Here is a 230,686-nt window from a genome sequence, read left to right on the forward strand (position 1 = left end):
TGATGGGAGCAATCTTAGTGAAAATGGATTGTTCTTTTTTCAAGCAATGTTTGCAGCAACTGCCGCCACGATTATCTCAGGGGCGGTTGCAGAACGCATCAAATTTAATGCCTATATCGTTGTGACTATTGTCGTAACTGCGTTTATCTATCCACTTTTTGGGCACTGGGCTTGGTCTGAAAATGGTTGGCTTAAAGAGCTTGGGTTTAGGGATTTTGCAGGCTCGACGGTTGTGCATTCTGTTGGGGCTTGGATTGGCCTAGCTGGCGCGATTGTGCTTGGCCCGCGCCTTGGAAAATTCAAACACGCACAAATCAAATACTTCGCCCCTAGCAATCATAACTTCATCGTTTTTGGGGTCTTTGTTCTCTTTTTTGCTTGGTTTGGGTTTAACGCGGGCAGTCTTTTGCGTTTTGACCCGCGTGTTACTTCCATCCTTTTAAACACCACGCTAGGCGCTGCCTTTGGTGGGTTTGGCGGATGGTTTATCTCTCTTATCTACAAAGAGAAGGTAAGCGTTGAGATTTTTGCTTTTGGCGTTATCGCAGGGCTTGTTGGCGTGACCGCAGGATGTGACCAATTTGATGCAAAAACTGCTGCTTTTGTTGGGTTCGTATCGGTGTTTGTGATGCATGTTTTTGACCTTCTCTTGCTGAAAAAATTCAAAATCGATGACCCCTTAAGCGTTGTTGGTGTGCATGGCTTTGCGGGAGCATGGGGCACGTTGGCTGTTGGGATTTTCGCGGCTTTGCCCCAAGAGACAAGCCGTTTGGAGTTTATAGCGATTCAATCCGCAGGAATACTCAGTGCTTTTGCCTTTGCTTTTACCTTGGGGCTTGTGCTTTTTCTCATCCTTGCAAAATATAATTTTTTGCGCGTTCAAAAACGTCACGAAGTCATTGGCTTGAATGTCAGTGAGCACAATGCGAGACTCCCATGGGTTGACACAATCGAAAGCATCATTAAGATTATGAAAACAGGTGACATTAAACACAAAATCCATGAAGAAAGAGGCACAGAAATAGGGCTAGTGGCGAAGTTTTTTAACTACCTTTTAGAAATCATGCGCCAAAAACAGATAGATTTACAAAACTCAAACATCCAACTGCGCTCCAAAGCAGAGATAGACCCACTCACCCAGACCTTCAACCGAAGGGCTTTGCTTGAAAGGCTCAAAAACAAGAACCTTTTTCATGCAAATTATTCTGTGGTTATGATTGATATTGACAATTTCAAATACGTCAACGACACCCATGGGCATGGGGTTGGCGACATGGTCTTAAAAGAATTGGCCCAAATAGTTAAAACACTCATACGCGATAAAGATATTTTTGCAAGGTGGGGTGGAGAAGAATTTGTGATTTTAATCAACACAAAAGAGATAAACGAAGTGGAAAAAATAGCCGAGAAAGTACGCCAAAAGGTAGAATCTACATCCTTTAGCACCGTAGGAAATATCACTGCTAGCTTTGGCATCAGCAGTCCAAAAAACAGCGCAGAGAGTTTTGAAACCGTCCTAGAACATGCTGACAAGGCCCTGTACCAAGCCAAAGAGCTAGGAAGAAATCGCGTTCACAGCTGGTAAACACGACACGGCCCATCCCAAAAAAGACCTACTTAACCCCCAAAATCCAAAGCTTTTCCTTTCTTTTAAAATCTCTTACATGTAAGGGTTTTCCTCTTGACAAAAGTATTCCAAAGAAGTATTATTCCGCAAATGAATGACCGTCAGTCATTAAAGGAGAATTATGGCACGCATCATCGATAAAGAAGAAAAACGCAACGACATTGCCCGTGCATCCATTGCGCTTTTTTGTGAAAAGGGTATCCAACAAACCAGTATGGACGCCATCGCCAAAAGTGCAGGGGTGGCCAAAGGGACGATTTATCTTTACTTTAAAAATAAAGAAGAGATTATCTTTGCCATTTGGGACATGATTATTGAACGCCACCACGAGGCCTATGCCAAACGCATCACAGATGCCATGTCTGCTAAAGAGAAGATCTTAGATTTTTTCAACTTTGGGGAATGCGCGGAGGAAGAAGACAAAGAGCAAATTCTTAGCCTTTATCAGCATTTCATCAGTGCGATGCTCATCGACAAAACAGGGCTTTACACGGCGTATTTTGAAAGTTTTTTTCAAAAAGATTTTGACTTCATCTCCGCAAGTCTCCACGAGGGTGTGGCAAAAGGCGAATTTACCATCGAAAACATTGACCTCCTTACCACGAGCATTATGCTCCTAATCAAGGGGTTTGTAGTGCGCGCAAAAGCCTCCAATATGGGCTTTTACGAAGCACAAGCTATTCTCATTAAACACATTACCTTTATCTTAAATCAATGCACAAGGCGTGTAGCATGAAAACACTTTCCCTGATTTTATTGGTGCCGCTTCTGGGTTTTGCTTCGGGCAATCTGGGCGAGCTTTTAACCCTGGCGGAGCAAAACCACTATGTCCAATCTTCGCGCTACCAACTCGAAGCCGCGCAAGAAAATGCGCGCGCAGTGAGAAGTAGCTATTTGCCTTCTCTTAGTTTAGGAGCAAACCAAACCTACAACAAAGAAGAGAACATGCTTACCCCCGAAAAAAGCCGCACAGGGTCCGCAACCCTCTCTTTTACGGTGTACGATGGGGGCAAAAGAGGAGCGCAATTTTCACAACAAGACGCTCTTATTAAATCGGCCACATTTTCACTCGCATCGGTGCAAAACAGCGTCTCCCTTGATGTTATCTATGCGTATTTTAACTACTTAAGTACGCATGCAAGCCTCGAAGCGACCGAGCAAAAAAAGGAACAACTCTTAGCAGAGCGTTACCGTTTGGAAAAATTTCTCAGCGTTGATGTGGTCACCGAAGATGAACTCCAAAAAATCATCTCTACCATCGAGCAAACCAATGTTGACCTCTTGACCCTCAAAAACACCCTCAACAACATCTTAAACACCCTAGAATACCTCACGGGAGAGCGCGTAAGCGTCGCCCAAGGTTCACGTGTTTTTTTGAAAGAAGCGCAAGAGGGCAAGCGTTTTGACATCTTGGCCCTTGAACACAGCGTTCAAAGCACCAAGGAAGAGACGAGCATCGCCAAATCAGCCCACTTGCCTACCATCACCCTTGAAGACACCTACTCGCGCTTCAAGCACGACTACGCCAACAGCGCGTGGAGGAGCGATCAAGACAACCAAAACACCATTCAGCTCTCCGTACAATGGAAGCTTTTTGACTTTGGGGCAACCACTGCACGCGTGCAAGCCGCGCAAAAAAATTATCTGGCCAAAAGCAGTGAATTGGCTTACGAAAAACACAAAGCCAAAGCAAGCTACCAAAGTGCGTACAACAGCTACCAAACTGCCCTAGCTAAAATCGAAGCAAACAAGGCCAAACTGCACGCTTCTTCCATGACCTACGCATTGGTCAAAAAGAAATTTCAACAAGGCATTGTCAACAATGTCACCTACCTTGATGCCCTAAGCGAGAGATTTAACGCACAAGCACAACTCCAAACCGCTTTAAACGAAGTGGAATACCAAAAAGCCGTCCTGCTGTATGAAATGGGCGAAGAAATCAAAGGAGCTATTCAATGAAAAAAGTTTTTCTAGCTACGTTATTAATGTTTCAAGCCCTTGTTGCAGGGGAAGTATACGCCACCTTTGATGTGGTAAGCGAGCGAAGTTCGGAACTGGGGCTTTCCCTTTCTGGGGTTGTAGAGCGTTTACATGTAGACGTGGGCGACAAGGCAAAAAAGGGCGATTTACTTCTTTCTTTGCACAACGCCGAGGAAAAAAATGCCTATGAAATCGCCAAGAAAAATGCCGAACACGCCCAAAAAGTATACGACCGCTACGCTCAAATCGCCGATGTTATCGACAAAGAGAAGATGGACAGTTATCTCTACGACAAAGATATCAAGGCCCTAACTGCCCAAAGCAAGGAGATTGTGTACAAAAAAACAGAACTTCGTGCCCCGTATGATTTGGTCGTCACAAAGAAAATGACCGAACTTGGCAGTATTGTCCTAGGCTCTCAAACCAAACTTTTAACCGTAGAAAGCACGCATGACATTAAACTGGTGCTTAGGTTCGATGAAAAATACTGGCAAAGCGTCAACGTGGGGCAAAAATTTGTCTATCGCGTTGATGGTAGCGAGGAAACCTATGAGGGTGTGATTAGCAAGATTTACCCAACCGCACTCCCAAGCACCCGCGAAATGCAAGCCGAAGTTAAAGCTAAAAACCTGCTCCCAGGACTTTTTGGCAACGGCACTATCATCGTGGAATAGCCCATGTATAAACTCGCCATCAACAGACCCATTACCACGTTAATGGGCGTTTTGACCTTTATTGTTTTTGGATTGATGTCTTACAACACCATGCCCATCAACCTTTTTCCCAATGTTGACTTTCCTGTTGTCACAGTGCAAACCACCTACAACGGCGCAGACCCTTCCACGGTAGAAACCAAAGTTACCGATAAAATCGAAGAAGCCGTTTCAGGGGTAGATGGCATCGACAAGCTCATGTCCACGAGTTATGAGGGCTTTAGTGTCGTTACCATTCAGTTTGAGCTCTCCAAAGACCTCAACGAAGCGACCAACGACGTGCGCGATAAAATCGGAGCACTCGACCTTCCCAGTGAAGTCGAAAAACCTGTGGTGAAAAAACTGGGAGCCTCAGGCGCAGTCATTAGTCTTTTTATCGCCGACATGGGCGATGATAGCAAGGCACTCATGCGCCTTGCCGATGAAAAACTCAAACCCCAACTCCAACGCATCAAAGGAGTCGGGGAGGTGACCGTTGTTGGCTACCAAGACCGCGAAATTCGCATTTTTTTAGACCCTTTTTTACTGGCAAAATACGCCTTAAGTGCCTCGGAAATTAGCGCCATCATCGCCAAGCAAAACATCAAGCAAGGCGCTGGAAAGATGATTAATCAAACCCAAGAAATCATCATCAAAGCAGAAGGGGATGCTAAAAGCATTGAAGCAGTGGGTGAAATCTTGGTAAAACCTGGCGTGAGGCTCAAAGATGTCGCAACCATCGAAGACGGTTTGAGCGATGCAAAAAGCTACTCTTCTTACAACGGCCAACGGGGCGTGACATTAGAAGTCAAGAAAATTGCCGGCGAAAACTCTTTGACGATTATTAATGGAGTCAAGCAAACCCTTCCTAAACTCCAACACTTAGCGGGCGAGCAGTTTGAGATTAAAGTACTGCAAGACCAGTCTGAAAAAATCATGGTCAATATTGACAATGTCCGCTTTGACCTTATTTTTGGGGCTTTTTTGGCCATTGCCATCGTGTTTGTGTTTCTTAGAAACGTTACCGCGACCCTTGTTTCGGCCCTTGCCATTCCCACTTCAGTCATTGGAACCTTTGCCATCATTGACGCCCTTGGCTACGACCTAAACCGCTTAACGCTCATTGGCTTAACCCTTGCTATTGGTATTTTTATTGACGATGCCATTGTGGTCATTGAAAACATTATGAAAAAAATGGAAGAGGGCATGGAGCCCTTTCGCGCCTCCTTTGAGGGCATTAAAGAGGTGGCTTTTTCCATTCTGGCCATCTCCGCCGTTCTTTTAGCTGTTTTTGTTCCTGTGGCGTTTATGGACGGCATCGTAGGGATGTTTTTTAACTCCTTTGCCATGACCGTAGCCGCGGGCATCGTCATCTCTTATCTTGTGGCGGTTATGCTCATCCCAAGCATGGGCGCGCGGGTTTTAAGTGCCAAAGAAAGCAAGTTTTACTACGCCACAGAACCTATTTTTAAAGCCATCGATAAAAGCTACGTGGCACTTTTGCGGGTTATTTTGCGTTTTAAAGTGCTGACGATTCTCGCAACTGTTGGTATTTTAATTGCCTCGACCACGTTAAGTGTGGGGATGAACTTTTTACCCATGCAAGACAACAGTGAGTTTCAAATCACCATCAAAGCACCCGTGGGCATCAACCTAGAGACCATGAAAGCCAAAATAGCGCCCATCGATGCGCTGCTAAAAGAAGATGAAGACATCATCTACTCGATTGCTTCCATTGGCTATAACGCCGCCCAAGAGATTCACAAGGGCAAAATTTACGCCAAACTCAAACCTGTGGCAGAAAGAAAAGGGCGCACCCAAGAGCAGATTATTCAGTTTTACCGTGAAAAACTCAAAGCCTACGAAGAGATGACACTACTGGTTGAAAAGGTGGATGATTTTGACACAGGTGGCGCCACGGCACCTGTACAAGTGGTCATCACGGGCGATAGCCTTGATACGCTTGATACAATCTCTTTTAAACTCATGGAAGTACTGCACAAAACCGAAGGGATTGTGGATGTTGATAGAGACTACGAGAGCGGAAAACCCGAAATCAAAGTCTCCATTTTGCGTGAAAACGCCCAAAGAGTAGGGGTAAGCGTGCAAGAAATCGCCTCAGTTTTGGCTTCTGCGTACTCCAGCGACGGTGCTGTTTCTTACTTTGAAGACAATGGCCGTCAATTTGACATCACCGTACGTTATGGTGATGATTACCGAGAATCACTGGAAGATTTAAAAAAGCTCCAAGTGCGCAACAGTGCGGGCGATTTTGTGATGTTAGAGGGCTTGCTTAACCTAGAAGAGAGTACAGGAACCGCTTCCATTAACCGCTTCGACAGGGAGCGTAAAGTACTCGTCACCGCCAACACCTTCAACACCTCTTTGGATAAAATCGTCTCCGTGGTTAACGAAGCGATGCCCCAGTTTTTACCAGAAGGGTATGCGTACCGTTACACAGGTGACGTAGAAAATCTCGAAGACACCAACAAAGCCTTTGGGGCAGCGGTGTTTTTAGCGGTTATTTTGATTTACCTGATTCTAGCCGCGTTGTATGAGTCAGTCATTCAGCCTTTTATTATCATGATTTCCATGCCGCTCTCCTTTACGGGCATTATTTTTGCCTTGTATTTGAGTGGAAACTCTTTTAGCTTGTTTGTCATGATTGGTATTATCTTGCTTTTGGGCATGGTGGGCAAAAACGCTATTTTGGTTGTGGATTTTGCCAATCGCGCCATCAAAGAAGGTAAGGGCATCGACGATGCGCTCTTTGAAGCAGGAGAAAAACGCTTGCGTCCTATCCTCATGACAACCTTTGCGATGATTGGAGCGATGATTCCCCTTGCCTTTGGAGGCGGGGCGGGGCACGAGAGCAATGCGCCTATGGCGTTGGCAATTATTGGAGGGCTTTTAAGCTCCACCATCCTAACACTTCTTGTGGTTCCTGCTATTTACAAATTTATGTACCCACTCGATGCGTGGCTACGCCGATGGTATGAAAAAGGAGTGATTAACTAACCTTCTTTCCTGCTCATCATCCCAAGATGGTGAGCAGGTTTTAAACAGAAAAATGCCTCAAAAGCGCCCAAACTACGAAAATACTGCCAGCTTTTTTTACAGAACCTCTCTTTGATATTAAAAACAATTATTAAAACACTTATCATCTTTTCTCTTAATCCTTTATGGACTACAGTCTCAAAAGAGATAATTTTTATCTTAATTACTCCACACAAAGAAAGGTATAAAAATGGCATACTCAAAACCAACTTACAAACCCCGTTATGAAAATTTTATTGGTGGCGAATGGGTTCCACCAATAAATGGCGAGTATTTTGACAATCTTTCCCCAGTAGATGGTGAACTTCTTACTAAAATCCCACGCTCTAGCACTGCCGATGTTGACCTAGCGGTTGCGGCGGCAAAGAAAGCTTTTGCCTCATACAAACATACCTCAGTTGTTGAGCGCAGCACCCTTTTAAATAAAATTGCTGATGCTATCGAGGCCAATTTGGAACCTCTAGCCATCGCCGAAACCCTTGACAATGGCAAGGCCGTGCGCGAAACCCTCGCGGCCGACCTTCCCTTAGTGGTGGACCATTTTAGGTACTTTGCCTCTGTTATCCGAAGCGAAGCGGGCAGTGTAGCAGACCTTGATGAAAATACCATTTCCCAAGAAATTCACGAACCCTTAGGTGTTGTGGCGCAAATCATTCCGTGGAATTTTCCTCTTTTGATGGCAGCATGGAAGATTGCCCCTGCGATTGCGGCGGGCAACTGCGTTGTTCTCAAACCCGCAAGCGCCACACCCATGTCTATCTTGCTTTTGATGGAAACCATTCAAGAGGTGCTTCCAAAGGGCCTCATCAACATCATTAACGGCGCGGGAGGAAAGATTGGCAAGCACCTTGCCACCCATCCTGATGTGAAAAAAGTTGGCTTCACGGGCGAAACAAGCACAGGCCAACTCATCATGCAATACGCAACCGAAAACATCATCCCCTCAACCCTAGAACTGGGTGGCAAATCGCCCAATATTTTCTTTGAATCCATCATGGAAAAAGACGATGCCTTTTTTGACAAGGCTATCGAGGGACTCGTACTTTTTGCCTTCAACAGTGGCGAAGTGTGCACATGCCCTTCCCGTGCACTCATCCAAGAATCCATCTACGAACCCTTCATGAAGCGCGTACTAGAGCGCGTTAGGGCCATCACCCAAGAAAACCCTCTCGACCCTACGACCAAAATGGGAGCCCAAGCCTCTTTAAACCAAAAAGAGAAAATCCTCGATTACCTGCGCATTGGAAAAGAAGAGGGTGCGGAGTGCCTCATCGGGGGCGAAGCGTACGAAAACAAGACTTACCCCAAAGGCCATTACGTCAAACCGACTATCTTTAAAGGCCACAACAAAATGCGCATCTTTCAAGAGGAGATTTTTGGCCCCGTGCTGTGCGTCACTACCTTTAAGGACGAGGACGAAGCCCTTGCCATCGCCAATGACACCATTTACGGTCTAGGCTCAGGTGTGTGGTCACGAGACGCCCACCAACTTCACAAAATCTCTCGGGGCATTGAAGCGGGACGGGTGTGGGTAAATTGTTACCACCTTTACCCCTCTCACGCTTCTTTTGGCGGGTATAAAAAATCAGGCATCGGCCGCGAAACGCACATGATGATGCTCAACGCCTACCGCCACACTAAAAATATTTTGACTTCCTACGATAAAAACAAATTAGGGTTTTTCTAGCCACTAAAGAGTGCGGGCCTTCGCCTGCACTCCCTCCAAAGGAGAGATCATGCAAGTCCAACGCCTCGATGCAACCGCCGAGGCTCTTGAGGTCGTCGAAAAACTCAAAAGCCAATACGGCGAACTCGTCTTTAACCAAAGTGGTGGCTGTTGCGATGGCACAGCACCCATGTGCTACGAAAAAAAAGATTTTCACGTCCCTTCTCTTAGTGTCAAAATAGGCGAAATTAGGGGGTGCGAATTTTACATCGACAAAGACCAGTTTGAATACTTTCGCTATTCGCAAATCCTGCTAGATGTCAAAAAGGAAACCGCCGCTTTTGGCAACTCCTTTTCGCTAGAAATTGACGAAGGCTACCAGTTTATCACGCGCTCTCGCATTTTTAGTGATGAAGAAAACAGCCAGCTTGCCAAACAAGAGGGGAAACAAGCCAACTAAAAAGCCTTACATGTAAGGCTTTTTAGCTAAGGTACTAGCGGGTAGGATTTAAAAAACCCTTTAAGCTCCTCGTAGGGCAGGGGCCTTGCAAACAAATACCCCTGAAAGCGGTCACAACCAAAGGATTTTAAGAGCTTTTCTTGGGCGTGTGTCTCCACCCCTTCGGCCAACACGTGCAATTCAAGGTTTTTACCGATGGTGATGATATTTTGAATCATCTTTTGCGCTGTCATGTCCTCTAGTAGGGTGTCGGTGAAACTTTTATCAATCTTCAACTCATCAATAGGCAAAGTACGAAGCATGTTTAAAGACGAATACCCTGTTCCAAAATCGTCCATCGAAATACCCAAGCCCATTTCGCGCACCTTATGTAAGAGCGGCAAAACATACTCCATGTCTTCGATAAACAAGCTCTCTGTAATCTCCAAGCACAGCGAAACGTGGCTAAGTTTGTGCCGGTGTATTTCATGGGCAAGTTTTTCTAAAAAGTCTTTTTCCATGAATTGCCTCACGGAAATGTTGATGGACACTTGAAAAGAAACGCCCAACTCTTCTTGCAGTCGCCTCATCTCTCCAAGGGTTGTTGCCAAGATAAACTCCCCAAGCCGTGGCATAACACCCGCCGCCTCAGCGATGGGAATAAACTCCGCAGGCGACACAAACCCAAGCTCAGGGTGTTTCCATCGCACTAAGGCTTCCACGCCATACAGATGCCCGCTTGCATCAAATTGAGGTTGATACACCATAAAAAAATCACGATTATCCAAGGATTTGCGCAAAGCTTGTTCAAGGCTAATGCGCCCAAGATAACGCTCTTGCATAGAAGGTGAAAAAAGCCGAACACTGTTTTTGTATTTTTTGGCCTCATGCATCGCAATATCAGCAGCCCGCAACAGCATGTCCAAGGTCGTGCCGTGCTCAGGGTACTTGGCAATGCCCACACTCGCTCCAATAATAAAACTCAGTTCATCAACATGGTAAGCCAAGGCGTTTTCCTTTAAAATACGCTCCGCATGCTCCAACACTTCCTCCGCTTGTGTGCGACGGGTTAAGATGATAAATTCATCGCCCCCTTGGCGGATAACCACGCTGTCTTTTCGCACCATAGACACAATACGCTTGGAAAATTCCACCAACAAGGCGTCTCCATAATGGTGCCCGAAACTGTCGTTGATGTCTTTAAAATGGTCCATGTCCAGATAATACAGGCTAAAAGGTGGTGCGCCCTCGTAAATCCAACGGTGTATCTCTTTTTTGAGATAACTACGGTTAGGTAAAGAAGTCAAATCATCATGAGTAGCTTGGTAAATAAGGTCATTGCGTCGTTGTTTTTCTGCGGTTGCGATGATTTTAAAAAAGACAAATAAAACACCTTGCAACACGAGAAACACGAGAAGATAGACAAGAAAACTCTCAGAAAACTCTTTCATAAGTTGCTTGTGGTTGGTTCGAGAGAGCACCCAAAGCTCATAGCGCGGGTCGTACTTAATCGCGATTTGCTCCAAATCACCCCCAATTCCAAGGGTTTCTAAAAGATAAATGTGGCGATCGGTTTTAATGGTCTCAAGAGAAACGCGGTAAGTTTGCATAATCTCTTTGACAATCCTATGCAAAAATGCCTCAGGAAGAGGGGAGTCGTACATCTCCTTTGGTGTTGCCTGAGTCGAGGAATGGTACTGTACAAACCCATCACGATCACGCACAAACGTGACTTCATTGTGTTCTCCCAAAGAAAGCTCTTCTGCAAAAAGTTTAAACGCCCCTTCGATGCCAAGTCCTGCGGTCATAACCCCCAATGGTTCGCCACCTCCATTGAAAATGGCTTTACGAATAGGAATACCCCAACGCCCGCCTCCAGGAATAAAATACGTCCGCCCAAGCACCATTTTGTCTTGGGTTAAGGTGTAGTCAAAGGAGTCTTGCGTTAAGGGGCTTTGGCGCAGATTGGGAAGTTTTGTTTTATCAAAATGGGAGTTTACATGTAAGTAGGTGCCCTCAGGATTTGTAAAACCATAAGCAACTACAGAAGGGTTAAGGGCCAACAACGCATCCAAGAGTTGTGCATTTTGCTCTTTAATGAGCTGGTGCCCCAAGATATTGAGAGAAGTTTCTTGTGAGAGGAGCAACGCGTGCATGGCGTTGGAGACAAGTTTGACTTGGTTGGTTTGATCAGCGGCATATTTTTCGTGGATATTTTCCCATTTAGCGTAAGAAACATAGCCCAAAAAGAAAAGAGCACCCCCAAGAAGAACATAAAATATCGTCCAAATATTTTTTTGAAGCACAGCCAAAAAAACCTCCTTGTTTTATTCTAGCACTATCGTAACACTATCATAGCACTTTTTTAGTCACCAAAGACAGCAAAGGTGGCACTTTTGTTCACTTATTGGAAATTTTGGAACCCTTTTATCTCTTTCTCATTGAGACTGAGTTAGTATTGATTTTTCATACAATATCACCGATTTTCAAAGAGTACCACCATGCTACATTTTAGAAAAATTCAAATGCTGCCTGCACGTGAGCAAGTCGCTTCCATCTTGCGCTCCGCCATTTTGACCGATGAAATCAAAAAAGGGCACTCGCTCACCCTTGATAGCGTAAGTGAAATGGTCGGTATGTCCCGCACGCCTGTACGTGAAGCCTTTCACATTTTGGCTACTGAGGGTTTACTAGAACTGCGCCAAAACCGCTGTGCCATCGTCAAGGGCATCTCTATCGACGCTATTAAAGACCATTACGAGATGCGTATTTTGCTTGAAACCGAAGCGGTACGCCGCGCATGTGTGCGCATGGACGAACAAGTGTTAAATGCTTTAAAGGAAGTCTGTGCCCAAGGGGAAGAAGCACGCAAAACGGGCGATACCCACGCCTTTAGCATGGCAAACCAAGCCTTTCATATGGTTTTTTGGGAAGCCGCCCAAAGCGAAAAACTCAAATCTTTCCTCTCGCTTTTGTGGAATGGACTCTCCATGAACCACCGCGCAAGAGCCCAAGATTATGCCGATGCCTCACAGCACGAACACGAAGAGATGGTCAATAAAATTCTCGCTAAAGACGACGAGGGTGCTTGCGAACTGATGCGCAAACACATCACCCGTAGCATGAACAGCACCCTCATGAACTACGACGCCCAAGAGAGCTAACACGTTTACAAATGATTGATAATGCTCGCATTGTAAGCCGCACCAAAGCCATTGTCGATATTAACAACACTCACGCCACTTGCACAACTGTTGAGCATGGAGAGTAGCGCGGCGATGCCGCCAAAACTTGCGCCATACCCCACACTGGTGGGCACGGCAATCACAGGCTTGTCTACCAGCCCGCCAATGACACTTGCCAATGCACCTTCCATGCCTGCTATCACGATGACCACCTTGGCTTTTTGGATGGTTTCAAGCCGTTCAAACAAACGGTGAATCCCCGCAACACCCACATCTACAATCTTCTCTACCTTGTTTCCTAAAATCGTTGCCGTCTCGTACGCCTCTTCGACCACATACAAATCCGAGGTTCCCGCCGCCACGATGACGATGGTGGAGGCGGGGATGGGCACGGCAAAACGCTTGATGGAAATCGTGCGTCCCATGGGGTTATAAAACGCGTCTTTGGCAATCTTTTGCACCGCGTCAAAGGCTTCCATCGAAGCCCTTGTGACCAAGATATTGCTCTGGCACGCTAACAAGCGTTGGGTAATTTCCCCAATCTGCTCGGGGGTTTTACGCTCTCCGTAAATGACTTCAGGATACCCCTGACGCACCGCACGATGGTGGTCGATTTTAGCAAATCCAATATCTTCAAAAGGAAGCTTTTTCATCTTTTCCATGGCTTCTTCGGTGCTCATCGCCCCACTTTGCACCGCACTAAGAAGTGCGCGCAATCCCTCATTTCCCATCATGCTTCCTTTTTTTTGGGTCTTTTAAACTTCACACACCTTAGGTACTGTGATGGAACCAAAGGGCAGGACAATAATGCTAGCATCTTCGCCTTTTTGGGCGATCGCTTCTTCGAGTGCAACGGCAAGGTCATGGTAAGGCTTCAAATGCACCGCGCGCATCTCATCATCACTCAGGTCACTCACCGCCCAACTCTGGGCCCACAGGTTAATCTCCGCCATTTTTGCGGCCTTGTGATAGCCAAGTTTGTACCCTTCTTTAATTTTTTCAAGCACCGACCTCGCGCACGGCGCAGAACTCATCAATTTAAAAAATCCTTCCTCACCAATGCCCGTGCGGCACTTGGCCACCATGATTAAAATGCCGTCTTTATTGAGGGCCAATTTGCCGTTATCTAGGGCTTTTTGGGACTGGTAAAGGTCGATGTCCATGGGGTAGGGGGCCACAGAAATGACGATGTCTGCTTTTTGAGGAATGTTCACGCAAAAGACTTCATCGGCTTTGTCGATGGCGGCATAAAACGAGTCGCTCAAATCTCCCGTCTTGAGTGCACAGATATCGTGGTCACTATCAAGCACGGTCATGATGGCAAATACATCTATTTCCTTCAACACACTCATGGCATCCATCATGTCTTCGTGCACAGGGTTGCCCTTAAGAGAGAGGGCTTGGGCATTAGCATGCAAGGCTAAAAGGTGGTTTTGCTGGATGGTTTCAAAGGCCGCGACTCCTGGCAAAAAGGCTTTGCGCCCTCCTGTATAGCCCGCAAAATAGTGGGGTTCCACGGAGCCGATGACACACACTTTTTTTGCCTGCGCAACCAGCTTGTTTAAGTACATTTGCGTGCCATTGGTGGAGGTGCCCAAAAACACCATCTCATCTTTGCGCGAATCATGGCTCCACAGGCGATTTTTCGCGAGCAAATCCTCGTAAATATCCTTGCCTAAAATAAAATGCCACTCTTCTTCCGTAGGTGCTCTGTGGCACCCCGTGGCGACGATGAAAAAGAGGTCTTTGTCTTTGATTTTAGGGTAAATGCGCGCTAGCACTTTGGCCGTGGGGGTAGGGCGCGTGCCATCATTAACAATGAAAACGATGCGCTCATCGGTTTGAACAAAGGTGTCAAAATCCACTTGGTTATAAGGAGAAGCTAGCGCCTCGTCAATGGCGCGGTTGTAATCAATCTTTTCTACCGCGTTGGGTCGGTACACACCAACAAGTTGTTCATCACGAACAGTGATGTCAAAAAAATCCGCTTTGCCGTAGGGAATGCGTAGCTCCATGTTGTATCCTTCATATTTAATATTTTATCACGGATTAAAGTTTACTCTTGAAAGACTTTGTTTTTAATAAAATAGTGTGCATTTATTTTTTAAGTTTTAGGGAAGATGTTAAGAAAAAGAGGGGGTTGTAACGCGCTAAAAACCTTTACATGTAAAGGTTCTACATGTAAAGGTTTTTGCAAAAATCAAAGCTAATCGCGCCCTAGCATCTCGGTTGCTTCGGTGATGATCATAAACGCGCTAGGGTCGTGTTTGCGCACAAGGGCGCGTAAGGTTTGCAGTTTGCCTACTTCCACCACAATGAGGATGATTTTTTTCTTCTCACCATAGAGCCCATCCCCTTGGATGACCGTGCCGTGTTGCCCTAGCTCTTCACGGATGATTTTGGTAAATTCTTCCACCTTGTCGCTCACCAAATGAACCACTTTTTTATCCAAACGTCCCGTGAGCAGGGTGTCAACAATGCGCGAGGTCACGTAAATGCTCACCACGCTCCACAGCACTTTCGTACGGTCTTCAAAGATAAACAGCGACGCGCACAACACCAGCGCGTCTAAAATAAGCAGCACTTGCCCTGCCTTAAGCTCGGTCTTACTCGCCACGATTTGCGCGATGATGGTTGTCCCGCCTGCGGAAGTATTGCTCTTAATAATCAGCCCAAGCCCCACGCCAATAAACACACCCCCAAACAAGGCCCCAAGGGGTGTATCCACCACAAAAGGGGGCATGTGCACGACCTTGGCCAACACATCGATGAGTACAGAAACCAGCCCAATCACCACGATACTGCGCACCACATACCCGCGCCCAAAATAGCGAAATCCCAGCAACAACAACGGCACGTTAATGAGCACCATCCACGTTCCCACGCTCATCCCGCTTGCATAATGCAACAGCAGGGCAACGCCCGCCGTACCGCCTGTGAGGAGTTGGTTGGGTACAAAAAGCCCCACCACCCCAAGGGCAAGCATCACACAGCCAAGGGCCAATCTGCCATAGAGTTTCATTTTACCTCTCCATCCACGTACATCCACGCGCCTTTGTAGCGTTTAAACCGCGAATGTTCTTCGTGAACGCCATCCTTACCTTCCTCTACGTACGTGGCGCGAAAACGCACCTTACCCACCTTCTCTTTTTCTCCCCCTTGCCAAACATCCAACACTGCTAGACTCGTCCACACCAAACGTTTACATGTAAGGCGCAGTTCTTCTTCAAGGGTTTTGGTACGCGTCGTGGGGTGTGTTGTTGCTAGGAGGTAGGGTACAAGTTTTAACGCAAAAGCACTGTAGCGCGAACGCATCAGTGCCTCGGCCGTGGGCACCTTGCCTTGCACATGAAAAGGCTCACAACACTGCGCGTAAGGGGTTTTGCTCCCGCAAGGGCAGGGGAAAGAAGCACTCATGCCTTAGCCTTTCCCAAAAACAGCGAGAGGTAAATCCCTGCCCCAATGAGCACCGCACCGCCGAGGTGGTACATGTAAAAGCGTTCGCCTAAAAAGAAAAAGGCCAAAACTGACCCAAAAACGGGCATGAGGTGAACAAATTGCCCGCTTTTTTCAGGTCCAATATGGGCAATCCCATAATGCCAAAAGTGGTACGAGAGCAAGGAAGGCAATACAATCGTGTAAGCGATGACGAGTTTGGCATTGAGGCTAAAACTAAGCACGTCTAACACTCCGTACCCCATCTGCCAAAACACTCCATAAAGCATCGCGCTTCCTAAGAGCACCGTCGTGGCAAAATACCCCTCGAATCCCGCAGGTCGAAACCGTACCAATACCGAGTACAACGCCCACATGCACGAAGCCACGATAACCCAAATGTCCCCTTTGCCAAAGGAAAGGGTGATAAGACGCTCCCACTCTCCATGCAACGCCAAATGCACCACACCCGCCATAGAAAGCAAAATCCCCGCTACTTGAAGGGCGCGCACCTTGCTTTTTAAAATCACCACCGAGAGCAACACAATGGTAATGGGCGTCGCGGAGTTGATGAGCAGTGCGTTGGTTGCCGTGGTGTCTTGAAGCCCCACGTACAGCACGGTATTAAAGGACGTCACGCCTAAAAAACTCAAAAGTAGCAGCATCCAAAAATGCCCTTTTAGCGCCCCTAATACCGCCTTGCGCTCCCGCATCAGGTAAGGCAAAAGGAGGATGAGCACCCCTAGCCAACGGTACATGGCCAACTGCACAGGCGCAATCTCTTCGTGGATAAACCGACCCAAGATAAAATTTCCCGACCAAAACAACACACACAACACCAGCAATACATAGGGTTTTGTTGATTCATTCCACATTAAAAGCCATCACTCCTTAAAAAATAGTGTGTCACTAGGCCTTTTGCGTCACCCGCAAGAGAGACTTTATCTGGGTGGGTCAAAGCTTCAGCTTTGGGGCACCCATTGTGGATAACTCGTCTCGAAACAGGGTGATGCAAAAAGGCCTAAGCACCAAAAGGTGCTAAAACAGTCCTAACCGTTCCACTTCGCTCAAACAGCGGTGTTTTTCAAAGCACTCTTTTTGCAAATGGGCAGGAGTAGGGTGCTCTAGCAACAGTAGCAATTTTGGCACGTACGCTTGCGTTCCAAGTTGGGCAAAAATACCCATCGCGTCCATCTCGCCAATCCACCCTCTAGCATAAGAGCGCAAAATCTCAACCTTTTCTTTCCCCTGAAACATCCCATCCAGCCCATGGCGAATGGCATTCCAGCGGTTTTGTTCTAGCATTTGTCCATGAAGCCATTGGGCGCTCTTGCACTGGGCGTACGCGCACAACGCCTGAAACAGCACGCTTAAAAGCTCAATGCGCACAAAATCATTGCTCGCATCGCACGCACGCATCTCAAGAACTCCAAGGGTTGGATTAATGCGCACTTCCCACATCACGTCACGCAAACTTTCGATGGTCCCAGATGCAACCAAGGCGCGGTAGAGTTCGCCCATCTCATAGTACTCTTCAAAATACCCTGGCAACCCCGCCAGTGGCAATTGCTCAAAAAGTTTACTCCGATACCCCAAAAGCCCCGTCTCTTCCCCGTCAAAAAACGCCGAATTTGCCCCAAGAGCGATAAACACAGGCAGGTATTCTAGGGCAACATTGTACGCGCGAAGCGCGTCGTCGGAACTGGGCAAGGAAACCTGAAGGTGTAATCCACAAATCGTAAATTTGCGAAGCAAAATCCCATATTCGTGGCTAAAAGCACGGTAGTGCAGCGAATCTACCAAGCGCACATCATCGCACGGAAGCGCATGCACACCTGAAGTTGCCACCACAACACCAAGCTTTGCAGCGCACTGGGCCGTTTGACGCACAAGGGCTTCTAGGGATTGGCGCACCTCTAAAGGCGAAGCGCACAGGGGCGTTGTAAGCTCAAGCAAAGACGCCAAATACTCAGGGTGCACATGGGGCAAAACCTCCAAGGGCAGGGCGTCTAACACCAATGGCGCAGCACTCACGAGGTGCATGTCACCCTCTTCGTGCAAACGCACCTCAAGTTCGGCACCAAGTGTATAAGCCGCTCCTTCTTTCCACGGTAAAAAGTCCATGCCACACCCCCTAAATGAGAAGAAAATTGTAACGACATTTAAAGGCAAAAGCAACACCTAAGGAAAGGGTGTGGTATCATACCCAAATGAAAACACTCTATTTTATTCGACATGCAAAATCTAGCTGGAAAGACGCACAGTTGAGCGATTTTGACAGACCGCTAAATAAGCGAGGTAAAACGGACGCACCTTTGATGGCTAAGCGTCTCAAGCGTCACAATGTCACCCCTGACATCATCCTTTCTTCTCCCGCACTTCGGGCTAAAAAAACAGCTCAAATCATCGCTAAAGAGCTAGAGATTGAAGCTATCACCTACGAACCCTTGTTGTACGAGAGCGCATTTGAAACCTATCTTGAGATTCTTCGCGCCTTGCCACCCACCGCTCAAAACGTTTTTATTATCGCCCACAATCCCGAAATCACCTACGCGTGCGAGCTCTTAGCGGATGCTATTTTTGGCAACATTCCCACGTGTGGTATTGTTGGACTAGAATTAACGGTCGAGACATTTCAAGAAGTAGGGGAGGGATGCGCGCGCGTTCTTTTCTTTGATTACCCCAAAAAACACCGCTAAACCCTTTTCCTTAGATATTTTTACAAAACTCCCAACACACCCCAGGGAGTTTCTTTACATGTAAGGCTTTTCTTTACATGTAAGGCTTTTCTTTACATGTAAGGCTTTTTCTGAATTCACCCGTTGCATTTTGACCTCCACCTGTTTCTCTCCCTATACACACAATCTTGCCTCCATTCCTCTGTAAAATTTTATGGATAAATTCCAGCTTTCCAAAAGGTAAAACCCACACCAATGCCCATGGCGCAATCCTTTGCGCTGTAAAAACCAAGACCCAAAAGAGGGAATTAAAAATAGTTTGAAAATTACAGTTTTCAATACAAAATACGATTATAATGCGTATTTTACCTTTTGCAAACCCCTAAATCTAGGCATCTTCTCTTTTTAGTTAATTTTCGAGTTTTCAAGCTATGCTATACTTCCTTTTTTACAAAATACGTTTTGAAAGAATTCTAAGCATCAAGGCCTGCGCTGAGCAGAACCTAGTGTTAACGTAGTCTTTGGAGCTTTGCCCAAAGGCGTATTTAAAAGGAGGTTATGTGAAGTTTCCCCTAGATTGTGAAGAGAACGTTGAAAAATCTCTACTCTTTTGGCTTAGCCGTTTCGTCAAGCACAAACTCAATTCTCTCTCCAACAAAGAGCTTAAAGACCCCAAAGCCCTCTCCCGCGTCACCTTCGCCCTCACTAAAGGCGCGTCAAGCCTAGACGAGCTGGACACGTTGGTCAAAAAAGCACGCAACGCAGGACTCACAGGCATCAACACTTACTTTAACCCTTTAAAAAAAATGGTAGAGCTTTTGGGCTACCACCGCCTCTATTCCCTGAAGCAAATCGACGAAGAGCTCATCGCAGACTTTTTGGCTAGTGCTACAGGAGGCCTGAGTGATGCTACCAAGAAAAATTACCGCATCGCCATGCTGGGCTTTTTTGGCTACCTTGACCGCCAAAATGAGGATGAGGGCACCTCTCACGTCTTTGACATTCAGCTTAAAAACTGGGGGGGCGTGAGCGGAAATCGCGGGGAAAAACTGCCCGAATTCATGAACGAAGAGGAGGTAGAACGCTTTTTAAACGCCATCGACACCGCCGCGTTTAAAACCAACGGCGAACGCAACCGCCTCATTTTAAAGCTCATCGCCTACACAGGCATCCGCGTCTCAGAAGCCTTACATGTAAAGGTTCGGGAGATTACCCAAGAGGGTGATTGCTTTGTCTTGCGCATCCGTGGCAAAGGCAACAAATACCGCGTTGTGATGATCAAACAGCACCTCATTCGCCACCATTTGGCCGAAGTCATCAAGTCAACGCCCTGCAAAGAAGGTTTACTTTTTTGTAATCGAAAAGGTGCTATGATGACGCAAGCGTACGTGAGTCGCATCGTCGAACAAGTGCTGTTTCAAGCGGGTATCCGTAAGGCCAAAAACGGGGCGCACATGCTCCGCCACACCTTTGCCACCCTGCTCTACCGCAAACGCAAAGACATCGTTTTGGTGCAAGAAGCCCTTGGGCACGCGAGCCTCAACACGTCACGCATTTACACCCATTTTGACAACGAACGGCTTAAAGAAGCCGCCAGTGTGGCCAGTGAACTTGGGTCCCACCATTAAAACCCTTTACATGTAAGGAATGAAACCATGCCAACGTTGCTATTTGACGAGCTCAAAGATTTAAAAACAAAACTTGTCCAAGAAGAAAAAGCCCTCAAAAAAGTCGAAGATAAAAAGGAGCGTGAAATACGCTTAAAAGATGAGTTTTTAGAGTACATGAAAAACACAGGCGTTCAAAAACGCTAGGGGCTTGATGTTGCTAAGCAAAACTCCCAATACGGTTGATTTTTCAACCCTTGAAACCACCTGTGCCTATTTGCCCCAACAGCATGCAAGGATGCAGTACAAGTTCATCAAAGGGGCGGATGTCGCCCTTTCCACTGCCCTCACCCAGCGCGGTTGGCGCCGTTTTGGTGAGTACTATTCCAGGCCTCAATGCGCAGGATGCCAGGCGTGTTTGAGCCTGCGCATCGACGCAGAAAACTTTGAATTTACCAAAAATGCAAGGCGTGTCTTTCGTAAAAATGCCTCCACGCGCATCTACATCCGCCCTCCTTCTGTAACGCCTCAGCACCTCGACCTTTACAACCGCTACCATGCCCTCATGAAAGAAAAACGCGGTTGGAAACACTACCACCTTTCCATGCAAAGCTACTACGAACTCTACGTGGCAGGACACGGAACCTTTGGGCGGGAGATTTTGTATTTTGTCGACCAACAACTCGTGGGAGTGGATTTGGTAGACATGCTAGAGGATGGCCTTTCTTCTATCTACTTTTTTTACGACCCCGACTTTGCGCACCTTTCTTTGGGGAGGTATTCGCTGTATCAGCAGATTTTCCTGTGCCAAAAGCACCATTTGCGTTGGGTTTATTTGGGTTATTACGTGAAAGAGTGCCCAAGTTTACGCTACAAAGGTGAGTACACGCCCCATGAAATTCTCCAAGGATTGCCCTCGTTAAACCAAGAACCGCTTTGGCTTTAAAGTGGAACTCTTTTTGCTTTCTTTGTCACAACCAAAGGAGGCTATCCCATGCAACTGTCCTTTACCCCAGAAATGGTCGCCATCAGTGTTGAAGAAAGTGAAGTCTACTACCGTTTGCAACACAGCATTGACCAACATTTTCCCCACCGCGTTGGCCGCAAAGATAAGGTCATCGTTTTTGCCAAGGAAGAAGAGACCCATCAACGACGTTATTTTTTAAAACTCGTTGCCAAACTCTACAAAAACACCCATCCTGATGCTTCGCCCAAGGACATTGACGCCCTTAAAAATGCCCATTCAAAAACCATCAAACTCTCTTTGACACAAAAAAATCAACTGTTGCCAAACCTGCGTATTTCTGTAGTGTTTGATACCCCGCAAGCCATTATCTTTAACCTTGGTGAAAACAACCGCTTGTTGGTTAGCTACTTAAAAAACTATTTTAAAGACCACCTCATTCAATACCGCATGCGCACCCATACCCTCACCCTCTTCCCCAACAACGACACCACTTGCGCACGCTTGGAAAAACTCATGGGAGAGCGCAAACACATGGCGTGGTTTATCAGCTTTATCTACGACACACAAGCTTACGAAGCCTTTCGCCAAAACCTGCACACCCGTTTTGAGCGCAAACGTCGGTTTCACACGTTAGGAGGACTCTTGGAGGAGTATTTTGCCGCCCTAGGGTGCACCATGCAAGACTCTTTTTCAAAGGTGCGCCAACAGTACCTCACCCTTGTAAAGCTCTACCATCCCGACCGCCACCAAAACACCTCCAAAGAACTCGTGCTGCATTACCGTGAAAAGTTTGAAAAAATTCAAACCGCCTATGAAATGGTAAAAAATTATTATCAAGACAGCGAAGTGGCGTGCGCAACTGCGTAGGGGTTATTTGAAGGAGTAGAGTTTTTTACGCTCGCTTGAACCTGCGATGTTGAGTTGTTTGCGGTATTTGGTGATGGTGCGCCGCACCATCTTGACGCTAAATTTTTCCTCTATCATGCTCAGTAACTTTGAATCGCTCAAGGGTTTTTGGGCATCTTCTTTGGCGACCACTTCTTGCAAATAGGTTTTGATGGCCGAGTTGGACACATCCTCGTCAATCGCCGCGCTAAAAAACTGTTTTAGCGGAATCACCCCTTGGTTGCACGCGAGGTATTTATTGGCAATGGCACGGGAAATAGTCGAAGGGTTGCGCGCAAGCTCATCGGCCAAATCTTTGAGCTTCATAGGGCGAATCGGCCCGCCCGTAAAAAACTCATATTGGTACTCCACAATCATCAACCCCATCTTGTAGAGTGTCGCTTTTCGCATTTCAAGCGCGTCGATTAAATCCTTAGCATCTTTGATTTTTTGTGCCACAAAGTAATGGGATTCATCCATTCCTTGCGTATCAATAATGACATCCGGATAATAAGCGTCGTTAAGCTTCACCTCAATGGCACCGTTATTTTCAAACACAAACAAGTCTGGGACCACTTGCGTCCCCTCTTCAAAATACTCAATAGCAGGGGGCACATGAAAGCGGCGTATCACCCCGATGGCTTCGGAAAAGCTAGGCTCTCCCGCGTACACTTCAAGGTTTTCAAAGTCCTCAATCAGTCGCTTTGTGGATTGATAGAGCCTTTCATCCATCTCCAAATCATCCAACTGAAACAAAAACGATTCTTTAAAATCCTTCGCCCCAACACCCAAGGGTAGCAAATGAGCAAACCGCGCGCGCACCCGTTCCACTTCTTCTTCGCTAAACCCATGGGCCACCCACCACTTAGGCTGCGGGTCATAATACCCCTCATCGTTTATCTGTTCCACAATCTTAAATGCGATGTTTTGGGATTTACATGTAGGAAAAAGAGGAGGATTAATCTGTTCATACAACACGTCATACAACGAAGATTTGGCCAAGGTTAAGGCTTCGATAGCCTCGCTTGCAGAATTTTTTGCCCCCACTTGGTCAAAAAAGCTACGTTTGGCAAAACGCTGGCTCTCATCGCGTTCGTTTCCTGGCCGCACTTCAATCAACGGATTCGCCTCGCAAAACGGCTCCAACACTTCTTTTAAAGACTCCAAGTTAGATTGCAAAATAGGCAACCAACTGCGCAGGGTGTTGGAAAGTTTTTGCTTGGGTGCTTGCGAAACAGAGGTTCGAAGGGCCAGCATGTGTTAGTCTAAAAGCCTAAAAGATTCGCCAAGGTAATAAGTACGCACCAATTTATCGTGGGCCACTTCATTGCTCGTGCCACTGGCTAAAAGTGCGCCATCTTTAATCACATACGCACGGTCGCAAATGGCCAGAGTTTCACGGACATTATGGTCAGTAATCAGTACCCCAATGCCCAACTTCTTTAAGTCTTTGACAATCTCTTGAATATCACTCACCGCAATGGGGTCAACCCCCGCAAAAGGCTCATCCAACAGCAAAAACTTGGGCGTAATGGCAAGGGAACGGGCAATCTCGCACCGCCGCCGCTCGCCGCCGCTCAAACTCACGCCCTTGCGCCCACGAATAGGCTCGATGTTTAACAAATTTAGCAGCTCTTCCACCTTGGCTTCGCGGGCTTTTTCATCCTTATGGACAATCTCTACGGCCAACAAAATATTCTCTTCCACACTCAACTCTTTAAAAATGCTTGATTCTTGGGGCAAATAGCCAATGCCAAGTTTGGCTCGCTCATGCAGGGGCATGGAAGAAATGTTTTGATTGTCCAGATAAATCTGCCCGCCAGTTGCCGCAATGAGCCCGCAAATCATGTAAAATGTTGTGGTTTTTCCTGCGCCATTTGGCCCTAAAAGTCCCACTACTTCACCACTTTTGACTTCCAAAGAGATCTCATGGATGATAGGGGTTTTTTTGATGATTTTTGAAAGCTTGTCTACTTTTAATTTATGCATAAGTTACCTCATAATGGCGTTTATTCTCTTCAATCGTAATGTGCACACTCATAAAATCCAACCCAACCCCGCGCAACATGCGCACAAATTTTTCATCCGCCCATTCGATGACATGCACGCCAGGAAAGGTCAACTGCTCTAGCAATCCTTGGTGCAAAAACCCGTCCAAGCCCGATTGGTAGATATCATAATGAAAAAGCCTGTCTTCGTAATTTTGCAAAATAGAAAAGGTAGGAGAGGAAACGGGAGTCTTTACATGTAAGGCTTTGGCCAACGCTTTAACGAGCGTCGTTTTTCCCGAAGCAAGGGTGCCCTCCAAGAGCAAAATACCGCCCTTTTCTAGCTCTTTGGCTAAGACAGAAGCGACGGTATCGACTCCTTCAAGCTTACATGTAAAGGTCTGTTTCATAGGGAATTTGACACGTGCACAATCTGCGCAAGCTTCTCTTTAGCTCGTCCACTCTCGATGGCCATCTTCGCCATGGCAACGCCTTCTTTAAGGTCTCTCGCACTGCCTTCCACCCAAAGGGCAGCCGCGGTGTTGAGCAAGATGATTTCTTTCTTACCCCCCTGCTCTTCCCCTTCAAAAATCGCGCGCGTAATGGCCGCGTTTTGGAGGGCATCGCCCCCTTTGATGGCTTCAAAAGGGTAACGTTTTAACCCCAAAGTTTCAGGGTCAATTTCCAAAGACTCAATGCTCTCTCCAAGAACACGCACCCCATCACTCACGCCGCTAATACTAAGCTCATCCATCCCATCGCGTGAACTCACGACAAGCGAAGAAGGACTTTTGAGAAGGGAAAGGGCTTTGGCAATAGGCGTTAAAAAGCTCTGAGGATAAACGCCCAAAAGGTACTTGGTCGCGCCCGCTGGGTTGGTCAAGGGCCCTAGGATATTAAAAATCGTCCCATGGGGAATGCTTCGCCGAATAGGCATGATGTGGCGCATGGCGGGGTGGTGGTTGATGGCAAACATAAAGGTAAACCCGCACTCTTCAAGCATGGTTGCTTGGTGAATGTTATCAAGGTTTAGATTAACGCCAAGAGCTTCTAGCATGTCTGCACTGCCCGAATTACTCGTAATCGCGCGGTTTCCATGCTTGGCCACCACACAATCCAACGAAGCCAAGACAAGAGCTACGGTGCTAGAAATGTTAAAACTTCCGCTCTTGTCCCCTCCTGTACCCACCACGTCAATGACGCGATCGCGCAAGACTTTTTCCAGTGGAACTTTAATGGAATGTTCCCGCATCACACTTGCCGCTGCGGCAAGTTCTTCTTCGCTTTCACCGCGTTTGTGCATTTCAATGAGCACTAAGCGTGCTTCGTCTTCGTTAATGCGGTTTTGAAACAACAAATCAAACCAATGCCGCGCCTCTTGGTAATTCACCCTAGCTCCTTTACGTACGCATCTTGTTTGGATTTAGAGATGGTTTTCGTCTCAGGGATGGCTAACACCTCGTACGATACTGCTTTTTGCAAGTACGCAATGGTGATTTTATCCCCTACTTTGACGGCTTTGGCTGGCTTTGCCACCGCACCATTGATGCTAACCACGCCATTTTTGCACATGTCCTCAGACACCGCACGGCGTTTTGTGATGTTCACACAATTTAAAAATTTATCGATTCTCATGGGCGTATTGTAATGTAAAAACCTGAAAGTAGCAATAAAGGGAATGAAAAATGCTTGCACCCTCCTCCCTCTTTAGCACGCTCAGGGCTATTAATCAAATTTTCACCTAAAATGCGTTAGTATCGTGGGTTTATAATTTATTTTCAAGGACTGTCTATGAAACGTGAGGTAAAAAAAGTCGTTCTAGCCTACTCAGGGGGCTTAGACACAAGCATTATTTTAAAATGGCTTCAAGATGAATACCATTGCGAAGTGGTCACTTTTACCGCAGATATCGGCCAAGGTGAAGAGTTAGAGCCCGCACGCAAAAAAGCCATTGAACTTGGCATTAAACCCGAAAACATTTACATCGAAGACCTCAAAGAAGAGTTTGTACGCGACTATGTCTTTCCGATGTTTCGCGCCAACACCATTTACGAGGGCGAATATTTACTAGGCACTTCCATTGCCCGTCCCCTTATTGCTAAACGTCAAGCGGAAATTGCGGCCCTTACGGGTGCAGACGCGGTAAGCCACGGTGCTACAGGCAAAGGCAACGACCAAGTGCGTTTTGAAATGGGTTACCTTGGCATCAACTCCGACCTCATTATCATCGCCCCGTGGCGCGAATGGGACTTAAACTCCCGCGAAAAACTCTTGGGGTACGCCGCAAAACACGGCATCACTATCGAGAAAAAACCCAACAAATCGCCCTACTCCATGGACGCAAACTTGTTGCACATCTCCTACGAAGGTCTTGTGCTTGAAGACCCCAATGCCGAACCAGAAGAGGACATGTGGCGTTGGACCGCAAGCCCCGAAAACGCCCCAGACCAAGCCCAAACCATTGAAATTGGCTACGAAAAAGGCGACCCCGTCCTACTCAACGGCCAACGCCTCAGCCCTGCGTCCATGCTGCACGCCCTTAACGAACTAGGATGCAAACACGGCATCGGCCGCCTTGACATCGTTGAAAACCGCTTTGTGGGCATGAAAAGTCGTGGATGTTATGAAACGCCAGGGGGCACCATCATGCTTAAAGCCCACCGTGCTATCGAGAGCATCACCCTTGACCGCGAAGCAGCGCACCTTAAAGACGAACTTATGCCCCGCTACGCCAAGCTCATTTATAATGGTTTTTGGTTCTCTCCTGAGCGTTACATGCTCCAAGCGGCCATCGACAAGTCCCAAGAAGGGGTCAACGGCACCGTACGCCTTAAGCTTTACAAAGGCAATGTCATGGTTATCGGCAGAGATTCCACTACCGACAACCTCTTTAACGCCGATTTTTGCACCTTTGAGGAGGATGAAGTGTACAACCAAAAAGACGCCGAAGGGTTCATTAAGCTCAATGCTTTGCGCCTCATCATCGCAGGCAAAAACAAAAAACGCCAAGGAAAGTAATGGCCCAAACCACGCCTTGTGCAGAGGCTCTAGCCCAACACACCATCACCCCAGAAACCCTTGAAAAACTCTTACATGTAAGGGCTTTAGGAGAGTGTGATTTTTTGCTAGTGGACGTACGGGAAGCATTGGAGTTTTCGCAAGAGTGCATCGAAGGCACCGACCTTCTTTTGCCTTTTACCCGTGTCCATCTCTACCAAGAAGAGCTCGAATATCTCAAAACCACCCCCTTTGTGCTTTACTGCCATACAGGGGGACGAACCGACTACCTCATGCATGTCTTTGGACGCATGGGGTTTACCCAAAGGTGCCATTTACCTGAGGGTATCGACAGCTACAGAGGCAAGGTGGTCAAAAATGCCCCCCTTCCTAACCCACTTAAATAGACCAAAGGAGATATGATGAAAGTACTACTCATCAAAGACGTTAAAGCCCTAGGCAAGGCAGGTGAAATCAAAGAAGTCAAAGACGGCTATGGCCACAATTTTCTCATCGGAAAAGGGTTTGCCAAACTTGCCACGCCTGATGTTCTTCGCCAATACGAAGCCAAAAAACGCCGTGAGGCTGAAGAAGAAGCCGCGGAGCTTGAAAAACTCAAAGACTTAGAAGTCAAACTCAAAGACGTCACCCTTTCCATCAAGCGCCCCTTGGGTGCCAACGGAAGCTTGTTTGGCGCTATCACTAAAGACGAAATCGCTACCGAACTTGAAGCCCAACACGGTTTTGTGGTAGATAAAAAACACGTAGAGCTAGACAAACCCATTAAAGCAACGGGCAACTATGACATCTCTTTGAAACTGGGCCATGGCATTCACGCGCACTTTGCGCTCAATGTCATCGGAGAATAGCCGTGTTTGAAGCCACCACTATTTTGGCCTACAAAGGAAAGCAGTGTTCTGTCATTGGCGGTGATGGCCAAGTTACCTTTGGCAACACCGTCCTTAAAAGCAATGCCGTCAAAATCCGCCGCCTCCACGGAGGCAAGGTTTTGGCAGGTTTTGCAGGAAGCACCGCCGATGCGTTTAACCTTTTTGATATGTTTGAAAACTTTCTTGAACAACGCAAAGGCGACTTACTTAAAGCGGCTATTGATTTTTCAAAAGAGTGGCGCAAGGACAAGTATTTGCGCCGTCTTGAAGCCATGATGTTGGTACTTAACCGCGAACATTTGTTTATCCTAAGTGGCACAGGTGACGTGGTCGAACCAGAAGATGGCACCCTTGCCGCTATTGGCAGTGGAGGAAATTTTGCCCTCTCCGCTGCGCGCGCCTTACACGCCCACACTAGCCTTGATGAAGTCACTCTTGTTAAAGAGAGTCTCAAAATCGCCGGAGAGATGTGCATCTACACCAACACCAATATCCAAACTTTTATGCTTGAGGACACACCCGCATGACACCTAAAGAAACCGTCGCCTACCTTGACCAGTACATCATCGGCCAACATGAGGCCAAAAAAACCATTGCCATTGCCTTAAGAAATCGCCACCGACGCATGCAACTTGACAAAGAGATGCAAGAAGAAATCATGCCTAAAAATATCCTCATGATAGGCTCTACTGGCGTGGGAAAAACCGAGATTGCCAGACGCCTTGCCAAGATGATGGCCCTTCCGTTTGTGAAAGTGGAAGCGAGCAAATACACCGAAGTGGGATTTGTAGGGCGTGATGTGGAGTCCATGGTGCGGGATTTGGTATTGGCTTCGGTGAACCTTGTTAAAACCGAACACAAAGAGCGTAATGAAACGCGTATCCAAGAATACGTCGAGAACACCATTATTGAAAAACTCCTTCCCCCGCTCCCCAAAGGGGCTAGCAGTGAAAAACAGGCCGATTATGAGCGCAGTTTTGCCCGCATGAAAGAGCGTTTATTGCAAGGGGATTTGGACGAGCTCACCATTGAAGTAGAAGTCGCCCCCGCCCAAGGCGAAAGCCTTGACAATCTTCCCCCTGAAATGGTGAAAGTTCAGGAAAGTTTTGTGAAGATTTTAGGCATGGGAAGCAAACCTGTTAAAAAAGAGTTGAAAGTTAAAGAAGCCAAAGAAGCCCTAAAACACGACGCTGCCGAAAAACTTCTTGACCTTGATAGCATTAAAGCAGAAGCGCTTGAGCGGGCACAAAACAGTGGGATTATCTTCATTGATGAAATTGACAAAGTGGCTGTTCCTTCGGGCTCTAGTAGCCGACAAGACCCCAGTAAAGAAGGAGTACAGCGAGATTTATTGCCCATCGTGGAAGGCTCAACCGTGAGCACCAAGCACGGCTCCATCAAAACCGACCACATCTTATTCATCGCCGCGGGCGCCTTTCATGTCAGCAAGCCTTCTGACCTCATTCCTGAACTCCAAGGCCGCTTTCCTTTGCGGGTAGAGCTTGACAGTTTGGACGAGGAAGTGTTGTACCAGATTCTTACCAAACCCAAACACTCCCTTTTGCGCCAGTATGAGGCGCTGTTAAAAACCGAAGGGGTGACCTTGATGTTTGAAGAAGAGGCTATCCGCGCTCTTGCTAAAATCTCCCAAAAAGCAAACGAAAGAATGGAAGACATCGGCGCAAGACGCTTGCACACCATCATTGAAAAAGTCATTGAAGAAATTAGTTTTGAAGCCGATCTACACCAAGGCGAAACCTTACATGTAAGTGCCGAACTTGTGCATAAACGGCTTGATAGCATCATTGAAGACCAAGACACAGCAAGGTATATTTTATGAGCACAAAAACAGGATTTGTAGCCGTTGTAGGCAAACCCAACGCTGGAAAAAGCTCTCTTTTAAACTGGTTGATGGGTGAAAAACTGGCCATGGTTTCCCAAAAAGCCAACGCCACCAGAAAGCGCTCACTGCTTATTTCCATGCACCAAGAGCACCAGATTATTTTCATTGACACACCCGGCCTTCACGAAAAAGAGAAACTCCTCAACCAATTCATGCTTGAAGAGGCCCTAAAGGCCATTGGAGACTGTGATGTGATTTTATTCTTGGTTCCAGCAACCGATAGCATCAAATCCTATGAAGCCTTTTTAAAGCTCAACCCCAAAGCTCCCCACTTGCTTCTTTTGACAAAAACCGATCTCATGAGCCAAGATGATATTCTTCAAGCCATTGAAAAATATCAAGATTTTCAAGACCGTTTTATTTCATTGGTTCCTATTTCTATTAAAAAAGGAAGCGATAGGTCTTATCTTTTAGATGAAATTGTGAAGCATCTTCCTACGCATCCTTATCTTTATGATCCAGAAATACTCACCACTGACCCCATGCGCGAACTCTACCGCGAGTTCATCCGAGAGGCCATTTTTGAGAACATTAGCGATGAAATTCCTTACTGTAGTGACGTTTTAGTTGAAAAAGTGGAGGAATTGTATGATTTGGAAAAAATTTATGCTACAATCATCGTCGAAAAACAGAGCCAAAAGGGTATTATTATCGGAAAAGGCGGGGCTGCTTTGCAACGCATTGGAAAGCACGCTAGGATAATGATGGAAAAATTATGCCAAAAAAGAGTATTTTTAAAGCTTTTCGTAGTCGTCAAACCCGGATGGAGTCAAGACAAGCGAGCACTCAAGGAACTTGGGTATGAAATACGCGGTTGATCACAGTATCTTATCATGAATTTTTAGCAACTAAAGAGTAGGTTTGGACATGGCAACAACTTCTACAGATAAAAAAGGGTTTAGTACTATTGTATCCATTGATTTGGAATCCAAAAATGCATACCGGTTTGAACGCAACGAAATCAAACCGCACAACCTCGATAAATCTTCCAAAACCAACGAATTTTTTATCTCCTACATCTACGCCAAAGACATCATCTCATCCACCCTTGAGATGAGTCGCTCCATTCCTGATTCTGACTTACAAGATGCCGTGGAAATCAAAGCCTATGAAGAGCTAGGACTTGACACTGCCACTGAATACAAAATCACCTACTTTGAAACAGAGGTTAATGACACTAAAAATCGCCTTTTAAATGTATTTGCCATCAATGCCGAACTGGTGCGAGAACAATTTGGTGCCATTAAAGCCAAAACAAAATACATAGATTATGTTTCTACTGCCCCCTTTCTCGTGGGCGCCCTCTACCGCAAAAATATTCTTGAAAAAGAAGGGGTGCAGTGCTTTGTTTATCTCCAAAAAAACGATGCTTTTTTAACAATCTACCGAGGAGGTAGCTACCTTTACTCCAAATCCTTGCGCTACTCCCTAAAAGAAATCAGTGAAAAATTTTGCGAACTTTTGGGCGAACGCATTGATGAAGAAGATTTCTACCACATGCTTGCTGCAGAGGGAATGCGGCCTTCTAATATGGGTCATCAAAAATTCCTTATGCAACTTTTTGGCGAAATCTTTCTCTACATCAATGATGTGTTAATTTTTGCCAAACGCAGTTACGGTATCGAAGCCATTGATCATTTTTATTTTGGCACCGAAGTGGGCACAGTGGGCGGTATCGAAGAATACTCAAAAAGCTACATAGGCCTCGAATCTTACGACTTTAATTTCAATATTGCCATCAACTCCAAAGAGTGGTATGTTGACCAAATGCACATTTTGATGATTTTAACCTCGCAAGCTTATTTTGAATCTCAAGATGAATCAGAAAACTTTACCATCTTTAAAAGACCCCCTGCTTTTTCCAAGCGCCCAAGCGGAAAACTTGCGGGCATCCTAGCTGCCTCTTTGCTTCTCTCCTTTGCTTATCCGGCTTTTCAATACGCCTATGGGACGAAATTAGCGTACGATACCATGAATAAAAAAGAGGAATTCGCAACACTCAACCAAGAAGCTAATGCGCTTCGGGCGGTACTTGCAAAGCTTGCTGAGGAAAAAAAGGTGTTAGATGCAAAGTTCTCCCAACAAGACGAGCGATTGCAGTTTCGTAAAAAACTTCTCAACGAGATTCACGAAAAAAAGGTCAACTACCCCATGAAGGGAGTGATTCTTAGTGACCTTATTGAACTTATCAATAGTCGCGGCATTAGAGTTTCTAAAATCATAGAAGCCGAGGGGAAAATGACCTTTTCACTGCGTAGCCAAAGTGATAAAAAACTAACAGAACTCTTGAAAGATATCAGTGAGAAGGAAAAATATTCCGTTTCTACTGAAGAAATTATCAAAAAAGAAGATACTTTCTTTTATACTAGCGATGTCACTATAAAGGCACAATAATGGACGCACTTTTTGAGAGAATTGACACTTTTTTTGAATCTAAAAAAAGCAGTGAAGCAACTATTTTAATGCTTTTACTGGGTGTGCTTGTGGCTTTTTTGGTCTACACTTACGCCTTTCCACCCGCAGAAGCCTTTTTGAATAAAAACACGCGCGCTTTCAATCAAATCGCCACCAAAGTGAGCGAAGAGAAAAACTACCTTGCCTCCGTTACTGTTAATGGCAATAGGAATTATCATGTCGAGCGACTCAACCAAGAGATTGAACAAACAAAAATCAACCTAGAAAGAATCACTTACACCAACGGCTATGTCGATAGCAAACTCAAAGAACTCTCCTACCTTCTTTTTAATGACAAAAATTGGGCTAGTTTTTTAGATCAGATCTCTTTTTTGGCAAAACAATACAATGTAAAACTCCTAAAAATCAACAACGAATTTAAAGAACCTTCTTTGCAAAAGATTGAACAAGTGCTCACCATCTCCATTGACCTTAATGGAGATTTTGGCAACATTTTAAGATTTATCAATGCTATTGAGGAGAGTCAACTGGTTGTTGACATTTATGCAATGTCACTTGAAAGCGCACAAACACTTGATGGCTCACTAAAAATTGCTGTTTGGGGGATGAAATATTGAAACCATTACACCTGCTGCTAACCTCACTCCTTTTTCTTGCTACAACATTAAGTGCTAGAACACCCTCTTTGGCCGATGACACCAATGCGTATGAAACCTTATTTGAGACAATCAACCAAAAGCGCTTTGGACTCACGGAAGCAGCCATTAAAGCCACCAAAGATCCTTTCATCAAAATCTATTCTGACACAACGTCTAGTGAAGGAACAACACCTAAAAAAGAGACCTATCGCTTATATGCAATTTTTAATAACCGTGTAAAAATAAACACCCTATGGCTCGAACGCGGGGATGTTATAGGTGCCTATCGTCTTAGTGCCATTGGGGCCAAAGACGCCACTCTTGTAAGCGCAAATCATACTCTAAAATTAACGTTATCTGACAAAGGAAATAACAATGTTGCTGTCTCATTTAAATAGCAAGCTTCTAGCGGTCGCTGCACTTTTTATATCCCTTTCTTTTCCAAGTACCTCTTTTGGCGCTACCGAACAGTCTTGTGAGTTCAGAGTCTTTAACGTCAGGATTAATGAATCCGTTTCCATACGCGAAGTCATTAACCAACTCTCAAGTGTGTGCAGTTTTAGCACCATCGTCAGAGATCCTCAAGCCACCATCATTTTAGAGACAAGCCTTCAAGGCATCAACATTAAAGATTTAACCTTACATGAGATACTTGACCTCTTGCTTGAAGAAAATAACCTTACCTACGAATTTAAGCGCAACGTACTAAGAGTTTCCGCTCTTCAAACCAAAACATTCACCCTTGATTACATCACGTCTATTCGTCAAGGTGTTGCAACGCTCAATGCTTCTATCTCCGCCACCCCCACCGAAGAAGGAAGCACTCGCGACACAGCAAATGCTGCAGAAAATGAGATTCGTGTCACTGAAGAGTTTGATTTTTGGAACACCATAGATGCTGAAATTACCTCCATTTTAAACAGTGGTTCTGAAACCTACGCTGCGCAATCCCCCATTATCAATCACAAGGCCGGACTTATCACCATCACAGGCACAGCCCGACAAATTGAGCGCATCCAAGCCTACCTTGATGACCTCAAGCGCAGACTCCACCGTCAGGTTATGATTGACGTTTCTGTCATCTCAGTAGGCCTTAGTGAAGAACAAACCACGGGAATCGATTGGAGCAAATTTCAACTCAGCCTAAGCCATAATAGCAATAATGATTTAGACTACGTGGGAAGCAGTGTTTCAAATGCCTTTAACTCCAATAATTATGTAAAAAATATTAATGTTTTAAATAACATTTCTTTTTCGATGGAAGGACTCATTAATTTCCTAAAAAGCAATGGGGACACACGTGTCGTTTCAAGCCCAAAAGTTATCACCATGAACAACCAACAAGCACTTATTACTGTGGGGGACAACATCAACTACCGTGTTCCTGAAGACACAAGCGCTTCTGATGGGGACAACATTACCACGACATACAACAACTACTCAATCTTTATCGGCGTTCTTTTAAACCTTTTGCCTGAAATCTCCGATGAAAACAAAATCATGTTGCGCATCAACCCTTCAATCAGTAGTTTTAAATATTCCGATGATGACACAAAACAGACGGTTCCTCGCGAAGTAGCCCCTGACACAACAGAGAAAAAACTCTCCACTGTTGTCATGGTCAACAATGGAGATACCATCATTCTTGGGGGCTTAATCGAAAACACAAAAGGATTTGACCACACCAAAATTCCCCTCTTGGGAGACATACCAATCCTTGGAAGCGCGTTTAGAAGCACTAAAAATACCGTCACCTCCACTGAACTTGTTTTTGTTATTACCCCAAGAATCATCGGTGAAGAAATCTCCTACACCCAGACACTCAAAGACCTTGGATTTTCAAAGTCACTCTATGAATAACCGCTTTACCGAGATTAAGCAAATTTTTGTTGAGGGAAACGTATTTGACTACGTCAACCTCGACAAATCTACGCTTACCTATGAAAAACTTGTTCAATCCATCCTAAAACCACTAAAACTCATCTTGTTTTATGGAAAACCAGGTACTGGAAAAACGTTTTTATTGCGAAAAATTTACAATGATTTGCACAAAAAGCATCCCATCATTTTTTTTCCTCAACCTTTTTTTAATGAAGTCCAATTTCTCATGTCTTTGTATGAAGAAATCTTTAACGACGAAGCTCCGCAAATCAGCGGGTATGAACATTTTTTAAAGCTCTATAAAGAGCGTAGTAATGCCTCTTATGAAAAAGTGGCCGTAACGGTACTTTTAGATGAAGCGCAACTGTATCCTGATGAATTAATAGAAAAAATTCGACTTATGGCTGACACACGTTTATTTAAATTTTTATTTACAATTCATAAGACAGAAAAAGAAGATGTCTTGGCAAAAGAATATTTCACCACGCGGATTTGGGAAAGTATAGAATTGCCAAACTCGTCGGTGGCTGAGCTTCAGATTTACCTAGAAAAAAAATTTCTCTTTCACAATCGCTTTGAATACCTTGCCCTTTTTAAACCAAGTCAAATACGCTATATGTTTGAGTTAACAAAAGGCAATCTGCGCACGATTAATAAGCTTCTTTATAAAATTTTTGAAATCTATGAATACTATGAAGCCAACAAACCCACCCTTGCTAGAGGTAAATACGCCAACACGAAGTATATTCAAATGGCAGCCATCGATTCAGGACTCATCCGTGCTTAACGCCAATGACATCCAAAACCTTGAGAGCCGCTGGAGAAAATGGCAGATAAAACGCGTAGGGAAAAAAACTGGGCTCTTTGGTTTAGTCTGTCTTGTTCTCTTTGCTAGCGTGGGTCTTTATAACCATTTCAACCCCTCACTCGCACCAAAACAGACGGTTTCTCTTTTGGTGGATGAGAAGAAAGAGCCCCAAAGTGCCTCTTTTGGCGAAGGAAACGGTTCCTCTTTGGAAAAATCGCTCCCTCAACAGCCTTCTTTGGTTATTCAACCTCTTCCCCCACAAGAACAACGCAGGGACATTATCGCACCCCTTCCTCTTCCAACGCCTGAATATGTGCATCCTGAGCCAAAAGAAATCGAGCAAGCAAAGGTTGCGGCACCTAAAGTTGAGACCCTAGAGATTTCACCCTCTCGCATTGATATTGACTCTAAGATAGTCCAAAGGGACACTACGGCATATTTGAAGGAAAAATTTGACGCGACAAAAAATATTGTTTTTGCCCTTATGCTTTCAGAAGAGTATTTCCAACTCGAAGAATACAAGGATGCGCGCAAGTGGGCTTTGATTGCCAATGAAATTAACCCAAAAAACGAACGTAGCTGGATTCTTTTCGCCATGTCGCAAGCCAGACTCAACAACACCAACGAGGCCATACAAGCGCTTGAAGAGTTCCTAAAAGGCAACAGTTCAAGAAACGCTGAATCGCTTCTTGAGAAACTAAAGAAAGGAATATTTTAATGGGAAAGTCTCTGTTTGCCCTCTGTTTTTTAGCCAGCTCGCTTTTTGCGCTCTCCTTGGAGACAATTCGCACGTGGTACGCCCAAGGCGAGTATGAAAAAGTGTGTAGTCATGAAACAACAGCACTGTACGAAACCTACACAGACAACGAAGAATTTGTCAACATGTACGGCCATGCCTGTGTAGAAATAGACATGATAAGCCGTACGGTTAACCCCATTAACAAGCTAATTCGTAGCCCAGAAACACGGGCAAATGCTGCTTATTTTGCCACTGTGCTGTACCAAAAAAAGCTCTTGTACCATGCCTTTGTGGACAATGTTGACATCTCTTACGTGCGACTCCCACGAACGCCCCATATCCTTTCAGTTATCTTTGATAAATACGTTACGAACGATTTCATCAAAGAGGGCAATGTTTTTATTTTTGAAGAAAGCAATCAACTCTCTCACCATTTACATGTAAGGCTCACTAGCGATAATATTTACAAACTTATCGTGCAAACCTACAGTGGTGGCAAACTCATCAGAACAAGGGCATACTGGTAATGAGCGCTTCAACCCAAATGATGGTAAATTACCTCATTCGCAATCGCATCATCAATGAGGTTACGGCGAAAAAAATCGAACTACAAGCCGCTCAACATGAAAAAAATATTGGTGAAATACTTCTTGATGAGGGCTATTTTACTTCTGATGATTTGATGATGGTTTTGTCCGAGCTTTACAGAAATGGCTCTTTAGGAATAGAGGATTTAAACAGCGAATTTTCCATTGATACGGAAATCTTTTTAAGAAATTTTGCCAAAAGCCTTAATTTTGAATACATGGACCTTGATGCGGTGGATATCGACTACCGTATGGCCACCCGCGTGCCTTTGTCTCAACTGAAAAAGTACAAAGCGCTCCCCATTAAAGAAGATGAGATTAATGTCTACATCGCCCTAAAAGACCCCACTGATATCAATGCCCACGAGGGTGTTCAGCGTATTTATAACCGTAAGCTTGTTAAGATTGTCATCGCAGATCCCGCACAAGTAGACAAGTATCTTGTCAAAATGGAGCTGGGGGAGAGCATCAAGGGGCTAATTTCGGACATCCGAAAAGAACTCTCTTCAAGCGCAGCAGATAATCCCCAAGAGTCTTCGGGGATTTTAAAGCTCATTGAAATCATCCTCAAAACTGCCATTTTGGCCCGCGCCAGCGATATTCACATCGAACCAACAGAAAACAACTGCATTGTGCGTAGCCGGATTGATGGGATGCTTTCTGAGGCATTTATGTTTGATAAAGACATCTACCCTCCCCTTGCCTCGCGCATGAAGTTACTTTCCAACATGGATATCGCCGAGAAACGCAAGCCGCAAGATGGGAGGTTTTCCGCCACTGTTCTTGGCAAAGAGTACGATTTTCGTATCTCCGCCCTTCCTATCATGCACGGCGAATCCATTGTTCTTAGGATTCTTGATAAGTCAAAAGTGGTGATTAAGCTTGAAAATCTAGGGATGCACCCTAGAAACTTTGAGCGTTTTGCCAAAGCCATGAAATCTCCTTATGGGATTATCCTAGTGACTGGGCCCACAGGAAGTGGTAAAACCACCACCCTTTATGCCGCGCTTAATGCCATTAAAAGCATTGAAACAAAAATCATCACTGTCGAAGACCCTGTGGAGTACCAACTCAACCTCACCCAGCAAACCCAAGTAAATGAAAAAGCAAACCTCACCTTTGCCTCTGCCTTGCGCTCCATCCTGCGCCAAGACCCCGACATCATCATGATTGGGGAAATCAGGGATCAAGAAACCTTACGCATTGCCATACAAGCAGCGCTCACGGGCCACTTGGTTTTCTCCACCTTGCACACCAACGACGCCATTAGTGCCGTAACGCGAATTGTCGATATGGGGATTGAGCCTTATCTCATCAGTGGGGCCTTGGTTGCTATTGAAGCACAACGCCTTGTGCGCAAGCTCTGTCCACACTGTAAAACCAAGCTCAATCTTCCCAAAACGCTCCATGATCAAATCGAAGCATACCTGCCAGAAACGTACACTTTTTATAAAAACACGGGGTGCGAAAAATGCGCGCAAACAGGCTATTTGGGTAGGGAGATGCTTTCTGAAATTTTACCCATTAGTGAAGAAATTGCCAGCATGATTGCACAAGGAACCACGAAAGAGAAGATTCGCCAACAAGCCTATGCTGAAGGGTTTATTGACATGTATCAAGATGGAATTTTAAGAGCCTCACAAGGCATTACAACTATGGATGAAGTCCTAAGGGTGGCAAAATCATGAAATATTTTGAAGTAGAATACCTCTTCAAAGGCCAAAGAAACCGAAAAATCTTTAAGGCGCAAAACCGCAACGATGCGCTCACGGTAGCAAAGATTAAAAATCCTGGCATCATCATCAAAGTAATTGAAACCTCCCCTCCCGTGGAAGAACAATTCCAAGTCTACAAAGAGCGCATCCTAAACGCGCTGACCAAGCAAAGTATCCACACTCCAAATCTTATTGCCGCCATTAGGCAACTTAGCGTCATGACCAATGCTGGCATCTCCATCCATGACAGCATCAAAGAAGTGGCAAAAGCCACAGAAGACAAGCGCTTAAAAGCTATTTTCACGCAAGCGGATGATGATCTCAACTCTGGACTTAGCCTCACGGAATCCTTTGTCAACTTTAAACACCAACTCGGCGATGTATCGCTCGCTATGGTGGAACTTGGCGAAAGTACGGGAAATATGTCTGAATCTCTTTTTAAATTAGCCGAAATTTTAGATGAAATCTGGGAAAATCAACAAAAATTTAAAAAAGCTATTCGTTATCCCATCACTGTTCTTGTGGCTATTTGTATCGCATTTACCATTCTCATGGTCTATGTTGTACCTAAATTTAAAGATATTTTTGAAAAACTCAATGCAGAACTCCCTCTTCCAACAAAGATTTTACTTGGCATGGAACATGCTATTAATCAGTACGGATTTTATATCCTCGGTGCTATTTTGGGGTCTATCTTTTTTGGAAAATACATGTATGAAAACAACGAAGAGTTTAAAGCGGGGTTTGATAAATACATTCTCAAAGTTTACCTGATTGGCAATATTGTTTTTTACTCCACCATGAGCCGATTCAACCTTGTTTTTACTGAACTTATCCGCGCAGGCATTCCTATCGCCGATGCGCTAGATACTGCCCTTTTAACCATTGGCAATACCTACCTTAAAAAACAACTTGGCGGAGTAAAGATTTCTGTTCAACGTGGCGTCTCCCTTACCAAATCATTTCAAGAAACCACTTTGTACGAGGGAATGTTAGTACAAATGATTGGCGCAGGAGAGCAAAGTGGCAGCCTAGACAGCATGCTTGGAAAAGTCACCGATTATTTTAAATCTAAATTCAACAATATCATTGATAACATTGCAAGCTACATTGAGCCTATTCTTATTGGATTTATCGCAGGCATTGTTCTTTTGCTAGCCTTGGGAATTTTCATGCCCATGTGGGACATGGCACAAGCGGTGAAACACTAGTCCTTTGGGGCTAGTGTTTAAAATGGCCACACAGACTGGATTAGCTTTGAGCCCCACGGTTGGGTCGAAGCACGCTCAATATCCCCTTGGGTGGTATACATAATCTTAGCATCGGCAATAAATTTCGAATCGATTTGGTTGTATTGGGAAATATCGTAGGGGCGAATCACGCCACTAATTTGAACGATTTGCTTCTCTCCATTAAGCAAGAGTTCCCTGCTTCCCTCGATGAAATAATTTCCATTGTTCATTACTTTAATAATACGTGCGGAGATGGTGGTAGTAAAGCTTTCGTTGCGCGAGTTAGAACCGCTTCCTGTGAACGTATTGGAAGAGCCGGACTCAAACCCAATGTTGGTATATTTGTTAATACTGTTTGCAACACTTGCAAGGGATGAACCTGCCGCGTTGGCCGTGACAATACCGCCCCCTAGGTTGTCAGAATTTTGTTTGGAGACGTTTTTGCTTGCCTTGGAACTTTGGGTCAAGGACTCACTAATGACGACAGTGACGATATCATTAGTATTCATGGCTTTTCGGTCGGAAAATAGAGGGTTGTCGCCGCGCCCATACAAGCTCCCTGGATTTGATAGATTACTAACGGGTGCCCGAGGCGGGAGTTCTTCCACATAAGCAGGCGGGGTCATGTCAATGTGCGGATCTGCCATATGGTTTGCGCACCCCGTAAAAAGCAACGGCAACACTGCCAATGAAATTACGCCATATCGTTTCATACATCCTCCAAAAAGTTACATGTAAAAGGTTATTTATTTATCATAATAATCTGCTACGATTACACTAAAGCAAATAGAGTTCCACTATCACTCCTCAGTTACAAAAAGGAAAATTATGCAAACCAAAAGTCTATACATCGCCTCCCTAGAACCTGCTGCGGGAAGTTTAATCGTAGCCATGGGCCTCATGGAAATGCTCAAAGGACGCATGGAAAAAGTTGCCTTTTTCCGTCCCGTCATCCCTTCCAAAGAGAGTCCTGATGGGGATATTGAGTTTATGTTGGAATATTTTTCCCTCCAACAATCCTACGAAAATGCGTATGGTTTTAGTGTTGATGAAGTAGAAACCATGGTGGCAAGTGGGGATCGCCATGACCTCATGGAAGCCCTGATTGGCAAATTCAAAGCCTTAGAAAGCCAATACGACTTTGTCTTGTGCGAGGGGCTTAGCAGTTCTTCGCTCACCTCTTCTTTTGATTTTGATATTAACCTAGAAATTGCCAAAAACCTTGGCGTACCTGTTGTGAGCGTCTTAAATGGAAACGATAAAAGCCTGAAAGAAGTCTATGAAGAGATGCGCATTGAATCTACCACTATTAAAACGGAAGGCTGTACGCATTTTGCTACCTTTGCCAACCGTTTGAGCCAAGAGGTGTTCCTTGCCCTCAAAGAAAGCAAAACACTCAACATCCACCACACAGCCCCTATATTTTTGCTTCCAGAAATTCCCGAACTTGACTCGCCCACCATTGCAGAAATCAAAAAATACCTAAAATGCGAGATGATTTTAGGGGGAGAACAAGACCTTAGGCGGGTGGTTAGGCAAAGTAAAGTAGCGGCCATGACTATGGAGCATTTTCTTGACCACCTTGAAGATGGGGACTTGGTCATTGTGCCAGGTGATCGCCCTGCAATCATGCTAGCCGCCATTGCCGCCAACTACTCCAAACTTTATCCCACCATCGCAGGGATTTTACTTACCGGAGGGTTTGTTCCCAAGCAGGCCATTTTGGAACTTATCCAAGGTATCGCACACTTTAGCAGTATTCCTGTACTAACAAGCACTAAGGACACCTTCAAAACTGCCATGGATGTCAACAATGTTCCCGCGCGCATCACCCCCCAAAGCAAGCGAAAAATAGCTCTTGCCATGGGTCTTTTTGATGCCAATGTTGACAAAGTCAAAATCGAAGAGAAAATCAAAACCTCTAACGCCTCCGCGGTGATTACTCCTATTATGTTTGAGTACAGCCTCTTTGAAAAAGCCAGAAGCAATAAAAAAACCATCGTCTTGCCCGAAAGCGAAGATGAACGGATTTTACGCGCCGCAGAAATTCTCATGCGACGCGATGTGGTCAATCTCATCCTTTTAGGCAATGAAAGCGAAGTCATGCACAAAGCCATGACCCTAGGGCTTGACCTTAAAGGCGTGCGTATCATTGACCCTGCCACTTCCCCACTAAATGAAGAATTTGTCACTGTTTTTTATGAACTTCGTAAACCCAAAGGGTTAAAACTTGCCGCCGCCAAAGATGCCATGGTGAGTCCAAACTATTTTGCCACCATGATGGTTTACCTTGGGTACGCCGATGGCATGGTTTCAGGCGCCGTACACACAACCGCCGACACCATCCGCCCTGCCCTCCAAACCATCAAAACAAAGCCCGGTATCTCCGTGGTTTCAAGCGTCTTTTTCATGTGCCTTGACACCCGCGTTTTGGTATACGGTGATTGCGCGGTCAATCAAGACCCCAGTGCCGAAGAATTAGCACAAATTGCCATCTCTTCAGCACAAACAGCTAAAGCCTTTGGGATAGAACCCCGCATTGCCATGCTTTCTTATTCCACAGGAGATTCTGGCAGTGGAGACGAAGTAGAAAAAGTGCGCACCGCCACAAAACGCGTCAAAGAGCTTCGCCCTGACCTTCTCATTGAAGGGCCCATTCAGTACGATGCTGCCATCGACCCACAGGTTGCTAAAACCAAACTTCCCAACAGCAGCGTCGCAGGACAAGCCACCGTGTTTATTTTCCCCGACCTTAACACGGGAAACAATACTTACAAAGCCGTACAACGCTCCTCTGGCGCCCTTGCCATTGGCCCCGTGCTTCAAGGACTCAACAAACCCATCAATGACTTAAGCCGAGGGTGCTTAGTAGAAGACATTGTCAATACCGTAGCCATCACTGCCATTCAGGCCCAAGGAGACCATGCGTGAAGATTTTAGTTCTTAATTCTGGAAGTTCGTCCATCAAGTTTCAACTTTTCGATATGACCACACACAGCGTTCTGGCCTCAGGAATGGTGGAACAAATTGGCGAGACGCACTCTCACGCAAAACTCTCCATGCACACGGGTGAAGAATTTAGTGCATCAAACCCTATTGCTACCCATGAAGACGCGCTTGGAACCATGAACGCTCTTTTTACACAATCTGGGCTTTTAAATTGCTTGAGCGAACTCGATGCCATCGGCCATCGTGTCGTACACGGCGGTGAGTTATTTTCCACACCAACCCGCATTGATGCGGTGGTACTTGAGGGCATTAAAGCACTTTCGCCTCTCGCACCCTTGCATAACCCTGCCCATGTTGTGGGCATTGAAACTGCCATAAGACAAAGCAAAGGTGTCCCCCAAGTGGCTGTGTTTGACACGGCATTTCACCGCACCCTTCCCCAGCACGCTTACATGTACGCCCTGCCTTATAGTTTGTATGAGTCTTTACATGTAAGGCGTTATGGGTTTCATGGCACCTCCCACCATTTTGTCTCCAAAAGTGCAGCGGCTCATTTAAACATCCCTTATGAAAACTTTAATGCCATCTCTTTACACCTTGGAAATGGCACAAGTGCTACGGCCATTCAAGGAGGCAAAAGCGTAGACACTTCCATGGGAATCTCTCCCCTTGAAGGACTCATCATGGGAACACGCAGTGGGGATCTAGACCCCGCGATTTTGTTTTACCTGTACCGGGAAAAAGGCTACACTATTGCCGAACTTGACACCTTGCTTAACAAGCAAAGCGGTCTTAAGGGGATTTGTGGAAACAACGACATGCGAGAGATTGGATTGATGATTGAAAACGGAGACGAAAGAGCCGCCCTCGCCTTTGAGATGTTTGCCTACCGCATTAAAAAATACATCGGTGCTTACAGCGCTGTTCTTGGACGCGTAGATGCACTTATTTTCACGGGCGGGATTGGTGAAAATGATGCTAAATTACGGGCAAAAGCATGCGAGGGGTTAGAAAACCTTGGTATTTGTATTGATACAACAATCAATAACCAACGCTGTAAGGTTGTCACACCCATCCACACCCCAAATGCTTCCGTGGCGACCCTTGTGGTGCCCACCAATGAAGAGCTTGAAATCGCCCAACAAACCCAGGCGGTCTTGACTAAATAAAACTGGGTGCATCGTTTGAAAACAAGATAAGATCCCCTGCCCTTGTATGCGTAGCAAGCAAGGACTCCATCTGGGATTTTTCTTTCAAAAGGTGCACTTGGGGCTTTTTTAACACGGCCATCAGCGTGGCTGCATTCACTTGGCCCGTAACCATTACCACATCAAACACCTCGTTCATCACCTGCGCCAAGGCGGTATTTTCTTCCTTGGTGCTCTCAATAATGCCAGGCGTAACAAGCACTTTGCGCCCTTGGTATTGGCGCACCAGTTCATAAGATGCGCGCATGCCTTCAAAGTTCCCATTAAAGCTATCATCTAAAATGATTTTTCCGCCCGCGTCCATGCGGCACAAACGGTGAGGCACGGGCTCCAAAGAGGCGATTTGTTTGGTGATCGTTTCAAAAGAGAGTCCAAAATGCCGCGCTACGTGGATGCAAGCAATCAGATTGGTCGCGTGAAATGCACCCAAAAGTTTGGTCTCAAACAGCCGTTTTTCCCCCTCAAATACCGCTTCAAAACGGGTTCCCTCAAGGGTTGCTTCTACATGTAAACATTCCGCGCCAAAAACACTCACCCTCTCACTAGGCACCGCCTTGGTGCTGTGGTGCACAAAGGCTTTTTCAAGGCGCGGCGAATAGACCAATTCCATCTTAGTATTGCGCACTGCCTCAAGGGTTTTAAAATACTCAATATGCTGAGCCCCCACTTCGCCCACAAGCGCCACATGGGGCTCCAAAAAGCGGGTGATTTCCAAAATATCGCCCGGTTCCCTAGCGCCCGCTTCGGCAATATACACCTGCGCCTTTTCAGGCAATGCAGTGTTAACATCTTGCACCAACCCGCCTAGGGTATTGACACTGCGCGGGGTGGCGTAACACACAAAGGTTTCGCCTAAAATGTGCGCGAGGAAGTTTTTCATACTCGTCTTTCCATAACTTGCCGTAATAGCAACAATTTTCAAAGAAGGACGCGCAGCAAGTTTGGTTTTTGCTTTTTTATAAAAGCCCTGAAAAAGGAGTTTTTCGTACGCACTGCTTAGTACAACCGTCGCAATAAGTGGCATCAAAACCCCAAATTGCTCGCACGCAGCCGTGGCCAAACACAACACATCTTGAAACAGTGTGGCAAAAAACAAAAAGGCAAAAAACCGCTTCACGCGCGCGGTGAGCACCAAGGGTTTGTCAAGTTTTCGCGCCCACAAGACAAGCATCGGGAAAAAAGCCACAATCACATAAAACCACACATACACGCCCGCCGCATAATAGGCAACCACGGGAATGATGAGGAAAAAGACGTGCCATTGGGGTTTGTGAAAGTGCAACGCCACGCGTTTGATGCGGTAATGGTACCACTGTAACGCAGTAACAAGGTAATACCCAAGCCCCATCACAAATACAAGGTGCAAGCCAAGCCATAGCATCTGTTTCATCACGCCTCCTTCAGGGCACGTTCAATGCGTGCACCGTGTAACATAAAGAAAAAATGGTCACCTTTTAAGGGATAAAACCTAGCGTTTTGCATCAACCGCGCAATCTCTTCCCCGCTTTGCAAGGGCGTTGCCTTGTCCTCTTCCCCCCAACAGACCACCGCGCGTCCGCTGTAGGCGCGAAAAACTTCACGCATGTCTTCGTTGACCACTTTTTTGAGTGTTTCGTACATCACCGGTGCCATGCCGTGCACATCTTTGGTGGCAAACAGACGGTAAAAACGCCCAAGCCCCAAACGTTTTAGAGCCTTAAATACGGCGATTTTACCCCGCACCCACAAAGATTTGGGCGGCACAATCCCCGCACTACTTAACAAAACCAAGGATGGCGGGTTGAGCAAAGTGGCGACTTTACCCCCAAAAGAGTGGCCCACAATCACCGCAGGCGTTACATGTAACGCTTCCAAAAACGCCTCTACGACCTGAGCGTATTCTTTGGAAGTTAGCGGTACATGTAAAGAAGACGCACCAAAGCCTGGTAAATCAAGATAAAGGTGTTGGTACGCTTTAAACACGCCACCAAAGGCTTTTTTCATAATCTCTTTATTGGCTCCCCAACCGTGCAAAAACACAATGGTTTGCTCTTGCTCGGGATGAAGGATTTCATACCCAATCTCATAGTCCACTCCGTTTACATGTAAGGCCCGTTTTGCCATCTCATGCTCGCTTGGTTTTGGCGTAGATTCTCTCTAAAATCTCCACGGCTTCTTGCATACGTTCGTACTCTTGCATGTTTAAAAGCACGGCTTCAAAACGGTTGTTTTTGACAATGATGGCGCGTTTGCGCTTGCCCTCACTGACTTCTGAGACAATCGCGCTAAAATTGCGCACCATTTGGGTTGCTGTGTACATTTCTTCTTGTGAATAGGCGCCCATGGCTCTTCTTTGTGTAAAATTTTATGTAAAATAATAGCGGGAGGCGCCTTATAGGGAGCTTGGAGAAGGGACTAACGCAGTGTGTTAGTCCCTTGGAGAGCCACTAAAGTTTCCCTTTAGCAGCGTGAATAGAGTGGATATAGTGGTACGACACTGCGGCTTCTTTTGGGGCAGGCAAGGCCTTGGCCAAGCGGTGCACAAGCCCGTCAAAGTCTTCAAAAAGGTAGTTTGCCATACTGCCAGGATTGGGATTGATTTCATTTAAAACCACCTCTCCTTCAACCATGAAAAAATCGCACCGAATCAATGCCCCTTGAAACAAAGGCATGTAAAGAGCCTCAAAGGCTTCTTTTAGGCGTTTTTCCTCTGTAGGCTCAAGGGTCGCCTTAGAGACGGTGGCGGTTCGGGAAAAGTCTAAATACTTTTTATCAAAGTCCAATAACTCCCCTTTTTGCGGAGCTTCAATGATAGAAAATTCCACACCTTGTGCGGTAAAACATCCTGCAAGGTTGTATTCCCTCACCCCTTCCACAAAAGGCTCAACAATGACCGTGTCGTCGTATTCAAAGGCTACATCCAGGGCGTATTCAAGGGTTTTTTCACTGCGCACCACGCTCACGCCAATGGAACTGCCAAGACGCAAGGGCTTGATAATGAGCGGGTACGCAAGGCTTGGGGTGCGTTGCTGGGGCGTAAGAAGCTCGTAAGGCAAGGTCTTTACCCCACACGCTTGCGCCAGATGCTTGGTCCAAAGCTTGCTATAACTGAGCACCGACGCTTCTAGGCGTGGCCCAATAAAAGGCACACCAAAAAACGAAAATAATCCCGCCAGTTTGCCATCTTCTCCATCAGCCCCATGAATGAGGTTCAGTACCACGTCGCAAGAGATTTTTTTTGCACCAAACAACCCCTTACATGTAAAGCCCCCTTGTTCCAAGGTGAGTTTGGGGTCTTTTTTGTAACTTCCATCCGAAAAACGCTTAGCATTGATAGCATTGGTCGGGATCAAATAAAACTCACGGTTTGCGTCACAAAAAATATAAATCAGTTTACATGTAAGCACTTTTTTAAGCGCAATAGCACTGACAATGCTAATCTCATGCTCATAGCTTTTTCCACCAAATACAATTCCTACTTCCACACAACTTCCTTAGCTTAGTTTTTTAAGTGCTTCTTTAATAAGCCCCGCCGTGTCCCCTGCGGTGCACGTACTGAGGACTTTTTGGATACGGTCTTTTTTGAACCCAAGGCTCTCAAGAGCCAAGGAAGCTTCATGGCCCACGCCCACACTCTCTTCCCCGTGGAGGGAAAAATCGCTCAATTCCACCAAAATACGCTTGGCGCTTTTTGGCCCAATGCCCGGCACCATCTTAAACGCGTCTATATTCCCATGAATCAGCGCTTCTGCAAACCCTTTAGGGGTGAGCGTTGAACACACTGCCATGGCGATAGAAGGGCCAATACCGCTGAGTTTGACCAAAGTTTCAAACATCCGCTGCTCATCTGGCGAAGCAAACCCAAAAAGCAGTTGTGCATCTTCACGAAAAACTTGGGTCGTGTGCAATGAAACCGTGCCAGAAGTTGCTAAAGTGGCACTGGTGTAAAGGGAAACGGCCACTTTATACGTGATGCCCGCAACGGTTTTAAGGTGCACATAGGTGGGTTCTTTGCGTACAACAACGCCCTCAAGTGCAACAATCATCGGTCTATCTGGCTTGAACGGTTGATTTTAAATTTATCATCCGAAGTTTGCACGAGTGTAATCATTTTGGAGATTTCATGATTTTTAGTGTTGTACTCCACCTCAATAGCGGGAGAAATAAGCCTAAACTTAATCTCATTGTACTCTTTCCACGGAGAGTGGTTGATAATTTTGGCAGAAAAAATCTTAGATTGCATTTGGTTGAGCTCTTCTTTGTAATCGTTGAGTTGAAATTTGTAATCTTTCATGGCTTTAAGCATCAAGTTGTACTCGTTCACTAACTGCTGATAGTCTTTGAGTTTTCCCATAAACGTCGCAGGTGGCTTTTGCCCTTCGGCTTTGAGTTCTTCGATTTTTGCCTTAATCATCTCAACAGATTGTTTGTTTTTATCGATGATATTTTTTTTGTTTTCTAACTGTTTTGGCAAACTGTCAAGGCTTTTTCGGGCTTTCTCAATCTTTTCTGTTAGTGAAGCGGTTTCTGTTTTAAAGGTCATAGCACTTGCGGGGTCCACAAGAAATTTATTATTGCTCCCCTTTAATTCTTGAATCTCTATCAACTCTGATGTTGTAATTTGTGCATTAGAAGAGAGGCTTTCGATGTAGATTTGCCGCGCAATAATCTCCCCACCAATCACCGATTTGACGCGCACCACATCGGCAATCACTTTGCCGCCTTCCAAGCGTTCAATGGTTACCTCTGTGGCCTCAAGCGTGCCCCGATGCACAGAAATATCTGCCGTATCTGCCCAGATTGTAGAGGTCATGTGGGTTTGGCCGCCAATGCGCACTTTTCTAGCGCGAATATTTGCCTGACTTCCCACATTGCCATCCACATTAAGCTCCGTGCTCTCCACGCTCATGCCCGTCCCAATGGCGTCTTTAAACGCATCGCTTTCTTTGATATTAATCGTAACGTTGCGGTCTAGTCCTGCTTCAATGGAGCCCGTGGTTTTAAAATTGATTTCATCAAGTTCCATTTGGTCTTGAATGTCGTACGTTCCGCCCGCTTCTTTGACATACCCGCTGCATTTAGCGATATACCGAATGGTCTTGTCGTCTTCTTTTTTGATGATATTCTCAGTGATATTAATAGTCGTTTGGTTGGTCACCTTTGGCTCATTCACAGGCAAATAGACCCCTCGGCATGTTTTACCTGGGCTTCCCTCTTGAGGCTTAACGTATTCCAAGATAACCTCGCCCTCGCCTACGGCTTCCAAATAACCCCTGCGCGAATAATCCACCCTGCCTTGCTTGTCTTCTGCATTTATTTTTTTCTTATAGTGAACAATTAAGGCGTCGTTGATGGGCAAAATGGGATCAATCCCTTCCATCACCACAAAGGTGCTGTCTTTTTCAACGATATTGTTAATGCGCACCGAAGCAGCAATCTTTTTCACCTCTTGACGCATGATGCCCTCACGAATACCTACAAGAATTTTTGCTTTGATTTTCTTTTTATTAATCGCTTCAATCAAACTATTTTCAAAATGGGAACTGTAGCGAATGTCAACACTCTTTTTAATGGTCACCACCGTCTTGGTAAGGTTTTTATTGGCCCCCAAGGAGATGGGCGGAAGGGTTGGCGTGGATTCGTCCTCGGTGCGCGTGTCGAAAATTTCAACCTTAAAGTGTTGGTCGATTTTGAGTTCTGGATTAAGAAAAAAATCATCTTCACCAAAAAGTGATCGCGCTTCCTCGCTCACCTCTTGCCACTCTTCTTCTTGCCCCTGGCGGTACAATGTGGTCACCTTGAGGATTTTAAAATCCACCACCTCCACACTAACGTGGTTGGCGGTTGCAACGCTTTTTAACTCTTTGGCAACGTCTTGAGTATCAATAATCATAGGAGAAAATGTCACGGGAGGAGTCTCTTTTTTGCTCTCTCCGCTACTTCCCTTGGTTAGCTTGTCAAACAATCCCACGGTGCTGCCTTTCTCACATTGTTTTAATCTGTTTTGTATTATGATACACAATTCATTAAAAGAAGGTAAACCTCTCTTGTTTTGGGCGTTTTGCCTTGTTTTTAAAAACCTTACTCAGGACACGGTTTGATGGTGATTCGCTCCTTTTTTACTAACAGTATTGGCATTTTTGTGTCAAGAATTTTAGGCTTTATCCGCGATATTTTAACCGCTTCTCTTTTGGGTGCCAATCTCTACAGTGACATCTTTTTTGTTGCCTTTAAACTTCCTAACCTCTTTCGCCGCATTTTTGCCGAGGGCGCTTTTACCCAAGCCTTTTTGCCCGCTTTTACCAAAGCTACTAAAAAAGGGCTCTTTGCCGCTAGTGTGTTTTTAAAATTCTTTCTTTTTCTCTTGGGCTTAACCTTACTGGTGATGGTTTTTGCCCCGTGGCTAACCAAGCTCATTGCCTTTGGTTTTGATAAAGAAACTATTGCCCTAGCAGCCCCTCTTGTGCGCATCAATTTTTGGTACCTCTTGCTGATTTATTGCGTCACCCTTTGCGCCTCAATGCTCCACTACCGTGGCCATTTTGCCACCACGGCTTTTTCAACAGCTCTTTTAAACCTTGCTATGATTGGTGCACTGCTCCTCTCAGACCCCCAAAACCCCCATCAAGTGGTCTGGAACCTTAGTTTTGGCGTCTTAGCAGGAGGAATCTTGCAAGCACTTACCCACCTCATTGCCTTGAAAAAATTTCGCCTTCTTAGGCCTTTTTTGGGAAGCATGACCCGACCCAAACGCACCGCCACTGAGCCCTCTTTTTACCGTAATTTTTTCCATGCGGTCCTAGGAGGCAGTACGGCGCAACTTTCTGCTTTTTTAGACACGTGGCTAGCAAGCTTTTTAGCCTTTGGGAGCATAAGCTATCTCTACTACGCAAACCGCGTGTTTCAACTGCCGCTCGCCTTATTTGCCATCGCCCTTTCTGTGGCTATTTTCCCAAGTATCACCAAAACCCTTAAACGCGATGGAGAAGCCAAGGCACGCCTTTTTCTTGAAAAAGGCTTTTGGATGTTGTGTTATTTGCTGTGCGTTGCAACCCTTGGGGGCATCATACTTGCTCCTGAAATCACGTGGCTTTTGTTTGAACGCGGCTCTTTTGTCGCTCAAGATACCTACAACACCGCATTAGTACTGCAAATGTACCTCATTGGACTATTGCCTTTTGGATTGGCGCGTCTTTTTTCTTTGTGGCTGTATGCCAACGACTTGCAAGCCAAAGCGGCTAAGATTTCAGCCATTAGCTTGGGGACAAATGTGGTTTTTTCTCTGCTGCTCATTGGGCCACTAGAAGCAGCAGGGTTGGCTCTGGCAAGCTCCCTTAGTGGCGTCGTTCTTTTAGTGCTCACCCTTTATGCTTATGGCACCCAAGCGTTTTTGGCTATAATGCGCCCACGAAATATCGCAGGATTAGTAGCCGTGTTGCTCGTCAGTGGCGCACTAATGTGGGCGATAAAGGAGAGTGTACGTGGTTATTTATGATTCAACGCAAAAAACAAAAGTCCCCTTTGAACCCATTGTTCCCAACAAAGCAAGCATTTACGTGTGCGGGCCAACGGTGTATGATGATGCCCATTTAGGGCATGCGCGCAGTGCCATCGCTTTTGACCTACTACGCCGCACCCTTGAGGCGAGGGGTTTTGAAGTCATCTTTGTCAAAAACTTTACGGACATTGATGATAAAATCATTACCAAAATGCACCAAAGCGGCCAAACCCTTGAAGCCCTCACCGAGTACTATATTCAACGCTACAAAGCCGATATGCGTGCCTTACATGTAAAAGATGCCACCTTAGAACCCAAGGCCACCCAAAGCCTACCAAGCATCGTACGGTTGATTCAAACCCTGCTAGATAAGGGGATGGCCTACACCCTTGAAGATGGGGTCTATTTTGACACCACAAAAGACACGGCCTATTTAAGCCTAAGCCACCAACACATCGAAGAAGCCAAGGCACGGGTCGAAGAAAACAGTGCCAAACACAATCCCAAAGATTTTGCGCTATGGAAGCGCGCCGACCAAGCGCCTTTGTTTGACTCTCCCTTTGGAAAGGGACGTCCAGGGTGGCACATTGAGTGTTCGGCGATGATTCAAGAGCATTTGGCGCATGAGGGCGCATACCAAATTGACATCCACGCAGGAGGTGCGGATTTGTTTTTTCCTCACCATGAAAACGAGGCGGCACAAACACGGTGCGCCTCGGGCCAACACCTTGCTAAATACTGGATGCATAATGGCTTTGTCACCATCAAGGGTGAGAAAATGAGCAAGTCTCTTGGCAACAGCTTTTTTGTCAAAGATGCGTTACATGTATACGATGGTGAAATTTTACGTTTTTACCTGCTCTCTACCCATTACCGCGCGGATTTTAACTTTAACGAAGAAGATTTGCGCGCGTCAAAGCGCCGCTTAGACAAGCTTTACCGCCTCAAAAAAAGGCTCTTAGGAACAGAAAATGCTCACGCAGACGCGGCTTTTAAAGAGAAGGTTTTAGAAGCACTTAGCGATGACCTAAATATTTCAAAAACCCTAGCGGTAATCGATGAGATGATTTTGCAAGGCAATGAAGCCTTGGACAAAACCCCTAAAGACAAAGGGCTCAAACAACGCCTTTTGTCAAACCTTGTGTGGATTGAAGAGGTGCTTGGCATTGGGTTGCACGACCCTGTGGCATATTTCCAATTGGGGGTAGATGGGGCACAAAAGGAGCACATTGAGGCACAAATTATACTGCGCCAAGAAGCCAAAAAAGCGAAGGATTTTGCCAAGGCAGACGCCATTCGTGATGGGCTTGCTAGCAAGGGGATTTACCTCATGGACACCCCCCAAGGCACCCAGTGGGAACAAGGCGAACCCCTTGCCCCCAAAAGCACCCAATCAGGATTTTAGCTTTTTTGAGCTACAATCCCGCCAAATAAGAGAAGGAAAGTGATGTACGATTTACTCAAAAAAATCATGTTTCAATTCCAGCCAGAAACGGCACATGACATCGTCGAATTCGGGTTAAGGCTTACGGGGAACTATTGCCCAGCACTCTTTTCACCCTTTGCTTCCACCTTTTTTGTAAGCGATGCAAGATTGGAGCAGCACCTCCTTGGCACCACCTTCCACAATCCCGTGGGTTTAGGGGCAGGGTTTGATAAAAATGCCACCATGCTAAAAGGCCTTACCGCCCTTGGTTTTGGGCATATCGAATTTGGTACCATCACCCCCAAAGCACAACCTGGCAACCCCAAACCACGGCTCTTCCGCTTTCCCAAAGAAGAGAGTGTTCAAAACGCCATGGGCTTTAACAACGAAGGCTTGGCCAAGGTCAAAAAACGCCTTACGGCCTTGTACCCCTTTGTCACACCTTTAGGGGCCAACATCGGCAAGAACAAAACCACGCCACCCGAAGAGGCGCTGGAAGATTACCGCCTTCTTATCGAAGGGCTTAAAGACCTGTGTGATTTTATGGTCATTAACGTCTCTTCGCCCAACACTCCCGGCCTTCGTGACCTGCAAAATGAAGGGTTTATTAGCGAACTTTTTACCCTAGCTAAAACACTCACCCAAAAACCCATTTTGCTAAAAATTTCTCCCGACATGGAGATGGACGCGGCACTGAAGCTATGTGAATGCGCCATCAACCACGGAGCCCATGGCATCGTGGCAACAAACACCACCACAGAATACACCCTGCTCCAAGGTGCGCAATCTTTTGGGGGCTTAAGCGGGCGCGTTTTAACCCAAAAAAGTGCCGCCTTTTTCAAACCCCTTGCGGAAGCCTTTTTTGGTAAAACTGTGCTTATTAGCGTGGGCGGCATTAGCGATGTGGACGATGCTTATGAGCGCATTTTAGAAGGAGCCAGTTTGGTGCAACTCTACAGTGCCTTCATTTTCCAAGGCCCCTCTTTGAACAAACGCATCAATGAGGGCATTTTAGCCCGCATGAACCAAGACGGTTTTCACCATATTCAAGAAGCCATAGGCGCTAGACGATGAGACGTTTACTGCTTGGCGCTTTACTATTCACAGGAGGACTTATGGCAAATTCATTGCCGCACTTTGAAACCAAAACCTTAAAAAACAACCTGCAAGTTGTTGTTATCCCCATGAACAATGGCACCAATGTCATCACGACTGACATCTTCTATAAAGTGGGAAGCGGAAGCGAAACCATGGGCAAAAGTGGCATCGCCCACATGCTTGAACACCTCAATTTCAAATCCACTAAAAACCTTCGCGCAGGGGAATTTGATGAAATCGTCAAGGGGTTTGGCGGGGTTAATAACGCTTCTACGGGTTTTGACTACACCCACTATTTCATCAAAAGCTCCACGGCCAACCTTGACACTTCTTTGGGACTTTTTGCCGAACTCATGCAAAACCTAAACCTCAAAGACGAAGAGTTTCAACCTGAGCGCGATGTGGTACTAGAAGAGCGCTTATGGCGCACCGACAACTCTCCGATGGGTTTTTTGTATTTTCGCCTGTTTAACCATGCTTTCATTTACCACCCTTACCACTGGACACCCATTGGCTTTAAGGATGACATTAAAAACTGGACCATTGAAGACATTCGCACCTTTCACCAAACCTATTACCAACCCGCCAATGCCATCATCCTTGTAGCGGGTGACATTGAGCCCTCAACGGTCTTTGAAGCGGCTCAAAAACACTTTGAAGCCATCCCAAATACGACGCCCATTCCTCAAAAACACGAGGTTGAACCACCTCAAGATGGGGCAAAACGTGTGGTGATTGAAAAAGAAAGTGAAGTGGAAATGGTCGCTATTGCCTATAAGATTCCCGATTTTAAACACCCCGACCAAGTGGCTCTTTCGGCCTTAAGTGAATTGCTCAGTAGCGGCAAAAGCAGTTACCTAAACGACCGACTCATCGACCAAAAAAAGCTTGTCAACCAAGTGTATGCTTTTAGCATGGACAACAAAGACCCCGGCGTGTTTTTGTTTTTAGCCGTGTGCAATCCTGGCGTCAAAGCGGAAGTGGTTGAAAAAGAGATTTTAGCTATTATTGCCGATGTTCAAACGGGAAAGATTAGCGATGCAGACATCGAAAAGGTTAAAACCAATACCAAGGCAGACTTTATCTACTCTCTAGAAAGTTCCAGTGGGCTTGCCAACCTCTTTGGGAGTTTTTTAGCCAAAGGCGACATCACCCCTTTGCTCGAATACGAAGAACGCATCAATACCCTCAACAAAGAAGAGCTTGCTAAGGCGGCAAATACCTACTTTATTCCCAAATATTCTACTACAGTAATACTACGAAAGGATTCCCATGAATAACCCTCTTATTGGCGCAATGACCGCATTGGTTACCCCTATTAAAAATGGCAAACTTGATGAAGTGGGGTACGCAAAACTCATCCAACGCCAGATTAACAATGGCATTGATGTGGTGGTTCCAGTAGGAACAACGGGCGAAAGCGCCACCCTTACCCATGATGAACACCGCCAGTGTATTGAGATTGCGGTGGATACATGTAAGGGTACCCACGTGCGTGTCTTGGCAGGTGCTGGCAGTAATGCTACCTTTGAAGCTGTGGGCTTGGCGCAATTTGCCGAACAACACGGAGCGGATGGCATCCTTTCAGTAACACCTTATTACAACAAGCCTATGCAAGAGGGGCTTTTCTTACACTACAAAGCCATCGCAGAGTCTGTAAACATTCCTGTGCTTTTATACAACGTTCCAGGGCGCACAGGGGTTGATTTGCTGCCTGAAACCATTTACCGTCTTTTTAAAGCGTGTCCCAATATTTACGGAGTCAAAGAAGCCACGGGTTCCATTGAGCGTTGCGTTGATTTGCTCGCCCATGAGCCAGCCCTTGCACTCATTAGCGGGGATGATGCCATCAACTACCCCCTTCTCTCCAATGGCGGCAAAGGGGTTATCTCCGTCACGTCTAACTTGCTTCCTGACCAAATTGCCACCCTTACCCATCTGGCACTCCAAGAGCACTACAGCCAAGCAAAAGCCCTTAACGACAAACTTTACAACATCAACAAAGCACTCTTTTGCGAAAGCAACCCTATTCCCATCAAAGCAGCATTGCACATCGCAGGGCTCATTGACACCCTTGAATACCGCTTGCCTCTAAGTGCTCCTAGCAAAGACAATATGAAAAAAATTGAGACCGTTATGGCTCAATACGAAATCAAAGGATTATAATGTTACAAGGAAAGACCCTCGTTATTAGTGGCGGAACACGCGGTATTGGACGCGCGATTGTTTTAGCCTTTGCCAAAGAAGGCATCAATGTTGCTTTCACCTATAACTCCAATGGCGAACTTGCCACGCAGCAAGCCTTAGAATTAGAAAAAGAGTTTGGCATCAAAGCCAAAGCATACCCGCTCAACATTCTTCAACCCGAAGAGTATAAAACCGTGTTTGAGGCCATCGATAAAGACTTTGACCGGGTGGATTTTTTCATCTCCAACGCCATCATTTCAGGGCGCGCAGTTGTAGGCGGATACACCAAATTTATGAAACTCAAGCCCAAGGGAATCAACAATATCTTTACCGCCACAGTGAATGCCTTTGTCGTGGGCGCCCAAGAAGCTGCCAAACGCATGGAAAAAGTGGGTGGCGGGAGCATTATCTCCCTCTCTTCCACAGGAAATCTTGTGTACATTGAAAACTACTCAGGCCACGGTACATGTAAGGCGGCTGTAGAGGCCATGGTGCGTTACGCTGCGACAGAACTAGGCGAAAAAGGCATCCGCGTTAACGCCGTCAGTGGCGGTCCTATCGAAACAGACGCCTTGCGTGCGTTTACCAATTACGAAGAAGTCAAAGACAAAACCGCCGAACTCTCCCCGCTAAACCGCATGGGAAAACCCGAAGACATGGCGGGGGCTTGTGTGTTTTTGTGTTCTGAAAAATCCAGTTGGATCACGGGACACACCCTAGTGATTGACGGGGGAACGACCTTTAAATGACACTCAATCTTCCCAATTTTCTCGCCCTACTCCGCGTCGTGATGGCACCCTTACTGTTTGTGTTTTTAGTGGAGCGAGATGCGGCGCTGTTTCAGGGCATCCACCCAAGTTGGTTGGATTTCTTTGCAGCGTTAATCTTTGTCCTTGCCAGTGCAACAGACTTTTTTGATGGCTACATTGCAAGGGGATGGAACCAAATGACAAAATTTGGTGCCATCCTTGACCCCTTAGCCGATAAAATGCTAGTTCTTGCCGCTTTTTTAGGGCTTATGATGATAGACCGCGCTAGTGGGTGGGCTATTTATCTCATCTTGACCCGTGAATTTTTCATCACAGGGCTTCGGGTGATGGCCGTGGGCGAGGGGCGCAATGTTGCTGCGTCCATGTCAGGAAAAGTAAAAACGGTGTTTCAGATGATTGCCATTGGATTTTTGATTATGAACTGGCCTCTTGCAACGCTGCTTTTGTGGGTTGCGGTCGGCTTAACCTTGTACTCGGGTGCTGAGTATGTCATCGGATACACAAAAAGTGAGGCTACATGCTAATTTCTCTACTCGTTCTCTCCTTTTTAATCTTCTTTCATGAACTTGGGCATTTTTTAGCCGCACGTTTTTTTGGCGTCAAGGTGGAAGTGTTTAGCATTGGATTTGGGAAAAAGATTTTAAAACGTCGCATTGGCGACACCGAATACTGTCTTAGTGCCATCCCTTTAGGAGGCTACGTGCAAATGAAAGGGCAAGACGATACAGACCCTTCCAACACAAGCGTAGACGCCGATAGCTTTGGGGGAAAGAGCCCTTTGCAACGCATCGCCATCCTTTTTGCAGGGCCTTTTGCTAACTTCGTGCTTGCCTTTTTGCTCTACCTTGCCATCGCCTCATTGGGTGTGCTTAAACTCGCCCCAGAGATTGGTGCCATTGGGGAAAACTCCGCCGCGGTAAGTGCAGGACTTTTGGAAAAAGACCGCATCCTTGCCATCAACGGCACGCCTATTCGCGCATGGGATGAGATTAAACCCATCATCACCCAAACCCAAGGGGCTGTTGAATTGCTCGTAGGACGAGGGAACGAATCTCTTTTGCTCACCTTAACTCCAAAACTTAGCCAAAGCCAAACCATCTTTGGCGAAGCCATCCAAGAGCGGCTTATTGGCATTTCCCCTTCGGGTGAAACAGTGACCCTGTATTTCAAAGGCGCAGAAGGCGTGGGATATGCGTGGCACGAAACCGTGCGGGCTGCGACACTGATTGTGCAAAGTTTGCAAAAAATGATTGAAGGGGTGATTTCTCCCAAAGAAATGGGCGGGGTGATTTCCATCGTACAAATCACCTCTAGCGCCGCAGATGCGGGGATTGTGGCATTGTTTATGCTCACCGCTTTGATTTCTGTGAACCTAGGCGTTATCAACCTCTTTCCTATTCCTGCCCTTGATGGCGGGCATATTATGTTCAATCTTTATGAAATGGTGATGCGCAAACCTCCTAACGAAGCCGTCTATGCCAAGATGACCTACGCGGGTTGGGGACTTCTTCTAAGCCTCATGGCCTTTACGATTATCAACGACATCTTACGCCTCTCAGGAGCGTACCAATGAGCCCGTATGAAACGTCCCTAGACGCTGTTTTTTCCCGCATTGAAGCGGTGCGCGCGCAGGTAAATGAACACCAAATCATCAAACTTGTGGCCGTGAGCAAGAGCGTTGAGCCCCAAGAAGTCGAAGCCATGGTCCACGCAGGGCAACGGGCTTTTGGGGAAAACAAGGTGCAAGAGCTTTCACGCAAAAACACTGCGCTGTCCACCTTGCCCATTGAGTGGCACTTTATTGGAAGATTGCAAAAAAACAAAATCAATCAGCTTATCGACTTAGACCCGTTTCTTCTGCATTCGTGCGACTCCTTGGCCTTGGCGGTGGAGCTAGACAAACGCTTACATGTAAAGGAAAAAACCCTCCCTGTTTTGCTTCAAATCAACAGTGCCAAAGAAGCATCCAAGGCAGGTGTTTTGCCAGAAATGGCAGTGGAGACGTACTTAGCCATTCAAGAAACCTGCCCCAATCTGCACCTTCGTGGGGTGATGAGCATCGGGGCACACACGGATGATGTCGCCATCATTCAAGAGAGTTTTGAAACCACTTATCGCCTTTACGAATCCTTGCACAAACACGGAGCGAAAGTCTGTTCCATGGGCATGAGCAATGATTTTGAACTTGCCGTGCGCTGCGGTTCTAATATGCTTCGCCTTGGAAGTGTTTTATTTACCTAGTTGCCACCCTTTTTACCGAGTGAGAAAACCCTTCTCACTCCCCTTCGTTCAAGATTACATGTAAACTATTTTTACACATCTTTTAATCAGCGTTAAGCGTACTATGTTATAGTAAAGGTTCCTATCCACCGTATGTTTGGACAAACCATTGAAACCACTACTCTTCACATTCTTTTTATTTTGCTCTTTCTGCTTACCCCTTAGCGCCTATGCTAAAGCAGATTTTCTCACCAAAGAAGAGCGTGAATATATTTCAAAATACCCTATTTTAAGGGTTTCAAACGATACACAACGGTACCCGTACAGCTTTTACGCAAGCTACCAACCCCAAGGATACATGGTCGATTTTTTACGCCTTCTTGCTTCTAGGCTTGAACTTGAGATTCAATTTATCAGCAACACCGCCCCTTCCCTCACCCATTTGTTTCACGAAGGGCATCTTGATATTCTCGCTCCCGTACTCTCCTCCTTTCCACAAGAAGAAAGCGCCCTTTTAAGTGATGCTGTTTTAAACATACATCATGCACTCATAACACGCGCAAACGCCCCCCTTACTCCCCAGTCTCTAGCCGGTAAAAAACTTGCCCTCTCCCAAGAAAACGGCAAAACTAAAGTGGCTCAAGAGCACTACCCTCAAAGCAGTCTTTTGATTTTTGACTCTTCCAAAGAAGCCCTCGAGGCTGTTGCTTTTGGCTTAGCCGATGCGGCCATTGAAGATTTTATGGTGGCGTGTTACATCATGAACCGTTACATGCTTGCCAATCTTAACGTCCTGCGCTTATACGAACCCCACTTAAACGACACGCTACACCTAGCACTCACCCCCGAAGCTGCGCCTTTGCGGCGTATCCTTAATAAAACAATGCGCGCCATCACAGAAGAAGAACTCTACGCCTTGCGCAGCAAATGGTTTCACGCCATTCAAAGCGACCACACTACCGCGCTAGACCTCACTCCCGAGGAAAAACAACACCTGGAGCGTCTGGGTGCTATCCGTTTGTGTATTGACCCAAGCGCGATGCCCCTTGAGGGCAATCAAGAGGGTAAACACGTGGGCATGTCAAGTGATTATATGCGTTTAATTGAAGAAAACCTTGGCATTCCTATCCAAATGGTCTCAACGCACACATGGGTGGAATCTCTCGAAAAGGTAAAAAGACGCCAGTGCGACATTGTTTCACTGGCGATGCCCACACCTGAGCGTCGACTTTATTTGCGTTTTACAAAGCCTTACCTGAGCATTCCTTTGGTGCTTGTCACGCGTCCTGAGGAAATCTTTTTTTCCAATGTTTCTGCCATCCATGATCGCCCCATTGGTATCGTTAAAGGGTACTCCCACGGGGAAATTTTACGCGTAAAGTACCCAAAAATGCACTTTGTAGAAGTGAAGGACATCCACGAAGGACTTTTTAAAGTACACAAAAGAGAGCTTTTTGGTTTTGTAGACTCCTTGCCTGTCGTGGGAAGCATCATTCAAAAAGAATTTGCCAATCAACTCAAAATTGCAGGTAAATTTGATGAATCTTGGGAGTTAGGCATTGGTGTGCGTAACGACGACCCTCACTTGTTTCCCATTTTTGAAAAAGCTGTTGCTTCCATTGATGCTGATGTGCATCAAAAAATCCTCAACAAATGGATTTCAGTGCGCTATGAGCGTGGTGTGGATTATGGATTTTTACTCAAAGCCTTAGGTGCCTTTGTTTTATTTGCCCTGTATCTACTGTTTCGGCAACGAGAGCTTAGCCGCCACAACCACCAACTTGCCCTACTTTCCGTAACGGACGTTCTTACAGGCATTTACAACCGCATGAAACTAGATGAGATACTCTCCCAAGAATACAACTATTTTCTTCGCTACAAACGCGACCTCTCTCTCATCATCATTGATATTGACAATTTTAAAAAAGTCAACGATACCTTTGGGCACAAGGTTGGCGATGCTGTATTGGTGCGATTTACACAGATTATCACCCAAGAAAAACGCACCACAGACATTTTTGGTAGGTGGGGCGGCGAAGAGTTTTTGCTCATTTGCAAAGAAACCGATGCCAACGGTGCGGAAATCTTGGCAGAAAAAATCAAAGCCACTCTCGAACGAACTGAATTTGAACACGTTGGCCACAAAACTGCCAGCTATGGCATCACACAGTTCAAGGAAGGCGATACTATCGAGTCTGCCTTCATTCGTGCGGACAAGGCGCTCTACTGCGCCAAAAGCAAGGGGAAAAATCGCATTTGTACCTTTTAGCCTTACATGTAAAGGTGTTGGTAGTACACGCTTAAGAGAATAATGCTCATTTTCCCCAACCCTTCTTCCACTAACAAACGTTCCTCTTTATAAAACAGCGTTTCACTTATCTGTTTGTGCAACTCAAGCACGTACCCGCTTGCTGCTTCAAAGGAGGCTTCCTTGCGCGTGTCAAACAACACAAACAATTCAATGGCTTCGCTCATCGAAGACAGATAAAGGCGAATCAAGCCGTACATTTTCTCTTCCACGGGCGAAAGAGCACTCTCAAACGCTTGAAGGGAGGTTTCTAGGAAGTGTTGCTTTTGAGGAAAATTTGCCCCCAATAAGGTGTGGATAAGGTGTTGACGCTTACGGCTTAACGCTTCAGGAAGCGCTTGATTGCGGTACCGCGCCAACAACGTGAAGGCTTGGTGCGTTTTTGCAAGGTCCACGGCTCCGTCTGCTTTTAAAAGGGCTTTGATTTGTTTACATGTAAAGCGTGTTTTAGCACACAACGCTTCTTTATCAAGGGCGTCAAGCACTGCTTGGTGCAGCGCCTGGGTTTCACTCTCTTCGCATTTGGCCAGTATTTCCAACAAGTAGTGCATCGTTTTTATCTCTGTTTTCATCCCCATCCTTACATGTAAATGCATTGAAGGGATTATAGCAAAGTGCCCTTTGAACAAAGGCTTTACAAAAAGACTAACGTGGGGTACAATGCCCTAATCTCACCCAAAAGGAGACCCCATGAGTCTACTGCTTTCCCCCGCCTCCATCGGCTCCCTCACTCTTAAAAACCGCATCGTTATGCCGCCCATGTGCCTTTACAGCGCCACCCATGATGGGCACGCCACCCCCTTTCACACCTTGCATTATGGAGCAAGGGCTCTTGGGGAAACGGGGCTTATTATCGTCGAAGCAACAGGAGTTGAACCCCGTGGACGCATCAGTGACAAGGATTTGGGCTTATGGGAGGATGCGCACATCCTTTCCCACAAAAGCCTCACAGACACGTGCCATTTCTTTGGTGCTGCCATTGGTGTCCAGCTAGCCCATGCGGGCAGGAAGTGCGAATGTGCCAACGAAACCCCCATCGCTCCAAGCGCCTTAGCCTTTAGTGACGCAGCACCCTATAAAACTCCCAAGGCTATGAGCCTTGAAGAGATTGAAACCGTGCGAAAAGCTTTTGTTCAAAGTGCCCTACGCGCACAAAAAGCAGGGTATGATGTGGTGGAAATCCATGGGGCACACGGGTATTTACTGTGTGAATTTCTCTCACCCTTAACCAACCAACGCCAAGACCACTACGGAGGGAGCTTGGAAAACCGTTGCCGCTTCTTGCTAGAGGTTGTCACTTCCATCAAAGAAGCCATCACCCTGCCTCTCATTGTCCGCCTCTCAGCCCACGAGTGGATGAAAGAAGGGTGGCAACTTGAAGACACTCTTATACTAGCCAAGGCACTTGAGAAAGCGGGGGTTGATGCCCTTCACATCTCCTCGGGTGGCAACCAAGCCGCACCCAACAACCGTCCGCACCTAGCCCCTTTGTATCAAGTGGGCGAAGCCAAGGCCGTCAAAACTAAAGTCAATATTCCTGTGATTGCAGTGGGGCAAATCTCCACACCTGCTGAAGCAGAAGCTCTTTTACTAGGGGAGGCGTGTGACTTTGTGGCCTTTGGGCGGGAGCTTTTGCGCAATCCCCATCTTGGCATTGAAGCAGCTAGAGTGTTTAAGGAAACGGGAAAAATTCCAGCACCCTACCTTAGGGCTTATCTGTAATCCATTACTGCGATGCAAAAAGTAATGGATTACATACATTGCTGCCCTAAAGTTCTTTTTTATGGCCTTTTGAAAAAGAGGCATTTCTAAGACAAGATGAGTATAATGCCGTTTTTTTAGACAAAGGAGTGTGTGTGGATTGGTCGTTTATTGTTTCGGTGTACATTAAGTTTTTCTTTTTAATGACGCCATTTTTTGTACTTTCGATGTTCTTAGTGATGACCAAAGAAGAAAGCAGTATTGCAAAAAAGAAGCTTGCTCTCCATGTCAGCGCCTCGGTGATTTTTGCATGCACTATTTTGCTTTTCTTTGGAAATTATATTTTTGACCTTTTTGGCATCACCTTGGATGCCTTTCGCATTGGGGCGGGGGCGCTACTTTTCTTGACTGCTGTTTCGCTCATTCAAGGGCCAAAAACCGACGCCCTCCCCAAAGAAGTCAACTCCATCGCGGTTGTACCTTTGGCGATTCCTATCACCATCGGACCAGGCACAATCGGCGCCTTGCTTGTGATGGGTGCGGGTATGGAAGGTGTGCACCAAACCCTTCAAGGCCTTTTTGCACTCATTTTAGCCGTAGGAAGCGTGGGGGTGATGCTCTATTTTTCAGGTGCCATCGAACGGGTTGTGGGGAAAAATGGCTTAACGGTGTTAAGTAAGATTACGGGGCTTGTCCTTGCTGCTTTGGCTGCTCAGATTATTTTTACGGGGATTAAAAATTTTTTAGAATTGTAAAGGGGTACAAACCCCTTTACATGTAAGGGTTAAGCAAGCGCTTCTTTGGCGTATTTAATGCCCAAATCAAAGGCTTTAATGTTTGATGCGTGCACTTTTTCAGGCACCTTAGAAAGCATGACGCTTTTTACTAAATCCTGATTAAGCACCTCGGTCATTTCAAGAGCAATTGCCAAGGCAACCACTGATTGGGTAATCACATTACCCACTTCTTCTTTCGCAATGGTAATGATAGGAATCTCATAAATTCGCCATTTCTTGCGGTCTTCCTCAGAAGGCTTCACAAGGTTTGGCTCTACAACGATAATCCCGCCCTCTTTTACGCCTTCTTTAAACTGATCGTAACTCACCTGTGCCGTAGCAAGCATAAATTCAATCTCGCCCTCGTTAGCGTAGGGAAATAAAATCTCGCCCTCGTCTAGTAAAATATCTACCTTGGTTGGCCCACCACGCACTTGGGATGTGTATGTCGAAGCTTTGACACCGTATCCACCGTCTTTAATTTTTGCAGCAGCCAAAATCTCTCCCGCTAAAATAACCCCTTGTCCCCCCACGCCAACAAATCGTAATTGACTTCGCATCCCGCCTCCTTAGAGCTTCACTTGGCTTTTTGTTTGAGCCGCTTCAATCACCTTTTGGTACCCTTTACAGTACTCAAGCTGGGTTGTATCGTGCTTTAAGATGCCTGTGGGAAACTTATTTTTTCGCTCTTCTTCGCTAAACTCATCGTATTTTTTCTTAGGCGTAATACGTCCTTCAATCCACTTAAGGTTTTGAATCGCATCGCCCATTTTGTTTTTTCGGCCCAAGTTAATGTGGCAGTTTGAAAAAATATCAAAAAAGGAATACCCTTCGTGCTTAAACCCTTCCACAAAGACTTTTTCAAGTTTTTTAGGGTCTAGTACCGACTCGCGCGCCACAAAGGTCGCTCCCGCGGCCTCAGCCAACACAGCCGCATCAAAACTCGGGTCAATGTTGCCATACTGCGCCGTCACTGTCCACATGCCCTGAGGGGTCGTAGGAGAGGTTTGGGAGTTGGTTAAGCCATAGATGAAGTTGTTGATAAGCACATGGTTCAAGTCGATATTTCTGCGGCACCCGTGGATGGTGTGGTTTCCCCCGATTGCTAAACCGTCGCCATCGCCTGTTACCACGATGACTTTTTTGGTTGGATTAGCAAGCTTAATGCCCGTAGCATAGGCAATGGCACGACCATGAGTAGTGTGAACCGTGTTGCAGTTAATGTACGAACTGGTTCGCCCACTACAGCCGATACCTGAAACCACGCACACGTCATCCATATCCCAACCCAATTTTTCAATCGCGCGGATAATGGATTTCAAGATAACCCCATCACCACAGCCCCAACACCACAGCGTAGGCATTTTATCACTGCGTAAATATTTGTCATAATTAAAGGCCATTACATCATCTCCTTAACTTTTGCTACCATTTCGCTAGGGGCAATGGGCCGTCCATTAGCCTTGTGCAAGGTTCCAAAATCATCCCGTTTCATCACACGCTGAATCTCCTCAAGGTACTGCCCCATGTTTAGCTCAGTCACAAAAATCTTTTTAAAGCGTGCCGAAATTTCACGCATACGCTTTTTAGGACTTGGCCACAAGGTAATAGGTCGGAACAATCCCGCTTTAATGCCCTCGGAGCGCAACTTCACCACCGCTTCTTTTGCAGCACGCGAAATACTGCCATAAGCGATGATACACACGTCTGCATCATCTAACATATACTCTTCATAGCGTACCAAATCTTCATGATTGGCACGAATTTTATTCATGAGTCGGCTGATGTTGTACTGGCATTGGTGTTCGTCTTCCGTGGGAAAGCCTGTCGATCCGTGGTGCAAGCCTGTAATGTGGTAACGGTACCCTTTAAAGAAAGGATTGAGGGTTGCAGGTTCTGTTGGACCCGCCTCATAAGGACGGTATTCTGCAGGGTCCCCCGTGAACTCATTGCGCTTAACAATACTCTTTTGAATCACTTCTAAATCTGGTAAAATCGCCTTGCCGTGCATGTGCCCTAAGGTTTCATCCAACAACACAAACACAGGAGTCATGTATTTTTCAGCAATATTAAATGCCCGTACTGTTTCCGTGTAAGCCTCTTCCAAACTACCAGGACACAAGGAGATAGACTCAAAGTCTCCATGGGTTGGGTATTTTGCTTGACCGATGTCTGCTTGCGAAACACGCGTAGGAAGACCCGTAGAGGGACCGCCGCGCATAACATTAACAATCACCAAAGGAATCTCTGCGATAAACCCAAGGCCAATTTGTTCTGCTTTAAGGGAGATGCCAGGTCCTGAAGAAGCCGTCATTGCCTTTGCACCGCTCATGGAGGCGCCAAGGGCAACAGAAATACCTGCAATCTCATCTTCCATCTGAATAAAGGTTCCGCCACTTCGTGGCAATAAAACACTCAAATCGTGCGCAATTTCACTTGAAGGAGTGATGGGATAGCCACCAAAAAAATTACATCCACACTCTACGGCAGCCTTAGCTGCGAGCGCATTGCCACTTGATACTACTTCTCTAGCCATTCCATTCTCCCTATGCGCTCAATTTTCGATAGGCATTTAGCTTAACAGCCTCAGCCCGTGCCTTTGCCTCATCGGTTAGTTTTGCAAACTTAAACTCTCCACGCTCAGCCACATAAATAGCAAAATCCGGACAGTGAAGTTCACAATCCCTACAGCCAATGCACGCAGTTGGTTCCACCACTTCGATCATTGATCCTAGCGTTGAACCAGGGGCCGCAACCATTGCTAAAACCCCCGCAGGACACAAACTTACACACACATCACACGCCTTACAGCGCGCAGTGTTGACCCAAACCGGAGTTTCCTCCGGTGCCGCCATGACGCTCATCCGTCTCTCCTTAATAATGTGATTACCCCTTGGGGGTTATCGTTTGTTTAAAACCTCAGCTATTTTTTTACCAATATCCGCAGGTGATTGAACCACACTCACGCCTGCAGCGCGGAGCGCTTCCATCTTTTCTGCCGCTGTTCCAGCACTCCCGCTCACAATTGCTCCCGCATGCCCCATGCGTTTGCCTTTTGGCGCGCTCTGTCCGGCGATGAATGCTACCACGGGTTTGGTAATATTCTCTTTAATAAAGGCGGCGGCTTGAATCTCTAAATCCCCGCCAATTTCACCAATCAAGACAATAGCTTCTGTTTGTGGGTCTGCTTCAAACATAGGCAAGAGCTCTTTATAGCTCAATCCAATAATAGGGTCTCCCCCAATGCCCACAGCCGTGCTAATACCAAAACCTTCTTTGCACACTTGATTCGCGCCCTCATAGGTCAAGGTGCCTGATTTTGAAATGAGGCCTACGGATCCTTTTTTGAAAATCATGCCTGGCATAATTCCAATCTTGCACTCTCCGGCTGTAATAATGCCAGGGCAGTTTGGTCCAATGGTTTTCATCCCTTTTTTGGTTGCATACGCCTTCGCCATTTGCATGTCACGCACAGGGGCACCTTCGGTGATAATCACCGCAAGAGCAATCCCTGCATCTGCCGCTTCCATCACAGCATCGGCCACAAACGCAGGAGGAACAAACACCATGCTCACAGTAGCACCCGTTGCGCTCACCGCTCCCGAAACTGTGTCAAATACAGGAAGATCAAGATGTGTTTGCCCTCCCTTGCCCGGCGTTACCCCGCCCACAATCTTGGTGCCATATTCCAAACACTGCTGTGCATGAAAACTGCCTTCTTTTCCCGTAAACCCTTGAACAATCACTTTGGTATCTTGGTGTACTAAAATGCTCATACGTTTTCTCCCTTAGCTGCAGCCACTGCTTTTTTCGCCCCATCTTCCAGGTCATACGCCGTAATAATATTGGCAATCTTGGCTTGTTTTAAAATTTCGGCGGCTTCTTTAGCGTTAGTGCCATCAAGCCTAACAACCACAGGAACGCGCACATTAACAAGTTTTGTTGCTTCTAAAATACCATTGGCAATGCGGTCGCATCGCACGATACCGCCAAAAATATTAACAAAAATGGATTTAACATTGGGGTCTTTAAGGATAATCTCAAAACCTTTGGCGACGGTTTGGGCATTGGCCCCGCCACCCACGTCTAAAAAGTTTGCTGGCGTACCGCCAACGTAGTTGATAGTATCCATGGTTCCCATGGCAAGCCCTGCGCCATTGACCATACATCCTACATTGCCATCAAGCTTTACATAACTCAAACCAAACTCGCCCGCCTCGCGTTCTGCGGGGTCTTCTTCGGTGATGTCTCGCATGGCGGCAATCTCAGGATGACGTCCTAGCGCACTGTCATCAAACCCCATTTTGGCATCTAGGGCAATAAAAGCACCCGAACCTGTTTTGACAAGAGGGTTAATCTCAATCATTTCCGCATCATTTTGCATGTATAAAGCATACAACGCTGAAGCAAATTTGATAAAGGCACCCACTTGCTCTTTAGGAAGCCCTAAGCCAAAAGCAAGTTCCCTGCCATGGTACCCTTGAAAGCCAATGCTTGGGTCAATGGCCACTTTGATGATTTTTTCAGGTGAGGTGGCAGCAACTTTTTCAATCTCCATGCCTCCCTCGGTCGAAGCCATAATAAGCGGCATCTCTTTTGCACGGTCTAATACGATGCCAAGGTACAACTCATCAGCGATATCTGCACCTTCTTCAATGTAGACCTTACCCACCACTTTGCCCTCAGGGCCTGTTTGATGCGTCACGAGTGTCATGCCCAAAATAGCTTGCGCGTGTTCTCTTACTTCTTCAAGGCTCCGTGCTAACTTAACACCACCCCCGAGGCCTCTTCCTCCTGCATGAATTTGAGCTTTTACCACCCAAACCGACCCGCCTAGCTTTTTAGCGTTTTCTACCGCCTCGTCCACACTGAAGGCAATGTAACCTTTTGGAACAGGTACGCCAAAACGACTGAAGACTTCCTTCGCTTGATACTCGTGAATATTCATCAAACCTCCTAGAGAGCCCTCACCGCAAGGCTTAGGCCTTAAATTGTCGATAACTGTAGTACGACTTATCTATCAAAAACGATACAAATCATAACTATAGTGAGAATTTACTGCAACTTTAAGGTTGGGAAAACACGGGGTTCCCACCCCTTTGTTCTGAAAAAAAGTATAACTTAATTTCAAAATTGTTTCAATTTTATTGGTTATTTATGACAACTTAACAAAGGGTGTGGGATTTTAGTAACACAATCTGGGCCGCAACTTCTTGGATGCTGCGTTCAAGGGCGCCAGCCTCTTGAGCATTTAGCGGTAACGCAAGGTGTGAGCTGACCCCTTGACGCCCTAGGGCAACTACAACACCTGTTACAATATCGGAGTATCCGTATTCGCCGTCTAATAAATATGCGCAAGGCATCATCTGGTTTAAATCTTTAAGAATCGACTCAATCATGGCACACACAGCAGCAGCAGGTGCATAATAAGCCGAAGTTCCCATCAAAGAAACAATCCTTGCCCCTCCTGCTCGGGTTGTTTCTATAACCTGAGTGAGTGCTTCTTCGCTCAAGATATCCCCAATAGGCACCCCTTTGAGCGTTGAAAAGCGAGGAAGAGGCACCATGGCATCACCATGGCCACCCAATACCAGCGCTTCAACTTGCCCCTCGCCAAACCCTGCCGCTTCGCTGATGGCATGTGCCATCCTTGCACTGTCTAGCACGCCTGCCATGCCAATAACCCGCTCTCTTGGAAATCCTGTGTGTTGCAAGGCCACATACACCATGGCATCCAAGGGGTTTGAAACCACGATAACGATGGATTCGGGTGCTACCCGCTTGATGTCAAGGCAAAGGCTTTTCATGATTCCAGCATTTTTAAACAATAAATCCTCGCGACTCATCCCGGGTTTTCGCGGACTTCCTGCGGTAATCACCACCACCGAGGCCCCTTGCAAAGCGTCCATGTCTTGCGCTACATGTACCACCGTACTCGAACGGGCAATCGAAGCCGCTTGGGTAATATCATAGGCCTTCCCCTGTGCCACTTCCTTAGCAATGTCGTACAAAACAACATCCTTGCACAGTTGGTTGAAGGCAAGCATGCTCGCGATACTTGCCCCCACATTCCCTGCGCCAATAATAGCTACCTTACTCATTGGTGACCTTAAAATGCCTCTAAAAGGGTGTTAAACGTCGCACTTGGACGCATGGCGCGGGAAGCTTTGTTTTCATCAAGACGGTAATACCCTCCCAACTCCACACTTGCACCTTGTGCAGCACTTAACTCTTCTATAATTTTAGCTTCATTTTCCGCAAGACCTTTCGCCAAGGATGACACTTTAGCTTGGATTTGTGCATCCTTGCTTTGCGCCGCCAATGCTTGTGCCCAATACAGCGCTAGGTAAAAGTGACTTCCTCGGTTATCAAGCTCTCCGCATCGGCGCGAAGGGGATTTATCTTGGTCTAAAAAGACCCCAACAGCCGCGTCCAAACACTCCGCCAAGACGCCCGCTTTGGTGTTTTGCTGCGTCGTGGCAAGATGTTCCAAAGAAGCGGCTAAGGCCATAAATTCACCCAAAGAGTCCCAGCGCAAATGGTTTTCTTTGACAAACTGTTGCACATGTTTAGGCGCAGAACCTCCCGCACCTGTTTCAAACAACCCGCCTCCGTTCATGAGTGGCACAATGGAAAGCATCTTTGCACTCGTACCAAGCTCCAAGATAGGAAATAAATCGGTATTATAATCCCGCAACACATTCCCTGTAACGGAGATGGTATCTTTCCCTGCTCGCATACGCGTCAAGCTCACTTTTGTCGCCTCTTCAGGGGAGAGAATCGTAATATCAAGCCCGTTTGTGTCGTGGTCTTTGAGGTATGTTTTCACTTTTTCAATCAGCACCGCATCGTGGGCACGGTTGGCATCTAGCCAAAAAATGGCAGGCATCCCACTAAGGCGCGCCCGCGAAACAGCAAGCTTCACCCAATCTTGAATCGGTGCGTCTTTGGTTTGGCACATGCGCCAAATATCGCCCTCTTCCGCCTCATGAGAAAAGAGCACTTCTCCCGCGCTATTTTTCACGGTTACGGTGCCTTGAGTCGGAATGTGAAAGGTTTTATCGTGAGAGCCATATTCTTCGGCTTTTTGCGCCATCAAACCTACGTTTGGCACGGTTCCTATGGTTGCTGGGTTTAAAGCGCCATGCTCTTTGCAGTCTTCAATGACCGCTTGGTATATGCGCGCGTATGAGCGATCAGGAATAAGGGCCTTGGTGTCTTCAAGTTTGCCCTCTTTGTTCCACATTTTTCCAGAACTGCGAATCATGGCCGGCATAGAGGCATCCACGATGACATCACTGGGTACATGTAAATTGGTAATGCCCTTATCTGAATCCACCATTGCCAAAGGAGCGTTTTCTTCTAAAATCGCTGCAATATCTGCTTTGATTTGCTCTTTTAACGCGGGGTCTAGGTGTTCGATTTTACTCATCACATCCCCAAAGCCGTTAGTAGGATTAATCCCTAGCGTGGCAAAGGTTTGCGCATGGGAGGCAAAAAGCTTTTGAAAATAGACCTTAACCGCAACCCCAAACATAATAGGGTCAGACACCTTCATCATGGTTGCCTTAAGGTGCAATGAAAGCAAGATACCCTCGTTTTTGGCATCTTCCATTTGGGTTTTAAAAAACTGCTCAAGGCTTTTAAGGCGCATGCATGTTGCATCAAGCACTTCGCCTTCTTGGACCTTCAACTCTTTTTTAAGCACCACGTGTTCGCCATTTTTTGCTTCCAAAACAATGCTTACCGTGTCCGCTTTTGGCATCACCAAAGAACGCTCGCTACCGTAAAAATCATCCGCTTCCATGTGTGCCACATGGGTTTTAGAATCCTTAGACCATGCCCCCATGGAGTGGGGATGTTTTTTGGCATACGCTTTGACAGACAGAGGTGCACGACGGTCGGAGTTGCCTTCGCGAAGCACAGGATTCACAGCACTGCCAAGCACTTTGGCGTAGCGTGCCTTAATGGCCTCTTCCTCGGGTGTTTGGGGAGATTGAGGGTAATTGGGAAGGGCGAATCCTTGGTCTTGGAGTTCTTTGATGGCGGCATTTAGTTGCGGGATGGAAGCGGAAACGTTGGGAAGTTTTATGATGTTTGCTTCGGGGTCTTTGGTAAGGTTCCCAAGTTCTGCTAAGTCGTCTGGATACGGTGTGTTTGCGCTTTGGGGGAAAGCAGACAAAATGCGTCCTGCTAATGAAATGTCCTTGGTGTGCACCTCAACCCCCGCAAGGGAAACAAACCGTTGTACAATGGGCAAAAAAGAGTACGTCGCCAACGCAGGGGCTTCATCGACTTTTGTGTAAATAATCCTAGACATGTGCAGAATCTCCTTGGTAAAATTTGGCACGATAGTAGCATCTTCCATGTAAAAACCACACTAAAGTGCCCAAGTAACTCAAAAGCTTAAACCTTTACATGTAAGGCTTACATGTAAAGGGTGGCTCACCTGCCTTGATTCATGGCGCGCTGGTGTTCGGCATAGGTTTTTGTAAAGGTATGCTTTCCGCTGGCCGTGCGCACAAAATAAAGGTACTCCGTCTCTTTGGGAAAAATAGCCGCACGCAAGGCTTCTTTACTTACCGTCGCCACAGGGTGCGGGGGAAGGCCTGCGTGCTTGTAGGTATTATAGGGCGAATCGTCCTCGCGGATGCGTTGTGGCGTGACTTTGGTGTTAGAATAGGGCCCATAATTTAACGTGCCATCCATTTGCAAACGCATGCCTCTTTTTAAGCGGTTGTAAATCACCGAAGAGACAAGGGGCATCTCCTTCACCGAACCTGCTTCTTTTTGGATGATGGAGGCAATAATCACATACCGATACCACCGCCGTTCGTTGTACTCTCCAAAAATCTTTTGCGCCAACGCTTCATGGGAAGCCTTAGAAAGAGAGACCAGATAAAAGACCAAGTGACGCTCACCAATCCCCATGGGAATGTGGTACGTCTCAGGAGACAATACCCCCTCAGGATAAGGCGTAAAGCTAGCATAGGCTTCTTGCAAGCGGGCTTTTGAGAGGCCAAAATCTCGCGCAACTTGCTCAAAAAACATTTCCGTGGTTTCCCCAGGGATGAGCGTCAAAGGCACCATGGCAGCTTTTGCCGTGGTAAGTTTGTAGTAAAAATCCGCCCGCGACAGGCGTGTTGTTCCGATGTCAATCCAGCCCGATTGGGGCCACCCAAGAAGCGCAACAACATACTTGTCAATCTTGGATGAGAGGTTAAATTGGCGTTGTTCAAGATATGTTATAATCTGGCCTATCGTCCCACTGGGCACATACACCACGCTCGTGGTCGTCACTGGACGTGTAAGATAAAACAAAAGCGACATTAGCATGATCAGTATCACGTCACACACAATGAAAAAAATTTGGACGCCTGTTTTGGTGGTTTTTATTCTCTGCATCGCATTCCTAACAACTCTCTTTTACGGGATTCGGATTGATTCTCTCTCACTCGGAGGGGTTTATGTTGATCAATTGTACATAAAGCTACATAAAAAACTGATTGTCAGCGCGCAAGAAGTGCGCCTTAGCAAAGACTCTTCACAGGAAAATTCACGGGAAGAAATTGTTGCCATTTTAAAGTATTTGCCATGGATGAACCGCCTTTTTTACTCCATCAACATCGAAAATCTTCACTACGAAGACGAACATATTGTCCTGCGCTACCACCATGATATGTTTTATTTAGATTCTAATTACGTTACGATTGATGCTACCCTTGACCCCCTAGAGCGCGGGGCGACCATCGGGATTAAAAAACTCCTTTTAAAGGATTTCAACCTCGAACTCCAAGGAGGCTTAGACCTTGATGTTTTAACCCAAGCGGGGTTTTTTCAAGGAACCTTCACAACACATGGCATCTCAGGCAATGTTGCCCTCAAACTCGAAGATATGCTCCTTTCTTATGTGGCGCAAACCACCTCTTTTGAAACCCTCGAACCGTTCATGGAAGCCTTGAGTACTACGGTGGAATTAGAAAAAGAGATAGGCGAGTGGATTTACCAAAAAATCATTGCTAGCGCGTACCAAATCGACTCTCTTGAAGGGAAAATCGACCTCTTAAGCGGAGATTTCTTCCCTTATGAGATGAAAGGATTGGCACGAGGCAAGGACGTGAACGTCACCTTTGAGCCTTCCCTTCCTCCTGCGCACATTAAAAACCTTGGAGTAGAACTCTCCAACAATCAGCTTATTTTCCACATTGACGCCGCTTCCTACGAAGGGATTGACATTAGCCAATCAGAAGTCTACATCTACAACCTTTTAACGGAAAAAAATGGCATCGTCGTTACCCTTAAAACCCAAACGCAATTGGATGCGCGTATTCATCGCATCTTAGAAGCTTACGACATCAAGGTTCCCCTTTCCCAAACCAGTGGGATTACGGAGGGCACCTTGGAACTTGATATTCGCTTCTTACCCTACAGCCTTAAGGCCAAGGGCAATTTCATCCTTCATGATGCCACCATGCTCATCGCAGGGGTGCCTTTTTATTCACGTGGAGCAAACATTGCCCTTGAAAATACAACGTTAACCCTTCGTGACGCCCATTTGGGTTATGAGGACATTCTTGACCTTGTGGCTTCGGGTGTTATTGAAACCACAAAAGGCACGTTTGAGGGCAAGGGGACGATTGAACGCTTACATGTAGCCCATCAAGGAGAAGAGATTGTCTCACTCTTGGGCGTTTCTTCGCCATTGCGTTTGGATTTTTCAATCCCTGATGTTCTTGTCTTTATCCCCAAACTAGCCACTTCTTTACGTTTTGGCGAACATGAAAACCGCATCGCCCTTGAGCGTCTTGACCTACTCACCCCCCACTCTCCTTTTTTGCAAGAAAATGGGTTTTTAAAAGGAAAAACAACCATCATCACACCCGATTTTAAAACCTATGCGGTGGATTTAGACATCACCAAGTTGCACTCCTTGCTTTACCGCAACGGGCATCCTCTTGAAGCTGCCCATTTTACGATACATGCAGACCCCGCCAAAACCCTTGCCAACGCCGAGGGCTTCTCTTTGCACCAAACCTCAGCCCACCGTGAGATTTTTTTAGAAGGCTTGGATATTGGGTTGGACGGCACCTCTTCTTCCAAGGGGCAAACGCCCACTACTATTCATGGAAAAAACAGCCACCTGCTCTTGCTTGACCAAAACCAAACCCTTCCCTTTGTCGCCTACACACTCAAAAACTCCCCCGAAGGCACACACCTTGCTGGCACTTTTGAGCAAGGGGAATTAACCCTCGCCCAAACCCCAACCTCCCTTGAACTCACCCTCCTTGGTGCCAACGCCACGCTCATGAACCATTTTGCCAAAAAAGAGATGTTTGATGGGGGTAATTTTGAACTGACCCTAAAGGGCGAGGATGCAACGTTTTTTTCAGGTTCCCTTAGTATTCGCCAAAGCCACCTCAAAGAGATGGTTGCTTACAACAATCTCATTGCCCTCATCAACACCATCCCCTCTTTGGCGCTGTTTAAAGGCCCAGGGTTTAATGAACGCGGGTATGAAATCAAAGAGGGAAACATTGTCTTTAGTCAAAAAGAAGAGGTGCTAACCTTGCACGCTATTTACCTTGAGGGCACGAGTGCAGACATTGTGGGAGAAGGGGTAGTAAACCTGCGCGATGAAACCTTACATGTAAACCTTAAACTCAAAACGTTCAAAGACATCAGCAATGCCATTAGCCATATTCCCGTGCTAAACCACTTGGTTTTAGGGGATGACCAAAGTATTGCAACGGCCATCACCCTCCACGGAAAACTCGAAAATCCTGAAGTGACTACCCAAGTGTTGCAAGATGCGCTCTTGACGCCTTATAATATTCTCAAGCGCACCTTGCAACTGCCTTTCAAACTTTTTGATTAAGGAGTTGCTGCAAAATGTCCGTGAGTGCTTGCGGGGAATCCACCACATGGGGTGTAGAAGTTTCATACTCCCCAAACCCCCACGTGACGTAAACAAAGGGCATATTAGCATTTTGCGCTGCGTAGGCGTCTTTAAGGCTATCTCCCACCAAAATCGCTTCACGCGGGCTTACATCTAAGGATTCAAGAAGGCTAAAGAGCATCAATGGGTCAGGCTTGGAAGCCCCGAAAGTATTGGCCCCCACAATGGTTTCAAAGTAGTGCCCAATCCCGCAATGTGCTAACATTTTTTGGGCAAAAAAATCCGAAGCATTGGTAGCAACGGCTAGTTTCACTTCTCCGTGAAGAGCACGCAATACCTCATGCACGCCCGCGTACAGTTTAAGCTCATGGGTGCAGTGTTCTAAATAGTGCTCCGTAAACAGGGCTTTGTGCCTTGGGTCATACTCCCTAGTGCCATAAAACCGTAAGGGTAAATGCTCATCAGGGTCGTTAATAAACCGCACCAACTGTTCTGTGCCAATGTAAGGCAGTCCAATGCTTTGGCGCACGTAATTGATACTGTGGGTGATGCCCACACTGCTGTCCACCAGCGTGCCGTCCATATCAAAAATGATACATTTCATACTTTCAACCCTAAAATGAGCAAATCTTTTTCCTGCCCTTCAATCACCGCAATTCCTGGCAAATTGCCCCACTCTTTAAAGCCAAATTTCTTAAAGAGCTTTAAACTTGCATCGTTGTCTTTAAAAATAAACGCCAATACGTTTTTGATGGCAAATTCGGGAGCTTTTTCAAGGGCTTGGGCTAAAAACTGCTGTCCTAGTTTCTTGCCCCTAAAATTGGGGTCGATGTAAATGCTAATCTCCGCCGTTTGGGCATAGGCTGGCCGCCCATAAAAGGGCTGAAAGCTCACCCAGGCGATGATTTTCCCGTGGTACTCTTTGACCAAAATGGGACGTTCATGGGTGTGGGCATAAAACCACGCATGACGACTCTCCACACTCACCTCTGTCGTATCTGCCGTTGAAATACCCGTAGCCACCGTCGTGTTGTAAATCTTCACAATCTGAGGCAAATCCTCAAACACCGCTTCACGGTAAAAATCAATCATTGCATTCCCTTGTTACCCTACTCCATCTCAAGGCGCATGAGGTACATCTCCTCGCCATCCAAAATAGAAACTTCGGTGCTGTTGCACTTGGGGCAGTAAAATTCGTTTTTATCAAGCACAGATTCGCTCTTACATGTAGAACAATACAACACCAATTCTTGCAAATCAATCAAAAGTTCCGCACCATCACAAATCGTATCTTCTTTAAAGGTATCAAAGGCGCTTTGGAGCAAATGCGGCTCAATTCCACTAAGCTTACCTACCTTGATTTCCACTTTCAACACCCGCGTGGCGTTGTTTTTTTTCGCGTTACTTTCGCACAAGTCCAAAAGCGCATTGACAATCGAAAATTCATGCATTAGCAAATCCTTGGAAGGAGCTCTCCCTTGGGAGGCTCTAAAAATCGGTGGCTTCCCCAAGGGGTTTCAAGCACCACTTTTCCCGCATGCTCACCCACCACCGTGCCGATGTAACACGCTTTTTGGGTCTCTTTAAAGCGGTGCAATACGCTCAAGGTTTTTTCCACATCCGCTGCCTCGACACACAATACCATGGTGCCTTCATTGGCAAACTCATAAGGCTCAAAACCCAAGAGTTCGCAAATGCCCTTCACTTCTTGTGCTACGGGAATAGCTTTCTCGCTCACGGCTAGGCCCACTTTGGATGCCTCAGCCCACTCATTTAACACCGCAGAAAGCCCGCCTCTGGTGGCATCGCGCAACGCCAAGGGTTTGATGCCCGCAGCAAACAACGCCTCTACAGGCGCCCACAAGGAGGCACAGTCGGTTTTGAGTTTCATCTCCAAATCCAACTCTTCCCGTTTGGCTAAAATGCACGCCCCATGGTTACCCACTTCATTGGAAACAATGAGCGCGTGATTGGGCCGTAGGTTGTGCGCCGAGATGCCCTCGCACACAATCTCACCAATGCCCGTGGTGTTGATAAACAGCCCATCCACACCCCCTTTTGGCACGACCTTTGTGTCACCCGCGACAATCTTTACCCCGCTTTTTGCCATCTCTTCTTTCATGCTCACAACGATGGCTTCAAGCTCTTCTACCAAAAACCCCTCTTCTATCATAAACGAACAGGTCAGGTAAAGGGGTTTGGCTCCGGCCATCACGAGGTCATTGACCGTACCAGCGATGGCTAGCTTGCCAATATTCCCCCCTTCAAAAAAGAGCGGGCTCACCGTAAAAGAGTCCGTAGTAAAGGCGATGGGACCCTTTACATGTAAGGTGGCCGCATCTTCCATTTTTTCTAAAATTTCATTGCTAAAGTGTTTGAAAAACAGCCCTTTAATCAGTCCTGTTGTCTCTTCACCACCCCCGCCTTGGGAGAGTTGAATCCGTTTCATGCCACCCCTTTGTGGGTAAATTTTCCGTATTTAAAGTACGCCGCGCACGCCCCTTCACTAGAGACCATACATGAGCCCATGGGACTGGAAGGCACACAGGCTTTGCCAAACACCTTGCACTCATAAGGCTTTGCAAGGCCTTTGAGGATTTTTCCGCAAATACAGGATTTGTGGTCATCAATAGGCGTTTTGGGCAACACCCCATCAAAGACCTTTTCCGCATCAAGGTGCGCGTACGCGTCTTTGAGCTTAAGGGCGCTGCGTGGGATGTCTCCAATGCCCCGCCACCGAAAACTCTCCCGCTGTTCAAAGTAAGTATTGATGAGCTTTTGCGCAACAACGTTACCCTCACGAGAAACAGCTCTAGTGTATTGGTTTTCCACTTCGCAACGCCCCTCGTTAAACTGGCGCACGATTTTTAAGATAGACTCCATCACATCCACAGGCTCAAATCCTGCCACTACGATGGGTGTGTTAAACGCACGCACAATGGGCTCATAAATCTTCGTCCCTGTAATAACGCTCACGTGCGAAGGCCCCAAAAAGGCATCAATCTTCGCATCACCCCCTGCCATGATGGCTTCTACGGGCTCAGGCACCAACACGTGGTTGATGTGAAACAGCACGTTGGGGACGTTTTGCGCTATCACCATTTTCACCAAACTCGCACTCATAGGCGTCGTGGTTTCAAATCCAATAGCAAAAAAAACCACTTTTTTATCAGGGTTTTCTTTAGCGATTTTTAGCACATCCAAAGGCGAATAAAGTGCACGAATATCTGCCCCCTCAGCGCGCAAAGTTTGCAAAGAGCCCTTGCTTCCAGGCACGCGAATCATATCTCCAAGGGTGGCCAAGATAACCCCTTCTTGGGAAGCCAGCGCCAAGGCATGGTCGATGCGCTCTTTGGGCATGATACACACAGGACAACCCGGACCATGCACAAATTGAATCTGCTTGGGCAGGAGTTGCGGGATGCCAAATTTCATGATGGTATGGGTATGTCCGCCGCACACTTCCATGATGTTAAGGGGGCGTGTGACCTCGGCGTGAATGCTTTTGGCTAAGGCTTTCACGTGGGCGGGGTTACGAAACTCTTCAATCAGATCCATGCGGCCTCCCCATGATGCCCTCTTCGTGGTCTATTTCCCCCGTATCCATCATTTGCACGATTTCTTCGTAAATCTTCAAGCTCTCCAGAGCCTCTTCTTTACTAATTTTCCCCATAGCGTAGCCCACATGGATGAGCACATATTCTCCCACCTCGACTTTTTCATCAATCAAATCCAAGGTCACCTGACGACGCACCCCCATGGTGTCAACGGTCGCCATATTGTTTTCATCTATTTCTACCACTTTTGAGGGAATGGATAAACACATATTTTTTCCTTTAACGGCGTAACGCCTTTTTCATTTTAAGATAATTTACCCACTGGTCAATTCCCTTGCCCGACTTACTATCAATCTCGATAATGTCAACTTTTGGATTGAGTTTGCGCGCTTCTTTAACAGCGTGCTCAACGCTAAAATCAAAATGGGGCAATAAATCGCACTTAGTGATAAGCAATACATCTGCCGTGCGAAACATCACGGGGTATTTTGCAGGCTTATCGTGCCCTTCTGGGACGGAGAGCAACACCACGTTTAAGTGGGTTCCCACGTCATAACTAGCAGGGCACACCAAGTTACCTACGTTCTCCACAAAGACCACATCAAGGTCTTCAAGAGGCATGGCATGCAACCCTTCATGCACCATAAAGGCATCCAAATGGCACGCTTGGCCCGTTGAAATCTGATACGCAGGGGCGCCTTTGGCTTTAATGCGGTCCGCATCTTGATTGGTCTCCAAGTCACCCTCGATGACACCAAGCTTCAACGCACCCGTGTCGATGGTCGCTTCCAAAAGCGTCGTTTTGCCAGAACCTGGGCTACTCATGAGGTTTACCGCCAATACATTGTGGGCTTCAAAATGCTCCCTGATGTGCGCCGCTTCTTTGTCATTGGCGTCTAAAATCTTGGTGATAACTGCGATGGTTTTAGCATCATTAAGCTGAGGATTTGGGTGATGGGCATGGTGGTCATGCGTGTGCGCGTGGTCGTGGTGGCTATGGTCGTGGTGGTCGTGGCTATGGTCGTGGTCGTGGTGGTCGTGGCTTCGCGTGATAGTACAACCGCAATCTTTACACATGGGAAGTTCCTTTTTAATAAGAGTATTGTGCATCGAGGGACGAAAGAAACATTATAAACCGACCAAGTAAAAGCCCCCTTAAAAAAGCAAAAGCTTACTAATTTTTCGGAGTGAGTTGTGGTATACTAGCAAGATGAAATCAACCCCTTGCCTTCTTTGCAAACACACCCATTTTTACCCTCTCAAGGACGGGCGCCTAGAGTGCACAGCATGCAAGCACCGCTATTCTCCCACCAAGCGTGCGCAAATACTAGCACTTCTTGATGCCTTTTTGGCGCAAAGCTCCCCCCAAAACACAGCACACACATGTGGGCTTTCTCTCCCTACGGTTCAAAAGAATTTTGCCCATTTTCGTCACCTTTGTGCCATCCTTTGTGAGCGTGTGTATGAAACCCATGCGGGCGCTTTTTGTGAATACGAAGAGTACCTGTTTTTACCCCGCTCAAAACAGAAAAATCTCTATCAGTTGGTTGAAGGAATTGGTGTTATGGGGCTTAGTACGGGCAAGATTGTCTACACCCTTTTAATGCCAGACCACTTCCACACCTACGACGCCCAAATCCGAGCCAACCCCGAATTTATCCACACCCTAAGCAGTTATTATCAGTGGCATAAAATTAGCAAACTCAACACATCCACCACGCCACTAAGCCGTTTTTGGGTTTTTTTAGAGGAGTTCTTAAAAGGATTTTATGGGGTAAAACGCGAACATTTTGGGAGCTATCTCAAAGAAGCGGAATTTCGGTTTAACCATGACAAAGCAGCACAAAAAAGCCTGCTCACGCAAGCATGGAGAGAGCACGAAGCCAGAAGACTTCGTGCGAAAATGATTACGACGCAGGAACCGCCGCTTTTACGAGTTTAGAGAATTTAACCCCTTTAAGGCCGCCAATTTTTTGAGCAAAATCTTGGATTTTGTTGGCTTGTCCTTGCACCATAACCGTTTCAAGACAGTTATCATGGTCCACGTGGACATGGGTGTTACACATGATTTTAATTTTTGCGTCATGTTGAATGTCAATAATGCGTTGCACTAAATCATTTTGATGATGGGTATAAATCATTGTCAATACACCAATCACGTCAGAATTATCGTCTTTCCAGCTGTCTTTGACAATCTTCTCGCGAATCAAGTCGCGGGTAAATTCACTTCGTGAAGCATACCCTTGTGTGGAGACTTTTTTGTCAAGCTCAACCAACAGTTGTTCGGGAAGTGAAACACTAAAACGAATAACATTATCCATTGTTTTTTCCTTTTTTAATTAAGTTCTAGTAATATTATTGCAAAAATACTTAAAATGCAATAAGATTAGTTACTATTGTGCTAAATAAGTTGCGCCAACTGGCCTATGGCGATTGCCCCATCATTTGGGGTTATTTTTTGAGGAAAATACAGAGGAATATTTTCCCTTTCTGTCGCTATAATTAGGCGTTCAAGAAGGGTTTTATTTTGAAAGACCCCTCCTCCCACCACCACAGGAAGTGCTTCTTTTTGTGCAATACTAATAATACATTCAACAAGCCCATTAATAAATTTTGTGCTAATTAAGGCTTTATCGTCCTCTAGCATTGCCAAAAAAGCTTCCGCATATCCAATCACGCCCTCCTTACATGTAAAGGGGTACGCGTCTTTGCATTCAGGCTTTATGGCGCGCTCAATCAATAAACCACTTTCACCATCATAACTCACCTTATTTAAACCAAAAGTTAATACCGCTACGGCATCAAATATTCTTCCGACGGAGGAACAATAGGGAGAATTTAATCCTTTTTGATGCATTTTTTTCAACATCTCTTGTTGATTTTTTGGCACGGTTTCAAACATTTTTTCTACATGTAAACCCCAACGCTCTTTGGGAATATCCAAAAAAATGGAATATAAAATTCGCCAAATCTCTTTAATGCTCGCCTCTCCACCAAGAAGCCTAAAGGGTTTAAAATGGGCTACGCGCGCATATGCTTTGCCCTCGCAGCGCAAAAATTCCCCACCCCACATCGTCCCATCATCCCCATAACCCGTCCCATCCCAAGCCACGCCAAGCACGGGGCCCTCAAGGCCATGTTCAAACATCACCGCACGAATGTGGGCGTGGTGGTGTTGCACCGTGTGTACTGGCACACCTTGCGCTTTCGCCCAACGCGAAGTTGCATAATGAGGATGCTTGTCGCACACGATTGCGTCGCATTTTACCCCATAAAAGCGCTCTAGGGTCTCTAGGGTTTTTTCAAAAAATCCAAAGGTTTCTAGGGTGTGCATGTCGCCAATGTAAGGACTTTGGATGATTTTTCCCTCATGAAAAAGCGCAATAGCGTTTTTTTGCTCTGCGCCTAGGGCTAAAATAGTCTGCTTGCATTGGCTTTTAGTGTGGAAGGTTTGGGGTGTCAGCCCCCTTGAGGCGCGCAGCAAGACAGGCTTATCGCCCACTAGCTGTACCACAGAATCATCACTGGCGTTGACAATTTCGCGGTTATAATCCAAATACACATCCACCACGCCTGCCAATTTTTCGCGCAATAGCCCTGCAGTTTCTACGATAGGCTCGCCCGAACGGTTGGCGCTCGTGGCCACAATACACCCGTTTAAAAAGGAAAAAAGCCTTACATGTAAAGGCGTATAGGGCAAAAAAAGCCCCAGTCTGTCCGTGTGCGGCGCAATAATCTCTGGCAATGTTGACGTGGCACGTTTTTTGACCAAAACAATGGGTTTTTGGATGGAGCACAGCATCGCTTCTTCGTGTTCGCTCAAAAGTGCATGGACACGGACCATCTCCCTGTCTTTGCACATCAGCGCAAAAGGCTTTGTAGGACGGTGTTTTCGCGCGCGCAGCAAAGCCACAGCCTGCGCATTTTCCCCATCACACATGAGGTGAAACCCACCCATGCCTTTCATGGCCACGATTTTACCTTCGCGCACGTGTTGTGCCAACGCTTCAATAGCCCCATCACCTCGCACCAACTCCGCCCCATCACTCATGCGGTGTAGGCTAAGTGTCGGGCCGCACTGGGGGCAGCTAATAGGCTGGGCATGGTACCGTCTGTCAAGTGGATTGTCATACTCCGCTTGACACAAAGCACACATGGTAAAAGGCTCCATAGACGTATTGGGGCGGTCATAAGGCACGGTACGGACGATGGAATAGCGCGGGCCACAGTTGGTGCAGTTTGTAAACGCGTACCCGTAGCGGCGATTAGAAGGGTCGCCCATTTCTTGCGCACAATCCTTGCACAAGGCCATGTCAGGCAGTACTGCTGAGTGTTTTGCTCCCACATGCAGGCTTTGACGAATCTCAAAAACAAGAGAGTGGGCCAGGGGTTTGAAGGTTTTTTGCAACACATCGATGCGCGCAAGAGGAGGCAAAGATGCCTTTAAATCATGCTCAAACCTCTCAATTCTCGCCCCATCCCCTTCTACTTCAATGCTCACCCCCTCAGGGGAGTTAAGCACAAAACCTGTAAGGTGATGCTCTTGTGCAAGGGTGTATACAAAGGGGCGAAACCCCACCCCTTGCACCAAGCCTTCCACCACAAAGCATGCCCGTTTCAAGGCAAACGCCTAGGTGTCCAAGGGGAGTTCGCGGTTAAAGCATACCGTGTGAGAAACCCGCGCTTGGCGCGCCACCACTTCTGCCATCCGTCGATTAGCAAAGAGTCCGCCGCAAAACCCTGCGTGGGTTGTTTTAAACTCCTCTTTCATGCGATCAAGGGTGTCGGAGATAAAATACCCCAAGCTGTCCACATACCCAAAACTCAGCGTCAAGGCATCTAACTCCGCAAGATGGTAGCTCATCCCACTGCGCACCACACGCATGGCGTTTAAAGTGCCCTTAAGGGTTTCTCCCTCTAAAAGATAATCGATCCTTGGGCCCTTAAGACCACTAAAAACCATCGCGTTATCAAGCATCACTGACGTGGCTTCTTGTACCGTGGAGGCATACCCAAACAATACGCCCGCTACCCCCATAAGGGTGGCAATGCTTTTAGGTTCATCCGCAAGTGAGATGCCGCGCGCAAAGGCCACACGCTCGGGGTGCGCTTTGGTAAAATTTTCCACCAAACGCTCGCCACTGCCACCACTTTCTTTGATGGCATCTAAAATCGCCCCAATCGTGTCGGGAAATTCCACCTTCACCAAATCCACCATTCCAAGGGCTTCTTGGTAGACCATAAAGGCATCATCATGGTGTCGGCTGAGGTAAAAACATGCTACTGAGGCATCAAAAAGATGGTGTTCTTTTAAAAGCGCAGCAAAGTGTCCATGGGCTTTTGCCTCAAAGGCTTGGGCGCTTTTTTGGACAATAGGGTTGGTGTAGGTTTGACCAAAAGTGGGAATGATTTCCCCATTTTCTAGCACAATAACACCAATGCTTTCACGAAACGCACCCCCTTCATAAGTAAGCGCGTTTTCTTCCGTGGCTTCACAAGGCGTGAGGGCTACAAACTCCACACCCTGTTCAAAAAGCGAAGCGCACAGCAGGTACAGTACCAAATCATCTGCCATTTTTAAAGAGACAAACCGTACAGGCAAGATCTCCTTGGCGGCAAAAATAGCATTGATAGGAAGGCGTATAATGGGTTTCTCCAAAGAAGCAAGGGCCTTAATCTCGTCTTCTTTAATGACCACCATTTTTTCCACCACACTCAAATCACAAGGCACTACCACAGAGGTCTCGTCAAAAGCAAGGGCTTTACATGTAAGCACATCAAGACGCATCCAGCCGGTGGTTGTCTTTACATGTAAAGGATTTTCTTGCGCCATGCGTGCAGCGGCAAGAAAAATTTCTTTAAAAGAGGTGGTTTGGCTTGTCAAAAAATTTTCTGTTTTACAAAGGCGTAAAGGCCCCTGCCCTTGAATATTTTCGCCAAAAGCAGGAGGCGTAAAAGGATCGTACGTCTCTTGTGCACGCGCAAGCATGTGTGGCGTAAAAGGCAAAGCAACCTCACACGCAGGCCGTTCCATGCGCCCTTTACCAAGGGTTTCTGCTACCCTTACATGTAAGGATTTAAAATACAACGACAAAGGCAAGGCACGGCTTAAATGGTCTGAAAAATCAATCAAAACATCCTCTTCGCCCTCAACACACAAGACCACATCGCTGCCCTCGCGCTCAAGGGAAAAAGGAAGGGATTTTTCCTCTAAAGCCTGAAACAAAAAATTTTCCAACACCCCGTTATGGGAAACATAGTGAAACTCAAACGCTAGAATCATCATACTCTCTTTGGCACGCAAGATTGGCGACTTGCTGGATGGTCAGTTCTGGTTTTTCTACCACAACATCAAACCCAAGGCTGCGCATGTGGTCAATAAATGTTTTTTCCATCACCGTTGCACCTTCGCGCACGGCATTGGTCATCTCAAGGGTAGTGATAGAAATCACTTCAGGGATAATCCCAAGCACTTTGGTGCGCGGGCGATCACCCAGTAAATCCATCATCGTCAATGTTTGAAGCATTTCCACTTCATGAACACTGCCTTGCCATGTAATCGAATTGGGCACATCTTCAAAATCAAAGAAATACACGTCCCCAATTTTACCATCATTTGCATTCACACAATCAAAAATAATCACGTAATCGTACAGGGCAATGACGGGAATCAAACGTTCAGCAAGGGTGCCACCGTCGACAAAATCGACGGTGTGCTCAGGAGAAGTAAACGCATACTTTTGTTCAACCAGATGGCAAAGATGCACTCCGACACCTTCGTCGGAGAACATCACATTGCCTATTCCAAGGACAAGAACCTTCATCAACAACCCATCTTAATGATGGTCGTTTTTGGTGTATTTATACCCGCTAAACACAGCATCCAAGGCGCCTTCTTTGCCCTTAATGGAGCTAAAGATTGCCAAATAGATGTGGATTGGAGTAAAGATCAAAATCCCCCACATAGTGATGTGGTGAATTTGACGCACATTGGCCAATCCCCCCATCATGGCTTCAAGCGGTCGCATGAAATCATACAAAAACCCGCCAAGCCCTTCGTGGTACACGTGCACATACAAAATCAGTCCTGTTAAACAAATCAGAACAATCATCGCGTACAACCCAAGGTAAGCCATAAACTGGAGTGGGTTGTAAGCACCTCGCGTATGGGGATGTGGCCCCATAAACAAGTAGTATTTGATTTGCGCAATCCACACTTTGGGACTAATAAAATCCCAAAAGGAAACCCGCTCAAACTTGCTAATACGATCAAAAAAGAACAGGTACGTTTTAAAAATCGTCGCTGCGATTAGCACAAACCCTGCGATTTGATGCCACATTCTTACTTCTGCGTGCAAAAATAAAATGGGCTCACCCGAAGGCTTAGGGGATGCGAACACGTAGGTCAAATAAAACCCTGTGCCCACCAAGATAAACATCATAATAAAGCGTATCCAGTGCGTCCACCTGTAGCCAACTGAAAATTCATAAACTCTTGTGCGTTTTGACATTGTTTGCTCCTTAGCTTAGCAGCTAGTACCGTTTGGATTGACCTTATAGCTACTGATTTCGTTGCCTTTGGTGTCCATAACGTGTACCGCACATGCAAGGCATGGGTCAAAGGAGTGGATGATACGGATAATCTCTAAAGGCTGAGACAAATCTGCAATCTTAAGACCCACCAACGCTTCTTCGTATGGCCCGCGCACACCGCTTGCATCTTTAGGAGACGCGTTCCAAGTGGTCGGAACAACCGCTTGGTAATTTTCAATCACACCACCTTTGATACGTACCCAGTGAGAAAGCACCCCACGAGGCACGTTGCCAATGTAGCGTCCTTTGTACTCTTTGTTTTTGTCAATCACATACGGAGCACACGTGGACTGGTCAACCTTTAGGTTATTTATAAGGGCTTGGAACGCTTCCATACCGCTGTCAATAATCACTTTGGTTTCAAGCATACGGCACGCTGTACGTCCGAGTGTTGAAAGGGCTGCTGCTAAAGGTAGGCCTGTGTCTTTCAAGAACTGGTCGACAACTTTAACAACCCGTGGGTTGCCCTTGGCATAGTTCACCACGATGTTTGCAAGTGGTCCAACTTGCATTGGCTTGCCATCATAACGAGGGGCTTTGACCCAGGTGTATTTACCCTTAGCGTCAATGGCTTTAGAGTGCGCCAATTCGCCTTTGTCGTTGATGGTATCCATGCTCACAAAGCCTGTGTAGTTAGGGTTTTGTTTGCCATCATATGGGTGCAGTGGCTCGTTGTCCACGTACCACGCGTGTGTTGCCTCTTCGGTAATTTTACTCTCATCCACTTCAAGCACTTGGCTTAAATCGCCATTCATCACGATACCACTTTCAAAAATGGTTTCTGTCGCGCTTAGAGCAAACTCTTTATAAGTAAACAAGTTAGCGGTTCCAAGGTCATTTAAAACGCTCTCTTCTACCGAATATGCCTTACCTGCCATTACAACATCGGGGTAATAAGCACGGTTAATAAAATCAGCAACCTCTTGGTATTTCACCATAAATTCACCCAAACGTGCTGGGCTCATAAGGTCCATAATACATGTAACGCCACCAACAGTTAGTGACTGAGGATGGGGTTGTTTTGCACCAAAAATCGCCATCATCTGTGCAGCTGTTCGTTGAATGCGCAAGGCTTCCAAGTAATGAGAAAGCGCGATGAGGTTTTGCTCAGGTGTTAGGTGGTATGTTTTGTGTCCCCAGTATGCGTTCGCGAACGGCCCAAGGTGTCCTTTTTTAACAAAGGCGGCCACGCGCTCTTGCACGGCTTTAAGGTGGTCATGACCTGTTGCAATAGGACTGTCAGTGTATTGGAACGCAACCTCGGAGGCTTTTTTAGGATCAGCACTCAAAGCAGAAACCACATCTACCCAATCAAGTCCATGAAGTTGGTAAAAATGCACAGGGTGATCGTGCATGAACAAGGAAATGAGCATCAACGAGCGTGTTAGCACTGCATTAAGTGGCGGTTGGATGCCAAGGGCATTTTCCACCGCTTCAATCCCTGCTTTGTAATGTGAATAGGTACAAACACCGCAAATGCGCTGTACAAAGAAGCCCGCATCTCTAGGATCGCGTCCTTTTAAGATGGTTTCAAGACCACGCCATAGGGTTGAAGAAGCATAGGCTTCTGTCACCACGTTGTTGTCATCAACTTCTACCTCAACCCGAAGATGGCCTTCGATTCGTGTAATAGGGTCTACAATAATTCGCTTACTCATGGGTTATTCCTCATCTTTCTTTGAACCTTTAACTGCAGCAATCGCAGCATGCGCCGCAATACCTACAGCCGTTGCTGTGAGCAATGCAATACCAACTCTGTCCGCTGTCTTATCCGCACCTACACCGTAGAGTGTTTGGTAGAGTCTGCTACCAAGCGGTTCTTCAAATGGTCCCATTGCATCCCAAAAGTCTGGCTCACTACATCCGATACAACCATGACCCGCTTGAATCGGCCAAGAGGTATGTTGGTTGAAGCGTTCAATTGAACAGTTATTAAACGTGTATGGCCCTTTACAGCCCACTTTATAAAGACAATAGCCTTTTTTAGCGCCCTCATCACCAAATTGCTGAACAAACTCACCCGCATCAAAACGGCCGCGTCGCTCACAAAGGTCATGAATACGAATGCCATAAGACCATTTTGGACGGTTGTAGACATCAAGAGCAGGAAGCGCACCAAACAAGACATAGTGAAGCACTTGGCCCACAATGTTTTTCTCACTTGGAGGACATCCAGGTACATTGATAACCGTTTTTTTAGTGATTTTACTCATAGGTTGTGCGTTGGTTGGGTTTGGATAAGCCGCTTGAACCCCACCAAAACTTGAACACGAACCAATGGCAAAAATAGCGGCGGCGGATTCTGCGGCGGCGCGTGCGTGCGCTGCTCCTGTTGTGCCGTGTGGTCCAACGGTCAAGTAAAACTCACTTTGACCTTCTGGAATACCGCCCTCAACCATCAAGATAAGTCGCCCTTTGTATTTTTTGATAGCATTTTCAAGATTATGCTCTGCTTGCCATCCCGCTGCTGCCATCAATGTTTCATGATACTCAAGAGAGATAAAGTCAAAAATCAAGCTGTCAATCGTTGGCTCTGCGGTGCGAACCAAACTCTCACTACAGCCCGTACACTCCGCCATGTGCAACCACACAACCGGCAAACGATCGGTAAGTTCTGCAGCTTGGGCCATCAACGGCGTGAATGAAGAAGGAAGAGACAAAAGTGCTGTCATACCCGCTGCCCACTTCATAAAATCACGGCGATTGACGCCGTTTTCGTCCATCATACTGCGAATGGACTTATCTTCCCGAAGCTTCGGAAATTTCGAAAGCTCTGCAAGTCGCGCAGAAACCTTCTCAAACATTTCGGCATGTTCCATCGGTTACTCCTATGTAAAGTTTCATCACCCACCAAACAAAGCAATTTCATTCAATGAATGATTATTCATTTATATTAAATCCAATCTTGACACAAAGCACAATGAGTCCCAACTCTTTCCCATGCCCCTTTCGACAAAGAGGGTAAAAATGAAACATAATTATAAGACAAATTGTGTATTTTTTTAAACTTACTTTAATCTCATAGTGGTGAAGTTGTGATAAAATAATTCTCGCGTCAGCTTCCCTTATTTACGGGAAAAGGAGGGTACATGGTCTTAGCAACTTGGGTTGCATTAGCGTTAAGCGGTAGCGATATTAACGATTATCCTTACCTAAAACAACGCGTGCCTCGCCCTGAAAAAAAAGAGCTCACCATCAAATCAACTATCACACCTCGGGAGTTTAATAAAAAGGCAGATGCATACCAGCGGTGTATGAATGAAGGAAAAAGCGACAAGGAATGCAGGCATTTACTCGGCCCCACGTACCATTTTAATTTTGAAGTGCTTCCTCACTGAGTCGTGCACACCGAACACACATCGAGTCCTTTAAAAATCAAGTCGGCTTCATGAGGGTTTTTAATGCCCAAAAGTGCTTTTTGAATCACGGAAGGCTCTTTTTTGGTGCCATTTCCAAGGTTCCACACGGTGGGTGTAATGATGTCGTAAGCACATATTTTGCCCTTTTTCATCTCTACTTTGTGTATCAACGAACCACGGGCCGCCTCTACGATGCCCTGCCCTTTGGTGTTTAGCGTTTCAATGGGAAAAGCAGCTTTTTTACACGATGGTTCTTCAATACAAAGATGCGTAAGCAAGGTGCGGGTTTGGACTATCAAATACGCAACCTCCAGCACCCGCGCTAGCACCCGCGTGGGTAGGGCATCTTTGTATTTGCGGTGCATGTCGCGCACGAGCGGTTCTTTGTCTATCATCATGCGAGCCAAAGGGCCTGTTTCAAAATATTTATTTTTGTACAACGCGCTTTTAGAATAAGTGTAACCGTTTTTCTCAAAAAACGTATTGGTCAAGCTCTCCCTCACGTATTTTGGATCCGCTCCTACCACACGTGTTTTAAGGCATTTTTGAGCGCCCCCTTCATGTCCAAGGGCCAAAAACCGATCGTAGCTTCTTCCTAGTGTTGCAAACTCTTCACGCGCCAATACCTCAAAGACCCTTCCTAGTAAACCCGACCCTTGCCGTGCCCCTAGGGCAATCTCGCCCCCAACAACAGCCTCGCTACAGACACCAAACACCTGTGTCTCGCAAAACCTATCCACTTCGTCTAGCAACAAGCGCGCTTGCGCAACGTCCATGCGCGTTGGGTCACACGTTACCCCGCCCACCATCACATAACTCCCATGGGGCCATTGTCCGCTAAAGATAGCACCCATTTTTAAAATCTTGGCAAAGGCTTCTTGAGTAGAGAGCCAAAGTTTTCCCTTAAAATCAGCATCAGCGCGAAGACTCTCTTCATGTTTTGCCAATTCAGGCACGATGGAAACCATGAGCCATTTTAGGTGGTTTTGGATTTTCTCAGCATTAAGGACGATGGTACGAATCCCTTTTGCCTTAGCAGAAATCTCCAAAGGATACCCAATGGCCTCGTAGCAGCTCTCAAGGGCCAATACTGCCGCACTAATGTGGGCATGGGAGCAAATACCACACACCCGTGGCGTAATCACAAGGGCATCAAGGGGGTGCCTTTCTTTTAAAATCTCTTCAATCCCACGGTAATTAACAAAAGCGATTTTTGAATCAACCACCTTTCCTTGCTCCCAGGCAAGTTCAAGTTTTGCCTCGCCTTCGATCCTCGCTACAATCTCTTGGCTAATCCTCATCCATGAGCCTTTTTTCCAACCGTTCAATCTTAAATCCCTTGGCAACCCCTGCAAGAGCATAATACGCGCGTCTTGGAACCCCTACGGGCGTGGCGGGCAAGGACATGTACTTGGGTGTTAAAAAAAGGGCATGCTTGGGAAAACTAGGCTCTGTACATCCTAAACAGGGACTCCCCACGCGTGTTTTACTGCTGGTTTCGTTCCATAAGATTTTATTGCAATTGGCGTGTGTCATAGGGCCTTGGCATCCTTGCTCGTAAAACAAACACCCTTCTTTTGTGCCAAAGGTGTCACAATCCACCTTCCACTCAAAATACTCATTGCGCAAACATCCATGGTGAGCAAGGTACGCATAAATCTCCTTAGGACGATGCAGGGCATCAAGCTTTAGAGGTTGGCGGTGTTTTAACAACATCAATACCTCTGCCACCCACGAAGGGTGCACAGGGCAACCTGGAAGATTGATAAGAGGATGGCCTGCGGGGGTTTTGAAGGTTTTTCCAAAAAATCCGCCCTCTTTTTCTCCCCGAAAAAGAGCCCCCATGATTTTCTCAGGGTTGCGTTCTTTAAAAACGCCTCCAAAAGAGGCACAACTACCCACACATATGACGTGTGAAGTGCGCGCCACAAGGGCATCTAAGATGGTATCTAACCCCATCCCATAACGCGCAATAATAGAAGCATCGTGGCTCAACGCCCCTTCAATCACTAGCACATCAATAGGCACGCGTGCGTGCATGAGGGTTTTTAAATCAAAAGGGGTGGGTAAAAGGGGGTGGTACAAAAAGGAAAATGCTTCACAAAAAGAAGCATAATGGGCGTAGTTTAACAGCGAATGGCTGTTGCCATTACATGTAAGCCCCTGCACCCACGCAACGCTAAAGGTTTCGCTCACATCAGGCATCTTCTGCTTTCAAAGCACGGTAGATATTGTCCGCAATCTCATCCACATAGGTTAGCAGGCCTCGCGAGAGGGTATTTTCGCCTTTTAAAAAAACAAATCCGCCCAAATAGCCCATCAACAAACCAAAGGCAGTAAAAAAATCTTGGTTGCGAAGTTCGCCTTTGCGCACCCCTTCTTCAAAGAAAATCATAAGTTCTGTCATGAATTCACTCACACACAACATGCCATCACACCCGTCTTTGAAGACTTCCTTATTTGAAAGAAAGACACGCAAAAAGTAGTTTAAATGTTCGGGTTTTTTTTCCGCAATCAAAAAATAAGCTTCGACGATTTTTCGAATCTTTTCTTGGGAAGAAAGAGAGGTTTCGTTGATTTTTTGAATTTTTGCGGCAATCATCTTGGACGAATAGCGAATAATCTCACGGGCTAAGAGCTCTTTAGAGGTGTAATAATTATAAATATTCCCAGCACTCATGCCGATGGATTTTGCAATTTGAGGAATAGTGGTGGCATAAAACCCTTGGGTAGAGAAGAGTTTTAATGCCGCTTCCAAGATAAGTTCTGATTTATTATTGACCTTTGCCACAATCCTTGTGTCCTTTACATGTAAGGTTTTAAGGAATGAATCCTTTGGCAAAATTGTAACACAAATACCCAGACAGTCACCTTTTTCACCATTGCAAACGCGTTTTGCAAAAACCCTACTAAAAACAAAGCCCCTGAAGGGTTAACTCTTTTTTTAATACTTCCAGTGAAAAGGTTTTATCGTACGTGTGAAGCTCTTGCCATGTAGAACCCAACAAGACAGGCTTTGACGTGGTGTTAAGCTTACGCCGAATCCCATCTAAAATACGCAGTAAAATCGACTGCACACAATAGTACTGCGCCGCTGTTAGTCGTTCGCTCACTTCCACCAAACTCACATAAGGGGCAACCCGTTGCATTCTTCCATCCACCTCCGTCTCAAGCCAAATGCGCTTGGCATACGGATGCTGATATTCCACCCCAAACTGCACGACGAAAGAAAACTTGCGAAGTTTTTGGGCAAAGGTGGATTTGGGCAAAGGGTATTTGGCGTGTTCAAAAAACAAAAAGGTAACCCACAAAAAATACTCTTCAAGCAAAATCCCTTTTTGGTTGATTTCGTTAATCGTTTCTTCTTCAATCTCCAACTGTTCGCGCAGGTACTGCAAGTGCTTGGTGCGCCAATTAGGGGTTTTATCTTCTGCTTTTTTTTGCCATTCTATAAGGGTTGGACGGGGGATATTGTAGCGGTCTACAAGGGGTTTGTACGCGATTCTCACGGCTGCCTCCAAAGGTCAGGATTCATCACTTTAAAAGCTTAAAGCATGGAGTTCATGCTTTAAGCTTGAATGATTGCCTTTCTTGAAAGCAAATATCGTGCCAATTTAAACGCCCCAAGAGACCAAAAACTTACTCTTGAGGCACTGCTTGTTTCAGGGACTTGCGTATCTCTTTTTTTTGCTGTTTCTTTTTGAGCTTCATCAAGGTTTTTGCAAAGGCTTGCATGTCTTCGGTCGTATCCGCTTCATCCATGATTTCAACCCCCAAGACAGTCTCAATACAATCCTCTAGCGTTACAATTCCCTCGGTTTGATTGTAACTGTCCACCACCACAAACATGTGCTCACGCCGTTTGATAAACATATCTAGGGCATACGAAACGGGGATGTTTTCGTGAATGGAAAAAATCGGCTGCATGATGGTTTCAATCATCACATCTTGATTAATGATTGCTTTTTGAAAAATCTTTTTGGCCATCACCATGCCAATAACGTTATCAATACTCTCATCATACACTGGAATCCGCGAAAACTTATGCACCTCTTCTTTTAAGAGCACATCGCGCACACTCATGGTTTTCTCCACCGCAAACACAACACTACGCGGTGTCAAGATGTCGTACACCTTACTTTTGCTAAGCTGCAAAGTATTTTCGATGATGTCAGACTCTTTTTCATCAATAATTCCCGCATCCTCCCCCAAAAGTGCACTTTGCAAAAACTCTTCGCGGGTCATGTGGTGCCCTTGATGTTTTCCTGAAATTTTCTTAGTGATAAAAAGCGCAACCACTACCAAAGGGTAAGTGATAAAAATCAAAATGCGAATCAAATACGCAGCAGTAGGCGCTAACTCTTTCCAAAAAATCGCCCCAATGGTTTTAGGAATGATTTCGGAGAGAAAAAGAATCAGTAGCGTCAAAATGGCGGAAACATAAAACATGTATTCGATGCCAAAAAGCCGTGCTGCTTCGGCGCCCACACCTGCTGCGCCCACCGTGTTGGCAACGGTGTTGACAATCAAAATGGCCGAAAGGGGGACACTGATCTCTTTTTTTAATTTGAAAAGCATTTCACCCACCACAGGTCTTTCTTTTTTAAGCACCTGAATGTAGGAAAAGTTAAGTGAGAGCAAAATCGACTCAAGCAATGAGCAAAGATAGGAAACCCCGATGGCTAGCGCCATGTAAAAAAGAAGCAGTGTCATACCACACGCTCCTCAAAGGGTTTCAAAGGCTGGTAGGGTAAAAAGGTCCAATACGCGGTGACTTCCAAAATGCGCATGCGCATCTCCACAAAGCACCGCTTAGGCGATGAAGGTTCAGACATGGTAGTGTTTTAAAAACTCCTTTGTTACGGTAATTATTTTTCTCTCCCCCAATGAAGCAATCACTGCAGGGTCACAATCTGTATCTTTGGGCCACTCGCGTTCGTACCCATCAAGGGCTGTTTTATTGGTACCATCAAGGGCCATGTAGTCTTCTTCTAGGTACACATCACGCAAAGCATCCATGTTGTTCACCACGCGCCACACAAGCATGTAGGGATTGGCAACATCGTTACTCGCATGGTCAACAAAAACAAGCAGTTTAACATGTTCTTTCAGGACTTTCAAGGCCTCAAACACGTCACGCATGGGGGAGGTTTTCTCCACCCCAATAACACACACGGGTGTTTTTGTATGGGTTTTGTACTGTTTTACTGCTTTAATCTGAGGAACGAGTGCCGACATTTTAGCATAAAGTTCCCCATCTTGCAGTATCTTTTTGTCTGAAAAAAGAACATTATCCTGAGTACAATCAAGCCCCAGTTTTCCCCCATAGCACGCATTGGGCGAGGCATGGTCAAGGGCATCACACACCCCTTCACTGATGATCACATTGCCTACTTTCACGCGGTCAAGAATGTATTCAGCCACTGCGTCATACCCATTCAATGCGGGGGCATCAGCACCTAAAAAGAGGGCGTGTTTCACAAAACTCATCTGCCCTACTCCCCAAAACGCGTGCATAAACTGCTTGGCGTGGCCGGGATAACGGGTTTCCATCTTGGCTAAAATAAGGTTATGAAACACCCCATTTTCTGGCATGTCATAATCAATCAAGTCAGGTGCGGTTGTTTTAAGCAAGGGCAAAAATACCCGCCCTGTGGCCCAGCCCATGTATTTATCTTCCAATGGCGGCTTGCCCACCACTGTAGCCAAATAGACAGGGTTTTTTTTGTGCGAAATGCAACTTACCTCCATCACAGGATAAGGCTCTCTTAGGGTGTAATACCCCGTATGGTCGCCAAAAGGCCCTTCGATACGCAGTGCCGCTGGATCCACCCACCCCTCGATAACATAATCCACGTCTTCAGGTACGTAGATAGGGTTGGTTAAGGATTTGACCAAGCGGGCATTTTTTCCTTTGATAAGCCCATAAAGCATCAGTTCAAACACGCCATTTGGCATAGGGGCTTGCCCGCACCAAATATACAGCGGGTCTCCGCCAATGGCAATAGAAACAGGCATGGGCTGCCCTGCTTGTTTGTATTCGTGAAAAAAGTGCGCACTGTCTTTGTGAATCTGCCAGTGCATGCCAAGGTGTGTCTCATCGTACACTTGCAAGCGGTACATGCCAAGGTTGTGTTTTGTGCCATCCAAACTAGTCGTGTACACTTGCCCCATGGTAATAAAAGGGCCGCCATCCTCACTCCACGTGGTCAACACAGGGATGTCGTACAAATTGGGCTTTTCTTGCACCACCTCTTGGCACACGCCTTTAGAACTTAGGCGTTTGGGAAAGACATTTTTGAGATTGAAGAGTTGACCAAGCATGCTCATGGTGTTAAAAAACCCTTGCGGAGGCTTTACATGTAACAAATCATCAATCTCTTTAGCGACCGCGTCAGGCTCTTTGCCAAAAAACAAACGGGTGGCCTCGTAAGAACCAAAGACGTTCATCAACACCGGCACATCAAAGGTTTTACCCAACCGTTTACTTACAGGTTTGGTAAAAAGCAGGGCTTTGGAGTCGGGTTTTTTAACTTCCACATAGGCTGCGTGAGGGATTTCCAAGTCAATATCCACAGGTTCGTCGATAACCCGCAACAATCCGTGTTGTTTGAGTAAATCAATGGTCTCTTGCATCTTTCCCTCCTAGTCGTTAAAAATGACGGTCATGGCCATCGTTTCGGCTTTTTGAAGCAACGCCCGCGCGCCGCGTTCTACCATGCGTTTGGCCAAAACTTCGCCCACTGTAGCGTAGTCTTCTTTCTTACATGTAAGGCTTTCCTCAAGAATCTGACTCGCATCTGGCAAGCCTACCATGGCCTTTACGTGGACGTGTTCTTTTTCCAAGGTGGCATTCACGCCGATGGGCACTTGGCAGCCTCCTTCCAAGATGCGCACAAAATCCCGTTCAATAGTCGTCTCAACAATGGCATCCTCGTCGTTCAAAAAAGCCAACATTTCCCGAAGCTCTGGCGTGTCAACACTTTCAATGCCCAAAGCCGCCTGACCACTGGCTGGAATCATCCACGTTTTTTCAATAGGCGCAAAATAGCGCACTTCCTCTTGAAGCCCCAAGCGCACAATGCCCGCCGTTGCCAAGATGATGGCGTCAAATTCCCCCTCTTTAAGCTTACGAATGCGGGTATTGACATTGCCTCGCAAGTTTTTAATCACCAAATCAGGACGCTTGGTCAACAGTTGCATCCGACGGCGCAAACTGGTGGTGCCTACCACCGCACCTTGGGGCAAAGCGTCCAAGGAGGCGTATTTTTCTGAGAGCATCGCGTCGCGCGGGTCTTCCCGCTTGGTGAGTGCCACAAGAGCCAAACCCTCAGGAAACTCTGCGGGCACGTCTTTGAGGCTATGCACCGCCAAGTGCGCATTGCCACGCAACATCTCCTCTTCCAGTTCTTTAGTAAAAAGCCCTTTGCCGCCAATCTTGGCCAATGGTGTGTCTAAAATCTTATCGCCCTTGGTTTTGATGACATTAAGCGTTACATGTAAAGAAGGATACCGCTCCATCAGTAAGGCTTTGATGTGTTCAGCTTGCCATAAGGCCAGTTGGCTTCCACGGGTGGCGATGATAATGTTTTCCATGTTAATCCTTCTTGGGTTCTTTGCTGCGAGGCGATTCTTCAATGACCTCCACGTCAATCACGCCATCATCACGGTACGTGCGTCCATCAGGACGAGTAGCGGGTGGCGCGAAACGTTTGGAGACCAAGGTTGCCACGGCGCTAAATTGCAAAGCAAGCCCCAAAATGTCACTAAACACTCCTGGTGCAATGAGTAAAAATGCCCCAATAACCGTAAAAAGGCTGATTTGACTCAGTCCTTCGGGTGTCAGATTGCGCTGGGCAAGGGCGTGCAAACTTTGGGCAAGAGTGGCGCGAAAATTGGCTAAAAACAGTGCGCCCAAAAACGCTGTGCCCATAATCTCTACAAAAGCACCAAGGCCACCAAGTTGGCTAAAAACATTGACACTGATAAGGGTTTCAAAAAAAATGTAAAGGATAAAATAAATCACGCCAAACGCCTTAAAATCTCCGCTTCAATCACCCCAATATCCATGGCTTCTTTTTCAAGGGTTTTGCGGCTCACAAGCTCCACCTTGCCCTCCTTAAAGTCCTTGCCCACAACCACCGCGTAAGGAAAACCGATGAGCTCAAAATCGCTCATTTTAAACCCAAAGCGTTCGTTGCGGTCATCCAAAAGCACTTCTACGCCCTTGGCTTTTAAGGATTCATACAAAGAGACGGCGTAGGCCAAACTTTCTTCGTCTTTGGTATTAGAAACGATGATTTCAACGGCGTATGGGGCGGTTTGAAGGTTCCAAATACACCCTTTTTCATCGTGGCTTGTTTCAATCATCACCGCAATCAAACGGCTCACTCCAACCCCATAACACCCCATCCAAAAAGGCTGTGCTTTGCCGTTTTGGTCTAAAAAGGTCGCATTCATGGCTTTAGAGTATTTTTGACCCAATTGGAAAATATGCCCTACTTCGATGCCTTTGGTTACGCCAAGTTTTCCTCCGCACAAGACGCAACAATCCCCCGCCTCCACGGCCACCAAATCTTTAAAACGTGCGGCTTTAAAGCTAGCAACTTTAACACCCACCCAATGGTAGTCTTGCTCGTTTGCACCGCAAATAAGGTTAGCTTCGTTTTCAAGCTCTTGGTCGATGTAAAATTCCACGCCCTCAGGTAAGCCAATCGGCCCGCAATACCCCGCCACAAGCCCTGCTTTTTCGATCTCCTCAGGAGAAGCGTCTGCTAGCTCAAGGGCGCCGCACGCGTTTTGCGCTTTGGTTTCTTGCAACGCATCACACCCGCGTACAAAAAAGACCACCACGGCTTCTTTGTCTTGAAAAACAGCTTTTTTAATCACCGCTTTGATGGTATAAAAAGGGTCTACATGTAAATACTTCCCAACCGCTTCAATAGTGTTTTGATTAGGCGTGTGAAACTTGGCAGGATTGGCTTGTGGGGCTTCGAGGGTTGTGGTTTTTTTAGCGCGCTTTGCCGCTTCGATGTTGGCGCCATAGTTGCACCCATCACACACCACGATGTCATCTTCCCCATTGGGCGCTAAAACCATAAACTCTTTACTTCCACTGCCTCCAATGGCTCCACTATCAGCTTCCACCGCGCGAAACTCAAGGCCAAGGCGCTCCAAAATACGCGTATAGGTTGCCTCCATAAGGTTAAATTCACGCACCAAATCCTCTTGGCTCGCGTGAAAGCTGTAGCCGTCTTTCATGGTAAATTCACGTCCACGCAACAGACCAAAACGCGGTCTGGCTTCATCACGGAACTTGGTGGTTATCTGATACAAATGCAAGGGCAATTGTTTGTAAGAATTAATGCGGTTGCGCACCATGTCCACCACCACTTCTTCGTGGGTTGGGCCCAACACAAAGCCGTTTTCTTTACGGTCGCTAAAGCGCAACAGCTCTTTGCCAAACACACTGTAACGCCCACTTTCTTGCCACAAATCTGCGGGACTTACCACGCCCATTTGCACCTCTTGGGCGCCAGCGTTGTCCATCTCCTCTTTCACAACCTGACGAATCTTGTCAAACACAATTTTGCCCATGGGCAAAAAGTTGTACAAACCGCTTCCTACTTGTTGAATAAACCCTGCGCGGGTTAAAAAGATGTGGCTAGGAAGTTGAGCATCCTTGGGGGTCTCTTTTGTTGTTGGGGCGTAAAGGTTAGAAAATCTCATGCATGTTTCTCCAGTTGATAGTCGCATTGGTAGTGGTCGAGTTGTTTGTTTTCTTCTTCGTTAATGTCAAAAAAGTATTGAATGGCTTGAACGATGGTATCGGATTCTGGCTGTTCGGCAATGGCTTTAAGGTTTTTAGTAGGACGGTGCAAAAACGCGTTAAACACTTGATGCACCACGCGCATCACCGCCTCTTCGCTCTCCTTGGGAATGTACCCTTTTTTTGCCGCCTTGGCGACTTCTTGCATGGCGCAATTTTTGGCTTTTTCGCGGATTTCTTTGATGATAGGGTCAACGCTTAGGGTTTGCAACCACCTGAAAAACTCGATGGTCGAACGCCCCACAATACCATAGGCCACCTGGGCTTGTTCTTCCCGAAGAGAGACATTACGCGAAACGATTTCTTTTAAATCATCCACCGCAAAAACCTGCACATTGGCACGGGGTGAAAGTTCAATATCCCGAGGCACTGCAATGTCAAAAAAGTAGCGCGGGTGCTCTTGGTAAGAGAGCATTCCATCCGTCACAATGGGCTTAGAAGCGCCTGTGGCAGAAAAGATGAACGAAAAACGGTTAACGTATTCGCCTAAAAAGGAAAAATCATCCACCCGCACCTCTCCTTCCACACTCGCCGCAAGCGCATAGGCATTCGCAGGGGTGCGGTTAATGAGCACGACTTTGGCCTTGTGTGCCAACAAATGTTTCACTGCTAGGGTACTCATCTCGCCCGCACCAATCACCAACACTTCTTTCCCTTCTAACGACCCCGCAATCTCTTCGGCCTTGGAGACCGCGACGCTAGAAACAGAAATGGGGCTTTGGGAGATGCTCGTTTGGCTACGCACCAAGGCGGCACAGCGAAAAGCATGGTGCATGGCACGGCTGAGTTTCAATCCGCAAAAACCGCCCTCGTAGGCAAAACGGTAGGCATCTTTGAGTTGGCCCACAATCTGCGTCTCTCCAATCACAAGGCTATCAAGGGAAGAAGCGACGGCAAAGAGGTGGTGGATGGCGCCGTTGTCTTCGTACACGTCCACGCGCCCAAGAATGTCCTCTTTATCTACCTTGCACACTTCCACCAACTGGCTTGTGATGTGCGCTAACGCTTCTTTGCACTCTTTAACGCTTGTGATGATTTCAACGCGGTTGCATGTAGAAAGGATGATGGCTTCATTGACGCTTGTATGAACGACAATCCGACACAGCATGTCGCGCAATTTTTCCTGAGAAGCGAAAGAAAGCCGTTCACGAATCCCAATGTCGGTGTTTTTGTGCGTGAAACTCATCGTCATATAATGCATCAGAACTCTCTTTCAATCATCTGAATCACGACCTTATCTAGCCCCTCTACTCCAGTTTTAGCAATGGCATCAAGGGCTTTTTTACCCAGGTTTTTGGCATGGTCGATTGCGCGCACAAGAGCGCCTGTGGCGTGCATTTTTTCTTGAATCCACACCGCTTGATTGGGCGATAATGCCACGCCAAAAAGCGAAAGAAGCACCGCCTTGTCTTGTGCATTTAACGCCTCGTACATGTAAAGGTACGGCAAAGTTGTTTTTCCCTCAGCAAAATCATTCAAAGCGGGTTTTCCCAACGTCTGGCTATCTTGGGTGATGTCTAAAATGTCATCCACAACTTGAAAAGCAAGCCCCAGATTTCTCCCATACGTCGCAAAAGGTTCCCACGGTTTTCCCACAAGTTGCGCTGCTGCTTTAGCACTGGCCTCAATGAGCGAAGCGGTTTTGTTGTAAATCATTTGGTCGTACGCGGCTTTGTCGTAGTGAAACGCTTGGGAAAGCTCCACGTCTTGAAGTTCGCCAAGGCTTAACAAAGCAACCGCATTAGAAATTGTTTGGGCAACCGCAGAAGGAAGGGCACAAAGTTCAAAAAACCCTTTAGAATAGAGGATATCGCCTAGCATAATAGCGGTTTTGTTGCCAAAACGGGCGTTGATAGAGTCTACTCCGCGACGCGTAAGCGCATCATCAATCACATCATCGTGCAATAAACTTGCCGCATGAATCAGCTCCACGATGGCCGCTAACTTCACCGCATCAGGATGCGCGCTGGCAATTTTTAAAATCAACTTCGCCCGAAGCCGTTTTCCACTGGGAACACTTTCGTACAAAGCACACACCCGCGCATCGCCCAAGGAAGCGACGATTTCCCCCATCGTTTTTTCTACTGATTCAAGCACCTATTCGTTCCGCCTTCTTCTAGGATCATCAAATTCAATCAAAACGCGCTTTTGGCGGTCTTGAATGTACACTTCCAAAAATGCTACTTTTTTTTCCGCATCAAACCCTTCAAATACCAACCACAACTCCGCCTTTCCTGCAATCCTATTAGCTGGGTCAACAAGTAAAGGCTCCCGCACTGTCTCAAGGCCGCGGCGAAGGGAAAGGGTATGTTGTTTAGGAAACCCCCGAAAATGCGTGTGTACAATTAAGTTGGTTGTATCGTACAACGTCCAAGAAAAACGGTACTCTTCTCGCCCTCCATCTACCTCATCCTTAAGGTACTCAGGATAAACAAACACCCGTGCCCACTCGTCTTTTTCAAGAATAAAGCGGTACTGGTGTGCCCATTCAACTTTCGCGTAAAGAGGAAGGGTGAATGTTGCAAGAAGCAACCACTTCAAAAGGTTATTCATTTTGGGTTAAAATGTCTCCCACGAGGGTAATATACAAGTCTGTTTTTCCCGCCTCTAGCTCATCTTGGCGTGTGTACCTAAAGGCATGCACAAGGGATTCAAGGGATTCTTCTTCCCCTAAACGCTCACTCAAGAGTGTTTCTATGGCGAGATAGCGGTCTAAAAATACATCAAATTCACTCTCTACCACACTGCGGTTTGCATGCAACAATACATCAAAAAATTTTGATCGCGGGGAGCCCGAAAATGGATCGTTTTCATCTACTTTTAACATGTGTCTCCATTATGAAAGGTTGGATTATAGCACATCAAATCTTGCGTTACCCCAAAACACCACACCGTAGCGTCATGGCTTAAGGGAAGGGGGAAATGCAAGAAAAATGTTCACGAAAACCTTAGCGTGATTGTCTGAATATTTGGTAAATATGTTCTGATTTTTCCGTCTTTATTACTGCCCATAGGTGCGCTATTTTCTAAAAAATATTCATAGCTTTGGGGATTTTTAATGCAAAAAAAGCCCTTAAAAAGGTTGTTTACATAAAAAAATACATACTATTTTATGTACTGTTTAATACCCATCTTCGTAGATTTTTGAACGGTGTTTACTCTTTTTGTAGCTACTGCTTGTTTTGAGCTTTTGGATGGCATTCACTTCTTTTAGTAACAGTTCCCATGCCACTTCTGACTCACTGGTCTTTCCGATGGTTTCTAGGACAAGATTCACGTACTCTTCCAGGGCGCGGGTATAAGGAGAGTCCAGCCCCACACAAGGTACTTTACTTAGCACGGTATAGTTTTTTTGCATTCTGGCCACAAAAAGGGTGTAGTCAAAATCTTCGCGCTTTAACAGTGCGGCGGCGGATTTGACAAACCGCTCCAATGCACGCACGTATTTTACGCGCTGTTCTTTTTCTTGTATGTGAAAGGGTTTCAACGTTCTTTGCCTTTTGTTGCTTTACATGTAAGGGTGTTGCGCATTATACCATTCACTGGCTTCGTCCCCCTCTTTTCTCTAATCTTGACTACTCCTATTAATTTACTTGACATTGTCAAAGAACTTTACTATACTTTCATCAACATTTCAAGTTTTAGACAAAGGAACCGCAATGACACAAGAAACGCAAGCACTGCACACGGGGTATGATAAAGCAGCCTTTGGCGCCATGGCGGTGCCACTTTACCAAACCACGGCCTATGATTTTGGCAGCCTTGAAACCGCCGCTAACCGCTTTGCCCTTCGGGAGCTTGGGCCCATCTACACACGCCTTAACAATCCCACCACTGAGATTTTAGAATCGCGCATGGCGGCCCTTGAAGCAGGCTCTGCGGCCCTTGCCACAGCAAGCGGGCAATCTGCTATCTTTTATGCCATTGCCAACCTCGCCAAAGCGGGCGATAACATCCTTGTAGCAAAGAAAATTTACGGGGGCGCCACCACCCTCTTAACCCACACTTTTAAGCAATTTGGCGTCACCGCGAAGCTCTTTGATAGCGACAAGGCGGAGGATTTGGAAGGGTTGATTGACGCTTCTACGAAAGCGATTTTCTTTGAATCCCTCTCCAATCCGCACATCTCCATCAGTGCGTTTGACACCATCGTGCAAGCTGCCCAAAAACATGGCGTCGTGACCGTTTGCGACAACACCGTTGCCACGCCTATTTTGTGCCAACCTCTTAGCCTAGGCGTCGACGTAGTCGTCCACAGTGCGAGCAAGTACATCAACGGTCAAGGCACGGCTATTGGTGGCATCATCGCAGAGCGCAAAGGACTAAATGATTTGCTCATCAACAACCCGCGCTACCCGCAATTTAACGAACCAGACGAGAGTTATCACGGTCTTGTGTACGCGCAACTTCCTTTTCCCTTGTTCACCTTGCGCACCCGCTTGTCTCTTATTCGCGACATCGGAGCGGCAATCTCACCCTTTAATTCTTGGCTCCTCATTCAAGGTCTTGAAACCCTTTTTGTGCGCATCAAAGCCCACAGCGAAAGTGCGCTAAAAGTAGCGCAATACCTACACGAACATCCTAGTGTTACCCTAGTGGGCTACCCAGGGCTTCGTAGCGATGCCCACCACGCCAAACTCAACCGTTATTTTAAGCTTCCCCTTGCCTCGGGACTCATTCACGTGGAACTTGAAAGCGAAGCATTGGCCAAGCGCCTTGTTAATGAAACCAAACTCTTTAGCGTGGTGGTTAACATTGGAGATTCCAAGTCGCTCATCACGCACCCTGCAAGCACCACGCACCAGCAAGTTTCCGCCGCTGACTTGGAAGCTTCAGGGGTCAATAACCGTGTGGTTCGTCTAAGTATTGGCTTGGAAAACAGTGACGATCTCATCAACGACCTTGCGTCGGTATTAGGATAAGCCATGGCACTCATTTCATCCAAGGGCGCGTACGGACTTCGCGCCATGTACGAACTCTCACTCGCGCAAGAAAACACACCTGTGCAGATTAAACACATCGCTGCCAAAACAGGGTTGTCTCAAAACTACCTTGAACAGCTCCTTAGCGTCTTGCGGCGGGCGGGCTTAGTGGAAAGCATTCGCGGTGCCCACGGGGGTTATCACCTCGCCAAACCCGCGGAAGCTATCATTGTGGGGGAGATTTTGGAGGTTTTAGAAGGAGAACTTCAAATCCTAAACCAAGGGGGGCAAAACGACCCGCTAACCTTGTTTTATGAAACATGTCACGAGCGGTTGGTCGAGATTTTTAACCTCCCTCTTTCGGAATTGCAGCAGTATCACGAGCGCCTTTTAGGCCAACTTCACTACACGATTTAAAGGATAACCTATGCCTATTGCATCTAACATTACAGAACTTATCGGCAACACCCCACTGCTTAAACTCAACCATGTGAGCGACCACGCCACCATCCTTGGTAAGTGCGAGTTTTTAAACCCTACCCATTCGGTCAAAGACCGCATCGCTTACAGCATGATAAAAGCGGGGATTGATGCAGGAAAAATTGACAAAAGCACCAGCATCATCGAACCTACTAGCGGCAACACGGGTATCGGCCTTGCGATGGTGTGCGCCTCTTTGGGCCTCAAGCTTACCCTCACCATGCCAAGCTCCATGAGCATCGAACGGCGCAAACTCCTCAAAGCCCTTGGCGCGGAACTTGTGCTCACTGAACCCGAATTTGGCATGAAAGGGGCCGTTGATAAAGCCAAAGAGTTGGCCCTTACTACGCCCAATTCTTATGTGCCACAACAATTTGCCAACCCTGCCAACCCTGCTATCCACGAAACCACTACCGCCAAGGAAATCTGGGAAGACACAGAAGGAAAGGTAGACATTCTCGTAGCAGCAGTTGGAACAGGAGGAACCATTACGGGTGTGGGCAAGGCGCTAAAAGCCCGCAATCCCAACATCAAAATCATTGCCGTTGAGCCTAACCTTTCGCCTGTGTTAAGCGGCGGCAACCCAGGGCCACATAAGATTCAAGGCATTGGTGCAGGCTTTGTGCCTGAGGTGCTAGACACCACCATCTACGATGAGATTATCCAAGTTTCCTTTGAAGATGCCGTAGAAACCTCGCGCAATTTAGCCCAAAAAGAAGGCTTACTTGTGGGCATCTCTGCGGGTGCTAATGTGTGGGCAAGTGCCCAAATAGCCCAGAAAAACCCTGGCAAAACCATCGTGACCATTTTGTGCGACACGGGAGAGCGTTACCTTAGTACGGTTTTATACGAATAATCTTCCACGGAGCCTTACATGTAAGGCTCCAACACCTCACGCCACCCGTTCATTTCACACACCTTTTGAAACATCGCATCCACCCCAGCACGTAGCACAAGCGTCTCTTTTGCATAGGGATGCGTAAAAGTTAAGTCTACTGCGTGAAGCAACAAACGGTGGCACCCGTAATGCTCCCTTGCAAATTGATTATGCTCGCCACGCCCGTATTTTGTGTCGCCCAAGATGGGGTGCGAAAGGTGCTTCATATGGCGGCGCAATTGGTGTTTTCTGCCCGTTTGAGGACGCAACTCCACTAGCGAATAGCGCACCGTCTCAAACCCTCCCACCGCGTAAGCAAGTTCTACCTGCGCCAAGGGCGCAAACACCGTGATGGCTTCTTGGGCTTCTTTGTCTTGGCGCGCGTGTTTGTCCACGATTTTGTCCAGTTTTTCCCTCAAAGGGTGCACCACAACCCCTGCCTTGGCGACAAAACCCCGCACGATAGCAAGGTAGGTTTTTTGAGGATGGTGCTCCATAAACTGTTCTCCAAGGCGCCTTGCGGTGGATGCATCAAGGGCAAAAAGCAGCACTCCCGAAGTGGGTTTGTCTAGCCGATGCACTGGAAAAACATGCTGCCCAATTTGGTCGCGCACCATTTGCAGGGCAAAAAATTGTTCATGGCGGTCAATCATCGACTTGTGCACGAGCAAGCCACTGGGTTTATTGACCGCCACAAGGCAGTCATCACGGTAGAGGATTTCAAGTTCTTTATTGGCCCACATGATTGCTCCACATTATAATTACAACACTTTTAACCGTAGCATTGTAGCAACAAAATCGCCTTTCACAGCAGGGTTTGCATTCTTCCCCAAAAGTAATGTTATACATTTGAATTTACTTTTAAAGCATTGATACCGACATATTTGTGCCTATTTTATGCACCAAAGCCTTACATGTAAAGCCTTTTTTGTTTAAAAAACAACCAGTAAAATTGTCATCCTTGTGTTAAAATTGACCTTTTCACAAGGAATCACCATGGTCACAGCGCTCATCGAAGCCGATAGCATTCGTATCTTTTTTCAACCCATTGTCTCTATTCGCCACACCAAGGTCATTGGGTTTGAGGCACTAACGCGGGCATACGACGAACAAGGTGAGTTTATCGCACCAAGTTTTTTATTTAGCCAAGCCAAAAAAGAAGGGGCTTCTTTTGAACTTGATAAGTTTGTCCGCAAAAAAGCCCTTCAAGCCTTTGTTCCCCATTACCAAGCCGACACAGGGTTGTTTTTATTTCTCAATTTTGAATCCCACCTTTTAGACCAAAAGCTTGATTTTGATGCCTTTGAGTTTGATAAAATCGCGGCGGAACTTGGCATCCCTCCACGTAGTATCGTGCTTGAAATCAAAGAAGACGAGGTGCAAAACAGTCAGCATTTAAAGCTCTTTTGTGAACATTACCGCAACTTAGGGTTCATCATCGCCTTAGATGATTTTGGCGCAGGAAGTTCCACCTTTGACCGCCTTGCTATCGTGCGTCCCAACATTGTCAAACTCGACCGCTCCTTGGTATTTAACCTGCACCAAAACTTCATTCACCAAGAGGTTTTAAAAGCCATCACCAACATGTGTTTTAACATCGGTGCCCTTGTTTTGTGCGAAGGAGTGGAATCTGAGGAAGAGATTTTAAAGGCCTTGCGTTTTGATGTGGACATTTTCCAAGGCTTTTGGTTTGCCAAGCCCTCTCCCGCCTTCGCCCCTTCGTTGTTGCTGTTTGAAAAAATCCAACACGTGGGCAACATTCACTCCGAGCGCGCCAAGGTGAGTTTACACAAAAAAACACGGCTCATTCACATTGCCACCAAGCACGCCCACGCTATCATTGAAAAAATTTCCACAAGTACGCCTGAGGACTTGCGCGCCTACTTGCATCAAGCCGAAGACCTAGAAGCCATCTACCGCATTGACGCGGCCACGGGCTTGCAAATTGGCGAAACCATCATCGACATTTCAGGCGGATGCTTCTTTCAACCTGCCAAAGAGGGGGACAACCACTCTCTTAAAGAGTATTTTTACATCACCAAAGAGTCTCAACGCAAAAACTTCTTGAGCCAAAAATACATCTCCCAAGCTTCGGGCGCCATGTGTCGCACCTTTGCCCAAGTGTTTAAAAAAGACGGGCGAGAGCAAATCCTTTGCCTTGACCTCAAGGCAAGTGCGTTTTTGACAACCTCTTAAGATTTTTCCACGCGGCACTGAAGGGCTTCGTGAATGAGGGCCTTGGCGGTCTCCCTGCCCTCATTCACAATATGCCCTACCTCAAGGCTTTCTATCAACTTTTTCTCCTCAAAATCCGCCACCCGCACCACAAGATTAACGGACGCCTTAAAGCCCTTGATGGCTTCACATATCAAGCGTAGTTTGTGCTCATTGTGCACCGCCACAATCACTGCGGCAGAAGTTCCCACAGAAGCGGCTTCAAGGATGCTCTTGTGGCTAGCATTGCCAAAGAAAACAGGCTCATTGCGTGCACGCCCTAGTTGAACAAGGCTAATATCGTGTTCAATCACCAAGTAAGGAATATTGCGCTTTTTAAGGCGGTATACAACTTCTTGGCCCAATTTTCCATACCCGCACACCACAATGTGGTCTTTCACTTCCGAGGAGACCACCCGATACGCATCGGCAAAGGTTGCCGGAGCCAGAATATCGGCAATCCACCGCACGTGGCGCAGCATAAAAGGAGTCAGCAACATGGAGGCAACAACCATCATAATCAGTACTTGTGCCATGTGCGGGGGAATGATGGAATTGGCTCTGGCTAGTTCAAAGACCGCCAAAGAAAACTCCCCAACCTGCGAGAGGCTAATGGCGGTTTGCAAGGCAGTACGGCGGTTTTGATACAGGCGTAAAATCCCAAAAATAATCACCGCTTTAACAAGCATCACTACGACAATCACCCCAAAAATCACATCCCAATAGGCCGCCAACACCGCCATGTCCACTTGAAGCCCCACGGTAATGAAAAACAACCCCAAGAGTAAATCGCGAAAAGGAATCAAGTCCGCTTCAATCTGGTACTTAAACTTTGTCTCCGCAATCATCATCCCCGCGATAAACGCGCCCAATGAGTACGAAAACCCAAAGGCATGGGCAAGATAAGACGCACCAATGACTAAAAAGAGAAGGGTTGCCACAAAGGTTTCTTCTGAGTCTGTGGCCACTACATGCAAAAGAAGGTGGTTAAGCAGGTATTTTCCCACGATAAACAGCAACAAAAGCACAATAACCGCGCTAATGAGTGTCTCTTGCAAGAGCGCGCCAAGGGAGGTTGCCTTGGCACTAAAAATCGTAATCATCAACAAAAGAGGAATCACGGCAATGTCTTGAAAGAGTAAAATTCCAAGGGATTTTCGCCCATAGGTCGTGTGAATATCGCCGCTGTCGTTTAACACTTTCAACACAATAGCCGTAGAAGAAAGGGCCAGGGCAAAGCCGATGATAATGGCACTTTTTTGCGGAATCCCAAACGCATACTGCGCCCCAAGGGAATAGACACCTCCGCTAATAGCCACTTGTAAAAAGCCGTTCACAAAGACTTCTTTTTTCATGGCAATGAAGTGTTTGATGGAAAATTCCAGACCAATAGTAAACATTAAAAAGACGATGCCAAACTCGGCCACTTGGGTCAAATCTGCGTTGCCATGCAAGTCAAACACTTGCGCAATCACGGCACCCGTCGCGATATAGCCAATAATCGTGGGGATATTAAACCGTTTCAACAGGACATTTAACGCCACAGCCAATGCCACGGCGATTAAAAAAATACCTAGAAACGATTCCACGCACTACTCGCCAAAAAGAATGATTTCGTAGCTGTTTTTTCGTTTGACGAGGGAGTTTTGAGGGGGAACGGTGCCGCGCTGATTTACTTTAGAGACCTCCACGCGCAACTCTTCAATCAGCACCTCATACTCGTCGATTTTTTCTTTAAGTTGCAACACTACATCCACGCCCGCTAGGTTTACCCCCAAATCACGAGTAAGGCGCAAAATCATCTTGATGCGGTCGATGTCACGTTGGGAATACAAGCGCATTTTACCGTCCGTTCGAGAAGGCAACACAAGCCCTTCGCGCTCATACTGGCGCAAGGTTTGGGGGTGAATGCTTAGCACCTTGGCCACCACACTAATCAAATACACCGGCTCATCATACGTATGCATGTTATTCTCCTGGCAATTTTTCTTTCATGAGTTCGACCAAACCCGCATCGAGGCTTTCAACCGCAGGCAACGCGATGGATGCTTTAAGGTACAAATCTCCTTTTTCACCTGATTTTCGGTTGATGACGCCGTAGCCTTTGACGCGAAATTTTTGCTCTGGCTTGGTGTTTTGCCCCACCTTAAGGGTAATCTCTTTTTCTAGGGTTGGTACAATAATTTTCCCGCCAAATAAGGCCGTTTTCAAAGGAATGGCAATGCTTTTTTCCAAGTCATCCCCTTCGCGGGTGTATTCAGGACTTGGGGCAATTTCCACGCTTAAAAAGAGGTCACCTTTTTGCCCTTGGTGGCTTTTGCCTTTGTTTTTAATGCGCATTTTTTCCCCATGTTTGATGCCTGCGGGGATTTTAATATCAAAGCTTTCACCCCCATAAGAAACCGAATGCTTTCCTCCTAAAATCGCCACATTAAACGGAATAGTGATGCGTGCATTGACATCCAAATCAGGCTCGGCAAATTGTTCAAACCCACCGCCAAAATTGCTAAATCCGCCAAAGCTACCAAAGCTTGCCCCGCCACCGCGTCCAAAAATATTGCGCAAGATTTCGTCCAAATTGCCATTGCCATGGGTGTGGGCAAAATCGTGGAAATTTTGGCCACCAAACATGCTATCGCCGTGCCTGTCGTACTGGGCTTTTTTCTGAGGATCACTTAAAATCTCGTACGCGGCGTTGATTTCTTTAAATTTATCTTCTGCACCCGCGTCTTTGTTGACATCGGGGTGGTACTTGCGGGCTAACCTTCTGTACGCTTTTTTAATTTCATCTGCAGGGGCATCTTGACTCACCCCCAGTGTTTCATAAAGACTGCTACTCACCTTCTTCTCCTTGGCATAAAGCTGCTTAGTTTTATAGTTATTATAGTATAAAACTTTAGTCTATGTCAATCAAGTTTAAGGATTTTTTCTTTACATGTAAGCCTATTTTAGGCGGGTTTGTGGTTTACTAAGAGGTTAAAAATATTTACTTTGTATTTAACCAAGCGGTTTATACTTCCCAACATTAGATTTCCTCCATAACGCTTATTTTATGGGTTGTGAAAGAAATCTAATCTACCTTACATGTAAAGGACATGCCGATGAAACAACTTTTTTTAGCCCTCATACTAGGGGTTTCTCTTCTTTATGGAAGTGGTTCTATCGCCTTTAACGATGCACCTCCTGCCACCAAACGCGTCGCACCTTCTTCTGGCGAAACCATTCTTTCTTATCACGAGGCCATCAAAGACGCCAAGAACAGTGTTGTTAATATTGCTACTACCAAAACCGTCCAGCAAAATGATCAAATCCAAGACATGTTCAACCATCCCTTTTTTAGAGAGTTCTTTGGTCAAGGTTTTCAAATTCCCCAGCAAGAACGCAAAGCCAGCTCTTTGGGTTCAGGGGTGATTGTCTCAAATGATGGCTACATCATCACCAACAACCATGTTGTTGAAGGTGCCGATGAAATCGTCGTCTCGCTTATCGACAACAGCAAAGAATTTAAAGCCAAGATTATAGGATTAGACCCCAAAAGCGACCTTGCCGTGATTAAAATTGACGCCAAAGACTTGCAGGCCATTAAAATGGGAGATTCTTCTGCTCTGCTAGAGGGCGATGTGGTCTTTGCTATTGGCAACCCTTTTGGCGTGGGTGGCACCATTACCCAAGGCATCGTTTCCGCCCTTAATAAAACAGGGATTGGCCTTAACCGTTACGAAGATTTTATCCAAACCGACGCTTCCATTAATCCTGGAAACTCAGGTGGCGCCTTGGTGGATAGCCGTGGAGCGCTTGTGGGCATTAACACCGCCATTCTCTCTCGCAGTGGAAGCAACAGCGGTGTTGGCTTTGCCATTCCTTCAAACATGGCTAAAACCATCGCCAAAGCACTGATTGAAACAGGAAAAATCGAACGGGGCTACATGGGGGTTTCCATCGGTGACCTTACTAGCGACCTCAAAGAGGTCTACACCCACAAAGAAGGCGCATTGGTTTTAGGGGTTGAAGCAGGCGGCCCAGCCGATGAGGCCAAGATTAAACGCTTAGACCTCATTACCCAAATCAACAGCACCCCTATTAAGAATGCCAATGATTTAAAAAATACCGTAGGCGCTTTACTTCCTGGAGAAAAAGCGCGCATCACCCTAGAGCGCGACAATAAAGTCCTTACCACCAATGTCACCCTTGGCAATATGGATGCCGCCGAAAAAGAAGCAGCTGGAGTAAAAAGCTCTGGTATTAAAGGGCTCTCTTTAGGAGCGCTAGACGAAGAAAGCCGCTACCGATTCCGCGTTCCTCGAACCATTGAGGGTGTTTTGGTTGTTGAAGTTGAAGAAAACTCAGACGCTCAAAAATTTGGCTTTCGCCAAGGGGATGTGATTGTTCAAGTAGAACAAACCACCGTTGCAAGCCTTGAAGAGTTTACCAAAGCCATGAAAGAAACCAAGCGCGACAGAATTCGTGTGCTAGTAAGCCGTGGCGGTTACATCTCACCCATCTTAGTACGCTAAGATAGCTTTTGCGCCAAGCCATGCCTTGGCGCGCCCCTTTTGTGCTATAATTCACCCCAACCAAAGGAGTGGCATGACGCAGATTTTGATGATTGAAGATGACTTTGAACTTGCCGAAATCCTCACCGAATACCTCGAACAATTTGACATCAAAGTCACCACTGCCCACGATCCCTATCTTGGCATTTCCACCCTTGATACAGGCAAATTTGACCTGCTTATCCTAGACCTCACGCTTCCAGGCATCGACGGGCTTCATGTGTGCAAAGAGATCCGCAAAAAACATGCTATTCCCATCATCATCTCTTCAGCCAGGCATGACATTACCGACAAGGTCACTGCTCTTGAAAACGGTGCGGATGATTACCTTCCTAAACCTTACAATCCCCGAGAACTCGAAGCGCGCATCAAGAGTCACCTCAGGCGACACACCCTCATGCAAGCCCCGCAAGAGAGCGTTTGCGACCTCGTACTTGATGAGTACCAAATGAATATTGCCTTTAAGGGTGTGCCCTTGCACCTCACCGCAGCCGAGTATGGGATTTTGAGTTATTTGATGAAAAAAGAAGGCGGCGTAGTTTCGCGCGAAGAGCTCATCTACAACTGCGAAGCCATCAATGAAGAAACCACCAACAAAAGCATCGATGTTATCATCGGAAGAATCCGCCAAAAACTGGGTGAAAATCCAAAATCTCCCAAGCATATCCACGCAGTACGCGGCGTTGGGTATAAATTTCTCAAATGATTCGCTCTTCCATTTTCTACAGCATTACCTTTATCTTTTTTCTCTCCACGGCAAGTATTTTTTTGGCTTTCTTGTGGCTCATGGAGTACGACAAGCAAAACTATACCAGTGAACTCAATACCAAATATTCCATCGTCGCAAGAGCCACCTTGTTTCATCTGAATAATTTTATCACCAACGAAGAGCTTGACGCACAGGTAAATGACTTCAAAATGACCGAGATTAGTGACGCAGAAGAAAAGCAAAATATCATCGAAAACGCGCAAGTTATCGAAGAAATCCAAGCCAAGATTGGCAACAGCTCCATCCTGATTTACAATAAAAACCATTACCTCAAAATCGCCCACAATGGCACCATCTTATTGTTAAAAGACGACGACTACCAACCTTACCGCTACGACGTGATTCGCATCATCTTCGCCAGTGTCTTTTTGATTTTGCTCGCCACCTATATCTTCACTATTCGCAAGCTCAAACCCCTCCGAAAGCTCAAACAAGAAATCGATAAGTTCGCTAGAGGGGATTTGGAAGAGGTTACATGTAACAGCACAGGAAGCGATGAAATCTCCGAAGTTGCCCTTGCTTTTTACAATGCTGTAGGCCAAATCAAGGCTCTCAACCAATCCCGCCAGCTTTTCTTGCGCAACATCATGCATGAACTCAAAACGCCCATCACCAAAGGAAGAATTACCGCGGAGATGGTTACCCAAGAAAAGTATAAAACGCGGCTCATTACCGTTTTTGAAAAACTCGAAACCCTCATTAATGAGTTTGCTTCCATTGAGCGCATCACGTCAGGCATAGGCCTAAGTGACGTCAAAGGCTACCGTTTGGTGGATTTGATTGACGAGGCTGTGGATTTGGCTATGGTAGAATCCCAAAGCGTACAACGCAATATCTCAGAAGAAATCATCTTACATGTAGACTTCAAACTCTTCTCCATTGCGCTAAAAAACATGATTGACAATGGCATCAAATACTCCAAAGAAAAACGCGTCAAGGTTGTGGCCGATAGCAGCAGTATCCGTTTTATTAGCCTAGGAGACCCTCTTGAGCATCCCTTTGAGCACTACCTTGAACCTTTTGTACAAGGAGCCAACAGCATAAAAAGCTTGGGACTGGGGCTTTATATTGTTGATAATATCATTAAAGCACACGCCCTTTCCCTTACTTATCGCCATCAAAATGGCTACAACGTGTTTTATTTTGAAAAACTCGAAGCATTGATTGAAAATAGTGTACAATAAACCCACAACTCTCTTACAAAGGTGGTTCCATGCCAAGCGTCGTCTTTGAAAAGCAAGATATCCACTCTCTTCTTGAACACCACATCGCCCTTTTGGAAAGGTTTAACTTAATAGACGAAGAACCTTTTTCTCTTGTCTATTTTTCCTTGGCGAACGACCCAAAAATCGACTACGCCAAAATACTCCAAAATATCCTTCGTAAAACTGATGCCTTGTTTCAGGACAAAACAGATTTTATCATCTTGCTCCCCGGTACAGATTGGAACGGCGCCACAGAACTCCTAGCAGGCATTCAAGAGTTTCTTAGCCAACCCCCACACGACGCAATTGTCAGCTACCCAGAAGATGGCAAAAACGCCAAAGCGCTCATGCGCTCTTTGTTTGAAAGAATAGAAGAAACCCATGGCTTTGAAGTAAAAGCTCTTTTGGTGACACACTCTTAAAAATTTCGAACCGTGCAACATGTGGAGGCGGGCCCATGAAACCTATCGAACTTTCTTTGCGCAAATGCGTGACACCTGAATTTATCTTTGGCACGGGTGCAAGAAAACTTGCTGGATCTTACGCGCGCAATCTTGGCATGCGTCACCCTCTTTTGGTTACTGGCCCTACTGTCCGCAAAACTCCGTGGTTTAAAGAAGTTGTTATCTCTTTAGAAGCCGCACGTATTGACTACGTTGTTTTTGACGACGTTGTGCCCAATCCTCGTGATTTTAATGTTGCCAGTGGCGTTGCTTGCTACTGGGCAAACCATTGCGATGGGATTATTGCACTAGGAGGTGGAAGCCCTATGGATTGCGCAAAGGCAATTGGTATTGTTGTCGCCAACGGTGGCACCATTAACGCCTTTGAAGGAGTAGACCAGATTGTTCGCCCCCTTCCTCCGCTAATTTGCATTCCCACTACGGCAGGAACCTCTGCTGATGTTTCACAATTTGCCATTGTTGTGGATTCAACAAGGAAGGTCAAAATGGCGATTATTAGCAAGTCCATCGTCCCAGACCTCGCCCTCATCGACCCTGAAACAACCCTGAGCATGGAGCTTGATTTATCTATCAACACAGGACTTGACGCGCTTACCCATGCCTTTGAAGCGTATGTTTCCAATGCCGCTTCTACCATTACAGACATGTATGCCCTTCAAGCCATTGAATACCTTTTTGAAAGCCTTCCCAAGATGGTGTCCAACCCTGAAAACATGGAAGCTAGGGGTGCAATTATGATGGGAAGTCTTTTGGCGGGTCTTGCTTTTTCAAACGCCAGTTTGGGCGCAGTACATGCCATGTCTCATAGCCTTGGAGGACAAACAGATTTGCCCCATGGGCTTTGCAATGCTATTTTATTGGACCATGTGGTAGAGTTTAATTACCCCCATGCGGGAGAAAAATACAAACGCATTGGCGCAGCCATGGGGGAAAATCTTGGCAACAAAACAGACCTTTTAAGCGCCCTTCGTGACTTTAAAACTTCTTTAGGATTTGTAGCAACCCTAGGCAAAACAGGCCTTGCACCAACCCTGTTGCCAACCCTTGCTGCAACAGCAGCGAAGGACGCTTGTATCGTTACTAACCCTGTAGCCCCAACCCTTCAAGAGATTGAACGCATCTATGAAAAAGCTTTCTGAAACACCCGAATCCTTAAGGGAAAAGATTATTGGATTAGGGGAACACTCCATCCGAAAACACTACTACACGTCTTTGCAAGAACAGTTTGATGAACTGGAACGTTTCCGTGCTCTTTTGGATCAGTCTAAAGAGATGATTTTTCTTGGAAAAGATGGCTTTTTAATGGACGTCAATCAAACCGCCACCTCCTTTTACAAACTTCCTAAAGAGAAGATGCTCGGAAGTGCTTACGAAAGTATTTTTCCAACATGCATTACCAATAAAATCACATACCTTCTCAAAGAAGCAAAATACCACGATGCCCTCACACTAGAAACCCAAATCAAAAAAATCTCCATTGAATTTACGCTCCAAATCATTTTATTTCGTGATGCGCCCTATGTTGTTCTTTTTGGAACCGATATCACCAAGCGCAAGGAGGCGGAAGAGGAAATTCATCGGCTTGGAAATTACGACCCGCTCACCCATCTTCCCAATAAAAACATGCTCAACGAACGCCTTTTTGGATTAAAACAAGCTTGTTCTAAAGGCCAAGACTGCGGAACTACCTGCCATTATCTTGATGGGTGCAAGTATTCTGCACTTTTATTGATTGACCTTGACCATTTTAAAGAACTCAACGATACCGAAGGGCACAATCAAGGGGATATTTTTTTAAAAGAGCTTTCCAGACGGCTAGGAGGAATGCTCTCGCGAGGGGATTTTTTATGCCGTTTTGGAGGGGATGAGTTCATTGTACTCATGGAGTCTTTACATGTAGACCTTTCTCAAACTATTTCCCTTGTTGAATCTCTTGCGTATACCCTCAAAACAAGCATCAACCAACCCATTTCCCTAGGGCACACAACCCATTTATGCTCCTCGTCCATCGGTGCCGTAATTTTCCGAAAGGGGGAAGCGGGCGATGTGATTAAGCGAGCAGAGATTGCCATGTACGAGGCTAAAAATTCAGGAAGAAACACGATTCGTTTTTATGACCCAAAAATGCAAGAGGCTATTAAGCACAAAGTCTCTATCGAAACGCACTTAAAGCGCGCTCTTAAAAAGAATGCCTTAGAGCTTTACTATCAACCCAAGGTCAATACAACACAAAAAATTGTTGCCCTTGAAGCCCTGATTCGTTGGCATCATCCCGAACAAGGGTTCATTCCTCCTGCCGAGTTCATCCCCCTGGCAGAGGAAAATGGACTGATTATCCCCTTGGGCACGTGGGTGATTAAGACAGCCTGCCTTCAACTGGCGCGTTGGTCGCTTGATGAAAAAACATCTTCCTTAACAATTGCGGTTAATCTAAGCATCAAACAGCTCCAAAGCGAAAACTTTGTCGCCACCGTAGCAAGGATTTTAGAAGCAACCAAATGCCCCAAAGGTAAATTGATTTTTGAAATCACGGAGACAATGTTCATGGGGGATGTGGATACTATTGTTACTAAAATGCATCAGATAAAAAGCATGGGCATACGCTTTTCGATTGATGATTTTGGAACAGGGTATTCTTCTCTAAGCGCCATCAAAAAGATTCCCCTTAATGAGCTCAAAATCGACCAAAGCTTTACCCAAGACATCAAAGGTCAGGCTGATGAGGGCATCATTATCCACACTATCATTGGAATGGCAAAAAACCTTGGTCTTCGTGTTGTTGCCGAGGGAGTGGAGACCAAGGAGCAATTTACCTTCTTGAAAAATGCAGGATGTCACGTCTTTCAAGGGTATCTTTTTAGCAAACCTCTGCCCCTTGAGGCCTTAGAAAAAATACTCTAGCTTACTCGTTGCGTAGGGTTTCTAAGACATTAACCTCTGTTGCTTTTTTAGCAGGGTAGTAAGACGAAAAAGCCACCACGCCGCTCGCCCCAAGCACAATCAGCCAAAAATCTTGCATGGAAAGCTCCAAAGGAAGCCTCGCCGAACCGTACACGTCTGCGGGAAGGTTGATGATGTCAAAAGAGCCCAAAAGCCAAATCCCAAGGCCACCCAAACACACCCCAAGCAAGACCCCACTCCCGCCAATTACAACGCCTAAGATAAAAAAAGTGTGTTTGATTTCGCGCTTATAAACCCCCAAGGAAAGCAACAGCGCAATCTCTTGACGGCGGTTCATAACGGTCATAAGCAAAGAGCTAATGATATTTAAAGAAGCAACCAAAATGATGAGCATCAGCACAATAAACAACGCGCGTTTTTCCAAAGCAAGGGCAGAAAAAAAGTTTCCGTTTTGTTGCCACCACCCGATGGCACGCAAGTGAGAAGGTAAAATCCCTGCGAGTATTTCGATGTCTTTAAAAGGGTCCTTGGAGTACAAATGCACCCCATCGTACGTGCCCTCGGTGTAGCCAAGTATCTTTTGAAGAGAGCCCACTGGCGTGTACATGTAGGTCTTATCGTACGCCAAAAGACCCGACTGAAAGGTAGCTTTATGGGTAAAACGTTTCATTTTTGGCATCAAAGCAAGCCCGCCAGGTTCCGCGTGCGTAAACAGCACCATCAGCCGCTCATCAGCCTCCAACAAAAACTCGTCCACGATGCCTTTGCCTGCCAAAAGCTCAAACTCTTCAAGCACCACTTCCCCAAGACCCTCAGCAACAACGGAATTAATTTGCTTCTCTTTTTCCATGTCCACCCCAAACACAAGGGCACCTTCAAGCTTTTGGCCGCGGCGCAACATGACCTGGGAGGAGATGTAAGGACTGGCCTTAAGATGAGGCATTTTTTCCAAAATCGCCTCCACATCCTTTACATGTACGCCTCCTGGCATAAAGGTTGTCACCGTGAGGGGGTAATTCATGGTAAAAAGTTTACGTTGAAATTCTTTGTCAAAACCGTTCATGATAGCCATAGCCACAAGCAAGACCATCACGCCAATCGCCACACCCAAAAAGGCCAAAAAGGCACTGATGGAGATAAAGGGTTGGCTTTTGTCAAAGCGGAGGTATTTGGAAACCAAAAACCTCCTAATGTCGTGGTTCAATCCTTATCCTTAGGCTAAAATGCCGCGTTTTGGACCACTTTTTCCACAACACATTTTGTATTTTTTGCCGCTTCCGCAAGGGCACGGATCGTTACGCGGAATCTTTTTTTCCACTGCCGCTTCAGAAGAGACCGATTCATGCTCCAAGCGCGCACCTTCATTTTGTTGCGCCTCCATGCGTCGAATCATCTCCTCCATCTTGGCGCGCTCTTCTTCGGCCTTTTCATCACGCAAACGGATACGTTGCAAGGTTTTAATGCTTTCAAACTTAATCCGCTCTACAAGCTCCATAAAAAGATTGTAGCTCTCTTTTTTGTATTCAGTAAGAGGGTCTTTTTGGTTGTAACCGCGAAGGCCAATACCTGTTTTTAAAATGTCCATCTGGTACAAATGCTCTCGCCATGCGTTATCAAGCACTTGAAGGTATAAAATGCGCTCAATCTCATGGCGTTGTTCCGCGTCTACCACGGCCATTTTTGCTTCGTAGCTCTCTTTGAGTTTGGCTTCAATTTCTGTTTTTAACCCCTCATAATCAAGCCCTTTTAGCAACGCAACGTCCAAGGTGTATCCCATGTCGTTTTGCACTAAAGCACTCAATTTTTCCACATCGTACTCTTCTTTGAGTCCACCTTCAAAAATCTCTGCACGCAACAGTACTCCCCCAACATACTCTGCACGAATTTCTTCAATCTTTTCTTGAATTTTGTATTCAGGATTAAGCAAATCGTTGCGGAAATTGTAAATGGTCTTGCGCTGTTGATTGGCCACGTCATCGTACTCAAGCAAGTGCTTTCGTGATTCAAAATGGAGGTTTTCCACTTTCTTTTGGGCATTTTCCACTGCGCGTGTTACCATGCGCGACTCAATGCTCTCGCCCTCTTCAATCCCAAGCCGTTCCATAATAGCCTTAATACGGTCACTTCCAAAAATACGCAACAGGTTGTCTTCCAAGCTCAGGTAAAATCTGCTTTGTCCAGGATCACCCTGACGGCCCGCACGTCCGCGAAGTTGATTGTCAATCCGTCTACTCTCGTGCCGCTCTGTAGCAATGATATACAACCCGCCCAAGGCCTTCACTTCTTCAGTGAGCTTAATGTCAACCCCGCGACCCGCCATGTTAGTCGCAATAGTAACAGCCCCTTTAATGCCCGCATTTTGGATAATCTGTGCTTCTTTTTCGTGATTTTTGGCATTTAAAACGGAGTGGGCTATTTTTTCTTTTTTTAATAAACCATCCAGATACTCACTCTTTTCGATAGAAGCCGTTCCTACGAGCACGGGCTGTCCTAGGGCATTTGCCCGCTTGATTTCTTCGATAACAGCGGCAAACTTTTCCCTTTCTGTTTTATAAATCAAGTCATTTTTATCTTCACGTATTACCGTCACGTTTGTCGGAATGGAGATAACATCGAGTTTGTAAATTTGCGCAAATTCTGTGGCTTCGGTTTGAGCAGTGCCTGTCATACCTGCAAGTTTTTCATACATACGGAAATAGTTTTGAAAAGTAATGTCTGCCAACGTTTGAGACTCTTCTTGAATCGCCACACCCTCTTTTGCCTCAAGCGCTTGGTGCAAGCCTTCGCTAAAACGGCGCCCTTCGCTAAGGCGACCCGTAAATTCATCGACGATAATAACCTCATCTTCTTTCACCACATAGTCCACATCTTTTTCAAACAAATACTGGGCCTTCAGGGCTTGGTCGAGGTGGTGGGAGAGTACAGCGTTTTCCATGCTATAGAGGTTGTCTACCCCAAAGAGTTCTTCAGCTTTTGTAATCCCTTCCTCAGTCATCATAATGGTACGGTTTTTTTCATCAACCGTAAAATCACCCTGTGCGGGTTGCCCCTCCTCAGAAAGTTCTCCACGCACAAGCTTTCTTGCGACATCATTAGCGCGTTTGTAGCTGTCTAACGTGCGGTTAGTCGGCCCAGAAATAATAAGAGGAGTTCGCGCCTCATCAATCAAAATTGAATCCACTTCATCCACAATTACGTAATGGTGCTTGCGTTGGACTTTATCTTTAGCGTGGTATTTCATGTTGTCGCGCAAATAATCAAACCCAAATTCGTTGTTAGTTCCATACGTAATGTCGGCTTCATACTGCGCCTTGCGCTCGGCATCATTGTGCAACCCTGCCACAATCACTCCTACGCTTAAGCCCAAAAACTCGTAAATTTTCCCCATGTCTAAAGCATCGCGTTTGGCGAGGTAGTCATTTACAGTAACAACATGCACCCCTTTGCCCGTCATGGCATTAAGCACTACGGGAAGCGTGGCCACAAGGGTTTTTCCTTCCCCTGTTTTCATCTCAGCAATATTGCCCTCATGCAACACCAATCCACCGATGAGTTGCACATCAAAATGCCGCATTCCCGTCGTACGCTTACTGACTTCACGCACGATGGCAAACACCTCCACTAACACAGAATCCAGTGTCGCATTCTCTTCTTTGACACTCTTTTTCAGTGTCTCAAAGGCTTCTTTTAGCGCCTCATCACTCAATGCTTCGTAGCGACTCTCAAGGGCGTTAATCGCCTCAGCGCGTTTTTGATAACGTTTGATTTCTCGGTCATTTTGAGTCCCAAATAATTTTTGGGCGAAGTTTAAAAACATGAAGCTGCCTTACATTTTTTGGGGCGATTGTAACACACTTTACCTCTCCGTTTGATAAAACCTGCTAGAATGCGCCAAAAGGAGAAAAGATGCGCATTTTTTGGTTATTATTTTTAGGATTGGCCCTCCACGGTGCCACGTTTGAAACCCTTTCAAGCACATTTAAACAAACGGTTACGTCTCCTGAGGGAACGGCCATCACCTACCACGGCACCCTTCATGCCAATGCACACAATCAGGCCCTTTGGTCTTACACGCGACCCATTGAAAAACAGATTTATTTTGACGATACCAGTGTTTTAATTGTTGAGCCAGATTTAGAACAAGCCATTAACACTTCCTTGCAAAGTACCCACAATTTAGCACTTTTTTTACAAGAAGCCGCTACCCAAGAACAGCGGATTATTGAGCATGAAGGCGTGGCGTACACGGTCTCCTTTCAAGATGCTTTGCCCCACACTGTCACCTACACAGATGCCCTTGAAAACAAAGTGGTCATTGAACTTTTTGATGTGGTCTTAAACCACCCCCTGCCTTTGGATATCTTTCTTCCTAGCATTCCGTCCCATTATGACAGGATTCGTCAATAGCCTAGGGGCGAGAAAGGCACAAGCCTTCGCGCTTTAACGCGGCCACAATCTCGTCTACCTTGGGATCATTGACCAATTTTAACGCATGAAGATAGACCGCGTCGATGTCTATCCCGTGCTCTTTGGCAGTAAACTCTTTAAGGGTTTGCTTCAAAGACTCTTTTCCCTTGGAGGTAAGCAAGTCTTCTGCAAAAAAACTGCCGATGACCACGTTGAGCGCGTCAACGACTTTAAAACTCTCGTCCTCCACATAACGCCCCTCAATCATCAAGCTCACGCTTACTTTCAAGGTCTCAAAATTGCCTTTTTTACTGTACAAATCGCTTTCAAACTGCTCTAAGTTCAACGTTTGTGCCCATAACCCCAAGGGGAGTAACCCCAAAAATAACCATTTCATTGTTTTCCTTTTTAATCCAAGCTCATGCTAGAATTTGAGGCATAAAACGCCCTCACCCGCTCATCCACGCGAATGCACCGCTCCACATGGGTACGTAAATCCCCTCGCGTGTAGCGCAACAATAAATCCTTAGGCTCTTTTGCCCGACTAATAGCCACGTAAAATTGGCTTGACTCAAAAATATGGTCAATGTCACACACCAAGGTTTCGATGCTCATGCCTTGGCTTTTGTGAATCGTGATAGCATAAGCCAGTTTCAAGGGAAACTGCAACACGCTTGCCATGGGCTTTTCTTGGATATCTCCGCCATTCATGTGCGGTTCGTTGAGCACAAACTCATGGCGTTCTACCTCTACGAGTGCTCCGTTTTTCTCAACCCAAATGGCATCTTCTTCGATTTCGCGCACAATGCCATGCTCGCCATTCATGTATTTGCCCCATTTATTGGTACAAAAAAGCACCCTTGCTCCCACTTTTAATTCCATAATTTCTTGCACAGGAAGGTTCTTTTTCCACCCTTCCAAACGCTTTACATGTAAGGCCAAATCGTGCAAGGTTTCTTTGGAAGGCAAGGTGACAAGCGGGGCATCAAGCTCACGCAATTTTACTCTATTCATGGCATCCGCCTCGGCGTTTCGGCCAAACAACACCGTGGGGTCTTTTTCCCACGCGTGGGTATTGCCCGATAGCGCACTTAAGTATTCTAGCACTTCCGCGCTATTATCCCCCTCGCGCACCCGCCCTAAGACGTGAAAAAAGTGCGGATTGCTTGTGCGCTTAGGCTGGTTTAGCACGAGTATTTTGGGCGCAAACACCTCCCACGCTGTGCTTTCAAAGGCATACAACGGATCACCAAACAAACTGTTAGTTGTGCGTTTTGAAACGGGCGGGAGTTGAAAAAAATCCCCAACAAAGAGCAGTCTTCCTGTAAAATTTAACTGGTCTAGGCGGTAGCGTATCATCTCCATCACCGAAGCACTCACCATGGAAATCTCATCCAATATCAAAAGCTCACACCGCTCCAAAATCTCACGCAACTCTTTCAAGCGGTGCTTGTTGTACTTATCGTTGCGCAACATCGTCTCGCTCTCGTTAGCAATTCCAAAAGCAAAAAAACTGTGCGCCGTTTGCCCGTTCACATGCACAGCACTAATGCCCGTACTGCCCAAAACCACCACGTTGTGCCCCACAGTACGATAATGGCGAATGAGCTCATACGTAAGGTAACTTTTACCCACGCCGCCGCCGCCTGTGAGAAATACATGGTTATTTTTTAGTTCTTCTTTGAGGGTTTCAAGCACACCATCTCCGTTGTTTTACTTTAGATACGCCTTTTTAGCTATGCTCCAAAGACTACGCTAACGCTAAGTTCTCCTCAGCGCAGGGCTCGCGCACCAAAGGTGCTTTGCCTTCTTTTAAAACACGTTTTGCAAGAAGGCTAATTTTGGTATTATACGCAAATAAAGAGCAAAAGGGGAGCCATGCGTGTCTTGTCGATAGTATTTTTAGGGGTTTTTCTAGGAGGCTGCACCTTGCTCTCTCCTCCTGTTTTTACCCCGCCTTCTTATACTCACGCCTTACCCAAACTCATGCAAGACGTTGCGCCCACACACACCCAAGGCGTTTGGTATGAAGAAGCATTTTTCATACCATGGACCCAAGAAAATCTAGGTATCACCAAAGAAGAAGCCCTGTGGCCTTGGCGGGTTTACCTCCCCTCCAAAGGCTACTACGGCGAAACCAAACAACCCAGACCACAAGCATGGTTTGACGCCTTGCATGAAGAGGCGAATTTTGACGCACTAGGTTCTCTTAACCAAAACGTCATCACCCTAGAAAACAGTGCTTTGCGCAACTTTCCAACCCACTTGCCTCTTTTTCGCTCCTTTGCCCAAGCGGGCGAAGGGTTTCCTTTTGATTACAACCAAAATACGCGCATTTCCCTTATGGCGCCCCTTAAACTCTCCCATTATTCCAAAGATGGCGGATGGGCTTTTGTGCTAAGTGATTCTACGTTTGGGTGGATTCCCTCTTCTGCAATTACCCCCATTGACCAATCCTTACAAGAAAAAATCCTGCACGCACCCAAAACTATGATTTTGCAAGACCACACGCCCCTTGTTTCGACGCGCTTTGAAACTTACGCGAAACTGGGGACCTTGTTGCCACTACTAGACCAACACACTGCCTTTAAGGTCGAGAAAGATTTACATGTAACGCCTCTTTATTTAAACCCCAAGCAGACCCAACCTTGGCCGCTTCCCCTAACCCCCCAGAGCCTTACACACGTCATACAAACCTTGATTGAGGAACCCTATGGGTGGGGTGGGCTTTTTGACCATCGGGATTGTTCGGCCATGACCAAGGATTTTTTTGCCTCTTTTGGCATTTGGCTACCGCGTAATTCTGCCGCCCAAAGAGACAGTGGCACTTACATCTCCCTCAAACATCTTTCTAACAAGGAAAAAGAAATCATGATTGCGCGCTTTGGAAAACCTTTTTTAACGCTCCTCTACCTTCCAGGTCACATCATGCTCTATGCAGGCGCGCTTGAAGATACGCCCATCGTGATACACAACGCATGGGGGATTAAAACCTCTCTTTTGGGCGTGGAAGGGCGTGGCGTCATTGGGAAAGCCATTGTGTCTGATTTACATGTAGGGGCCAATCACCCTTTGGTGGCCTCAAAAAATACACTGCTTTCTCGTCTTGAAGGGATGACGCTTATTGCCTCCACTTCTCCCAAGGAGCGCTTAATGCGCGCTTATCCTGATGCTATTGCACGCATCACAGACAACACCCTCTGGTTTCACGATGGTACACAACTTGTGTATGATGACGGTGTGGAAAAAGACGAGGTGACACTTTTAGAAAACCCTAGCATCAAAGACCATTTTTTTGCGCCCTACCCAACCCTGACTCCCCTTCAAACCCCCGCCACCGATCCAGGGCGTGCGAGGAATGATGCGTTTTTAAAAGCCCTTTATGGGCACACCAAAGAGGAAGTAGAATCCCGTCTTGTTACCGTTCGCTGGCTTCCAAGCCACGCCAACCAAGCCTTACGTTTTCATGGTGACCACGGAGCCGCCAAAGCCCTTCAGGCTGTTTCTGATGCACTAGACACCCTGCCTCCTGAACTTTTAGCTTATGTCGACAACCCCGCAGGGACATATAACTACCGCACCATCGCCAAAACTAACCGATTAAGCCCGCACAGTTATGGCATTGCTATTGATATCAACACGCAAAAAGGCGATTATTGGCAATGGAGCAAAACAGGGGCCTACCGTAATCAAATCCCCGAAACCATCGTTCATATCTTTGAAAAGCACGGGTTTGTTTGGGGCGGAAGATGGAAACATTTTGACACGTTTCATTTTGAGTACCGACCCGAATTAGTCAATCCATAAGCATTGCTATGGTACACTCGCGTCAGAAATATGGAGGCATTATGAAAAAGTTTGAACAACTGAAAGAAAAAATTTTGGAGTACGTGTTTATCCTCTCCAGACAGCCTATTCTTTACCGCGACTTACTTCGTGCCAATGCCCTTTATAACGAAGGAATGCACGTAGACCCAGCGGTATTAAACTTTCGCACCAACATTAGCAATGCCTACATTATCTACGCCATTTTATGCGCTATCGTTCTTGTGCCCATTACCGCTGTAACCCACGTTGTATTGGTCAATCTTGATTTCCATATTTCGATTATTGGCACCATTTTTGCCACGTCTTGTGTCTTTGTGGGCTTTCAGTTTTTTCAAGATTGGTTGCGGGATGAAATGACTTCGCGTCTCATTAGACAAGCATGGAAGATACATTTTCCCCACTTTTCCTATGAAAAATACAGCGAAAAAGTTGAAGCTATTTACCTAGAGCTCAAAAAAAATGAAGTGCCTACGAAAGAGTGGGAACACTACGTCCTAGACCGCCTTGTAAACGTCTCGCCCCAAAGCTAACTACTCCAAAGATAACACATCTAACACTTGATTTTTAAAGCGCATGGACTCAATCCCAAGGCGCAACTCTCTGTTTTCTTCTAACAAAATTTCATACTGCCCGTACAATCCGCTAATATCGCGACTGATGTAATAAATTTCGTTTTTAATGTAGATTTTTGGAAGAAAAATGCCCAAGAAAAAAAGCATTGCCAAATACACAAGGGCCAAGGTTTTAAAATCGAGGTTTTTTTCCCTTTCTTGCTCTTTGTCGTATTCACCAAGAAGCTCTTCGCGGCCCTCACCCATGCGCCCTCTTTTGTTCAATGAAAAACAAGCGCAGTTTTGAACTGCGTGAGCGAGGATTGCGCTGCACTTCTTGGGGGCTTGGCTCAATGGGTTTTTTTGTGAGAATTTTTCCAAGGGAATGGTTGCCACCGCATTCACAGCGTGGCACAAAGGGGTTGCAAATACACTCTTTTTGCCACAGTTTAAAAGTTTGCTTCACGATGCGGTCTTCTAGCGAATGAAAAGAAATGATACCCACCACACAATCACTCAATCCTGCCGTTTCGATAGAGTGTAAAAGTTTTCCCAGTTCGCCCAGCTCATCATTGACCTCAATGCGAATCGCCTGGAACACCAAAGTGGCAGGAGAAACCTTTCGCCCTTGGCTTCGCCCTCGGCCAACAATCTCCGCTAACACCTTAGCACTCGTAATGGGCCCAATCTCCCGTGCCTTGCAGATTTTCTCCGCTAACACACGCCACTGGGGAAGCTCACCATACTCACGCAATATCTCCTCAAGCTGTGCTTGCGTGTACGTGTTCACTACCTCATAAGCACTCAGCGGCATGGTTGTATCCATGCGCATATCTAGTACATCTGACTCAAATCCAAATCCACGCTCAGGTCTGTCCAATTGAAGAGAAGAGACTCCAATATCCGCCAAAATCCCCTTTACATGTAAAGGGTCAATGTGCGAAATAACCGTAGAAAAAGGGGCATGGAGTATGCGAACCCTCTCTCCAAAACGCGCCAAGCGTTTTTGCGCAAAGGCTACTGCTTGCGCATCTTTGTCACATCCCACAAGGGTGATGCGGGGATTTGCCTCCAAAATCGCTTCGCTGTGCCCGCCATACCCCAACGTACAATCCACAACCACCCCTTCCTTAAGAGCAGAAAAAGCGTGGGTTACTTCCTCGAGAAGTACGGGTATATGGGGGATGTTCACAGCCAATCCTTTCAGGGCATAAGTGGTGGTATAATACCCAAACACAGATTTAAAAAGGTTAAAAATGATTGAAGAGTATCTTGCTGGTCAACTCAAAGACATCTCACTCTCCATGTTCCGCAAAAACTTTTTTGGCATCTATCACGGCTCCATTTCTGCACGCGTAGAATACAACCGCTTTATCATCAACAAAAAAGATGCTATTTTTGATGGGTTAAAATCTTCGGACTTGATTGAGCTCTCAAGCAAAAAAGATTACCGCTGGAACGATGCGAGTATTGATGCAGACATCCACCTTAACATCTACAAAAACATTTCCGAAGCAAAATATATTTGTTACGCCATGCCTCCTTTTACCACCGCATACACACTCACACACAGCATTATCATACCAGAGGATTATTTTGGGGCAATGCAATTTGGCACTATTCACGTTTACGACCCCAAGCAGTTTGAAGATTGGTACGAACGTGCCGATGTGGAAATTTACCGCTACATGAAAGAGCAAAAAACCCCTATTGTCGTCATTCGAGGATACGGCGTGTACGCCTATGCACGCGATATTCATCAGATTGCTAAAAATATTGCCGTACTTGAAAACAGTTGCAAACTCCTTCACCGTGCCAATGAACATCGCATTTAATTTTTAGCACTAACAAACAACGATTTGTTTGTTAATTATTTTAAAAAAGTGCCGATTTTATGGTCGTTTAAAGACAAACGAAGTAAAATCATACGTTTCAAGAAAGCTAACCGAAAAAAAGGAAAAGAATGATCACGTGGATGCAGCGTCACAGAAAATACCTCGTTATTACCATATGGGTCAGCGTCATAGCGTTTGTTGGTGCTGGATTTGTTGGATGGGGTGCGTATGATTTTAACACCGACCGCTCCTCTTCTGTTGCCAAAGTAGGCAATAAAAAAATCACTATCACTGAATTTCAAATGGCCTATAACAACTATTTTTCTTACTACAACACCCTCTTCAATGGCCAACTCACCCAAGAACGTGCAGAACAAATGGGCCTAGATAAGATTGTCTTAGAAAACCTTGTCAACGAAGCCTTGATGCTTAATTACGCTGAAGATTTAGGCCTTGTCACCCTTGATAGCGATGTCAAAGAGATGTTGCTTCGAGATGAAAACTTTCACACAAGCGGTGCTTTTGACAAAGACCTCTACTACCGCCTCTTGCAAAATGCTGGCATTACGGCTAAAGCCTATGAAGAGAGCTTGAAAAAACAAGTGCTTCTTGAAAAACTCAACGCCATCATCACACTGCAACCCACTGAGCAAGAAAAAGAACTTTTTGCTTCTGCTCTTTTCATGCAAGACAAACTCAGTGTTCAAGTACTTCGCTTAAACGCTAACGAAATTCAAACCAACGATGAAAATTTAAGAGCTTTTTGGGAACCTCAAAAGTCCAACTTTCTTACCCCCACAAGCTACACCATCGACTCCATCTTTGTGCCTGCCTCCACTGAAACAGCCAGTGACGAAGCGTTGCAGCTGTTTTTTGAAGAAAATAAATTCAACTACCGCTACGAAGATGGGCGCCTAAAAGACTTTGCGGATGCCCTTCCTGAGCTTCGCCACGATGTTGCGCTAGATATGGCGCGCAAAGAAGCCCTTAGCACCTACCTTGCCTTTAAAAAAGATGAAGTTAAAGCGGAAAAAACAGAGACATTATACGAATCCGACAGTTTCTTTGAAGTTGAATTGCTCAAAGAAGCGACCATTGGAGATGTTTTAAAGCCCATTGCAACAGACGAAGGCTACATGATTGTCAAGCTTGTTTCGCTCAATCCTCCCATGCCTATGAGCTTTGAAGAGGCAAAACCCTTCCTCAGAGAAACCTTTGAAACTGAAAAAACCCAAGAACTGCTTACCCAAAAAGCCAAAGAGCTTGTAACTTCCTTTACTGGAGAGTCTATTGGTTTTGTTACGCGCGACAGTATTGTGAACATAAATGGCTTGAGTGAAGAAGAAGGTAGCTTGTTTCTCTCACGTGTGTTTGATAACAACCAAAAAAAAGGTTATGTCGTTCTTGACGATAAAGCCGTTGTTTACGAGATTTTGGAACAAAAATTGCTTGACCAAACAAAGTTAGAACAGTATAACAAACTAATAGAAGAGCATGTTTACCAAGTGAAAAACAACGAAGTAAACCAAGCCCTTGCCGAAGCGCTCAAAAAGCGCTACAAGATAGAATATTTTTACAAAGGAAACTAATTTGAGTACCACGTATTTGGGCATCGATATCGGCTCCTCTCAAATTTGTGCTGTCATCGCTGAAAAAGATGATGTAGGCATGAAGGTTCTAGGTGCGGGCGTATCCAAAGCACAAGGACTCAAAAAGGGTGTTATTACCAATATCGAACTAGCCTCAAAATCCATCAAAATGGCGCTCAGCGATGCCAAGCGTGTCGCGGGAACCCATTATGATAAAGTCATTGTTTCCATCTCAGGTGCGTACACAAAAAGTGTTGATAGCAATGGGGTGGTTAATGTGCCCAATCACGACATTGGCATTCGTGAGATTAACCGTGCTATGCAAATGGCAGACCACAATGCCAACATTCCCCATGAATACGAAAAACTTCATGTACTTCCGTACAATTTTAAAGTTGACGAACAAGAGCATATCGAAGACCCCTTGGGCATGAACGGCTCGCGTTTAGAGGTGCAAGTACATATCATTACCGCGCAAAAATCTTCCCTTAGCAACCTCAGAAAAGCCGTTAAGTCCGCAGGTGTTGACATCGACAATATCGTTCTTTGCGGGTACGCTTCGGCTATTGCGACGGTCAACGAAGATGAAAAAGAACTGGGCGTTGTTGTCATTGATATGGGCGGGGCTTCTTGTAACATGGTGATTCATTCAGGAAACTCTATTCGCTATAACGATTTTCTAGGCGTAGGCTCTTCCAACATCACCAATGACCTTTCCATGGCCTTGCACACGCCTCTTCCTGCTGCTGAAAATGTCAAAATCAATTACGGCACCTTGCATGCAAGCTCAAGTGAACTCATTGAACTTCCTGTTTTGGGAGATGAAAATGTTACCCATGAAGTTTCCCTTGACATCATCTCTAACGTTATTTACGCACGGGTCGAAGAGACACTCATGATTCTTGCTAAAACCCTTGAAGATAGCGGGTTTAAAGACCAAATTGGTGCGGGCATTGTTCTTACAGGTGGACTAACAAAACTCGAAGGTATTCGTGAGCTGGCTACTGCTATTTTTGACAACATGCCCATTCGCCTCGCTAAGCCAAAGGAGATGGAAGGCTTGTTTGAAACCTTACGAGACCCAGGACACGCAACAGCCATCGGACTTGTTATGTACGGCGGTGGGGCTTTTACCCCCTATGAGATTGATTCAAATAAAAAAATGCGCTACAAAGACGAAAGCATTGAACCCAATAAAAGTGTTCAACGCGTCCTAGAAGAAGAGGATTCCATGAAACTTGACGAGCCAGAATCCGTGGAGTCAACCAAAGATAAATTAGCACGGATTACGGACCTTGGCCAAAAAGCAAAAGGCGATAACGCCTTGGCTAAATTTTGGCATCGATTAACACAACTATTTTAAGAGGAGTACGGGACATGAGCGGGTTTACTGTTGAAGAAACGAAAAGCGTCTACGGCGCAAAAATCAAAGTAGTTGGCGTTGGTGGTGGTGGTGGAAATATGATTAATCACATGGTGCGCGAAGGCGTTAGTGGGATTGATTTGATTGCTGCTAATACCGATGCACAAGCCCTAGAACACTCCCTTGCCTACACTAAAATCCAACTGGGCGAAAAACGCACCAAGGGATTGGGCGCGGGTATGATTCCCCAAGTTGGCAAAGAGGCGGCTGAGGAGAGTTACGAAGAGATTAAAAGTGCCCTTGAACATGCGGACATTGTTTTCATTGCTTCAGGTTTTGGTGGTGGAACAGGCACAGGAGCCGCTCCTGTGGTAGCACAAGCGGCCAAAGAAATTGGTGCGCTCACGGTTTCTGTCGTCACACGTCCTTTTATGTTTGAAGGACGCAAACGCCTCAAACTTGCCGAAGCAGGACTTAATGAGCTTCGCAAAGAGAGCGATTCTATTGTTGTTATCCCCAATGACAAACTCCTTACCCTCGTAGATAAAAACCTTGGTATCAAAGACAGCTTTCGCATTGTCGATGATGTATTGGCGCGCGCGGTTGGCGGTATGAGTTCTGTGGTACTCTCTTCTAGCAATAGCGACATCAACCTTGACTTTGCCGACGTGCAAACCGTCATGAGCCATCGCGGCATGGCCCTCATGGGCGTGGGCGAGAGCGAAGGACAGGGCGCGGCGATTGAAGCGATGAAAAATGCTATCGAATCACCGTTGCTTGACAACATGACTATCAACGGAGCCCTAGGCGTGTTGGTACATTTCCGTATTCACCCCAATTGCCCACTTAATGACATCAGTGAGGCCATGAATGTGGTATTTGATGCAGCGGATGAAGATGCCCATGTTATTTTTGGCACTACTACCGATGAAAAAGTCGAAAACAACAAAGTGTGCATTACTATCGTTGCGACAGGCTTTGAAAATAAACTCGAAGAAGAAGAGCGCGGACTGAAAAAACTTGACCAAACCCAAGAGGTAGTCAAGCGCGAACGTATTCTACGGATGAAAAAAGTGAGTGGCGGGTACGAATCTCAAGAAGACTACCTTGACATCCCTACCTATATTCGCCACCAAATGGACTAACACACCCAAACTCCTCGAAGAAGTGGGCGTCCCACTCACTTCTTCACCCAAATCCTTCTTCCAAACACAACCACCTGCGCCATTAAGAGTACTTTTACCATCCACTCACTTCCCTTATGCATGGAAGCAAATAATTCTGTTTGTGTTGCCTCGGGCCCTACCGCTTGCGCTTCTACGATAAAGGGTGTGTAGTAAAAAATAAACATCATCGCCGTGTACACCACAATCACCGTTGCACCAAAAGCCCATTTGTCGCCCCTTCCTTGCTTGAATGCCACAACTTCATACAGTGCGCCAAACAAGGTTACCACCAAGAGCGCCATGTTAAAACGCAAAAAAACTTGGGTCATCAAGATGCCACTTTGGTAATGGCTTAGCACCCCTTCTCCCAAAAAAAGAGCGGGGTTAAAAATTACAGGAGCCATCATCACCCCCACAGCCAACTCCACACCAACCATCGCGCCCAAACTTAACAGATACACGACAAACAGGGTTTGTTTCATTCTTCTTCCTTTAATCTTGCGCTAAATCCACGGTCTAAGCCCGCTAAATCTTGGTAAAATCTGATACCTTTTGCGCCCACATGCGTGAGTGCTTGGAGCATTGAAGCACGCTGGTCGTAGCCCATTTCGCAAGCAATGTTGGCAACAGTTGCCTGCGAAGCGCGCTGGATGAGTTCTACTAACATCTCATCCCCTCGCTCACCCCCAAACAACGCCGTGTGCGGCTCGCAAAGCACATGGGTTTCCAAAAGCTCCTCTTGTGCAATGTAAGGAGGATTCGATACTAACACGTCAAATGCCCCGCTAACCCCATCAAGATAGGCTGCATGCACCAATTGCACGCGCTCTTGCACCCCAAAACGCACACAATTTTCCTGTGCATTTGCCAACGCTGCAGGGGAGATATCTGTAGCAACAATCTGAGCCTTAGGTAACAGCAATGCTAACATCACCGAAATCACCCCGCTGCCCACCCCTACTTCCACAATCCTAGGCGCATCGTGTCCTTTAAGTAAGGCAAGCACTTCATCCACCAAAAGTTCCGTCTCGGGCCGTGGCACCAAAACCCCTTTGTGAACGCAAAAATCCCTAGAGTAAAAGGACGCATAGCCCAAGATGTATTCTAAAGGCTCATGGTTTTGGCGTCGCGCCACAAGAGCAAAATACCCCTGCGCCTCCTCCAACTCATCCTCTTCGTGCAGCAAAAGCCACGGTCGTTCTTCTTGCAAATAGGCACACAGCAATAAGGCGGCTTCTTTTTGGGGATTCTCCACCCAAGAAAGGCACTGCCTTGCCTGAGCCAATGCCTCTTTAATCCGCACTACTCTAGCCTTTTTAACCGCTCAATCAAAGGCGGATGGGTGTGGTAAAAGGCAATCTGCAAAGGGTGCGACATGGGGAAGCTTTTGTTTTCATCGGCCAGTTTCATGAGGGCGTTTTTAAGGGCTTCTTTGCTTTCGCACGCACTGCCGTACGCATCGGCAGCGTATTCGTTACGGCGGCTCATAGCTCCTAGAAGCGGCATCATCACGAAAGAAACCAGCGGCGAGAGCAATAAAAACAACGCGATAGTGCTGTGTGAACCTTTGCTTACATGTAAGGCCTCGTAAAGGGACGCGGGCAAATTACCAAAAAGTCCAAACATGACTAGCAACATGAACGCACTCATGGCAATGTTTTTGAGCATATCTTTGTGTTTGAAATGGCCCAATTCATGCCCAAGCACGGCCAAAAGTTCAGGTTTATTCAGCTTTTCCACCAAGGTATCAAAGAGCACCACCCGTTTTGATTTACCAAGGCCACCAAAGTACGCATTTAGCCGCTTATCGCGCTTGCTCGCATCCACCATAAACACCCCGCTACTCTTAAGCCCTGCTCGCTTTAAAAGGGCTTCGATAGAAGCAGAAAGCTCGGCATTTTCCAAGGGGGTAAAGCGGTTAAAAAGGGGTGCGATGAGCGTAGGGTAAATCATATTGACAAACAACACCACCGCAAAAATAGCCACAAACCCCCACAACCACCATGAGGCAAAAGTGAGAATAATCCACGCCACAAGAGCGATAACCGCACCACCTGCTACAAAGAAAAGAAGGATGGCTTTGAGTTGGTCAAGGGCGTAGGTTTTAGCATCAATGGTGCTAAACCCGAAGGCTTTGTCTTTAAAAAAAGTACTGTAAATATCAAAGGGGAGCCCCACAAGGTAGTTTATTCCGATGAAAGCATACACAAACACAACACTCTCCCACACGCCGCCATCTGTGATGAGCCACCCTTCAAGGGCGCGCAACCCGTACCCCACCCAAAATAAAAACAGCCCGTATTCCATCAATGTACTCACCATCCCAAAACGTTCCGAAGCAATCTTATAGCGCGCGGCTTTGAGGAAATTTGACGGGGAGAGAATCACCGCATTTTCGTGTTGCGCTTTTGCCACGAAGCCTATCTCTTGGGTTGCGATATAAAGCTTTATGAGCACATAAACAAAGTACAAGGTTCCTAGCATACTCAGCATTTTTTTCCTTACATGTAACGGGTTTTAAAAAGAATGTTGATTGTAGCAAAACTGCGTAAACAATAAATTTTATTTACCGGCCCAATCCTGCCAACTGCCCCGCCAAACGGGTGGCGTAATTGTCTGTCATCCCCACGATGTAATCAAGTACGGCTTGGTACTTTTCATACAAACTTTGGGAGGTTTTTGGCGCATCGTTGCCCATGAGTGTTAGAGCCCGTTCGGTTTTGAAGCTTTTTTGATTTACATGTAACGCATACGCTGCCCCAATCAAATCTTCTAGCAAAATTCCGATGGTCCGATACGCCCCAAGTTCTAGCTCAATCTTGCGCGGTTCATTGAAAATGCGCTCGTGCCCCAACGCCTTGGCCCGTGCCAACCCCTCGCCTAATTGAAGGTCTGAAAACAAGGAAATCAAGTCCTTGACCCCTTCTTTGGGACGCAACATGTCATAGGCAATAAACGTCTCCACCGCGTGGGCACTCAACCGCCCAATGGCAATCGCACACAAGCGGGAAACCTTTTGAAAATCACTCAACGCCCCATCTTTAAGGGTCTCATAATAGGGCCCATCGGCGCACAAAGGCAAAAAAATCTCTTCCATCTGCCCCACTTCTACCATGCCAAGCTCTACCGCATCTTTGATGTCTAAAAGCGCGTAGCAAATGTCATCGGAAGCTTCCATGAGGTACGAAAAAGGATGGCGCAGGTAGGTTTGTTCTTTGGTAAGTCCAAACTCTTCAAAAATAATCTTCGCCAGTGCCTTTTCGCTTTGAAAATAACTAAATTTCTTCCCTTTTGAGCGCCCATCACACGCCTCCCAGGGGTATTTTATCATCGCCGCTTGAGTGGAGAGCGTGAGGCGCATCCCACCCTTGTAAGCATGGTTTTCAAGTTGCGTCACAATACGTAAACTCTGGGCGTTGCCATCAAAACATAAAAAATCCGCCATCTCTTGGGGTGAGATTTCCTCCATGAGCGGCGTGCCCGCATGGGCTTCAAACCACTCTTTGATGATTTCCTCGCCCGCGTGCCCAAAGGGTGGATTGCCAATATCATGGGCCAAACACGCGCTTTGCACAATGGCCGCAACTTCGTAGGGTGAATGTAAGGCTTCGGGTTCACACGTTTTCATGTATTCGCCCACGCCAAGCCCCAAACTTCGTCCCACGCTTGCCACTTCCAAAGAGTGAGTCAAGCGGTTGTGCACATGGTCGTTTTTAGAAAGGGGGTGCACTTGGGTCTTTTTAGAAAGGCGACGAAAAGGATTGGAAAAGATGATGCGGTCGTAGTCGGTTAAAAACGGCGTCCGATGGTTTCCGCTTTGGTCGGAAACATACTCACCCGCGTGGGTGTAGCGTCGCGTGGAAATAAGTGGTCTCACACGTCCCCTTTGTGGTGGCTTGGTTTTACGAGAGGTATCTTACCATATCTGACCCGTTTCATCCCTCCCACAGGCCTTTTACGTTAGACTTGCGCACCAAAACCCCTTTACATGTAAGGAAAAAATGTGGCAATGTTAGATTTGATTGGCATCAGTAAAAGCTACGAAACCCAAAAGATTCTCGAAGACGTGGAATTGTTCATCGGGCAAGGGGAGCGCATCGCCATCATCGGCAAAAACGGTGGCGGCAAATCCACCCTCATGAAAATCATCGACGGCTCGCTAGAACAAGACAGCGGACGGCGCATTTTACAACAAGGCAAAAGCGTTGAGATGCTCGCCCAAGTGCCTGTATTTGAAGCCACCGATACCGTGCGCGAAGCCATCGAAAAAGAGTTAGCCTCAGTCAATGACATGCGCTTAGCCTTTGAAGAGATTTCCAAGGCTATTGAAAATGACCCCAGCAACCCCAAACTTCACACGCGCCAAGAGGCCATCAGTGCTTTTTTAGACGCCCACAATGCGTGGAGTTTGGACGACAAAGTAGAGCGCGTGCTTCAAGAATTTGCCCTTAAATCCTTTGAAAATACCCCCGTTTCGCTCCTTAGCGGTGGAGAACAGCGCCGTGTTGCCCTAGCAGGACTCATCCTCAAAAAACCCGACATCTTACTCCTTGATGAGCCCACCAACCACCTCGACGTGTACATGGTGGCTTTTTTGGAAGAAATGCTACTTAAAGAAAACGTCACCCTTGTGTTCATCTCCCACGACCGCTATTTCATCGACCGCATCGCCACGCGCAGCATCGAGATTGACCAGTGTAAATTGCGCAGTTTTGAAGGGGGTTATCAAGCCTATCTGAGTGCCAAAGAGCTGTTGCTTAGCGCCATGCAAAAACAGCACGAAACCCTCTTAAAACACCTCAAAGGCGAAGAAGAGTGGCTCAGACGTGGCGTCAAAGCAAGGCTAAAACGCAACGAAGGGCGCAAACAACGAGTCTTTGAAATGCGCGAATCGGCCAAGAAAAACCCTAGCCAACTGCGTAAAATCACCCTAGAACTCGAGCGCGCCAAACACGCCTTCAATCAAGACAAGTCGACCAACCGCCAAAAAATGCTTTTTGAACTCCAAGGGGTAGGTAAAAGCTTGGGTGACAAATTGCTCATCGATGATTTCACCACGCGCATTTTGCAAAACGACCGCATTGCCATCGTAGGTAAAAACGGAGCAGGTAAATCCACGCTCTTGCGCCTTTTGCTAGGCTCCCTAACACCCGACACGGGCGTGCTAAAACGGGGGGAATTTTCCGTTGGGTACTTTGACCAACAGCGCGCCATGCTCGATGATGAAAAAAATCTTCTTGAAACCTTTTGCCCAAACGGTGGCGACCGCGTGGAAGTGCGAGGGTCTAGCATCCATGTGTTTGGCTATTTGAAGCAGTTTTTGTTTCCCAAAGAGTATTTGGACAAAAAAATCGGCATGTTAAGCGGAGGTGAAAAAAACCGCGTGGCCCTGGCCCTACTCTTTGCTAAAAATGTAGAATGTTTAATCCTAGATGAGCCCACCAACGACCTTGACATCCCGACTATCAACATCCTCGAGTCTTTCATCGAAGCCTTTCAAGGAGCGGTGCTGTTTGTGAGCCACGACCGTTATTTTGTAGACAAGATTGCCAAAAAGCTGCTCATTTTTACGGGCAATGGCGCCATCGAGGAAAGCTACCAAACCTACACCGAGTTTTTAGAACTCGAACAAGAAATTGCCGAGGCGGAAGCTTCGTTGAAAAACGTGGCCCAAGAGGCACCCAAAAAGCAAAAAACGAAGGGGGCAAAACTAAGCTACAAAGAACAGCAAGAGTACGAAACCTTGCCCCAAGAAATCGATGCGCTCGAAGAGGAAATCAAGGCCATCAAAGCCTGCCTTGGCAACCCAGAATGCTACCAAAAAGAGGGCATTTCTACCCTCACAGAACGCTTACATGTAAAGGAAAATGCCCTCGAACCCCTCATCGAGAGGTTCTTGGAAATCGAAGAAAAGAAAGAGACCCTTGAAGCCTAAACTTTAAAGCTTGAAAGGTCTTGTTCGAGGGTTGCAGAAACGGTGTTTAACTCTTTGGAGATTTCTAGCAAGGCTTTAGCAACGTGTTCATTGTCTTGGGACGCTTGCATGGTAGCGTGCATTTTTTCCATCAACACCTTTGTCATCCGCGCAATCTCCACGGCTTTTTGAGAAGATTTTTTAGAGATTGCAATAGACCCATGGGTACGGTCTTTGGTCTGGGAAGCCTTGTCCATCACGCTGTTTGCACTCATGGCGATACTTTCGATTTGCTGCGCATTGTGTTGCATGTTTTCGCTCAAATCCATCACCCCTTGCACAATCACTCCGATAGTCACATCAATCTCCGCAAGGGATTTTTGCGTACGTTCGGCCAGTTTTCGCACCTCATCAGCCACCACAGCAAAACCCCGTCCGTGCGTGCCTGCACGCGCCGCTTCGATGGCCGCGTTAAGCGCAAGCAAATTGGTCTGATCGGCGATGTCTTTAATCATCCCAAGGACCCCTTTGATCTGCTCGGTTTGTGTTACCACGGAGCCTATTTTATGGGCCATCTCTTGCTCTTTGGCACTAGAAGTTGCAATGTGACTCACCACTGTTTCTAGGGAAGTGGCCATGTCGGAGAGCACTTCGTAAGAAGCCATGTTGTCTTCTGCGGTTTTAATGGCAAGCTCTTCGGAAATGTCCAACTCTTGCTCGACTTTTTGTGTCAACTCGTAGGATTCTTGCACTTGCGCGTTTTGGGTTTTCGCACTTTGGAGCAAGCCCGAAGCGTTTTGATTCAACAGTGCACTCGTAGAACCCACACTGCGCGCCACCCCTTGGGTTTCTGTAACGGTGCGGTGGATTTTTTCAATAAACACATTCACACACTGCCCCACTTGCCCAATCTCATCTTCGCTTTTAACCACAACCCGCGCAGTCAAGTCGCCATCGCCACTGGCAAGGTCGCAAGAGCGTACCAAAAGCTCCTTTAAGGGCTTCCCGATGATTTCTCTTAACGCGTACACCAATGCCAAGGTGATAGCGACCAAAAAGAGGCTAAAAATGAGGATGAATTTAACGCTTCGCTGAGAAATATCAGTATCCACCAAGGCAAAAGAGTAGGTCATGTCCATCACCCCAAGCACGTCTCCTTGTTTAGAACTCGCATGACAGGCCAAACAATCTTCTTGGGCCACCATAGGTTGAATCAAGCGCAAAAAATGCCCTTTTTCATCATCAAGTTCGAGGTTAAACTTTTCTGGAGAAACAAACTGTTTTGCAATCATCGGGTCGGTGGAAACAACAGCATCTAAGCCAAAGGCGTTGATGACTTCTTGGGATTTATGAATCACGATGGAGGTAATCCCCTCAATTTGCGCCACATCATCAATCGCCGCTTGAATCACAGCAGGGTCTCCAAAATTCATCGCCCCTCGGATGGTTTGAAACACCGATTTTCCTAGCATATTGAGGCTATTTTCACTTTGTTGTAACGAGGAGTTTTTAAACTCATTGATAAACACAAACTGCATCACCGCAAAACTCACCAACAACACCCCTGCGAGCATCGCGACGATTTTTGTTCCCATGGAACGCTTCATAACGCCACCTTCCTTGCCCTAAAAAGGCGGTGTAATTCCATCTCTTCAAGCATGGTGTAAAGCTCGGGATTGCCAATCTCTAGGCTGATATTGAGCTTGTCTTTACTGATAAACTTCACCAAAAACCCAATCACCGAAGAGGTGATGATGAAAGAGTCTTTGATCTCCAAGACCATCTCTCTTCCCTCGCCTTCTTCGGCAATCTTTTGAATAGCAGTGCGAATCATACTCGCATCTGAGGAGCTTTTGATATTGCCTCCGACGCTCACCACTGCCACTTCACCCCTGATGTTGACATCTAAGCGTATCCCCACTACCAATCCTTTTCACGACACGAATTTATCATTTGTTGATTGTAGTGTATCTAAAATTACGAACTACTTTAAGTGTTGCCTTAGCGCTTTATGCCAGTGCTTTTTTTACTTCTTCGTTCGCCATGGTAACATTCCATGCTGGCTCCCAAACAATGGTAACGTTACATGTAGAAACTTCAGGAAGTTTCTCCACGGACTCTTTGGCCCATTGTTTTAACAGTTCGTGCAACGGACATCCGCGCGTTGAGAGGGTCATCTCCACTTCTACCACGTCTTCTTGAATGGTTACCCCATAAATCAACCCAAGAGCCACAATATCAAAGCCCACTTCAGGGTCAATCACCGTAGCCAACGCGTCGTACACTGTTGTTTCATTAAGCATCTTTTTCTCCCATTGTTTTAAATCCATACGCCCGCACAAGCACCGCACATAACGCCCATGTCCCCAGTGCCAACAACACGCCACCTGCCATTTGCACACTGTTTGCCTCCAGAAGCATCCCTGCACAAAAAAGCACCGTGCCACTTGCGCCCAAGATAAGCTGTGCATACGCAAAACGTTCCACAATCATCTCGTGCAACATGGGGACTTTTTGCTTGCCCACCAACGGCGCGATAAACTCATACCACACCAAAAAGGGCAAAATCTTATACAAATGGCCCGCCACAAAGTGAAACCCAAAGCCCACTAAAAACAAAAAGAGTGCCACTTTATACAGCGCCTCATCCCCATTTACAAGCCCCAATGCACCCAAACCTACTGCACCCACGAGAGAAACTAGGGCGAAAGCAACATTGTAAAACCAGTACTCTTTTTTCTTGCGCATCCGCCGCAATAAAATATGTACCGATTGGGCCACATACAAAAGTAACCCCAACCCTAAAAACACCCACATTGCCACAAAAGCATCCCCAAGGGCGCATCCGAACCCTGTGACAAACGCCCCTAACGCGGCTTTTGTATACAGTGTGCTCACCCCGTGCGAGAGCGAAAACATGGGCAAAAGCACCAAGGAAACGCCCATGACAACAAGCATCACAAATCCACCAAGGCTAAACACAGCATGTTTGATGAGCAATCCCACCACGTCCACGTCCAACCCGCCGCCGCTCATCGCAACAAGCAAAACCATCCCTAGGCTCAAGCCCACAAACAAGGCCACGCCCGCAACAAGCAAACACACCGTGACAAAACTCCAACGGGTTACGCCTGTGAAACTAAGCAAAAACAACACAGCAAAGGCCGCCAAAGAAAGGTAAACAAGCCCTCCTCCTGCGTGCATCAGTGCTGTTTTTTCTAGCAGCATCCCAACACTAAGCGCCACTACTCCAAGCCCGTAAGCGTAAAATAAAACCGTGCTTCCTTTGAGGGTAAAAAAGGGCGCTTCAAGCACCACAGGCACCAACTGGTACAAGGCACCCACGATGACCATCATCACAAACCCCAACAAATAGAGGTGAATAAACCCCGCCACAGGAAAGGCCAAAAGGGGCAACTGAGTCCCAATAAAAGGCAAAGCACTCATGCTCGCAAGCAACGCCACAGAAGCGGCAACAAAAAACTTTGACACCAGTGAAAAAGGTGGGGCCATCGCAATGGCACTTTGAGAAAGCATAATGGCTTAGCCCGCACAGTGCGAAGAAGAGAGGTCAGCGTGTTGCGTTGCGCCTTCTTTGTAGCTAAAGGTGAGCTTTACAGCACCGTGTTCAAGTTCTTCTGAGGCAATCTCGAACTGTTCGCCAATCTTACCGAGCAAGCCCACGGGGCTTCGGTGGTTAAGCATCACTACTTTGGTCTGGGGGTTTTTAATGTGCGCAAGAGCAAGCATGGCGTTGACCATGGGCTCAGGCGGTACGCACGCGCGGGAGTCAAACCCGATAAAGTGGATGCCCTCCTGGGTGTACTTTACAAAGGGAACGGTAGCACCCTCTTCTTGAAACGCAATCGCATCGCTAGGCCATACTGTTTTCATGAAACTATCCTCTTTTTTTGGGAGGATTATAGGAGAAGTTGAGAATGAATGTCATTGATAGATATCAATCAAGAGGGTGCGGGGTGATGGCGCGCATCACCCCGAAAAAAACTGTTAGTGTAAAAAGTGGCGAATCCCTGTGAAATAGAGCGCCATGCCGTGTTCATCGGCTGCGGCGATGACTTCATCATCACGGATGCTGCCGCCGGGTTGGATGATGGCTTTGACACCTGCTTTGGCTGCGGCGTCCACGCTGTCGCGGAAGGGGAAAAACGCTTCGCTGGCCATGGCGCAGCCTGCTACTTCTAGGCCCATCTCTTTGGCTTTTAACAGAGCGCATTTGCCCGCGTCCACGCGGCTGGTCATGCCCATTCCGATGCCTACCATCATGCTATCTTTGACGTACACGACGCAGTTAGATTTAGTAAGGCTGGCGACTTTGTAGGCGATTTCAAGGTCGGCGAACTCTTGGGCTGAGGCTTTGCGTGCGCTTTTTTGCTCGGCATTTTTGACTTCGTCTTCGCCCACTGCGTCGGCTTCTTGGTAGACAAAGCCACCATCGACGTGCTTGAAGTCGTACGCGTCATTGCTGAGAACCAAAAACGGGCTTTCTTGGGTGAAGATTTTGATGCGTTTTTTGCTCTCAAAGACCGCTAGGGCGTCTTCGTCCACGTTGGCGGCGATGATGACTTCGATGAAGATTTCGTTGATTTTCTCCGCTAGGGCTTTGTCTAGCTTGCCATTGATGGCCACCACACCGCCAAAGGCGGAGACAGGGTCGCATTTAAGGGCTTCGGTGTAGCTTTCCAAAAGTGTGTTTTTGATAGCAAAACCGCACGGATTAGCGTGCTTGATGATAGACACCGCGGGGGCGTCGCCAAAGGCCGCAGCGATTTTGACTGCGCCGTGGATGTCGGTCATGTTGTTAAAGCTGGCTTCGCCTTTGAGGGCTTTGAAGTTGTTGGAAAAAAAGTAGTCAAACTCGTACAACGCGCCCTTTTGGTGGGGGTTTTCGCCATAGCAGGTGTCAAATGCTTTGGTGCCGACGATGAATTGTTTCGCCCCAAAACCGCCGTTGAAACGTTCATTCATGTAGTTGGCGATCATCGCATCATACGCACCCGTGTGTTCAAACGCCTTGACCATCAAGCCACGGCGAAACTCTAGGGTGTCAGAGCCTTCTCTCAGGGCTTCAAGTACCCCGTCGTAGTCTAATACGTCGGTGACGATGAGGACGTCTTGGAAGTTTTTGGCCGCACTGCGCACCATGGCAGGGCCGCCGATGTCGACGTTTTCGATGATGGTATCAAAATCGTCCGTTTTGGCGATGGTTTCTTTGAAGGGATAGAGGTTCACGCACACAAGGTCGATGCCCGTGATGCCGTGCTCTTTGGCGGTCTTTACATGTAAGGGTTCGTCCCTACGGTGTAAAATCCCCCCGTGAATGTAGGGGTTGAGGGTCTTGACCCTGCCATCAAACATTTCAGGAAACTTGGTCACTTCGCTAATCTCAACGGCGCCAATGCCCGCTTCTTGGAGTTGCTTAAAGGTGCCACCCGTGGAGACGATCTCCCATCCTAGTGCTACTAATCCTTGGGCAAACTCCACAATGCCCGTCTTGTCGCTTACGCTTATCAATGCTCTCACAACGCATCCTTACATGTAAAGGTTTTAAACCGCGATTGTACCTAAAGCTTCTTTTAAGGGGGGTTAAATGGGGGGGTATCCTTCGTTTATGCCCAGTTATGCATAAGGCCTGTTTTTAATTTCTTGTAATTTTAATACCAACTCATGAATTTTAGTGGATGGATTATCAGTTGCTACACTATGACAATGCTTAAGTAGTTTTTCAGCCCTTTTAATCGCAGTTTTAATTGTATTATCATTAAAAATATAACTCAATTCTTCAGCGCTTAAATTTGAAATATTTTTTTCGTAATTTGGAAGATGCTCTTTTAGTTCATTTTTTATTAAAACTTGGCAAATTGAATTTTTCATTGTTTTAGAAAATGGCTTTGTTGTATATGTATAATGCAATAATAACCATAGTTCAAAACATGGAATTGAGTTAATAACAGATAAAACCTCTTTCGGTGCAAAAGAGCCAGCATGAGATAAAGCATTGCTATAATTAGTGTGAGCATCTTTATCTATAACACAAAAAACCAAATCATATTCATACTTGGTATCTTTTGCTTCTTCATACAATGATATAGCATATTCAACAACTCTTTTGGGACAACTGTATTTTGCCCCAGTTACTTTAATATCTGTCGTTGCAAGTCTTAAGTGATCAACTAGCTTATTAAAATATATTGGTTCAGTTTCAATTCCTTCAGAAACAATCAATACCCTTTCTAAAGTTTTTTTTGTTTCTGAAGTTCGACCATCTTTTTGTAATTTCCTAGCCTCTTTCCGCTCTGCTCTTCTTTTTTTTGCCTCATTTGATTTTCTATTTTCGGTGCCCATTATGAATCCTGATTAGCTTCGTTTTTGTCTTCACCTAAAATCTTAGACATTTTAAAACTAATTTTTTCAAAATATGGAATAGCACCATACCGCCCAGTCAAATATGAACTTCCAATATCTTCATAATCTTTTCTGGGTTTAAAATCTGAAAGCGGATAAATTCTTGTGCTCAAATTTTTGTCTCTCTCGCAAAACCACACTTGATCTCTTCTTAGGATTTCTTGATTTAAAATTGATGTTTCATGTGTCGTAAAAATAAGTTGAGCATTATTCTTATTTAATTCACTATTAAACATATCAACAAGCAATTTAACTAACACAGGGTGCAAGTTATCATTAAGTTCATCACAAAACAAAACATTACCATTCTTCAAACTCTCCAACCATAAACTAGCAAAAGCAAAAAGCTTTTTTGTGCCATCCGATTGCTCTTTTAAATCTAACTTAATGCCATTGGAATGTACAAATTCTACATTAATTCTTCGATTAAATTTTTCCAAAACTTCCTCTGGCATATTTTTTAATAATAAATTTTGCACGGCCAGTAGTGCTTCTCTTTCCTCGCTATCTTTCATTGTTGCAAGCAATTCTTTTTTGTTCTCGATTTTTAGCCCAATATCCTCAACGTCTATGCCAGCTGCCTTTAAAAATCTCACAATGGCATTTTTAGATTCCACATCCATACAAAACTCTTTTGTGAACTCATCCGACCAACCGTGAATACTAATTGGAGTCAATTTATTTTTAAACCAATTATGCACTGGGGATAATTGTCCTTCTTCGCTTTCTTGCAAATTAATAGCGGTTGATAAATAAAGTGCATTTTTTTTAGTTGCCTTTTCCCAAACTTTTTTTTGCCCTTTAAACAAACTGCTATATTCGTACTCATATTCTCCAGTATCTTCATTAAAAAATCTGCTATACCACTGCTGTGGTTGGCCTTTTGGGTAAGCGGTTAAATATTCTTCCAAAATCCTCTCTTTTTTTAGCACAATTTCAAGGTTGTATTTAATGCCCTCCTCAACAAATGTAAGTTCAAATGTAGTTGGCTCACTGTTTGCACTATCGTTAAACGCAAACGGCTTCACAGGCAGAGGCGAATCAATGTTGTATCGTGTTGAAGAATCAAGGACAATATCTCTAAATATATCCAGTGATTCCAATAGTGTAGATTTTCCTGATGCATTAGGCCCATAGATGGCTGTAGACTTTAATAAATTTATGCCATCTTTATAAAAAATTAAATTAGAATCCTCCATTTCTTTGTAACTGTTTACTGCAATCATGTTAAAGGATTGTTCTTTATAAATAGAGCGGAAGTTGGAGACATGGTAGTCAATAAGCATTCCATTTGGCCTTTTAAATTAAAAATTTCTCTAAATAATATCAAAAATTGATGAAAAACTGTATTAAATTGTGTGATTCTAATTTTTATTCATTTATTAACTATGTATTCTTGCAATATTCCGACACTTCGGATACCCACTGCACCCGTAAAATTCCTCTCCCGTTTGCCTATTGCGTCTTAAAACCATCTCCCTGCCGCACTGTGAGCATGTTTTAGATGTTTGTGTTGACATGGGTTTCGCACTGTGCCGCTCGTGTAAGTTGGCAACATGCTCTCTATTGGTTGAAAAGTTTTGCTTGAGGCGTTTTTGACTTAGGGTTTCTATTACTCTTTCAAACTGTTGGGCGGAGAGTTTTTCTTCTTGGAAAGATTCGATGTAGGACGTGTATTTTGCATTGATGAAAACATTGTTTGGCATAGGGGTTTTAAAGCTACAATCACCCGCAAAAACAACAATCGAAACAAAATTATCCAAAGGCAATGCCAACACCTCTTCTAGTGCCTTGATGTGGCGGTAATTTTGACGCAAAGGGTTTTGAAAGCGGTGTTTTACTTTGAAGATTTGTTGTGTCCACGTGCTTTGGTGCTCACCTCCAAAAATCCACCCTTTCATGTTTTTTGTCTCAATCACAAAAACACCATAACGAGAGACGATGACATGGTCTATTTGTGTCGTAGAGCCGTCTTTTAGCTGTAACGTGATATTTTTGAAATTGACATATTTTTCTTTATCGAGATAGATAGAAGTGGCAGCATTAACGGTGAGTTCGCCAATTACGCCCTTCATCCAAGGCGTTTTGAGCAAAACAACAAGCGCAAAAACAAATCCGAAAAAAAGCCAATAAGTCACTTTAACTATCCTTACATGTAAAGCCGTTTTACACGGAGTTATTCCCAAGGCTTCTTTTTTAAAGTGAGCTAGCCAGAGGAGTGCAATTTTTAAATCGTTTTCAGCAAGAAAGCGAAGTTTTTAAATCAAAACCACCTCTTTAATTCACTTTTTATAGCACTCCACTCTCGACCCATAGAGCGGTTTTTGTGAAAAGAATCAATTCTAGAACCAAGCTCTTTTTTTTGCTCTTCGCTAAGTTTGGAAGTAGTATTGGTTTGGGAAAAATCACGTATGTCATTGTCGACAATAAATTTCAATGCTTTCATTATCTCATCTTTTGAGCTGTTAAAAAACTTCTCGATTTTTGGCTCTTCTATTGATAGTTGTATCACAAATACCTTCTGTGCATGAGATGAAAATTATACCACACTGCGCTCTTGCAACGCATCCTTACATGTAAAGCCAAAAGTTAAAAGCTTAACCCTCTATTTAAATTTTAAAAAAATCTTAAATTTATATGCTATTTTCATGCTATGGACTTAATGTAAGATTTTAACAGATTTCTTGTATAGCCTAACCCATTTCATTGCGTTAGCTTATGCAAGAAGTCTTAGAACTTTCAAAAGGAGGAATTATGAAATTAGTTAAACTTAGCGTGGCGGCTTTCGTAGTTACTGGACTTGCGTCTAGCTCATTTGCGGCAGATACACTTGCCGATGCATTTAAAAACGGGAAGGCAACGGGTGAGTTAAAAGCCTGGTATTTTGATCGAGACACGGGAGATCAAAATGATGGGACACTGGCAAAAGGTGACGCCGATATTTTTTCAACAGGTGTTATGCTTGGTTATATAACGGATTCGCTACATGGGTTAAGCCTTGGTGCGACATTTCAAGGAAGCCATTCTCCTTCCGCCAACAGTGATGCAAAAAATCTTTACGGTACAGATATGTACGGTTCAGGCGCGGTACTCTCAGAAGCATACGTAATATATACTCTTGGCAAAACAACGGCAAAAGTGGGTCGCCAATTTATTACAAGTCCACTGGTTAGTAGTTCTGGTTCACGTATGATAAAAGAAGCGTTTCAAGCAGCGGTTCTTATCAATACGGACCTTCCCGACACAATATTGATTGCGGGCTACTCTGACAAATTCCAAGGCAGAACATCCAATTATGACAGAAGTGTAAACGGTGCGGATTCTGAGATGCCTCGCTTTAAAAAAGAAGCGGTATTTTATGGAACCGGCACGACTGCTGGATCAAACGTTTTTGGGTTTGACGGCGCTTACACAGCGGCTGCGATTAACAAATCTATCACAAACTTGACATTAACAGGTCAATACTTATTTGTAAATGATGTTGAATTCACAAACGGCGGCGATGCCAATGTTTTCTACGCGGAGGGTAACTATATAGTGCCTTTAAGCAACGCGAAAGTACTTTTCGATGCAACTTATCGTGGTTCTAGGACATCAAATGAGACATTTGATAGCTTCCATGTTGAAGGCGACATGTACCAAGGCCGTGTTGGTTTTAGTGGGTTGGCAGGTTTTAATGCGTCTTTTGCCTACAGTACCGTAACCAGTGGACAATCTGTTCTCTTGGGTGCAGGAAATGGACCAACAACCTATACAGCTCCACTCATCAAAGGCGCCGAAGTGACTTCAGGCGCAAATACCGACGCTTACAAAGTTGAAGTTGGTTATGATTTTTCACAAGTTGGCGTTGCGGGGCTTAAGGTCTTAGGTCAATATGTCAAAGTCAATCAAGACAAACATACTGCTGGCACTTTAGCAACAGTACTAAATGGTGTCTCTATCGACACGGAGTCGACTTACTGGGAGGGGCAAATTTCTTACGACCTTCCTTCTGTTAAAGGATTAACGCTCTCCTTAGAGTACGAAGATGGCAAAAAGAAGACAACCTCAACAGTAAGTTCAAACGAAATGAGATTTAGGGCTAACTACAAATTCTAATGTGTACACGTTTTAATTTTCTCTAAAACAGTGGCAGCAATGCCACTGTTACTTCTAGTGCTGATGGCTCTCCTTAAGTATCTCCGCAATCGCTTCAGGGGACAAGTACTCTATCTCGCGCACCTCACCTTTGGCTATCATGGGGACTCCTGCGTAGGGGTGGTTGCCATCCACTAGGGCGTGTGTGGTGTCTAGTTCGACTACGCGGTACACGACCCCCTCTTCTTCCCCGTCTAGTTCCATCCCAAGGGCAACTTCAAGAGGCAAGTCTTCTAAAGATTCGCGCAGTACCAACTCCTCCCTAAACTCCCCAAAAGCTTCGCAAGCGGTGAGCTTCACACAAAACGTATCGCCCACTTTTTTGCCTTCCAGTGCCTCTTCTAGCTTTTGAAAAAGGTGTCCGTACCCGCCGTGAAGGTAGATTACCTCTTGGTCGTTTTCTTCTATGGTGTTTCCGTTTTCATCTTGCAACTCTAGGTCAATGGAAACCAGTGTGTCTTTTTTGATGTGCATCTTGCATCCTCTTTTTTGGCCAAATTATAGTCAATTTCCCTTTAGACAAACGTTTACATGTAACGCTAAAAATCCCTCAAATAGGTTAAAATACTCTTCCCATTTCCCCTCAAAGGCGCTTTATGAAAAGGTTTTTGTTTTTGTTTTTATTCCTCACAAGCTCTGTGTTTGCCTCGGCCCAAACCCACGTGGTCGTCTTAGCAAAATCTTCCCAAAGCTGGGAGGGCTCACCCCTGCCCGCTTACCCTAAAGATGCACCCGAAATCTCTGTGCTCAAGATTACCATCCCGCCCCACACCACCCTTCCCATGCACAAACACCCCATCATCAATGTAGGCTACATGGTCAAAGGCACGCTCAAAGTTGTAACAGAAGAAGGCGAAGTCTTGCACCTCAGCGCGGGTGATGCGATTATCGAAGTGGTAGAAAAATGGCACTACGGCGTCAACGAAAACGACGAACCCGTAGAGATAGTAGTCGTTTACGCAGGAACAAAAGAGAGCGTTTATAGCATTAGCAAATGAACCTTGGGCAAAAGCGCCCAAGGTTTCCTTACATGTAAGGGGCTATTAAATCTCTCTTTCGTCGCACGCAGCGGTAAATACAACGTCCGTGGAGCTGTTTAGCGCTGTTTCCATGGAGTCTTGAATCACCCCAATCACAAAGCCAATGGCCACCACCTGCAAGGCGATGTCGTTGCTAATCCCAAAAAGGCTACACGCCAGAGGAATGAGCAACAACGACCCGCCCGCCACGCCGCTCGCACCGCAGGCTGCAAGAGCTGAAACCACACTAAGCAAAAGTGCCGTTGGCAAATCCACAGGAATGCCCAAAGTATGTACCGTGGCTAATGTCAACACCGTAATCGTCACCGCCGCGCCCGCCATGTTGGTTGTCGCCCCAAGCGGGATGGAGATGGAATAGGTGTCTTCATTTAGACCCATTTTTTTGCACAAGTTAAGGTTCACAGGGATGTTCGCCGCCGAACTTCGCGTAAAAAATGCCGTAATGCCACTCTCTCTAAGGCAGGTAAAGATGAGCGGATAAGGGTTTTTCTTGCGTTTGATAAACACGATGAGCGGATTGACCACAAACGCGATAAACAGCATCGTCCCCACGAGCACTAGCAGGAGTTTTCCGTAGCTTAGCAACGCGCCAAATCCCGTTTGTGAAAAGGTCTGTGCAACCAAACCAAAAATGCCAAGGGGTGCCAAGCGGATGATAAAACGAACGATTTTCGTCACCCCTTGGGCGATGTCATGGGAGACGTTTTTTGTTTCCTGTGAACTGTAGTGCATGGCGACACCAAAGGCGATAGCCCACACCAAAATGCCTATAAAATTGCCTGTAGCTAGGGCGTTAACAGGGTTGTCTACCATGTTAAACAACACACCTTTTAACACACCAATAACACTATCAGGTGGATTAAGGCTGCCATTTGCCGCGTCAATGAGCACCAAATGCACAGGAAACAAAAAGCTAGCAACCACCGCAATGAGCGAGGCTAAAAACGTGCCAATGAGGTACAACACAACAATAGGCTTCATGTTTGCCCCTGTGCCCACTTCTTTAGTAGCAATGGCCGTCGACACCAACACAAACACCAAAATAGGCGCAATCGCCTTCAGCGCACCCACAAACAAAGACCCAAAAATCGAAACAGCCTCCGCAGCTTGGCTTGAAACCGAAGCCACTACCACACCCAAAACAATACCCGCCATAATCTGAAACACCAAGTTTCCATTGGCAAGCCTAGGGATTAAGCCACCCTTTGCCTCCATATACCGTCCTTCATTATTGCCCAAAGCAATCGTATTTTACTCTTGGCCAAAAATTGACCGACGAGATTGTAGCAAAAAAAGAGTGAATCCCAAGAAACTAACCCTTACATGTAAGCCCTAGTAATCGGCCAAAAGTTTTCCCAGGTAGCGTGATTTGACCTGTTCGCTTGCCATGATTTGTTGCAAGGGAGGCAGTTTTAAAATGACACCTAGAATGGTGGCCATCGCACGGTGCGACCAAAGGGCTTGATTGTCAAAGATAAAGTTTTGGAGCTTCCCTCGCTCTATGGCCATCATGACGGCCCTGTGGGCGCCATTGATGGGGGTGAGTATCCTTTTGCCAAGGTGTTTTAAACTTAAGGCATCATTTTTACAGACATCAACGCACACGCCACAGCCTAGGCATCTATCGGCGTTGAGGGTCGCTTTTTTTTGCTTTGGTTTATGGGGCTTATTCGCCGAGGTGATGCTCATGGCTTCAACCCCGCACACTTCTGCGCATTTACCGCATCCTGTACAGTTTTCTTCGTCGATGAGAGGCAAAAAATTGGTGGTATGCACGGGATTTAAAAAGGCAAATTTTCGAGCAGCAACCAACGCTTCACAGCAACACCCGCAGCAATTACAGATGAAATTTACGCCATGCTGAACGTTTTCGCCAAATTGCACGAGGTGGTGTTCGTGGGCTTGGTGCAACAGCTCCATGCCTTCTATTTTGTCAACGCGTCTTGCATAGCTGTATTTTGTGAGAGACTGGGCACTGGCGCCAAAGGTCATGCAAATATCAAGCGGCGCATCGCACGCTTGGCCTAAGTGCATTTTTTTGTGCCGACAATAACAAGTCCCCACGCCCATGTATTCTGAGCTTTCGATGATGTGAGATGCTCGCTCAAAATCCAGTACATGTAACGCATTTTCCTCGCTCAAGGCTCTTTCATTAACAAAGGTCCTTCCAAGCTGGGTTTGCCCATTGGCAAATAAATCTCTTATAAAATCCTCTTCCACATTAAGGTACTGATGAAAAAGCTCGGAGAGTGTTTTTTGGTCTATCTTCCCGCCCACGCGCATCAGTGAAAACTCAAAAAACCCTGCCATGGGAGGCGGCAGGACGTAGACCGATTCACCGTTTTTGTCTATGTCAAGAAGGATGGCCCTGCTTGAGAGTTCATCGAGGACTTTTTGTGCCTCTAGGAGGGATATTTTCCACCGCTTTGCGGCTTCGTGCACTTGAAAAGGCACGATGGGCAAAAGGGCAACCAGTTCCGCTTCTTTGGGCGAAAAAAGAAGCTCTAGTATGCGGTATAGAGTCTGGGAAGGAGGTGCACCTTGAGGGAAACGGTTGAGCCTTTCGACCAACGCCTTGTAGCCTGATTTGAGTGTATGATGCGACATGAAAAACTCCTAAAAAGCGTCCATTGCCCATTTTACTCTTAAGAAAATTAAACTGTAATTTAACACGCGTAGGGCGGGTGCAACCTGACTTTAGTACTTTTTTATTTTGCCAACCCTCGCCCTTGGTTGCCAAGACGCCGCCTTTACATGTAAGGCTCAAACGCTTAAAAAAGAATTATTGCTGTATAGTAAGTACACCTTCGTAAGGCTAGAATCTTTCAGCCTAGGGAAGCACAGGAGTTTATTATGACACAAGGATTTTCAATGAAGATTATCGGTCTTGCACTAGTAGTTGTGGGTGTTGGGTTGGCGGTGTGGGGGTATCAGCTCTCTGGTTCTGTTGGCTCACAAATCACCCAAGCAGTGACAGGCTCAGACACCGACAAAGTGATGACCTATTACATCCTAGGCGCGGCGAGTTTTGTGGTTGGGCTTTATCTGTTTAGTAAGAAAAACCATGCTTGAAACCATTGCACTCGTCCTCATCGTCCTTTGGCTTTTAGGATTTGTCACCTCCTATACCATGGGTGGATTTATCCACATTCTTTTGGTTATCGCCGTTGTGGTTTTTTTGCTTCGTGTTATTCGAGGTAGAGTATAAAAAAGCAGGGAGGTCGGCGGTTAACTCCCTGACTGACCCTTTTTCCGAGTAGCTTGGCGTCCATTAAGAAAATACTAAGGATTTTACTTATTATTATCTTAAATTATAAAACACTACTAAACCCTGCAAGCATCATTAAGAAACAAAATAGTAACATTCTAAGGCAGACTTAATATTATCTACAGAAGGAGCAATCATGTTAAAGCAAAGTTTAGCAGGCGTGGCATTAGTGGCTTTGGTGTCAGTCAGTGCTTTTGCTGCCAATACAAGCATAGAGAGAGACGGGGAGACAACATACACGCAGTCTTGCTCTGTATGCCATTCCAATAAAAACATTCCAGAGACTCTTGTCCTTGGCAATGAAAAAGATTGGGCGGAACTTATAGAAGAAGGTCAACAATTTCCCAGTGCGCATGGTTGGATTGGCACACGAAAAATGCCAAGACATGGTGGAGACCCAAAAATCACCCTCAATGAATTCATCAGTGCCGTAGCGTTTATGGCCAACCATTCAGGTGCAAATCCCAAGTGGAAAGAAGCACCTGAACTTGATCCAAAAATGCACAAAGAAATCTTAAAAGAGATACAAATCAGGCTACAAAGAAATGATTTGTACGACAAAGTAGGAATAAAATACTAACCAAAAAGGGGTAATGCAATTGCCTGCTTTTGCCTCTTTTTAAAATCTGTGTCCAACCCCTTGCCAAGGTTTCCTTACATGTAAGGCTTTTGCCTAGGGGTTAATTTTCATCTGGCGCACAAATTGAAAGCTCTTCCATAGTTTTTGCTTTTTTAACACACGGAACGACCGTGTCAAGATAATAATTCAAATCTTTGAGTGCCTCATCTTTCAGTGCCTCATTCCAGTGGGTGAACAGTTCTGGTTCGCCACCGCTCACTTGTGCAAATACGCCCTCGCAACCATTTGCTTGGGTGAGCGTGTTTGCATTTTGGAGACATTTTTGCATGGCTCTAAGATTTTTCTCAGCGAGGATTAATTGCTCTTTCACCAAAGCAAAAACCTCATCGCCCTCTTGTGCATGGACAAAACTCGCGAGAATCAACACCGCAACAACACCACGTACTTTCACTTTTTCTCCTTTTGTTTGCATCATTAAGATGAAAGAAATCTACATGAAAAAGAGTTCCTCTCAGCTCTCCCCAAGGCCTACACACATCCTTTTTTGACATGCTACCGTACATCCTTATTTTCTGCAATAGGCTAAAAATTCATCGTGCGGCATGGGTTTAGCAAAGTAAAAACCCTGCACTTCGTCACAGCCGTAGTGCCGCACAAGACTAATAACATCTTGGTCCTCAACCCCTTCGGCGATGGTTCTAAGGCCCAAGTTTTTTGCCATTTGGATGATGGCTTTGACGATGACATTGTCTTCTTGGTCTTTAAGTATGTCTCGCACAAAGGATTGGTCAATCTTGAGTTTATCAACCGCAAAGCGTTTAAGGTAGGAAAGACTTGAATACCCCGTACCAAAATCGTCAATAGAGAGCTTAATACCTAAATTTTTAAGCCTTTTGATTGCTTGAAGAACATTTTCGGTGTCATGAATCAAAATGGATTCAGTGAGTTCTAATTCCAAGTATTGTGGGTTGAGAGCCGAACTTTCAAGAGCTTTTTTAATGGTATACTCCAGATTTCCACGTTTAAATTGCACCGCTGAGATATTGACTGCCATGGTGATGTTTATGCCTAGGTCGTGCCATCTAGCGGCTTGGTGACATGCTTCGTAAATAACCCACTCCCCAATCTCCAAAATAAGCCCTGTAGATTCAGCGATGGGGATAAATTTCATAGGCGGAACAAGTCCATTTCTAGGATGATTCCATCGCAACAATGCTTCTGCTCCACTAATGGTGTTCGTTTCAAGATCAATCTGCGGCTGATAGTGCAACACAAACTGTTTATGCACAAGGGCTTGTTTCAAATCGTTTTGAATGTGCAGGTGCTCAAAGATTTCCTGCTTCATCGCTTCCGTAAAGAAACAGTACGTATTGCGCCCTGCTTCTTTGGCTTTATACATCGCCGTATCAGCACGCTGTAATAGTGCTTCAAAATGCTGTCCATCATCTGGATATAAGGCAATTCCTATTGAAAGAGAAGATGAAATACTATGTCCATCAAGTTGAAAGGGCTCTTCAATTTCTCTTAAAAGTTTTTGCGCCACAGCAGAGACATCGCCCACATCACGCACATCAGTAAGCATCATTAAAAACTCATCGCCTCCTTGGCGGCTTAGGGTATCGGTTTGGCGAATGTACTTTTTAAGCCGATTTGCAACCATTTTTAGCATCCCATCACCAAGGGCATGCCCCAAAGAGTCGTTAATGGTTTTAAACCCATCAAGGTCTATAAACAAAAGAGCAACTTTAAAACCATTGCGTTTGGCGTAAGCGATGGACTGTTCACATCTGCTTTGGGCTAGCATCCGATTGGGCAGTTCGGTGAGTGCATCATGGTGTGCCAAAAATGCCACTTGCTTTTCGACCATTTTTTGTTTCGTCACATCCTGCACGGTTCCCATGATTGAAGCGGGATTATGGTTCTTGTCATAATACGTGATGGCTTTGGTATGAATGTATTTAAGGGTTCCATCTTTGAGCAAAATGCGATGGGTTGTCTCATAGGGAGTATGTTTTTTTTGCGCTCGATAATAAAGTTCTTTAATATGCGACATGTCTTCAGGATGAATCATCTCTATAAAGAGTTTACGACGGGACTTTGTGTTTTTCGGGTCTACCTCAAAAATGCGGTACATCTCCTCAGACCACGTGATGGCTTGGGTAACAATATCAAGTTTCCAACTACCGATTTTGGCGATACGTTGTGCTTCTTGAAGAATAGTTTCGTTGTCTCTTAGCTGAAGTTCTATTTTTTTATGTTCGCTAATGTCTCGACCGATTGCAAGCACACTGTTGATTTCACCATTGAACCCCACTTCAGGAACCACATGCAAGTGGCGCCATCCTTTGTAGCCCAAAGGGCTTACAAATTCCATCTCTAGCGTTGCTTCTTTGCCTGTTTGAATGACATTTTGCAAAGTTTTTTCAAATAAAAGGCTCTCTTTAAGGGGTGAGAAATCGGAAGGTTTTACACCCAAGAGTTCTTCTTCTAAAAGTCCAGTAATACGCATAGTACTAGGATTGACATAGGTGCGACGGCACTCATGGTCAAAACGCACGATAGTATCAGGAGAGTTTTCGGCGAGAGCTCTAAATTCTCGCTCTCTTTGTGCTATGGCTTCTTCTTGGGCTTTGCGTTCAGTGATGTCACGGGCAATAGCAAGATTGTATGGCATGCCGTTGTACTCAAAATGACTGAAAACTACTTCTACAGGGAATAGAGTTCCATCTTTTCGTTTATTTTCGCCAGTCATCACCCCAAATTCTTTTACACCTTTCCAGATTTCCCTCCATCGCGCCATTGAAACATTGGGGTCAATATGAATAACACCCATGGTAAGGAGCTCTTCTTTGCTATAGCCTAAATCACAACAAGCTCTTTCGTTGACATAGCGAAACATCGAATCTTCATCAATAAGATACACAGCTTCATTGATTTTATCAAGAATAAACTCTTTAAGAAGAAGATTTTCTTGTAACTTTTTTTGCTCGCTAATATCCAGATTGAAACAGGTTAGACCTCTGATTTTACCGTTATCATCACACATTGGAGCGTAAAAAGTTTGCCAGTAGGTGCGTAGAAAATTACTTTCGCCATAGTTGGCTTCATCAACAAAATGCTCTCCTGTAAGTGCTTTGTCAAAAAGCTTTTTAGCTTTGAGCTTGTCATCTTGGCATGTTATAACTTCAAATATATTCATACCGACACTTATGCTTTGACCCCATAGCGCATTCATTATTTTTTCATGGTTTTGATTGAATGCCAAGTACTTATACTCTCTATCCAATGCAAAAATAGCAACATCAAGGGAGCTATTTAAAATAGAAGAGAGGAGATTACCTTGATTATAAAGTTCTAGTTTTGCTTTTTGTTGTTCTGTAATATCCTTGGCAATGCCAAGAACTCCAAGCAGTTTGCCATCGCTATCATACACAGGAGCTTTTCGAGTTTCAAAAAGTCCTTGCCTTCCTATCTCTTTGGTCGTGATGCGTTCTTCGTTCGTGTCAATAGTGCCTTTTTGAATTGCTTTTACATCCTTTTGACGAAAGAAATCCGCTTGTTCTTTCTCCATAAAATCATAATCTGTTTTACCCATAATCGCATCAGCCTTTACGCCAAAAAAGCTTTCAAATGCATGATTACATGTAAGGTATGTGCCATTAATGTCTTTCATCCAAACTAAATCAGGAATAGTGTTGAGTAAAGAGAGCAAACGAGTAGAAGTTTCAACAAGCTCTTCTTCCATTTTTTTGCGCTCAGTAATGTCTCTTCCGATGCACATCACGCTTATGATTTGATTGTCTTTGTCAAATTCTGGAAGAATGCGAATGTGCCCCATGCCACGTTTACCAGTAGTGTCAGTATAATGCATTTCTGTTATAAGTTCTTTCCCGCTTCTAAGAACTTCTTGCAACTGTTCTTCAAACGCAAACGCATTTTCCACGGGAGTTGTTTCGGAGGGTTTTTTGCCCAAGAGGTCTTTGATTGGAAGACCAATGAGTTGTTCAAAAGCGGGATTCACGTAAGTGCGGCGACACTCTTTATCAAATCTAGCAATGGTGTCTGGAGAGTTTTCGGTAAGAGTTCTAAATTCTTTTTCTTTTTGAATCCATTTTTCTTCGATGTGTTTGCGTTTACTAATATCTAGCGTGATTCCATACCAAATGATACTTCCATCGCTTTGGCGCGTGGGTTGAGAACGGGTTTCAAGCCAGACAAGTCCTTTGTTGGGATGAAAGTAGCGAAATTCCATATAAAAACGCTCTAGAGTTTGTGCGGAGTGCTCAATAGCTTCCTTAAAAATAATAAAGTCATCAGGGTGAAAGAAAGCTCGTAATTTTGCAAAGTCGCTCCGAATCGTTTCAGCATCAATGCCATAGGTATCTAAAACATTTTCACTGGCATATAAAAACTCTTCTTTTCCATCCAGATGTCTTTTATAGGAGTAGGCAAATCCAGGGAGATTTTGCACCATAGCGCGCATACACGCACCATTGGATTCCAAAGCACTTGAAGATGCTTTTTCTCTAGGGCTATTACACATCATACTGCTACTATCCTTCACGGGATACACATTGACAGAAAAAAAGGAGACTCTCGTTTTGGAAGATGAAAAAAATGTTGGCCATTCACACTCCTTGACTCAACATGAAGTTGAGGCTAAGATTTTTGATTTCAAAGATTTTATCATTCAAAAAGTCATGTAATGGTCATATCATGCGCCCAAAAGGGTGTAATGCCTTTTGGGCATTACAAATCAATAAAAAGTGAAAGTAAAATATGGACGTTCCCGCAAATACAACAACCTCATAAAAAGCTGTAAAAACCTTTACATGTAAGAAAGTCCAAAACAACGATTACTTGCCTTGCAAGTATTTTGAAAGCGAAGTGCTCCAATCCTTTTCTTGCAACAACGCTTTATATTCTAGGGCTTTTTGTGCCAACTCTTCATCGCTGATTTTCAATGCCCGATATACAGTAAAGGGCTGAGTGTAGACCATTTGAGTAAAAAGCGCCGTAGCTTGGAGCGGTTTTAAGAGTTCGCTCAAAGAAGCCTGCACATACGAGCCCGCTTGATAGGCGTATTCGGGTGAGCCTATAGTGATGGCAAGTTTAAACTCTTTGTTGGCAAGTTTGCTTCCCTCGCCTCCGTATGCAAAACCGTACTCCAACACCTTATCTTGCCAATCCTTCAAAAGACCAGGCGTGCTAAACCAGTAGAGGGGAAACTGAAACACGAGGCGTTCATGAGCCAAAAGGAGCGCTTGTTCTTTTTGCACGTCAATCTCTTTCGCGCTGCCATAATGCGCGTAAATGTCGTGGACGCTCACATGCGCTTCGTCTTTTACTGCTTCAATGAGCGCTTTATTAAGGCGCGAGGTTTCCATCGCAGGGTGGGCCAAAACAACTAACGTTTTTTTCATTCTAAGTCCTTTTAAGATTTAATTTCGAGAAATTTATCTTAAATAAACTTATACTATACTTAGTGTAATAAATGTTAGTAACAAGATTATTTCTTCTCTTTTGCCTTTCGTGCTATAATTGCGCCACAAAAGGATATTACATGTACGAGCTAAATGGAGAAGAATTTTTCTGCCCCATGGAGGTTACCCTTCACGTTTTAAACGACAAATGGAAGCTGTTTATCGTCTACACGCTCTTAAGTGGGCCTAAACGCTTTAAAGAGATTTGCGATACGTTTCCCAAGATTACACAAAAGACGATTTCAGTCAAACTCAAAGAGCTAGAAGCTTCGCAAATGATTATTCGGACCGTCTACGCACAAGTGCCGCCCAAGGTGGAATACACCCTAAGCCAAACAGGGCAAAAGAGTGAGCCTATCATAAAATCAATGTATGAATTTGGCCTGTTGTACATCAAACAACACGGATGCAATAAAAAATAACCCCTTACATGTAAGCCCCTCCAAAACCTTTTTGCCCGCGCCCTTGCTTGGCAAAAAAGACCACAGGGGAAGATAAAATCACAAGGAACAGCATGCAAAACAGCAACAACCTTAGCGCCCTCGACGTAAGCGCTTGGACCGATAAATACTTTTCCAACACCCACGCCATCATCGAACACTTTGGCGACACGGAAGTTACGTATGCTTTTTTCTTGCGCCGTCCCGTGCTATGCGCGACCCGCTTGGCTCTTGAGTGGGTTCAAGCGCACGTGGCACAGCATGGCAAAAGCGTCACCATTGAAAGGCTACACGAAGAAGGCGCATGGGTTGGCGCGGGCGAGCCCTTGTTTTACCTTAGCGGTTCGTTCGCTCTTTTGGTGGAACTCGAAACGCTCATTTTGCAAAAGCTAGGCTCCGCTTGCGTCGCCGCTTACAACGCGTATGAGATGTGTCAAATCCTTCCACATGTCGCATTTTTAGCCATGGACGCGCGCCATTGTGCAGGAACGCAGATGGCTGAAATGATGGCTTATGGCGCTTCTGTTGGCTCCCATGCGGCACAACGCAAACTTGGGGCAGTTGGATTTATCGGCAACGCCACCGATGCAACGGCCCATTTTTTCGGACGTGAAAAAGGCCTTGGCACCGTGCCACACGCCCTCATCGGCTACGCGGGCTCAACGCTTAAAGCCGCCCAAATGTTCCATGAATGCTTCCCAAAGGAGAACATCCCCATTTTGGCAGATTATTTTGGGCGTGAAATCACCGACACCCTAGAAGTGTGCAACGCCTTTGCCCATTTAGCCCACGAAGGCAAGATAGCGGTGCGCCTTGACACCCACGGCGGGCGCTTTTTAGAAGGGTTAGATACCCAAAAAAGTTACGCTGTTTTAGGGCGTCACGCGCCTGATGCGGTGCGTGATTACCGCACCGAAGCGGAACTGCATGACCTGATTGGCACGGGCGTTTCCGCAGCGGCGCTATGGAGCATGCGCGAAACCCTCGACAATGCAGGCTTTCCTAACGTGCGCATCATCGCCTCCTCAGGTTTTACCCCACAAAAATGCCAAAGTATGGCATGGGCAAAAGCCCCCATCGACGTCATCGGAACGGGCTCATTTTTACCAGACCGCTGGAGTGAAACCAACGCCACAGCTGACATCATTGCTTACGGTGGTGTGCCAAGGGTCAAAGTTGGGCGGGAGTTTTTACTTAAGAAGAGTCGTTAAATTGTTTGTAATTGTACTACGTTTGTGGTACAATTACATAAAAAAGGAGACACCATGAGAACCAGTACCAGTGTTCGCATCGACGAAGAGGCAAAATTGATTGCCTCCGAAGTATTAAAACAGTATGGCATGAGTTTGAGTGAAGGCATTAACCTTTTTTGCAAGCAAGTTGCCATGACGTATTCCATCCCTTTTGAGCTAAAAGTACCAACAGAACGTATGAAAAAAGCACTCAAAGAGTTAGAGAAAAGAGAAGGAAAAACATTTGATTCCATCGAAGCATTAAAAGCCGATCTTGAGTCATGAAATACTCTATCTTTCGTACATCTTCTTTCAAAAAAGCCTATAAAAAGCTCTCTTCATCTGATCAAGAGCTTGTTTTAACGATTGTTCTCAAACTTGCACAGGATGAAAGTTTGGATGAAAAATACAAAGATCATCTTCTCATAGGCAATTACAAAGGGTGCAGAGAGTGTCACATTAAATAATTGGCTAGAATCCTATTTACCTATAGATATGATATAAGAAATCAAAGGTCGCACGGCTTAGAAAATTAAAAGCTTCACCTTCCTTTTTATGATATAAATTCTTTTACAAAGAAAATAAATGACTAAAAGTTTACAAGAACTCCTGTTCCATAAGTATGCACATGTAAAAAGAGGGACTGGAAATGGAAACATAAAAACACTTATTAATAAGATACAACATTTTTATTATTCCGATGAAATTAAATATTTTTTATTGAGAATTGATAATCATGCATTATTTCAAGCAGAAGACACAATAGATTTTTTTTCTAAAGCTCATAAAGAATATCCGCTTCAACAACTTGTAACAAGGATATATCTCCCATACCTTATTGAAAAATTTATAGTGTATGGAAGCAATAAACCAACAAGTGGAAAAAATTTCTCAGCAGGTGATTTTCGTTCTTTATACAATGATGCAAATAATCTAAAAGGGGTGGATTTAAAAGAAGGTGAAGTTTTTTCCCGACTATTCTTTTTTATGGGCCATGAACAATTTGCATTACAAGAAAATGATTCTATCAGAAGGCTCTATAGGTTTAAAAAATTATTTAAAGATTGCCCCACAACAAAACAGATATCAGATTCAATTTTTTCTATGGATTTAAATAAATTTTTAGTGTTACTCTACGCCCTGTTTGCGTATCTAAATAAGCCCAAATTGACTACATTTCAAATTGATGTGAGCGATTTTAAAAAGTTTGTCATTAATCCCAATAATTGCTTTACTTCAGAGGATGTGGATTATTTTATTGACTATCTTACTATATCACAGGAAGAATTCAAGAAACAATATTTCAATTTGCGTAAAGCTGATGGGGACCCATCAAGTGATTTATTAAGCTACGATGAGCAAAGCAAGATTGATAAAACGTTACCTAAAATTAGTTTTTTTTACCCTCTTTATAAAGATAGAATTACGCAAAATATTTATATTTCTTCCTATACAGCAGTTACACAATTTTTACGACTAGATCGAGTATATTATGATATTGTCGAAAATGGAATAGAAAAAGACTACAAATCAAAATATCTTGGCCCTCTTATTGAAAAATATGTAAAAGATATTATTGAACAATTTATCACAAAACATGCATTACAAGGTAAAGTATCTGTAAAGATTGGAGAAAAATACTACATTGATAGAGACGAAGTTTCTGAGCCTGATGTAATATTTGAAACAGAAAAAAGCATCTTTATAATTGAATGCAAAACATCCGCATTTAACCTAATTCAAACGCTACAAAATTTTTCCAAAAATGCTGCTTCTAAGATTGAGCGTGATTTAGACAAATCGACTAAAAATATTAAAAGATATTTTGAGCATAGAAATCCATACAATGAAAAAAAAGTTTATAAATTTCTGATGTATTTTAATGCTTCTGATGTAATGACAACGGCACTTAATCCAAATGGGCTTAAACAAACAAATTTTATTCTTACAAGCATAGAAGCGATTGAATGTTTATTTCGAGTTAGCAACGATAGTTTAGAAAATATCCTAGACACTTTTATTAAATTGTCAAAAAAGGGAGAAACCAATTCACTATATACGACAATACGAGCACACTATGATATTGATGACAGCGAAGAGGAAGAATACTTTAATAATTTAGCAAAAGAAATTTTAACTAATTAAAAGAAAAAGAGCAAAAAGAGTGCTGGCTAAACTTTTAACTTTCACCACCCTCTCCGACCAAATAAATTTCAATCCGCTCTTTGCCTTTGCCAATATTCTTTCGTTTTAAGGAGAGTTGACCCACTTCTCCCGTGCGTTTTAGGTGCGTTCCACCACAAGGAACCTCTGCAAAACCGTCGATTTTCCAGTAGCGTCTTTGATTTACAATGTCGCTGTAGTCACTTTTGATGGGCAGGTTTTTTTCGATTAATTCGCTTGCTTTGAGAAGAAGCAAAGGAAACAAGGTGTTGATGTTTTCATGCCAAAAAAAATCAATTCTAGCTTTATCTTGGGCGATATGCGCACCGATTTTTTCCACAGAACCTAGCTCTTGATAGAGGAGTTCTAGGATTAATTCCGCGGCAAAATGGTGTTGCATCAGGCTATAGCGCCTTTGCCAGTCTATCTTTACCATCACGTCTTGACCCACATGAAGCGCATGCCCACTTGGCATGGTGTAGCGGATATTGGTACCTTCCTTTGTCGCCTCTAAGACTTCAATACCGCCGATAGTTCCAAAATCACTCTCTTGTCCGCCTGAAAATGCGTAAAAAATGGTTTGATCTAAGTAAATACAATCGCCCTCTAGGGATTCAATTTTCGCTTGAATTTCACTTGCATAGGGGTCGTTCCAAAAAAGTTTTTGTAGCATAATGTTCTCCATGGTTTAAAGGAGTATTATATATAAAATCGAAGAAAGGTAAGCACATCAAAGCCTTAGTTTTTGCCGACCACTTTCCTTACATGTAAAGAGAAAATGCAGCAAGGACGCTAAAAAGGAGACACCATCAAAACACCCCATTCTTACTCATTAGGCGAAGAGATTTGGCACAGTACGGTGCACGGAATCGGGCTTTTACTCAGCGTAAGCGCCCTGAGTATCTTGTGCGTTTATGCGGGACAAAGTGGTGATGGCGCCAAAATCGCCAGTGCCATTGTCTTTGGGCTTTCGCTGATGGTCATGTATGGCGCTTCGACGCTTTACCATGCTATTTGCGCGCCTAGGGCAAAATCCATCTTGCAGCAAATCGACCATTGTGCCATTTACATTCTCATTGCAGGCACCTACACACCCATCAGTTTACTGGGCGTTAAGGGCACGCTAGGCTGGCAACTTTTTGGCGTCGTCTGGGCCATTGCAGCACTTGGTGTTGTGCTTAACCTCTTTTTCTCCCAACGGTTTGGGCGCCTTTTTGTTCTTCTTTACATCATCATGGGCTGGCTAGTGGTGGGCGTGTTTAACACCTTGGTGACCAACCTAGACACCCTCACCCTTGCATTATTGGTCGCTGGGGGCGTCACCTACACGGTGGGGGTGATTTTTTATGTGTGGCGCACACTGTACCTCAACCACGCCATTTGGCATTTTTTTGTGCTAGCGGGTTCTTGCTTTCATTTTTTTATGGTGTTGCAACTGGTTATGGCAACGTAGCCGCGCACTCCGCTTCATCTTCTTTGGCATCCGTTCCTACAAGCGGGAGGGTTTTGAGGATTTTAAAAACCAAAACATACTCTTTTTCCCTTACCTCAACGTGGCGCCTTCGGAGTTTTTTAACAAGGGCTTCGTCTTCTTGTATCTCTTGGAGCAACAGCGTTAAGCGCACGCCCTCATACCCCTGCCCATCTGCCTTAAAAAGGTAGTAAGCGTGGGGATTTTCCTGCAAGTTTTCCAAGTTTTTTCGTTTTAGGCAAACAAACATCGCAAGGCCATTTTCCACGCGAGGGCGCGCAAACATGGCGCTGTTTACCTCCCCTTTTTGGCTAGCCGTTGAGAGCACGCCCGTGCCTGTATTGTTTTCAAAAAAGTGGTGTAAATCCATGGTTTTCTCCTGTTAAAATTTTATTTGACAATACGTTGGCAAGAAGTCTGTTTTTAAAGTTTGGCGTTAATCTCTTGCCATGACGCGGGCAACTGCGCTTGTGGGTCGTGTGCCACAAAAATCACCGCAGCCATCATCCCTCTCGCGCTAGAATCGCCTCCTGCTTTTGCGTTTTGCACCAACATCTCTTTGAGGTTGTCGTACTTGCACAGCAAATGCACCACACCACTAAACCCCTCCGCAATACCACAAGCAGGGCCAAAGGTGCGGATGGCGGCAAAGGTCTCTTGTTCTTTTGAATCCATGCCCCGCTCCACCCACTGCCAAAACGCTTTTGGGTAGGCCTCTTGAAGGCTTAGCATCGCCTCTTGGAGAGGGGTTTTTTCCAAAACTTTCACTAAAAGTCGTGCAAAAAAGTCACCACACATGAGGGCTTCTGGGCTGTTGTGCGTCAGCGCAATAAAGCACTCTACGTTGGCGTAAAATGCCTCAGGCGTCGAAGAAACGCTCAAAAGCGGCGTGATGCGTCCCACCACAGAAAGGTCTGTGGAAGCCGAACCGCTTGGGGTGATGTTGTTTTTTATGTTTTCCACCGTAGTGCGTGACGCACCGTCGATGTAGCCTGTGTAGTGTTGCATTTTTTCAAACCAAAAGGCGCGGTAAGCATCTGCGTCAAAGTGGGTCTTGTCGGCCAAAAAGGCGTGAAGCCACACAATCTGGTCACCATAATGGGTAAAATCCCCCGCCTTTTTTCCTTTGTGCCACGCGGCCAATGGAGCGTTTAGATGCTCCCAATCAAGCGGTGCGTCTTGGAGTTGTTTTTCATCATAAATCCAGTGGGCACCCAAACTGTACGCATCCGCTACCAACGCGGTAAAGACTAGGGTTTTGGCTTTTTCTTTAAACATCATGGCCCCTTTGTATTTTAGAATGGGGCCATTGTAATGCACGGGGCGCAATAGTTTTTAAATACGCGTGATGTTTTTGTTATAAAAGCTTTTTCTTGGTGCGGTAAAACAACCAAAGGGCCACGCACAAGGCCAAAAATTCCGCAGCAGGGATGGCCATCCAAATCCCATCCACGCCAGCAACCATGGGCAAAAGCACCACTCCTGCCACCAAAAACACCGCCCCGCGCAACACGGAGACGATGATAGAGCTGCGCGCATCGCCCAGTGCGGTAAAAAAACTGATGATTAAGATATTGAGCCCATTCATCAAAAAGACAAAAGAGACAATCGCCATCCCTTGCACGGCAATATCCAGTGTCGCGGCGCCAGAAGCACTGTTTTTGTCAAAAAAGAGTTGGATGACGGGCGCGCCATAGCATTGCAAGATGATAAAAATGACGACACCGATGGCCGTGTTGACAAAAGCCACAAACCAAAACATCTGCTTCACCCGCGCATAATTACACGCGCCATAGTTATAGCTTAGCACGGGAATGAGGCCATTTGCAATACCAAGAAACAAAAGGATACCCATAAAACTGATGTAATTAATCGCCGTAAACGCCGCCACGCCCTCAGCACCAAGCATGTTGATGACGGTGAGGTTGATGACAAGGATGCTTACCGCCGCAGCGAGTTCTGACATCCCCTCAGACGAGCCATTGTAAAACGCGTGGCGCAATAAAGGGAAATTAAAATGCCCCTTCAGCATGGACAAACGGCGTCTTGGGTCAAAGGTAATAATACCCGTGACAAAAAACCCCAAAGCAAACGCCACACCAGTAGCCACACCCGCCCCAAAGGTTCCCCACCCCAAAACAGCCACAAAATACAAACTTAAGACAATATTTACCACCACCACCGAAGACATAATCAGCATGGAAAGTTTTGGATACCCCATTGACTTTAGCATGGCATCCGAATAAAAACACAGGGTGATTAGCAACACAAAGGGCATGAGTCCTTGTAAATAACTGAGCGCATAAGGCAACAACCTCTCATCCGCACCCAAAAGACGCACAAGTGGCTCACCAAAAAGAAACAAAACCAACGACGCGGCCACACTCGACACAATCACTGCCCAAAATCCCGTCGTCATCGCGTCTTGAGATTTTCTTTCATTGTTTTCGCCAAGGCCTAAACTCACTAGCGTTTGGCTACCAACGCCCAAAACAAGAGCTAAGACCATGATTAAACTAAACAAAGGAAGGATGATATTCACGCCTCCAAGCGCGTCTGGCCCGAGGTAATTCCCCACCAAAACGCCATCCACCAAACTTTGAAATCCAAAAAACATCACCGTTACGAGACTCGGAATCGCATATTTTAAAAACAACGTACCAACAGAACCTTTTTCTAGCAACGCTCTTTTATCAGCGCTCATTAACCCTTGCATACTTTTTCTTCTCCTAAACCAAAAAACATAACCATTTTTGTTTGCCATCATACCATCTTACATGTAAAGAAAACGGACTTTGCAAACGTTAAAGTCCCTTGCGCTAAACTGCGAAAAACACAACAAGGAACCTTGATGCTTTCATTTGAGCCCATTGGCACCATTCACACCCCTTACAAAGACAGCGCGCCTTATCAGCCCATCGCAAGCGATGAGGGCGACTGCTACATTGAACTTCTCCCCCAGTACGAAGCGGGGTTAAAAGAGCTTCTGCGTTTTCGTTACATTTACGTACTTTTTTACATCGACCGCCTCAAAGAAGCGCCAAAAATGCGCTTTACGCCGCCTTGGCTCTTGGACAAAGAGTTGGGTCTTTTTGCTACCCGCACCCCCGCGCGGCCCAACCCCATTGGATTAAGTATCGTCAAGCTTCTCAACATCGTTGGCAATAAAATTTACGTTTCAGGACTTGACGTCTACGAAGGCACGCCCCTTTTGGACATCAAACCCTACATCAAAGACCTCGATAGCAAGCAAGACGCCAACTACGGTTGGCTAGATGATGTGGATAACAAAGAGCATTTTATGCTACACATCAAAGGCATCCCGCACGATTACTAGGTCTTACATGTAAGACCTAGGGCAATTTTCGCTAAAATCGTTTCTACCTATTTCATTAACACAAAGGACATTGACGTGCCAAAAGATTTTGAGAGTACGCGCGTTATTGTCGCCAACGAGGAAACTTCGGCGGTGGAGAAACTCACCGCTATTGTGGAGTTTGTTCGTCCACAAACACCAGAAGAGTGCGACGAAGCCCGCTTTGCCATGCGCCAATTAGTAGACCACCTCACCGCCAACCCAAGCCTTGGGCTCGCCCTTTCTACTGCCTTTCACACGTGGATTTTAGAATCCCGCATCTCCACCAACCTAGCCTCTTTGGGTATTCTTTCCAAAAACGGCTTTGGGGGTGAGTTTGCCAAACGCTTTTACAGCAAATTTCTCCCTGCCCCGCCCAAGGGTAACGACTTTAAATACCTCTTTGCCACCCTTTTTCGCAAAAAAACCGACCACTTGTGGGTTGAAGCTATCGATTCACAAACGTGGGTGGCCTTCATCGGCGCGTTATTGCGCCATGACACCCTTGTTGCCAAAACCAAAGAACACCTTTTTTACGAAATCCTCTACGGGGTTGAAATCCTCTCTATTTGGATAGCCTCCGAAGAGTTTGATGAAAACTTCATTCGTCTGGATAACTCCTTACTTAAAAAAGACTCCGCGTTCATCGCCTTGCAACGGGATGTTTCAAGCCTCACGCGCACCCTTCAAGACAATGCCATACGCCTTGAGTCTGTCGCTTCAGACTTTGAGCACATCGAAGTCCTTTTGGAACAATGCCGCGACCTTGTGGCTTCTTTGAAGAAAAAGTCCATCAACAAAGGCATCTCCCTTTCTCTCACCTACGAACTTGAACGCCTAGGCCAAATCATCGACCGCACCCAAGAGGTGCTCTCCCTTGCCCAATCCTTTGGTTCCGAAGCTTTCTATACCGACCTTGTGGCGCTTTTTAAAGAAGCGGTTAAGAAAAACAGCACGCGCAACTCCTTGCGTGAAATCTGCAACCAAAACATCAGAATTCTTGCCAAAAGCATCACCAACAACGCCAGTGAGCACGGCGAACACTACATCACCGAAACCAAAAAAGAGTACCTCCACATGTTCTTAAGTGCCGCAGGTGCTGGGGTAATCATCGCCTTCATGGCACTTCTTAAAATCAATATTTCTCAAATGGGTTTAGGAGCGGGCACAGAAACGCTCTTAGCAAGCCTCAACTACGGCTTTGGTTTTGTACTCATCCATTTGCTTGGCTTTACCGTTGCCACCAAACAACCCGCCATGACCGCTTCCACCTTTGCCAAAGCGGTTGAAAAAGGGAAAAACAACAAAACCAACCACCTCAAACTCGTAGACCTCATTTTTCACGTTAGTCGCTCCCAATTTGCCGCCGTTGCAGGCAATGTCATCCTCGCCCTTGGGGTCGCTTTTGGCGCAGGGTACTGGTACGTCACGCGCTATGGCGCCTTTCTCTCACCCGAAGAAGTGGCCTATTATTTGCACAGCGCAGATCCTTTTCCTGCATTGCTTTTTGCGGGTATCGCAGGGATTTGGCTCTTTTGTTCAGGGATTATCGCAGGGTATTTTGACAACCGTGCTGATTTTCTAGACCTCAAATACCGTTACATGTACCACCCTCTTTTAGTCAAAATCACCTCAACACCTCTTCGGAAAAAGCTTTCCACTTTTTTACACGAAAACCACGGTGCCATCATGGGAAACTTCATCTTTGGCCTTCTTTTGGGCATCACGCCCTATATTGGCGCCTTACTTAACCTCCCCTTGGACATCCGCCACGTTGCCTTTTCTACGGCAAATTTAGGCTATTGCATGGCGCATGCGCCTTTGCCATTGTGGTATTTTCTCATCGCCTTAAGTTTTGTCCTCATGATTGGCCTTGTGAACCTTGCTGTCAGTTTTTCCCTCGCGCTCATGGTTTCCCTAAGGGCGAGAGAGGCGCGTTTTGGAAGCTTTCGGGGGTTTGTTTCTTTGCTAAGAAAAGAGGCGGCAAAACGCCCCTTGGCACTTTTTTTCCCACCCAAAACCGCTGAACCACAAAAAGGGGCCGACCCCTCATGATTTTACGCCTTGGCCTTTGCTTCTTCATCGCCGCCTTTGTCTTATTCTGGAAAGAAATGGCGTGCTGGGAAGTGTTGGCCTTTGGGCTTTTGGTGGGCTGGGCACTCTTGCATGAAGTATTTTCGTACCGCAGCGCTTCTAAATACGCCTTGCATGATGGGCTTTTCCACGAACACAGCCTCTTAAAACACTGGCTCTCGGGCAAATCCCTCCTTACCGCCAAGTCCCTCTTTTTTGCTTTTATCTTAACGCTGATTGTCCTTTTACATGTAAGCCTTTTGGATAACCTTGGCGTTTTAACACTTCTTGTGGGAATGCTCACTTTTTTAGCCATCAAAAAGATAGCCCTGCCTCTTTTTGCCCACGAACTGCGCTATGGAGAAAACACGGCCAAGGTGTGGCTATTTTGGCTCAATGCCCTTGTGATGAGCGTGTTTCACACCCTGCTTTTGTTTTGGTGGCACACGCCTTTTCTCCCCGCCACGTCCTTACGCCACGTGCTTATTCAAGCGGATTATAACCCCTTGGTGCGTTGCGCTCTTTTAGAAGACATCCACGCCCTTGCTTATTACCTTCACCTCATCAAAACATGGGCACTAGGCACGCTATTGCACGGGGATGCTTTTTGGATAGGGCTTGCTTTTTTTTGCCTAAGCACTCTGGGTTACATGGTCTTTTTCTTTGCACTCACACACCTGTATTCTTGGGTTTTTAGCCCGCCAACCTCCCTTCCTAAGGCACTTAAACCCGGCTATTTCATCTTGACCTTAGTGTTGCTTGCTTACCTTACGGGAGCGTTTTACATTGCAGGCATGTTTGCCAAGCACCCTGCCTCGGCACCTTTTTTCAAGGCCATCTCCCAAGACCTTGCCCAAGAAACCACGCGTCGCGTCGCTGCGCCCACACGGGTGGTGCGCTTGTACCTTGGCGAAGGGCAAATGCTCATTCCCCTTGAAGCCCTGCCTCAAATCCGCGAAGAAATTGCAAGGTACAAACACACCTTGCTTACCCAAACTCACGACGCCCTCAATGCTCACACCCTTGAGGCGTTTGCCTCTTCTCAAGAAGCGATTGTCACTGAGTTTGCCAACTGGTACTACTCCGCCTTGACAGATTATGCACTGCTGCTAGCATGGGCAAGTACAGGCTCTGTTGAAGGGGCGATTGAGCGCACCTTTGAAAAGATTTTTGCCACCCATTTTCCCCAAGATTTTCACGAAAAAACACAGGCGCTCTTTCACGCCATGGAAACGCAATTTCAACACCACCTCACCACCACCCTTGCTTCGTACCAACTCACCCCCACCGCACCCGTTCTTGTCTCTCCGTTGGAAACGGACGATTTTGACAAGGCCTTTGCCAAACTGCACGCTAGAAGCCTTGAGCGTGTTTCCTTGTCAGCTGGCTTTTCTGCCCTCTCCCTAAGTGCCCTTGGCGCGCTTGCGGGAAAAACGGCCATCAAAACAGCAGGCAAAACCCTCACCAAAAGCGCCTCAAGCTTTGGTGCTGTGCTTTTAGGAGCGGGTACGGGACTCAGTTGCGGACCTTTTGCCCCAGTCTGCTCTCCCGTGTTTGCCCTTTCTGCTTGGATAGCAACCGATTATGGCTTTGCGAAAGTAGACGAAGCCTTGCACCGCGAAGCCCTTGAAAAAGAGATTCAAAACGCCCTCACCCAAACCCATGATGCCCTCGCCCTTCGCCTTCAAGACCAAGCAACACAAAGCCTAGACGCGCTAGAATCCCTGCTTTACACCCACTAGACCACCCATCACCCGCGAGAGAAACGTTACACATTTTTAAACAAAGTCCATTAATAACTCCCATTTTAGTCACACTCTCTACGCTACAATCTGCCCATTAAAATGGCTAACCCTTCAACCCAAGGAAAGAGGATGCGTGTACTGTATTATGATTGTTTTAGTGGCATTAGTGGCGACATGCACCTTGGCGCCATGCTTGACCTTGGCGTGTGCCCTGAGCACCTTCGTACCGAGCTTGCCAAGCTTGCCTTGCACGAAGAATTTAGCTTAGAAATCGTACCTGGAAGCAAACACGGTATTGGTGGCACAAAGGTAACTGTCCACCTTAAGCACACCCACCATGACCACCATGACCACCATGACCACCATGACCACCGCCACTACACGGACATTTGCACACTTATTAGCAGTAGCGCCCTACCTCAAAAAACCAAAAACCGCGCCTTGAAGATTTTTGAAACCCTTGGGCGCGCGGAAGCTGGAGTTCACGGCGTAGAACTAAACGAGGTTGCTTTCCATGAAGTGGGTGCGGTGGATGCCATCGTAGACATCGTGGGTGCTGCTATTTGCCTTGAAGCCCTTGAAGTGGACCACGTGTTTACCTCACCCATCGAACTTGGCGGCGGGTTTGTTACCTGCGCCCATGGAACCTTACCTGTTCCAGCACCCGCCACCCTTGCCTTGCTTAAGCATTTTCCCGTCACCTTTGGGCGCGTTCCTTTTGAAACCGCCACGCCCACAGGAGCAGCCATTATCGCCTCTTTTGCTGCTTCTTTTGCTCCCTTGCCTCCTTTACATGTAGAGAAAGTTGGCTACGGGGTAGGAGAGAGGGATTTGGATATTCCCAATCTTTTGCGCGTTGTGCTTGGGCATATCGAACCCATGGTGGAAAAGAAAAAAGAGATTTTACTTGAAACCAACATCGATGACATGAGCCCCGAACGCCTCGCATACGCCCAAGAAAAATGCTACGAAGCGGGCGCGCTAGATGTGTTTACCACCCCCATTTGCACCAAGAAAAACCGCCTTGGCACCATGCTGAGTGTTTTATGTGTCCTAGAAAAAGAGTCCTTGCTTACAAGCCTTATCTTTAAAGAAACCAGTTCTATCGGCCTGCGGCGCCATGAAGTCACCAAGATAGCCCTCTTGCGTGAAACACGCCTCGTGCAAACCCCCTATGGCACCGTAGAAGTCAAATGCGTCACACCTCCAGGTTCCCCTATGCGCTTTAAGGCGGAATTTGATGCTTGCCGTGCCCTTGCGCACCAACACGGTGTAAACATTCAAACCATCTACGATGCTGTAGCCACAGCGATGGAGTCCTCATGAACGACTACACCCAACTTATACACTCCCTAGGGAAGCTCCCCTCTCTCATGGTCGCCTTTTCTGGCGGTGTGGATAGCACGTTGTTGCTCAAAGCCGCCCACGATGCATTGGGCGAGAACGCGCTTGGTGTCAGTGTTGTCACCCCCTACACACCAAGCTGGGAAACACGCCAAGCCGAAAAAATCGCTAAAGAGATTGGGGCAAGCCATGAAATCTTGACCCTTCCTTGGCTTCCTGAACTTAAATCCAATCCCACCAACCGTTGCTATTTGTGCAAGTACGTTTTATTTGAAGCGTTACTAAGCATGGCAAGACGATGTGATTTTGCGTGTGTTGCGGAAGGAAGCAATGTAGATGACACTTTTGAACACCGCCCAGGGCGCAAAGCCTTAGAAGAACTTCGGATTCTCACCCCTCTTTTAGATGCGGGTCTTCGCAAATCTCGCATTCGCGTGATTTCCAAAGAACTGGGCCTTTCTACGTGGAGCAAGGCTTCCTTTCCTTGCCTTCTCACCCGCTTTCCTCACGATAAGGCCATTAGCGAAAAAGAGTTGCGCATGGTGGAAAAAGCGGAAATCTACCTCATTTCCCAAGGCTACGAACACATCCGTGTGCGGTTTCACGAAGGCTTAGCCCGCATCGAGCTACCCGACCACGAGCTTCTTGACCTGATTAAAAACAACCAATTCCATGAAATCGTGGCGTACCTTAAAACCCTTGGGTTTTCCTACGTCACCCTTGACATGGAGGGTTACCGCGCCCACACCACCTCAAAAACTTTCTCTTAAACACAACGGTGCTTTAAAAAACTAGGCACCTTTGTGTTTTTTAACAAGCTCATACGCCTCATTAATCTGTTGTAGTTTTTCAGTCGCTTGGTCGATGATGTCTTGCTTTGCCCCTTGCCCCATGAGCACATCAGGGTGGTGTTCGCGCACAAGCGTACGGTAGCGTTTTTTAAGCTCCTCAAAGGAAGCATTGCTTGAAGCGCCAAGGGTTTCATAAGCACGCTCTAGTGTCATGGTGCATTGCGTGTGTTTTTGCGCGTAAAAGGCTTGAAAACGTCCCACAAGCCGTTCAAAATCTTGCGCACGCACCTCAAGGGCTTTGGCGATGTCTTCGGTAATCATCCGCTCAGCCGCAGAAAACTCCCCGTCGATAAATGCAAGGTTAAGCAAATATTCCATGAGTCTTAGGCGTTTTGGGTAATTATTCCGGGAAAGTTGCACGTACTGTTTGGCAATCACAAGGGTGTTTTCAAAGGTTTCTTTTTCGCGGGTGTAAATTGCTTTGAGTTCTTGGCGAATGTGCGTAGCCTCTTCAAAAGTATTGGCAATATCCGTAAGCGTAAGACTAATGAGTTGCGCTTCTAGTTCGCTCACCTTACCATCAGCCTTGGCTACCTTTGCCATCAACGCCACCAATAAGCCTGCTTCATGGTCTTTGAGTGCGCCTTGGAGTTGCTGTTTACGCCCAGGGCGAATGTGTTGGTCATTGCCCGTTTTATAGTTTTTTGTCAAAAAATAGTACAACGCGATGATAAGTACGAGAAATAAAAGGGATTGCATTACTGTCCTTAGAAAGTGATGCGGAATTCTACACAAAATGGCACTTTTAGACAACCTGTGTTAAAATCCCCCCAATTTTGTCACAAAGCGGGTTTCCCATGTTAGGCATCATCGTCGCAACGCTCTTCATCGCCATTGGTTCCAATGTCCTTTTAAAACGCCTCAATCTCCCCACTATCATCGGCTACATCTTTACAGGCACGATTATTGCCTATGGCTTTAACCTGCACGATGTTGCCAATAACCACACCCTTCACGAGATTGCCGAGTTTGGCATTGTCTTTTTGATGTTCACTATTGGGCTTGAATTTTCCATCTCCCATCTTAAAAAAATGCGCTACGAAGTCTTTGTGGCAGGTTCCATGCAAATTGGCCTCACTGCACTTGTGGTGTATGGCGTGAGCCATTATGTGCTTGGCATTACCCAAACCATCAGCATCGTTCTTTCCCTTGCCATCGCCCTTTCCTCCACCGCCATCGTCCTTAAAACCTTTAACGAATCGGGTGAAATCAACAAACGCCACGGGCAACGCGCCCTTGGCATTTTGATCATGCAAGACATCGCCGTGATTCCCATCTTGCTTCTTTTGGGTTTTTTAGGCTCCCACGATGGAGACGTGATGGGTATTCTTCTTAAAACGCTCATCAACGGTGCCCTCTTGCTTGTGGTACTTTACCTCATAAGTAAATTTTTACTGGAACGTTTTTTTGTCTCTATCACTAAAACCAACTCTGACGAACTCTTTGTAGGCTCCATCCTTTTTCTCGCTATCGGAGCTTCGTATTTTGCCCATGAAATGGGATTTTCTTACTCCTTGGGCGCCTTTATCGCGGGGATGTTGATTGCGGAGACCAAGTTCAAACACCAGGCAGAAGCCGACCTTATTCCCTTTCGTGACTTGCTTCTTGGGGTCTTTTTTGTCACCGTCGGCATGCAGATAAAATTTGACATTATCATCCAATACCTGCACATTGTTTTGCTTGTTTTGACCGCTATTTTAGCCTTGAAATTCATCATCATCTACGGTATTGTTCGCCTGAGTGAACACAAAAAAACCGCCTTTAAAACAGCTCTCACCCTCGTACAAGTGGGGGAATTTTCCCTTGCTATTTTAGAACTTGCACGCTCTTATTCGCTCATTGAGGCGCCGTACAATCAAATCATGGTAGTGTGCATCGTAATCTCCATGGTCATCACCCCTATTTTGCTTAAAAACCTCACCGCCATTACGGACAAAATCATTCCCACTACCGATGATGAAGCCATCATCCCAGAATACATCTCCAAGGGCATCAAAAACCACGTGGTCATTTTAGGCTATGGGGAGTTTGGCCAAAGCGTGGCACGCGCCTTTCGCGAAGAAGGCGAGCTTTATGTGGTCGTCGAGCGCGACATTAACTCTTACCACAAAGGCTTAGCCAACGGCGACCCTATTATCTTTGGAAACGCCTTGAAAAAAGAGGTTTTAAAGAGCACCTATTACAAAGATGCCAGACGCATCATCGTCGCCATCGATAACCCCAAAAAACTCTTTGAAGTGTGTGAAATACTCCTAGAAAGCGTCCCTAGTAACAAGCTCATCGTCAAAGTTCACAGCTACCGCGAAAAACAAGCCCTTGAGTCCTTGCACATCGAAACCATCATCGTCGAAAATGCAGTTACTAGCCATGCCGCTCTAGCGGCGTGCATTCATCCTGAACAAAAGGTTGCCCATGTTTGATACCCCCGTTGACCGAACCCGCATCCCCAATGAAAAATGGTCACGCTACCCCCGCGATGTGCTTCCTGCTTGGGTGGCGGACATGGATTTTAAAGCACCCCAGTGTGTCATCGACGCCTTGCGCGAACGTGTGGAACACGGTGTTTTTGGCTACACGGGCGTTAGCCAAGAGCTCCTAGAGACCACCTGCGCTTTTATTAAAAAACAGTACGACTGGGACGTTAAACCCGAATGGTTTGTCTTTGTCTCTGGTGTTGTGCCCAGCATGAACGTTACATGTAAGATGCTAGAACCCAACCAAAGCGTACTCACCACCACGCCCATTTACCCGCACTTTTTTAAAGCGCCTAAGATGATGAACAAAGAAGTTACCGCCGTTCCTTTGGTGGAAAAAGAGGGACGTTGGACCTTTGATTTTGAAGCACTTGAACGCGCCATTTCTCCTACATGTAAACTCTTTTTACTGTGCAATCCTTACAACCCAGGTGGCACCGTGTTTACCAAAGAAGAGCTAACGCGCCTTGGAACAATAGTCAAGAACCATCACTTATTGATTTGTTCTGATGAAATACATGCCGATTTACTCCTAGACCCCAAGGCAAGGCACATTCCTATCGCCTCCCTTGATGAAGACCTTGCTCACCGCACCATCACCTTGATGGCGCCTTCTAAGACCTTCAACATCGCAGGCCTCAACTGCTCTTTTGCCATCATCCCCAACGAAACCCTAAAACGACGCTTTCAAGCTTCCATGGGTGGGTTAAACGGCGGCGTGAATTTGCTTGGTCTCACGGCAGCCAAAGCGGCTTACGAAGGGGGCGAGGCGTGGTTAAAAGAGTTGCGTTTATACCTTAATGAAAACCTTTTGCTGGTGCAAGAATTTGTAGCTAAACACCCCAAGCTAAAACTCTTAGGCCATCAAGCGACCTTTTTAGCGTGGATTGATTGCCGTGCCCTTGGCACCAACCCCCATGCACTCTTTCTTGCGCATGGTGTGGGGCTGAGCGATGGAAAGGATTTCTTAGGAGAAGGGTTTGTGCGACTTAATTTTGGATGTCCACGCGAAACCCTCAGGGAAATTTTACAGCGCATGGACACCGCTTTGTTAAGTACTCCAAATTGAGTGGATTTTTTGCCGATCAGGGTCCACAAGGCGCGTAGCAATTTTTGAAGCGCACAGTAAGGTTACCATCTTGGCGTGTTCGCTTTGAGGATTGCGAATCACCGCTTCACTAAACAAGTCCATCACCCCCATTAACCCCGCCAATGGGTCAATAAGCGCATGGGGGATGTGCTGCACTTCCCCAATACGTGAAGCAACAATGCCGATGTATTCTAAATGCAAATTCCCCTCAATGCGAATCACCACAATCTCATCCGTGTTGCGTATCTTCCTTGATGAGGGCTCCATTTTTGCATTCAAATTCACCACATAAAGAGTTTTTTCCTTAAAGGTTAAAAACCCCGTAACATAGCTTGTCTCTTTGGAGAGAATCGGCGTAATGCCTTCCGCACTCAACACACAAGCACACTGCTGTGCACGAAAACCAAACCACTCCTCTTCGATTTCAAAGGTGATTACCTTTGTCTTATCCTTGGAAAGCTCCAACTCTTTTGGGATAGAAATCTCTAAAGGTGGCGTTAACATCGCCTCCCCTTGCCCCTTTGTCTCGGCTTTGCCAATGGGCACATAGGTCAGGGCAATCACATCACAATGGTACACATCGTGAGCACTTTTAAACTCCCTGTAGCCCTTTGAACACGTGGCTCCAACCACATAATTCCACCCTTGTAGCTGTACGAGGCCTGATGAAGACGCGCCATTTGACATCTCCAAAAACCGTTTTTCCACAGGGAAAACATCCCCAATGGCAAACTCAGGATGGGTTGAGCTAATAATGCGTCCTTGGCGCGTTGCCAACACACCAAAACACCCCTCTTTTACCTCTCCTGCGGCATTTTTAGGTAAAGCATCCTTTAAAATAGCACTAAATTGGGGCGTGGAGTCAAAAACAATCCCTATGCCTCCGCATGCTTTCACTCCCCCTTCAAGCGGGCAAATGGCAGCATTGTAGATGTACGTCGCCTCACCTTTTTTATACAAAGGGGTTGGCTCAAACTCCGAAACGGCGTAGTGTTGGGTGTTGGTGAGTTTAAGGGTTTGGCTAGCCCATGCCCCCTCCAAGGTTTTACCAAGCCACGCCTCATGGTGTTGGGATTCTGCCCCTTGTGACACGGCCACCACTTTATGGTGCGCATCGTAGAGGAAAAGATTGGTATAGACTGTGTAGAGGTTGTTGATATAGGTCAGGATGGAAGTTAAAAGGGCTTGGTCTTTGGAAGAAATACTCCCTTGGGCTAAAATACGCCTAAAGTCCCCCGCCAAGGCCCACCACCGGCAATCATTAGCACGCTCATAAAGGTTTCTGTCCATGATATCAATAGCCAAGGCTGAGGAAAATTGCGCATCACTTAAAAGGGTGGAGATAACCGTTTTGTATAGCTTTTCAATAGCTTCTTCAAAAATCTCCTTCGTCACCACACCTGCCCGTGAAATCTCTCCAAGTACCATGCCAATAGTGCCCGTCTCATCCATGAGTTTTCCGTTAATGACGGTGCGGTCAAGCTCTTTTTGAATCTTTGACGCCTTACAGGGGATGGCTTTTATCTCTTTGGAAAAAAGTTCTGACGTTTGCATGATGGGCGCTAAATCTACCCCTTCTTTTTCCCAAGAAAAAGAGTGGTGCTTTGGGGAAAAAGCATGCTCAAGGGGAATCATCGCATGCCCCATCCACCCTAATCCCATGTAGCCTTCGTACCCTTTTGTTTTACACGTTTTAGCAAGGTATTCCCTCCCTCTAAAACGCGTCACGCCCACCCCTTCGCCCTTGTGAACTTCCAAAGTAACACCCAGTGGAATCTGCCAAATATCGCTACTGGCAATTACCTTGTTGTTTTGGTCAAGCAAAGTTAACACCGTCCAATCTTCTGTGCGCGAAAGGTGCTGGAAAATGCCCTGCACTTCATCTTCAAATTTGAAAAAAAGCACCAACACACCTAAGGGCTTTTTTTGCTCCGAAAGCACCGCGCACGAGTATGCCAAAGAGATTTCTTTATGGGGTTGCAAATCCGTGTGCCTAAAAGTTTCAACAAAAGCACCCGATGCCTCCAGAGAGGCTTGAATCAGTGGGTCAAAAGAATGCTGGGGCACAAGGGCCTCATCTAGCGAGACCAACACATTCCCCTCGGCATCCAACAACACCACGTCCTCGTAAACCGAATACTTTGCAACGTACTCTTTGAAGCGCTCTTGCAAGCTGTTTTGAGAGCGCAGTGGGCCATTGGCTAAAAATTGGCGAATGTCTTTATCGGTGCTTAAAAACCCGATGTCCGCCGTACGCTCAAACAAGTTTCGCACGAAAATATCCACGCTCACCTGCGCTACCGAACCTATCTCTTGCATCAAGTTTTTACTAATCTCTTGCGCCAAGTTATGGCACAAAAGCTTGCTTAACTGCTTAAACTCTTCCTTTGTCTTTCCGATGTCAATTCCTGTATTGTTGATGCGGGCCAACCTATCAAGGGTACTCCAGTCGTCCAACTGGTGCGAAAAAGAGGCTTCGTATTCAAGAATTGCGGGCATGTAGTGGGTGAGATTTTCAATACCAATGTCCATAAACATCCTCATATACTAAAATATTGGAATAAGAAAAAAGAAGCTGGTTAAGTATTGTACATTATCCATAGCCTCTTTTATGATTAAATTATAGCCATAAAAGTGGACATATTCTAGTGTTGGGTAAAAGGAGATATGCAAAATTTGCATATTATTTTTTTGTGATATTTTATTCTTCCTTAAAGCTCCTTTGCGTTAAGATAGATGTAAATCCAATTACAAAGGAGTTTTCATGGCAGATCAAATCTATCGTGTCAATATGACAACGTTAACCTGTAGTATTGAAGCAGTTCCGCAAGAGTGGATGGGACTAGGCGGTCGTGGTCTCACGTCCACCATCGTCGCAGCCGAAGTTGACCCAGAGTGTCACCCTCTTGGACCTAATAATAAACTCGTTTTTGCACCAGGTTTGCTCTCAGGCACTGCAGCGGCAAACAGTGGTAGAAACTCCTGTGGCGCCAAAAGCCCACTCACTGGCGGTATTAAAGAGAGCAATGTAGGAGGCACGAGTGCTGGCATCATGGCTAAGCTTGGTGTTAAAGCCCTCATCATTGAAGGACAGCCCAAAGAAGGGAAATTTTACCGCTTACATGTAACCAAGGAAAAGGTTGAGATTGTCGAAGCTCCTGAGCTTATTGGCAAAGACAATTACGAAGTCCTTGATGCTATGCTTGAAAAATACGACAAAAAAGTTGCTGTCATGAGCATTGGCCGTCCGGGTGAAATGCGCATGTTACTTTCCAATATCTCCGTCAAAGACCCCAAAGGCAAACTGCGCAGCCATGGGCGCGGCGGTATGGGCGCAGTGATGGGCTCCAAGGGTGTTAAGTGCATCACCGTGGACGCTGAGAGTTACAAAGAAACCACCCTAGCAGACCCTGAGAAATTTAAAGCTGCTAGCAAGATTTTCACCAAAGCCCTTCAAGACAATCCTATCAGTGGCCAAGGCTTGCCTGCTTTTGGCACCAACGTGCTTGTCAACATCATCAACGAGGCTGGCGGCCTTCCAACGCGCAACTTCCGTGAAGGACAATTTGAATTTGCCGAAAACATTTGCGGCGAAACCATGGCAGAAAACATCAAAGCCCGCGGGGGCGACACCACCCACGGCTGCCACGCGGGATGTGTTATCCAGTGTTCACAAACCTACAACGACAAAGAAGGCAACTACCTCACCTCCGGTTTTGAGTACGAGATGATTTGGGCTTATGGCGCGAATTTAGGCATCAGCGACCTTGATGTCATTGCCAAAATCGATGCCCTGATGGATGACCTTGGTGTAGACGCTATCGAAACAGGAAACACCCTTGCTATGGCCGTGGATGCGGGTATCTTGGCCTATGGCGATGGAGCTAAAGCGTACGAGCTCATTGCCAATGACATCGCTAAGGGCACCTTTTTGGGACGCATCTTAGGCAGTGGTGTGGGCAACTTTGCCAAGCTTTATGGCATGGTTCGTGTTCCTGTGGTTAAAAACCAAAGCATTCCCGCTTACGACCCACGCGCCATCAAAGGCCAAGGGGTCACGTACGCTACCTCTACCATGGGCGCAGACCACACCGCTGGCTACGCGGTAGCCACCAACATCCTCAACAGTGGCGGTTACGTTGACCCGCTCACCAAAGAAGGTCAAGTCGCCCTAGCGCGCAACTTGCAAATCGCCACTGCGGCAGTGGACAGCACGGGTATGTGTATCTTTGTGGCCTTCCCTGCCCTAGATGACCCCAACTGTTTACCTGCGCTCATTGACATGATTAATGCCCGTTTTGGCATCAACCTCACGGGGGATGATGTAACCAACCTTGGTAAAAACATCCTTAAACTTGAGCGTGCTTTCAACCAACGCGCAGGTCTCACAAGTGCCGATGACCGCTTGCCTGAGTTTATGAAATACGAAGCCCTACCCCCACACAATGTAGTCTGGGACTTCACCAATGAAGAAATCGATGCGTTTTGGGATTTTTAGATGACGGTTACTGTTAAACTCTTTGCCCAATACCGCGAAGGCAGATTTAAAGAAGAACAGCGCACCTACCCCGAGGGAACATGCGCCAAAGAGGTCGTGGCGGAGCTTGGTATTTACGAGGGGAAGTTTCCCTTGGGAGTATTGATGCTAAACGGACGCCATCAGCCCGAGGAAGTGGAGCTTAAAGAGGGGGATGTACTCTCCCTCTTTCCTAAAGTAGGCGGGGGTTAAGCGTTTTCTTTGATGCCCAAAATGAGACGGTACGATCCAGGCGTGCCAGGGGGGATGAGGGCCACCTTGTCCCCCTCTTTAAGCACGGTAGTTTTAGGAACGACCAGGTGGTTTACAAAGGCTCCCTCCACTTCTTTTTCCCCAAATCCAAGCGTAGCAATCAGCTCTTTTAGGGTTAACCCCTCTTTACATGTAAAGCGCTCCCCAAGGTAGCCAATGCCCTGACGCTTCAAGTGGGGACGCAATGAAGAGAATGCTTTGAGGAAAAGTTGCATAAAGCCTCCAATTTTTGCTACATTATACCCCGCAAAAGGAGAAATATGAAATCCCTAGAACTGTTTTTACAAGAACATGCCCAAGAAGGGTTTGTCAGCATTGCAACGCTTCGTGAAGCCATGGAATGCTTTGCATGTAAGGCCAGAACCGTTGAAGAAGCCATTTTTAAAGCAGGGCTCACCCCCTTACGCTACCGTCGCAACCAACAAAGCCTCACCCAAGAAGAGCAACACCGTCTATTTGATGCCCACGTCCTTGTGGTGGGGTGTGGAGGTCTTGGCGGACTCATCAGTGAGCTTTTGACGCGTGTAGGCATTGGGGCGCTGACGCTCATCGACCCCGATGTCTACGAAGAGCACAACCTAAACCGCCAAATCTTCTCTTCCGTAAAAACCCTAGGGCACTCCAAGGCAAAAACCGTGCGCAAGCGCCTACTTGAAATCAACCCCGCCTTACATGTAAGGGCCATGCAAGATGCCCTCGTGCCCCAAAACGCCCATAAACTCGTAAAAGGTAAATCAGTCGTGGTGGATGCGCTGGATTGCCCACTTACCAAAACCTTGCTCGCCTTTACATGTGACGAGGAAAAGGTCGCCTTTGTGCACGGTGCTATCGGGGGTTGGATGGGGCAATGCAGTACCAGTAAAAATTTGGAAGAAGTCTATAAAGACGGAGAAAAAGGGGCGGAAAAGCGCAGTGGAAATCTTCCCATGACCGCCGCATTTTGCGCGTGTCTACAGGCCTCCTTGGTGCTAAAAACACTCCTTGGGAAGCCTGTACTAGATGACGCGTTACTCTTTTTTGATTTATACGATATGGAAATGGTGGAAGCAAGACTCTTTTAGATGTCTTGCTCAATCACCTGCTTAAAGCGATTAAAATAAATCTCTTGCACTTGCGAGAGTTCCATAGAAACATCGTTACATGTAAAGGCTTCTCCACCCACAACGCCGATTTTCTCAGCTTTTACACCAAGTTTTTCCGCCATGGCCAAAAAGCCTTTTTCATCCGCCACTTCCACGATAGCCCGTGAAAAACTTTCACTAAAGATATCCCGAGGGTCTTTTGCTTCCACAGAAGCTTTGATGCCCTGCCCTGAAACTGCCGCCATTTTAGCAAGGGCAATCGCCACGCCACCCACATTGACATCTTTTGCGCACGCTAGCATCCCTGCTTTATTGGCTTCAATCACCAGTTCCCACAAGGCAAGTTCTTTGGCATAATCAATAGCAGGCAACACACCACGTACCTTGTCAAACAAAACCTTCATATACAAACTGCCACCAAACTCATTCGCCGTCTCGCCAAGAAGGTACACGCTGTTGCCCTCTTTTGCAAAAGAGGAGGGCAAAATGCGCGTTGCATCGTCATTAAGTCCCACCATGGCAATGGAAGGGGTGGGGTAAACACCCACGCTGTTGGTTTCATTGTACAAAGAGACGTTACCACTGACAACAGGGGTGTTTAGTGCCGCGCACGCCTCTTTGATGCCATAGCACCCTTGGGCAAACTGCCACATCACTTCAGGGTTTTCAGGGTTGCCATAATTTAGACAATCGGTAATCGCCAGAGGTCGCGCGCCACTCATAGCCACGTTGCGCCCGCTCTCCATCACCGCAGCTGCTGCGCCGCCTTTGGGGTCGATGAAGTTATAGCGCGGGTTACAATCACTGCTCATGGCAAGGGCTTTGCCGTTTTCTTTGATGCGAATCACACTCGCATCCAAACTGCCGGGTCCTTTGGCGGTATTGGTTTGCACCATAGAATCATACTGCTCAAAAATCCACGATTTATCTACTACCTCTAGGCTTGAAATGAGTGATTCAAAGGCTTTTTGGTTAGAGATAGGCTCATAATCATCAATCCCAACGCCTACGATTTCATCAAGATACCCAGGGCGCTTCACGGGACGGTCAAGCACAGGGGCTTGTTCGCTCACAGGCTGCACGGGAATGTCAGCCACCTTTTCCCCGTGCCAAAATAGCTCCATGTGGCCCGTGTCTGTCACTTCGCCGATGACTTCTGCGTCCAAATCCCACTTGTGGAAAATCTCAAGCACCTTCTCTTCCATCCCTTTTTTGGCGCAAATAAGCATGCGCTCTTGAGACTCACTCAACATAAACTCATAAGGCACCATGCCCTCTTCACGCGCGGGCACCTTGGAAAGGTCCATTTTCATGCCGCTTCCCGTGCGTCCTGCCATCTCAAAAGAACTTGACGTAAGACCCGCCGCGCCCATGTCTTGGATGCCCACGATGTAGTCTTGTTTAAACAGTTCCATGCACGCTTCAAGCAAGAGTTTTTCCGCAAAAGGGTCGCCCACTTGCACGGTAGGGCGCAAGGATTTGTTCTCTTCGGTAAAGCTATCGCTTGCCATCACCGCGCCGCCTAGGCCATCGCGCCCTGTTTTACTGCCCACGTAAATCACCGGATTGCCGATACCCTCGGCCCGTCCGTAAAAAATCTCATCGGTTTTGCAAAGACCCAAGGTAAAGGCATTGACCAAAATATTGCCGTTGTAGCATTTGTCAAAAGAGGTTTCGCCGCCAACCGTAGGCACGCCCATACAGTTACCATAATCCCCAATTCCTGCAACCACGCCACGTACAAGGTAACGTTGGTGCTTGGCAACCGCGCCAGACCCTTCTACTTCGCCAAAACGCAACGCGTTAAGGTTGGCTACGGGTCGCGCGCCCATGGTAAACACGTCGCGTAAAATACCGCCCACGCCCGTTGCCGCGCCTTGGTAAGGCTCAATGAAGCTGGGGTGGTTGTGGCTTTCCATCTTAAAGACCGCCGCCATGCCATCACCCACGTCGATGACGCCAGCGTTTTCGCCAGGGCCCTGGATGACCCATGGGGCTTTAGTAGGAAAACCGTTGAGGTATTTTTTACTGGATTTGTAAGAGCAGTGTTCGCTCCACATGGCAGAAAACACGCCAATCTCAAGCAAGTTTGGCTCTCTTCCAAGAATCGAGAGGATGTTTTGATAATCCTCTTGCGTTAACTTATGGGACTTTAAGACATCGTTAATATTTTCCATCCGAATCACCCTTGGGAAATTTTTTAGTGAGTGTACTCAAATTGCACTTATGGACTTGTTAAGGACGCTTTTGCATTTTGTCATCAGGGTTTTGCCTCACCCGCAAGAGAGACTTTATCCACAATGGGTCAAAGCGTTAGCTTTGACCCATTGTGGATAACTCGTCTCGAAAAAGGGTGATTCAAAACCCTATTTATTTGCCAAGGCAAAAGGTGCCAAACATCTTATCGAGCATTTCATCCACCCCATAAGGCCGTGTAATAGCGCCCAGGGCACCGATGGCTTCGTTGAGATGGAAGGCAAACAATTCAAGCTCCGCCTCTTCAAGACGCGGTTTTGCCTCCGTGATGGCTTCATGGGCTTTGCGCACTGAGGTAATTTGACGGGTTGAAGTGAGCAACATTCCCTCGTCCATGCGCTTTGTGTCTAAGTGTTCCCTAAGGGTATCCACAACGCACGAAAGGCTCGAAAGGGTGCTTACATGTAAGGCATTTTCTAAGCCCTCAAACACCTTTGGCAGGTCTGTTTTATTCAGAAGCGGTATCACGTGTTTTGACGAAGCATAGGTTTTCAAAAGGTCTAAAATCTCCCTATCTTCCGCATCTTTTGGACGGCTTGCATCAAACAAAGCTAACACAACATCGGCTTCCTCGATGGCTTTTTTGGAACGGGCTATACCGATTTGCTCGACTTTTTCTTCCGTATGGCGAATGCCTGCGGTGTCTACGATTTTGATAAGGTGGGTGCCGATGCGCATCTCTTCTTCAATGGTGTCGCGCGTGGTGCCCGCAACATCGCTAATAATCGCACGGTCATAGTGTAAAAGGCCATTTAATAAAGAACTCTTGCCCACGTTTGGCTTGCCAACAATTGCGACCTTAAAGCCTTGCATCAAGCCTTTGCGCTGTTCGCTCACCGCCACAACTTCACCCAAGCGCTGCTCTAGTGCGGTGAGTTTTACTTCCATTTGGCGTATCAAATCTTCAGGCAAATCTTCCTCAGCGTAGTCGATGGAAACTTCCACGTACGCCAAGATTTCCAGCAAAGACTCTCTGGCTTCATTCACAAAACGGCTCAACTCCCCCTTCATTTGGCGGGCGAGGATTTTGGCAGCTTCTTCACTTTTGGCTTCGATGAGCTTAGCAATGGCTTCGGCTTCGGCAAGGTCAATACGGCCATTTAAAAAAGCCCGTTTTGAAAACTCCCCAGGGGTTGCAAGGCGCGCGCCCTTGGAAAGAAGCGCTTCTAGCACCATGCTTGCCACCATCATGCCCCCATGGCATTGAAACTCCACCACCTCTTCGCCCGTGAAACTCTTAGGCGCTTGAAAATAGACAATCAGTGCTTCATCAATAAGCGCTCCTGTGGCATCAAACAAGGAGGAAAGGGTGGCGTGGCGTGGAGAAAAAGAGGTTTTTTGCGTCAAGGAGCAAGCCAAAGGCAACGCCTCTGGCCCGCTTAAGCGAACAATAGCAATAGAGCCAATGCCATGGGCAGTGGCAATGGCAGCAATGGTTTCTATAGGCTTTTCCGATTAAAGTCGTTCACAACGACAAATTTTCGCCCTTCGCGACCTGTTTTAATGCCCACGTATTTCTCAGGAAAACGGGCGCGAAGTTTTTCTAAAGCGATTTTTATCAAGACGCCATCAAGGGGTTTGGTTTGTCCACGCCCTTGGGATTCGATGCGCTCAACCACAGGGGCGAGATAATTTTCAATCATCTCTTCTTGGTTGTGCAAAAATTGGGCAATCTCCAAGCGAATACCTAGGCCATATTTCATGTTTATCCAGTTGTACAACAAGTAAGAAAATGCCTTATAACGGTACCCTTCTTTGCCAATCAATAACGCCGCATCTTCGCCGTTAATTTCAATTAACACGGTTTGGTCATCATGGGCTTCAACCCGCACCACTTCGATAGCAAAGCAACTGCTTTGCACAAGTTCGCGAACCCCAACCTCTATCATTCCAATCACTTCACCCACGACCGCATGGTTACGCTGTTTGGGTTGGTACGGATAGATTTCTTCTTTTTCTTCGCTCCCCTTGTAAAGAGGTGCTTCTGGCTTCAAAGAGGGTTCTTCGGGGGCATTAAAGGTGCCCTCTTCTTCTGTGAATGGTTCTTTCTTTCGGCGAGAACGCGATTTTTTCTGACGGGGTTTACGCTCTTCGTATTCTCTTGTATCGAGAACCCTGAGTGCTTCTTTGGGCTCCATGGATTCTCGCGTCTCTTCTTTTTTTACCACAGACACCTCGCGTTCTTTGCGAGGTTCGCCTTCGCGAAATGCTTCAATAATAGCTGTTTTTTTAAACAGGCCAAAAACCCCTAAACGGGGATGTTGGATGACTTGAATGTCAAGCTTTGTCACCGAACACGAAAGCTCGGCAGCAGCCTTTGAAAACGCTTCTTGGAGGGTGTCAGCTTCTATTCTCATTTTTTCTCTTCTTTTAGTGCTTTTTGTTCTTCTTTTTTCTTCGCAAACACGCGGTTAACATAATACTGCTGTGCGATGGAGAAAAGGTTGTTGATAAACCAATACAGGGTCAATCCTGCAGGGAAGGTTACAAAGAAAAAGGTGAAAATCAACGGCAAAAACTTCATGATTTTTTCTTGCATTGGGTCTGTAAAGTTTGTAGGCGTAATGCGTTGATGGAAAAACATGGTAGCACCCATCAAGATAGGCAAAATGTAATACGGGTCCATCGCCGCAAGGTCTTCCACCCAAAAAATCCACGCCGCACCCTTAAGCTCGATAGCATTGGAAAGAACGCGGTAAATAGCAAAGAAAATAGGAATTTGCATCAAAATAGGCAAACAGCCGCCCATCGGGTTAGCGCCGTGTTTTTTGTACAATTCCATCATATGGGTATTGAGCTTTTGCGGTTCGCCTTTGTATTTGGCTTGGAGTTCCTTAACTTTAGGCGCAAGCTCTTTGAGCTTGTTCATGGAAACCATCCCTTTGTAGGTCAAAGGGTAGAGCACCAAGCGGATTAAGATGGTCATGGCCACAATAGCCCAACCCCAGTTGCCAAAGATACCATAGAGGAAACTCAAAAAGAGAAACAGTGGCTTGGCAATAAATGTAAACCACCCGTATTCGATCGCATCGGTAAGGCGTGCATCAATCTCGTTTAAAATCTTATAATCTTTTGGCCCAATGTAGCCGCTAAAACTCATCGAAGGCTTGCCCTTGACAAACAAGATACCGTTTTTGTCCTTGTCGTTTGAAACAACAACATCAAACCCTTCGTTAAAATCGTACAACAACGTCGTATAGTAACGGTCCACTGCGGCAACCATGGGAGCATCAATAAAACGGCCATCGCCCTTAGCATCGCCATCATCAATTACTGTAATCGTATCATCAGCTTCTTTAATGAGGACGCCATGAAAGGTGAAGCTATCCACAACAACATTGGGGCGAAAGCCTGGAGTGATGAAAAACTCTTGAGGAGAACTCAACTCTAGCTTAACGTCATAATTTCCCTGAGGATGAAAGGTGATGTGCTTTGTAAGTGTTGTTTCCCCTAGCGTCTGTGTTAAGGTAAGGGATTCGGGCGTATCGCCAAGAGAAAGGGTTTCTACGCTAGACACATAATCAATAGCAAAGGCTTCGTTATTGATAGCGTTGTCTTTAAAACGCACCTCAAGAGGCTTAGGCTCTAGGGCCTCATCAATCAACTGCAAACGTGAAGCATCGGCATTTTTAAACTTTGCATCACTTAAATAGTACTTGGAAATGCGTCCCAAGCGGTCGATTTTGAGTTCAAAATGCTCACCCTTTACAGTGGCAATGTACTCTAAACCCGAAGGAGCATTTGAAGCGGCGGTAACAGAAGCAGACGTGCTGTCACTTGGCGCAGATGAAGGGGTTTCCACTTGGGGAGCTTGCGTCGAAGTACTTTGGGTGACTTCGGTTTGGGTTGGTACATTTTTAGGGATGAAAAAATAGTCGTAGCCGACAAAAAAAGCGAAGGAGAGGACGGTTGCAATGAGGACTCGGTGTTGCATGCTCAATTTATCTATCACAAAAGTTCCTTAGTTAGATTTTACTGCAAGCAAATGATTTGATGACATAATAATGGCCGGGGCCTTTAGGAACAAACCAAAACTTTACACCAATAACCTTACATGTAAAGCTTCGTACCATCGAATAAGGACGAATCCGTTTCGATACGACGGGGTAGTCGATTCCGCCAGGAAACAGTTGGTTGCAACGCAGTATTCGCAACAAACTTGCCCCTAAACCAAATAAAAGACGATTGTGCATCACTTGCCATTTGGCATATTCAGAACACGTAGGATAATACCTGCAACTTCCAAAGCTAGCGAGCGTTAAAACTTTTTGATAAAAAGCAATCAACCACAGCGCAAGTGTTTTCATGAATGAAGGCATCCAAGTTTTCGCAACGCCCAGCGCACACTTCGGACACACTCTATGTGCGTGAGCGTGTGAATCTGGGCCTTGGCTACAAAAATATAACTGCCATCCACCACGCTGTCTTGGAGCTCCAAGAAAACAGCGCGCAAACGGCGTTTACAGAAATTGCGTTGCACGGCGTTGCCTACCTTTTTGCTAGCGGTAAACCCTACGTTTTTCTTCAACGATGCTTTGTAAAAGATCACGGCACAATCACAGTGCCACTTCTTACCCTGATTGTATCCAAGGGCAAACTCCCGCGAATGTTTGAGGGAGTCGTAAGCCCTTAGGCGGCCAATTTTTTTCTACCTTTTGCACGGCGTGCATTGATAAGTCGGCGACCATTTTTTGTTTTCATCCGTGTCAAAAACCCGTGGGTTCGCTTGCGCGGTGTATTGTGTGGCTGGTATGTACGTTTCATGCCATTCCTTCTTTTAAGATAATTTAAGGTTAGGATTTTACTGTGAATTTACTTAAAAGTGGCATAAGTACCCCAAACTTTCCCAAAGTTGTGGTATTATTCTTTTTATTTTCTATACGAAAAGGAGATACAAGTGGGGATAAAATACGTAGGACCGAAGGTTGTCTTTTCTCAAAGCGGTATACGGTTTGATACACACAAAGAAGACAAATACGTTTACCTCAATATCGCGACACAATTGTGTGAAGCGCTCTCCCATGAGCATATTCCCAACCACACGTACGCTTACGATGCCACCACCAAGCGCTTAAGCGACGCTGAGATTATGGCGCACCTTGAGACTATCGTTGAAGACAAAGAGGCACTTTTTAAAGACGCACAAATGGCTGCTTTTTTATTTGTGGAGCGCGAACAAGAACACGCACGTGTTGCATGCTCTCATACAGACGATGCAAATTACACCGCATGGCTAGCTAACATTGAACTCATGAAAGAGTACATCGTGCAGCGTCAGTTTAACAAGCAAATCTACTACGCCCTCATTAAAACGCTTGCTCACCATGTCTTAAAGCACCGTATTACACAAATCAATACGCCCATGTTTCAAACATTCGTACATGTTTTACACTCTTTGCAAGGGGTTTTGCAAGAAGGCAAGCGTGCCATATCAAGCCACATCGAATTTTACAAACAAGACGAGCTATTGATGGCGCGCTTGAACATACACCTTTAAGCTTGCGTGTCTAAAACCGAACCGCCAAGTTCCGCAATACGTGCGTCAATCGTCTCAAGCGCTTTGGCCAAAGTGTCATAGCTAATATCAAAGAGCTTTTGACCCCACGTGGCCTCTGCTGCTTCAAACCCTTGAAGCACCCCTTTTCTTCCTTCTTGAAGCTTCTCAAGGTTATCCCCTGCGCCGTTAATCACAAACCCTGCTATGCGCTGTGCCGTTTGTTGCACGCCAAAAAAACCATTTTCAGAAACAAGCTCTTTGGCTTCGTTTTGCGACAGGGCTTCGATAGGCTTGCCTGCGTACCCGATGGCTTTGTAGTCAATAAAGTCCGACAGGTTTTGGGAAAATTGAACGTTATTGGATAAGGCACCCACATAACTTTGAAAGGAAAAATCCACGCGGGACATTTCAAAAGAAAAGCCCTTGGTGGTGCCAGTTGCCCCAGAAACACTGCTCTTTCCAGAAACCAAAAGAGCGTTGTATTTGAAAAAATTGTTCGTACCAAGCGTGTTGATATCCATAGGAACTCCTTTTACTTTGAGTGAATATCGACTCTTGGCAAAAAGAGTGTATGCAACCTCTTTACATGTAAACAAAAAAAGTCCTCTAAACGCGCCCTTATGGATGCGTTTAGAGGCTTACATGTAAGGGGTTAGAATTTCCCTTTTTCTTTGAGTTTTTTATACCATGCATTGTGCAGGTATTTTACCTCTTCTTCTTCCACGTAACCTGTAATAATGCTGTGTACAGCCCCTTTAATGGCAAACATAGACATATACACGTGGGTGATAAACAAAGCAACCACCACAAATCCCATGACGTTGTGCAAGATGGCAGCGAGTCTTAAGAGGTCAATCTGGCTAAGGCCGCTTAGGGTATGCAACAGTTCTATTTTGAAATCCAAAAAGAACATCATAGCACCCGTTAAAATCATCGTCAGGGTGCCTAGTATCGCCACCCAGTACCACATCTTTTGGCCCGCGTTAAACTGGGTTGCATTGATGATGCGCTTCTCCTTGGAAAGGTAGCCGCCCAAAATCATGAACCATTTTATATCCTCAAGGGTAAAGAGTGCTTCTTTGAGCCACATAAGCGCCATAGGAAGAATAACAATAGCAAGAGGCACGGTAAAAAAAGCGTGAAGGTTTTTTGCCCAACGCACAAAGGTGCCGCCGCCAAAAAAATCCCCAAAGATAATGATAAAACCCGTGGGGATGATTACCAAAAAGCTAATGCCTGCGATTTGGTGAATGGTTCGGTGAAAGAGATTAAACGCATAATGCTTCTTTTGGCTATGGGGAAATATCTTGGGCCCGACGATTTTATAGTGCAGAAAAAAGACCGCAGGAACGCCTAGCAAAACAGCCAAAAAGACCCAAGCAAAGTATTTGCTTTGTAGCAGCGTAAACAGGGCTCCTAATTGAAGGGTTCCTTCTTGTCCGTATCCTAAGATATTTTGCAACCGCATCTCTCCCCAAATTTGGCTATCCGTAGCCCACGCTACCGATGCCAAAGCCAAGAGCACAAGGAGCGTGTAGGTAACTTTTTTCATTGCTCTTCCTTCCATTGGTCATTGTAGGCTTTATCCCAACCGTACATTGTATTAAGGCCTTTACCCCCACGCGCTGCCACGCGCGCCCTGAAGATGTCAGAGACCGATTTAGCATCGCCCACCAAGAGTGCCTTGGTTGAACACATAGCCGCACACACAGGAACCTTGCCCTCAGCAATCCTGTTTTGCCCGTACAGTTCCATCTCATGGTGCGAGTTGGTTTCTACTGGCCCTCCCGCGCATAAGGTACACTTATCCATCGCGCCCTTGGAGCCAAAGAGCCCTTCGCGTGGAAACTGCGGTGCGCCAAAAGGGCAAGCATACAAGCAGTATCCGCATCCAATGCACCTTTCTTTGTCGTGCAACACCACGCCATCTGTGCGAATGTAAAAACAATTCACGGGGCACACTGCCTCGCACGGAGCGTCTGTGCAATGCATGCAAGCAACAGAGGTTGAAACTTCTTTGCCCCAAATCCCCTCATGAAGGGTTATGACCTTTCTTCGTGTGATACCTACGGGCAACTCATGGGCTTCCGCGCATGCAATCGAACATCCGTCGCACTCAATGCATCGGCTCTCGTCGCAGTAAAATTTCATTCTTGCGTATTCCATCATCCGCCTCCTACGCTTTTTCTACACGGCATAAGCCGGCTTTTGACGCAGGAATCTGCGTAATAATGTCATACCCATACGCCACAACCGTATTGGCGCATTCACCGCTAGCGTACGGTTTCGTTCCTGCTGGGAAATTACCCGTCATATCCACCCCTTGCATAAATCCTCCAAAATGGAACGGTAAAAATACCATGCCTGGCATGACTGTATGGGAGTATTTAGCTTTTACCTTAATCTTCGTGCCCGCAGGAGAATGCACCCACATCATCGCACCGTTTTTGATGCCATGTTTGCTTGCCAAATCAGGATGAATATCGCAAAACATTTCTGGCGTGAGGGCACACAGGTATTTAGAAGCCCTGTTTTCCAAGCCAGCACCCATCATAGTCACCAAGCGACCTGTTGTCATGACAATCGGGAACTCCATCACGTGGTCTTTTTCTTTTTGGATAGAAGCGTACTTTGTGGTGACACGGAAGTGGTTTGCCTTGTCTTCATAGGTAGGGTATTTTGCTACCAAATCAGGACGCGGCGAGTACAACGGCTCACGGTGCATCGGGATTTGATCTGGGAAGTTCCAAACAACCGCGCGTGCTTTCGCGTTGCCATAGGGCGTAAGCCCAGCCTCAAGCGCCAAATCGATCAACTTACCGCTTGTGCACGTTTTCCAGTCCGGACCGCACAAACTTTTCTCAGCCTCGCTCAAAGGTCTGCCAACGAGTTGCTCGATATTTTCCCTTGTGATTTCAGGGTATCCGCCATCCACCCTAGAACCAACAGGCGAAGAGCCTTTTCCTGCCAAGAGACTTACGCCGTCTTTTTCTAAACCAAAGTTATTTCTAAACCCCATACCGCCTTGACTTGTGGAAACATCAATGCTGTACAAATTCGGAGTGCCCCCATGTTTGGTACTCCAACAAGGCCACGGAAGTCCGTAAAATTCACCCTTCATTGGCCCTATTCCTTCGCCTGTCACCTCATCAAACAGATGCCAGTTGTCGGTGTGTTTTTTGATGCGCTCAGGCGTCCATCCCATCAGTCCAATAGTCCTTAAGGTGCGTGAAATCTCAATGGTCGCATCTTCTGGCCACTGAAAGCTTGTTTTATCCGGCGTAAACTCAAGGTACCCGTCCTCTTTCAAGCGCATCATCATAGAACGTGTGTAAGGCTCATAAAATCCTAAGCGTTTCGCAAGCTCAAACATAATCTCTTGGTCTTGCTTGCTCTCATGCAAAGGCTCTACTACCTGATAGCGCCATTGCGCGCTTCGGTTGGTTGCCGAAACCGTACCACTGTTTTCAAACTGTGTGGCAGAAGGCAAGATAAAAAGGTTGTCTTTTCTATTAGTAATAACCGCAGCTTCATTCACAAACGGGTCTGCAAGAACAACAAGGTCCAAAGCATCAAGTCCCTCTTGGATTTTGAGGTTTTGCGAGGTCGATGTGATGCCACATCCCATCACCACAAGGGCTTTGAGGTTGGTTCCTGCGTTTTCAATAGCATCTTCGCCTGGGTTTCCTGCCAATACGCCAGCCCACCAACGGGCAAGGGTAAATCCTGGTTTTCCCATCCATAAAGCGTCTTTGAATTGTGACACCAAATACTCGTGCTCAACGCCCCACATGCGTGCGTAGTATTCCCATGCACCCTCTGCCAAGCCATAATAACCAGGAAGCGTATCAGACAAACATCCCATGTCCGTCGCGCCTTGAACGTTGTCGTGGCCCCTTAGAATGTTCGTTCCGCCACCTGCTTTACCCATGTAGCCTAATGCCATTTGAAGGATAGGAGCAATGCGCGTGTTTCCCGTACCAACCGTATGTTGGGTCAAGCCCATGGCCCACAACAAGGTACCAGGAGCGTTTTGCGCATAAACAGTGGTGATTTCAATCAGGGTTTCTTTGGGCACGCCCGTGACGTCTTCCACAAGTTCTGGCGTCCATTTGGCCGCTTCTGTTTTAATTTCATCCATACCATAAACGCGGTCTTCGATGTATTTTTTATCTTCCCAACCGTTTTTAAAAATAAGGTGCAACATGCCATAAACAAAGGGAATGTCCGTACCGGGTCGGATTTGCGCGAAGTAGTCTGCCTTGGCAGCACTTTTTGTAAAGCGGGGATCGATGACGATAATCTTCGCATTGTTGCGCTCTTTGGCTTTTAAAATATGACCAAAGCCAACAGGGTGATTCACCGCGGGATTACACCCAATAATAAAAATAGATTTTGCCTTTTGCATATCGCCAAAAGAGTTTGTCATTGACCCATATCCTAATGTATTCGCCACACCGGCGACTGAGGAACTGTGTCAGATACGTGCTTGATGGTCGATATTGTTTGTCCCAAAAAATGCGGCAAATTTTCTAAAATAGTAAGCTTGCTCGTTACTCATCTTAGCCGAGCCTAAAAATTGCACCGCGTCAGGACCGTTTTCTTTTTTGATTTTGGCTAATTTTGCCGCAATACGATCAAGGGCATCCTCCCATGAAAGACGTTTCCATTGGCCATTTTCTTTGACCATTGGGTATTTCAAACGCACTTCTGAGCGAAGCATGTCAATCATGTCCGCACCCTTACAGCAGTGTCCACCAAGGCTAATGGGGTGATCTTGAGCAACTTCTTGACGCACCCATACACCTTTGTGCACTTCCGCAATGACCCCGCACCCAACCGAGCACGATGTACAAATAGTTTTGACTGTTTTACTTTCTGGAAAGGGATTTTTCACCTCTTCCTCTGTCGCTGCTCTTGTGACGCTTCCGCTAGCAAACCCCGATGTTGCGCCAAAGGCGACGGACAGGGCTCCCATTTTCAGAAACGATCTTCGACCTACGGTCGTTGCAAGAGTGCGTGGTGTTGTGTTTTCCATAACGCTATCTCCTTTGTACTATTGGGCTGTTTTATAATATTCATCCCAATAGGGTGTTTTGGTATAGGTAATCTCATCTTTAGGTGATTTTCCCTTTACGACGCCATTTGCACTGCTTGAATGTGAAACCGTTGCTTGCGCATGCATCACGCCCACTGTAGTCACAGCCCCTGCAACTGCGGCTTTTTTGATGAATTCGCGTCTGCTCTCATTCATATAAGCACCTCCTTAAAAGCTAAATCCCGTAAGCACCAACACATTTTTGCCATTACAAAAAAGTAAAATGGTTTTATAAGATTTGCGAAAGGATGGTATCAACAAAACGGGGGAAAAACGGGGGAATTTTTGAAAGAAAAAAAGGCAAGAAAGGCAGTTGTTAAAAGGTTACATATTTGTTGCGTTAAGAAGGTCAAAAAGGGTAAAAAAATACAAAAAAATCATGGCGGCGGGGCAAAACCCATTGCCCCGCAAACACTGTGGTATGCCCTGTTGTTTTCCTTTACATGTAAGGAAAAAAGATGGCTTAGCTTAGCGCTTTTGAATGGTGATGTTTCCCTCATGCGCCCCAATGCTTATCGTGTCACCTTCGTGCAGGGTTTCTTCTAAAATCATCTGTGCCAAGGTGTCTTCCACAAGCTCATACAACGCGCGCTTAAGGGGTCTTGCACCATACACGGGATCAAACCCTGCTTCGCCAATCATCTCTTTGGCGGATTCTTCCAAGGTCGCTTCGATGGACATGGCGGCCAATTTCTTGCGCACCTCTTCAAACATGATGGAGACAATGGCGCGCAGTTGGACTTTACCTAAAGGATTGAAAATCACAATGTCATCTAGGCGGTTTAAAAACTCGGGCTTAAAGTGCAACTTCAGCTCCCCCATCACCGCGTCACGGCGTTGTTCTTTTTCCACTTCCATGATTTTGCCGCTGGCAATGTTAGAAGTAAGGATGATGATAGTGTTTTTAAAATCCACCGTTACACCCTTGTTGTCCGTCAAACGCCCATCATCCAAGACTTGAAGGAGGATGTTAAACACATCCGGATGGGCTTTTTCAATCTCATCAAACAGCAACACGCTGTAAGGTTTGCGGCGCACCGCTTCGGTGAGTTGTCCACCCTCATCGTACCCTACGTACCCTGGAGGTGCGCCCACCAAACGGCTCACAGCGTGTTTTTCCATGTATTCACTCATGTCAAAACGCACCAATGCGCGCTCTTCATCAAACAAAAACTTCGCTAGTGCTTTAGCCGTTTGGGTTTTTCCCACGCCCGTTGGCCCTAAAAATAAAAAGCTTCCAATGGGCTTATTGCTCTCAGAAAGTCCCGCTTTACTGCGTTTAATGGCGCGCGCCACCGCATGAACGGCCTCTTCTTGTCCCACCACCGTTTGCTCCAAATGGCTCTCAATGGCGAGAATTTTCTCTTTTTCCGTGGTGAGCATTTTACTCACAGGAATCCCCGTCCACTTACTTACGATGGCCGCTATCATCTCTTCATCTACAAAGTTTTTAAGCAGTGTGCCCTCTTCTTGCATCTTCGCCCAACGGGCATTGAGGTTTTTTTCCTCCTCAAAAAGAGCGGGGATTTTGCCATACTCAATCTCCGCGGCTTTGTTAAAGTCACTGTTGCGCTTGGCCAGTTCTGCTTCCTTGCGCAAGCTGTCTAGGTTGCTTTTAATGGAAGAAAGTTCCGTAAAGACTTGCTGTTCGTTTTCAAACTGGCTCTCAAGGGCTTGGCGTTTTTCATTGGCATCGGCCAACTCTTTTTCAATCACTCTTAAGCGCTCTTCGTTTTTAGCACTCTTTTCCATTTTGAGCGCTTCTTTCTCTACATGTAAAGCAGAAATAAGGCGCTTAACACGGCTCAATTCCACCGGTTCACTCTCAATCTGCATCTTGAGTTCCGCCGCCGCCTCATCAATGAGGTCGATGGCCTTATCGGGCAAAAAACGGTCGGTAATGTAACGGTCCGAAAGACGCGCGGCCGCCACAAGGGCACTATCAAGAATACTCACATTGTGGTGTGCCTCCAAACGCTCTTTAATGCCCCGCAAAATCTGCAACGCTTCATTAATGCTAGGCTCACCCACTTGGATGGGTTGAAAACGCCGTTGCAGTGCCGCATCTTTTTCAAAATATTTGCGGTACTCTTTCAGCGTTGTTGCCCCCACCGTGTGCAATTCTCCTCGCGCAAGAGCAGGTTTTAGGATGTTGGCCGCGTCCATGCTTCCTTCACTGGCACCCGCACCGATGATGGTGTGGATTTCATCGATAAATAAAATAATGTTGCCATCTTGCTTAACTTCATCAATCACCGCTTTGAGGCGGTCTTCAAACTCGCCTCGGTACTTTGCCCCTGCGATGAGCGCGCTCATGTCCAACGTCACCACTTGACGGTTTTGTAAAGACAGGGGCACATTTCCCTCTACAATGCGTTGGGCCAAGCCCTCTACAATCGCTGTTTTTCCAGTGCCTGGTTCGCCCAGCAAGATGGGATTGTTCTTTGTTTTACGAATCAAAATCTGCATCATGCGGTGGATCTCTTCATCCCGTCCAATCACAGGGTCAAGCTCATGATTTTTGGCTTTTTGGGTTAAATCGATGCCGTATTTGCCCAGTGCTTCAAGGGTCTCGTCTCCCGTTTGTTTGGTGATTTTTTTTCCGCCACGCAAAGCTTCGAGGGATTTTTTAAACTCCATCATGTCAAGGTATTTTTCTAAAATGCCTTTTAGTGGAGCCTTGCTGGCATTAGACAACAACCACGTGTCCACCGCCAAAAACGTGTCACCTTGTTTTGTCATGAGTCCTTGGGCTTCTTGCAACGACTCCACAAGCTCGCGCCCTAGCTTGATGCTCTCTTTGGTGACGCTACTGCTTTTAGGGAGCTTATCCACATGGCTCTTTACCTCAAGCTCTAGGGCTGCTTTATCCACGTTCATTTTCCGCAAAACCTGCGAGAGAATGGATTCTGAGTTAGTCACAAGACCCCAGAGTACATGTAAAGGTGTGGCTTCACTGTTTTTGCTGTGAAGGGCTAAGCTTATCCCGCTCTCAAGGGCTTGGGTCATCTGATGGGTAAGTGTTTCAAATAGCTGTTTCATGGTCTTACTCCTCTTGTATAGTTACTGTTGTGATTATACAACCTTTAGTCTAGTATTGTCAACTATCTTTATAAAAATCTATGAAGAATCATTCTTTTTTAATCTTAAAATCAAAGATTTTTCGTCTCCAAACCCACTTGGTTTAGCGTCTTTTTAGGCAATGTTGACTACAATCAGGGATTCATAACCCTAGGGAGTATTTACGGATGAAAAAAACACGATTGATGACACTTGGATTTGTTGCAACCCTCATGGGCGCAACTTTCATACTCTCCACCAACCTAAATGCTCAAACAGGCGTTTCCGAAGAGAGTAGACTTAACGCTTTGGCAAAATTTACCAAAGTGCTTGGAACCGTTGAACAGTATTATGTGGACGATATCACCTTCAATGAAGTGATTACCAAATCCATCGAAGGCTTGCTCACCAACCTCGATGCCCACTCCGCCTTTTTGGATCAAAAAAAATTCAAAGACATGAAAGTGCAAACCGATGGTGAATTTGGCGGATTAGGCATTACCGTTGGCATGCGCGATGGTGCCTTGAGTGTCATCGCCCCCATCGAAGACACACCAGCAGACAGGGCTGGATTAAAAGCGGGCGACATTATCTTGCGGATTGACGAGCAATCAACCCTCAACATGACCATCGACGAGGCCGTAAGCCTCATGCGTGGAAAACCCCAAACAGACATCATCCTCGCCGTCGTAAGAGAGGGAGAGAACAAACCTTTAACCTTTAAAATCACCCGCGATATCATCAAAATTAACTCCGTTTACACTAAAACCTTTGAAAACGAAAACCTTTTGTACCTTCGCATCACCAGTTTTGATAAAAATGTCGTTGAAAAAACCAAAGAAGCCCTTTCAAAGCACCGGGGTGTCAATGGCATCATCATGGACTTGCGTAACAATCCTGGCGGCTTACTCGACCAAGCTGTAGGCTTAACAGACTTATTTGTCAGCGAAGGGGTGATTGTCTCACAAAAGGGACGCATTAAAAGCGAAAATCACGACTACACGGCTAGCAAGCGCACCACTATCACCACGATTCCCATGGTAGTGCTTCTTAATGGCGGCAGTGCTAGTGCCAGTGAGATTGTCGGGGGTGCCTTGCAAGACCATAAGCGCGCCATCATTGTGGGGCAAAAAACCTTTGGAAAAGGAAGCGTTCAAGTCATCTTGCCTGTGGGGAACGAAGAAGCGTTGCGCCTTACCATCGCGCGTTATTACCTTCCTAGCGGCCGTACCATTCAAGCCGTCGGCGTGACGCCAGATGTCATCGTGCATTCAGGAAGCGTTCCTGCACCCGAAACGGATTTTTCCATCAAAGAAAACGACCTCAAACTTCACCTTAGCAGTGAACTTGAAAAACTCAATGCTGAGCAAAAAGCCGCCCCAAAGAAAAAGGTGGACGAGTCGATTATTACGCTCAAGCAACTGTACGACGACATCCAACTCAAAAGTGCTGTTGATATTGTTAAAGTTCTTTCCATTACCCAACCCAAAAACTAAGGAGACCCAGTGGACAAACACGCGTTACTCTACGAAGGCAAGGCAAAACGCCTTTATAAAACATCCGATGAAAACTTGCTTATCGCAGAGTTTAAAGACGATTTAACCGCTTTTAATGCAGAAAAAAAAGGGAGTGAGCTAGGCAAAGGGGCGCTTAATAACAAAATCAGCACGCAATTGTTTCGCATGCTTGAAACAAAAGGGATTGCCACCCACCTTGTTAAAACCCTTGATGATACGCACCAATTGGTTAAGACATGTCGGATTATTCCCATTGAAGTCGTAGTGCGCAACATCGCTACAGGCTCCTTAACCAAGCGCCTAGGGATTCCTGAAGGCACAGAACTTCCCTTTACCTTGGTTGAGTTTTGTTTCAAAAACGATGCCCTTGGCGACCCCCTTCTCAACGACGAGCACTGCCTCATCCTCGACCTTGTCAAAAGTGAATCCGACCTTGAAGAGCTTCGCCGCCTTGGTCGTGAAATCAACACTATCCTTAAAAGCTTTTTCGCACACCGTGACCTCATTCTTGTAGACTTCAAAGTAGAGTTTGGCGTGGACAGTGAGGGAAATATCTTGCTTGCAGATGAAATCAGTCCTGATAGTTGTCGTTTTTGGGATGTACACACCAAAGAGAAGCTTGATAAAGACCGTTTTCGTCAAGGCCTAGGTAGCGTAAAAGTTGCTTATGAAGAAGTCCTTAAACGTATTTTAGCCCAGTAAGGAAAAGAGTTCATGAAAGTTATTGTAAACGTACACTTAAAAAATGGCGTACTTGACCCGCAAGGAAAAGCCGTACACCACGCCCTTGGTTCTCTTGGTTTTAGCTCCGCGCAAAATGTCAGAATCGGCAAACAGATTCTTCTTGAAGTGCAAGGCACAGATACAGAAACCGCCCGCAAAGAGGTCACGCTAATGTGCGAGGAGCTTTTAGCAAATACGGTAATTGAAGACTACACAATCGAGTTCGCATGAAAGTCGCCGTTGTTGTATTTCCGGGCACCAACTGCGAAGTCGACACACAGTATGCCTACGAAACCCTAGGACACGAGGTAACGCTTGTGTGGCACAAACATGAAACGTTGCCAGAGGGGGTCGATCTTGTCGTGCTTCCAGGTGGCTTTAGCTACGGCGATTACTTGCGTAGCGCGGCCATTGCCAAGTTTTCTCCCATCATGAAAGCGGTTGCCGCCCACGCCGCAAAAGGCGGGTACGTCCTTGGTATTTGCAACGGGTTTCAAATGCTTCTAGAGATGCGTCTTTTACCTGGCGCCATGAAGCGCAACGCTAACGTGCACTTTGTTTCCAAATACCACCACCTCAAAGTAGAAAATACTGCCAACCAATTTTTACGCCACCTCACCCCTGGTCAAATCATCAACGTGCCTATTGCCCATGGTGAAGGAAACTATTTTATAGACGAAGCAGGACTGGCCAAACTTCGTGCCAATGGACAGATTCTTCTCACCTATTGCGACCACGATGGCGCGCCTAAAAACCCCAATGGTTCGGTTGCTAGCATTGCAGGCATTTGCAATGAGGCCAGAAATGTCTTTGGGCTCATGCCCCATCCTGAACGCGCCATTGAAACATTGCTGGGTTCGGAAGATGGCAGGGCCATGCTAGAAGGGTTTGTTGCTTAATCCCATGGGTTGTCGTATTGTTGGGTTTTTACTCCTTGCCATTGTTGGACTAGCACAAGAGAGGGCCTTTGAGCCCTCCATGTATGACCCAAGGCCCCCCTCCAGTGAGGCGTACGCCCCTTTGGCCGCTGCACCTTCCACCCAAGGGTTCGCCAAGTCCTTGTTTCTTTCCCATAACCCCTTACCTGAGCGCATTTACCGCAATCAAATTTTTGCCCTAACCGTCAAAGCCATCATCGCAAGAGAGGATTATAAAACCCTTGAAACCCACTTTGATCAAAGCGATTCTGCTGCGGTATTAAACCCCCAATCGCCTTGGATAAAAGAGAGTGAAAACGTCTTTCGCAATACTTTTTATTTTAAGGCTACACGCCAAAACGCACAGCTTCCGCCCCTCACCTTAGCCCTTTTGGACGCAGAAGTGGCGGTTGAGTCTGATGTGCTTCCTTTTCAGGCACTCAATGTTGTTGCCCTTAACCACAACGCACTTTTTTCAGGCGTCGTGGCGGAATCCTTACATGTAAGCCGCTTTAAAACCAGTCGGTTTGATACGGGAAGTTTAATTATGGTGGTTGAAGTAGAAGGGGTGTTGGCAAATTTGGAAGATTTTTCCATCCACGGCACGCTTAAAGGAGGCATAGACTCGATTTCAGGAGAATTTCCCGAAAGCAAGATTGTTTACTTTACAATTTTCGAAGACCATAAAGAGCGCCTTGAATTCAACTATTTCAACCTCCAAAGCAACCGTTTTGAGCGCCTCTTTCTTCCGGTGATTGTCGATGAAGGTGACGTGAGCACGCAAATTGGCCTTAACCCTAAAGAAAGCCCCTTTCAAATTTACAAAAATGCCTCCACTCTTGTAATAGCCGCACTTTTTTTACTCTTATTTGCCTTCCGTAAAAAAGTGCCGTATTTGATTATAGGCTTGCTCTTTTGTGCGTATTATGCCTATTCTCAATCTCCCTTTAGTTACATCACCCTTGAAGCCAATACGCGCATTCGCATCATCCCAACAGAAAAATCGACCCTCTTTTTTACCACCACCGAACCCATGCGCGCGGAGCAATTGGGAACACGTGATGATTACATTAAAGTGCTACTTCCTACAGGAAAAATCGGCTGGGTAAAGGAGGAGCATGTTCGCCGCAAGGATTAGAGCCCTGTGGGCACTCATAACCCTTTCTATTAGCATCCCTATCACCATCTTGCTGATGTATGCATTTAACACGCACCACCGCGCTATCCGTCAAAAATGGGCAAAGCTTCAATCTGCCCTTTTGGGGTGCAAGATAGTTCAAAAAGGAACCGCTGATCTTGAGGCAAAGCTCATTATCATGAACCACCAAAGTTTATTGGATATTGTCGTGATGGAAGCGCTGCATCCGGGGAACCCATGCTGGGTTGCCAAAAAAGAGATTGAAAAAATCCCTGTTTTTGGCCACATCATGCACCCGCCTAAAATGATTTCCATCGACCGCAGCGACCGACGTTCCATGGTAAAACTCATCAAAGAAGCCAAGGTACGCATTGGCGAGGGACGTGTGGTTGCGATTTTTCCCGAGGGAACCCGTGGAAAGGGCAAAAAACTTTTAAAATTTCAAAGCGGCGCTAAGGCGCTAGCAGAAAAACTAAACCTCACCGTGCAACCCATCATCATCACAGGAACACGGCAAATCTTAGACTCCCAACACTTCAAAGCCAGTGGAGGAACAGTGCATGTCACTTTTTTAGAGAGTGTTAATCCTGCTTCTGACCCTTTGTGGTACGAGCACGTCAAAGCCACTATGGAAAGGGAGCTTGCGAATGAGTTGGCAAACACTTCTTGCCATCGGTAGCGGGGGGTTTGTGGGCGCTGTTGCGCGCGCTTACCTCAACGGCCTTGTCAATCAACATTTTCCCCACCCTCTTCCTCTTGGCACCTTAGGCGTTAATCTTGTGGGGAGTTTTTTGCTTGGGGTGCTTTTTGCTTGTTTTATGTACACGCAGTGGTTCTCGCTCCCCATGAAATCCTTTTTAACGACAGGACTTCTAGGGGCGCTAACAACCTACTCTACCTTTGCCATGGAGACGTTTTGGCTCTTTAATGGAGGCTCTTTTGTCCTCGCCCTGAGCAACATGACCTTAAATGTTGTGGGCACCGTGCTTGCCGCGGGTGGTGGCTTTAAGGCCGTAGAGTTTTCCCTACGCTAACTCGCGAGAAATCAAGGGAACAAGCTTCATTTTAACATTTTCGATAAAGGCCGCACAGGCTGCATCGTCATCTTCTAACACTGAAATCCCCATGTGAATCGTTGAGACCGCATAAGGAAACACTGGGCAATGTTCTTTAGAGTGGTCACACAAGGTAATCACCAAATCGTACGATTCGTCCATCACCTCGCTAAGCTCTTTTTTTCGCAATAAGGAGGTGTCTATCCCCTCTTTTTCCAGCGCTCTCATGGCGCTTTGATTAACCGAACCGTCGTTTGAGATGCCCGCACTTGTGACTTCTATGCCGCTTGTTTTAGGAAGGTATTTTTTAGCAATCGCTTCAGAAACAATGGCCCGACACGGATTTCCAGCACTCAATAGTAGTACTTTTTTCATCGTAATGCCTCTCCTTTTTCTCTCCTAATAATAGGGGAGTATAACGGTATTTGATTAATCTACAATTAAAATAAAGATAATAAATAGTTATACCTTGTTTGCACTGCTTAAATGTGTTAAAATTCCACTCTTAAAATACTTTACATGTAAAAGGAGCACTATGTCCAAACATCAATTTCAAACCGAGGTCAGTCAGCTTTTGCATCTGATGATACACTCTTTGTACTCCAACAAAGAGATTTTCCTCCGCGAACTCATCTCTAACTCCTCCGATGCCCTTGACAAACTGAACTATTTGACATTGACGGACGAGTCGTACAAAACACTCAGTTATGTCCCGCGCATCGACATTGTCGCAAACAAAGAAGCTGGTACCCTCACCATCAGCGACACAGGCATTGGGATGAACGAAGAAGAGTTGATAGAAAACCTAGGCACCATCGCCAGAAGTGGCACCAAGTCCTTTGTGGAACGCCTTAGCGGGGATGCTAAAAAAGACTCCACCCTCATCGGACAGTTTGGCGTTGGCTTTTACTCTGCGTTCATGGTAGCCACTAAAATTAGCGTGGTTTCTAAAAAAGCAGGTACCGAAGAAGCCTTTTGTTGGGAAAGTGAAGCGGGAGATAATTACGAAATCACCCCTGCGACCAAAGAAACCCACGGAACAAGCATCACCCTAACTCTCAAAGAGGAAGAAAAAGAGTTTTTGGAGTTTTACCGCCTTGAGGGCATTGTGAAAAAATACTCCAACCACATTCCCTTTGGCATTTTTATGGACAAAGAGGAGTACGCCCCTTCTGAAAAAGAAGAGGAAGAAGGCACCACCGAAGTTAAAAACGTCCAAATCAACAAAGCGTCTGCCCTATGGCGTTTGTCTAAAAATGAAATCAAAGAAGACGAATACAAAGACTTCTACAAACAACTCTCCCATGATAGCACCGACCCTATCTTGTGGTCACACACCAAAGCGGAGGGAACCCTAGAGTACTCTACTCTCTTTTACGTCCCTGCAACCGCACCTTTTGACCTCTTTCGGGCAGATTTTCAATCAGGCGTAAAGCTATACGTCAAGCGCGTATTCATCACCGACGATGAGCGCGAACTCTTGCCTATGTACTTACGTTTTGTGCGCGGCATCATCGATGCGGAAGACTTGCCTTTGAATGTCAGTCGTGAAATCTTACAGCAAAACCGCATCCTAGAGACCATCAAACAAGCCTCGGTGAAAAAAATCCTAGGCGAGCTTAAAAAACTCAAAGATAAAGACAATGCCAAGTACCTTGAATTTTACAAACTCTTTGGCAAAGTACTTAAAGAGGGCTTGTATGCTGACTACGCTAACCGCGATGCCATCTTAGACCTTGTGCTGTTTAAATCCAGCAAACGGGAAGGGCTAGTGAGCCTTAAAGAGTACAAAGAGGCCATGAAAGAGGGGCAAAAAAGCATCTATTACATCACGGGCGAAAACGAAGCTATGCTTAAAAACTCACCGCTCATCGAGAGCTTCAAGAAAAACGACATGGAAGTGTTGTTGCTTGATGAAGAAGTGGACGCCATCGTTATGCCCATGGTCAACGAATACGACAAAACCCCCATCAAACCCGTCAACAACTCCGACGTAGACGAAGAAATCACCGAAGACAAAGAAAAAGCCAAGGCGGATGAGGGAAAATATCAAGAGATTTTAGTCAAGATGAAAGAAGTGCTCAAAGAAGAGGTCAAAGAGGTGAAAATCTCTAGCCGTCTGAGCGACTCGGCTTCATGCCTCATCTACGACAAAAACGACCCTGACTTTCAAATGCAGCAAATGCTCAAACAAATGGGCCAAGACAACTTGCCTAAAGTCAAGCCGATTTTGGAAATCAACCCCGATCACGGCATCGTTCAAAAACTGGCCGAGTCTAAAGATTACCTTTACTTAAACGACATCGCCCACCTCTTGCTCGACCAAGCCAAACTCCAAGAAGGCATGAAAATCGAAGACGTGAGTGCCTTTGCCAAACGCATGAATACGTTCATCGCCAAAGCCCTCTAAAGCACGTTACATGTAAGGGTTATTTCCTTACATGTAACGCTCCCTTACATGTAAAAACCTTACATGTAAGGGTTACTCTATCTCTAAAGAATATTATTAAACAAGATCGTCAATCCCCAGCCAAAAAAGATGACCATCCACGCGCTCATAATAGCAAGGGTGTAGTTCCCCAGCTTGGTCACTGCCACGTCTTTACTGCCATCAAACATCCCTTCACTTTTGCCCACTTTCCATGCCATGGTGAGCAAGTAGGCCACGCCCACGCCTCCCATCACAAGAAAGGTAGAGAGAAACATCACGATGGAGGGGATTTCCAAATTCACCGGATAATCATAAATGGTATAGCCAAGAGCTGCCATGATGTCATAGCGAATCCATTCGCGCACGCCTGAGATAAGCAGTGCTACGACGACAAGCCAACCCACCGTGATGTAACTGTTGCGGTTTTGGGCAGCAAGTCCTAGCAAAATCACTACGCCCACAACCGTTGCCAAACTTATCGGGTGGAAAAGATAGCCAATGGAAAACATCCACAATACAAACAATGCCGCACTAAGGACTAACCCTGCGATGGCCGCTTTGGTTCCCAAACTTGCCGTAAAGGCCACGTAACTTGCTTCAAAATCTTTCCGTGTGCTGACAAATCGGCTGTACGCTTGCAAGAAAATGCCCACCACTGGAATGGCAAGGCTCACCATAAATGCTAAGCGAATGGTCTCGACATTAAAGGTCCAACCACTCATATCTACGGAGCCATTGGGCATGTACATCGCCATCCAGTCGTTTGGCATGATAGATGTCACTGTAAAACTGTGCATCAACACCCCGCAAAAGACCAAAAAGCCAAAGGAAATCGCTCCCACCAAAACGCCGCCTCCGTGTTTTGCCTTGTTGGCATAATAGTACCAATAGTACATGGAGTAGCCCACAATAAGCGCATAAATAAAGATAAACACCCACATGCCAGAAAGGGTATTTGCCACATACCAGTTGGGGTCATAAATCACCTGTGTAAAGAGCAGTGGTGCCACGCCAAGTACAATCAACAACGACACACTGAGTTTGCCCGTTTGAATCAAATGGGGCGTAAGTTGCTGCCAGTGCGCATTGTTTTTTTGCGTACTTCCATAAAGTGAAAGCCCCGCGCTTCCCAAAGAGAGCAACACAAACGCTATGTGCAACGCCCAGGTTAAGATGTAAAGAGCTTGAAACACCACAGGGTAAAAAGGAATCCCAGCAGGGTCGCGTAACGCTAATAATACAGATAGTTCCATCATATTCCTCCTAGTAAGGTTGGGCTGCTAGCCACTGAGCCATGGCTTCGACTTCGTGTTCAGGAAGTTGCAAGGTCGGCATGTGGCTAAACGCACCCGCACCTATGCCATACAAAATCCCCTTGATAGCCTCTTTGTCCATGCCAACCACGCGATCACGCATGGGGCGGTATTTACCCGTTGGCTCCAAGGAGTGGCAGTTTGAACACGCCATTTTGGTGAGCAATTCCCCTGCTTCAAGTTGATTTCCCTCCGTGATGGTGCGCAAATGTTCAGGTATCCACGGTGTGGCTTGCAACAATCCTCTTTCAGCTAAGATGGGCAATTCACTCTTAATGCCCTTGCCTTCCACGTCACGGCTGATGATTTGATTGGAGTAAATGTATTGGCCTGCCACGTAAGGTTTACGCATACTCTCGCGCAGTTTTTCACCCTTCCAAAGCCCTGAGACCAAAATAATACCAACCATTACAGACGCCACCGACGTGTAAATCCAACGCGGACGGAGAATAGCAACAACAAAATAAACCGAAAATACGAGAGTCAAGATAATGCGGCTTTGAATAATGGCATCTTTATCGTAAGCAAAAATAGCATGGGCATTCTCAGGAAGCGTTCCCATGTACCACACGAAGAAAAAGAGGGTAATCGCCCCGCCCAAGATGCTTACAAAACCCATTTTACGGGTAAGTTCATCAGAGAGTGCTGGGTTTTCCTTCTTCATGGCACTGGAAATTACCATACCAATAACCCCAGACATCATAATCATAAACCCAAGCCGCAAGAACATGTGCGGGAAGGTATTGATGCCAAAAAACGCATCGCTCGCACTTCCGGTGGCGTAGTATGCATCGGTTCCTGGCCACATCATAAAGCTGATGATGCCGATGATGAGACACAAGGTCCCCACAGAGGCCAAGGCGAAACTGTACGTGAGTTTTAAATGGGTTTTTTTATCGATTTTATCCATGAAATAGACCAGTGCAAACACCCCAATGACTTCATAAATGAAAAAGACCCACTCCGTCGCCCATACCCATACAAAGTTGTGGATGAGCGCACTAATCCCTCGCGGACTCGCGGCAGTTGCGGTATACCAAATCCCAGGCCCCGTAATCGAACCCAACACATAGGAAAAAACAAGCAAAAACATGCCGTATTTTTTCATATACGGATACAAATCCGAACGGTTTTCCTTGTAGGCTTTGTGGGCCAAAAAGGCAAATAGCATCGCAGCACCAACAGAAGTATGGGAAAACAAGATGTGGATGGTCCCCGTAAGACCCATCATCCAAGCACTCCCATAATCAGGAAAATAAAACAGTGGAAACTGTCCAACAATGTCCATAGAAAGACTCCTTCTTCATTATGAATACGCTTTTAAAGCAAGGCTCCAAAAGCTACATTGGCGCTAAACTTCCCCAAAAGGAAACCTGCACGCCCTTGGTGCCGAAAAGTTTTCGCACCACCATTTGACACTTTCTTACAAATTAATTTTGTAAGAATTTATTAATTTGTAACAATAATCTCACAATCATACTTTACATATGTTAATTTTGTATTAAAGGAAAATACACAAATTTCCACAAAAATAAAGAATGATTATTATTCAAAAAGCGTAGTATAGGGGGTTTAAAACGAAATGGCGGGCTTTTTGGCTTTTAAAAATATTCTCTTTTCTTTATTTTTCTTGATAGAAAAATTTTAGAATCCTATTATCAAAAACATCTCTTTGGAAAATCGTGCCGCCCCTTTACATGTAACGTTTGGGTGCTATAATAAACCGCACAAGGAGTTATCATGCCTCGTTTTCTTTTATTAAGCGCATTTTTTTGCCTCAGTTTTCTTTTTGCTTCGCCGCTTTACCAAGGCCAAAGTGAGGGGATGAATTACCGCGTTGAGCGCGTTGCTTCAGGTCTTCAAAGCATCCCTTGGGGGATGGCTTTTACAGACGAACACACCCTTTTTATCACCCAAATCCAAGGAGATATGCTACTTTTAGACACCCGCACCGCCCTTGCGCGGCCCGTGTTTGGGATGCCTTTTGAGCCCCTTTATGGCGGGCAGGGAGGCTTGTTGGATGTTGCTATCTCGCCCCACTTCCAAGAAGATAGCACCCTCTTTTTTACCTATGTCAAATCCATCAACTTTCAAGGGGCCACCACCCTTGCGCGGGCTATCTTGCAAGACCACTTGCTTACCCAGTGGAAAGATTTGCTCATCACCCACTCCACTTCTAGCACGTCACAACATTTTGGCAGCCGCATCGCTTTTGATGAAAAAGGGTATGTCTATTTTGGTATTGGCGACCGTGGTGTGCGAGGCGAAGCCCAAGACTTGCGAAGCCACAAAGGGACGATTGTGCGGCTTCGTCAAGATGGCACGATTCCTGAGGATAACCCTTTTATAGGCCACCCCTTCGCCCTTAAAGAAATCTACTCCTACGGCCACCGAAATCCCCAAGGGCTTGCTTTTGACCCCATCACCCAGCGCCTTTACGCTAGTGAACACGGTCCGCGTGGTGGCGACGAGATTAACCGTATCGAAGCGGGGAAAAATTATGGCTGGCCGACGATTAGTTATGGCAAAGAATACTGGGCGCCCATTAGCATCGGCGAGGGCACGCATAAAGAGGGGTTGGAACAGCCTTTGCACCACTACACCCCTTCCATTGCGCCAGGCTCTTTACTGGTTTACACAGGGGAGGCTTTTCCTTTATGGCAAGGCAATCTATTTCTAGGGGCACTCAAGCTTCAGCACCTCAATCGCATTGTTTTAAACGAGGAGGGTGAGGTTATCAAAGAAGAGCGTTTATTGGAATCTTTAGGCTTGCGGATTCGTCAGGTAATCCAAAACCACGAAGGACACTTATACCTCTCCACCGACACGGGAGAGATACTGCGCATCCTTCCTGATTAACCCCTTACATGTAAAGCGCAACACTCTTGCGTCAAAGGGATAAAGGTTTTCTAGGCCGCTTTTTGACGGAAAAAGAGGAAGCAAAACAGCCCCAGTCCAATAAGCCCAAGCCCCACAAAAGCCACCGCGCTTGGCAAGGGTGAGCCCAAAAACACCATGCCACCCACAAGGGCAAACACCACTTGGCTTGACTGGGTTGCATCCACACCCGCTAACTCACTAGAGGTGTGGGCCAAAGAGCGTGCAAAAAGAAAAATACTCGTAGCCACTACCCCCGAAAAAAGCGCCACTAACGCTGTTTGAAACACTTGCGCGCCACTGGGCATCGGGGGCTGGACACTAAAGATAAGCACCACCCACAAGGGAAAAGACCCCATGCTCATCACCAGTACTTTCACAAAAGTGTTGGCCAACAACGGGGAAGAAATATGGGGTAAATAGGCGTGTTTTCCCCGCGAAGCTTCCCATACAAGCTGATTGCCAAAGGGGTAACAAAAGGCCGCTACAAACACAGGAAGCGCGCCAAGCAAAAGGGTCTGGGCAGTGATAGACTGGGCGTGGGAAAGGTTCACAAGCAAGACGCCCACAAAAACAAGCGCGGAAAAAAACCACACCCGCTTTGGAAAACGCTGGCCAAAAAGCATCAACACACACAAGCTTGCAACCACGGTAAACTGCCAAGTGGAGGCGACAACCCACCCTGGCGCACTCTTGGCGCTAAAGCAAATAAGCGCGTAAAATCCGCCAAATCCCACTCCGCCCACAAGCACCCAAAAGCGCCAGTGGGCCCAAAAAAGGGCCCAAGCACCCTTCAGTAAGGCTGTGCCTCCTTTGAGCCACAACACAACGACCAAAAAAAGCACCATAAATCCATACCGCAGCGAAGCCGACCATACCCAATGCCCGCCCCCTAGGTTCATGGCTTCATTGAGTAAAAACGTTGTGCTAAAAAAGGCGCCCGAGAGAACGCCCAAGAGTAAAAGCCGTACCATTTTAAGGGCGATACGGCGCGGGTTGGTAACCCTGTTTTACAAGTTCCACCATGCCCCCTTGCAAGTTGATGACCTCATAGCCAAGCTCACCTAAAAACTCTGCAACCGCGCTCGTACGGTTCCCTGTGCGGCAAATCAACGCAAAAGGGGTCTCTTTGGTGACGTATTTTTCAAGTTTTGCCAAAAAAACCTCGGCATCGTACCTGCCTTTTTCATCAAAAAAGGTCAAGGGAATCGCCCCGTGGACCAAACCTGTTTCACGCCACTCAGGCTCGGTTCGGATATCAATAATCATCATGGGTTGTTTAACAAAATTTGGCGTCACTAGCCTATGTTTAGCACCCCCAAAGCAAGTTCCTAGCAAAAGAAACAGACACAAAAGGCTTCGTTTTAGCACCCACACTCCTTCATACGCTTTTTCCGTACAAGATGTTTGCCTCACCCTGTTTCGAGACGAGTTATCCACAATGGGGCCCCAAAGCTGAAGCTTTGACCCATTGGGATAAAGTCTCTCTTGCGGGTGAGGCAAACATCTTGTGCAATCCTAACAAAAACAGGGGAATTGTTGCGAAAGATTGTGGAGTATTTTTAAGCACTGGGGCTATTTTTTTTCGGGTTTACACACTTGCTTTTTGTTTTCAGCCTTAGCCCCGCATTTCTTACATGTAAAGGGAGGGTGTTTGCCAAGAGTCTTGGCAATCTCTTTGCGCTCTTGCTTGTCGCGTTCGCACATGGGTTTCATCGGTTTTCCTTAGGTGACCAACCCTGCTTCCACCAAAAATGGCGAATGAATATAGTCGAGTTTCTTGATTTTATCGTACTTTGCAAAAGAAAGATAGAGACGGTCGCGCGCCCTTGTGGTGGCCACGTAAAAAAGCCGTCGCTCTTCGTCCAAGCTTCCGCCCATGCTCATGAGTTTACGATTAGGAAAACGCCCGTCCATCAAGTCTATGATGTACACGTCATCAAATTCCAAGCCCTTGCTCGCGTGAATGCTTAGCAGGTTAACCCCCTCGCCTTCACTCATCTCCCCACTTCCAAGGGTAAGCGCGTTTAAAAACCGTTCGCTCTCGTGGTAGTTTTTTGCCAGGTCTTTGAGCAAGGTGCCTTTGCGCACGATGCGCTCTTTGGCTTCTTCTTTTTGCCGCTCATCCACCGTCCCGTCTTTTTGCGTAGCGCGCTTGGTAGCAAGCTGTTCGGCGATGGTCTTAAAAACCTGTGACATTGTCACGTGCTCTACTAAGGTGCGAGGGTTTTTAATGCGCTTGGCTTCTTTTAAGAAAACGTAAAAACTGTGTAAAAACTGCGCGCCTTCCACACTAAGTTTACTCAGTTTTAAGATAGGGTTGGCCAAAAAGGCTTCATCAAACCCTAATTTGTAAAACCGCGCCACGCTTCCAAGCTCATGGTGGTCATCAAAGAGCCCAAGCTGGGTGTTTTTAACGCGCTGCTCAAAGGGATTAACCCCTTCTTTGGGCTGAAAAAGCCCTTTGGTAATGTTCCCCTCCCCCAGGAGGTACAGCCCGTCAAAAAGCTCCTTAGAAAGGGCGGGCCCAACCCCTTTGGCGTACTCAAAAATGTGAATAAATGCCATCATGTCCCGCGGGTTTACCACGACGGTAAGCAAGTCTATCATCGCTTTGACTTCCTTGGCGTCAAAAAAACTCACCCCGCCCTTGCGCCGACAGGGAATACCCACTTCCCGCAAGCACGCCTCGATGCCATCAGCACTGGAATTGTTACGAAAAATCACCGCCACATCGTGATGTTGGGTTGACGAGGTGCGAATCTGCGATGCAATGGCTTGATACTGCAAAAACAGTTCGTCATAAATAAGCAACCGTGGGGCTTCACACTCCCCTGTGCGCGTCACTTCCAGTTGCTTGGGGTAAAGCCGTTCGTTTTTCTCAATCACCCGATTGGCTAAAGAGAGAATCTTGGCCGTGGAGCGGTAGTTTTTGGTCAAAGTAAACACACGCGCATCGTTATGACGCTCTCCAAAGGAGCCGATGATATTAATGTTCGCACCATTAAACGCGTAAATACTTTGGTCATAATCCCCCACACAAAAGACACTTTTGCACGGAAATGCTTCGATGAGTGCACCTTGGAGGGTGTTGGTGTCTTGGTACTCATCAATCAAGATTTCTTTGTATGCAATGGGCGCACCTTTAAGGAGTTGGCCGCGCATGAGGGTTAAAAGGTCGTTGAAATCCACGTAGCCAAAGCGTTTTTTTTGCTCTTTAAATTCCTCTAAAATATCCTCGTAAATGTCAAAATATGCCCCGTGTTCGTTGTCATTTTCCTTGAGCCATTCGCTAAAAGTTTGAGAAACGGTGGAGTTTTGATACAAGGAGTGCAAATCGTACAAATACGCGGCTTGGTACGCTTTCACGGACGAATCGATGTGGTCAAACCGTCGCTTGCCGTGAATGGTTTTAAGAAGCATCTTTAAATCTTTGGGCTGTTTAAGGACAATGGCTTTTCCAAGGCGCTTAAGCAGTCGGTAACTTACCGCATGAAAGGTGCCCGATTCAATCTGGGTGGCCACTTCTTTGCCAAAAAATCCCGCCACGCGCTCCACCATCTCCGCTGCTGCTTTGTTGGTAAAGGTTAAAAGCAAAATATGCTCAGGTTTCATGCCCGAACGAATAGAGTGGGCAATGCGCGCCACAATGGTCGAGGTTTTTCCCGTTCCCGCACTGGCAATCACCAGATTGTGCCCCAAGGGCGCAGTGGCGGCAGTGTATTGTTCTTGGTTGAGATGGGAAAGGGGCATAGACAGACTCTTTTGGGCAAAAATTTTAAGGACGGTATTATACCCACTCAGGGTTAAATGGCCTTTACATGTAAGGCAAACGCAAATCAAAATCCCCCTTTAAAAACACGCTAAATCCCATTGCTTAAAGTTTTTTACCTCTTTTTCTCCTGTTTTTCCCTCTTGGCTGGGAATTTTTGATAGAATTTATCAAGACTTTTTATTTCATCACAGAGAAGCTCACAATGCGCACGCCAAAATCATGGTACCATACGCTATTTGTGATAATCTGCCAAAGGAACGAAGCATGCGTGAGGGAAAAAACCTCCTCTTTAATTCACCACCTCCCCAGGCCTTACTGCGTTTGATTTTTTCTCTTTTTCTCTTTTTTACCACCCAAGCTAGCGCCCAAGAACAATCTCAAAAAGAGCCACCAGAGACCTTGCGTGTCATCGCCCATGTGGCTACTTCTTGGGTTGTTGGCAACGCAGTCGTAGAGCCGCTGGTTTATGTGGATAACGCCAACACCTTTGTTCCTGGACTCGCCAAAGCGTGGACTTTTGGTGAAAAATACATGGACTTATCCTTACGTCCTGGGGTTGTTTTTCACGATGGCACGCCCTTTAATGCCGCCTCAGTCTTGCACAATTGGGAACGCTACGTAGAGACTGCGGCCCATTACGCCCCCTACTACACCCTTGATTTGCGTCTAGCAGTCCGCGAAGTGGAAGCCCTTGATGCGTACACGGTGCGCATGCATTTTCACCACGATGCCTTTGTGGGGCAAATGCTCGTCTATCTTCGCTCTTTCTACATGTATTCCCCTGCTTTTTTTGATGCCTTCAAAGGACGCTACCCTCCGGGCAATCAAGCCAACATCCTTCAAGCAGGGCCTTGGGGAACGGGGCCTTATGTGATTAAAGAGATACAACATAACGGGGCTATCTCTCTTTTGCAAGCTAACCCCCACTACTGGCAAGAAGGGTACCCGCGCACCCTAAATCTCGAAATCTACAGTCCCGCCGCGGTCAATGGAGAAGAGGCGTATCGGTGGATAATTGAGGGCAAAGCGGATCTTTTTGACGCGGTAAGTCCTTCCATGCTTCCACTGCTACGCAAACATCAGCACTTGCACCGCACTGTCCAATACCCCACCAGTCACCTCACTACTTTGTTTAATACCCGCAAGCCAAACAGTCCCCTGCGCGACATCAGGGTTCGCGAAGCGCTCAATCTGCTCGTCGATCGCCGAACCTTGCATCGCTTTGTCTCCCACGGAACAGCCCAGATGACCGCGTTTATTTTGCCTCTTAGCGAAGCAAAAGGGCTACAGCCTTATCCTTATGACCCCCAAAGGGCCGCCGCACTCTTAAAGGAAGCGGGTTTTGATGAAAATACGCCCTTACCCTTGGTGATTGGCTATTTCATCAGTGAAGAGAAGTTGGCCAAAGCCATTGCGGCCATGTTGCAAGGCAAGGGTATCGCCGTTGAACTTGAAGAGTACACAACACGCCAGAAGTACTACGAACGGGTCAAAAACTATACCCATGGCCCAGACAACCCTATTGAAAAAGAGCGTTGGGACCTTTCCATTGTTCAAAGTGGCCTTTACACCAACACCGTAGCCACGCACTTTGAAGCCTTTTATGGCAAAGGGGGTAATCGCTGGATAGAAGTAGATGAGGAAGCTGACCGCCTGTTTTTAGAGGCGATGCGTGCTTCAACAAGAGAAGAAGCGCACCAAAAGTTTGCCCAAATGGAAGTGTATCTTTACCAACAACACTACTCCATGCCTTTATTTATCTGGCCCAGTATTTTCACCCTGCATCAGCGCATCTCCCACAACTCATTTTCGGCCAGTGGCTATTTACTCAACCTGAAGGAGATTGCTATTGCTAAGTAAGGGGTTTAAAAAACGCAGATGGAGCCTTAAGCGCATCATCTTGCTATCAATGCTGCCTGTCTTTGTCTTAACGGCCACCTTTGGTGTATTGTTTAACTATTTTGCCGCCCAAGAAAGTGCGAAAAATCTTCTCTCAGACTATATCCACCAACGCAAAATGGAGTTAAAATTTATCGCCAATTTGCCCACCCTAAAAATATTCATCATCGATTTACACTTAGGCCTCGAGGAAGAAGCGGCCTTTTTTCGTCTGGAACTCGAAGAGTCTTTGGAGCAATTTTTCAGCGAGTCCAACCTTGCCGCAACCCACCGCTTCTTGGTACTTTCCACTACTGGGCAAGAGTTGCTACGCGTGGTCGATGGAAAGGTTACTCCTCCAGACAAAGAAGCACGCCATCAAACTCCCCTGCCTGATGCAAAAAAGAGTGACCCTTCTGTGTACACCCAAAGCCATCCATTGTTTGACCCCATCAACAACACAAAGATAGGGAGCCTACTGTACGAATACCACATACCTGTGGAGGAGATTTTGGACGGGCCGCGTCGGGTTTTATGGTTCAACCTACTCTACAGCTTCACGGCCATCGCGACACTTTTTTACCTTTTTTACCTGATTATCAATTTTCACATCCAACCCCTAAACCGCCTCACCGTAGCCGTTCGTAGAATCATCGATGGCAATCTTGACCAAAAAGTAGACGCCGTTGGTTCTGGCGAGACCCTAACCCTCTCAGAATCTTTTGAACACATGCGAAGCCGCTTGCAAGCCTCTTTTGTGGAGATTTCTAGCAAAAACGACGAACTTGCAACCCTTTTGGAGCACCAACGCCACATCAGCGCCCAATTGAGTGAAAAAAACCAAGAATTAGAAACCTCAAAAGCACAATTAATGCAAAGTGAAGAAAAACTCGCCACTACGCTACATTCGATTGGTGATGGGGTCATTGCTACTGATGAAAAAGGGTTGGTCGTTAGCATGAACCCTATGGCCGAAAAACTCTGCGGATGGACACTAGAAGAAGCCAAAGGCAGGCCGCTCACTGACGTCTTTGTCATCGTCAATGCCCATACCCGAAACCCTTGCACCGACCCCGTGGGCAAGGTGCTTGACTCAGGAGAAGTTGTAGGGCTTGCTAACCACACCGTACTGCTAGCAAAAGGTGGCAATGAATACCAAATAGCCGACAGTGCCGCGCCTATTCGCAACAAAAAAGGGGAAATTACCGGGGTTGTGCTTGTGGTAAGTGATGTGAGCGAAAAGTATGCCCAAGAAGAAAAGCTGCGTCAAGCGCAAGAAAAACTTACCAAAAACCTTGAACACCAACTCTATGTGGATGAACTCACCAAGCTAGGCAGTCGTGCGTGCTTGCAAAAAGACATCAAAGCCTCTCCCCATCCTGCCATTATTCTTATCGATATCACTTCTTTTAGGGCAATCAACGAACTCTATGGCACAGAAGTGGGCAGTGAGGTTCTTGTGTTGTTTGCTACCATCTTGAAGGAATTTGCTTCGTTGAAGGAGTACCGCGCCTATCGTATCTCTGGGGATGAATTTGTCCTTTTTAAAAACACGCCCGATACAGACACCACTTTGTGGCACGGTTTATTGACAGAACTTTTTAGGTTTATCAAAAAAGCACCCCTCTCCTCTTCTTTGTTAGGCGAAGCGCTTTATGTGGATATTAGTGCGGGTGTTTCCTTTGAAACCACAAACCCCCTAGAAACAGCAAACATTGCGCTCAACCACGCAAAAGAGCACTATGCACCCTATGTTATTTTTAACAAAGAGATGGACTCCCACGAAGAGATTACCTACGGCGCTTTGTGGAAGAAAAAAATCATCCTAGGCCTTGAGCGCAACGCATTTTTGCCTTTCTTTCAGCCTATTGTTGATAGAAATCAGCAGGTTATCAAATACGAAGCCTTGATGCGTTTTCGCGAATCCGACGAAGAAAACATCACCCATGTCGCCCCTTACGCGTTTTTAGAAGTGGCCATTAAAACGCGCCATTACAACAAAATCTCACAAATTACCTTGCTTAAAAGCTTAAATATCTGCGCCAAAGCAAAGATAACGGTTTCTTTAAACCTTAGCTATCAAGATATTCAAAACACAGAACTTTGCAAGATTTTGAAAAAGACCATAGAGAAAAACGGCATTGCACAGCAGGTTATCTTTGAGATAGTAGAATCACAAAATATTCAAAATTATGACATTTTAAAAGCATTTGTCCGTGAATTTAAAGCCATGGGCGTACGCTTTGCTATTGATGATTTTGGCACAGGATTTTCAAACTTCGCCCACATTTTTGAACTCTCGCCCGATTTTATCAAGATAGACGGCTCTCTTATTAAAAACATTGCTACCGATAAAAAATCCCTTGAGCTCATCAAGGCCATTGTGTTCTTTTCCAAGGAGATAGGCATTGAAACCATCGCGGAATTTGTCCACTCTAGGGAAGTTTTTGAGATAGCCCTAGCCCTTGGTATCGATTTTTTTCAAGGGTATTATTTTGGAAAACCACAGGAATGGCAAGGATAGTTCCTTTACATGTAAGGATTAATCCCCTTTAAATCTGGGGATTTTTTTCCTCCAACAACCGCTTCATTTTACGCTCCATGCGTTTTTCAAAGGCTTCATTGGAGGGAGATTCGGGGCTTGAAAACAATGCTTTACCATACAGCACGCACCCTTTGTCTCCAGGGTCACAGGCTTTTTTCAAAATATCACACACGTCGCTAATACAATGCGGACAACTCCATCCCCCTTTGCTCATAAAACCTCCTTACATGTAACCCTATGAAACCACTGCTTCAAAGGCTTGGTTAATCTGCGGGTAAAAAAACGAAAATCCCTCATCAAGCAAATGCTTAGGATACACTTTTTGCCCTTCCAGTAAAATCACCGCTCCTTCGCCAAATTTGAGCTTTAATGCAAAGGTTGGCACGGGTAAAAAAGCGGGACGGTTAAGGGCAACTCCAAGGGCTTTGGTCATCTCTTTGTTGGTCACAGGATGGGGCGCGGTGAGGTTGTAAACCCCTTCGCGGCTAGCATCTTCTAGCACCCACACATAAGCCCGAAACAAATCTTCGATGTGAATCCACGAAAACCCCTGCGCTCCCGTGCCAATCACACCGCCAAGGCCTAGCTTAAAAAGAGGAATCATCTTTGCCAACGCACCACCGCCCTTCCCCAGAATCACCCCAAAACGAAACACCGCCACGCGCACCTTTGCCGCAGTTGCACGCAAGGCTTCTTTTTCCCACTCTAGTGCCAGATTTCCCAAAAAGCCTGTGTCAAACTCATCGGATGTTTCATCATGCTCTTTACCCGCCTCATACACCCCAACTGCCGAGGTAGAAATGAGCACTTTTGGCGGGGTCTGCATGGCTTTAAGGGCGTTTACAATAGCGCGCGTGGTGTCGATGCGGCTTGTCATCATGGCTTCTTTGTGCGCAGGTGTCCACCGCTCAGAAATACTAGCACCTGCGAGGTTAATGACCGCGTCACACCCTTTTAGGGTTGCTAAAAGCGCACTCTCATCCGCCAAAGCAAAGCGCGTAATCGCCACAATCTCATGACCACCCTCAACAAAACGTCTGGAAAGATAACCACCAACAAACCCGTTGGCCCCACTCATGGCAATCCGCATATACGTTCCTTTTTGGATGTATTATAACGGGTTTCAAGGCTCTTTAGAAGGGGAAAAATAGCAATCTATCCTTCTGTTTTTTTGGATGCCTTGCTCAATTTGCACGGTTTGAAAAATTCCCCCATGCCTACCTCCATCGCCTTTGACATTTTAAACAGATGCTCCAGGTTAAAATGCTGACCTCTCGCGCAGTTTTCCGCATTGGCCAAAAAAGCGGCAGACCTGTGGCCAATCAGTAAGGCAAGCTCTAACTGACTAATTCCCAGTGTTTTGCGTAACCGCTTAACATTTTTTCCAACACACTGGTAAAACAACTCAACCTCTTCCTCGCTCGCCGAAGTCACAATCTTTAATAGTTTCATGGTCATTTACCTATAGATTAATATTTCTGTAATAATAGTGGAGCTACAATTCTTGCACAATGGCTTATAGACAATTGACTTATAGATAAATATTTTATAAAAATCACATGAAAAATGGAGGAATACATGAGCATTTCGAAGCAACTGTGGGTACTGTTGTTGGGCGTAGTCTTAGGTATGTTGGTATTATATACCACCGCGGTGACTAAACTAGATCATGTCTATGAGCAAACAAATTATTGCAATGTTAACACATTGCCAAGTGTTTTACTCATGAATACTATTGAGAGTAATTTTTTCCGTTTACGCATTGAAGCCTTATTGCTTTTGGACGAAGATAATTCGCCTCAAGAGGAAGAGCGTATCTTAAAAAATATTACCGAGATAGATGCGCGTATCCAAGAGGGCTTTAAGCAATACGAGGCCTTTCTTAGCAACGAAGACGAACGAGACCGTGTCCTCCTCAACGAAGACAAAGCCGCTTATCAGACATACTCGAACATTTTACAAAAGGTTCTCACTCTTAACAAGGAACATCAAGAAGAAGCGGCCATGGACTACTTGCTTGAGAGTATCAACACAGCAAATCATGTCAATGCTGCGCTCGAAGAACACATGACTTACAACCAAATCCTTTCGGCAAAATTTTCCCATTTGGCTGAAGAAGAAAAAGACCAAGCAAACACTATCATGATTTTCACCGTTCTTGTGAGCATTTTAGTTTTAGGAAGTTTGGGCTATGCCATTCGCCATAATATTATCTCTGGGGTCAAGATAGTCCAAGAAGGCATCGCCAATTTTGTTGCTACAAAAACACTCTCCTACCGCATCACTTACACGAAAAAAAATGAGCTTGGCAGCATTGTCAACAATTTTAATACACTTATTGAAACCCTAGAAACCACTATCGCTGATGCAAAACATACCTCCAGCGAAAACGCTTCTGTTTCTAGTGAACTTAGCGCCAACAGCACACAGATTGGCAAAAATGCTGAAAAAAGCACAGAAATTGTCGAAAATGCTATCCAGGAAATCAGTACGATTCAACATTTTATTGAAGAAACTGCCACGATTTCCGAAGGAGCGCGTTCACAAATCACCCAAGCGGGTTCCAAACTTGGTGGCGCAAAAGACCAAATGGTAGCACTTAAAACAGAAGTTGAAGAAGCCAGTGCCGCAGAAATAGCCCTCGCACAGCGCTTGGAGCAAATGAGCGCTGATGCGGAGCAAGTCAAAAGTATTTTAACCGTCATCAGCGACATTGCCGACCAAACCAACCTTCTCGCCCTCAACGCCGCCATCGAAGCGGCGCGTGCAGGAGACCATGGACGCGGGTTTGCTGTGGTGGCCGATGAAGTGCGCAAACTCGCCGAACGCACCCAAAGTAGCCTTAGCGAAATCAACGCTACCATCGGAGTCATTGTGCAATCTATCGTCGATTCAGCGGGGCAAATGGACCAAAACGCGAAAAACATTGGCAAGCTCGTCACCGTTGCCGCAGGTGTGGAAGAAACCATCGTCGACACCAACACCATCATGCAAAGCAGCGTGCAATCTGTCTCCAAAAGCAGTGAAAATTCTGTCAAAATCGCCAAAGATGCGCAAAAAATAGTCGCCCTTGTCACGCACATCAATACCCTCACCGCTTCCAACGCACGCAGCGTAGAAGAGGTGGCAGCCGCGGCGGATCATATGTTTAGATTGACTGAAAATCTTGACCTCAAACTCAATCAGTTTTCCTAGTTCCTGCACAATGACCTTGGAAACCAGTAATGAAACCGTAACACTTCTCGTACGCATCACAGAAGAAAGGGATGCGTACACTGCCGAACATTCCAAGCGCGTTGCAACCTACGCCCTAGCCATCGCTAGGGCCCTAGGGTATGAGCCATCCGCCCAACACCAACTTTACCATGCCGGCCTCTTGCATGACATTGGGAAAATTGTCACACCAGAATCCATCCTCTTTAAACCCACAGCACTCTCTCCTCAAGAATACGCCCTCATGCAAGAACACGCCGCCATAGGAGAATCCATCCTTGAGAGTGTGGGCTCACTCCATCCTCTTTTACCCGCCATTCGCCACCACCATGAACGCTACGATGGCCAAGGTTACCCCGATGGGCTAAAGGGTGAAGAGATTCCCTTAGATGCGCGCATTTTGGCTGTTGCGGACGCCTTTGATGCCATGACAACCAACCGCATCTACCGCCCCAGAAAAACCATCAACCAAGCCATCGAAGAGCTCACGTTGCTTCAATACACCCAGTTTGACCCCTTGGTTGTGACGCTTGCTTGCGATTATTTTAAAACCCTAGAACCTGTTCATTCCCTCGTGCTTCCCTCACTTCCTGACCCCACCACCCAAGGAAGATTTGCCTATTTTTTCAAAGATTCCCTCACGGGCCTCCTTAATAATGCTTTTTTCAACCTGTGCCTTGCGCAACAAAAAGAGATGAACTTCACGTGCTGTTACTATCTTGAAATCAACAATATGCACACCTACAACCAACGCTACGGATGGCACGGCGGAGATTTGGTGCTCATGCTTGTCGCGCAACGCCTTGAAGAAGCCTTCCCCGAAGCGCATATTTTTCGCATGCATGGGGATGGGTTTGCCCTTTTAAGTCCTCAGTTTTTTCCCTTAAATAAAACGCTTTTTTGCCGTGCGCTTTTAGCGGACATTGATATTGTCAAATGTTCTCTTTTTTATTTCAATCTTGCCTACCAACATTTTGCAACACACACAGACCTTGAAAATTGCCTCCATCATTTGCGCAGTGAATTTTCTTCATAACCCTTCGCCCAAAGCCTTTACATGTAAGGCTTTTCTTGACCGTTGCCACTTTACATGTAAGCCCTCACAAGCTATAATCATTTTCATTTTACTTAAGGCACACTTCTGAAGACACCCAAAGGTTTTGGCAAACGCTATTTTACCCTCGCTTCCATCCAAGCCCACACGGTGGAGATTTCCCTGTGCGCCCAGTTTGCACGTACGCACACTTTGACACACAGGCATAACCACGGCACAACGCCCGATGAAGACGACCCACCGCCTGAACCTCTTGAAGCACTGTTGTGCCCTCAAACTTCCACCGCCAAGCCTTGCCACTGCAATTGCTTTTACAAACGCCGCACCAAGCGCGCCTTGCGTCGCAGTAAACTCTTAAGCTACCGCCGTTGCAATTGCCTTTTTTACAGCTTTCGCCGCACAGGCATTCACCCTCCTTACATGTAACGATTTTTCACGCAGTTTAGTTATCAAATTTCATACATACAAGGATACATCTATGCCAAAAAATACCATCATCGGCTTTCCTCGCATCGGGGAAAACCGTGAACTCAAACATGCCTTAGAGGCCTACTGGAGCGGACAAGCCGCTTTTGCGACCGTACAGCAAACCGCCCTCTCTCTTAAACGTCGCCACTGGGGTTACCAACAGCAAGCGGGCATCGCCCTCATTAGCTGCAACGACTTTAGTTTGTACGACACCATGCTTGACACCGCAGTCATGCTAGGCACCATTCCACCGCGCTTTGCGGACATTAGTGATAGCACCGTGCAGTACTTCACCATGGCCAGAGGCGACGAGAAACGTGTGGCGATGGAGATGACCAAATGGTTTAACACCAACTACCACTACATCGTGCCCGAACTCTCCAAGGAGAGCCGCTTTAAACTAAACGCCACCAAGGTTTTCAATGAGCTTGAAGAAGCCAGAGCCTTTGGCATCATCCCTAAAGTCAACCTCATCGGCCCGCTTACCTTTTTGGCCCTTGCAAAAACCACCGACAACAGCGATGCTTTTGCCCATCTTGACCGAGTCGTGGAGCTGTACGAACAGCTTTTAACCCAACTGGCCCAACACACCCCCAATCTGTACGTGCAGTGCGATGAGCCCATTCTCTCCCTTGGCACCGACCCGCTCACGCAGGCACGTTTGGGTGCCGCGTATGGCAAACTTTCTGCCATTTCGGGTCTTAAACTCATCGTCACCACCTACTTTGACCACGCCAAAGAGTCCGTAGTCACTTTGGCTAAAAGCGGCGTGTGGGGCATTGGGCTAGATTTTGTGCACGGGGAAGAAAATATGGAAGCGCTTGGGGAACTTGGAGATTTGCACCTCATCGCGGGGGTAGTAGATGGGCGCAATGTGTGGAAAAATGACATGCAAACCACCCTCGACCTACTTGAACGCATCGCGTCGCAGGTACCAAAAGAGCACATTTGCGTCTCAACTTCGTGCTCGTTGTTGCACGTACCCTACACCCTAGCCCACGAAACCAAGCTAGACACAACGCTCACCTCATGGCTAAGTTTCGCCCTTGAAAAACTCGAAGAAGTTACACTGCTTTCCCAGTGTTTTCATGGCGCGCCTTTAAGCCCTGCTAAAACCCAAGCCCTAGAAGCCAACCGTGCCGCCGCTGCGTCGCGCAAAACCTCCAAGCTCATCCACAACGCGCATGTGCAAACACGCTTAAAAACCACCACTAAATGGAAAAGAGACCTGCCCTACGCCAAGCGCATCGCCCTTCAAAAAGCGGCACTACATTACCCAGATTTGGCCACCACAACCATCGGGTCTTTCCCCCAAACCCCAGCACTACGCCGCGTGCGCAAAGAGTTCAAAAGCGGGGCCATTTCCCCTGAAAGTTACGAAGCACACATCAAAACCTACATCGATGAATGCCTTGCCTTTCAAGAATCCATCGGCCTAGATGTACTCGTGCATGGGGAGCCTGAACGCAACGACATGGTGGAGTACTTTGGCGAACAGCTTGAAGGCTTTGCCTTTACCCAAAACGGCTGGGTGCAAAGTTATGGCAGTAGATGCGTCAAGCCTCCTTTGCTTTACGGCGACATCAGCCGTCCCGCGCCCATGACGGTGGCGTGGATTGCCTACGCACAATCCCAAACCCAAAAAACCGTCAAAGGGATGCTCACAGGCCCCGTGACCATTCTCAACTGGTCCTTTGTGCGCAACGACAAACCCAAAAGGGAGATTGCCCACCAAGTTGCCCTTGCCATTGCCGATGAAATCGACGACTTGCAAGAAGCGGGCATTGGCATTGTCCAAGTGGACGAAGCGGCCTTTAAAGAAGGGTATCCTTTGCGCCAAGAAAAACACGCCGATTACGAAGCGTGGGCGCTTGAGAGCTTTAGGCTCGCTACTAGTAGCGCGCACCCGCGCACGCAAATTCACACCCACATGTGCTACAGCGAGTTTCGCGACATCATCCACACTATCAAAGCCATGGACGCGGATGTGATTTCCATCGAGACGGCGCGTTCTGGCAACAAACTGTTGCACATTTTCAAAGAAATCGGCTACGCACAAGAAATCGGGCCAGGCATTTACGACATCCATTCGCCACGGGTTCCTAGTGTGGCGGAGATGGTGGCCCAGATTCAAGCACTCTTAGAAGTCTTTCCTAAAGAACAGCTGTGGATTAACCCTGATTGTGGCCTCAAAACCCGCCAATGGGAAGAGGTGAAACCCGCCCTTGTTAACATGGTCGAAGCAGTAAAGGCCGTACGCGGCTAAAACGCAAGTCCATTTACCCAAAAAAGCTACAATGCCTCCATCACAAGGAGGCATTGTATGCGACCACTTACCCCAGAAGAACGGCATGTTTTGGAGGAAAAAGGTACCGAAGCACCCTTTAGCGGGGAATATTATGCATTTGATGAAGCAGGGGTCTTTCACTGCAAAAAATGCAACGCGCCCTTGTTTCCAAGCACCGCAAAGTTTAATTCCGGCACAGGCTGGCCCAGTTTTGATGCGGCATTTTTAGGTGCGGTAAAAGAAATAACCGACAAAGATGGAAGGCGCACGGAGATTGTCTGCGCCGCGTGTGGAGGGCACCTTGGACACGTGTTTCATGGAGAAGGCTTTACCCCTAAAAACACCCGCCACTGCGTCAATTCACTTTCCTTGGCATTTAAAGCGGGGGATTAGCCCCGCTTGGCGTGCTTATTTTAACTCAAAAGAGATGAGGTGTGCGCTGTTTTTTGCCAGGGATTTACCGTACTGCATGTACGCCAAATCTGCCAAAAACGCCATCAACCCAAGTCCCACAAAAACCCCAAATACGGTGCGTTTAACTTGCGCAACAGCGACCCTGCGTGCTTGTGATGTGGCTTTGTCAAAGGGCACCCACTTCACCACCAAACGGTACACGCCGATGCCTCCGTGAAAAACCATCGCTACTAATAAAATCAGGTAAAAAAGCCCCATGCCCCCTGCGGTAAAACGCGTCGCCGCACTCGCGGCACTGATGGAATCATAACTGGACAAAATCACAATCAAATGGGCCCCGCCCAAAAAAAACAAAGCAAATCCCGTGATGTACTGCACCATCCATAAGGATGTGTCGGTGTGTTTCATCATCTTGCGGTGTTGCCAAAACACCAACAATTGGCGGTAGGAAGCGGGAAATTTACGCATGGCTAAAAAAGCATGACCGATAAACACAGCAAAAATAAACAGTGTCACCACGAGGGTCATGACGGGCATTGCTTGGCCAAACACAAAAGCACCCTCGGACTGTTTCACCACCCAATCAAAGGCTGCTGGCCCCATGAGAATGGTCGAGGTGAACAGCATGTGAAACACGATAAAACAAGCCAAAATGGCTCCTGTGGTGCTTTGCCACCAGTCAAGTTTTGCAGGAATCCTGCTTTTTTTGCGTTCAGGAGTCCTTCCCGTCACGCTCTCAATCATTGCCCGATGATGCATACAATGCCTTTTAAGGAAAATTTATGTTTTGATTTGTTATTACCGTTTTTTAGAAAAAAATGACGATTCTTAACTCCGCCTAAAAAGCTTCAAAATGTCCATCAATTCTAAGCTAAACAGTATTTTATTAATCTAAACATAAAAAATTATATAAGATAGTTTCTTTAAGTTGGTTGAGAAATGCCAAAAAAAGTCCTAAAAATATCCCCCATCTTGTGCTAACGCTTACACCCTCTCTTTTTTGACACAAAATCCCTTTACATGTAAGCCTATTAAAGCCCCCCGTTAGGCACTTTTTGCTACAATCCGCACAAAAAAACACAGGGGCAACACCGTGAGTGAACCAAGCACCACCTACGAACCGCACGCTATCGAAGGGCGCTACTACAAGCTTTGGGAAGAAAGGGGCTATTTTGAGGTGGAGGGCAACAAAGCCATCCAAAAAGAAGGAAAACGTTTTTCCATCATGCTCCCCCCGCCTAACGTTACAGGAAGCTTGCACATCGGGCACGCCTTTAACCACACCCTCATCGACATCATGACCCGCTACAAGCGCATGGACGGCTACAAAACCTTATGGCAACCTGGCACCGACCACGCGGGCATCGCCACCCAAAACGTCGTGGAAAAACAACTCCTCGCCCAAGGCATCACAAAAGAAGAACTAGGGCGCGAAAAGTTTTTAGAAAAAGTATGGGAATGGAAAGCCAAAAGCGGCGGCACCATCGTCGGCCAAATGCGTAAAATGGGCGTTTCCCCCGCGTGGAGCCGTGAGCGTTTTACCATGGATGAAGGACTCAAACGCGCCGTGCGCAAAGCCTTTTTGGCCCTGTACAAAGAAGGGATGATTGTTCGGGGTAATTACATGGTCAACTGGTGTACCCACGATGGCGCGCTCAGTGACATCGAAGTAGAATACGAACAACACAAAGGCAAGCTGTACCACCTGCGTTATTTTCTAGAAAACTCCCAAGAATACATCGTCGTAGCCACCACGCGCCCAGAAACCTATTTTGGGGACACGGCGGTCATGGTGCACCCCGAAGATGAGCGCTACACCCATCTTGTGGGCAAGTACGTCACCCTACCCCTCATCAACCGACGGGTCAAAATCATCGCCGATGATTACGTAGACAGTAGCTTTGGAACAGGCTGTGTGAAAGTCACGCCTGCTCATGACGTGAACGACTACGAAGTAGGCAAACGGCACGACTTGGAGTTTATCACCATCTTTAACGAAGCGGGTTTTTTAAACGACCAGTGTGGCGCGTTTGCTGGCCTTGAACGCCTCGAAGCACGCGAGGGTATCGTGGCCGCCCTTGAAGCACAAGGCTTTGTGGAAAAAATCGAAGATTACGAAAACCAAGTGGGACACTGCTACCGCTGCAAAAACGTGGTCGAACCCTACATCTCCAAGCAGTGGTTTGTGAAAAAAGAGATAGCCGAGGGAGCCATCGAAAAGGTCAACGCAGGACTCGCGCAGTTTTACCCAGCGCACTGGATAAATTCCTTTAACGCATGGATGAAAGAGTTGCGCGACTGGTGTATCTCGCGGCAACTGTGGTGGGGCCATCAGATTCCAGTCTTTTACTGCCGTACATGTAACCACGAATGGGCAACCGAAGAAGAGACCCAAACCACCTGCCCCGCATGCCAAAGTGCTGACATCTACCAAGACCCCGACGTGCTTGATACGTGGTTTAGTTCGGGTCTTTGGCCTTTTTCAACCCTTGGCTGGGGAAATGATGACTGTGGCAAAGGGGAAACGTGGTTTGAAGAAGATATGGCGGAGTTTTACCCCAACTCTTTGATGATAACAGGCTTTGACATTCTCTTTTTCTGGGTCGCGCGCATGATGTTTCAAGGGGAAAATGCCCTCAAAGAGCTCCCCTTTAAAGACATCTACCTCCATGCCCTTGTCAAAGACGAACACGGCCAAAAGATGAGCAAGTCCAAGGGCAACGTCAT

Annotated in this window: 220 protein-coding genes (2 of these 220 cut by a window edge); 102 read left to right on the plus strand and 118 right to left on the minus strand. The window is 46.3% G+C overall.

Translation table 11 applies throughout. The features are described from left to right. The 7 genes from amt to AC5SLM_RS00565 form a co-directional block, all read left to right on the plus strand. Positions 1 to 1,585, plus strand: the 3' portion of a protein-coding gene (gene amt, locus AC5SLM_RS00535; protein ID WP_495248967.1) for an ammonium transporter. Its footprint begins 242 nt before the window's first position; only the last 1,585 of its 1,827 coding nucleotides appear in the window; the start codon falls outside the window, past its left edge; its stop codon occupies positions 1,583 to 1,585. Positions 1,586 to 1,748: 163 nt separating this feature from the next. Next, on the plus strand, positions 1,749 to 2,363 hold the full coding sequence (locus AC5SLM_RS00540) for a TetR/AcrR family transcriptional regulator (RefSeq protein ID WP_495248968.1): 615 nt from the start codon (positions 1,749 to 1,751) through the stop codon (positions 2,361 to 2,363). Continuing rightward, the gene (locus AC5SLM_RS00545; protein ID WP_495248969.1) at positions 2,360 to 3,586 is read left to right on the plus strand and encodes a TolC family protein; all 1,227 of its coding nucleotides are present in this window, start codon (positions 2,360 to 2,362) and stop codon (positions 3,584 to 3,586) included. Before AC5SLM_RS00540 ends, AC5SLM_RS00545 begins: the two co-directional genes overlap by 4 nt. After that, positions 3,583 to 4,281, plus strand: coding sequence for an efflux RND transporter periplasmic adaptor subunit (locus tag AC5SLM_RS00550; RefSeq protein WP_495248970.1), 699 nt, complete (start codon positions 3,583 to 3,585; stop codon positions 4,279 to 4,281). The genes AC5SLM_RS00545 and AC5SLM_RS00550 overlap by 4 nt, the downstream gene beginning before the upstream one ends. A 3-nt stretch (positions 4,282 to 4,284) precedes the next feature. Next, positions 4,285 to 7,317: an efflux RND transporter permease subunit gene (locus AC5SLM_RS00555; RefSeq protein WP_495248971.1), complete on the plus strand. Its 3,033-nt coding sequence runs from the start codon at positions 4,285 to 4,287 to the stop codon at positions 7,315 to 7,317. Between the two features lie 229 nt (positions 7,318 to 7,546). After that, positions 7,547 to 9,043, plus strand: coding sequence for an aldehyde dehydrogenase family protein (locus tag AC5SLM_RS00560; RefSeq protein ID WP_495248972.1), 1,497 nt, complete (start codon positions 7,547 to 7,549; stop codon positions 9,041 to 9,043). A gap of 49 nt (positions 9,044 to 9,092) precedes the next feature. Then, positions 9,093 to 9,482: a DUF779 domain-containing protein gene (locus AC5SLM_RS00565; protein WP_495248973.1), complete on the plus strand. Its 390-nt coding sequence runs from the start codon at positions 9,093 to 9,095 to the stop codon at positions 9,480 to 9,482. 26 nt (positions 9,483 to 9,508) lie between these two features. Here AC5SLM_RS00565 and AC5SLM_RS00570 read toward each other — a convergent pair whose 3' ends face one another. Next, on the minus strand, positions 9,509 to 11,767 hold the full coding sequence (locus AC5SLM_RS00570; RefSeq protein ID WP_495249388.1) for a bifunctional diguanylate cyclase/phosphodiesterase: 2,259 nt from the start codon (positions 11,765 to 11,767) through the stop codon (positions 9,509 to 9,511). A gap of 195 nt (positions 11,768 to 11,962) precedes the next feature. Here AC5SLM_RS00570 and AC5SLM_RS00575 point away from each other — a divergent pair, with 195 nt between their 5' ends. Continuing rightward, entirely contained in the window at positions 11,963 to 12,625 is a 663-nt protein-coding gene (locus tag AC5SLM_RS00575; protein ID WP_495248974.1) for a GntR family transcriptional regulator, read from the plus strand. Between the two features lie 5 nt (positions 12,626 to 12,630). Here AC5SLM_RS00575 and larB read toward each other — a convergent pair whose 3' ends face one another. The 6 genes from larB to AC5SLM_RS00605 form a co-directional block, all read right to left on the minus strand. Beyond that, a complete protein-coding gene (gene larB / locus AC5SLM_RS00580; protein WP_495248975.1) occupies positions 12,631 to 13,377 on the minus strand; it encodes a nickel pincer cofactor biosynthesis protein LarB in 747 nt (248 codons plus the stop codon). Between the two features lie 24 nt (positions 13,378 to 13,401). Continuing rightward, positions 13,402 to 14,661 (minus strand): lactate racemase domain-containing protein, encoded by a 1,260-nt coding sequence (locus tag AC5SLM_RS00585; RefSeq protein ID WP_495248976.1) that lies wholly within the window; start codon positions 14,659 to 14,661, stop codon positions 13,402 to 13,404. Positions 14,662 to 14,852: 191 nt separating this feature from the next. Then, positions 14,853 to 15,668, minus strand: a complete 816-nt coding sequence (locus AC5SLM_RS00590; RefSeq protein ID WP_495248977.1) for a YitT family protein — start codon at positions 15,666 to 15,668, stop codon at positions 14,853 to 14,855. Continuing rightward, complete coding sequence (locus AC5SLM_RS00595; protein WP_495248978.1) at positions 15,665 to 16,063, minus strand: YchJ family protein; 399 nt, start codon at positions 16,061 to 16,063, stop codon at positions 15,665 to 15,667. The genes AC5SLM_RS00590 and AC5SLM_RS00595 overlap by 4 nt, the downstream gene beginning before the upstream one ends. Further along, a complete protein-coding gene (locus tag AC5SLM_RS00600) occupies positions 16,060 to 16,956 on the minus strand; it encodes a DMT family transporter (RefSeq protein ID WP_495248979.1) in 897 nt (298 codons plus the stop codon). The genes AC5SLM_RS00595 and AC5SLM_RS00600 overlap by 4 nt, the downstream gene beginning before the upstream one ends. A 163-nt stretch (positions 16,957 to 17,119) precedes the next feature. After that, a complete protein-coding gene (locus AC5SLM_RS00605) occupies positions 17,120 to 18,205 on the minus strand; it encodes a carboxylate-amine ligase (protein ID WP_495248980.1) in 1,086 nt (361 codons plus the stop codon). A 68-nt stretch (positions 18,206 to 18,273) separates the two neighbouring features. Between AC5SLM_RS00605 and AC5SLM_RS00610 the strand changes: the two genes are divergently transcribed. The 5 genes from AC5SLM_RS00610 (at position 18,274) to AC5SLM_RS00630 (ending at position 22,200) form a co-directional block, all read left to right on the plus strand. Beyond that, positions 18,274 to 18,780: a SixA phosphatase family protein gene (locus AC5SLM_RS00610; protein ID WP_495248981.1), complete on the plus strand. Its 507-nt coding sequence runs from the start codon at positions 18,274 to 18,276 to the stop codon at positions 18,778 to 18,780. A 539-nt stretch (positions 18,781 to 19,319) separates the two neighbouring features. Continuing rightward, the gene (locus tag AC5SLM_RS00615) at positions 19,320 to 20,387 is read left to right on the plus strand and encodes a tyrosine-type recombinase/integrase (RefSeq protein ID WP_495248982.1); all 1,068 of its coding nucleotides are present in this window, start codon (positions 19,320 to 19,322) and stop codon (positions 20,385 to 20,387) included. 27 nt (positions 20,388 to 20,414) lie between these two features. Beyond that, complete coding sequence (locus AC5SLM_RS00620) at positions 20,415 to 20,573, plus strand: hypothetical protein (protein WP_495248983.1); 159 nt, start codon at positions 20,415 to 20,417, stop codon at positions 20,571 to 20,573. 7 nt (positions 20,574 to 20,580) lie between these two features. Continuing rightward, positions 20,581 to 21,312, plus strand: coding sequence for an arginyltransferase (locus AC5SLM_RS00625; protein WP_495248984.1), 732 nt, complete (start codon positions 20,581 to 20,583; stop codon positions 21,310 to 21,312). 48 nt (positions 21,313 to 21,360) lie between these two features. Continuing rightward, on the plus strand, positions 21,361 to 22,200 hold the full coding sequence (locus tag AC5SLM_RS00630) for a J domain-containing protein (RefSeq protein WP_495248985.1): 840 nt from the start codon (positions 21,361 to 21,363) through the stop codon (positions 22,198 to 22,200). 3 nt (positions 22,201 to 22,203) lie between these two features. Here the strand turns inward: AC5SLM_RS00630 and AC5SLM_RS00635 are convergent, their stop codons facing one another. From AC5SLM_RS00635 to AC5SLM_RS00655, 5 genes are read right to left on the minus strand one after another with little or no spacing between them, the layout of a single operon-like run. After that, positions 22,204 to 23,475, minus strand: a complete 1,272-nt coding sequence (locus AC5SLM_RS00635; RefSeq protein WP_495248986.1) for an RNA polymerase factor sigma-54 — start codon at positions 23,473 to 23,475, stop codon at positions 22,204 to 22,206. Positions 23,476 to 23,478: 3 nt separating this feature from the next. Beyond that, on the minus strand, positions 23,479 to 24,207 hold the full coding sequence (lptB, locus tag AC5SLM_RS00640) for an LPS export ABC transporter ATP-binding protein (RefSeq protein WP_495248987.1): 729 nt from the start codon (positions 24,205 to 24,207) through the stop codon (positions 23,479 to 23,481). Beyond that, complete coding sequence (gene tsaE / locus AC5SLM_RS00645) at positions 24,200 to 24,616, minus strand: tRNA (adenosine(37)-N6)-threonylcarbamoyltransferase complex ATPase subunit type 1 TsaE (protein WP_495248988.1); 417 nt, start codon at positions 24,614 to 24,616, stop codon at positions 24,200 to 24,202. Before tsaE ends, lptB begins: the two co-directional genes overlap by 8 nt. Then, positions 24,613 to 25,596 carry an anthranilate phosphoribosyltransferase gene (gene trpD / locus AC5SLM_RS00650; protein ID WP_495248989.1) on the minus strand — a complete coding sequence of 328 codons (984 nt, stop codon included), beginning with the start codon at positions 25,594 to 25,596 and terminating at the stop codon, positions 24,613 to 24,615. Before trpD ends, tsaE begins: the two co-directional genes overlap by 4 nt. Beyond that, positions 25,593 to 25,841 (minus strand): RNA-binding S4 domain-containing protein, encoded by a 249-nt coding sequence (locus AC5SLM_RS00655; RefSeq protein ID WP_495249389.1) that lies wholly within the window; start codon positions 25,839 to 25,841, stop codon positions 25,593 to 25,595. The genes trpD and AC5SLM_RS00655 overlap by 4 nt, the downstream gene beginning before the upstream one ends. A 156-nt stretch (positions 25,842 to 25,997) precedes the next feature. Between AC5SLM_RS00655 and AC5SLM_RS00660 the strand changes: the two genes are divergently transcribed. Genes AC5SLM_RS00660 through AC5SLM_RS00730 form a run of 15 tightly spaced genes read left to right on the plus strand, consistent with a single transcriptional unit; the run spans position 25,998 to position 39,990 of the window. Then, positions 25,998 to 27,224, plus strand: a complete 1,227-nt coding sequence (locus tag AC5SLM_RS00660; protein ID WP_495248990.1) for an argininosuccinate synthase — start codon at positions 25,998 to 26,000, stop codon at positions 27,222 to 27,224. Then, the gene (locus AC5SLM_RS00665) at positions 27,224 to 27,610 is read left to right on the plus strand and encodes a rhodanese-like domain-containing protein (RefSeq protein WP_495248991.1); all 387 of its coding nucleotides are present in this window, start codon (positions 27,224 to 27,226) and stop codon (positions 27,608 to 27,610) included. Before AC5SLM_RS00660 ends, AC5SLM_RS00665 begins: the two co-directional genes overlap by 1 nt. Positions 27,611 to 27,625: 15 nt before the next feature. Further along, positions 27,626 to 28,072 (plus strand): 50S ribosomal protein L9, encoded by a 447-nt coding sequence (gene rplI, locus AC5SLM_RS00670; protein ID WP_495248992.1) that lies wholly within the window; start codon positions 27,626 to 27,628, stop codon positions 28,070 to 28,072. A 2-nt stretch (positions 28,073 to 28,074) separates the two neighbouring features. Further along, positions 28,075 to 28,620, plus strand: coding sequence for an ATP-dependent protease subunit HslV (gene hslV / locus AC5SLM_RS00675; RefSeq protein WP_495248993.1), 546 nt, complete (start codon positions 28,075 to 28,077; stop codon positions 28,618 to 28,620). Next, positions 28,617 to 29,933, plus strand: coding sequence for an ATP-dependent protease ATPase subunit HslU (gene hslU, locus AC5SLM_RS00680; protein ID WP_495248994.1), 1,317 nt, complete (start codon positions 28,617 to 28,619; stop codon positions 29,931 to 29,933). The genes hslV and hslU overlap by 4 nt, the downstream gene beginning before the upstream one ends. After that, a complete protein-coding gene (gene era, locus AC5SLM_RS00685) occupies positions 29,930 to 30,814 on the plus strand; it encodes a GTPase Era (RefSeq protein ID WP_495248995.1) in 885 nt (294 codons plus the stop codon). Before hslU ends, era begins: the two co-directional genes overlap by 4 nt. 49 nt (positions 30,815 to 30,863) lie before the next feature. Further along, entirely contained in the window at positions 30,864 to 32,390 is a 1,527-nt protein-coding gene (locus tag AC5SLM_RS00690; protein WP_495248996.1) for a hypothetical protein, read from the plus strand. Continuing rightward, the gene (locus AC5SLM_RS00695; protein ID WP_495248997.1) at positions 32,390 to 33,028 is read left to right on the plus strand and encodes a hypothetical protein; all 639 of its coding nucleotides are present in this window, start codon (positions 32,390 to 32,392) and stop codon (positions 33,026 to 33,028) included. Before AC5SLM_RS00690 ends, AC5SLM_RS00695 begins: the two co-directional genes overlap by 1 nt. After that, the gene (locus AC5SLM_RS00700; protein WP_495248998.1) at positions 33,025 to 33,447 is read left to right on the plus strand and encodes a hypothetical protein; all 423 of its coding nucleotides are present in this window, start codon (positions 33,025 to 33,027) and stop codon (positions 33,445 to 33,447) included. Before AC5SLM_RS00695 ends, AC5SLM_RS00700 begins: the two co-directional genes overlap by 4 nt. Continuing rightward, positions 33,425 to 34,909, plus strand: coding sequence for a pilus (MSHA type) biogenesis protein MshL (gene mshL, locus AC5SLM_RS00705; RefSeq protein ID WP_495248999.1), 1,485 nt, complete (start codon positions 33,425 to 33,427; stop codon positions 34,907 to 34,909). Before AC5SLM_RS00700 ends, mshL begins: the two co-directional genes overlap by 23 nt. Further along, on the plus strand, positions 34,902 to 35,717 hold the full coding sequence (locus AC5SLM_RS00710; protein ID WP_495249000.1) for an AAA family ATPase: 816 nt from the start codon (positions 34,902 to 34,904) through the stop codon (positions 35,715 to 35,717). The genes mshL and AC5SLM_RS00710 overlap by 8 nt, the downstream gene beginning before the upstream one ends. Further along, positions 35,710 to 36,456: a tetratricopeptide repeat protein gene (locus AC5SLM_RS00715; RefSeq protein ID WP_495249001.1), complete on the plus strand. Its 747-nt coding sequence runs from the start codon at positions 35,710 to 35,712 to the stop codon at positions 36,454 to 36,456. Before AC5SLM_RS00710 ends, AC5SLM_RS00715 begins: the two co-directional genes overlap by 8 nt. Further along, the gene (locus AC5SLM_RS00720) at positions 36,456 to 37,004 is read left to right on the plus strand and encodes a hypothetical protein (protein ID WP_495249002.1); all 549 of its coding nucleotides are present in this window, start codon (positions 36,456 to 36,458) and stop codon (positions 37,002 to 37,004) included. The genes AC5SLM_RS00715 and AC5SLM_RS00720 overlap by 1 nt, the downstream gene beginning before the upstream one ends. Continuing rightward, entirely contained in the window at positions 37,004 to 38,752 is a 1,749-nt protein-coding gene (locus tag AC5SLM_RS00725) for a GspE/PulE family protein (RefSeq protein ID WP_495249003.1), read from the plus strand. Before AC5SLM_RS00720 ends, AC5SLM_RS00725 begins: the two co-directional genes overlap by 1 nt. Then, on the plus strand, positions 38,749 to 39,990 hold the full coding sequence (locus AC5SLM_RS00730) for a type II secretion system F family protein (RefSeq protein ID WP_495249004.1): 1,242 nt from the start codon (positions 38,749 to 38,751) through the stop codon (positions 39,988 to 39,990). The genes AC5SLM_RS00725 and AC5SLM_RS00730 overlap by 4 nt, the downstream gene beginning before the upstream one ends. Before the next feature lie 17 nt (positions 39,991 to 40,007). On the opposite strand, the gene flgH is transcribed toward AC5SLM_RS00730, so the two are convergent. Then, positions 40,008 to 40,724, minus strand: a complete 717-nt coding sequence (gene flgH, locus AC5SLM_RS00735) for a flagellar basal body L-ring protein FlgH (protein ID WP_495249005.1) — start codon at positions 40,722 to 40,724, stop codon at positions 40,008 to 40,010. Positions 40,725 to 40,839: 115 nt separating this feature from the next. Here flgH and pta point away from each other — a divergent pair, with 115 nt between their 5' ends. Together pta and AC5SLM_RS00745 are read left to right on the plus strand one after the other, a co-directional pair. Further along, the gene (pta, locus tag AC5SLM_RS00740) at positions 40,840 to 42,942 is read left to right on the plus strand and encodes a phosphate acetyltransferase (protein WP_495249006.1); all 2,103 of its coding nucleotides are present in this window, start codon (positions 40,840 to 40,842) and stop codon (positions 42,940 to 42,942) included. Then, on the plus strand, positions 42,939 to 44,129 hold the full coding sequence (locus AC5SLM_RS00745; protein ID WP_495249007.1) for an acetate kinase: 1,191 nt from the start codon (positions 42,939 to 42,941) through the stop codon (positions 44,127 to 44,129). Before pta ends, AC5SLM_RS00745 begins: the two co-directional genes overlap by 4 nt. On the opposite strand, the gene AC5SLM_RS00750 is transcribed toward AC5SLM_RS00745, so the two are convergent. The 6 genes from AC5SLM_RS00750 to AC5SLM_RS00775 form a co-directional block, all read right to left on the minus strand. Then, a complete protein-coding gene (locus tag AC5SLM_RS00750) occupies positions 44,122 to 45,558 on the minus strand; it encodes a Mur ligase family protein (protein WP_495249008.1) in 1,437 nt (478 codons plus the stop codon). The genes AC5SLM_RS00745 and AC5SLM_RS00750 overlap by 8 nt on opposite strands. Then, entirely contained in the window at positions 45,558 to 46,271 is a 714-nt protein-coding gene (gene estV / locus AC5SLM_RS00755) for an EstV family lipase (RefSeq protein ID WP_495249009.1), read from the minus strand. The genes AC5SLM_RS00750 and estV overlap by 1 nt, the downstream gene beginning before the upstream one ends. Before the next feature lies 1 nt (position 46,272). Next, on the minus strand, positions 46,273 to 46,491 hold the full coding sequence (locus AC5SLM_RS00760) for a type II toxin-antitoxin system prevent-host-death family antitoxin (RefSeq protein WP_205458675.1): 219 nt from the start codon (positions 46,489 to 46,491) through the stop codon (positions 46,273 to 46,275). A gap of 103 nt (positions 46,492 to 46,594) precedes the next feature. After that, the gene (locus AC5SLM_RS00765) at positions 46,595 to 47,632 is read right to left on the minus strand and encodes a D-alanine--D-alanine ligase (protein WP_495249010.1); all 1,038 of its coding nucleotides are present in this window, start codon (positions 47,630 to 47,632) and stop codon (positions 46,595 to 46,597) included. Positions 47,633 to 47,641: 9 nt separating this feature from the next. Next, positions 47,642 to 48,193 carry a Holliday junction branch migration protein RuvA gene (gene ruvA, locus AC5SLM_RS00770; RefSeq protein WP_495249011.1) on the minus strand — a complete coding sequence of 184 codons (552 nt, stop codon included), beginning with the start codon at positions 48,191 to 48,193 and terminating at the stop codon, positions 47,642 to 47,644. Then, positions 48,190 to 50,118 (minus strand): flagellar assembly protein A, encoded by a 1,929-nt coding sequence (locus AC5SLM_RS00775; RefSeq protein ID WP_495249012.1) that lies wholly within the window; start codon positions 50,116 to 50,118, stop codon positions 48,190 to 48,192. Before AC5SLM_RS00775 ends, ruvA begins: the two co-directional genes overlap by 4 nt. A gap of 129 nt (positions 50,119 to 50,247) precedes the next feature. Between AC5SLM_RS00775 and murJ the strand changes: the two genes are divergently transcribed. From murJ to AC5SLM_RS00825, 10 genes are all read left to right on the plus strand, one after another. Next, a complete protein-coding gene (gene murJ, locus AC5SLM_RS00780; RefSeq protein WP_495249390.1) occupies positions 50,248 to 51,642 on the plus strand; it encodes a murein biosynthesis integral membrane protein MurJ in 1,395 nt (464 codons plus the stop codon). Then, on the plus strand, positions 51,629 to 53,050 hold the full coding sequence (gene cysS, locus AC5SLM_RS00785; RefSeq protein ID WP_495249013.1) for a cysteine--tRNA ligase: 1,422 nt from the start codon (positions 51,629 to 51,631) through the stop codon (positions 53,048 to 53,050). Before murJ ends, cysS begins: the two co-directional genes overlap by 14 nt. A gap of 39 nt (positions 53,051 to 53,089) precedes the next feature. Then, on the plus strand, positions 53,090 to 54,145 hold the full coding sequence (locus AC5SLM_RS00790; RefSeq protein ID WP_495249014.1) for a quinone-dependent dihydroorotate dehydrogenase: 1,056 nt from the start codon (positions 53,090 to 53,092) through the stop codon (positions 54,143 to 54,145). Between the two features lie 41 nt (positions 54,146 to 54,186). Beyond that, positions 54,187 to 55,449, plus strand: a complete 1,263-nt coding sequence (locus tag AC5SLM_RS00795; protein ID WP_495249015.1) for a M16 family metallopeptidase — start codon at positions 54,187 to 54,189, stop codon at positions 55,447 to 55,449. Continuing rightward, positions 55,442 to 56,335, plus strand: a complete 894-nt coding sequence (dapA, locus tag AC5SLM_RS00800; RefSeq protein WP_495249016.1) for a 4-hydroxy-tetrahydrodipicolinate synthase — start codon at positions 55,442 to 55,444, stop codon at positions 56,333 to 56,335. Before AC5SLM_RS00795 ends, dapA begins: the two co-directional genes overlap by 8 nt. Beyond that, positions 56,335 to 57,105: an enoyl-ACP reductase gene (locus AC5SLM_RS00805; RefSeq protein WP_495249017.1), complete on the plus strand. Its 771-nt coding sequence runs from the start codon at positions 56,335 to 56,337 to the stop codon at positions 57,103 to 57,105. Before dapA ends, AC5SLM_RS00805 begins: the two co-directional genes overlap by 1 nt. Further along, the gene (gene pgsA, locus AC5SLM_RS00810; protein ID WP_495249018.1) at positions 57,102 to 57,650 is read left to right on the plus strand and encodes a CDP-diacylglycerol--glycerol-3-phosphate 3-phosphatidyltransferase; all 549 of its coding nucleotides are present in this window, start codon (positions 57,102 to 57,104) and stop codon (positions 57,648 to 57,650) included. Before AC5SLM_RS00805 ends, pgsA begins: the two co-directional genes overlap by 4 nt. After that, positions 57,644 to 58,699, plus strand: coding sequence for an RIP metalloprotease RseP (gene rseP / locus AC5SLM_RS00815; RefSeq protein WP_495249019.1), 1,056 nt, complete (start codon positions 57,644 to 57,646; stop codon positions 58,697 to 58,699). The genes pgsA and rseP overlap by 7 nt, the downstream gene beginning before the upstream one ends. Beyond that, on the plus strand, positions 58,696 to 59,367 hold the full coding sequence (locus AC5SLM_RS00820; RefSeq protein ID WP_495249020.1) for a YggS family pyridoxal phosphate-dependent enzyme: 672 nt from the start codon (positions 58,696 to 58,698) through the stop codon (positions 59,365 to 59,367). Before rseP ends, AC5SLM_RS00820 begins: the two co-directional genes overlap by 4 nt. Positions 59,368 to 59,515: 148 nt before the next feature. Then, positions 59,516 to 61,615, plus strand: coding sequence for a transporter substrate-binding domain-containing diguanylate cyclase (locus tag AC5SLM_RS00825; protein WP_495249021.1), 2,100 nt, complete (start codon positions 59,516 to 59,518; stop codon positions 61,613 to 61,615). Positions 61,616 to 61,617: 2 nt separating this feature from the next. On the opposite strand, the gene AC5SLM_RS00830 is transcribed toward AC5SLM_RS00825, so the two are convergent. Continuing rightward, the gene (locus tag AC5SLM_RS00830) at positions 61,618 to 62,226 is read right to left on the minus strand and encodes a hypothetical protein (protein WP_495249022.1); all 609 of its coding nucleotides are present in this window, start codon (positions 62,224 to 62,226) and stop codon (positions 61,618 to 61,620) included. 118 nt (positions 62,227 to 62,344) lie between these two features. On the opposite strand from AC5SLM_RS00830, the gene AC5SLM_RS00835 reads away from it, so the two are divergent. Both AC5SLM_RS00835 and AC5SLM_RS00840 read left to right on the plus strand, forming a co-directional pair. Further along, a complete protein-coding gene (locus AC5SLM_RS00835; protein ID WP_495249023.1) occupies positions 62,345 to 63,376 on the plus strand; it encodes an NADH:flavin oxidoreductase/NADH oxidase in 1,032 nt (343 codons plus the stop codon). Between the two features lie 134 nt (positions 63,377 to 63,510). Next, complete coding sequence (locus tag AC5SLM_RS00840; RefSeq protein WP_495249024.1) at positions 63,511 to 64,110, plus strand: MarC family protein; 600 nt, start codon at positions 63,511 to 63,513, stop codon at positions 64,108 to 64,110. A 29-nt stretch (positions 64,111 to 64,139) separates the two neighbouring features. Here AC5SLM_RS00840 and AC5SLM_RS00845 read toward each other — a convergent pair whose 3' ends face one another. The 9 genes from AC5SLM_RS00845 to mltG form a co-directional block, all read right to left on the minus strand. Beyond that, on the minus strand, positions 64,140 to 64,691 hold the full coding sequence (locus AC5SLM_RS00845; protein ID WP_495249025.1) for a 2-oxoglutarate:acceptor oxidoreductase subunit OorC: 552 nt from the start codon (positions 64,689 to 64,691) through the stop codon (positions 64,140 to 64,142). 9 nt (positions 64,692 to 64,700) lie between these two features. Beyond that, positions 64,701 to 65,534 (minus strand): 2-oxoglutarate ferredoxin oxidoreductase subunit beta, encoded by an 834-nt coding sequence (locus AC5SLM_RS00850; protein WP_495249026.1) that lies wholly within the window; start codon positions 65,532 to 65,534, stop codon positions 64,701 to 64,703. Next, entirely contained in the window at positions 65,534 to 66,667 is a 1,134-nt protein-coding gene (locus tag AC5SLM_RS00855; protein ID WP_495249027.1) for a 2-oxoglutarate synthase subunit alpha, read from the minus strand. The genes AC5SLM_RS00850 and AC5SLM_RS00855 overlap by 1 nt, the downstream gene beginning before the upstream one ends. Positions 66,668 to 66,677: 10 nt before the next feature. Continuing rightward, a complete protein-coding gene (locus tag AC5SLM_RS00860; protein WP_495249028.1) occupies positions 66,678 to 66,995 on the minus strand; it encodes a 4Fe-4S dicluster domain-containing protein in 318 nt (105 codons plus the stop codon). 36 nt (positions 66,996 to 67,031) lie between these two features. Then, entirely contained in the window at positions 67,032 to 67,907 is an 876-nt protein-coding gene (gene sucD, locus AC5SLM_RS00865; RefSeq protein ID WP_495249029.1) for a succinate--CoA ligase subunit alpha, read from the minus strand. After that, a complete protein-coding gene (gene sucC, locus AC5SLM_RS00870; protein WP_495249030.1) occupies positions 67,904 to 69,079 on the minus strand; it encodes an ADP-forming succinate--CoA ligase subunit beta in 1,176 nt (391 codons plus the stop codon). Before sucC ends, sucD begins: the two co-directional genes overlap by 4 nt. 217 nt (positions 69,080 to 69,296) lie before the next feature. Next, positions 69,297 to 70,232 carry a malate dehydrogenase gene (locus AC5SLM_RS00875; protein WP_495249031.1) on the minus strand — a complete coding sequence of 312 codons (936 nt, stop codon included), beginning with the start codon at positions 70,230 to 70,232 and terminating at the stop codon, positions 69,297 to 69,299. Positions 70,233 to 70,240: 8 nt separating this feature from the next. After that, positions 70,241 to 72,451: an NADP-dependent isocitrate dehydrogenase gene (locus AC5SLM_RS00880; protein ID WP_495249032.1), complete on the minus strand. Its 2,211-nt coding sequence runs from the start codon at positions 72,449 to 72,451 to the stop codon at positions 70,241 to 70,243. Positions 72,452 to 72,576: 125 nt separating this feature from the next. After that, on the minus strand, positions 72,577 to 73,536 hold the full coding sequence (gene mltG / locus AC5SLM_RS00885; protein ID WP_495249033.1) for an endolytic transglycosylase MltG: 960 nt from the start codon (positions 73,534 to 73,536) through the stop codon (positions 72,577 to 72,579). A 73-nt stretch (positions 73,537 to 73,609) separates the two neighbouring features. Here mltG and AC5SLM_RS00890 point away from each other — a divergent pair, with 73 nt between their 5' ends. Further along, complete coding sequence (locus AC5SLM_RS00890; protein WP_495249034.1) at positions 73,610 to 76,006, plus strand: YhdP family protein; 2,397 nt, start codon at positions 73,610 to 73,612, stop codon at positions 76,004 to 76,006. Here the strand turns inward: AC5SLM_RS00890 and AC5SLM_RS00895 are convergent. From AC5SLM_RS00895 to hypB, 7 genes are read right to left on the minus strand one after another with little or no spacing between them, the layout of a single operon-like run. Beyond that, complete coding sequence (locus AC5SLM_RS00895; RefSeq protein ID WP_495249035.1) at positions 75,990 to 76,631, minus strand: HAD family hydrolase; 642 nt, start codon at positions 76,629 to 76,631, stop codon at positions 75,990 to 75,992. The two genes, AC5SLM_RS00890 and AC5SLM_RS00895, sit on opposite strands and share 17 nt — an antisense overlap. After that, complete coding sequence (locus AC5SLM_RS00900; RefSeq protein WP_495249036.1) at positions 76,628 to 77,119, minus strand: GNAT family N-acetyltransferase; 492 nt, start codon at positions 77,117 to 77,119, stop codon at positions 76,628 to 76,630. Before AC5SLM_RS00900 ends, AC5SLM_RS00895 begins: the two co-directional genes overlap by 4 nt. Before the next feature lie 17 nt (positions 77,120 to 77,136). Continuing rightward, entirely contained in the window at positions 77,137 to 77,478 is a 342-nt protein-coding gene (gene hypA, locus AC5SLM_RS00905; protein WP_495249037.1) for a hydrogenase maturation nickel metallochaperone HypA, read from the minus strand. Further along, on the minus strand, positions 77,478 to 78,476 hold the full coding sequence (gene hypE / locus AC5SLM_RS00910; protein WP_495249038.1) for a hydrogenase expression/formation protein HypE: 999 nt from the start codon (positions 78,474 to 78,476) through the stop codon (positions 77,478 to 77,480). The genes hypA and hypE overlap by 1 nt, the downstream gene beginning before the upstream one ends. Then, positions 78,473 to 79,585 (minus strand): hydrogenase formation protein HypD, encoded by a 1,113-nt coding sequence (gene hypD, locus AC5SLM_RS00915; protein WP_495249039.1) that lies wholly within the window; start codon positions 79,583 to 79,585, stop codon positions 78,473 to 78,475. Before hypD ends, hypE begins: the two co-directional genes overlap by 4 nt. After that, positions 79,572 to 79,853 (minus strand): HypC/HybG/HupF family hydrogenase formation chaperone, encoded by a 282-nt coding sequence (locus tag AC5SLM_RS00920; protein ID WP_495249040.1) that lies wholly within the window; start codon positions 79,851 to 79,853, stop codon positions 79,572 to 79,574. Before AC5SLM_RS00920 ends, hypD begins: the two co-directional genes overlap by 14 nt. A 10-nt stretch (positions 79,854 to 79,863) precedes the next feature. Beyond that, on the minus strand, positions 79,864 to 80,661 hold the full coding sequence (hypB, locus tag AC5SLM_RS00925) for a hydrogenase nickel incorporation protein HypB (RefSeq protein WP_495249041.1): 798 nt from the start codon (positions 80,659 to 80,661) through the stop codon (positions 79,864 to 79,866). A gap of 133 nt (positions 80,662 to 80,794) precedes the next feature. Between hypB and AC5SLM_RS00930 the strand changes: the two genes are divergently transcribed. Next, positions 80,795 to 81,526: a hypothetical protein gene (locus AC5SLM_RS00930; protein ID WP_495249042.1), complete on the plus strand. Its 732-nt coding sequence runs from the start codon at positions 80,795 to 80,797 to the stop codon at positions 81,524 to 81,526. Here the strand turns inward: AC5SLM_RS00930 and nikR are convergent. The 7 genes from nikR to AC5SLM_RS00965 form a co-directional block, all read right to left on the minus strand. Further along, entirely contained in the window at positions 81,492 to 81,905 is a 414-nt protein-coding gene (gene nikR / locus AC5SLM_RS00935) for a nickel-responsive transcriptional regulator NikR (RefSeq protein WP_495249043.1), read from the minus strand. The two genes, AC5SLM_RS00930 and nikR, sit on opposite strands and share 35 nt — an antisense overlap. Positions 81,906 to 81,985: 80 nt before the next feature. Continuing rightward, a complete protein-coding gene (gene hypF / locus AC5SLM_RS00940; protein ID WP_495249044.1) occupies positions 81,986 to 84,205 on the minus strand; it encodes a carbamoyltransferase HypF in 2,220 nt (739 codons plus the stop codon). A 9-nt stretch (positions 84,206 to 84,214) separates the two neighbouring features. Beyond that, positions 84,215 to 85,867, minus strand: coding sequence for a hypothetical protein (locus tag AC5SLM_RS00945; protein WP_495249045.1), 1,653 nt, complete (start codon positions 85,865 to 85,867; stop codon positions 84,215 to 84,217). Beyond that, a complete protein-coding gene (locus tag AC5SLM_RS00950) occupies positions 85,851 to 86,408 on the minus strand; it encodes a HyaD/HybD family hydrogenase maturation endopeptidase (RefSeq protein WP_495249046.1) in 558 nt (185 codons plus the stop codon). The genes AC5SLM_RS00945 and AC5SLM_RS00950 overlap by 17 nt, the downstream gene beginning before the upstream one ends. 12 nt (positions 86,409 to 86,420) lie before the next feature. Beyond that, a complete protein-coding gene (gene cybH, locus AC5SLM_RS00955; protein WP_495249047.1) occupies positions 86,421 to 87,095 on the minus strand; it encodes a Ni/Fe-hydrogenase, b-type cytochrome subunit in 675 nt (224 codons plus the stop codon). Between the two features lie 15 nt (positions 87,096 to 87,110). Beyond that, complete coding sequence (locus AC5SLM_RS00960) at positions 87,111 to 88,835, minus strand: nickel-dependent hydrogenase large subunit (RefSeq protein WP_495249048.1); 1,725 nt, start codon at positions 88,833 to 88,835, stop codon at positions 87,111 to 87,113. 3 nt (positions 88,836 to 88,838) lie between these two features. Beyond that, positions 88,839 to 89,996: a hydrogenase small subunit gene (locus tag AC5SLM_RS00965; RefSeq protein ID WP_495249049.1), complete on the minus strand. Its 1,158-nt coding sequence runs from the start codon at positions 89,994 to 89,996 to the stop codon at positions 88,839 to 88,841. 270 nt (positions 89,997 to 90,266) lie between these two features. Here AC5SLM_RS00965 and AC5SLM_RS00970 point away from each other — a divergent pair, with 270 nt between their 5' ends. Next, on the plus strand, positions 90,267 to 90,515 hold the full coding sequence (locus AC5SLM_RS00970) for a hypothetical protein (RefSeq protein ID WP_495249050.1): 249 nt from the start codon (positions 90,267 to 90,269) through the stop codon (positions 90,513 to 90,515). Here AC5SLM_RS00970 and AC5SLM_RS00975 read toward each other — a convergent pair. The 14 genes from AC5SLM_RS00975 to AC5SLM_RS01040 form a co-directional block, all read right to left on the minus strand. Continuing rightward, a complete protein-coding gene (locus AC5SLM_RS00975) occupies positions 90,509 to 91,837 on the minus strand; it encodes a nickel-dependent hydrogenase large subunit (RefSeq protein WP_495249051.1) in 1,329 nt (442 codons plus the stop codon). The genes AC5SLM_RS00970 and AC5SLM_RS00975 overlap by 7 nt on opposite strands. Further along, entirely contained in the window at positions 91,827 to 92,741 is a 915-nt protein-coding gene (locus tag AC5SLM_RS00980) for an NADH-quinone oxidoreductase subunit B family protein (protein WP_495249052.1), read from the minus strand. Before AC5SLM_RS00980 ends, AC5SLM_RS00975 begins: the two co-directional genes overlap by 11 nt. Beyond that, positions 92,734 to 93,327: a TetR/AcrR family transcriptional regulator gene (locus AC5SLM_RS00985; RefSeq protein WP_495249053.1), complete on the minus strand. Its 594-nt coding sequence runs from the start codon at positions 93,325 to 93,327 to the stop codon at positions 92,734 to 92,736. Before AC5SLM_RS00985 ends, AC5SLM_RS00980 begins: the two co-directional genes overlap by 8 nt. A 118-nt stretch (positions 93,328 to 93,445) precedes the next feature. Next, positions 93,446 to 94,045 carry a hypothetical protein gene (locus tag AC5SLM_RS00990; protein ID WP_495249054.1) on the minus strand — a complete coding sequence of 200 codons (600 nt, stop codon included), beginning with the start codon at positions 94,043 to 94,045 and terminating at the stop codon, positions 93,446 to 93,448. 130 nt (positions 94,046 to 94,175) lie between these two features. Continuing rightward, a complete protein-coding gene (locus AC5SLM_RS00995) occupies positions 94,176 to 95,249 on the minus strand; it encodes a CNNM domain-containing protein (protein WP_495249055.1) in 1,074 nt (357 codons plus the stop codon). Positions 95,250 to 95,363: 114 nt separating this feature from the next. Then, positions 95,364 to 97,172: a menaquinone biosynthesis decarboxylase gene (locus tag AC5SLM_RS01000; protein WP_495249056.1), complete on the minus strand. Its 1,809-nt coding sequence runs from the start codon at positions 97,170 to 97,172 to the stop codon at positions 95,364 to 95,366. Between the two features lie 9 nt (positions 97,173 to 97,181). Then, entirely contained in the window at positions 97,182 to 98,132 is a 951-nt protein-coding gene (gene hemC / locus AC5SLM_RS01005) for a hydroxymethylbilane synthase (protein WP_495249057.1), read from the minus strand. A gap of 1 nt (position 98,133) precedes the next feature. Then, positions 98,134 to 98,562, minus strand: coding sequence for an FxsA family protein (locus tag AC5SLM_RS01010; RefSeq protein WP_495249058.1), 429 nt, complete (start codon positions 98,560 to 98,562; stop codon positions 98,134 to 98,136). Beyond that, positions 98,559 to 100,265: a proline--tRNA ligase gene (locus AC5SLM_RS01015; protein WP_495249059.1), complete on the minus strand. Its 1,707-nt coding sequence runs from the start codon at positions 100,263 to 100,265 to the stop codon at positions 98,559 to 98,561. The genes AC5SLM_RS01010 and AC5SLM_RS01015 overlap by 4 nt, the downstream gene beginning before the upstream one ends. Next, the gene (gene hemA / locus AC5SLM_RS01020; protein ID WP_495249060.1) at positions 100,262 to 101,566 is read right to left on the minus strand and encodes a glutamyl-tRNA reductase; all 1,305 of its coding nucleotides are present in this window, start codon (positions 101,564 to 101,566) and stop codon (positions 100,262 to 100,264) included. Before hemA ends, AC5SLM_RS01015 begins: the two co-directional genes overlap by 4 nt. Continuing rightward, positions 101,566 to 102,462: a polyprenyl synthetase family protein gene (locus AC5SLM_RS01025; protein ID WP_495249062.1), complete on the minus strand. Its 897-nt coding sequence runs from the start codon at positions 102,460 to 102,462 to the stop codon at positions 101,566 to 101,568. The genes hemA and AC5SLM_RS01025 overlap by 1 nt, the downstream gene beginning before the upstream one ends. Further along, positions 102,463 to 102,906: a hypothetical protein gene (locus AC5SLM_RS01030; RefSeq protein ID WP_495249063.1), complete on the minus strand. Its 444-nt coding sequence runs from the start codon at positions 102,904 to 102,906 to the stop codon at positions 102,463 to 102,465. Positions 102,907 to 102,910: 4 nt separating this feature from the next. Next, positions 102,911 to 103,192, minus strand: a complete 282-nt coding sequence (locus AC5SLM_RS01035; protein ID WP_495249064.1) for a DUF2018 family protein — start codon at positions 103,190 to 103,192, stop codon at positions 102,911 to 102,913. Positions 103,193 to 103,486: 294 nt separating this feature from the next. Next, positions 103,487 to 103,852, minus strand: coding sequence for a hypothetical protein (locus tag AC5SLM_RS01040; protein WP_495249065.1), 366 nt, complete (start codon positions 103,850 to 103,852; stop codon positions 103,487 to 103,489). A gap of 172 nt (positions 103,853 to 104,024) precedes the next feature. On the opposite strand from AC5SLM_RS01040, the gene AC5SLM_RS01045 reads away from it, so the two are divergent. Genes AC5SLM_RS01045 through cysK form a run of 3 tightly spaced genes read left to right on the plus strand, consistent with a single transcriptional unit; the run spans position 104,025 to position 106,623 of the window. Continuing rightward, a complete protein-coding gene (locus tag AC5SLM_RS01045; RefSeq protein ID WP_495249066.1) occupies positions 104,025 to 105,287 on the plus strand; it encodes an O-acetylhomoserine aminocarboxypropyltransferase/cysteine synthase family protein in 1,263 nt (420 codons plus the stop codon). A 3-nt stretch (positions 105,288 to 105,290) separates the two neighbouring features. Next, positions 105,291 to 105,704, plus strand: a complete 414-nt coding sequence (locus AC5SLM_RS01050; RefSeq protein WP_495249067.1) for an RrF2 family transcriptional regulator — start codon at positions 105,291 to 105,293, stop codon at positions 105,702 to 105,704. A gap of 10 nt (positions 105,705 to 105,714) precedes the next feature. Further along, a complete protein-coding gene (gene cysK / locus AC5SLM_RS01055; RefSeq protein ID WP_495249068.1) occupies positions 105,715 to 106,623 on the plus strand; it encodes a cysteine synthase A in 909 nt (302 codons plus the stop codon). A 14-nt stretch (positions 106,624 to 106,637) separates the two neighbouring features. Here the strand turns inward: cysK and truC are convergent, their stop codons facing one another. Beyond that, a complete protein-coding gene (gene truC / locus AC5SLM_RS01060; RefSeq protein ID WP_495249069.1) occupies positions 106,638 to 107,387 on the minus strand; it encodes a tRNA pseudouridine(65) synthase TruC in 750 nt (249 codons plus the stop codon). 253 nt (positions 107,388 to 107,640) lie between these two features. Between truC and AC5SLM_RS01065 the strand changes: the two genes are divergently transcribed. Next, complete coding sequence (locus AC5SLM_RS01065) at positions 107,641 to 108,840, plus strand: EAL domain-containing protein (protein ID WP_495249070.1); 1,200 nt, start codon at positions 107,641 to 107,643, stop codon at positions 108,838 to 108,840. Here the strand turns inward: AC5SLM_RS01065 and AC5SLM_RS01070 are convergent. The 3 genes from AC5SLM_RS01070 to AC5SLM_RS01080 are packed head-to-tail and all read right to left on the minus strand — an operon-like array spanning position 108,837 to position 111,699. Beyond that, positions 108,837 to 110,447: a cation:proton antiporter gene (locus AC5SLM_RS01070; RefSeq protein WP_495249071.1), complete on the minus strand. Its 1,611-nt coding sequence runs from the start codon at positions 110,445 to 110,447 to the stop codon at positions 108,837 to 108,839. The genes AC5SLM_RS01065 and AC5SLM_RS01070 overlap by 4 nt on opposite strands. Positions 110,448 to 110,450: 3 nt before the next feature. Then, complete coding sequence (locus tag AC5SLM_RS01075) at positions 110,451 to 110,825, minus strand: heat shock protein transcriptional repressor HspR (RefSeq protein WP_495249072.1); 375 nt, start codon at positions 110,823 to 110,825, stop codon at positions 110,451 to 110,453. A gap of 1 nt (position 110,826) precedes the next feature. Next, the gene (locus AC5SLM_RS01080) at positions 110,827 to 111,699 is read right to left on the minus strand and encodes a DnaJ C-terminal domain-containing protein (RefSeq protein WP_495249073.1); all 873 of its coding nucleotides are present in this window, start codon (positions 111,697 to 111,699) and stop codon (positions 110,827 to 110,829) included. Between the two features lie 260 nt (positions 111,700 to 111,959). Between AC5SLM_RS01080 and AC5SLM_RS01085 the strand changes: the two genes are divergently transcribed. The 6 genes from AC5SLM_RS01085 (at position 111,960) to AC5SLM_RS01110 (ending at position 118,750) form a co-directional block, all read left to right on the plus strand. Further along, positions 111,960 to 113,372: a Do family serine endopeptidase gene (locus AC5SLM_RS01085; RefSeq protein ID WP_495249074.1), complete on the plus strand. Its 1,413-nt coding sequence runs from the start codon at positions 111,960 to 111,962 to the stop codon at positions 113,370 to 113,372. A 73-nt stretch (positions 113,373 to 113,445) separates the two neighbouring features. Further along, complete coding sequence (locus tag AC5SLM_RS01090; RefSeq protein ID WP_495249075.1) at positions 113,446 to 114,117, plus strand: response regulator transcription factor; 672 nt, start codon at positions 113,446 to 113,448, stop codon at positions 114,115 to 114,117. After that, the gene (locus tag AC5SLM_RS01095) at positions 114,114 to 115,364 is read left to right on the plus strand and encodes an ArsS family sensor histidine kinase (RefSeq protein ID WP_495249076.1); all 1,251 of its coding nucleotides are present in this window, start codon (positions 114,114 to 114,116) and stop codon (positions 115,362 to 115,364) included. Before AC5SLM_RS01090 ends, AC5SLM_RS01095 begins: the two co-directional genes overlap by 4 nt. Before the next feature lie 29 nt (positions 115,365 to 115,393). After that, on the plus strand, positions 115,394 to 115,807 hold the full coding sequence (locus tag AC5SLM_RS01100; RefSeq protein ID WP_495249077.1) for a hypothetical protein: 414 nt from the start codon (positions 115,394 to 115,396) through the stop codon (positions 115,805 to 115,807). A 35-nt stretch (positions 115,808 to 115,842) separates the two neighbouring features. Then, a complete protein-coding gene (gene ercA / locus AC5SLM_RS01105; protein WP_495249078.1) occupies positions 115,843 to 116,988 on the plus strand; it encodes an alcohol dehydrogenase-like regulatory protein ErcA in 1,146 nt (381 codons plus the stop codon). Then, positions 116,972 to 118,750: a sensor domain-containing protein gene (locus AC5SLM_RS01110; protein WP_495249079.1), complete on the plus strand. Its 1,779-nt coding sequence runs from the start codon at positions 116,972 to 116,974 to the stop codon at positions 118,748 to 118,750. The genes ercA and AC5SLM_RS01110 overlap by 17 nt, the downstream gene beginning before the upstream one ends. Before the next feature lies 1 nt (position 118,751). Here AC5SLM_RS01110 and AC5SLM_RS01115 read toward each other — a convergent pair whose 3' ends face one another. Then, positions 118,752 to 119,954: an ABC transporter permease gene (locus tag AC5SLM_RS01115; protein ID WP_495249080.1), complete on the minus strand. Its 1,203-nt coding sequence runs from the start codon at positions 119,952 to 119,954 to the stop codon at positions 118,752 to 118,754. A gap of 9 nt (positions 119,955 to 119,963) precedes the next feature. Beyond that, complete coding sequence (gene secA / locus AC5SLM_RS01120) at positions 119,964 to 122,567, minus strand: preprotein translocase subunit SecA (RefSeq protein WP_495249081.1); 2,604 nt, start codon at positions 122,565 to 122,567, stop codon at positions 119,964 to 119,966. Between the two features lie 89 nt (positions 122,568 to 122,656). Between secA and lolA the strand changes: the two genes are divergently transcribed. Then, entirely contained in the window at positions 122,657 to 123,157 is a 501-nt protein-coding gene (gene lolA, locus AC5SLM_RS01125; RefSeq protein ID WP_495249082.1) for a LolA-like outer membrane lipoprotein chaperone, read from the plus strand. 1 nt (position 123,158) lies between these two features. Here the strand turns inward: lolA and AC5SLM_RS01130 are convergent, their stop codons facing one another. Both AC5SLM_RS01130 and AC5SLM_RS01135 read right to left on the minus strand, forming a co-directional pair. Further along, positions 123,159 to 123,554, minus strand: coding sequence for a flagellar basal body-associated FliL family protein (locus AC5SLM_RS01130; protein WP_495249083.1), 396 nt, complete (start codon positions 123,552 to 123,554; stop codon positions 123,159 to 123,161). Positions 123,555 to 123,565: 11 nt separating this feature from the next. Then, positions 123,566 to 124,855 carry an ATP-dependent DNA helicase gene (locus AC5SLM_RS01135; protein ID WP_495249084.1) on the minus strand — a complete coding sequence of 430 codons (1,290 nt, stop codon included), beginning with the start codon at positions 124,853 to 124,855 and terminating at the stop codon, positions 123,566 to 123,568. Positions 124,856 to 125,035: 180 nt separating this feature from the next. On the opposite strand from AC5SLM_RS01135, the gene AC5SLM_RS01140 reads away from it, so the two are divergent. After that, a complete protein-coding gene (locus AC5SLM_RS01140) occupies positions 125,036 to 126,964 on the plus strand; it encodes a M15 family metallopeptidase (protein WP_495249085.1) in 1,929 nt (642 codons plus the stop codon). 41 nt (positions 126,965 to 127,005) lie between these two features. Next, positions 127,006 to 127,515: a hypothetical protein gene (locus tag AC5SLM_RS01145; protein WP_495249086.1), complete on the plus strand. Its 510-nt coding sequence runs from the start codon at positions 127,006 to 127,008 to the stop codon at positions 127,513 to 127,515. On the opposite strand, the gene AC5SLM_RS01150 is transcribed toward AC5SLM_RS01145, so the two are convergent. Beyond that, positions 127,516 to 127,803: a hypothetical protein gene (locus AC5SLM_RS01150; protein WP_495249087.1), complete on the minus strand. Its 288-nt coding sequence runs from the start codon at positions 127,801 to 127,803 to the stop codon at positions 127,516 to 127,518. It lies immediately after the preceding gene. After that, on the minus strand, positions 127,796 to 128,728 hold the full coding sequence (gene rsmH / locus AC5SLM_RS01155) for a 16S rRNA (cytosine(1402)-N(4))-methyltransferase RsmH (RefSeq protein WP_495249088.1): 933 nt from the start codon (positions 128,726 to 128,728) through the stop codon (positions 127,796 to 127,798). Before rsmH ends, AC5SLM_RS01150 begins: the two co-directional genes overlap by 8 nt. Positions 128,729 to 128,792: 64 nt before the next feature. On the opposite strand from rsmH, the gene AC5SLM_RS01160 reads away from it, so the two are divergent. The 4 genes from AC5SLM_RS01160 to ftsZ all read left to right on the plus strand — a co-directional run bounded on the left by AC5SLM_RS01160 (position 128,793) and on the right by ftsZ (position 133,468). Further along, positions 128,793 to 129,371 (plus strand): class II aldolase and adducin N-terminal domain-containing protein, encoded by a 579-nt coding sequence (locus AC5SLM_RS01160; protein WP_495249089.1) that lies wholly within the window; start codon positions 128,793 to 128,795, stop codon positions 129,369 to 129,371. A gap of 128 nt (positions 129,372 to 129,499) precedes the next feature. Next, positions 129,500 to 130,960, plus strand: a complete 1,461-nt coding sequence (locus tag AC5SLM_RS01165; protein WP_495249090.1) for a peptidylprolyl isomerase — start codon at positions 129,500 to 129,502, stop codon at positions 130,958 to 130,960. A gap of 1 nt (position 130,961) precedes the next feature. After that, the gene (ftsA, locus tag AC5SLM_RS01170; RefSeq protein WP_495249091.1) at positions 130,962 to 132,323 is read left to right on the plus strand and encodes a cell division protein FtsA; all 1,362 of its coding nucleotides are present in this window, start codon (positions 130,962 to 130,964) and stop codon (positions 132,321 to 132,323) included. A 14-nt stretch (positions 132,324 to 132,337) separates the two neighbouring features. Further along, positions 132,338 to 133,468: a cell division protein FtsZ gene (ftsZ, locus tag AC5SLM_RS01175; protein ID WP_495249092.1), complete on the plus strand. Its 1,131-nt coding sequence runs from the start codon at positions 132,338 to 132,340 to the stop codon at positions 133,466 to 133,468. A 35-nt stretch (positions 133,469 to 133,503) separates the two neighbouring features. Here the strand turns inward: ftsZ and AC5SLM_RS01180 are convergent, their stop codons facing one another. From AC5SLM_RS01180 to AC5SLM_RS01195, 4 genes are all read right to left on the minus strand, one after another. After that, positions 133,504 to 133,971 carry a DUF4149 domain-containing protein gene (locus AC5SLM_RS01180; RefSeq protein WP_495249093.1) on the minus strand — a complete coding sequence of 156 codons (468 nt, stop codon included), beginning with the start codon at positions 133,969 to 133,971 and terminating at the stop codon, positions 133,504 to 133,506. After that, complete coding sequence (gene prmC / locus AC5SLM_RS01185; protein WP_495249094.1) at positions 133,968 to 134,792, minus strand: peptide chain release factor N(5)-glutamine methyltransferase; 825 nt, start codon at positions 134,790 to 134,792, stop codon at positions 133,968 to 133,970. Before prmC ends, AC5SLM_RS01180 begins: the two co-directional genes overlap by 4 nt. After that, positions 134,792 to 135,982, minus strand: a complete 1,191-nt coding sequence (locus AC5SLM_RS01190; RefSeq protein ID WP_495249095.1) for a M48 family metallopeptidase — start codon at positions 135,980 to 135,982, stop codon at positions 134,792 to 134,794. The genes prmC and AC5SLM_RS01190 overlap by 1 nt, the downstream gene beginning before the upstream one ends. Positions 135,983 to 136,055: 73 nt before the next feature. Then, positions 136,056 to 137,366, minus strand: coding sequence for a deoxyguanosinetriphosphate triphosphohydrolase (locus AC5SLM_RS01195; protein ID WP_495249096.1), 1,311 nt, complete (start codon positions 137,364 to 137,366; stop codon positions 136,056 to 136,058). Positions 137,367 to 137,492: 126 nt separating this feature from the next. On the opposite strand from AC5SLM_RS01195, the gene AC5SLM_RS01200 reads away from it, so the two are divergent. Then, entirely contained in the window at positions 137,493 to 139,424 is a 1,932-nt protein-coding gene (locus AC5SLM_RS01200; protein ID WP_495249097.1) for an ABC-F family ATP-binding cassette domain-containing protein, read from the plus strand. Here the strand turns inward: AC5SLM_RS01200 and AC5SLM_RS01205 are convergent. From AC5SLM_RS01205 to AC5SLM_RS01250, 10 genes are all read right to left on the minus strand, one after another. Then, positions 139,421 to 141,010, minus strand: coding sequence for a methyl-accepting chemotaxis protein (locus AC5SLM_RS01205; protein ID WP_495249098.1), 1,590 nt, complete (start codon positions 141,008 to 141,010; stop codon positions 139,421 to 139,423). The genes AC5SLM_RS01200 and AC5SLM_RS01205 overlap by 4 nt on opposite strands. Next, positions 141,007 to 141,324: a hypothetical protein gene (locus AC5SLM_RS01210; RefSeq protein ID WP_495249099.1), complete on the minus strand. Its 318-nt coding sequence runs from the start codon at positions 141,322 to 141,324 to the stop codon at positions 141,007 to 141,009. The genes AC5SLM_RS01205 and AC5SLM_RS01210 overlap by 4 nt, the downstream gene beginning before the upstream one ends. A gap of 88 nt (positions 141,325 to 141,412) precedes the next feature. After that, the gene (locus AC5SLM_RS01215) at positions 141,413 to 141,706 is read right to left on the minus strand and encodes a metal-sulfur cluster assembly factor (RefSeq protein WP_495249100.1); all 294 of its coding nucleotides are present in this window, start codon (positions 141,704 to 141,706) and stop codon (positions 141,413 to 141,415) included. Next, a complete protein-coding gene (locus AC5SLM_RS01220) occupies positions 141,699 to 142,916 on the minus strand; it encodes a hypothetical protein (protein ID WP_495249101.1) in 1,218 nt (405 codons plus the stop codon). Before AC5SLM_RS01220 ends, AC5SLM_RS01215 begins: the two co-directional genes overlap by 8 nt. Positions 142,917 to 142,946: 30 nt before the next feature. Beyond that, positions 142,947 to 143,297 (minus strand): hypothetical protein, encoded by a 351-nt coding sequence (locus AC5SLM_RS01225; RefSeq protein WP_495249102.1) that lies wholly within the window; start codon positions 143,295 to 143,297, stop codon positions 142,947 to 142,949. Between the two features lie 114 nt (positions 143,298 to 143,411). Continuing rightward, on the minus strand, positions 143,412 to 144,944 hold the full coding sequence (purH, locus tag AC5SLM_RS01230) for a bifunctional phosphoribosylaminoimidazolecarboxamide formyltransferase/IMP cyclohydrolase (RefSeq protein ID WP_495249103.1): 1,533 nt from the start codon (positions 144,942 to 144,944) through the stop codon (positions 143,412 to 143,414). Positions 144,945 to 145,040: 96 nt separating this feature from the next. Next, positions 145,041 to 145,766, minus strand: coding sequence for an RloB family protein (locus tag AC5SLM_RS01235; RefSeq protein WP_495249104.1), 726 nt, complete (start codon positions 145,764 to 145,766; stop codon positions 145,041 to 145,043). Continuing rightward, positions 145,766 to 147,112 (minus strand): AAA family ATPase, encoded by a 1,347-nt coding sequence (locus AC5SLM_RS01240; protein ID WP_495249105.1) that lies wholly within the window; start codon positions 147,110 to 147,112, stop codon positions 145,766 to 145,768. The genes AC5SLM_RS01235 and AC5SLM_RS01240 overlap by 1 nt, the downstream gene beginning before the upstream one ends. A 96-nt stretch (positions 147,113 to 147,208) precedes the next feature. After that, positions 147,209 to 147,964 carry a nuclease-related domain-containing protein gene (locus tag AC5SLM_RS01245; RefSeq protein WP_495249106.1) on the minus strand — a complete coding sequence of 252 codons (756 nt, stop codon included), beginning with the start codon at positions 147,962 to 147,964 and terminating at the stop codon, positions 147,209 to 147,211. Positions 147,965 to 148,089: 125 nt separating this feature from the next. Further along, on the minus strand, positions 148,090 to 148,338 hold the full coding sequence (locus AC5SLM_RS01250; protein ID WP_495249107.1) for a hypothetical protein: 249 nt from the start codon (positions 148,336 to 148,338) through the stop codon (positions 148,090 to 148,092). Between the two features lie 242 nt (positions 148,339 to 148,580). Here AC5SLM_RS01250 and AC5SLM_RS01255 point away from each other — a divergent pair, with 242 nt between their 5' ends. Then, on the plus strand, positions 148,581 to 149,924 hold the full coding sequence (locus AC5SLM_RS01255) for an OprD family outer membrane porin (RefSeq protein WP_495249108.1): 1,344 nt from the start codon (positions 148,581 to 148,583) through the stop codon (positions 149,922 to 149,924). 54 nt (positions 149,925 to 149,978) lie between these two features. Here the strand turns inward: AC5SLM_RS01255 and AC5SLM_RS01260 are convergent, their stop codons facing one another. Beyond that, positions 149,979 to 150,437 (minus strand): FKBP-type peptidyl-prolyl cis-trans isomerase, encoded by a 459-nt coding sequence (locus tag AC5SLM_RS01260; RefSeq protein WP_495249109.1) that lies wholly within the window; start codon positions 150,435 to 150,437, stop codon positions 149,979 to 149,981. Positions 150,438 to 150,559: 122 nt separating this feature from the next. On the opposite strand from AC5SLM_RS01260, the gene AC5SLM_RS01265 reads away from it, so the two are divergent. Then, positions 150,560 to 150,961, plus strand: coding sequence for a cupin domain-containing protein (locus AC5SLM_RS01265; protein ID WP_495249110.1), 402 nt, complete (start codon positions 150,560 to 150,562; stop codon positions 150,959 to 150,961). Positions 150,962 to 151,006: 45 nt separating this feature from the next. On the opposite strand, the gene sstT is transcribed toward AC5SLM_RS01265, so the two are convergent. After that, complete coding sequence (gene sstT / locus AC5SLM_RS01270; protein WP_495249111.1) at positions 151,007 to 152,218, minus strand: serine/threonine transporter SstT; 1,212 nt, start codon at positions 152,216 to 152,218, stop codon at positions 151,007 to 151,009. A gap of 117 nt (positions 152,219 to 152,335) precedes the next feature. Next, the gene (locus AC5SLM_RS01275) at positions 152,336 to 153,610 is read right to left on the minus strand and encodes a 4Fe-4S binding protein (protein ID WP_495249112.1); all 1,275 of its coding nucleotides are present in this window, start codon (positions 153,608 to 153,610) and stop codon (positions 152,336 to 152,338) included. 264 nt (positions 153,611 to 153,874) lie between these two features. Between AC5SLM_RS01275 and AC5SLM_RS01280 the strand changes: the two genes are divergently transcribed. The 3 genes from AC5SLM_RS01280 (at position 153,875) to AC5SLM_RS01290 (ending at position 154,851) form a co-directional block, all read left to right on the plus strand. Next, positions 153,875 to 154,075, plus strand: coding sequence for a DUF3185 family protein (locus AC5SLM_RS01280; RefSeq protein WP_495249113.1), 201 nt, complete (start codon positions 153,875 to 153,877; stop codon positions 154,073 to 154,075). Then, positions 154,068 to 154,211, plus strand: coding sequence for a lmo0937 family membrane protein (locus AC5SLM_RS01285; protein WP_495249114.1), 144 nt, complete (start codon positions 154,068 to 154,070; stop codon positions 154,209 to 154,211). Before AC5SLM_RS01280 ends, AC5SLM_RS01285 begins: the two co-directional genes overlap by 8 nt. Before the next feature lie 196 nt (positions 154,212 to 154,407). Continuing rightward, on the plus strand, positions 154,408 to 154,851 hold the full coding sequence (locus AC5SLM_RS01290; protein WP_495249115.1) for a c-type cytochrome: 444 nt from the start codon (positions 154,408 to 154,410) through the stop codon (positions 154,849 to 154,851). A 100-nt stretch (positions 154,852 to 154,951) separates the two neighbouring features. Here the strand turns inward: AC5SLM_RS01290 and AC5SLM_RS01295 are convergent, their stop codons facing one another. The 3 genes from AC5SLM_RS01295 to AC5SLM_RS01305 form a co-directional block, all read right to left on the minus strand. After that, on the minus strand, positions 154,952 to 155,302 hold the full coding sequence (locus AC5SLM_RS01295) for a hypothetical protein (protein WP_495249116.1): 351 nt from the start codon (positions 155,300 to 155,302) through the stop codon (positions 154,952 to 154,954). 114 nt (positions 155,303 to 155,416) lie between these two features. Next, positions 155,417 to 159,397 (minus strand): PAS domain S-box protein, encoded by a 3,981-nt coding sequence (locus AC5SLM_RS01300; protein WP_495249117.1) that lies wholly within the window; start codon positions 159,395 to 159,397, stop codon positions 155,417 to 155,419. Between the two features lie 310 nt (positions 159,398 to 159,707). Next, on the minus strand, positions 159,708 to 160,274 hold the full coding sequence (locus AC5SLM_RS01305; RefSeq protein WP_495249118.1) for an NAD(P)H-dependent oxidoreductase: 567 nt from the start codon (positions 160,272 to 160,274) through the stop codon (positions 159,708 to 159,710). A gap of 140 nt (positions 160,275 to 160,414) precedes the next feature. Here AC5SLM_RS01305 and AC5SLM_RS01310 point away from each other — a divergent pair, with 140 nt between their 5' ends. From AC5SLM_RS01310 to AC5SLM_RS01330, 5 genes are all read left to right on the plus strand, one after another. Beyond that, complete coding sequence (locus AC5SLM_RS01310) at positions 160,415 to 160,756, plus strand: winged helix-turn-helix transcriptional regulator (protein ID WP_495249119.1); 342 nt, start codon at positions 160,415 to 160,417, stop codon at positions 160,754 to 160,756. A gap of 92 nt (positions 160,757 to 160,848) precedes the next feature. Further along, the gene (locus tag AC5SLM_RS01315) at positions 160,849 to 161,985 is read left to right on the plus strand and encodes a nicotinate phosphoribosyltransferase (protein ID WP_495249120.1); all 1,137 of its coding nucleotides are present in this window, start codon (positions 160,849 to 160,851) and stop codon (positions 161,983 to 161,985) included. A gap of 54 nt (positions 161,986 to 162,039) precedes the next feature. Next, positions 162,040 to 162,291, plus strand: coding sequence for a type II toxin-antitoxin system RelB/DinJ family antitoxin (locus tag AC5SLM_RS01320; RefSeq protein WP_495249121.1), 252 nt, complete (start codon positions 162,040 to 162,042; stop codon positions 162,289 to 162,291). Beyond that, positions 162,288 to 162,473 (plus strand): type II toxin-antitoxin system YafQ family toxin, encoded by a 186-nt coding sequence (locus tag AC5SLM_RS01325; protein WP_495249122.1) that lies wholly within the window; start codon positions 162,288 to 162,290, stop codon positions 162,471 to 162,473. The genes AC5SLM_RS01320 and AC5SLM_RS01325 overlap by 4 nt, the downstream gene beginning before the upstream one ends. Before the next feature lie 118 nt (positions 162,474 to 162,591). Beyond that, positions 162,592 to 164,151: a hypothetical protein gene (locus AC5SLM_RS01330; RefSeq protein ID WP_495249123.1), complete on the plus strand. Its 1,560-nt coding sequence runs from the start codon at positions 162,592 to 162,594 to the stop codon at positions 164,149 to 164,151. Positions 164,152 to 164,185: 34 nt separating this feature from the next. On the opposite strand, the gene AC5SLM_RS01335 is transcribed toward AC5SLM_RS01330, so the two are convergent. Further along, positions 164,186 to 164,842: an alanine--tRNA ligase-related protein gene (locus AC5SLM_RS01335; protein WP_495249124.1), complete on the minus strand. Its 657-nt coding sequence runs from the start codon at positions 164,840 to 164,842 to the stop codon at positions 164,186 to 164,188. A gap of 171 nt (positions 164,843 to 165,013) precedes the next feature. Between AC5SLM_RS01335 and trhA the strand changes: the two genes are divergently transcribed. Further along, positions 165,014 to 165,622, plus strand: coding sequence for a PAQR family membrane homeostasis protein TrhA (trhA, locus tag AC5SLM_RS01340; protein WP_495249391.1), 609 nt, complete (start codon positions 165,014 to 165,016; stop codon positions 165,620 to 165,622). Here the strand turns inward: trhA and AC5SLM_RS01345 are convergent. From AC5SLM_RS01345 to AC5SLM_RS01355, 3 genes are all read right to left on the minus strand, one after another. Further along, positions 165,609 to 166,010 (minus strand): hypothetical protein, encoded by a 402-nt coding sequence (locus tag AC5SLM_RS01345; RefSeq protein WP_495249125.1) that lies wholly within the window; start codon positions 166,008 to 166,010, stop codon positions 165,609 to 165,611. The genes trhA and AC5SLM_RS01345 overlap by 14 nt on opposite strands. Positions 166,011 to 166,063: 53 nt before the next feature. Further along, the gene (locus AC5SLM_RS01350; protein WP_495249126.1) at positions 166,064 to 166,918 is read right to left on the minus strand and encodes an ADP-ribosylglycohydrolase family protein; all 855 of its coding nucleotides are present in this window, start codon (positions 166,916 to 166,918) and stop codon (positions 166,064 to 166,066) included. A 79-nt stretch (positions 166,919 to 166,997) separates the two neighbouring features. After that, complete coding sequence (locus AC5SLM_RS01355) at positions 166,998 to 168,344, minus strand: MATE family efflux transporter (RefSeq protein ID WP_495249127.1); 1,347 nt, start codon at positions 168,342 to 168,344, stop codon at positions 166,998 to 167,000. A 147-nt stretch (positions 168,345 to 168,491) separates the two neighbouring features. On the opposite strand from AC5SLM_RS01355, the gene tsaA reads away from it, so the two are divergent. The 5 genes from tsaA (at position 168,492) to larE (ending at position 174,927) form a co-directional block, all read left to right on the plus strand. Further along, positions 168,492 to 168,977, plus strand: a complete 486-nt coding sequence (gene tsaA, locus AC5SLM_RS01360) for a tRNA (N6-threonylcarbamoyladenosine(37)-N6)-methyltransferase TrmO (RefSeq protein WP_495249128.1) — start codon at positions 168,492 to 168,494, stop codon at positions 168,975 to 168,977. Positions 168,978 to 169,052: 75 nt separating this feature from the next. Next, positions 169,053 to 171,050 (plus strand): site-specific recombinase, encoded by a 1,998-nt coding sequence (locus AC5SLM_RS01365; protein WP_495249129.1) that lies wholly within the window; start codon positions 169,053 to 169,055, stop codon positions 171,048 to 171,050. Then, the gene (locus AC5SLM_RS01370; RefSeq protein WP_495249130.1) at positions 171,047 to 172,810 is read left to right on the plus strand and encodes a hypothetical protein; all 1,764 of its coding nucleotides are present in this window, start codon (positions 171,047 to 171,049) and stop codon (positions 172,808 to 172,810) included. Before AC5SLM_RS01365 ends, AC5SLM_RS01370 begins: the two co-directional genes overlap by 4 nt. Before the next feature lie 132 nt (positions 172,811 to 172,942). Beyond that, complete coding sequence (gene larC, locus AC5SLM_RS01375) at positions 172,943 to 174,139, plus strand: nickel pincer cofactor biosynthesis protein LarC (RefSeq protein WP_495249131.1); 1,197 nt, start codon at positions 172,943 to 172,945, stop codon at positions 174,137 to 174,139. Next, a complete protein-coding gene (larE, locus tag AC5SLM_RS01380; protein WP_495249132.1) occupies positions 174,136 to 174,927 on the plus strand; it encodes an ATP-dependent sacrificial sulfur transferase LarE in 792 nt (263 codons plus the stop codon). The genes larC and larE overlap by 4 nt, the downstream gene beginning before the upstream one ends. Before the next feature lie 21 nt (positions 174,928 to 174,948). Here the strand turns inward: larE and AC5SLM_RS01385 are convergent, their stop codons facing one another. Then, positions 174,949 to 175,707, minus strand: coding sequence for a TerB family tellurite resistance protein (locus AC5SLM_RS01385; protein WP_495249133.1), 759 nt, complete (start codon positions 175,705 to 175,707; stop codon positions 174,949 to 174,951). A 98-nt stretch (positions 175,708 to 175,805) separates the two neighbouring features. Between AC5SLM_RS01385 and AC5SLM_RS01390 the strand changes: the two genes are divergently transcribed. Continuing rightward, positions 175,806 to 177,428, plus strand: a complete 1,623-nt coding sequence (locus AC5SLM_RS01390; protein WP_495249134.1) for a cation:proton antiporter — start codon at positions 175,806 to 175,808, stop codon at positions 177,426 to 177,428. Continuing rightward, positions 177,421 to 178,551, plus strand: coding sequence for a MalY/PatB family protein (locus AC5SLM_RS01395; RefSeq protein WP_495249135.1), 1,131 nt, complete (start codon positions 177,421 to 177,423; stop codon positions 178,549 to 178,551). The genes AC5SLM_RS01390 and AC5SLM_RS01395 overlap by 8 nt, the downstream gene beginning before the upstream one ends. Here AC5SLM_RS01395 and AC5SLM_RS01400 read toward each other — a convergent pair. After that, positions 178,534 to 181,104, minus strand: coding sequence for a chemotaxis protein CheW (locus tag AC5SLM_RS01400; protein ID WP_495249136.1), 2,571 nt, complete (start codon positions 181,102 to 181,104; stop codon positions 178,534 to 178,536). The two genes, AC5SLM_RS01395 and AC5SLM_RS01400, sit on opposite strands and share 18 nt — an antisense overlap. A 232-nt stretch (positions 181,105 to 181,336) precedes the next feature. On the opposite strand from AC5SLM_RS01400, the gene AC5SLM_RS01405 reads away from it, so the two are divergent. Together AC5SLM_RS01405 and AC5SLM_RS01410 are read left to right on the plus strand one after the other, a co-directional pair. Next, positions 181,337 to 183,070: an aldehyde ferredoxin oxidoreductase family protein gene (locus tag AC5SLM_RS01405; RefSeq protein WP_495249137.1), complete on the plus strand. Its 1,734-nt coding sequence runs from the start codon at positions 181,337 to 181,339 to the stop codon at positions 183,068 to 183,070. Next, complete coding sequence (locus AC5SLM_RS01410; RefSeq protein ID WP_495249138.1) at positions 183,071 to 183,301, plus strand: MoaD/ThiS family protein; 231 nt, start codon at positions 183,071 to 183,073, stop codon at positions 183,299 to 183,301. Here the strand turns inward: AC5SLM_RS01410 and thiS are convergent. Further along, positions 183,298 to 183,576: a sulfur carrier protein ThiS gene (gene thiS / locus AC5SLM_RS01415; protein ID WP_495249139.1), complete on the minus strand. Its 279-nt coding sequence runs from the start codon at positions 183,574 to 183,576 to the stop codon at positions 183,298 to 183,300. The two genes, AC5SLM_RS01410 and thiS, sit on opposite strands and share 4 nt — an antisense overlap. Before the next feature lie 45 nt (positions 183,577 to 183,621). Between thiS and AC5SLM_RS01420 the strand changes: the two genes are divergently transcribed. After that, the gene (locus AC5SLM_RS01420; protein WP_495249140.1) at positions 183,622 to 184,422 is read left to right on the plus strand and encodes a ThiF family adenylyltransferase; all 801 of its coding nucleotides are present in this window, start codon (positions 183,622 to 183,624) and stop codon (positions 184,420 to 184,422) included. Here the strand turns inward: AC5SLM_RS01420 and purL are convergent. From purL to rpmH, 7 genes are all read right to left on the minus strand, one after another. Then, complete coding sequence (gene purL, locus AC5SLM_RS01425) at positions 184,419 to 186,620, minus strand: phosphoribosylformylglycinamidine synthase subunit PurL (protein WP_495249141.1); 2,202 nt, start codon at positions 186,618 to 186,620, stop codon at positions 184,419 to 184,421. The genes AC5SLM_RS01420 and purL overlap by 4 nt on opposite strands. 193 nt (positions 186,621 to 186,813) lie before the next feature. After that, entirely contained in the window at positions 186,814 to 188,142 is a 1,329-nt protein-coding gene (mnmE, locus tag AC5SLM_RS01430) for a tRNA uridine-5-carboxymethylaminomethyl(34) synthesis GTPase MnmE (RefSeq protein ID WP_495249392.1), read from the minus strand. Beyond that, on the minus strand, positions 188,139 to 189,056 hold the full coding sequence (locus AC5SLM_RS01435) for a Jag N-terminal domain-containing protein (protein ID WP_495249142.1): 918 nt from the start codon (positions 189,054 to 189,056) through the stop codon (positions 188,139 to 188,141). The genes mnmE and AC5SLM_RS01435 overlap by 4 nt, the downstream gene beginning before the upstream one ends. After that, positions 189,053 to 190,651 (minus strand): membrane protein insertase YidC, encoded by a 1,599-nt coding sequence (gene yidC, locus AC5SLM_RS01440; protein WP_495249143.1) that lies wholly within the window; start codon positions 190,649 to 190,651, stop codon positions 189,053 to 189,055. Before yidC ends, AC5SLM_RS01435 begins: the two co-directional genes overlap by 4 nt. A 13-nt stretch (positions 190,652 to 190,664) precedes the next feature. Beyond that, positions 190,665 to 191,006: a membrane protein insertion efficiency factor YidD gene (yidD, locus tag AC5SLM_RS01445; protein ID WP_495249144.1), complete on the minus strand. Its 342-nt coding sequence runs from the start codon at positions 191,004 to 191,006 to the stop codon at positions 190,665 to 190,667. Then, complete coding sequence (gene rnpA / locus AC5SLM_RS01450; RefSeq protein WP_495249393.1) at positions 191,003 to 191,341, minus strand: ribonuclease P protein component; 339 nt, start codon at positions 191,339 to 191,341, stop codon at positions 191,003 to 191,005. Before rnpA ends, yidD begins: the two co-directional genes overlap by 4 nt. Next, positions 191,329 to 191,463, minus strand: coding sequence for a 50S ribosomal protein L34 (gene rpmH / locus AC5SLM_RS01455; RefSeq protein ID WP_205458864.1), 135 nt, complete (start codon positions 191,461 to 191,463; stop codon positions 191,329 to 191,331). The genes rnpA and rpmH overlap by 13 nt, the downstream gene beginning before the upstream one ends. Before the next feature lie 133 nt (positions 191,464 to 191,596). Between rpmH and AC5SLM_RS01460 the strand changes: the two genes are divergently transcribed. Next, a complete protein-coding gene (locus AC5SLM_RS01460) occupies positions 191,597 to 192,196 on the plus strand; it encodes a hypothetical protein (RefSeq protein WP_495249145.1) in 600 nt (199 codons plus the stop codon). On the opposite strand, the gene AC5SLM_RS01465 is transcribed toward AC5SLM_RS01460, so the two are convergent. From AC5SLM_RS01465 to AC5SLM_RS01490, 6 genes are all read right to left on the minus strand, one after another. Next, a complete protein-coding gene (locus AC5SLM_RS01465; RefSeq protein ID WP_495249146.1) occupies positions 192,193 to 192,717 on the minus strand; it encodes a hydrogenase-4 component G in 525 nt (174 codons plus the stop codon). The genes AC5SLM_RS01460 and AC5SLM_RS01465 overlap by 4 nt on opposite strands. A gap of 131 nt (positions 192,718 to 192,848) precedes the next feature. Continuing rightward, positions 192,849 to 193,748: a formate dehydrogenase subunit gamma gene (locus AC5SLM_RS01470; protein WP_495249147.1), complete on the minus strand. Its 900-nt coding sequence runs from the start codon at positions 193,746 to 193,748 to the stop codon at positions 192,849 to 192,851. Continuing rightward, complete coding sequence (gene fdh3B, locus AC5SLM_RS01475; protein WP_495249148.1) at positions 193,745 to 194,365, minus strand: formate dehydrogenase FDH3 subunit beta; 621 nt, start codon at positions 194,363 to 194,365, stop codon at positions 193,745 to 193,747. Before fdh3B ends, AC5SLM_RS01470 begins: the two co-directional genes overlap by 4 nt. Positions 194,366 to 194,372: 7 nt before the next feature. Continuing rightward, positions 194,373 to 197,234, minus strand: a complete 2,862-nt coding sequence (locus AC5SLM_RS01480; RefSeq protein WP_495249149.1) for a formate dehydrogenase subunit alpha — start codon at positions 197,232 to 197,234, stop codon at positions 194,373 to 194,375. Positions 197,235 to 197,252: 18 nt separating this feature from the next. After that, complete coding sequence (locus AC5SLM_RS01485; protein WP_495249150.1) at positions 197,253 to 197,450, minus strand: twin-arginine translocation signal domain-containing protein; 198 nt, start codon at positions 197,448 to 197,450, stop codon at positions 197,253 to 197,255. A 312-nt stretch (positions 197,451 to 197,762) separates the two neighbouring features. Continuing rightward, entirely contained in the window at positions 197,763 to 200,336 is a 2,574-nt protein-coding gene (locus tag AC5SLM_RS01490; protein ID WP_495249151.1) for an ATP-dependent Clp protease ATP-binding subunit, read from the minus strand. 206 nt (positions 200,337 to 200,542) lie between these two features. On the opposite strand from AC5SLM_RS01490, the gene AC5SLM_RS01495 reads away from it, so the two are divergent. From AC5SLM_RS01495 to AC5SLM_RS01525, 7 genes are read left to right on the plus strand one after another with little or no spacing between them, the layout of a single operon-like run. Beyond that, positions 200,543 to 201,850, plus strand: coding sequence for a S41 family peptidase (locus AC5SLM_RS01495; RefSeq protein ID WP_495249153.1), 1,308 nt, complete (start codon positions 200,543 to 200,545; stop codon positions 201,848 to 201,850). A gap of 9 nt (positions 201,851 to 201,859) precedes the next feature. Then, positions 201,860 to 202,573 (plus strand): phosphoribosylaminoimidazolesuccinocarboxamide synthase, encoded by a 714-nt coding sequence (gene purC, locus AC5SLM_RS01500; RefSeq protein WP_495249154.1) that lies wholly within the window; start codon positions 201,860 to 201,862, stop codon positions 202,571 to 202,573. Between the two features lie 12 nt (positions 202,574 to 202,585). Beyond that, complete coding sequence (purS, locus tag AC5SLM_RS01505) at positions 202,586 to 202,825, plus strand: phosphoribosylformylglycinamidine synthase subunit PurS (RefSeq protein ID WP_495249155.1); 240 nt, start codon at positions 202,586 to 202,588, stop codon at positions 202,823 to 202,825. Continuing rightward, positions 202,822 to 203,493 carry a phosphoribosylformylglycinamidine synthase subunit PurQ gene (gene purQ / locus AC5SLM_RS01510; protein ID WP_495249156.1) on the plus strand — a complete coding sequence of 224 codons (672 nt, stop codon included), beginning with the start codon at positions 202,822 to 202,824 and terminating at the stop codon, positions 203,491 to 203,493. The genes purS and purQ overlap by 4 nt, the downstream gene beginning before the upstream one ends. Before the next feature lie 4 nt (positions 203,494 to 203,497). Continuing rightward, positions 203,498 to 204,649, plus strand: coding sequence for a hypothetical protein (locus AC5SLM_RS01515; protein ID WP_495249157.1), 1,152 nt, complete (start codon positions 203,498 to 203,500; stop codon positions 204,647 to 204,649). Beyond that, entirely contained in the window at positions 204,630 to 205,328 is a 699-nt protein-coding gene (locus AC5SLM_RS01520; RefSeq protein WP_495249158.1) for a lysophospholipid acyltransferase family protein, read from the plus strand. Before AC5SLM_RS01515 ends, AC5SLM_RS01520 begins: the two co-directional genes overlap by 20 nt. After that, entirely contained in the window at positions 205,297 to 205,683 is a 387-nt protein-coding gene (locus AC5SLM_RS01525; RefSeq protein WP_495249159.1) for a fluoride efflux transporter FluC, read from the plus strand. Before AC5SLM_RS01520 ends, AC5SLM_RS01525 begins: the two co-directional genes overlap by 32 nt. Here the strand turns inward: AC5SLM_RS01525 and AC5SLM_RS01530 are convergent. Beyond that, positions 205,675 to 206,079 carry an arsenate reductase/protein-tyrosine-phosphatase family protein gene (locus AC5SLM_RS01530; RefSeq protein ID WP_495249160.1) on the minus strand — a complete coding sequence of 135 codons (405 nt, stop codon included), beginning with the start codon at positions 206,077 to 206,079 and terminating at the stop codon, positions 205,675 to 205,677. The two genes, AC5SLM_RS01525 and AC5SLM_RS01530, sit on opposite strands and share 9 nt — an antisense overlap. A 160-nt stretch (positions 206,080 to 206,239) precedes the next feature. On the opposite strand from AC5SLM_RS01530, the gene htpG reads away from it, so the two are divergent. After that, the gene (gene htpG / locus AC5SLM_RS01535) at positions 206,240 to 208,114 is read left to right on the plus strand and encodes a molecular chaperone HtpG (protein ID WP_495249161.1); all 1,875 of its coding nucleotides are present in this window, start codon (positions 206,240 to 206,242) and stop codon (positions 208,112 to 208,114) included. 83 nt (positions 208,115 to 208,197) lie between these two features. On the opposite strand, the gene AC5SLM_RS01540 is transcribed toward htpG, so the two are convergent. Beyond that, positions 208,198 to 209,391, minus strand: a complete 1,194-nt coding sequence (locus AC5SLM_RS01540) for a hypothetical protein (protein ID WP_495249162.1) — start codon at positions 209,389 to 209,391, stop codon at positions 208,198 to 208,200. A gap of 7 nt (positions 209,392 to 209,398) precedes the next feature. Then, positions 209,399 to 210,736 carry a c-type cytochrome gene (locus AC5SLM_RS01545; RefSeq protein WP_495249163.1) on the minus strand — a complete coding sequence of 446 codons (1,338 nt, stop codon included), beginning with the start codon at positions 210,734 to 210,736 and terminating at the stop codon, positions 209,399 to 209,401. Between the two features lie 452 nt (positions 210,737 to 211,188). On the opposite strand from AC5SLM_RS01545, the gene AC5SLM_RS01550 reads away from it, so the two are divergent. Continuing rightward, a complete protein-coding gene (locus AC5SLM_RS01550) occupies positions 211,189 to 212,307 on the plus strand; it encodes a PQQ-dependent sugar dehydrogenase (RefSeq protein ID WP_495249164.1) in 1,119 nt (372 codons plus the stop codon). Between the two features lie 50 nt (positions 212,308 to 212,357). On the opposite strand, the gene AC5SLM_RS01555 is transcribed toward AC5SLM_RS01550, so the two are convergent. The 4 genes from AC5SLM_RS01555 to AC5SLM_RS01570 form a co-directional block, all read right to left on the minus strand. Further along, positions 212,358 to 213,299: a multidrug resistance efflux transporter family protein gene (locus AC5SLM_RS01555; protein ID WP_495249165.1), complete on the minus strand. Its 942-nt coding sequence runs from the start codon at positions 213,297 to 213,299 to the stop codon at positions 212,358 to 212,360. A 1-nt stretch (position 213,300) separates the two neighbouring features. Beyond that, on the minus strand, positions 213,301 to 213,696 hold the full coding sequence (locus tag AC5SLM_RS01560; RefSeq protein ID WP_495249166.1) for a rhodanese-like domain-containing protein: 396 nt from the start codon (positions 213,694 to 213,696) through the stop codon (positions 213,301 to 213,303). Between the two features lie 204 nt (positions 213,697 to 213,900). Further along, positions 213,901 to 214,041 (minus strand): hypothetical protein, encoded by a 141-nt coding sequence (locus tag AC5SLM_RS01565; protein ID WP_495249167.1) that lies wholly within the window; start codon positions 214,039 to 214,041, stop codon positions 213,901 to 213,903. 9 nt (positions 214,042 to 214,050) lie between these two features. Next, positions 214,051 to 216,078, minus strand: a complete 2,028-nt coding sequence (locus tag AC5SLM_RS01570) for an ATP-dependent helicase (RefSeq protein WP_495249394.1) — start codon at positions 216,076 to 216,078, stop codon at positions 214,051 to 214,053. A gap of 286 nt (positions 216,079 to 216,364) precedes the next feature. Between AC5SLM_RS01570 and AC5SLM_RS01575 the strand changes: the two genes are divergently transcribed. Together AC5SLM_RS01575 and AC5SLM_RS01580 are read left to right on the plus strand one after the other, a co-directional pair. Then, the gene (locus AC5SLM_RS01575; RefSeq protein ID WP_495249168.1) at positions 216,365 to 217,960 is read left to right on the plus strand and encodes an ABC transporter substrate-binding protein; all 1,596 of its coding nucleotides are present in this window, start codon (positions 216,365 to 216,367) and stop codon (positions 217,958 to 217,960) included. Then, positions 217,950 to 220,502: an EAL domain-containing protein gene (locus AC5SLM_RS01580; RefSeq protein WP_495249169.1), complete on the plus strand. Its 2,553-nt coding sequence runs from the start codon at positions 217,950 to 217,952 to the stop codon at positions 220,500 to 220,502. Before AC5SLM_RS01575 ends, AC5SLM_RS01580 begins: the two co-directional genes overlap by 11 nt. 28 nt (positions 220,503 to 220,530) lie before the next feature. Here AC5SLM_RS01580 and AC5SLM_RS01585 read toward each other — a convergent pair whose 3' ends face one another. From AC5SLM_RS01585 to AC5SLM_RS01595, 3 genes are all read right to left on the minus strand, one after another. Continuing rightward, a complete protein-coding gene (locus AC5SLM_RS01585) occupies positions 220,531 to 220,737 on the minus strand; it encodes a hypothetical protein (RefSeq protein ID WP_495249170.1) in 207 nt (68 codons plus the stop codon). A gap of 21 nt (positions 220,738 to 220,758) precedes the next feature. After that, complete coding sequence (locus tag AC5SLM_RS01590) at positions 220,759 to 221,613, minus strand: TIGR01777 family oxidoreductase (protein ID WP_495249171.1); 855 nt, start codon at positions 221,611 to 221,613, stop codon at positions 220,759 to 220,761. Positions 221,614 to 221,678: 65 nt separating this feature from the next. Further along, on the minus strand, positions 221,679 to 221,975 hold the full coding sequence (locus AC5SLM_RS01595; RefSeq protein WP_495249172.1) for a helix-turn-helix domain-containing protein: 297 nt from the start codon (positions 221,973 to 221,975) through the stop codon (positions 221,679 to 221,681). 126 nt (positions 221,976 to 222,101) lie between these two features. On the opposite strand from AC5SLM_RS01595, the gene AC5SLM_RS01600 reads away from it, so the two are divergent. The 5 genes from AC5SLM_RS01600 (at position 222,102) to AC5SLM_RS01620 (ending at position 227,938) form a co-directional block, all read left to right on the plus strand. Next, entirely contained in the window at positions 222,102 to 223,718 is a 1,617-nt protein-coding gene (locus tag AC5SLM_RS01600; RefSeq protein ID WP_495249173.1) for a methyl-accepting chemotaxis protein, read from the plus strand. 16 nt (positions 223,719 to 223,734) lie between these two features. Continuing rightward, entirely contained in the window at positions 223,735 to 224,772 is a 1,038-nt protein-coding gene (locus tag AC5SLM_RS01605; RefSeq protein WP_495249174.1) for an HD domain-containing phosphohydrolase, read from the plus strand. A 168-nt stretch (positions 224,773 to 224,940) separates the two neighbouring features. Next, positions 224,941 to 225,216 carry a hypothetical protein gene (locus AC5SLM_RS01610; RefSeq protein ID WP_495249175.1) on the plus strand — a complete coding sequence of 92 codons (276 nt, stop codon included), beginning with the start codon at positions 224,941 to 224,943 and terminating at the stop codon, positions 225,214 to 225,216. Positions 225,217 to 225,268: 52 nt separating this feature from the next. After that, the gene (metE, locus tag AC5SLM_RS01615; protein WP_495249176.1) at positions 225,269 to 227,524 is read left to right on the plus strand and encodes a 5-methyltetrahydropteroyltriglutamate--homocysteine S-methyltransferase; all 2,256 of its coding nucleotides are present in this window, start codon (positions 225,269 to 225,271) and stop codon (positions 227,522 to 227,524) included. A 57-nt stretch (positions 227,525 to 227,581) separates the two neighbouring features. Continuing rightward, positions 227,582 to 227,938 carry a methionine-R-sulfoxide reductase gene (locus AC5SLM_RS01620; protein WP_495249177.1) on the plus strand — a complete coding sequence of 119 codons (357 nt, stop codon included), beginning with the start codon at positions 227,582 to 227,584 and terminating at the stop codon, positions 227,936 to 227,938. Positions 227,939 to 227,953: 15 nt separating this feature from the next. On the opposite strand, the gene AC5SLM_RS01625 is transcribed toward AC5SLM_RS01620, so the two are convergent. Then, positions 227,954 to 228,718, minus strand: coding sequence for a fumarate reductase cytochrome b subunit (locus AC5SLM_RS01625; RefSeq protein ID WP_495249178.1), 765 nt, complete (start codon positions 228,716 to 228,718; stop codon positions 227,954 to 227,956). Positions 228,719 to 229,052: 334 nt separating this feature from the next. On the opposite strand from AC5SLM_RS01625, the gene AC5SLM_RS01630 reads away from it, so the two are divergent. Further along, a protein-coding gene (locus AC5SLM_RS01630; protein ID WP_495249179.1) for a valine--tRNA ligase crosses the window boundary here: on the plus strand, positions 229,053 to 230,686 show its 5' portion. It continues 997 nt past the right edge of the window; 1,634 of the gene's 2,631 nt are visible here — the first part of the coding sequence; the start codon lies at positions 229,053 to 229,055; its stop codon lies off the right edge, out of view.

This window comes from Sulfurospirillum sp. HTRB-L1, from assembly GCF_059415125.1.

What these genes read in the sequence shown, in the direction of transcription:
- AC5SLM_RS00540 (WP_495248968.1), top strand. Translation starts at nt 1,749, where the DNA reads ATGGCACGCATCATCGATAAAGAAGAAAAACGCAACGACATTGCCCGT.
- AC5SLM_RS00545 (WP_495248969.1), top strand. Translation starts at nt 2,360, where the DNA reads ATGAAAACACTTTCCCTGATTTTATTGGTGCCGCTTCTGGGTTTTGCT.
- AC5SLM_RS00550 (WP_495248970.1), top strand. Translation starts at nt 3,583, where the DNA reads ATGAAAAAAGTTTTTCTAGCTACGTTATTAATGTTTCAAGCCCTTGTT.
- AC5SLM_RS00555 (WP_495248971.1), top strand. Translation starts at nt 4,285, where the DNA reads ATGTATAAACTCGCCATCAACAGACCCATTACCACGTTAATGGGCGTT.
- AC5SLM_RS00560 (WP_495248972.1), top strand. Translation starts at nt 7,547, where the DNA reads ATGGCATACTCAAAACCAACTTACAAACCCCGTTATGAAAATTTTATT.
- AC5SLM_RS00565 (WP_495248973.1), top strand. Translation starts at nt 9,093, where the DNA reads ATGCAAGTCCAACGCCTCGATGCAACCGCCGAGGCTCTTGAGGTCGTC.
- AC5SLM_RS00575 (WP_495248974.1), top strand. Translation starts at nt 11,963, where the DNA reads ATGCTACATTTTAGAAAAATTCAAATGCTGCCTGCACGTGAGCAAGTC.
- larB (WP_495248975.1), bottom strand. Translation starts at nt 13,377, where the DNA reads ATGGGAAATGAGGGATTGCGCGCACTTCTTAGTGCGGTGCAAAGTGGG.
- AC5SLM_RS00585 (WP_495248976.1), bottom strand. Translation starts at nt 14,661, where the DNA reads ATGGAGCTACGCATTCCCTACGGCAAAGCGGATTTTTTTGACATCACT.
- AC5SLM_RS00590 (WP_495248977.1), bottom strand. Translation starts at nt 15,668, where the DNA reads ATGAAACTCTATGGCAGATTGGCCCTTGGCTGTGTGATGCTTGCCCTT.
- AC5SLM_RS00595 (WP_495248978.1), bottom strand. Translation starts at nt 16,063, where the DNA reads ATGAGTGCTTCTTTCCCCTGCCCTTGCGGGAGCAAAACCCCTTACGCG.
- AC5SLM_RS00600 (WP_495248979.1), bottom strand. Translation starts at nt 16,956, where the DNA reads ATGTGGAATGAATCAACAAAACCCTATGTATTGCTGGTGTTGTGTGTG.
- AC5SLM_RS00605 (WP_495248980.1), bottom strand. Translation starts at nt 18,205, where the DNA reads ATGGACTTTTTACCGTGGAAAGAAGGAGCGGCTTATACACTTGGTGCC.
- AC5SLM_RS00620 (WP_495248983.1), top strand. Translation starts at nt 20,415, where the DNA reads ATGCCAACGTTGCTATTTGACGAGCTCAAAGATTTAAAAACAAAACTT.
- AC5SLM_RS00625 (WP_495248984.1), top strand. Translation starts at nt 20,581, where the DNA reads ATGTTGCTAAGCAAAACTCCCAATACGGTTGATTTTTCAACCCTTGAA.
- AC5SLM_RS00630 (WP_495248985.1), top strand. Translation starts at nt 21,361, where the DNA reads ATGCAACTGTCCTTTACCCCAGAAATGGTCGCCATCAGTGTTGAAGAA.
- AC5SLM_RS00635 (WP_495248986.1), bottom strand. Translation starts at nt 23,475, where the DNA reads ATGCTGGCCCTTCGAACCTCTGTTTCGCAAGCACCCAAGCAAAAACTT.
- lptB (WP_495248987.1), bottom strand. Translation starts at nt 24,207, where the DNA reads ATGCATAAATTAAAAGTAGACAAGCTTTCAAAAATCATCAAAAAAACC.
- tsaE (WP_495248988.1), bottom strand. Translation starts at nt 24,616, where the DNA reads ATGAAACAGACCTTTACATGTAAGCTTGAAGGAGTCGATACCGTCGCT.
- AC5SLM_RS00655 (WP_495249389.1), bottom strand. Translation starts at nt 25,841, where the DNA reads ATGAGAATCGATAAATTTTTAAATTGTGTGAACATCACAAAACGCCGT.
- AC5SLM_RS00660 (WP_495248990.1), top strand. Translation starts at nt 25,998, where the DNA reads ATGAAACGTGAGGTAAAAAAAGTCGTTCTAGCCTACTCAGGGGGCTTA.
- AC5SLM_RS00665 (WP_495248991.1), top strand. Translation starts at nt 27,224, where the DNA reads ATGGCCCAAACCACGCCTTGTGCAGAGGCTCTAGCCCAACACACCATC.
- rplI (WP_495248992.1), top strand. Translation starts at nt 27,626, where the DNA reads ATGAAAGTACTACTCATCAAAGACGTTAAAGCCCTAGGCAAGGCAGGT.
- hslU (WP_495248994.1), top strand. Translation starts at nt 28,617, where the DNA reads ATGACACCTAAAGAAACCGTCGCCTACCTTGACCAGTACATCATCGGC.
- era (WP_495248995.1), top strand. Translation starts at nt 29,930, where the DNA reads ATGAGCACAAAAACAGGATTTGTAGCCGTTGTAGGCAAACCCAACGCT.
- AC5SLM_RS00690 (WP_495248996.1), top strand. Translation starts at nt 30,864, where the DNA reads ATGGCAACAACTTCTACAGATAAAAAAGGGTTTAGTACTATTGTATCC.
- AC5SLM_RS00695 (WP_495248997.1), top strand. Translation starts at nt 32,390, where the DNA reads ATGGACGCACTTTTTGAGAGAATTGACACTTTTTTTGAATCTAAAAAA.
- mshL (WP_495248999.1), top strand. Translation starts at nt 33,425, where the DNA reads ATGTTGCTGTCTCATTTAAATAGCAAGCTTCTAGCGGTCGCTGCACTT.
- AC5SLM_RS00710 (WP_495249000.1), top strand. Translation starts at nt 34,902, where the DNA reads ATGAATAACCGCTTTACCGAGATTAAGCAAATTTTTGTTGAGGGAAAC.
- AC5SLM_RS00720 (WP_495249002.1), top strand. Translation starts at nt 36,456, where the DNA reads ATGGGAAAGTCTCTGTTTGCCCTCTGTTTTTTAGCCAGCTCGCTTTTT.
- AC5SLM_RS00725 (WP_495249003.1), top strand. Translation starts at nt 37,004, where the DNA reads ATGAGCGCTTCAACCCAAATGATGGTAAATTACCTCATTCGCAATCGC.
- AC5SLM_RS00730 (WP_495249004.1), top strand. Translation starts at nt 38,749, where the DNA reads ATGAAATATTTTGAAGTAGAATACCTCTTCAAAGGCCAAAGAAACCGA.
- flgH (WP_495249005.1), bottom strand. Translation starts at nt 40,724, where the DNA reads ATGAAACGATATGGCGTAATTTCATTGGCAGTGTTGCCGTTGCTTTTT.
- pta (WP_495249006.1), top strand. Translation starts at nt 40,840, where the DNA reads ATGCAAACCAAAAGTCTATACATCGCCTCCCTAGAACCTGCTGCGGGA.
- AC5SLM_RS00750 (WP_495249008.1), bottom strand. Translation starts at nt 45,558, where the DNA reads ATGAAACAGATGCTATGGCTTGGCTTGCACCTTGTATTTGTGATGGGG.
- estV (WP_495249009.1), bottom strand. Translation starts at nt 46,271, where the DNA reads ATGGCAAAACGGGCCTTACATGTAAACGGAGTGGACTATGAGATTGGG.
- AC5SLM_RS00760 (WP_205458675.1), bottom strand. Translation starts at nt 46,491, where the DNA reads ATGGGCGCCTATTCACAAGAAGAAATGTACACAGCAACCCAAATGGTG.
- ruvA (WP_495249011.1), bottom strand. Translation starts at nt 48,193, where the DNA reads ATGATTGTTGCACTTGAGGGCGTTGTTGTACGCAAAGAACCCACCTAT.
- murJ (WP_495249390.1), top strand. Translation starts at nt 50,248, where the DNA reads ATGGTGATTCGCTCCTTTTTTACTAACAGTATTGGCATTTTTGTGTCA.
- AC5SLM_RS00795 (WP_495249015.1), top strand. Translation starts at nt 54,187, where the DNA reads ATGGCAAATTCATTGCCGCACTTTGAAACCAAAACCTTAAAAAACAAC.
- dapA (WP_495249016.1), top strand. Translation starts at nt 55,442, where the DNA reads ATGAATAACCCTCTTATTGGCGCAATGACCGCATTGGTTACCCCTATT.
- AC5SLM_RS00805 (WP_495249017.1), top strand. Translation starts at nt 56,335, where the DNA reads ATGTTACAAGGAAAGACCCTCGTTATTAGTGGCGGAACACGCGGTATT.
- pgsA (WP_495249018.1), top strand. Translation starts at nt 57,102, where the DNA reads ATGACACTCAATCTTCCCAATTTTCTCGCCCTACTCCGCGTCGTGATG.
- rseP (WP_495249019.1), top strand. Translation starts at nt 57,644, where the DNA reads ATGCTAATTTCTCTACTCGTTCTCTCCTTTTTAATCTTCTTTCATGAA.
- AC5SLM_RS00820 (WP_495249020.1), top strand. Translation starts at nt 58,696, where the DNA reads ATGAGCCCGTATGAAACGTCCCTAGACGCTGTTTTTTCCCGCATTGAA.
- AC5SLM_RS00830 (WP_495249022.1), bottom strand. Translation starts at nt 62,226, where the DNA reads ATGAAAACAGAGATAAAAACGATGCACTACTTGTTGGAAATACTGGCC.
- AC5SLM_RS00835 (WP_495249023.1), top strand. Translation starts at nt 62,345, where the DNA reads ATGAGTCTACTGCTTTCCCCCGCCTCCATCGGCTCCCTCACTCTTAAA.
- AC5SLM_RS00845 (WP_495249025.1), bottom strand. Translation starts at nt 64,691, where the DNA reads ATGCGAAGTCAATTACGATTTGTTGGCGTGGGGGGACAAGGGGTTATT.
- AC5SLM_RS00850 (WP_495249026.1), bottom strand. Translation starts at nt 65,534, where the DNA reads ATGGCCTTTAATTATGACAAATATTTACGCAGTGATAAAATGCCTACG.
- AC5SLM_RS00855 (WP_495249027.1), bottom strand. Translation starts at nt 66,667, where the DNA reads ATGGCTAGAGAAGTAGTATCAAGTGGCAATGCGCTCGCAGCTAAGGCT.
- AC5SLM_RS00860 (WP_495249028.1), bottom strand. Translation starts at nt 66,995, where the DNA reads ATGAGCGTCATGGCGGCACCGGAGGAAACTCCGGTTTGGGTCAACACT.
- sucD (WP_495249029.1), bottom strand. Translation starts at nt 67,907, where the DNA reads ATGAGCATTTTAGTACACCAAGATACCAAAGTGATTGTTCAAGGGTTT.
- sucC (WP_495249030.1), bottom strand. Translation starts at nt 69,079, where the DNA reads ATGAATATTCACGAGTATCAAGCGAAGGAAGTCTTCAGTCGTTTTGGC.
- AC5SLM_RS00875 (WP_495249031.1), bottom strand. Translation starts at nt 70,232, where the DNA reads ATGAGTAAGGTAGCTATTATTGGCGCAGGGAATGTGGGGGCAAGTATC.
- AC5SLM_RS00880 (WP_495249032.1), bottom strand. Translation starts at nt 72,451, where the DNA reads ATGTCTAGGATTATTTACACAAAAGTCGATGAAGCCCCTGCGTTGGCG.
- mltG (WP_495249033.1), bottom strand. Translation starts at nt 73,536, where the DNA reads ATGCAGAGAATAAAAACCACCAAAACAGGCGTCCAAATTTTTTTCATT.
- AC5SLM_RS00895 (WP_495249035.1), bottom strand. Translation starts at nt 76,631, where the DNA reads ATGAAATGTATCATTTTTGATATGGACGGCACGCTGGTGGACAGCAGT.
- AC5SLM_RS00900 (WP_495249036.1), bottom strand. Translation starts at nt 77,119, where the DNA reads ATGATTGATTTTTACCGTGAAGCGGTGTTTGAGGATTTGCCTCAGATT.
- hypA (WP_495249037.1), bottom strand. Translation starts at nt 77,478, where the DNA reads ATGCATGAATTTTCGATTGTCAATGCGCTTTTGGACTTGTGCGAAAGT.
- hypE (WP_495249038.1), bottom strand. Translation starts at nt 78,476, where the DNA reads ATGAAACGGATTCAACTCTCCCAAGGCGGGGGTGGTGAAGAGACAACA.
- hypD (WP_495249039.1), bottom strand. Translation starts at nt 79,585, where the DNA reads ATGGATCTGATTGAAGAGTTTCGTAACCCCGCCCACGTGAAAGCCTTA.
- AC5SLM_RS00920 (WP_495249040.1), bottom strand. Translation starts at nt 79,853, where the DNA reads ATGTGTTTATCCATTCCCTCAAAAGTGGTAGAAATAGATGAAAACAAT.
- hypB (WP_495249041.1), bottom strand. Translation starts at nt 80,661, where the DNA reads ATGTGTAAAGATTGCGGTTGTACTATCACGCGAAGCCACGACCACCAC.
- AC5SLM_RS00930 (WP_495249042.1), top strand. Translation starts at nt 80,795, where the DNA reads ATGAAATCAACCCCTTGCCTTCTTTGCAAACACACCCATTTTTACCCT.
- nikR (WP_495249043.1), bottom strand. Translation starts at nt 81,905, where the DNA reads ATGGATAATGTTATTCGTTTTAGTGTTTCACTTCCCGAACAACTGTTG.
- AC5SLM_RS00945 (WP_495249045.1), bottom strand. Translation starts at nt 85,867, where the DNA reads ATGATTCTAGCGTTTGAGTTTCACTATGTTTCCCATAACGGGGTGTTG.
- AC5SLM_RS00950 (WP_495249046.1), bottom strand. Translation starts at nt 86,408, where the DNA reads ATGAAGGTTCTTGTCCTTGGAATAGGCAATGTGATGTTCTCCGACGAA.
- cybH (WP_495249047.1), bottom strand. Translation starts at nt 87,095, where the DNA reads ATGTCAAAACGCACAAGAGTTTATGAATTTTCAGTTGGCTACAGGTGG.
- AC5SLM_RS00960 (WP_495249048.1), bottom strand. Translation starts at nt 88,835, where the DNA reads ATGAGTAAGCGAATTATTGTAGACCCTATTACACGAATCGAAGGCCAT.
- AC5SLM_RS00965 (WP_495249049.1), bottom strand. Translation starts at nt 89,996, where the DNA reads ATGGAACATGCCGAAATGTTTGAGAAGGTTTCTGCGCGACTTGCAGAG.
- AC5SLM_RS00970 (WP_495249050.1), top strand. Translation starts at nt 90,267, where the DNA reads ATGGTCTTAGCAACTTGGGTTGCATTAGCGTTAAGCGGTAGCGATATT.
- AC5SLM_RS00975 (WP_495249051.1), bottom strand. Translation starts at nt 91,837, where the DNA reads ATGAGGATTAGCCAAGAGATTGTAGCGAGGATCGAAGGCGAGGCAAAA.
- AC5SLM_RS00980 (WP_495249052.1), bottom strand. Translation starts at nt 92,741, where the DNA reads ATGCCTGATGTGAGCGAAACCTTTAGCGTTGCGTGGGTGCAGGGGCTT.
- AC5SLM_RS00995 (WP_495249055.1), bottom strand. Translation starts at nt 95,249, where the DNA reads ATGACACTGCTTCTTTTTTACATGGCGCTAGCCATCGGGGTTTCCTAT.
- AC5SLM_RS01000 (WP_495249056.1), bottom strand. Translation starts at nt 97,172, where the DNA reads ATGCAAGAGACCATTGATTTACTCAAACAACACGGATTGTTGCGGGTT.
- hemC (WP_495249057.1), bottom strand. Translation starts at nt 98,132, where the DNA reads ATGGAAAACATTATCATCGCCACCCGTGGAAGCCAACTGGCCTTATGG.
- AC5SLM_RS01015 (WP_495249059.1), bottom strand. Translation starts at nt 100,265, where the DNA reads ATGAGATTTTCTAACCTTTACGCCCCAACAACAAAAGAGACCCCCAAG.
- hemA (WP_495249060.1), bottom strand. Translation starts at nt 101,566, where the DNA reads ATGCATTATATGACGATGAGTTTCACGCACAAAAACACCGACATTGGG.
- AC5SLM_RS01035 (WP_495249064.1), bottom strand. Translation starts at nt 103,192, where the DNA reads ATGTTAAAAGTAGATGAAAACGATCCATTTTCGGGCTCCCCGCGATCA.
- AC5SLM_RS01045 (WP_495249066.1), top strand. Translation starts at nt 104,025, where the DNA reads ATGACACAAGAAACGCAAGCACTGCACACGGGGTATGATAAAGCAGCC.
- AC5SLM_RS01050 (WP_495249067.1), top strand. Translation starts at nt 105,291, where the DNA reads ATGGCACTCATTTCATCCAAGGGCGCGTACGGACTTCGCGCCATGTAC.
- cysK (WP_495249068.1), top strand. Translation starts at nt 105,715, where the DNA reads ATGCCTATTGCATCTAACATTACAGAACTTATCGGCAACACCCCACTG.
- truC (WP_495249069.1), bottom strand. Translation starts at nt 107,387, where the DNA reads ATGTGGGCCAATAAAGAACTTGAAATCCTCTACCGTGATGACTGCCTT.
- AC5SLM_RS01065 (WP_495249070.1), top strand. Translation starts at nt 107,641, where the DNA reads ATGGTCACAGCGCTCATCGAAGCCGATAGCATTCGTATCTTTTTTCAA.
- AC5SLM_RS01075 (WP_495249072.1), bottom strand. Translation starts at nt 110,825, where the DNA reads ATGCATACGTATGATGAGCCGGTGTATTTGATTAGTGTGGTGGCCAAG.
- AC5SLM_RS01085 (WP_495249074.1), top strand. Translation starts at nt 111,960, where the DNA reads ATGAAACAACTTTTTTTAGCCCTCATACTAGGGGTTTCTCTTCTTTAT.
- AC5SLM_RS01090 (WP_495249075.1), top strand. Translation starts at nt 113,446, where the DNA reads ATGACGCAGATTTTGATGATTGAAGATGACTTTGAACTTGCCGAAATC.
- AC5SLM_RS01095 (WP_495249076.1), top strand. Translation starts at nt 114,114, where the DNA reads ATGATTCGCTCTTCCATTTTCTACAGCATTACCTTTATCTTTTTTCTC.
- AC5SLM_RS01100 (WP_495249077.1), top strand. Translation starts at nt 115,394, where the DNA reads ATGCCAAGCGTCGTCTTTGAAAAGCAAGATATCCACTCTCTTCTTGAA.
- ercA (WP_495249078.1), top strand. Translation starts at nt 115,843, where the DNA reads ATGAAACCTATCGAACTTTCTTTGCGCAAATGCGTGACACCTGAATTT.
- AC5SLM_RS01110 (WP_495249079.1), top strand. Translation starts at nt 116,972, where the DNA reads ATGAAAAAGCTTTCTGAAACACCCGAATCCTTAAGGGAAAAGATTATT.
- secA (WP_495249081.1), bottom strand. Translation starts at nt 122,567, where the DNA reads ATGTTTTTAAACTTCGCCCAAAAATTATTTGGGACTCAAAATGACCGA.
- lolA (WP_495249082.1), top strand. Translation starts at nt 122,657, where the DNA reads ATGCGCATTTTTTGGTTATTATTTTTAGGATTGGCCCTCCACGGTGCC.
- AC5SLM_RS01130 (WP_495249083.1), bottom strand. Translation starts at nt 123,554, where the DNA reads ATGAAATGGTTATTTTTGGGGTTACTCCCCTTGGGGTTATGGGCACAA.
- AC5SLM_RS01140 (WP_495249085.1), top strand. Translation starts at nt 125,036, where the DNA reads ATGCGTGTCTTGTCGATAGTATTTTTAGGGGTTTTTCTAGGAGGCTGC.
- AC5SLM_RS01145 (WP_495249086.1), top strand. Translation starts at nt 127,006, where the DNA reads ATGAAAAAGTTTGAACAACTGAAAGAAAAAATTTTGGAGTACGTGTTT.
- AC5SLM_RS01150 (WP_495249087.1), bottom strand. Translation starts at nt 127,803, where the DNA reads ATGGGTGAGGGCCGCGAAGAGCTTCTTGGTGAATACGACAAAGAGCAA.
- AC5SLM_RS01160 (WP_495249089.1), top strand. Translation starts at nt 128,793, where the DNA reads ATGATTGAAGAGTATCTTGCTGGTCAACTCAAAGACATCTCACTCTCC.
- AC5SLM_RS01165 (WP_495249090.1), top strand. Translation starts at nt 129,500, where the DNA reads ATGATCACGTGGATGCAGCGTCACAGAAAATACCTCGTTATTACCATA.
- ftsZ (WP_495249092.1), top strand. Translation starts at nt 132,338, where the DNA reads ATGAGCGGGTTTACTGTTGAAGAAACGAAAAGCGTCTACGGCGCAAAA.
- AC5SLM_RS01180 (WP_495249093.1), bottom strand. Translation starts at nt 133,971, where the DNA reads ATGAAACAAACCCTGTTTGTCGTGTATCTGTTAAGTTTGGGCGCGATG.
- AC5SLM_RS01190 (WP_495249095.1), bottom strand. Translation starts at nt 135,982, where the DNA reads ATGCTGAGTATGCTAGGAACCTTGTACTTTGTTTATGTGCTCATAAAG.
- AC5SLM_RS01205 (WP_495249098.1), bottom strand. Translation starts at nt 141,010, where the DNA reads ATGAAGCGTTCCATGGGAACAAAAATCGTCGCGATGCTCGCAGGGGTG.
- AC5SLM_RS01215 (WP_495249100.1), bottom strand. Translation starts at nt 141,706, where the DNA reads ATGCTTAATGAAACAACAGTGTACGACGCGTTGGCTACGGTGATTGAC.
- AC5SLM_RS01220 (WP_495249101.1), bottom strand. Translation starts at nt 142,916, where the DNA reads ATGGCCCCACCTTTTTCACTGGTGTCAAAGTTTTTTGTTGCCGCTTCT.
- AC5SLM_RS01225 (WP_495249102.1), bottom strand. Translation starts at nt 143,297, where the DNA reads ATGAAAACAGTATGGCCTAGCGATGCGATTGCGTTTCAAGAAGAGGGT.
- AC5SLM_RS01235 (WP_495249104.1), bottom strand. Translation starts at nt 145,766, where the DNA reads ATGGGCACCGAAAATAGAAAATCAAATGAGGCAAAAAAAAGAAGAGCA.
- AC5SLM_RS01240 (WP_495249105.1), bottom strand. Translation starts at nt 147,112, where the DNA reads ATGCTTATTGACTACCATGTCTCCAACTTCCGCTCTATTTATAAAGAA.
- AC5SLM_RS01255 (WP_495249108.1), top strand. Translation starts at nt 148,581, where the DNA reads ATGAAATTAGTTAAACTTAGCGTGGCGGCTTTCGTAGTTACTGGACTT.
- AC5SLM_RS01260 (WP_495249109.1), bottom strand. Translation starts at nt 150,437, where the DNA reads ATGCACATCAAAAAAGACACACTGGTTTCCATTGACCTAGAGTTGCAA.
- AC5SLM_RS01265 (WP_495249110.1), top strand. Translation starts at nt 150,560, where the DNA reads ATGAAAAGGTTTTTGTTTTTGTTTTTATTCCTCACAAGCTCTGTGTTT.
- sstT (WP_495249111.1), bottom strand. Translation starts at nt 152,218, where the DNA reads ATGGAGGCAAAGGGTGGCTTAATCCCTAGGCTTGCCAATGGAAACTTG.
- AC5SLM_RS01275 (WP_495249112.1), bottom strand. Translation starts at nt 153,610, where the DNA reads ATGTCGCATCATACACTCAAATCAGGCTACAAGGCGTTGGTCGAAAGG.
- AC5SLM_RS01280 (WP_495249113.1), top strand. Translation starts at nt 153,875, where the DNA reads ATGAAGATTATCGGTCTTGCACTAGTAGTTGTGGGTGTTGGGTTGGCG.
- AC5SLM_RS01285 (WP_495249114.1), top strand. Translation starts at nt 154,068, where the DNA reads ATGCTTGAAACCATTGCACTCGTCCTCATCGTCCTTTGGCTTTTAGGA.
- AC5SLM_RS01290 (WP_495249115.1), top strand. Translation starts at nt 154,408, where the DNA reads ATGTTAAAGCAAAGTTTAGCAGGCGTGGCATTAGTGGCTTTGGTGTCA.
- AC5SLM_RS01300 (WP_495249117.1), bottom strand. Translation starts at nt 159,397, where the DNA reads ATGATGTGTAATAGCCCTAGAGAAAAAGCATCTTCAAGTGCTTTGGAA.
- AC5SLM_RS01305 (WP_495249118.1), bottom strand. Translation starts at nt 160,274, where the DNA reads ATGAAAAAAACGTTAGTTGTTTTGGCCCACCCTGCGATGGAAACCTCG.
- AC5SLM_RS01310 (WP_495249119.1), top strand. Translation starts at nt 160,415, where the DNA reads ATGTACGAGCTAAATGGAGAAGAATTTTTCTGCCCCATGGAGGTTACC.
- AC5SLM_RS01315 (WP_495249120.1), top strand. Translation starts at nt 160,849, where the DNA reads ATGCAAAACAGCAACAACCTTAGCGCCCTCGACGTAAGCGCTTGGACC.
- AC5SLM_RS01320 (WP_495249121.1), top strand. Translation starts at nt 162,040, where the DNA reads ATGAGAACCAGTACCAGTGTTCGCATCGACGAAGAGGCAAAATTGATT.
- AC5SLM_RS01325 (WP_495249122.1), top strand. Translation starts at nt 162,288, where the DNA reads ATGAAATACTCTATCTTTCGTACATCTTCTTTCAAAAAAGCCTATAAA.
- AC5SLM_RS01330 (WP_495249123.1), top strand. Translation starts at nt 162,592, where the DNA reads ATGACTAAAAGTTTACAAGAACTCCTGTTCCATAAGTATGCACATGTA.
- AC5SLM_RS01335 (WP_495249124.1), bottom strand. Translation starts at nt 164,842, where the DNA reads ATGCTACAAAAACTTTTTTGGAACGACCCCTATGCAAGTGAAATTCAA.
- AC5SLM_RS01345 (WP_495249125.1), bottom strand. Translation starts at nt 166,010, where the DNA reads ATGGATTTACACCACTTTTTTGAAAACAATACAGGCACGGGCGTGCTC.
- AC5SLM_RS01350 (WP_495249126.1), bottom strand. Translation starts at nt 166,918, where the DNA reads ATGTTTAAAGAAAAAGCCAAAACCCTAGTCTTTACCGCGTTGGTAGCG.
- AC5SLM_RS01355 (WP_495249127.1), bottom strand. Translation starts at nt 168,344, where the DNA reads ATGAGCGCTGATAAAAGAGCGTTGCTAGAAAAAGGTTCTGTTGGTACG.
- tsaA (WP_495249128.1), top strand. Translation starts at nt 168,492, where the DNA reads ATGCTTTCATTTGAGCCCATTGGCACCATTCACACCCCTTACAAAGAC.
- AC5SLM_RS01370 (WP_495249130.1), top strand. Translation starts at nt 171,047, where the DNA reads ATGATTTTACGCCTTGGCCTTTGCTTCTTCATCGCCGCCTTTGTCTTA.
- larC (WP_495249131.1), top strand. Translation starts at nt 172,943, where the DNA reads ATGCGTGTACTGTATTATGATTGTTTTAGTGGCATTAGTGGCGACATG.
- larE (WP_495249132.1), top strand. Translation starts at nt 174,136, where the DNA reads ATGAACGACTACACCCAACTTATACACTCCCTAGGGAAGCTCCCCTCT.
- AC5SLM_RS01385 (WP_495249133.1), bottom strand. Translation starts at nt 175,707, where the DNA reads ATGCAATCCCTTTTATTTCTCGTACTTATCATCGCGTTGTACTATTTT.
- AC5SLM_RS01390 (WP_495249134.1), top strand. Translation starts at nt 175,806, where the DNA reads ATGTTAGGCATCATCGTCGCAACGCTCTTCATCGCCATTGGTTCCAAT.
- AC5SLM_RS01395 (WP_495249135.1), top strand. Translation starts at nt 177,421, where the DNA reads ATGTTTGATACCCCCGTTGACCGAACCCGCATCCCCAATGAAAAATGG.
- AC5SLM_RS01400 (WP_495249136.1), bottom strand. Translation starts at nt 181,104, where the DNA reads ATGGACATTGGTATTGAAAATCTCACCCACTACATGCCCGCAATTCTT.
- AC5SLM_RS01405 (WP_495249137.1), top strand. Translation starts at nt 181,337, where the DNA reads ATGGCAGATCAAATCTATCGTGTCAATATGACAACGTTAACCTGTAGT.
- AC5SLM_RS01410 (WP_495249138.1), top strand. Translation starts at nt 183,071, where the DNA reads ATGACGGTTACTGTTAAACTCTTTGCCCAATACCGCGAAGGCAGATTT.
- thiS (WP_495249139.1), bottom strand. Translation starts at nt 183,576, where the DNA reads ATGCAACTTTTCCTCAAAGCATTCTCTTCATTGCGTCCCCACTTGAAG.
- AC5SLM_RS01420 (WP_495249140.1), top strand. Translation starts at nt 183,622, where the DNA reads ATGAAATCCCTAGAACTGTTTTTACAAGAACATGCCCAAGAAGGGTTT.
- purL (WP_495249141.1), bottom strand. Translation starts at nt 186,620, where the DNA reads ATGGAAAATATTAACGATGTCTTAAAGTCCCATAAGTTAACGCAAGAG.
- AC5SLM_RS01435 (WP_495249142.1), bottom strand. Translation starts at nt 189,056, where the DNA reads ATGAGAATAGAAGCTGACACCCTCCAAGAAGCGTTTTCAAAGGCTGCT.
- yidD (WP_495249144.1), bottom strand. Translation starts at nt 191,006, where the DNA reads ATGAAAACACTTGCGCTGTGGTTGATTGCTTTTTATCAAAAAGTTTTA.
- rpmH (WP_205458864.1), bottom strand. Translation starts at nt 191,463, where the DNA reads ATGAAACGTACATACCAGCCACACAATACACCGCGCAAGCGAACCCAC.
- AC5SLM_RS01465 (WP_495249146.1), bottom strand. Translation starts at nt 192,717, where the DNA reads ATGGATATCAACACGCTTGGTACGAACAATTTTTTCAAATACAACGCT.
- AC5SLM_RS01470 (WP_495249147.1), bottom strand. Translation starts at nt 193,748, where the DNA reads ATGAAAAAAGTTACCTACACGCTCCTTGTGCTCTTGGCTTTGGCATCG.
- fdh3B (WP_495249148.1), bottom strand. Translation starts at nt 194,365, where the DNA reads ATGATGGAATACGCAAGAATGAAATTTTACTGCGACGAGAGCCGATGC.
- AC5SLM_RS01485 (WP_495249150.1), bottom strand. Translation starts at nt 197,450, where the DNA reads ATGAATGAGAGCAGACGCGAATTCATCAAAAAAGCCGCAGTTGCAGGG.
- AC5SLM_RS01490 (WP_495249151.1), bottom strand. Translation starts at nt 200,336, where the DNA reads ATGAAACAGCTATTTGAAACACTTACCCATCAGATGACCCAAGCCCTT.
- AC5SLM_RS01495 (WP_495249153.1), top strand. Translation starts at nt 200,543, where the DNA reads ATGAAAAAAACACGATTGATGACACTTGGATTTGTTGCAACCCTCATG.
- purS (WP_495249155.1), top strand. Translation starts at nt 202,586, where the DNA reads ATGAAAGTTATTGTAAACGTACACTTAAAAAATGGCGTACTTGACCCG.
- purQ (WP_495249156.1), top strand. Translation starts at nt 202,822, where the DNA reads ATGAAAGTCGCCGTTGTTGTATTTCCGGGCACCAACTGCGAAGTCGAC.
- AC5SLM_RS01515 (WP_495249157.1), top strand. Translation starts at nt 203,498, where the DNA reads ATGGGTTGTCGTATTGTTGGGTTTTTACTCCTTGCCATTGTTGGACTA.
- AC5SLM_RS01520 (WP_495249158.1), top strand. Translation starts at nt 204,630, where the DNA reads ATGTTCGCCGCAAGGATTAGAGCCCTGTGGGCACTCATAACCCTTTCT.
- AC5SLM_RS01525 (WP_495249159.1), top strand. Translation starts at nt 205,297, where the DNA reads ATGAGTTGGCAAACACTTCTTGCCATCGGTAGCGGGGGGTTTGTGGGC.
- AC5SLM_RS01530 (WP_495249160.1), bottom strand. Translation starts at nt 206,079, where the DNA reads ATGAAAAAAGTACTACTATTGAGTGCTGGAAATCCGTGTCGGGCCATT.
- htpG (WP_495249161.1), top strand. Translation starts at nt 206,240, where the DNA reads ATGTCCAAACATCAATTTCAAACCGAGGTCAGTCAGCTTTTGCATCTG.
- AC5SLM_RS01540 (WP_495249162.1), bottom strand. Translation starts at nt 209,391, where the DNA reads ATGATGGAACTATCTGTATTATTAGCGTTACGCGACCCTGCTGGGATT.
- AC5SLM_RS01545 (WP_495249163.1), bottom strand. Translation starts at nt 210,736, where the DNA reads ATGGACATTGTTGGACAGTTTCCACTGTTTTATTTTCCTGATTATGGG.
- AC5SLM_RS01550 (WP_495249164.1), top strand. Translation starts at nt 211,189, where the DNA reads ATGCCTCGTTTTCTTTTATTAAGCGCATTTTTTTGCCTCAGTTTTCTT.
- AC5SLM_RS01555 (WP_495249165.1), bottom strand. Translation starts at nt 213,299, where the DNA reads ATGGTACGGCTTTTACTCTTGGGCGTTCTCTCGGGCGCCTTTTTTAGC.
- AC5SLM_RS01565 (WP_495249167.1), bottom strand. Translation starts at nt 214,041, where the DNA reads ATGAAACCCATGTGCGAACGCGACAAGCAAGAGCGCAAAGAGATTGCC.
- AC5SLM_RS01570 (WP_495249394.1), bottom strand. Translation starts at nt 216,078, where the DNA reads ATGCCCCTTTCCCATCTCAACCAAGAACAATACACTGCCGCCACTGCG.
- AC5SLM_RS01575 (WP_495249168.1), top strand. Translation starts at nt 216,365, where the DNA reads ATGCGTGAGGGAAAAAACCTCCTCTTTAATTCACCACCTCCCCAGGCC.
- AC5SLM_RS01585 (WP_495249170.1), bottom strand. Translation starts at nt 220,737, where the DNA reads ATGAGCAAAGGGGGATGGAGTTGTCCGCATTGTATTAGCGACGTGTGT.
- AC5SLM_RS01590 (WP_495249171.1), bottom strand. Translation starts at nt 221,613, where the DNA reads ATGCGGATTGCCATGAGTGGGGCCAACGGGTTTGTTGGTGGTTATCTT.
- AC5SLM_RS01595 (WP_495249172.1), bottom strand. Translation starts at nt 221,975, where the DNA reads ATGAAACTATTAAAGATTGTGACTTCGGCGAGCGAGGAAGAGGTTGAG.
- AC5SLM_RS01600 (WP_495249173.1), top strand. Translation starts at nt 222,102, where the DNA reads ATGAGCATTTCGAAGCAACTGTGGGTACTGTTGTTGGGCGTAGTCTTA.
- metE (WP_495249176.1), top strand. Translation starts at nt 225,269, where the DNA reads ATGCCAAAAAATACCATCATCGGCTTTCCTCGCATCGGGGAAAACCGT.
- AC5SLM_RS01620 (WP_495249177.1), top strand. Translation starts at nt 227,582, where the DNA reads ATGCGACCACTTACCCCAGAAGAACGGCATGTTTTGGAGGAAAAAGGT.
- AC5SLM_RS01625 (WP_495249178.1), bottom strand. Translation starts at nt 228,718, where the DNA reads ATGCATCATCGGGCAATGATTGAGAGCGTGACGGGAAGGACTCCTGAA.